Below are 196,326 nucleotides of genomic sequence, written 5' to 3' on the forward strand. Positions count from 1 at the left end.
CGTCAGGACCAGCCATCACCGTGGAAGACCGCTTTGCGCGGCGATGGGCAACCTCAGCCAGGTCAACGATGCCCGCACGCCCGAATGGCCGTTTCTGGCCGCCTCGGGCAATCTCCATCATGCGGCGCCATTCCTGCGCTTGCGCGGCCAGCAGCGACAGCCACGCAAGATCCTGCGGCTCCAGCTCACGGCCCTCGGGAGTGACCAGTCGGCCACCCTTAAACGAAAAACCGGCCCAAGGGCCGGTTAGGTTGCGATCACGCACAATCAGGCTCCATGCCACAGCAGGGCTGGGGATCGAGGCAAGATGCGTGCCAGCCACCCCCGGATTGCTCTGAACATAATATACATTATGCGAAATCGCGTATCCGTCGAATCTGGGCCTTTGTTGGATCCGCGTGGCAATGGCTGGGCCTCTGGCTCGGCTCTTGCCTGCGCCCTCAGACCCCGGCCAAGGATGAGATCGCGGCATGATCGTGTTCGACCCGCACCACCGTATCGACTTGACCGGCCCTTGGGCCGGTTTTTCTTTCCTAGGCGACCGCCTGATCACGCCCGAAGGTCGTGAGCTACTGCCCGAGGATCTGGCCTGGCTGTCGCTCACCGCCTGCCAAGCGCAGGAATGGCGTCGGATGATGGAAGCTGCACGCTCGGCACCGTCGATCGACAGTTCCAGAAATGGGCATAATCGGCACGCCAGCATTCGTCATCATCCTGCCACTGTTGTCAATCTGCGGGACGTTGTGAGCCAACGCAAACAGCGTTCGGCGGTGGCGATGGCCGGCCCTGACGCCGCACCACCTGCAGCAGACCTACCGGCACTGGGGCCAAGGCGCCACGAGCGCGTGTGAAGCGTTTCTCGTAGGGGCGCTGCCCCTACACCCCGATTCATTGCTCGCGGCAACGCAGCCATTCGCCCTTGGCATTTCGCAACTGTTCCCAGCCGTTGTTTAGGCGGCGCATCGCAGTGCCCCCCATGCAGGCAGCGCCCAGCTGCTTTGCCTCAGCGCTCCCGTAGGCTGGCATGCGCACAATCTCGCTCGATGGCGTTGGTATGCCTTGACGATGCGCCTCGCTCTGGATCAAGGATCGTTCAATGTCAGCGCAATAGAGCCGAATGCGCGGATCGAGGTGCTGCTGGCATTTCAGCGGCTCAGCGCCAAGATTGCTCGCCTTCGGTGTTGGCGGCACGTACCTGGGCACTGGTTGCGATCCGGTTGCCGAGCGTAGTTGTTGTGCATGCGCAGGTGCCCACAGCAGCAGTAAAGCCAGAACTAGGCCTGATCGAATGTCCATTTCGCCCCCAAGGTTCGGGGGCATGGTATCCCATTGCGAAAATCAGAAGCTCGCCGGATAAGGCGGCGTCTCTGGGAACGTACCCAACGGGCGCTTCCCAACTGCAATTAGAGTGCTCCCGTTCGCCGCGGCGGTGGTCGGCTGTGTCTCGCTCGCGCTCGTCACAGGCGACCCCGCCGCAGCCTTTATGCGCGCGGTCGTAGCATCGGACTGCTCGCCAAACGGGTCTACGGGCCAAGTCGTGGCAATGATCTCGTGCCCCTTAGCGCTCAGCAGCACGCCAAATTCGGTGCGTTTAACCGACCACCCCAGCGCCCACAACTGCTCAGTGGTGAATCGATCAAGCACCTGACCGCCGCCCGTAGCCCGAAACTCCACAATGTCGCGCTGCCCATACCAGCCGGCATGCCGCGCCCTGGCATTGGCCGTCATGTCCAGCACGTACTGCACGCCTGCTGGAAGGCGCTCCTTCTCCTTCGCAGGCTCAGCCACCTTTGTCACCACTGTTGCAGGCTGAGAGCCGGGGGCGTGGGCAATGGCCGGAATCGCGGCCTTCTGCGAAGCAACAACGCCTTTAATCTTGTCTGTACCGCCCGTGGTGCCATCTGCGATAAAGAACCGCCCCAGCATTACGACGCCGACAATCAGCGCGAGCGCCATAAGGATTGCCGGACCGCGCAGGGTCTTCCACAGGGTGCGCGTGTTCCCCTTGTAGACCTCATTGGATTCAATGCCCGGCTGCACGCCGTGGTAGAGCTCCCAGATGGCCGGGTCGTACTTGCGGACCTCTGTGCCCACCGTTTCATATTTGCCGGTGCCAGTGGCCGCATAGAACCGCACCGAATATCGCTGATCGGACCCCAGCGCGTCGAGCTTGGTATACGTGTTCTTCTTCGCCATGCGGCGGATGATCAGGCGATGCAGGTCTTTGCAGTCCTGCGAGATGATCACCATGTCCAAGCTGATATGGCCGTGCTTGGCGAAGAAGTTTGCAGCGCGCTCAGGCAGATTGGCGCGATTGGTCGGCCAGTACTCGTGCGCCTCATCGATCACGATCAGTGCGTGCTTCTCGATGTGTGGGAACGAAATGGCGCCATCGTTGTCGGTGTCGCATACGCACCAATCAACCACTTCCTTGTCGCCCATCACATGCACCAGCTCGCGCACCTCTTCTTCAGGCATGCCCAGGTGGGCAGCGATCTTATCGAGGCTCTCCCCTACCCCGTTTAGACGCACGTAGACATGTCGCTTCGCCCGCAATGCAGGAAGGATGTGATGCAGAACCGCCTCGTAGCTCTTGCCGCTGCGCGGCAAGCCTTCATGGCCGAAGATCATTTCGTTACGTCCACTGGAAGAGAGTGAGGAACACCCGCACAAGGCGGAATACAAGTGCAGCCGTCAGTACCGCGATAGCCTCACCGACGCGCAACTGGGCAACGATGAACGCGGTCCACGGCCCCGCAGCGTTGAGCATTGCGCAGAAGCTGATCTGCGACAGGAAATCAGGCGCTGGAATCAGATACACGATGGCCTTGACGAACGACAACACCAGCTCGATGAAGTCGGTCTGTAGATCCGTCATGAAATCGGAGAAATCCGCCCACAACGACGTGATCTGCTCCTTTGCCCACGTGGTGAGGGCGGTGACCGGCCCTACCCCATCGGCATATGCCCACGACGCTGACAGCACGAGCACAAGCAGCGCCGCAGCCAGCACGATCAGATGATTACGCTTCATAGCAGTGCCCACCTCAGCGCAACGATGCCCATGCCCGCAAGGAAGACGAATCCGGCGTACTGAAATAGCTGTAGCAGTGGGCCGGAGCACAGCGAGGCCAGGTCAAACTTGCCCGCGTACTGTCCACCGTCCCACGTTGCGGTCGGACAACTGCCACCGCCGGTACAGCTGCCAAAGAAGCCTTTGACCTTCGACAAGATCGGGGCCCCTTCAATGGCCGTCTTGAACTCCGCTATCACCTTTTGAACCGTCTTGCCCGACTTCTTGTAAAGACGCCCGGTCGTTGGGCCTGTTCCGCCGCCGTCACCTCCCTCACCTGGCCCCGGGCCAGTACCGCCACCGTCACCCGGGCCGGTACCACCACCGTCACCGTCACCGTCCCCCGGCCCCGTGCCGCCGCCATCGCCGCCGCCCGGGCCAGTACCTCCACCATCGCCGCCGCCCGGGCCTGTGCCGCCATCGCCACCGCCACCATCGCCGCCACCATCGCCGCCACCGTCGCCCGGACCGGTGCCGCCGCCATCGCCGCCTCCTTCGCCGGGATCGGGATTGGTTGGCTCCGGGTGGTCGTTCGTGCTGCACGCCTCACCGGTAGGCGTAAATAGACGCCCCGTTGGGGACTGCGCATAAAGCGAACCCCCATACGTGCAGCCGTTACTGCAAACACTGCCTAGGCCGTTGTCGCCACCACCCTTCCAGCCAAGTTCCTCCGGTCGGGCGCTGCATGCTTTGATCCAGTTGAAGTCCGGACCGCTCTGAATTTGTCCACTGACACCGCCACTGTCAGTCCTAAGCCGGTACATGGCTCGATAGGCGCCACCAAACACACCAGTGGTATAGATCTGGTTCACACACTGGCGATCAACAATTTTTTCCCCCGTCGTCTTGGAAAGCTGATTAAGGCACTTGGCGTATGCCTCGCCCTGATCATCCGCGAACGCCACGAAAGGCATCAGCCCGAAGGCAAGAAGTACAGCGAGCACTGCACATCGGGCGGGCGTCACTGACTTGCCTCATTGAATGCCAGGGCGACCGCATGACCAGCAAGGCCGCCGATGAACGCAAAGACCATGCACACAAGCATCGTCAATCCTCCCTTTCTGATTGGCCGCAGAAGACGCATTCGCCGCCATCGAACTCGTGCCCCACTTCATCGCAAACGGCTTCATCTACCTCGCCCGCCTGATCGTCCGCGTGTTCGTCGGCGTCAAGCTCTTCCCGATCTTCGAAGAAGCCTGCGATCTTTTCGACGCACCAGCGCCCGAAAAGAGGAAGGGCCAATAGCGTGCCGGCACCCACAATCGCGGCCAGTGCTTGTGCAACTGAAAGCCCGAGAAATACCCCACTGAAGTCCATCGTTCCCCCTAGTAGTCGATGACCACCCGGCATTCCGTGCACCACAGATTGCCGTCATCCAGAACGATCACGTCATCGCCGCCGCACTCGGGGCACCAGTCGTCCTGGCACTCATCGACATTGACGTCATCAAGCTGGGGCTGCATAGGAATCGGGGCCGGTTTCCCAGCCCCTACCCGGCGCGACTCTTCCGCTATCAGCGGAAGAAGTTCGCGACCTTGTTGGTGGCCCAGCGGGCGAAGCCCGGCGAGGCCTTCAGTGCGCCCGCACCGATGATGGCGCTCACGGCGCTGGTGACTGCGAGGCCGGTCAGGATGCTGTCGAAATCCATTGCAATACTCCTTCTGTGATGCGCGTTTTGCGCGTTGGATGGGGTGGTCAATCCCGCTCTGTACTGACCGACTTCACGACGGCGCCCACGATGTAGCCCAGCACGTTGAGTGCGAGCACCAGCGAGAACACCCCCGAGAACCAACCAGCGGCCACTTCCGGTTCGGGCCACTGAAATAGATCGATGAGAATTGAGGCCTGTGCGTGTTCTGCCGCCGACACAAGCACATACCCACCACACTGCGATGCAGGCTCCCCGGTGGGTACGAGCGTCCCCTCAGCTGTCAGAGACACGCACACGGCCATGACTTAGGCCTGAGCAGCCGCGCGAGGTGCGGACTTCGGCACCATGCGCAGGACGGTGAACTTGCTCAGCGATGCCACGCCCTTGTTGACCTGCAACATGGACTCAACGTCGAGCTCGTACTCGCCTTCGGGGTAGCCCGGCTGGCCCTTGTCCAGGCGCACGTCGAACGGATAGGCAAAACCACCGGTTTCAAGCTTGGCCTTCTGCTTGCGGGTGGTGTACTCGACGTTCTCACCAGCGTCGTTCTTGAAGCTGCCGCCGCGTTCGTCAATTTCGTTCTTGAGGACGGTGACCTTGATGCTCATGTGCTGTTACCCCTTTGAGGTTGGCTGTACGGCCGCGATTTCGGGCCAGTGCGCTGCTGTGTCACCTGTGACCCACTTCGGCAGCGATGGCGAAGTGCAGGATTCGATTACCGCCCGCAACGCCTGATCGTCAGGGCAGTTCTTGGCGATGAAATTGAGGGCCGCACCGTACTGGCGACGAATGTGGCGACGAACGCTCTTCCATGTCGCTTCAACGGCGGCTTTCGTGATTTCGATGCGCGTGGCAACACAGCGCAGAAAGGACAGGACCGGATAGGCGCCGAGCAGGTAGGAGGCCGGGTCACGCAGAATGTCGAGCGGCAGTTCCTTACGATTGGAGTTGCGGAACTGGGCCTCGTAGCGCACCCACGGCGAACTCTTGTCGCCCTGCTCCCTGCCCTTCTCGTAGACGCGCAGCTGCTTTTCAGATTTCTTGCCGCCGACATAGAACGTCTTGCCGTCACCGCTGTCGTAGTCATCCACCAGCTGCGCTTTAGGGCGCTGACCGCGATTGTTGAACTCACCTTCCTCGTACCACTTCTGCGCGAGCCGCAATGGGTATTCGCCCACCAGGTCATCGGCGCACACGTCAACACGAGTGATCCTTCCGGCGCAGCTTTCGAGCTTCGCTCGAAGCTCCAGCCACCGCTTCGCATGGCCGCAGCGCGCTGCGCCTATCGCCTTGCATCCATCACCGGTTAGCTCGATGCGGGCGGTATACGTGCCATCTGCGCGGCGGCACTCTTCGCCACCGAGTTCGATCATGCCAACGAACTTCTTGGCCGCGTCGATGATCTTGATACGCCACGTGTAGAAGCGACCGCCACCGGCTGTTTCATCCAGTTCAAGGCCAAGCCCGGCGAAGAACCAGCAGAACACCTGCAAGGCCGCGATGCGTGCGTTCTCCGGGGAGAACTCGATCCACTGGCGGACCTCTTCGAAGCTGTTGCCATCACGGAACGCAAGTTCGTCCAGCGCTGCGCGCAGATCGATGGAAGCGGAGAACCAGTCAATGCCGACCGTCAGGGTTCCATCGGCGTTCCTGAATTCACTGACTCCCCTGTTAGACGAGGGGAGTCCCGACCCGGCCAGCACCGCGCGATCACCGGCCATTGCAACGCCCCTTGCTGAGCTTCCACAGCCGACGAAGCGCCAGCCATGCCTGCTCGATCACGATGGAGAGCAACGCCGCTCCCAGCCAAACGGTGATCAGCGCGGCGCATGCCGCAAGACCCATGTCGAATTCCGCCAGTTCGGCGAATGAGGGAAACCTGCTCATGCGGCGCGCTCCTGCTCTTCGGCGTAGCGAGCAGCGGTCAGCAGATCACCGCGCTTGGTGGCGGCGATTTCAGCCTGATAGAAGGTTTCGTGATCGGGGGTCCAGCCGGTTGCGGCCAGTTCGGCGCGTGCCTGGGCGACGAAGGCGGCTTCGTGTGCACTGCGACGGGCAGACTCCCCATGCCGGTCGAGGCACCACGAAACCAGTTTGGCGCTACCAATCGAAACGGCCACGATGGCCGCCAGCAGCACGAAGGCAATGAACGGATCGATCATCCCTGCTCCCCTACCCCAAGCCCCAAGAGAACCCGCCAACAGCCTTGGGGTGCCGGTGGCGGGAGTGTCAAGGATTCCTCGACACCGGGGCGAACTGTAAAGTACCCCTGTACACCCATGTCAAGTAGGTATCGACAATGAGCGCCAGCTACGACCTGTTCTGCCGGTGGAAGCACGTGCAGAAGATCCAGAGCGACAACGCTGGTGCGCTGGCATTAGGCGTGTCCCGGGCGACCGTTTCCCTCTGGAAACAAGGGAAAAACGCGGAAATCCACTACATCGAGCGGATGGCGGTGGACATTGGTGACAGCCCGGAAATGTGGTCGGCTGTCGTGATGGCTGAGCGGAGCAATTCCGAGGACGAAAAGGCCGCGTGGCGCCGAATTGCGCAGAAACTCGCCACTGTGGCCATGGCGCTATGCCTCTTCGTGGGTACCGCCCTGCCCCGCGATGTGCAGGCTATGCCGCAGGCTGGTAATGCCTTGCACGATATACATTATGCGAAATGCCATATCTGCCGTTGTTGGGTTCGTCGGCTCTGCTTGGCAATGGCTGTGACTGGCTCTGGCTTGGCTAGAGACTCGGTCATGTCAGAATTCCCGCGCCCAAGTTAAAGATCCGAAGATGCGCTATGAATGTGATGGTTGTAAGGTCTACGCGAGTTGAGGTCGCGGCTCTGGCCCTTGGCCTGTTCTTGCTGTCGTGCGGAATCGTCACCGCAGCTCTGACCGGAGACGATAAAATTTGTGAAGGAATGAGTAATGGAAGCGCGGCCGACTGGGTGGCGGCCGTGGGTACTTGGGCCATGGGCATCGGTGCAGCTGGGCTCACTTTCTATCTGTGGTCGGCTGAGCAGCGGAAGAAAGATGGCGCTGAGGATCGCGTCCTCGCAGGAATTCAAGCGAAGTTGATGCGAATTACGCAAATGGGGCCTCACATCCCCCGCTATCGACCGGTCGGAACTGGTGTGCATCAGAACAAGGGACGGTTGCGAGCCGCAAGGAGATTGCTGGAGATGACGCGCATCACTCCGGAGGAATCGCAAGTCATGTGCGAGGCTCGGCAAGGTCAGAGCATGGAGCTCCAGATGGAACTCGAAATCACCCTCTTTGCGATCGACGAGGCCCTTGCAAGGCCCAGCTGGAAAGGTGGCGAGATGATCCTCGCTAGAGAGGCTCTCGGGACGGCTATGAAAACCGCGAAGACTGTATGGGATGAGATCAGTCGGGATCGGGAAAAATAGGTGATGCGCTCCGTATCCAGGGGCATCCAGAGCCTGAAAAACAGGCCATTACCTTGCCCGAGCGAACCTTCTAGAAGCGCTTGGCTGCAACGGCCATGGCGCTGTGCATGGCTGTAGGCTTCGCCCTGCCCTACAGGGCTCAGAACGCTTTTCTGAGGGGCTTGGGCTGGGTCTTTGGCGAGGCCTGTCCACGCAGCCTCGGCATGATCAGCTTTCCGAAGCTCCAGCACTACGCTTCTCGGGCACTTTCGTGATTAATGATCTCCCGTAAGGCGATGCTGTTAGTGATGCACAGCAAAAACAATTAGCTGCCACCTAATTGGATCTTGACCAGCGCTGTGCTGATGATGATTCTGCGGTGGCAACGGATTGTCTTTGTTTGCTGCTATTTCACTTCCGCAGCCTGAACAACGATAAATTCCGGAGTTGTGAGCGATCGTTCCTGGCGGCAGGAGTGCGTCGAACGCAACGCCGTCATTGTGAACAAGAAAATTCGCGTTCTTGTAACTTGCCATTTATCAATCCCTGGTTGTCGTCGATTCAAGCTAGGCCGCTTTTGAGTTTGATGCCTTCGAATAGAGGTTGGCGATGTTCAGCATTTCTTCGATCACTAAACGGATGCCATCTCGAAGCGGTGCGATATCACTCTCGCGCGCGTTATAACGCCTGTTGTGTGCAGAAAGGTCCCCTAGTCGTTTGAATTCCTTGAGGGCTTTGAGCCCCATTCTGCTCAACGATATCTTGTGATCGCTCTCAACGTAAGCCACAAGGTCACTGAGCGGCTGATAGTGAGCATCTTTCTTAATCTCTACCTCTCGCCCTTGGTGTTCGTACATTTCAATAATGAGGGTCTCAAGCAACCTACGGCACATGACGGCACAGCAATCGTAAAGCCTGCAGTCAAAGCTCTTGTTGATCTGATCTGCGATTCTCTCGATGTAGTTTCGAGTGCCATTGACGAGCCCCAGCGGAACTACGCTATCGCTAGCTGGCAACTCGGGCGCTCCGGCATAGATTACATAATCCGCATCCAGTTTTTTTCGGGCCGGTGGCCGAAGCGACCAGCCGCCTCCAGGGGCCACTGCTGTTCGTTTGTCAGCGCGAAGCATTCGGTCTAAGCGCGAAACGTTCTGCTGCGGGTGTCCAGCCGAGCGAAGAATCTCCGCAATATTCTTCGCGCTCAGCCCGATCGACGGATTCTCACGGCCTGCGAGCCACAGAAGTGCGATTGCTCGATCCATTTGGGTCTTGCAACGCTCGTCTACTTGAAGAAGAAAAGCTCGATATGGCACGTCTATTCCCTACTTATTAAAGGGATTTCCAAGCACTCCAGTCCTGCTTACAGAAGCAGCTGGTAATCAATATTGCCTTAGAGACCTGCGCAGGATTCAAGACAATCTGGCCGCCAGGGCGAGACTGAAGCCACTCTGCACTTTTTATGCCACGTGAGGCGTTGGGGTCCCGAAGACCAATTGTTCCCAAGACCCCCTGGGCTTGTCCTTGGGTAACGGGGCCGATACCACCATTTCGGGCCCACAAGCAAAGAGCTGTTGCAGCCAATACAATCGGCGCGACTGCTTTGGGCCCTCGCATAGGAAGTTCCTTCTTCATTTGCTCCCAACAATGGGAGTCCAGTCGCAGGTGCGGCTCCGAAGAAGTGGGATCGCAGGAGCCAACGAGCACATCGAGATCTACCCCTAGCTCTTTTGCAAATTTGTTGAGGGGCTCGGCCGCTGGTGTGTTCTGAGTCTGCTGCTGGGTCTGGACTTTGTTGGATGTGTTTTCAGCATCTATGCCTTGCATCTGTGCGCTAGGAAGCGTCATAGGGCTCAATGCCGAGGAGCCGCTGTTCATTGCCGCAAAAACTGCGTTCCATAGTATCGCGTCATCCACTTCTGCGACGACCACTTCATTGGCTTTCAAGACAACGGACATGCTGGCCTTGACCGGGCCCACCTTCTCATTGGCTTTCAAGGGAAATTCCTTTGTGTGTTTCTACAAATGATGCTCAATGATCCGTTTGAAGTCAATGTGCGACTTCGGCCGCGTCATTATGCAGAAGTAAGGTTCGAAATGTTCTGCAATCAATTGATAAATATAAGTCCAGATGCCCCGAAGTCCCGATGCTCCGACGTCCCGACGTCCCGACGTCCCGACGTCACTAACAGGATCATCCCTTGCCGAAATTTTGCTCGTTGTAGCGCCGGGGAGCTGAGGAAGATCGTGCCTTCTCTCGCGCAGTCGATGGATGGCAACGCAGACTATGTGCGACGAAACAGCCCTATAGGAGAGCTATTGATGGTTGGCAATCCTAGGCCACCTTGTCGCATCCGCCTCGCTCTTGGTTCGACTGGGTGGATACCGACAGAATACAGGTGTGCGCCTTCAACACCGGGGATAGCATTGCAGCGCAAGGCCTCAGCTACGTCGCAGCATATGCAACGATTCTGAAAATGTTGAAATTGGTGACGGCATCAGCCTTACTGCATTGGCATCGCGCACGACCGCGCGTATTCCTTTTCGTGCCACCAATACATCGGTGGCCGGGGCTCGAAATCCCGGTAACGCGACTGTAGTTTGCGCTTGCCAGCCGGCACCACGCCTTGTGGTGCCGGCTGGCAATCCGTCGGCCGGCTATGGCGGGCGGTGCGTGGGGGCCTTGTGCCCACCGGGCCTAGTCGCGTACCGGATTTCGAGCCACGCACCGTCCGCCACCTTTATCGGTGGCGGCTTCTGCATGCACGCAAGGAGCCCAGCCATGACCCAGCCTCACTCCCCTGCTCCGCACCCGATCCACGACGCGCCGGCCAACGGCACCGCTCTGGATCCGAACACGCTCATCGCCCTGCTGCACAGCATCGGCTCCGGCGCCGCCTCCGACGGCCAGCCTTGGCCTGAGCGCCATCAGATGCCCGGCCGACGCATCGCCCTGGCGGACACCGATTGCTCGCTGGCCGGCCTTCGCGTGGTGCTGGAGATCCTGCTGGCCGCACAGCGTGCCCGCGAGAACGGTGAGTTGGAGCAATACGTTGGCCCGCGCGTCATGGAGGGCCTGATCATGGCCGGGTTGGGACTCACGGCGCATGCCATCGATCGGGTGCGTCCGGAGGGCTGAGTGGCCTGGTGGCGCTGGGCGGCCACAGCGCTGCTCCTCACGGCAGTGGTCGCGGCACAACCTTGGTGGTCGGCGCCGCCTGTGCCCGAGGCGCTCGCGTTCCAGAGCATCACCGACAATCGCTTTTCACAGCTGCGCCGCCAAGCGGTGCAGTTCGTTGAGGCTCGGCCTCGGCAGGGCTTCCAGTTCGTTGAACGGCAACGGGATGTCTCTTTCCAGATTCGCTGCAACGGCATTCCGGTGCTCTTGCTGGAGAGGCGCTCGCGACATCTGCTGTTGCGTGTCTCACTGGACGCGGAGCGGCGGGCGCCCGCCGTTGTGCAGTTGCGGGCGCTCCTCCAATGGCAGCTGCAACCGTTGGGCCACTTGGAGCAGGTGCTGGCTGGCGTGCCGGAACCTGTTCTGTTGGATCGGGTGCTGCAGATTCTTGCTGGTGATGTGCCTGATGGGGCGCGATGTGGCGTGCCGTAGTCGAGCATGGCTCGACTCTACAGAGCCGCGGGCTGCGAGGGTTCGCGGCTAGTCACCTGCACGACGGGCATTGGTCCAGTGATCACGCGACTCACCGCACGGCATCGATCCAGCCCGCGAGGCGCGCACGCGCGAGATCTTCTGGCGTGTCGATATCCAGGCCCAGCTCCGGCGCTTGAAGGGCATGCACGGCATCGATGGGAAGCTGCCTCAAGCGCGCTCCGAAGCCGCGGTCACCGCTTGCACCCACCTGATTGAACCATGCGCGTGGCACCACTGCAGGAACGCCAAGGACGTTTCCGTGACGGGTGCCAGCGCACCCTGACGCCGAGGCGTGGGCACCCGAAAGCAACGCCTGCAGATGGGAGTGCTCGATCGCGGGCTGGTCGCATGCCACGACCATCACGGCGGCCACCGCGGGCAGCAGGTGTGTGCCTGCAACCTGCAGGCTGCTGGCCAGGCCGCTTTCCCAGCGGTGGTTGGTTACTGTAGTCGCATCCAGTCCGGAAATACTGGATGTCACGGCCTGTGCGTTCGCGCCCACCACCACCAGCACCTGCGAAGGCGCGAGCTCCAGCGCCAACCGCACTACGCGATGTACCAGGGTCTCGCCCTGCCGGGTCAGAAGCTGCTTGGGCTGGCCAAGCCGGGTGCTCCCGCCCGCCGCAAGCACGACGACCGCATGCGCGGCGGTCACGTGCCGGCGGTGCTTCGCCATTGCTGCAGCTGGGCGGCGATGCTGAGCGAAATCGCCTCCGGCCCTCGGCCGCCGATGTTGAGGCCGACCGGTGATCGAAGTCTGGAGGACAGGCGGTGGCGCTGATCGGGTGTCAGCAGCTTGAACAGATCCTCACGCCTTCGCCGCGGCCCCAGAAGTCCAATGAAGGCAACCTCGGTATCGGCCAGGGCCACCAGCGCCTCGCGGTCCAGCTCGAAGTCGTGGTGCATCACCAGCACCGCGTCGCACGGGTCGGCATGGAGGGCCTCGGCCGGGCTCACCTGGAGCTGTGCATCCGCGCCCTGCCCCGCTGAGGACCAGCGCGCTCGTCGTTCGGCCACGCTGACCCGCCACCCCAGTCCCCGCAGCAACGGAACCAGGAAGGGCGTTTCTGGACCGCCACCCAGCACCAGAGCCCGTGGAAGCCGGGGCAATGGCAAACGCCACGCTGCTTCTCCAAAGGGCTGCGCCCCGTCCATCGGGTTCAGCTGCCATGCCTGCTCGCGATGGCCGGCGCGGAAAACGATCTGCCCCGACGTGCGAAGGTCGCGCTGGAGTGACACCCCCTCGCGCAGCCAAGCCTCGATCACGGTGTCGATGCCGGTCATGACCCGCAACGGCAGAAGCGCAATCCGAAGCCGGCCGCGGCAGCCGAGCGCGGACCCACCCAACAGGTCGTCGTCACTGCGGGTGTCGATCTCGATCCAGTCGACCTGCCCTGCCGCGCTCACCTGCTCCGCGCGGCGCGCGAGCTCAGGCTCCAGGCATCCGCCGCTGAGCCAGCCGACCTGGCTGCCGTTGCAGAACAGCACCATGTCGCCGGCACCGGCGTAGGTGGAGCCATCGGTTTCCAGCACTAGCGCGAGCACGGCGTGCTCCCCCGCGCGCACGCGCGTCAAGGCCGTCTCGAGCACGCCGCGCGGGCTTCCTTCGGTGAGGAAGCCCGGTACTGGGGGCATATGCTCGGCAAGGTTCCTGGGCGCCACTTCGCCTGCTACAGCGGCATCCATGGCAGGCAAGGCAGCGGGTCGGTCCATGCGCAAGGGTCAGCCCACGTCGGGCAAGCCGGGCAACAGCTTGTCCAGGGTGATGGGATAGTTGCGCACGCGCACACCGGTTGCGTTGTAGACCGCATTGGCGATCGCGGCCCCGACCCCGCAGATGCCCAACTCGCCCACGCCCTTGGCCTTCATGGGCGAGATCACCGGATCCAGCGTGTCGAGGAAGACCACCTGCTGGTGTGGAATGTCGGCGTGCACGGGAACCTCGTAGCCCGCAAGGTCGTGGTTGATGAACAAACCAAGCCGTTTGTCGACCACCAGCTCCTCCATCAGGGTGGCGCCTGCGCCCATCACCATCCCGCCGATGACCTGGCTGCGTGCGGACAGCGGGTTGAGGATCCGGCCGCCATCGCATACGGCAAGCATCCTGCGGATGCGCGTCTCGCCGGTGTAGGCATGCACGGCGACCTCGCAGAAATGCGCTGCATAGGTGCCAACGTCGTACCCCTGCTTGAAGTTGCCGAAGGCAATGCCGTCCTCTGCCGACAGTGTCCCCGCTTCGGCAAGGTCGATGGTCCGCCCACCCGCCTCGATACGGCCATCGGCGAAGTTTGCCGTATCGCCGTCGAAGCCCAGTTTCTCGCCCACCTTGCGGCGCAGGCTGACGCACGCCGCGTACACGCCTGCGGTGGAGCTTGCCGCGCCCCACTGGCCGCCGGAACCGGCGGAGGCGGGATGGCGGGAGTCGCCGAGGGTCACCTGCACCCGGTCCAGCGGCACGCCCATGGTCTCGGCCGCCGTCTGCGCGATGATCGTGTAGGAGCCGGTGCCGATGTCGGTCATGTCGGTTTCCACGATCACCCCGCCCTGGCCGTCAAGCCGGACCCGCGCCGCCGACTTCATCGTCGGTGCACCGCGATAGCCTGCGGACACGCCCATGCCGACCAGCCAGTGCCCTTCCCTTACCTGCGCCGGCTTAGCGCTACGCTTGTTCCAGTTGAAGCGTTCCGCGCCCTCGCGCAGGCAGCGCACCAGGTTGCGGTCGGAGAACTTCTTGGACGGATCGCCGGGTACGACCTCCGGCTCGTTGAGAATGCGGAACGCGATCGGGTCGAGGCCCAGCTTCTCGGCCATTTCGTCCATCGCCACTTCCAGCGCCATGTGGCCCGGTGCTTCGCCTGGCGCGCGCATCGCATTGCCCTCGGGCATGTCGAGCGTGGCGATGTAGTTGGCCACCAGGCGGTTGGCGCCTGCATAGAGCTTGGGCGTCTGCAGGGTGCCGTTCTCGCCGTCCTCGCCGTTGATGTTGCCCGACCAGTTCTCATGGGCGATGGCGGAGATCCTGCCGTCTTTCGCGCAACCGATCCGGACGCGTTGGATGGTCGCGTGCCGGTGCGTGGTGTTGTTGGGCATCAACGGGCGTTGCAGCGCGATCTTCACCGGCCGCCCGACCTGCTTGGCCGCCAGTGCGGCCAGCACCGCATCGGCGCGGATGAACAGCTTGCCGCCGAAGCCGCCGCCGATATAGGGCGAGTCCACGCGCACATTGCCAGAATCGATACCGAGGATCGCGGCAATGCCCTGCTTGGCCCAGTCGATCATCTGGTTCGAGGTCCACAGGGTGAGCGTGTCCCCTTCCCATGCGGCGATGGTGGCGTGCGGCTCCATCATCGAATGACTTTCGTCGGCTGTGTGGTAGGTCTCGTCCAGCTTGGCCGCCGCGCTCGCGTAGGCGGTGTCGAAATCGCCGAGCGTCTGCCGGTCGGGCTTGCCACCGCGCCCCTTGGCCAGCGGCGCGGACGGCGCCAGCGCTGGGAAATCGAAGCGCCCCTTGCCGCGCTCGTAACGGGTGCGGATCAACGCCGCAGCGGCGCGGGCCTGCTCGAAGGTCTCGGCCACCACGCAGGCAATGGCCTGGTGGTAATGGGCGACCTCGGGCCCGCCGAACAGTGGCGCATTGTTCCAGTTGGATGTGCCGACCGGTTTGGTCTCCGGTGCGGTGATCACCGCCAGTACGCCGGGGGCGGCACGTGCACGGGAGGCATCCATCGAAATGATGCGCCCCTTGCCGATGCCCGCGCCGACGATGTAGCCGTAGACCTGATTCGGCACCACGTCATGGCGCTCGTAGGCATAGGGGGCGGTGCCGGTGGTCTTGCGTGGGCCGTCGATGCGCGGCGTCGACTTGCCGACGACCTTGGCCTTGTCGAACAGGTTGTCACCGGCGGGGGCGTTGAATTCGAGGGGCATCAGCGCTCTCCTTCGGCCAGAGCGGCTGCGAGCGTGCGCTCGGCGAGCGTGATCTTGAACGCGTTCTCCTGCGTTGGACGGGCACCGGCGAACACCTGCCGGGTCGCGGCCTTGACGCTGTCGCGCAGCAGGGGTTCGGCTGCTTCAATGCGCCACGGCTTCGGTGCGACCCCGCCGAACGCGAACCGCGCCGAGCCGTCACGCTGCAGGACCGCGGCGACCGACACCAGTGCGAACGCATAGGACGCGCGGTCACGCACCTTGTGGTACACGTGCCGGCCGCCCAGCGGTTCCGGCAGCGTGACGTGGGTGATCAGCTCACCGCGCTGCAGCACGTTGTCCTGCTGTGGCGTGTCGCCTGGGGAACGATGGAACTCGGCAATCGGAATGCTGCGCGTGCTGCCATCGCCCTTGACGGTCTGGATCGAGGCGTCCAGCACGCGCAGCGCCACCGCCATATCGCCCGGATAGGTCGCGATGCAGCTGTCCGAGGTACCGATCACGCCCATCTGCCGGGAGAACCCTTCGAGCGCGCCGCAGCCTGATCCGGGCAGGCGCTTGTTGCAGGGCAGATGGGGGTCGTAGAAGTACGGGCAGCGGGTGCGCTGCAGCAGGTTGCCGCCGGTGGTGGCCTTGTTGCGCAGCTGCCCGGACGCGCCAGCCACGATCGCGCGGGTCAACACCGCATAGTCGCGGCGCACGCGCTCATGCGAGGCCAGTGCGGTATTGGTGACCAGCGTGCCGATGCGCAGGCCGCCGTCGTCTGTAGGTTCGATCCTGTCCAGGCCGATGTCCTGCACGTCGACCAGATGCGCTGGCGTCTCGACCTCCAGCTTCATCAGGTCGAGCAGGTTGGTTCCTCCCGCCAGGAACTTCGCGCCCTCGGTGCCGGCGACGGCCTTGGCTGCCTCGGCAGGAGACTTCGCGCGCTCGTAACTGAAGACCTTCATGAGCGCCCCCTTCCAGCGGCCGCGCCAGCGACCTCTTGCATCGCCTCGGCAATGTTGGAATACGCGCCGCAGCGGCAGAGGTTGCCGCTCATGCGTTCGCGCATTTCCATGTTGGTGGCCTGCGGCCGTGCGCTGACATCGGCCTGCGCATGGCTGGGGACACCGCGCTTGATCTCGTCCAGTACCGCCACGGCCGAACAGATCTGCCCCGGCGTGCAATACCCGCACTGGTAGCCGTCATGCTTGATGAAGGCGGACTGCATCGGATGCAGGTCACCAGGGGTTCCGAGGCCTTCGATGGTAGTGATGGCATCGCCCTGGTGCTGCACCGCCAGGCTGAGGCAGGCATTGATGCGTTCACCGTTGACCAGAACGGTACAGGCGCCGCACTGACCGTGGTCGCAGCCCTTCTTGGTCCCGGTCAGCTTCAGATGTTCGCGCAGGGCGTCGAGCAGCGTGGTCCGCGTGTCCAGCTCGAGCTCACGATGCGTGCCGTTGACCGTCAACGCCACCGTGCTGATGACCGGCGGCCTGGGCGGCGGGAATGCCGCCAGTTCGGCGGCGAGCGATGACGCCCCCGGTGCGGCGGACATCGCCATGGTCGTGGCGCCGCCGGCGATCACCTGGCGACGCGTCAACTTCATTCCTTCGTCCCAACTTGGCACAGTGACCTCCTGGCGTTCGGGGAAACCCCGTGGCTGGATGGACGCGCTCAGACTACCCAAGGGGCACTATGCCCGGCTGGTTAGTACAGATCTGTGAAGCCTGTCCAGGGTGTGCCGGCATCGTCGGCCGAGCCTACTGGCCGGTCATCTTCAACGCCGCCTCTGGCGAACGCGGGCCTCGCGGACAGCGTATTGATGCGCAAGGCGTGCCTCGCTGGTCTGCGGAACTGCGCCATGCGGCGCTCGGATACGGTGCTGCGTCGGTGGTCAGCAACCGCTGTGGTCCGGGCGAGCTGCCACGGCCGTGCATGATGCTGGACTCATTGCCGTGTGGTCGGCTGCGGGAAGACGCCAGAAGGATGAGCAGTACATAGCAGGCCACGCCCCCAGGGTCAGGCCCATGGCAGGCAATAGTCGAGCATGGCTCGACTCTATATAGGCGCACCGTGCGGTCAGACCTGCACATGCACCACATGGCTGATGCCACGATGGAACATCTTGGCGTACGGACAGACGCGTTCGGTGTTGCGCACCAGTTCGCAGGCCAGGTTCGCATCCATGCCGGGAAGATGGACCACGATCTCGGCAGACAGCAGGTACAGCCCATCTGCCGGATCACGGGCGAAGGTGACCGCCACTTCGACGCTGGGGTTGTGCAGCAGCAGGCCGGCACGCGCGGCCACCAGCACCATGGCGCCGTGAAAACAGCCGGCGTAGCTTGCCGCCAATAGCTGCTCGGGATTGGAGCCGCCGCCAGGCCCGCCGAGTTCCGGCGGCAGGCGCAGGTCCACCGCCAGTGCACCGTCGTCCGATCGCACAACGCCAGACGCGCGCCCGTGCTGGGCCTGGCCGCCGCTCACCCGTACGCGGCCGGTGTACAACGGCTGCACGTCGTCGCCCTGGTAGCGGTCCAGCATGGCGGGCGAAGGTGGCTTCAGCTCGATCATTGGCAGGCGATCGATTCGCTACTCAGGCGGGCTGCCGCTGCAGCAGGCCGGACTGCTGCAGCCAGGCGTCGAAGCCGACCTGCCCCAGCCACGCCTGCCCCACCGGCACCAGCGTATCGATCTGCAGCGGCGCACCGAAGTACAGGGCCTCGGCATCTGCCACGACCTGCCGCGGATCCCCAGTCTGCTGCAGATACTGCCTGGCCAGATCCGCCATCGCGGCGCGCTGGGGGCCCGCAATTTCCACGACGCCATTGCGGGGTGGCTGCTGCGCGATGCGTGCCACCGCTTCGGCAACATCCTCGGCGGCAATCGGCTGTACGTCGGCGGCGGGCAAGTGCAGGGTCGCTCCATTGCCGGCGGACTGGATGATGCCCGGCAGGAACTCGAAGAACTGCGTGGAATGGATGATGGTGTACGGCAGGCCTGAGTCGCGGATCAGGCGCTCCTGGGCGATCTTGCCGCGGAAGTAGCCGCTGGCCGCAAGCTTGTCGGTGCCTACGACGGAAAGCGCAACGTGGTGGCGTACCCCGGCACGGGCTTCGGCGGTCAGGATGTTGTGGCCGGCGGTCACGAAGAACGAAAGCACTGCCGCATCTTCGAACGAGGGCGAGTTGGCCAGGTCCACCACCACGTCGACGCCATCCATGGCGGCGTCCAGGCCTTCACCGGTCAGCACATCCACGCCGGTGGAGGGCGCGGCCGCCACGATGTCATGCCCGGCGGTGCGCAGGCGCTCCACCACCTTGCTGCCGATGCGGCCGGTACCACCGATGACGAGGAATTTCATGACGTGTCTCCTGGAATGTAGAAGGGGCGACCGGCTGTGGCCGGGCATGCTGGAATCGTAGGCAGCGTGGGTGCGGGGCAGTAGGTCCGCGCTGGGGCGCGCACTGTTGCCCGGCGCGCACCAATGTGTTCAGGCCCAGGCGGGCTGTGCCCCTGGCTTCATGGGGATGGCCTGTTGGCGTGCTTCCCAGTGCGAGATCACATCCAGTTCGAGCGCGCGCACCCGCTGCGTGCTGAAGTCGATGAAGGCACGCACGCGCTTGGGAAGCTGGCGGCGGCTGAGGTAGCACAGGTAGTGGCCGCGATCGAGCGGCGCATGCCGATCCAGGCAGGTCACCACCCTGCCCGCCCACAACGCTTCACGTACCTGATAGCTGGGCAGCTGGGCGATGCCCAGCCCGTCGATGACCGCCTGCAGCGCGAGGTCGGCATCATTGAACACCAGTGCGGCCGGGGGCTGCAGGTGCACATCGGTGCCGTCGACCCGGAATTCCCAGGGCTGCATGCGCCCACCCGGCAGGCGCCGCCCGATGCAGGCATGCGTGGACAGCGCATCCACCGACGACGGTAGACCATGCGCCTCCACGTACGCCGGTGACGCGCACACCACCAGCTGCATCGGCACGAGCTGCTTTGCGATCACCTGGCTGTCTTCCAGCAGGCCATCGCGGAACGCCACATCGATGCGGTCACCGGCCAGGTCGGGGGCCTGCTCGTCCAGCAGCAGTTCTACAGAGACCTGCGGGTACTCGGCGCGGAAGGCGGCCAGCAAGGGGGCGATCACCCGTCGGCCGAAGCCGTGGCTGGCACTGATGCGCAGGTGCCCGCGCGGCGGGCCCTCGCGCAGGTCGCGCATTTCCTCCAGCGCCTGCAGGATGCAGTTCACGCCCGGGTTGCAGCCTTCCAGGAACAGCTCGCCTTCGCGGGTCAGCGTGGTCGAGCGCGTGGTGCGCAGGAACAACCGTACGCCCAGCTGGCTTTCCAGCTTCTGCACGCTGCGGCTGACGGCCGAACGGCCGATGCCGAGGCGGTCGGCCGCGCGGGCGAAACTGCCCTCGGCCGCCACTGCAATGAAGGCCAGCACGCCGGCGTAGCTGGTGGAGAAGGATGCATTGAGCGCATCGTGGCCGTCGCTGGCCGGGCTGGGCTGTGCGGTGTTCATGGGCGGCCTGGCTCCAGGCGGGCACGGTGTGCGTGCAGGTGGTTCCGCGCCAGCGCGAGGCGTTGCCTGCACGCGGACAGGTCGAGCCCCAGCAGGGGCACGATGTCCTCAAACCCGGCGCCCAGCACGTCGTGCAGCAACAGCACCGCACGTGCATCGGGCGGCAATTCGCGCAGCGCGGCCAGGAAGGTCTGCCAGACCTGTTCGCTGGCAGGGCGGAATGCGGTGCGCAGGTGCGATGAGGTGTCCATGCCCGGCAGACGGCCGAGCATCGGCCGCTGTGACAGGCCATTGGTGTTTTTCATGCAACAGCATGCGGCCCGGCCCCGGCCTACCGGCAGTGCGGGCGCAGGCCTAGCCTCGCTGTGTCCTTCACTCGCTACAGGAACACACCATGACCGCACGTCTGGATTACGCCGCGCAATCCCCCGAACTGTTCAAGAAGCTCGGCCTGTACTCGCATGCCGCCCATACCGCCTCGATCGAAGCGGCCATCATCGATCTGGTCAACATCCGTGCATCGCAGCTCAACGGCTGCGGCTTCTGCCTGGACATGCACGTGAAGGAGGCCACCCTGCGCGGCGAGCGCCCACTGCGCCTGCATCACCTGGCGGCATGGCGTGAATCGACGCTGTTCAGCCCGCGCGAGCGCGCCTGCCTGGCCTGGACCGAGGTGCTGACCCAGCTGCCGGCGCAGGGTGTGCCCGATGAGCTGTACGCGCGCGTGCGCGGCCAGCTGTCCGAGCAGGAGATCGTCGACCTGACCCACGCGGTGATGGCGATCAACGCCTGGAACCGCGCCAACGTCGCCTTCCGCACCACGCCCGGCACCCTGGACGCGGCCTTTGGCCTGGACAAGGCCGGCCTGGCCTGATCGATCCGCCGCTGCCCCATGCAGCGGCCCTCCCCTACCGCACTGGAGACCTGCCATGCGTCGTTCTGTTCTGGCCCTGCTTGCGTTGCTGCCACTGTGCAGCGCTGCCGCCTCCCCGCCCCCTGCTGCGCCCGAGCCCCTGGTGCACGAGGTGATGACCCGCGCCCTGCCGGAGCAGCCCGGCAAGGAAGCACTGATCCTTACCGTGGAATACCCGCCGGGTGGCGCCGATCCGGTGCACCGCCACGATGCCCATGGCTTCGTCTATGTCCTGAAAGGACGGATCGTGATGGGCGTGGCCGGCGGCAAGGAAGTCACCCTCGGCCCGGGCGAGGCCTTCCATGAAGGTCCGGCCGATCTGCACACCGTGGGCCGTAACGCCAGCGCTACCGAGCCGGCGAAGTTCGTGGTGTTCCTGATCAAGGACATCGGCAAGCCGGCGGTTCTGCCACCGCACTGATCGCACGTCCGGCGCTGGTGCCAACGACAGGTCCCCGGGTGTCACAATCCGGGGACCTGTCCCGTCTACGCTGGCATGGACGATTCCACTGCGCTGTTCTCCCGCCTCCGCCCACGCCTGTTCGGCGTGGCCTACCGCATGCTCGGGTCTTCGCACGAAGCCGAAGACGTGGTGCAGGATGTCTGGCTGCGCTGGCATGGCGCCGACCAGTCACAGATCGAGAATCCCGAAGCCTGGCTGGTGGCCACCACCACCCGTCGCGCCATTGATGGCCTGCGCTTGGCACGGCATACACGCGAACATTATGTCGGCATGTGGTTGCCCGAGCCGCTGCTGACCGATGACACCAGCACCCCTGAATATGTGCTGGAAACCGCCAGTGATCTGTCGGTCGCCTTCCTCAGCGTGCTGGAGCGGTTGGCCCCGGATGCACGTGCGGCCTTCCTGCTGCACGACGTATTCGACCAGGACTACGCGGTGGTCGCGCGCACCCTGGACAAGACAGAAGCCGCCTGCCGGCAGATCGTGCATCGCGCACGGCTGCAGCTCAGGCAGGAGCGCCCGCGCTACAACGTCCCGCAGGAGGTGCACCAGAAACTGCTGCGCCGCTTCGCTGAGGCCGCATCCAGCGGCGATTTCCGTACGATGAAGGCGCTGATGGCCGAGTCGGCCGAGCTGGTGGGTGATGGCGGTGGCATCGTCACCAGCTTCCCCAAACCGATGGTCGGGGGCGCTCGCATTGCCCAGCTGCTGTATGCCCCGCACCTGCGGCGCAGCGCGCAATTGCGGATGGTGCCGGCCATGCTCAACGGGCGGTTGGGACTGCTGCGCTATTTCGATGGTGAGCTGGAAGCGGCGATGGCCTTCGAGACCGATGGCGAACGGATCACGCAGATCCTGGTTCAGCGCAACCCGCACAAGCTGCAGCGGCTGGCACTGCCCACCTCCATCCAGTAGATCCGCGCCCCGCGTGGATGGCATCCATTGCGACCTCGTTCTTGCGGGATTCGACCGGGGCGCCGATGCGCCCCGATCGTTAACGTCTGCCTGCGCAACGGCCGCAGGACCCGATCAGAAGTCCCAGAACACCGGCACCCAGCGGAAGGTCTCGCCCTCCAGCGACACCCGGCCCACTGACGGGAACGGAAGATGCGTGGCCACCAGCATTTCGCCGGTGCCTGCCAGTTCCTTCAGCAGGGCGATGCGTACGCGCGCGGATTCCTCCGGGTCGTGCTCGAAGCCGTTGTGCCAGTTCGGCTGGTCGAAGCCGACCGCGAACACCGCGTCACCGGCGAAGGTCAGGGCCTGCCCGGCAGACGCCACGCGCACCACGCAGTGGCCCGGGGTATGCCCTCCGGTTCGGCGGGCCGTCACGCCCGGCGCGATCTGCTGTTCGTCCTGGAAGGTGTGCACGTAGCTGCTGTACTCGGCCCAGAAGTGCTTGGCCGTGGCGCGCAGCGCATCGGGGAACCCCTGCGGCATGTTGGTGCGGCTGAAGTCCGGCGACTTCCAGAACTCCACCTCCGCCTCGGCCACGTGGATCTTCAGGTCCGGGCGCAGCTGTTCCTTCACGCCTTCAACCAGCAGCCCGCCGACGTGGTCCATGTGCATGTGGGTGATCACCACATCGGTGATTTCGCCCAGGTTGATACCGGCGGCACCGAGGCGGCGGATCAACTGGCCGGCGCGCGGCAGCTGCAGGTCCGGGTCCATGCCCAGGCCGGCATCGATGAGGATGGTGCGATCACCGCTGTGCACCACCATCACGTTCAATGCCCAGTCGAAGGCATCCTGCGGCAGGTACATCTCTTCGAACCATTCGGCACGGTCGGCGGCCGGTACGTTGTGGCCGAGCATCTGGGTGGGCAACGGCAGGACGCCATCGCTGATCACCAGCACTTCGACGTCGCCCACCTTGAGGGCGTAGCGCGAGGGCACCAGTTCATCGAGGGCGGGGGCAATGGGCGCGGCGGTGTTTTCCAGACTGAACATGAGGGATCTCCACGAAGGGGCATTGGGCGGGCAGCGATGCAAGGCTGGCGCGAACGATTCCGGGCGCTTTCCCACGACGCAGGGCGTGGCGTTGCCAGGGCACGGATGCCTGGCAGGCCAGCGCTGCAGGGTTCATGGGAAGGCGGGCCACTGCGCAAGCGGTGGGCCCGGAACACGGCTTGTGCCGTGTGCGATCAGCCTACGCAGCACACCGTTGCTGCGGTAGGCCCGTGGAGGGGGACGTGATGTTGCATTCCGGGAAGCAATGCGAATCACATACCCAGATCAGACAGTCCCGGGTGATCATCCGGGCGACGCCCCAGCGGCCAATGGAACCTGCGCTCGCTCTCCTTGATGGGCATGTCGTTGATGCTCGAGAACCGGCGCTGCATCAAACCATCTGCGCCGAATTCCCAGTTCTCGTTTCCATAGGAACGGAACCAGTTGCCGGAGTCGTCATGCCACTCATAGGCGTAGCGCACGGCAATACGGTTGTCGGTGAAGGCCCATAGCTCCTTGATCAGCCGGTACTCAAGCTCCTTGTTCCACTTGCGGGCCAGGAACTGCCGCGCTTCCTCGCGGCCATGGGTGAACTCGGCACGGTTGCGCCACTCGGTGTCCAGCGAATAGGCCAGCGAAACTTTGTCGGCATCGCGGGTGTTCCAGCCATCTTCGGCAAGGCGTACTTTCTCGATGGCCGATTCACGAGTGAACGGGGGAAGTGGCGGACGGGGTGCTTCAATGGACACGGCGGGGCCTCCAATCAAGTGGATGAACGGGTTTCGACGGGTTTTGATCACTCAGGCGTCAGCGCCTGGCCTGCTCCAACAACGCCGCTGCAACGTCCCTTGCAGTGTCTGCGGCGTTGTAGTCGCCCATCACGCGCGAGACGGTGATGGCGCCTTCCATGAGAACCAGTAGCTGCCGCGCCAGCGCGGCCGGCTGCTCGATATCCAGTTGCCCGGTCAGTTCCAGCGTGTAATCGAGCAGCTTCTGCTTGTGATGTTTTGCGATGTGGCGAATCGGATCGCCGGGATCGCCGACCTCGCCCGCGGTGTTGATGAAGGCACAGCCGCGATAGCCCTCGGACTGGAACCAGCCCTTGAGCACGGTGAACATGCCGAGGATGCGTGCTTCCGGGGTGTCGGCCTTATCGCACTCCTGCTGGAACCACTGAAGCCAACGAACATCGCGTGCGTTCAAAGCAGCTGCAGCAACCTGGTCCTTGTTTTCAAAGTGCCGATAGATGCTCTTCCGGGCAACGCCGGAGGTCTTCACCAGTAGGTCCATGCCCGTGGCGTGGATCCCGTTCTGGTAGATCAGGGCCTCGGCCGTGGCCAGGATCTTCTGCGCAGTGTCGGTGCCGGTCTTGTGCATGGCTGCAAGGTAGAACGACCATTCTATCTTGTCAACGGGCAATGGGTGGCGGTTCGTGTGTGCACAACCGTGCAAGACGATCTATCAAGAAATCCGGACAGTTCATCACCCAGGCGCCTGATTGCTGGCGCAAAGTACGCCTCACCACCCACCCATGAGAGTTCCCGCATGAGCACCTTCGCCCGCACCCTGGCCATTGCCGCCCTCGCCCTCTCGGTCCAGGCCGGCCTGTCCGCGCAGGCCGCCGAACCGGCCAAGCCGGCGGCAGTCACCAGCATCGCGCGCACCGCCAGCTACATCACCACTGCCGATGGCGTGCAGCTCTACTACAAGGACTGGGGCCCGAAGGACGGCCCGGTCGTTACCTTCAGCCACGGCTGGCCGTTGAACTCGGACAGCTGGGAATCGCAGATGATCTTCCTGGCCAACCACGGCTACCGCGTCATCGCCCATGACCGTCGTGGCCACGGCCGTTCCAGCCAGCCGTGGGACGGCAACGACATGGATCACTATGCCGATGACCTGGCCACGGTGATCAACACGCTCGACCTGCATGACGTGACCTTGGTGGGCTTCTCTACCGGCGGCGGCGAAGTGGCGCGCTACATCGGCCGCCATGGCACCGGCCGGGTGAAGAAGGCGGTGCTGATCAGCTCGGTGCCGCCGTTCATGCTGAAGACCGCCGACAACCCGAACGGCCTGCCGATCGAAGTGTTCGATGGCATCCGAAAGGCGCAGATGGACAACCGCGCGCAGCTGTACAAGGACATCCCGTCGGGCCCGTTCTACGGCTTCAATCGCCCGGGCGCGAAGGTGTCTCAGGGCTTGATCGATGCGTGGTGGGCACAGGGCATGCAGGGTGGCCACAAGAACACCTACGATTCGATCGCCGCGTTCTCGGCCACCGATTTCCGCGCCGACCTGAAGAAGTTCGATGTGCCGACGCTGGTCATCCACGGCGATGACGACCAGATCGTGCCGATCGACATCTCCGGCCGCCAGTCGGCAAAGCTGATCAAGAACGCCAGGCTGATTGTGTACCCGGGTGCGCCGCATGGCCTGACCGACACGCACAAGGATCGCGTCAACCAGGACCTGCTGACGTTCCTGCAGGAAAAGTAAGCCCCGCGGGCTCCGGCATATCGCCGGAGCCCCTTGCATCAGGTCACGCTTTCGCAGCCGCGCGCCATGCGGGCCACGCTTCGCTGATGACGCCAACCGCGGACTTCAGGAACAGCAGCGCGATCACTGCGCCTGCTGCGATGTCCACATCAGAACGAAACCTGCGCTCGCACGCCGGCGGTGTTGCCGGAATCCGGCCCCTGGGCGTTGCCGACCTTGTTGTCGGTCTTCCAGTGAACGCAGTTCAGCACCAGGCGTGACCAGTTGTTGACGACCAGTTCACCCCGAGCGTCCATGCGGTGCCCTCGCCACCCCGGGCCGCATCGAGAAAGTCGTAGCGGTCGTAACGCGCAGCCAGCTCGAAGGCGCCAACGCCACCTTCCTGCACCGGGCGCAATACCCGTGTGGTGCCCCATACCCCGGAGCGGCTGCTAGTTGCTTTCGATTCCAGTTATATGAGTGACGTGGGCCGGATCCAGGATGATCACCTGCTCTGCAGTGCGCTTTGGGGACGGATCGTTCGCGCTACTCCAGGTTCGGCCTGTTCAAGTAGTCAATCAACGCCTCAAGCTCTTCCCCGTACATAGCGGGCTCCGACTCGGCATCGAAGCCCTTTTCGCACAATTCGGCCGCAATCACTTCGATGATCGCTTTGCGGTCGTCCGACGTAACGTGATTACCTGCCAATCGCTCTGCAAGCAGAGGTGCAGCATGTCGAGCGGCAAGAACCTTTCCGGCCAAGGACAACATCTGTTGTTCGTTTTCCGTAAAACGCCTGGCCATCGAGCCCCCTCTGTGTTTGTTGCCCAAGTGGCGATCACCCTCCCTTGATGGTTGACGACCACCACGGCATCTTTCCCCGTCATCATGACCTGCTCTCCTTCGGTGAGAGCCACGTTGCGCGGATGCTGCAGCGGGTGCGGCCTACTTTGCCGCCCGCTGGCGCCCGGTCGTGCCACTGAGCCAGGTTTGCTTGAGAAAATCCCGCAGGGCCTGGAAGCGCGGGGTGTCATACAGCGACCGGTGCGTCCACAGCCACACTTCCTTGCTGAGTGCCGGCGCATCGCGCACGCGGATCAACCCGCCCACATGCTGGGCAACCGCGCATTCTATGACGCCCAGCCCGGCCCCCGAGGTGACCCCATCGAGCACCCCAACTGAATAGTTGCAGCGAAGCCAAGGACGGTTTGCACCGGGCAGCGAACGCATCCAGCGTTCCACCTCAAATTCCACGCGCGGCTCATCCAGACCCACGAATTCCAGCTCATGCCATGCCTGGCTGGCAATCGCCGCCTGCCGCCGCGCAGCGTAGGCCTGGTTGGCGTACAGCGCGTAATCCATCTGCCCCACGCGGTCACCACGCAGATCACCTGTGTCGGGCGGGCCGTAGCGCAGCAGGGCGTCGGCCTCGCGGCGCGCCAGGTTGTAAGGCTCGCGCGACGTGAGCACCTCCACATCCAACGAAGGGTGCTGGTGGTTCAAGCCGGGAAGCAGCGTAATCAGCATGAAGCTGGCCCACTCATCGGCGTTGATGCGCACTGTGCCCACCAGCTCCCTGGGCGTATCAACCTGGCGAGCGATCTCGTCGGCGGCCTCTTCCATCTGCTCGGCCAGTGCAAACACTCGCTGCCCCAGTTCCGTGGGAACGCAGCCGGTTGAAGTGCGCTCTACGACCTTGCCCCCTAGTCGCTCCTCCAGCGCATCCAGTCGGCGCGATAGCGTGGCCGTGCTCATACGGGCCGCCTTCGCCGCCTCGCGCAGGGTGCCGCCTCGGATCACGGCCAACAGCACGATCAGGTTGTCCCAGGGAAAGTGTTTCATGGATGAAACGGCTGCCTGCGTTATTGGCTATTTTGATTCATTTTTGAAGCTTATATCATGCCGCCCGGGCACATTACGAGCGTGGATAGCCGCTCTGCCCCACCCCTCTCGATTCGCTCTTACATCCGCTCGGCACTGCCGGCGGTGAACATCAGGTGCTGCAGCATGAATTCCAAAAAGACCCTCTGGGACCGCCTCCTCCACGCCGTCCTCTTTGAAGCCATTGCCCTGTGCCTGTGCGCTCCGGTGATGTCTTACCTGCTGGGTAAATCGCTGTTTGAAACCGGTGTGCTGACCGTCGCTCTGGCGACGTGCGCGATGCTCTGGAACATGATCTATAACGCGCTGTTTGACCGGGTGGAGAAGAAGATCGGGTTCAAGCGAACCGTGCCGGTGCGGATTGCGCATGCGGTGGGGTTTGAAGGCGGCCTGGTGGTGGTTGTGGTACTGCTTGCCGCGTGGTGGCTGTCCATCTCCTACTGGGACGCGTTCCTGCTGGAGCTGGGCCTGATTGCGTTCTTCCTGCCTTACACCTATGTCTACAACCTGGTGTATGACAAGGTGAGAGAGCGGCTGCTGCAGCGGAATTTTGCAGATCGGGCAAGGCAGGCGTGAGTTGACGCCGTGCAGAGGTTGGCGGCACACGGCGAACGGATTCACTGATTGATCGCCGACCTGCGAAATCCAAGGGGTACTCGCCGTTGTCGCTTCGGCGTCCCCGTTTCCGTCTTCAGAAGAGGGGCCGCTTCCTCGGCGATAGGTTATGGGCCGGGTGCGCCAAACGGACTTTTCCCAGCAAAGGAGTGTAGCTATGAAGCGCAGTGTCGTAAGAGGGGCTATCGCGTTTTCCATGCTCGCGGCAGCTGGATCATCGGGCGCGTACAACGTTGAAAGCAGCGACCCCATGCGGAAGCTTGTCTGTGAGGCGATGGGAGGCGTGGACGTTACCGGAGAGGGTGTACTGACGATGGGGAAAGATGTAACCGCTGCTGCGGTTTGTCAGATGCCCGCGTCGCAAACCGCTTCGAGAAGCGCCGCCGCCGCTCCCAGGGCGTTTCCCCTGTCGCCGGTAACGGCGGCCGTGCATCCGCCGTCCGGGAACCTCGTTCTGCCCGCCGGTGAAACGCAGGTCACAACGTCTTGCGGCGCCGATCTGCACATCCCCGCAATCTCCGGGATGCCCTCGGTGAGTGCAGGGCTATCGACTGTCAAATGCCGCGGGTACAACACGCCGACCAACTCAAGCGCAGGGTGCAGCATTGATTGGACCGGACCCACGAACGTTACGTTGGGCGCTCAGCCATATGGTGGACGTGTTGTCGTCAACTTTTCCTGTGTGGCTTTCCGCTCGGGAATTCCAACTGTCATGGATTATGAGTATCACGACCCAACCTATCCCCGGCTGATCTATCAAGCCAGGGATGTGACGGGATACTTGAACATCGCCCGGTAAGGTGCGTAACGGCTGAAGCAGGGAGGAGCAATGGACAGTCGCTGGCCTACGATTCTGGTTCTTTCAGTTGCAGTGGCCGCGTGCGCTTCCCAGCCTCGCTCAGCTCCCCCGCCGAGCGAGGCTGTGCCACTGAAAGATGGCAATGCGGAACAGCTCACCAAGCGCCTTCTTCCGCAACTGCCGCCACCGGGGACTGAAGTGCCTCCGGCCGAGAAGATCATTCGTGAGGCTCCCAACAGAAAGGACCTCATCGTCATCCCGAGACAGGACCCTGCCTGAGACATCATCGAGCAATTGATGGTCCAACCGGTGGGTGATCCTTTCACCGCAGCACAGCGTCACAGGCGATACATGCTGCCCGCGCTGTTCGCCGCCTCCCGTTCAATGCACTCGGCCATCGGCAATCCCTCTGACCACCCGGCAGCCATGGCCAGCGCATCACGCATCGGATCGGACGCCTTGGCGCGCTCATTGCGGATACGGCAGGTTTCCGGGTCTTTGGCGAACAGCCCGCGCGCGAACATACGACCCTGTTCTGCCAGCTTCGTAGTCTTGGGTGTACGGAGGGCGGCGAAGCGCGGCAGCGCCTCATCCAGCTGGCTCCCTGTACTCTCCAGGCATCGCGCCAGGTGCCAGGCATCCTCCAGCGCCTGGCAGGCTCCCTGTCCTGACGTCGGCAACGGTGCATGCGCTGCGTCACCGATGAGCAGCACGTTTGCGCGGCTCCGCGTGTGCAGCGGCTCAAGGTCGTGCACGGCAATCCGCTGGACGGAGTGCGCCGCAGTGGCCTCGATCAAACGCGCGACAGGCTCGGGCCACCCTGCGAACAGATCCCTCACCTCGTCGCGCATGTCTGCTGCGGGCGTTGTCGTGGGGAGTGGCCGCGCCTGGGCGGCCGCCCAGTACACCAGGTCTGCTCGGATCGCGACGCAGCCGAAGCGGTCGCCGGCCCCCCAGTAATCCTGGATCCCGACCTCGCTCACCAGTGCTTTGCCCTGCGCGACCCCGATCCAGTTCACGAATCCTTGGTAAATGGGCGTACTGTCTCCCGCAACGAACCTGCGTGCCACCGAGTTCATTCGCCCATCTGCCCCCAGAATCAGGTCCGGACGGATGCACTGTCCGTTGTCGAACCGCGCCATGGCCTTGCCATTTGCATCCAGCTCAATCGCTACCGCGTGATGTCCGAACACCACCTGGATTCCCGCCCGCGTCACGTGGTCCAGCAGCACCGCCTGCAGGTCACGGCGAAGGATCGTATGGGTCGGGTATCCCATGATCCGATCCAGCAGCGTGATGTCCAGACCGCCCAGCCCGTCACCCGCTGCATCCCTGCGATGTACTGATGTCGGCCGGCCGCCGACAGCACCGATGTCCTCCAGCAGCCCAAGTTCCTGCAGTACGAAGCTGGCGTTGGGCCAGAGCGTGACGCCGGCGCCCATGGTCGACGGCCCGACCCGGCGTTCGTAGACACAGCAGTTGTGCCCTTGCCTGTGCAGGGCAAGGGCCGCGCTCAGGCCTGCGATTCCACCGCCCAGTATTCCAATTTCCATTCCGATGCAGCCTTCTCGATTCGCCCAGGCACGCCGTTGCACGGCATCCATGGGACGGGCGTGCAGTCTGGACTCTGCCAATACTGACAACTAGCATGCAGAACTGAGATTTATTCGTACCCATGGCGGGATAATCGTGCGCAGCAGCTTCGACCTGAACACCGTCCGTGTCTTCGTGGCCGTGGTAGACGAGCAGAGCTTTTCCGGTGCGGCGCGCCTGCTGGCCCTGCCCGCTTCCAATGTCAGCCGCCACGTTGCTTCGCTGGAGCGCAGGCTGGGGGTTCGGCTGTTGGAACGCAGCACCCGCCATCTGCGCATGACCGAAGCTGGCAGGTTGCTGTACGCACGCTCCAAGCCCCTGCTCGATACCCTGCTCTCAACCGAGGAAGAGCTGGGCGCGGTGCAGCGCGAGCTGAAGGGAGTGCTGCGGATGAGCATGCCGAACGAGGCGCCCAGGCTGCTCGCACCCATCCTTGCCGAGTTCTGCAGTCTCCATCCCGGCATTGAACTGGAGTGCGACACGCGGCTGAGCGGCCCGGAAGCGCTGCGGGACGATATGGATCTCACCCTCTTCTTCCATCGGGGGCAGCAGGATGACAGCGCGTTCATCACCCGCGAACTGGCGACATTGCCGAGCATCGTGGTGGCCGCCCCGGCATTGCTGGCCAGGACCGGAACGCCGCGCCAGGTGCGCGAACTCAAGTCCATGCCCTGCATCACCACTGCCAGTGCACTGAAGGGACAACCCTGGCAGTTTGTGGACCCGTCGGGAAGCATCGTGAAGGTGCCGGTGCGCAGCCGCTATCGGGTCGACAGCGGGGAACTTGCAGTAGCAGGTGCACGCCAGGGTCTGGGCTTCGCCATCGTTGCGGCTTACCCGTGTCAGCAGGATCTGACCGAGGGCCGGCTGCAGAAAGTGCAGTTGGATCTGAACCCGGCGCCGCTACAACTGCTCGGCGCATACAGTCACCGGCACTCGGTCACCGCGCGGGTGCGGGCGTTGTTGGAATTCATCCAGGCCCGGCTGCTAGGGATCGGAGAGATGTCCGGGTAGTGGCCTCAGCCGCCCTGTCCCAGCTCGCGCGCCAGGAACGGCGCCGTCCTGCTGCCCTTGGCACGGGCCACCTGCTGCGGCGTGCCCTTCGCCACGATGGTGCCACCCGCACCCCCTGCACCCGGCCCGACATCAATCACCCAGTCCGCCTGTGCGACCGCGCGCATGTCATGCTCGATCATCACCACCGTATTGCCCGCGTCCACCAGCCGCTGCAGCTGCACCAGCAGCCGGTCCGCGTCCGACGCATGCAGGCCGGTGGTGGGTTCGTCCAGCACGTACAGCGTGCGCCCGCGCTGGCTGCGCTGCAGCTCGGTGGCCAGCTTGATGCGTTGCGCTTCACCGCCTGAAAGTTCCGTGGCCGGCTGGCCCAACCGCAGGTAGCCCAGGCCGATCTCCTGCAGCAACTGCAGCGGCCGGGCAATGGCCTCTTCCTCGCTGAAGAACGCATGCGCCTGGTCGACCGTCATCTGCAGGACCTCGGCGATGTTGCGGTCATTCCACTGCACCTTCAGCGTGGCGTCGTTGTAGCGGGCGCCATGACAGGTGGGGCACGGCGCATAGACGCTGGGCATGAACAGCAGTTCGATGCTGACGAAACCCTCGCCCTCGCAGGTCTCGCACCGGCCCTTGGCCACGTTGAACGAGAAGCGGCCGGCATCGAAACGGCGGCGGCGCGCGGCCGGTGTTGCGGCGAACAGCTTGCGCACGTGATCGAACAGCCCGGTATAGGTGGCCAGGTTGGAGCGTGGCGTGCGGCCGATGGGCTTCTGGTCGACCTGCACCACCCGCTGGATGGCGTCTACATCGCCGGCCAATGTGCCCCGGGTCGTTTCGATCACGGCTGGCCCGTCGGTGGGCGCGCTATCGGCGTTGTCGTCCGCAGGCTCATGCCCGAGGTGCAGCAGCAACAGCTCGGGCAGCGCCTGCGCCATCAGGCTGGACTTGCCGGAGCCGGAAATGCCGGTCACGGCTGTCAGCAGTCCCAGCGGCACCTGTGCGTCCACGCCCTGCAGGTTGTGGCGGTGGATGCTCTTCAATTCCAGCCAGCGGTTGGCGCTACGCTGTTGGCTGGCAGGTGCCGGCACCTTGTCGAACAGATACAGGGCCGTGCGTGAATCCTGGATCTGGCGCAGGCCGTCGGGCTCGCCACTGTAGAGAACGCGCCCGCCGTGTTCCCCCGCCTGCGGACCCACATCCACCAGCCACTGCGCGCGGCGCATCAGCTCCAGATCGTGTTCAACAACGAACACCGAGTTGCCGCCGTCGCGCAGCCGTTCCAGTGCGTCGTACAGCGCCTGGCTGTCGGCCGGATGCAGGCCGGCCGAGGGTTCATCAAGCACGTACAGCACGCCAAACAGCAGCGAGCTGAGCTGCGTCGCCAGCCGCAGGCGCTGCAGTTCGCCCGCCGACAGGGTTGGCGTCGCACGGTCCAGCGAGAGATAGCCCAGGCCCAGGTCACGCAGCTGGCGTACACGGGCCATGACCCCGCCTGCCAATCGTTGTGCCGCCAGGCGCTTCTCTTCCGACAGGGCGGAAGTCAGGCGCACATCGGGGGCACCCTCATGGGTCGCCTGGCCACTCGCGGCCCGCCGGGCGCGATCGCGGGGTGTCGGACTCCTGCGGGTGCGAGCGCCCTTGCTGTGTGCGCCGAAATCACCTTGTGCGATGGGCTCCAGCAGCGCTGCCAGCTGATCCAGCGGCAGCCGCATGAACTCACCGATATCCACGCCGGCAAAGGTAACCGAGAGCGCCTCCGGCTTCAGGCGTTTTCCATGGCAGGCCGGGCACAACCGGCCTTCCATGTAGCGCGAAACGCGCTTGCGCATCAGCGCGCTCTGGGTGTTGGCAAAGGTGTGCAGCACGTAGCGGCGTGCGCCGGTATAGGTGCCCATGTAGCTGGGCTCCTGCTTGCGCTTGAGTGCGGCACGGGTCTCTGCGGGCGTGAAACCGGCATAGACCGGCACGCTGGGGGCTTCCTCGGTGAACAGGATCCAGTCCCGGTCCTTCTTCGGCAACTTCTTCCATGGCACGTCGATGTCGTAGCCCAGCGTGACCAGGATGTCGCGCAGGTTCTGGCCATGCCAGGCCGGCGGCCAGGAGGCGATGGCGCGCTCGCGGATGCTCAGCGAGGGGTCCGGAACCATCAGCGCTTCGGTCACTTCGTAGACATGCCCCAGGCCATGGCAGGTGCTGCAGGCGCCCTGTGGCGTGTTGGGCGAGAAGTCCTCGGCGTACAGCATGGGCTGGTTGGCTGGGTACGCACCGGCGCGCGAGTACATCATGCGCACCAGGCTGGACAGCGTGGTCACGCTGCCCACTGAGGAACGTGCATTGCTGGCCCCGCGCTGCTGCTGCAGGGCTACTGCCGGCGGCAAGCCGTCGATGGCATCCACGTCCGGCACGCCCGCCTGGTCGATCAGGCGCCTGGCATACGGCGCGACGGACTCGAAGTAGCGCCGCTGCGCTTCGGCGAACACGGTACCGAAGGCCAACGATGACTTGCCGGAACCCGACACCCCGGAAAACACCACCAGTGCATTGCGCGGAATGGAGACGTCGACATTCTTGAGGTTGTGCTCGCGCGCACCACGCACCTCGACGCAACCGCTGGCGGCGGCAGCGCATGACGATTCACCAAAGGGGGTGTTGGACATTTCAGTGTTCCTGCATTCGGTGGGCGGGTCACGCATGGCGCGGCCGGTAGGCCATTCTCGCTGCTGCGGAGTGAATGGTGTGAGCGCGCCACGGGCGGCATGCTGCCTTCACGTCCCCTTCGTACGCCATTGCACAGCCAAGGGCTAGCGTGGAGCATCTGCACGATGGGAGGCGATCATGCACCCCGATGTACTTGGCTGGGTCGCCACGGCGGTTCTGATGGCGACGTTGATCCGGCAGATGGTGAAGCAGCGGCAGTCGCCATACCCGGAGGCGGTATCGAAGTGGTTGTTCGTGGGCCAGATGACAGCGTCCGCGCTGTTTACGGTGTATAGCGCGATGCTGGGTAGCACCGTTTTCGTGGTGACCAATGCGATGTTGCTGTTGACGGCCGTGGTGGGACAGGTGATGGCCTGGCGCCGTCGCGGCCGCCCCCGAACACCCCCGCCCTGCTGATTGTTAACGCGCTTTGCCTGAAGGCTTGACGCCACGTTGCTCCGCCCTTGATGGGGCCGCTCACGATGCAGTTCCTATGCTGGGCGCGCCACCTGAGCCGTGGCACCAACCTGGAGACCGCATCATGCAACGTGATCAGAAAGACCTTCCCCACCCGGACCCGGAAGCACAGAACCCCGATCCTGTCAGTCCACTGCAGGCGAAGCTGCACAACCGCCGCAACCATGACGAGGCGCTGCAGGAGACCTTCCCTGCCAGTGACCCGATCTCTCCCTTTGTCGCTGCACCAACACCGGAAGAGCAGGCCAAGCGTCTTGGGGAGCGGGGCAAGCTGCCAGACCGCCGCACGGATAAGGAGGCCGCAGGAGGTGACCAGTGATCCGGCGCGGTTTTGCGCGTATTCCGGCCGCAACGGCACGATTGTCGGGCAGCCTGGGCGCATTCGTCGCCGCGCTGGGTGTGATCATCACCTGGGCTGCCAGCGGGCCGGCCTTCCAATTCGATGATACGTGGCAGCTGGTGGTGAATACGGGAACGACCATCGTGACCTTCCTGATGGTGTTCCTGATCCAGCATACGCAGAACGCCGATACGGCCGCGCTGCACATCAAGCTGGATGAACTGATCCGGGTCAGCAAGGATGCCAACCAGGAGCTGTTGAACCTGGAATCGATGGAGCCCGCTCACCTTGAAGAGATTCGCCAGCGTTACGAGGCACTCGCGAAGACCGCTGCAGACATCAAGTCCAAGAAGGAGCGCTGCATGCCCTGCGATGCGGATGCCGCCGCCGAAGCCTGAAGGGCGCCGCGACGGCGGCAGACCCGCGTGGGGATGTCCTGGCTGCCTGGCGGGGCGTTGCAGCGCTGTTCCGACGGAGGCCATCGACCGGGGACGCAAGCAGTCCCAAGCTACGATGCCATCGTGAAGCCATTCCGAAGGCCTGCCGGCATTGAAATGCAGCCACACACAGTGACAGGCACCGCTTCGTGAAGACGGCGCGCAGGGTTTCTGCTGGCGTTCCCATGCCGCCTTCACTTGGCCCCTGCTTGGGCGCAACTGGGCGACGCCTACTCTGAGCGCTCCACTCACTGCGGAGCCCACTATGGCTATCAAGACGGCGGAAGACCTGTTCATCCACGAACTCTCGGACATCTACAGCGCCGAGAAGCAACTGACCAAGGCCCTTCCACGCCTGGCCCGTGCGTCCGAGAACCCGGATCTGGCGGCGGCCTTCGAAACGCACCTGGAAGAAACCCAGGGCCAGATCGAGCGCATCGACCAAGTGGTGGAGCTGCTTGGCATCCGCCTGAAGCGCATCAAGTGCGCGGCGATGGAGGGTCTTGTGGAGGAAGGCAAGGAAGTGATCGACAGCATCGACAAGGGCCCTGTGCGTGATGCCGCCCTGATTGGTGGCGCGCAGAAGGTCGAGCATTACGAAATTGCGTCCTACGGCACCATCGCCGCGCTGGCCAAACAGCTGGGCTACAAGGATGCCCTTCCCTTGCTGCTGGAGACGCTGGAGGAAGAGAAGGCGACCGATGAAAAGCTGACCCTGCTGGCCAAGGGCGGCGGCAACGCGAAGGCCGCGCAGGCTGCCTGAGCCGCGTCGAACAGAGCCCGGCCGCCATGGAAGGCGGCCTCAAGGTTCGTACAGCACTTGGTCGTTCGGGCAGAAGAAGGTGCGTCGCCGGGTGGTACCCATGTACAGCTTGCTGATTGGGCCACCGCAGATCGGGCAGATCCTGCGCGTGTGTACCTGCCAGTGCTTCTTCAGCTCGAAGCAGCGCTTCCACTCCAGGAAATCGAAGCTGTAGGTGCGTGCCTGCGTGACCAAGGCAGTGAGCTTGCGCGGCGGCAGGTCGCCCAGCCGCGTGGCAGGGTGCACGCCTATACGGAACAGCACCTCGTTCTTGATGATGTTGCCCACGCCGGCAAAGACCGTCTGGTCCAGAAGCGCATCACAGACCATGACGTCCGGCATTGCCTTCAGCTTGCGCCGGGCCAGCTTCGGATCCCAGGCATCGTTCATCACGTCCGCGCGCCAGTCGTAGACGTCGTCCAGCGGCTCGTCGATCAGCCGCACGGAGCACGCATAGAAGTTCAGCTCGCCATTGTCGAACCCCAGGGACACCCGCGCCGGGGTTGGCTTCCGTTCGTCGATGCGCCAGCTGCCGAACATCATCAGATGGATGCGCAGGGTCTGGTGGCGGAACTCCAACAGGAAGTGCTTGCCCCAGCTGCGAACCGCTTTCACCCTGCGCCCTTGAAGTGGCGACAGATCGATCCGGCTGTTCCCTGAAACGGTGCGGACGACGTGCCCTTTGAAATGCCTCGCAGCTTCGCGCAGCAGGACAATGGATGGGCCCTCAGGCATGCTCGCCCTCCTGCAGCAGGGCCTGCAGGCGCAGGGCGTTGCTGGTGGCGTGGCCCTGTGCGGTATTGTCCAGTACGAACCAGACTGATCGTTGCGTATCCGATTCGAGCTCTAGCTCCCGCGCCAGGCCCGCCAGGGCCTGTTCGCTGTAGGCGCTTCGATAGATCTGCGGCTGGCCGTGCCAGCGCCAATAGCTCCACGTGCGGTCCCCACCGGGAGTCGCAGCTGAGGACGCCCGTGCCGGGTCCGCTGCAACCCGTGCAACACCATGGTCGCTCAGCAGGGCGTCCGCTTCCATGGTGAACCAACTGGGATGGCGCGGCTCACAGGCTACATCGACCTGGGTACGTGCGCGCAGACCCTGCAGAAAGCTCTCCGCCGTCGCCGGTTCGTATGCCAGGCTGGGTGGCAACTGGAGCAGCAGCGGCCCCAACCTGTCACCCAGTGCCAGCACGCCATCGAGGAACCTCTGCAGCGGTGGCATTGCATCGCGAAGCCGATGTTCATGGCTGATCGAGCGCGGCATCTTCACCGCGAAGCGGAAATGGTCCGGCACGCTCGCAGCCCACCGTGCATAGGTGCTGGGCAAGTGCGGACGGTAGAACGAGGAGTTGACCTCGACCATGGGCAGGCGGGTGGCGTAGCGTTGAAGAACGCTATTACCCTGCCCAAAGGCTTCCTGCGCCGACCGGGACAGTGACCAGCCGGCGCAACCGATGCGTACCGGACCAGACGGCGACGGAGCTGTGTTCATCGCGCCACCCAGCCGTCAGGTTCCAGAGCACGACTGGCAACGCCTTCCACATTTGACTGCGTCACCGACAGCAGGCGATCGAGCGCGCTGGTGCCTGAAGCCAGCGCCGATGCGCTGCACACGAAGCCTGTCCAGTCGGAGATGGCGATCTTTCCCAGCGCCAGTACATCCACCCGCACGCAGCACATCCGCCAATGGGAGAACTGCCGTCGGCCCACCCTCCCCCGGTTGAGTTCGACCACGCCACCGTGGCTGCCGGATGCCAGGATCCGCTTGTACGCGGCGTTGACCCCGGCGTCGGGACCTTCGAGGTACTGCAGAAAGCGGGTGCCATCAAACAACAGCGTACCGGTGACATCGGCGGATTCATTGAACAGCACCGCGTCCATAACAAGCTGCTGCAGTCGCTCCGCAGTCAGGCTGTCGGACGCTTCACTTACATAGGCAATTGCGCGAAGAGGCATGACACCACCGGTTGTTGCAGACGGCTCCACCATAGCGACGCGGATCGTACGCGCGGTGACACCGGTGTGGAGGTTGCGTCGAGCTGTGGGGTGGCCGCTGCGCATCGCGTCTATACGCAACGTGCGCTTCGGATGTGCGCGCGCGTGCCAGCGCATGGCGGACTTCAGCTGCGACGGCGGCCGGCATGGGCTGACGGTGGCAATCAAGGCGGAATGCCTTATCGGCCCAGGTCGCACTCAGGCGGTCATCGAGCTGGAGAGTGCCGCGCCCGGGAAACCCTTGAACTTGGCCGGGTCCCGGCCCGGTTCCGCCGACATCAGCGCTTGCATCACGTGATGCTGGACGCGATGCCCACTCTCCTCCATGCTCACGAAGTACACAAAACGGCCATCAAACTTGGCCTGTGCCCCCTCCAGGGCGGTGTTGGCCTGAACGGCTCGCTTCAGCGACTTCATCCACGCCCGCTCAGGTGTGCGATCAAGCTCTATAACAATGGCGGTGCCACCGCAGTCCAGGGACATGCTCTCGACACGCAGCAGGCGGGGCGAAGCAGGATCGGTTCCAGGTCGATGCATGGCGGAAACTCCGGTGTCGAAGATGGCGGCAGTAATCCATGGCCGCTGCCAAAATGCCGTCAACAAACACCGGGCTCTTTCCACGCCACCTCGACAGCATTGGCAACACCTGCCCCAGCTTCGCACCAGGCTGACATTCCACACTCGCAGCGTTGATGCAGCACAGCACACACTGCAGTTCCCGAGGCAATACAGGCATGCGCGCATGCAACCCGATATGAGCCAGCGCAGGTGCAACCTGCTGCTGGTGGAAGATCAGTTCGATCTGGCCGCACTGATGGAGCAGGCGCTCGAAGACGGAGGGGGCCAGGTAACCCATGCTTACAGCGTGTTTGATGCAATGGGTCTGTTGGAGAAGCAGACGTTCGATGGCGCCGTGCTGGATGTCGAGCTTCGTGACGGCATGGTCTTTCCGGTCGCCGATCGCCTGGCCGAGCTTGGCATCCCGTTCCTGTTTGTGTCTGCGGTCTATGACCAACTGGTACCACAGCGCCACCGAAGCGCGGCCTTCGTGGCCAAACCTTTCCATATCGCCCAGTTGCAGCAGGCCGTCCAACGCGTGATGGGCGATGCCTGCACGCCCTTGACCACGCACTGATCCTGCGTCGCAGTCAACTCAGTGGGGTGTCAGCAAGGGAAAACCCATTTCACTTGTCCTGCGCCGCCCTGCGAAATTCGGGAAGGTCGGCCTACAGCAAGCGCATCGACCAATCAGGCCGCTTTAGCATAGGGCTCGACGATCGAGAGGAGCTTCTCCATCGCTGTAGCTCCCGCCTGGTTCGTCGCCGCCCGCTGGATGAAACTGGTCCAGTCAGCAAGGGCGACCATCCGCAGCTCATCCGCACTGACTGGCAGGCAGCGCATTGGCCAGAACGGCAACCGTCGTTGCCCGACACGCCCGCGAGCAAGCTCCATCAGGTCGGTGTGACTGCCCGCGCCGCTGACGCGGGAGAAGGCCACATCCAGCCCATCGGCGGGGCCCTCCATGTATTGCAGGAAGTGCCGGCCGTCAAACAACAGAACCCCGGTCACACCCGCTGATCGGTTGAAGCGGGCCGCATCTTCCATCAGTGTTTTCAAGCGCTCGGACGTGAATCCAGGTACGGCTTCGCTGACGTAGACAATCGCTCTGTTCGGCATGATGACACTCCTACTCTCCCGGCCGCTCAATCTAAGGCCGGTGTCGTTGAGAGACCGTAAACGCCAAACGTGAATTGGTCACATATTGCCCGGCGAACCCGGGTTTTTCACAGTATTTTCGGTATTTCCCGCCACGGCGTGCCGAAACGGCTGATTTTCAAGCCAACAGGATCGGCTGGTCCGCTGTCGAAGCGGCGCCCGCCCTTCCCATCTCCGCCAGGTAGGCTGAAAACCCTCCTGTCGCGCGCCCTGCCAGGCGCGCACTGGTCATGACGAGCGGTGCACCCGCCCACCGCACATCAGCGCCGAGACGCTGCAATGTCCTCACCAGCTGGACGTCCTCCCCGCAGTGCAGTGGCGCAAAACCGCCTGCCGCAAGATAGGCCTGGGCGGAAACACCCAGGTTCGCACCGTGGATACGCCCATGATCGTCCCCCCATTGTTGCCGCCTCCGGAACGCCTTGCGCAGGCGCTCCTCGGCACTGCAGGTCGTTGCGATGTCCACCAGCCCGCAGAAGACGTCCTGGCGTCCCTCAAGCTGTGCGACCAGCCACTCAGGAGGCACCTCGCTGTCCGCGTCCGTGCTCGCCAGCCATCGTGCACCCCGGCCCAGCAGCTCGGCGGCGGCCCTGGCCCGGGCGATGCCGACGCAGCGTGCACGCAGCCGCAGCGTATCAACCCGTTGCTGGGCGCAGATGGATTCCGTGGCGTCCGAACAATCGTCCAGCGCAACAATCACCTCCACCGCTTCGCCGCCCAGCCCGGGATTCAGGGCCGCCCTCCTGATCGACTGCAGGCACCGCTCCATGCTCGCTGCCTCGTTGTGGGCCGGAACGAGTACGCCTATCACCGCAGGCCCTCCAGACGGGCCAACGACATCGCGCCGCGCGTCCACCCCTGCAGTACGAAGTCCGCGTCGCGATAGTGGAAGGCTTCCTGCAGGCCTTCAGCCAGGCAGCGATGCACGACCTCGGTGCGGCTCGCGCGTCCCGGGAACGAGGGCAACCAGTGGCAGGCCACCAGCAGCCCGTCATCGCGAAGCGCTTCCCCGATACCGGCGCGCAGCTCACGCAGTGCGCCGGCTCCCAGGTAGTAGCCCATTTCGCCGCAGACGATCAGATCGAAGCGGCCCGGCGGCCATTGCTCGGGATGGCTGGCGCAGTGGACCTGCACGTGAGGCAGGTGGGCCAGGTTGCGGCGCGCCTGGAACGCCGCACGCGGGCTGATGTCTGTTGCCAGAAGGCGCTCGCAGCGGGCGGCCAGGGCCTCGGTCAGCACGCCATTGGAACAACCCAGCTCCCACCCGCGAGTGAAATGACGCTGGCTCAGGCTTGCCAGCAACAGCGCACGCTTGCGTTCTTCATACCATCGGCTTCGGTAGCCGAACGGATCCTCCTGCTCATGCAGGTCATCGAAGTACGGTTGCGCGCTCATGCCAGGAATACCTCGTAGTTTCGGAAGAATCGGGTCAGTACATGCGCGGGCAGCACCGGAGGGCTGTTCAAGCCCGGCACGTCGCCCGTCTGCGTCCGGAAGTGCGCGATCGCGTTTCGTTTCGCGGCCGCCACTGTTGAAATGTCGACCAGTCTGGGCACCTCCCACGCCATATGTGCACAGGCCGGATCCAGCCAGTGCCATCCCCATACCGGGTACTCCAGGCGGCGGCACCCCACCGCCCGGGCGGCGCGGCAGGCAGCACGCCCTGCCGCTTCATGGTCGGGGTGGCCATCAAACCGCCATGGTGCCAGGACCAGGTCGCGGGGCTGCAGGTGCTGTTGCAGCCAGCCTTCCAGGCCCTGTTCGTGCGTGCTGACCGCGCCGTCGGCGATACCCAGGTGAAATATGGAACCGGCCGGGATGCCGAGTTCGCCAAGTGCCGCGGCAAGCTCCGCCCGTCGTGCCGACCGCAAGCGCCCAGGCGTCCACCACGGCTCGCCCGGATAGCATGCTTCGCCGTCCGTCACTGCAACGACGCTCACCTCCATGCCCTGCCCCACTGCGTGGTGAAGCAGTCCGCCACAGCCGAGGATCTCGTCGTCCGGATGCGGCGCGACCACCACCAGGCGGTCATGCCCGGTGCACAGCGCGCTTGCCGGTGTGATCGGCTGTTGCCAGAGCCAGCCGCAGCGCAGCCATGCCTGCTCCTGGGTTCCTTCGCCTTGCAGCGGTGCTTTAACTACAGCGCCCATGTCGCCTCCTGGGCCGCCCGCTGCCCACCCAACCACTCCCAATCGCGGTCGGCGTGGTTCTGGCGAAGGAACACGGTCAGGTCCGCGCAGCGGTGGGCATGGGCGTCTTCCAGGCACATGGGGGCCGGGCCCAGGGCCCGACCCGCCAGATCCAGCACGCGCGTAGCTGCACGCTCGACCACGCAACGCACCCGCACCACGTCCTCGCGGTGCGCCAATTCGGGCTCGGCATCGATGCATACCGCCAGTTCGCGGAGCAGCGCCGCGGCCGGCGCCAACGCGAGGTCCACTTCACCCAGTAGACGTGCGCGATGTCCCTCGGTGCAGGCTGATCGCATGCGCTCGGCCAGCGCGACCGCTGCACCAAACCAGACCGCCGCAATACCCGCGCCTCCATGCCAGAAGCCCGGTCGCTGCAGATAGTCATCGCGCGCGCCCAGTATCACCATCGGCGCGGCATCAAAGCGCACGGTGGTTGACGGAATCCCGGCCATGCCTACGGCGGGCCAAGGCTCACCCGACAGCGTCCTCCAGTGCTCCGCTGCCACCTGGCATAGCCACACCCCCTGAGCACTGTGAACCGTGACCAATGCGGCATCCACCCAGGCGCTGCCCGAACACCAGGGCTTGTCCCCGCGCAGCCTGCCCTCGGCGTCGATGCGGAGTGTGCTCGCCGGGCCCTCTGCGGCCCACACCGCCCACAGTTGGCCTTCAGCAACCGACGGTGCCTTCAACTCGGCGATGATCGCCTGCGCGTCGTAGTGCGCCTCCAGCACCTTGGCCAGGCAGAGATCTTCGGCCCCCAACGCCGCAAGCGCCCTCCAACGATCCAGTGTCTGCCCGCATCCCGGTAATGGCAGTTCAGGCTGCTGGACGAGTACCTGGCGGGCGCGGTTGATCAATGATGATGGCGGCGTCACATCCTGCATGAGGGCTTCTGCAATGAAGATATGTCATGAACGTAGGCGGCAGGCGGTCACATCACTGTCTTGGAGGTGTGGCGGGCACATGAATGCCCTGCGCAGTGATCCTCACGCACCTGTCCCACGCCGTTGCTGCCTCACGCGCAGGCACTGCTGCAATTCCCACAGCCATGGCAGCACCACCAGTACCACCGCCGGCAACAGAACGAGCCACCAGGCCTCAAGCGCCGCAGGATCCACGCTCAGCGACCACCGCGGCTGCGCGTGCCAGCCGACCCAGCCCAGCAGAACCCAGGGCGCGGCATCGAGCACGCTGTGCACGTGCTGCTCCGCTGGACTGATACGCCGGCGACCGTCCGCGCTGACGGTGTCGAAATAGCCGGTGATCGCGTGTGCGATGACCAGAAGCGCCAGGAGCGCGACGAGTGACCGGGTATTCTCCAGCAGGAGCCATGCCAGCACGCCACTGCCAATCAGCAGTAGCTGCAGCCCGTGCAATACGCTTTCCCGCAACGCAGAGGTGTGCGGCAGGTCGGTACGCCGGTGGAAATGGAAGTCGAGCCAACCGGCGGCCAACCAGAGCGCATAGACGCACGTCATGATGATCGCGCTCATGGCGGCATGCTCAAGGTGTCAATACGATCTTGCGGCAGTCGTCGTCCTTGGCATCAAACATTGCATAGCCTTGCGCTGCATCGGCCAGGCGCATCCGGTGCGAGATGATGTCACCCGGGTCCAGCTTTCCTTCCATGATGGCGTCGAGCAGTTCCGGCATCAGTCCCTGCACATGGGTCTGCCCCATCTTGAACGTCAGCCCCTTGTCGAACGCGTCACCCAGCAGGAAACCATGGATGAAGCCGGCGTAGACGCCTGGGATGCTGACCACCCCACCGCGGCGTGCAGCTGCAATACATTGTCGGATCGCCACGCCGCTGCTGCCTTCCAGCTTTACAGCGGTCAACGCTGACTCCAGCGCACTGCCCTCGGCCTCGAAACCTACCGCCTCGATGCAGGCATCTACGCCCCGCCCACTGGTCTGGGCGAGGATGAAATCGGCTGGGTCTTCGATCTCGTTGAAATCAATGGGGGTCACCCCATAGGCGCGGCGCGCATAATCAAGGCGGTAGCGAAGATGATCGATCATGAAGATGGTCTCGGCCCCCAGCAGGCGGCAGCAGGCCGCGCTCATCAGCCCGACCGGGCCCGCACCGAAGATGGCCACCGTTGAGCCCGGCTTCACCCCTGCGTTCAGCGCGGCCTGGTAGCCGGTGGGAAGGATGTCAGACAGGAACAGGACCTGCTCGTCGGCCACGCCTTCCGGAATACGTAGCGGGCCCACATTCGCCTTGGGCACGCGCACGAACTCCGCCTGGCCACCGGCAACCCCGCCATACAGATGGCTGTAGCCGAACAGCGCGGCCGGCGGCAGAAGGCCCTTCTGATTCAGCGCGGCGCCCTTGCCGGTATTGGTGGTTTCGCAGGCGGCATACTCGGCGAGCCGACAGTGGAAGCACTCACCACAGGCGATCACGAAGGGAATCACCACCCGATCCCCCGGCTTCACTTGGGTAACGCCGCTGCCGACCTCTTCCACGACGCCCATGAATTCGTGGCCCAGCACATCGCCGTCGTGCAGATCGGGAATCTTGCCCCGGTACAGATGCAGGTCCGAGCCGCAGATGGCGGTGGCGGTGACACGCAGGATCAGGTCGTCATCAGCCGCCAGTACCGGGTCCGGCACGGTCTCGACGCGTACATCCTTGCGGCCGTGGTAGGTCAATGCCTGCATCGTGCTTCTCCAGCAAGAGGGGGTTCCAGCATCGCAACACCCCCCGCCCCCTGCGGTGACATCCCGGTGTGCATGGTGTTCATTTCGCGACGTCACCGCGTTAACCGGACGGGTCGCACGCTTCAGCCCCCTGCTGCAGGAGCAACCCATGACCGACAAACTGCCCTTCAATCCGACCACGGACGTGGATGATCAGTCGAAGGCACATACGCCTGACAAGCGGCGCAATGATCGAGCCAGATGGAAGGAGCACGACATGCCCGACGATGGCGATGGCCCCAAGGCTGTACCCGAGGACTACGAGCGTCCTGATCCCGATCCAACAGGAAAGCGTTGAGTCCGCCTCACATACTGGATGCGCCGGATTCACAGCTCATGGCCCGCTGGCGGCGCAAGCTTCATCACGGCCATTGGAACAACCTGAACGAGGTGTTGCATGTGGAAACGCAACGGTCTCTCGCTGGTGCTGCTCGTGCTCACCGTCGTATTCATTGGTGGGCAGGCAGTTGCGGGACATCACGTGCACAACCAGGAGCTGGTGCAGCACGGACGCACGCCGATCGATCTCTGGCACTACCTGGCGACCGGGCATTTTGTCAGCGCCACATTCGAGAACTGGGAGAGCGAATTCCTGCAGATGGGGATGTATGTTCTTCTGACAGTGAGCCTGCGCCAGCGCGGTTCGGCCGAATCGCGGCCCTTGGACCCTACGCAGGAACAGAATCGCGTCGAGCCGGGGCCCACGCCCTGGCCCGTCAGGCGTGGTGGCGCATGGCAGATCATCTATGGCCATTCGCTTGCCATCGCCTTCGGCCTGTTGTTCCTGACCAGCTTTACGTTGCATGCATTGGGAAGCTGGCGCGCCGAACAGGCCGAGCAGCAGCTGCAGGGCCTGCCAGTGCCGGGCTTTCTCGAGCACCTGGCCAGCAGCACTTTCTGGTTCGAATCGATGCAGAACTGGCAAAGTGAGTTTCTGGCCGTGCTGTCTCTGGTTGTGCTGACCATCTTCCTGCGCCAGAAGGATTCGCCACAGTCCAAGCCGGTCGAAGCGCCGCATGCCCAGACTGGAGATTGAGACATGGCACGCCCCCCTTCTACCGCCCTGCTGATCATCGACATGTTCAGTCGTTTCGACTTCCCAGGTGCAGACGCGCTGGCGCCAGCGGCAGAAAAGGCGGCGCGGCAGATCCGGCGCCTCAGAGATCACTTCGATGACCGGAAGTGGCCAGTCATCTATGCCAATGACAACTTTTCTGACTGGAAGCGGGATTTCCGCCAGCAAGTGGAGCAGTGCCAGCGGGACGGGGGTTCGGCTGCGCGAATTGCCACAGTCCTTTCACCCCTGCCCGGCCACTATTTCGTGCTCAAGCCAAAACACTCCGCGTTCCTGGCCAGTCCCTTGCCGATTCTGCTGGCCAAGCTTGGGGTTAGCCGTCTTTGGCTCAGTGGCATGACGGCCGATTCGTGTGTCCTTGCTACGGCGCTGGACGCCAACGCGAGGGAGTTCGAGGTCGTGGTGGCATTGGAAGCCGTGGCGGCGATGCCTTCCCAGAAACGCCGTGCACTGGCAGTGCTGGCGGACTCGGGCGCAGCCCGGGTCGCTCGACTTTCATCGCTGGTCTCTGCGTAGTCGGCAGGATCAACCCGAGGCAGCTCAGGCCCGGTCCGCTACACCCTGTACACCGGCATGACCGGCGCAATGTGCACAGCAGAAGATCTGGCCCTTTCCTTCAACGCCATGCCCGATAACCGCGCAGTCGCAATGTGCGCAGCGTGGCGCGAATGCATGGATCGCGCATTCGAACGAATCGAAGGTTCCGCTGCGTCCGCCCTGCTGCAGGGTGAAACTCTTGTCGTAGTTGTTGCCGCAGACATCACAGGTGGCCATGTGGCACCCCTTCGTGTGTAAGGAAGGGGCAGTGTGGTGAGCGCAGGTGTCGGTGGCCGTGAACGCAGCGTGTCCAGGAGGTCCAGAATACGCATTGCAAGGTACTCGTAGAACGTGCCTCGCCCAGTTGACGGGTGGGCTGTCCAGGCATGCGTCTTGCCTGGTCAAACTCCTGCCTCGTTCTGCATCGGTTGGGATGCGGCACGTTTCCGGATCGGTAGCGAAGAACCCGCACGCGAGGGCCGGCTGCAGAAAGTGCAACTGGATCTGGGCCCGGCGCCGCTGCAACTGCTGGGTGCCTATAGCCACCGGCATTCGGTCACCGCGCGGGTTCCGGCGCTTCTGGAGTTCATCCAGGCTCGGCTGCAGGGCGGTGATCCTGTTCTAGTGAGCCCATCGCGGCTGTGATGCCGGACGGTCATCGAGGCAACATCGATCTAGACCCGCAATGCCTCCAGCACCAGGCTGAACGCCGGGGAAGGCTGCCGCCTGCTCGGGTAATACAGGTGATAGCCGGGGAACAGCGGGCACCAGTCCTCCAGCACCCGCACCAGACGGCCGCTTTCCAGATGGGGTGCCAGCTCATCAACGGGCAGATGTACCAGGCCCAGGCCGTCAAGCGCGGCATCGACCATGTGCGGTGATGTGCTGAACACCAGCGGGCCATCCACGCGCACATTGATCTCGCGACCCTTTTTCTCGTACTCCCACACGTACAGTCCACCGCTTGTGGGCAGGCGGATGTTGATGCATCGGTGGCCGGTCAGATCACCTGGCACCTTCGGCATTCCGTGTGCAGCGAAGTAGCCCGGCGTCCCTGCGGTGGCCATGCGCAGGCGTGGGCCGATGGGCAGGGCGACCATGTCCTTGTCGATGGATTCGCCAAGGCGAACACCGGCGTCGAAGCGGTCGGCAACGATGTCACGCAGTGCATAGCTGACGTCGAACTCGATGCGGATGTCCGGATAGCGGTGCAGCAGCGGCATCAGCTTGGGAAGCAGCACCGTGCGCAGCACGTGGTCGCCGCTGGTGATCCTGACCTGCCCGGCCGGTGTGTCCCTCAACGCAGTAAGGGCTTCGAGCTCCATTTCGATGTCGTCGAAGTGGTTGCCGATCGATTGCAGCAGGCGCTCGCCGGCGGTGGTCGGCGAAACGCTGCGCGTCGTGCGGGTCAGCAGGCGGATTCCCAGGCTCTCTTCCAGGGTCTTGATGGCTTGGCTCAGTGCGGACTGGGTGACCCCCAGCACGCCCGCCGCGCGGGTGAAGCTGCCCTCCCGCGCCACGGTCACGAAAGCCAGCAGGTCATTGAAGTTGCGTCGTGCCATGGGCGCAGTGTGTCACAGGAATTAATTAGCGCAACTAATTGACCTATTCGTAATTGATTATCTAATCAAGTGCCCCTGCGTGGCCCACACTGGCCACCTCCCCCACCACGGGAGCTCCGGCAGCCGGAGCCTTCCGCCGTCATCGCCCTTCTGGGCCTGGAAACCTTCATGAGTTCACTCAATCTCCCCCCGACCGGGGCGAGCGCGGCCGCGCCTGTTCGCTCGGCATCCCCCAGGGAATGGGGTGCCGTGCTGGCCCTGTCACTCGGCGCCTTCGCGCTGGTTGCTTCCGAGTTCATGCCGGTCAGCCTGCTGACGCCCATCGCCACCGACCTGCAGGTCAGTGAAGGCCAGGCAGGCCAGGCGATCGCGGTGTCCGGTGCATTTGCACTGGTCACCAGCCTGCTGGTCTCGCCACTGGCCGGGCAGCTGGACCGCAAATGGCTGCTGCTGGGCCTCACCACCGCGATGATCCTCTCGGGAACGCTGGCGGCACTGGCGCCCAGCTTCCCCGTGTTCATGCTGGGCCGTGCGCTGATCGGCGTGGCCATCGGTGGCTTCTGGGCCATGTCGGCCGCCACCGCCATGCGCCTGGTTCCTTCCCACCAGGTGCCCCGCGCACTGGCCATCGTCAACGGCGGCAACGCGCTTGCCACCGTCATTGCGGCGCCGATGGGCAGTTACTTCGGCGCCATCATCGGTTGGCGCGGTGCGTTCTTCTCGCTGGTGCCGGTGGCTGTGGTGGCCTTGCTGTGGAAGATCGCCGCGTTGCCATCGATGAAGGCGACCGCCGGGCGCGCGTCGTGGAATGTGTTCGCGCTGTTGAAGCGCCCACCGGTGGCGTGGGGCATGGTGGGCGTGAGCCTGTTCTTCATGGGCCAGTTCTCGCTGTTCACCTACCTGCGGCCGTTCGTGGAAGCCACGCTGCACGTATCGCCTTCGACGTTGTCGCTGTTGCTGCTGTTGATGGGTGCTGCGGGCCTGGCCGGCACGGTGTTGATCGAGCCCTTCGTGCACAAGGCACTGTTCCGCACACTGGGGCTGCTGCCCGCACTGATGGCCGTGGTGGCGGTGTGCATGATCCTGCTCGGCAACACGCTGCCGAGGGTGGCGGTGTTGTTCGCCCTGTGGGGCCTGCTTGGCACGTCGGCGCCCGTGGCGTGGTGGTCGTGGGTGGCCCGCACCCTGCCCGATGACGGCGAGGCCGGCGGCGGCCTGATGGTGGCCGTGGTGCAGATGGCCATCGCCATCGGTGCGACCGTGGGCGGCCTGCTGCTGGACCACCAGGGCTACCGCGCCACGTTCTGGTTCAGCGCTGTCCTGCTGCTGGGCTCGGTGGTCACCTCGTACATCGCTGCGCGCTCGGCGCAGCGGCAACGCGTGCCTGTTCATTCCTGAAGGAGTTCGCCATGCACTACACCTCCCTGGGCCGATCGGGCCTGAAGATCAGCCGGCTGGGTCTTGGCACCATGAACTTCGGCGAGCTTGCCGACGAGCCAACCAGCTTCGCCATCATGGATGCCGCCGTGGACGCCGGCATCAACTTCTTCGACAGCGCAGACGTCTACGGGGGGCCGCAGTCGCCGGACATGGCGCAGGGCTTCGGCCTCTCCGAAGAGATCATCGGGCGCTGGCTCAAGCGCAGTGGCAAGCGTGACGGCCTGGTACTGGCGACCAAGGTGTACCAGCCGATGGGGCTGGGCCCGAATGATCGCCGGCTGTCGGCGTACCACATCCGTCGCGCCTGCGAGGCCAGCCTGCGCCGACTGCAGACCGACCACATCGATCTGTACCAGATGCACCACGTGGACCGGGCCACGCCATGGGAAGAAATCTGGCAGGCCATGGAACAGCTGATCCGCGAAGGCAAGATCACCTACGTGGGCAGCAGCAACTTTGCCGGCTGGGACATCGCCACCGCACAGGGCGTGGCTACTGCGCGGCACACCTTCGGCCTGGTGGCCGAGCAGAGCCTGTACAACCTGACCCAGCGCACGGTGGAGCTGGAAGTGATCCCGGCACTGCGCTACCACGGGCTGGGCCTGATCCCCTGGAGCCCGATCGGCATGGGCCTGCTGGGAGGCGTGCTGAAGAAGGTCGCCAATGGCCGACGCGCTACCCCGCACCTCCTGCAGCGTATCGAACAGCTGCGCCCGCAGCTGGAAACGTATGAAGCGTTCTGCGATGAGCTGGGCGAGGCGCCCGCCGACGTGGCGCTGGCCTGGCTGCTGCACAACCCGGTGGTGACCACCGCGCTGAGCGGACCGCGCACGGTGGACCAGCTTTTGCAGAACCTGAAGGCCCCTGCCCAGAAGCTCTCAGATGCCTCACTGGCTCGACTGGATGCGATCTGGCCTGGCCCCGGTGGCGAGGCGCCCAATGCCTACGCCTGGTAATCCCCCAACTCCTGGAGTACTCCCCATGTCCATGCTTCTCGGCACGTTGATATCCATGGCCGCGCCTGCGACCGGCAGCGGCCCGGCCGGCGGCAATCTGAGCATAACGCCTGCTGGCAGCGCATCGTCCGTGGCGGGCCCCGCGGACTACTTCACCGGCAACGTGCGCATCGATGGCGGCTTCCAACGCCCTGCGCCGGCCCGGGTTGGAGGTGCGACGGTCACCTTTGAGCCCGGCGCACGCACGGCCTGGCACACCCACCCGCTGGGCCAGACCCTCATCGTGACCGCGGGCGTGGGCTGGGTGCAGCAGTGGGGTCAGCCACGCCAGCAGATCCGTCCGGGGGACACCGTGTGGATCGCCCCGGGCGTGAAGCACTGGCATGGCGCAAGTGCCGCAGTGGCGATGACCCACATCGCGATTGCCGAGGCGGTGGAGGGCAGCCCGGTGACGTGGCTGGAGAAGGTAAGCGACGAGCAGTATTCGGAGATGGGCGAATGAAGAGGCTGCTGCTGTCTCTGGCTCTCGCCACCATCCCCTTCATTGCAGTTGGACAGGACATGACCCACGGCGCGGACAATTTCTATCGAAGCACCCAGCTCATCACTGAAAAGGTGCACTTCAGCAACCAGTACCACATGCAGATCGTCGGCAATCTGTACGTACCGAAGAATGGAAGGCCCGGCCACGCCCTGCCTGCCATCATCGTGGGCCACCCGATGGGCGCGGTGAAGGAGCAGAGCGCGGATCTCTACGCGCAGAAGCTTGCCGAACAGGGCTTCGTGACGTTGGCCATCGATCAGTCGTTCTGGGGCGAAAGTGCGGGTGAGCCGCGGAATGCGGTTGCGCCGGACATCTATGCCGAAGCCTTCAGCGCCGCCGTCGACTACCTGGGCACGCAGCCACAGGTGGATCGCGAGCGGATCGGCGTGCTTGGCATCTGTGGCAGTGGCAGTTTCGTGATCAGTGCGGCCAAGATCGATCCGCGCATGAAAGCCATTGCTACCGTCAGCATGTACGACATGGGCGCTGCGAACCGCAGTGCCCTCAACCGCTCGCAGAGCGTTGAGCAGCGCAAGGCCGCGATTGCCGCTGCCGCCCGCCAGCGTTGGGTCGAAGCCGAGGGCGGCGCCGCACAGTACACCTCCGGCACGGTGCATAGGCTTGAGGCAGACACTCATCCGATCCAGCGCGAGTTCTACGACTTCTACCGAACGCCGCGTGGCGAATTCACGCCGGCCGGTTCATCACCGCAGCTCACCACCCACCCGACGCTCACCAGCAACGTGAAGTTCATGAACTTCTATCCATTCAACGACATCGAGACAATCTCGCCGCGTCCGATGTTGTTCATTTCGGGTGATCAGGCGCATTCAAAGGAATTCAGCGAGGAGGCCTACCGGCTGGCGGGACAGCCGAAGGAACTGCTGTGGGTCAAGGGTGCGGGCCACGTGGATCTGTATGACCGCACCGATCTGATTCCGTTTGCAGAGCTGGCGGCGTTCTTCCGGAAGCGCCTGGACGGAAGCATGTGACAGGCCGACGTCCCCCTGCCCTCACCCTGTCCGAAGCATCGTCATCAGCAACCCCATCAGGGCACTCCCTGCCGCCAGGCTCAGCCACACCTTCCCAACACTGCGGGCACTGAAGACGCCCGCAGCAACGGCAATCAACAGCACGAACCCCAGCAGTGAACTGGCCAGGACCGAAACAGACGTTCTCACCCCCGCCAGCGCGGGCAACAACAACGCCAGTGCGGTGGCGGTAACGGCGGTGAACACGTAGCCGCCCAGCGAGGCGGCCAGTACACGGCTCGCCACCTGCCAGCGATAGGCCGGTTCCCGCCCAGCCGGAGGCTTGGCCGTGCGCGCCGCGTCCTGCGCCCGTGGCCAGCGGCGCTGCAGCATCAGGGCCATCCTTGCCAGCATCAACCCGAATGCCAGTGCGACCAGCTCCACGCCGGCCTGCTGCCACGCACCGCGCTGCAGATACATCAGCACGCCCTGACCGGTGGTTGCCATGTTCACCAGCGGCAGTGCCAGGCACAGCGCTGCGGCCAGCCACAGCTGCTCGATCCATGCGAAGCGAGGTGGGCGCCAAAGCGCGTGCACCACCGAAGCCGCGCAGGCAGCAAGAAAGATGCGTATTTCCCACGCGCTGCGATCGCTCATTTCCAGTGGCAGCAACCGATTGCCGTACAGGTAGACGATGCTTGCCAGCGCCACCCCAGCCAGCGATGCGACGTTGAAGGCTTCCACGCAGCGATAGATGCCCGCCGTGGCCGCGCCGAACTCATGCTCGCTGCGCTTGCGCCGCTTGATGGAGAACAGCAGCGTGCCGATGGCGATCATGGCCGTGCCGAGCAGACCGCTGATGAAGTACAGCCACTTCATCGGCCAGCCGCCGAAATCGGCCTTGTGCAGTGCTTCGATGGTTTCGTGCACCTGTACGGCGCCAATCGCATGCGGATGTGCGCCATGCTGTTGCAGCAGCGTGCCGCTGGCAGCATCGAACGCCGCCCGGCTGGCCTCGGTCAGCAGATGCCTGTCCGCGCCCCCCTCTGGCTTGCGGCCGATCACCTCCACCACGCTGTGCACGGTGCCGGGCGCCTGGATCACGATCAGTGCTGGCGGCTGTCCGCTGAGGGCCTGCGCGCGTGCCAGTAGCTGCTGCAGGTCCGGCAGTCGCGCGGTGGATATCAGGATGCCTGGCGGAGCCGGCTGTGCAGGCGCCAGCTCGGCTTCATAGCGCGCATAGGCGCCCTCCGCATCGCCATAGGCTGCCTGCACCGGCCACGGTAGATAGCTGCTGTAGAAGAAGGTCAGCCCCGTGTAGCCGATCATGAACAGGAACGGCAGGGTCAGCACGGCACTCAGGTTGTGCGCATCCAGCCAGCTGCGCTGTCCCTTGCCCGGGCGAAAGGTGAAGAAGTCCTTGAAGATGCGTTTATGCACCACCACGCCGGACACCAGCGCCAGCAGCATGCAGGCGGTGATCCAGCCGACCAGCCAGTAGCCGGCCATGCCGCCGTGCAGGGTGTAATGGAACGACATGAAGTGGCGCCCGCCTTCGGTTTCCCGAAGACGAGGTGGAGGGTGTGGCATGCCGGTGCCGGCATCCACCCAGCGTTCGTGCGCGGCGCCGTCGCCATCCTCCCATGACAGCTCCAGCGGCCAGCCCTGCTGGACAGGCCAACGGATCTGCCATTCCCGGGCATCGGCGGCGTTTGCAGCCAGCCAGTGCTGCGCACGTACCGCCTGCGTTCCCGTGTCCACCGCCGGCGAGGAGACCGGCACGGGGCCGGCCTCCATCCATCGCGTGATCGGCTCACGGAACACGCTGAGCGTGCCGGTCAGGAAGATCGCGCACAGCAGCCAGCCACAGGTAAGGCCGCACCAGGTGTGCAGCCACGACATGCTCTGCCGGAAGCCCGCTTTCATGCCTGCCCCGTAGCGGGCAGGTCGTTGCCCCGCCGGTTGCGGAAGATCACAGCGAGCCGCGCAGCGTCAGCATCACATTGCGGGGTTCGCCAAAGAAGTTGCCGCGGCGGATCTGGCTGATCATCGCGTAGTAGCGGGTGTCGAACAGGTTGGCCACGTTGACGCCTACGCTCCAGCGCGGATTGATCCGGTAGCCGGCCCGCAGGTCCCACACGCCACGTCCCGCTGCGCCCATGCGCCAGTCCGGGTCGTCGTAGGCCGGATAGGAATAGCTGCTCTGTGCCGATACACCCCCGCCCACGGAGAATGCGTTCCACTTGCCCGGCAGCTGGTAGGACGTCGATAGGCGCAGCAGGTGGCGGGGCGTCTCGGCGCTGATGGTCGCGCCCTCATCGTCGCGGCTGGTGACGTGGGTATAGCCGGCCATCATCTGCCAGCCCGGCGCCAGTTCGCCGCTGGCTTCCAGCTCAAAGCCCTTGCTGCGCAGCTTGCCGCCATTGCGGTAGCAATCGGACGACGCCAGCGAGCCACGGCAGCTGCCCGGGTCGGATTCGTCCACCACGGCGTTGCCGGTCTTGCGGATGGAGAACACCGCAGCGGAGAGGTTCAGGCGGCCATCGTTCAATTCACCCTTCACGCCCAGCTCGTAGTTGGCGCCGATGGCCGGATCCAGCACCGCGCCGGACGCGGTGACGTACGAGCTCTGCGGCTGGAAGGTATCGGCGTAGCTGGCATAGACCGACCATTGCGGGCCCAGGTCGTAGACGAGGCCGGCGTACGGGGTGAATTCGTGTTTCTGTTCGTAGTCGCGGCTCCTGGCGCCGGTGAAGCCATCGCTGGACTGGTACTTCACCCAGCTCAGCCGGCCACCGAGCGTAAGGTGCAGCGGTTCTGCCAGCTGCAGGCGTAGGTTGCTGTACACGCCGCTCTGCTGGGCGCGGGCGTTTTCTGACCAGTCCCATGCGGGTTGCAGCGGCTGCGCAATGGCGCTGTGGTCCGGTGCATAGACATCGATCGGCACGTCGATGGCCAGGTCCGCCGAGCTCTGACGGGTACGCTGGCGCGACCACATGGCGCCCAGCAGCAGCTGATGGCTGCGGCCGAAGGCGTCGAAACTTCCGGTGGTGTGCAGGTCGATGCCATCACTGCGCACGCGCGAGCGGTTGAAATAGATGTCATAGAAGCGCGAACCGATGCCGGTGGCGCGATCCACTCCGCCCAGCGGAACCGCGACACGCTGGTCCAGGTCCGACTCGGTGCGGTTCACCGACAGGCGTGCCTTCCAGCGTTCGTTGAAGCGGTGCTCCGCCTCTGCGAAGGCTTCGTCAACGGAGCCCTCCTGCCGATTCCAGTCCTGGATGAGTGAGGTGGAACGCTTGATGTCCAGCGCACCGCCATCGGTGTAACGCGGCAGGCCGAACAGCCAGTAGCCGTCGGTGTCACTGGCCTGATGGCGCAGGCCAAAGGTCAGCGTGGTGTCCGCACCCAGGTCGGCGTCGATCACTCCATAGGCCACCGGCGTCTTCGATGAGGTGCCCCGCTGGAAGTAATCGCGGTCCTGGTAGGCGGCGACCAGTCGGCCGCGTACGCTGCCGGCGGCATTGAGCGGGCCACCACCATCCACCTCGACGCGGTAGTTGTCCCACGAGCCCACGGTGGCCGCCAGATCGAGATGGGCCTGGTCGCGCGGGCGCTTGCGCACCATGTTGATCGCCCCGCTGGGGTCGGCCGCGCCCAGCATCATGCCACCGGCACCGCGCAGCACCTCAACCCGCTCCAGCACCGCGGTGTCGATCGGCAGCCAACCCACGGGGGCATAGACGATGCCGGCCACGCCATCGACCAGATAGTTGCTGTCGTCCACGGTGAAGCTGCGGATCGAGAACTTGTGGTTGCCGAAGTTGCGGGCGGTCTTGGTCACGCCCGTGGTCTGTGCCAGCGCCTCATCCAGCGTGGTGAGGTTGCGGTCGTCCAGCTGCTGGCGGGTGATCACGCTGACCGACTGCGGGGTCTGGCGGATGCTCTGCCCCAGCTTGCCCAGGCTGAGCTCACGTGCTGTGTAAGCGCCGTCGCTTGGGGCATTGGCGGTCACGTTCACCGTCTGCAGGGTGGTCTGGGCATCCTTGCTGCGCCCAGGCGCTGCTGCTTCCTGCGCCAGGGTGAACACGCCCGGACGGGTGGCATTGACACGCACGCCACTGCCCTCCAGCAGGCGCGCCAGTGCTTCCTGCGGCGTGTAACTGCCGGTCAAGGCCGGGGCGCGACGGCCCGCCACCGCTGATTCGCTGAACAGCACCTGCTGCCGGGACTGCTCGGAAAAGCGGCGCAGTGCGGCATCCAGCGGTTGCGCCGGAATATTGAACTGCACGCGCGCAGCCGCCTGCGCCTGTGCGATGGCCGGCGCTGCCAGTGCGCTGGAAATGCACAGTGCCAGCAAAGGCAGCCGCTTGGCGTGTACCCCCGTAGAGAACGCGCCAGCAACAAGTGCGCGCTTGATCTTCATGTACCCCATTACCGCTCCATCATGCTTGGCCGCTACTGGCCTCACTGGGGTAAACGGAAAACGGCGGTGGGGTGGGAACCCGTGCCGGAAGAAATTTTCGTTCCGGCGTCAGCGGGTCATAGGCCGTTCGTCGATGCGATAGCCGCCCTGGGCATTGCGGGTCACCTGCACGGGCAACAGATCCGGCAGTGCTTCCAGGAAGGTGGCCGGGGCATCGGTGGCCGCGTAGCCGGAGACGGGCAGGAACTTCAGCCCTGGCTGGCCCAGCGTGACGGGATGGCCCAGATACTGCCCGACCTCCTGCGCTACTTCGTCCAGCGGGGTGCGCCGGAACACCAGGCGCCCGTTGCGCCAGCCGCCAATGCTGTCTGCACTTGCGGCGATGGGGCGATAAGCAGCGGTGAGCGTGGTAACGGCCAGGCCCTGTTCGGCGTGCAGGTTGACCGGCGAGGCACCTTCGGCGCGATCCGGCTGCACCCGCACGTGCCCATGCAGCACCTTGACCACCACTTCACGCGGCCCATTGCGCACATTGAAGGCCGTGCCGACCACCGTCACCCGGCTACGCTGGGCATCCACGGTGAAGGGACGGTCGGCCGCGGGGGCGACCTCGAAGAACGCCTCGCCCTGGCTGAGCACTACTTCGCGGCGGGATCGATAGAAATGCACGGCCAGCGTGCTGCGTGCATTGAGCGAAATCCGTGAGCCGTCCGGCAGTTGCAGATCACGTATCTCGCCCGCACCGGTAGCCACGTCCTGTACGTAGCTGGGCGCGGTATACCAGCCGTAGCCGACATACCCCAAGGCCAGCATTGCCACGGCCGCAGCCGCCGCAACGCGTGGCAGGCGCCACGACCGTGTGTGCCGCGCCGCCCTGCCCCGCCGTTGAATGGCAGGTACTGCTGGGGTGATCACCGCATGCGCGTCCGAGGCCAGCACGGGGCGTGGCAGCTGGCCCAGGTCGTGCCAGGTTCTGGTCACATCGGCGAACGCCTGTCGATGTGCTTCGCTCCCGGCCAGCCAGTGCTGCAGGGCCGCCTCGTCCTTCGGTTGCCAGTCCGCATCCTGCCGCCGTACCAGCCACGCGGCCGCCGCCTCATGCAGGGCAAACGGGTCGGAACCTGCGGGAGAAGGGAGATCGGTCATCGGCAGGGAAAATCAGCATCGATGGCAGGCGCCAACGCCTCGCCCGCCTTGGTCGGGCGATGCAGTTCCTGCATCTGTGTCAGAGACGCATAGCGTACCCGCACTTCGCAGTAGGCAACCGCTCGCGACAGGTGCTTGACCACCATGCGGCGGGAGATCTGCATGCGAGCGGCCACGTCCTCCTGGGTCAGGCCATCGAAGCGGCAGAGCACGAAGGCCTCGCGTTGACGCTCCGGCAGCTCGGCCAGTGCTTCTCGCAGGCGCTCCAGGCGCTGCCGCTGGGCGCTGAGCTGCAACGGGCACTGTGATTCATCGCTGGCGATGGCCTGGCCCGCATCCTCAGCATCTGCCAGCGGCAGGGTCTGGAGACGGCGACCTGCGGTGTGCTCACGATATTCATCGGCCACGGTGTTCATCACCGTTCGCCGGAAATAGGCACCTTGCTGGTCGCAGGACGCCAGTGCAGGGTTTGCCGCAAGCCATTTGACTGCACCGTCGTGCAGGGCATCCTCACCGTCCGCACCTCTGACGCGTGCAAGGCCACGGAGGATGGGCCCGCGCCAACGGGCATAGGCTTTCGCAAGGAGGTTCCCGCCCATTGGCGAGGCCTCTTCCGGAATGCCCTCCTCCGTGGACGAGGCCCGATCCGCGTTGCTGCCCGTGCCCCGGCCTAGCGTGGACACATCACCCTCAGGGCAAATGCCTGCGGTCTGCACAGGTGGGGCGGGGAATTCACGTTGGGAGCCGGAGTTCTGGCCGCCATGGGCGACGGAAGGGGTGGGATGCCGCAAGTGTAGTGAGAGTCATTTGCAATTGGAACTCCCCTGACCCTCTCTTGTCGTGCGAAAGGGGATCCAGGTCGTGCGGGGAGATCAACCCGTCCAGCGCACGCCGATATCCGTTACCGCCCGTTACGAAGGGTACTGTCCAGTCGCTGGGATTCAGCCCACCGCGCTGAGTGCACGGACCGAACACGCGCCATCGCCTGCGCGAAGCAACTGTTCCTCCAACGCTTCGATCGCAGGCGTCCGCACGGCTGCACTGCGCATCAGCCGGAAGCTCGCGGCGGGGAGCACAGGAAGCCCCAATCCGTTGCCCGCAATCATCAGGCCATCCTGGATGTCATCCTGAAGAGCGACAGTGATGGCGAGCCCGGACTTCGCAGCCGATCGCAGGCCCTGCTGGTTCGCCGAGGTAAAGGTGACGCGCCATTCCAGGCCGGCTTCAACAAGTGCTCCGATGCACACGTCGCGGTGCATGCACGGGCTGGGCGCGAGTGCGAGTGGCAGCGCCTTGTCCGGTGCGTACTCAAATCCCGAGCCGATGGCCCAGACGAAACGTGTCCGCCTCAGAACCGGCCACTCAACGTCCTCCCGCAGGAACAGGTTCACCGCCAGATCAAGTGTTCCCGCCTGTATCTGTTCGCTCAGTGCCCCATAGGACTCCACGGCTACATCCAGCCGCACCGCGGGGAACCTGCGGGAGAAGCGCGACAGCATTGCGGTCAGCCGGTCGCCGGCATAGGTCTCTGGCACACCCAGTCGCACTGCTCCGGTAACGGGAGCCCTCTGGAACCGGCGAACCAGCAGGCTCTGGGCAGCAAGAATCTGCTCGGCATGTCGCAGGAAGTCTTCGCCGTCTTCGGTGAGTGTCACGCTTCTCGTGGTCCGTTTCAGCAAGGCGCTGCCCGCCTGCTCTTCCAGCTTCCGGATCTGATGGCTGATGGCGGATTGGCTGAGGTTCATGCGCTCACCCGCCTTGGTGAAGCCGCCGGTCTCTACGACGGCGACAAAGGCGCGCAGCAGGTCGGGGTCAAAGAACACCGGGGCTATCCATGATGAAGATTGATCAATTCTATTAAATCAAATCATTTTTATCATCATGAAAGCCCCTCCAAGATGGCCGCTCACTTGAAACGCGCAGCTGCAGTCGCCCCGGCAGTGCGCCAGATCCCGGACCTGCCTGAGGAGACCCATGACTTCCCTTTCACCTGCCGCTCGAGACCGCCTGACGCTTTCTGCGGCGTGCTTGGCTTCCCTGATGTTCGGGCTGGAAATCTCCAGCGTGCCGGTCATTCTGCCGATACTGGAGACCGAGCTTGGCAGCAGCTTCAGCGGCCTGCAGTGGATCATGAATGCCTACACCCTCGCCTGCACGACGGTGCTGATGGCGGCTGGCGCACTGGCGGATCGGTACGGGCGCAAGCGCATCTTCGTGATCAGCCTGTTGTTGTTCGGCATCACGTCCCTGGCCTGCGGCCTTGCACGAAGCGGAACGGCGTTGATCGTGGCTCGATCGCTGCAGGGTGCGGCGGGAGGCGCGATGCTGGTCTGCGTGTTTACAGTGCTTTCCCATCAGTTCAGTGACTCCGCACGGCGAGCCAAGGCCTTTGGCATCTGGGGCGTGGTCTTTGGCATAGGGCTGGGTTTCGGGCCGGTCATTGGTGCTGGCGTTGTTGTCATCAGCAGCTGGAGCTGGGTGTTCCTGGTGCATGCGCCCCTGGCAGTGGGCGCGACGGTTCTTGCCGTTCTGGGCATCCGGGAATCGCGGGCGCCAAGCCAGCGGAAACTGGACCTTGCGGGAATCGTCTCGCTGTCAGTGGCCGTCTTTTCCTTCACCTGGTACATCACCCAAGGCATTCCTGCAGGACTTGAAAGCGCCTCTTCCATGGCGGCCGCCCTGGTTGCCGTCATCAGCCTGGCGGTATTCATCGCGGTCGAGCGCAGGGTGCCGGACCCGATGTTCGATTTTTCCATCTTCGGCAACCGGCGCTTCTCGGGCGCATTGCTGGGCTCGATGGGCATGAACTTCAGTTTCTGGCCGCTGATGGTGTACCTGCCACTTTTCTTCCAGCACGGACTTGGCTACTCAAGCCTCGCGACCGGTCTGTCTGTCCTCGCATACACATTGCCGTCGCTGCTGCTGCCGCCTTACGGCGAGCGTCTCGCTGTGCGCTTCGGGCCTGAGCGCGTGATCCCCGTCGGGATGTTTGCCATGGGCGGCGGGATGTTCATGATGGCGATTGGTGCAAGCGCGGAAAACGCGAGCTGGCTGACCCTGCTGCCAGGCTGCATGCTTGCGGGCTCGGGCCTGGGGGTGATCAATACGCCCATCACCAACACGACGACCAGTTCCGTGCCCAGCGACCGCGCTGGCATGGCATCCGGAATGGATACCAGCGCCAGATTCATCAGCCTGGCCATCAACATCGCCGTGGTGGGGTTGATCCTGGTGAAAGGCACCGGCTACGCACTTGAAACGAACCTGCCCGGCGGCGACCCTTCGCATCTGCGATCGCTTGCGGAGGGGTTGTCCGCAGGTACTGCGCGCCTGGATGCGCTGGCGGCCAGTGGCCAGGCGGTGTCCCGTGACGTTGCGCACCAGTCGCTGATCTTCGGCTACCGACTGGCCATGGTTTACGCGGGCGCTTGTGCCTGTGCCCTGGCCGTTGTCAGTGCGCTTACGTTCCGAGGCGGTCGAAGCTTCCTGGCATCGTGCGCCAACGAATCGAACGGGCAGTGAGGGGGGTATTAATGTGACGCGTCACGCCGCGGCGAACTCAGCCCGCGGTCTCCAGGCCCTTAGCCGCCGCATCCAGTCGCAACGAAGCCAGGTAGCGGCAGTACTTGCCAATGAAGAGACCGGTGAATCCGCCTGCCGGCAGCAGGTAGGCGGCGCTGAATCCGGCGTTGGCGGTCAGCGACGGCGACACTGCAAATGCGACTTCGAAACCGTACTTCACCAGGAAGGTGATCAGCAGCAGCGGCAGCAGGCTGAAGTCCGCGTTGCGCCAGAGCTTTCCGGTGGCGCCATCCAGGGTCAGCTTCACGTGGCCCAGCAGCAGCCATCCCAGTGCCGCCCCGGTGCCGATGCCGGCCAACCACTCGCCCCAGGCGGCTAGCGACGCGCCGAAGCGATGACTGATCGACCACGCGCCCCACACAGCGAACAGGACGGGCACAATCGCCAGCTTCTGCAACGAAGTCTCACCCGGTTTCATGGCGGCGATGCCACGCGTGACCAGGAACGCCAGGAGCAGCCAGACCCAGATCGGCGTCTGCGAGATGAGTTGCTGGAGCATGTTCATGAGCGGTCGCCTTGGTGGTTGGTGGCGAGGTGCCCTCGCCTTGGCGCCCACTATTCGCTTCCGCCCGGGTTGCAGCCAGTGACAGCTGTCAGTCTTCGGGTGTTACTGGGCGGTAATCGGGCGCATTCAGGACGCTCTCGATCCAACCCACATAGCGCGATACCCGAACGTTGTGCACCACCTGCCCGTAGAAGCCGGCCTCAAGGGCATGCTCGGGAACGGCGGTGATCCAGGAGCCCAGCCCCACCAGCTGCCAAACGCCGTGATCCTTGATCAGTAGCGGGCCGCCGCTGTCGCCGTTACCGAGCACGCCTTCAAGCGGCAGGCCCTGTGGCGGGGCATCGAACCGATACCAGAGATAGCGATCATTGCCTCCGGTAATGGCGTTGTATGCTCGCCGCAGCGTGGTGCGATGCGGTCCGCCCGGCACCAGTCCCATCGCACCATTGCCAGTGGCGCCCTTCCCGATCAAGGCGGCGACCTGCGTGATCTCGGCGCTGCCGCGATACAGCGCCACGGGCTGCACGTCGTTCACGGGCGCTGCGAGCCGGATCAGTGCAATGTCATCCGACCCGGCCAGGAACGCATGGATCTTCGCAGGGCTCCCCGTCGCCAGCGCCTCCTTACCCAGTGCGTCGGGCATTCTCCTGTAGCCGGGATGCACGACCACACGCTCCACGCCGTAATCCTTGCCGTTGATGGCGATGGCCTGCCCCATCCCTTCCATCGGTGCGGCATGCGCTGCTGTCAGCACCCACTGCGGCGCGATCAGAACGCCCTGCCCTTCGCCCGGCATGTCAGCCAGGGCCGGAAACACGGATCCATCGATCCGGTAGCGGACATCGTCCACATCGTGGCGGATGACCACGGCTCCAGCAGCGAGCGGCAGCGCGGCAAGCGCCAGAAACAGCCAGCGGATCATGGGTGCCTTCATCCTTGCGGTCAGTCGCTGCAGCCTAGCCGAACGCATCCAGCCAAGGGGAAACGTCCGATCAACCTCCCCTGTCCGACGACGAATGCCGCAGATCCGGCCCCGAAACCGGGGCGGCCACGGGCCGTTAACAGCCCGCCTCTATGCTGGGACCTCATTGGAGACCCATGAGGTATGACCATGACCAAGCTGCACACCCTGATGTTGACCGGCTGCCTGCTTGCACTGAGCCCGCTGGCCTCGGCCGAAACCGTGAACCTGACCAACAGCGCCGACGGTGCCAATCGCGATGCGGGCATCGCGGCGGTCAAGAAGAAGCTGCAGGACGCGTGCACCGACCGCAAGGGCTCGCCCGATGCGGCTTCGTTCGAGGTGGTCTTCGAGAAGACCAGCGAGAACCCGAACGTCCCCAAGCCGTACTACGTGGACGGCAAGATGAAGTGCGAACTGCCGGGCTGAACGGCCCGGCCACGCGATCATCGATAGAGCATCAAACGCTGGCGGCCGACGTGCGCCGCCGGTACCGCTCGATCCAGTCCAGTGATGGGGCAATGCCGCCGAACGGGAAGAAATGCGGGCTGATCTGGCCGTGCCCGGCCGTCAGTCCACTCGCCAACTGATCCACAAACACCTCCGGCCCCGCCGTGCCGAGCAGCCGACCGATCGAGATGCCATACCGCGCCAGCATCGATGCACTGGCACCCACGCCGCACATCGCGGCGTAGCGCAGCAACCTGGTGATGCTGGCCGGCCCCGGTACACCGACCAGCACCGGAACGTTGATGCCACGGGCGCGCAGTACATTCAGCCAGGCCAGCACGATATCGGCATCGAAGGCGAACTGGGTAATGATCAAGGGTGCCATGCCGCGCGATTCGATGGCCCGGCACTTGCGTTCAAGCGCCTGCCAGCGATCGTCACTGCTCATCACCGGATGGCCTTCCGGGTGCCCGCCGATACCCACGACCTTGATGCCGAAACGCTCAAGAAGTCCGGTTTCGATGATCGAAGCACTGTCAGCAAACGGTCCGGCAGGCGTGGCGAGGTCACCGGCGATCACCAGGCACTGCTCGACACCGGCCTCGCTGGCAGCACGCTCCATAAAACCCTCAAATGCCGCATGCGACCCAATGCGACGCGCAGACAGGTGCGGCATCGGCTCGAAGCCGAGCGCACGCACCGTGCGCGCCGCCGCCAGGCGTGCGTCGTCGTCCTCGCTCGCGAGGTAGGGAATCGAGATCGTCGTTCCGGGAGCGATGCGGCCCGCTTCCGCGCGCAGTGCCGGCATGGCCTTGGCGCTCACTTCCAGAGAAAACGCGTCGATGAAGGCTTCCGCCCGCTGCGATCCAGGTGCGGGCATCAACGGGCTCCGCCTGCATTGCCGGCAACCGGCGTGCTGTTACGCGCCAGTTCGACGAAGGCCTGCAGGTAGTCGATACCCGTATCGGCCTCGCGCGCGCCCAGGTATATCTGTTTGGGAATGCCTTTCGCACCCAGGCGCACCGGCACCACGTCCATGCGCGCGGCATATTCCTCCACCAGCCAGCGCGGCATGGCGGCCACGCCGCGACCGCTGGCCACCATCTGCATCATGATGTCGGTGGTTTCGATGGTCTTGTGGCGCCGCGGCGTAATGCCGGCCGGCAGCAGGAACTGGTTGTAGATGTCCAGGCGCTCGAACGGCACCGGGTAGCTGATCAGCACTTCCTGACCGAGCTGGCGCGGCTTTACGTGATCCACCTTGGCCAGGGCGTGGCTCTTGGCCACCACCAGCACCTGCTCGTAATCGAACACGGGCACGAACTTCAGGCCCGGCTTCAGCAGTGGATCGGGCGTGACCAGCAGGTCGATCTCGTAGCCGAACAGCGCGCCGATACCGCCGAACTGGAACTTCTGCTTGACGTCCACATCCACATCCGGCCACGCGGCCAGGTACGGCGAGACAATCTTCAGCAACCACTGGTAACAGGGATGGCATTCCATGCCGATGCGCAGGGCGCCACGCTCGCCCTGTGCGAACTGGCCCAGCCGCTCCTCGGCCAGGTCCAGCTGCGGCAGTACGCGGTTGGCCACCGCCAGCAGATACTGCCCGGCCTGGGTCAGGCGCAGGCTGCGGCCCTCACGCAGCCAGACATCGGTGCCCAGCTGCTGCTCAAGCTTCTTCATGCTGTGGCTGAGGGCTGACTGGGTCAGGTTGAGTACGCCGGCCGCAGCGGTCAGCGAGCCCTGCTGCTCGACCTGCTGCACGATGCTGAGGTGGATCCGCTCCAGCATGACGATGAATCTCACTCATGGATTGGTGAAGTAATACCATTTTACGTCATGGAAGGGCATGGCTAGGATCGGGTCATGCCTTCGGTTGCCTGCCAGCCCGGTCACCTCGCCGGCCTGCAGGACTGCGCCCCCGCAGATCGCCCGAAGGAGCTCCCTCCCCTGCTGAAAGCGAACAGATGACCCGCCCCCTCCGTATCGTCGCCGTTTCCGGCGGACTGCAGCGCCCCTCCAGGGCTGCAACCCTGGCCGAGCACCTGCTGGACCTCATCGGCGAGGACGTTGCCTGCGAGCCACACCTGGTCGAGCTGGGCGAACTGGCGCCGCAGCTGGCCGGCGCACTGTGGCGCTCGCAGCTGCCCGAGGCTGTGGAGCGGCAGCTGGTGGCCGTTGAACAGGCAGACGTACTGGTGGTGGCCACGCCGGTCTACCGCGGCTCGTACACCGGCCTGTTCAAGCACTTCTTCGATTTCATCCACCAGGACGCACTGGTCGACACCCCCATCCTGCTGGCCGCCACCGGCGGCAGCGAGCGCCACGCGCTGGTGATCGACCATCAGCTGCGGCCGCTCTTCAGCTTCTTTCAGGCGCGCACCCTGCCCTTGGGTGTCTACGCCACCGACCGCGATTTCGCCGAGGGCCGCGTCCACAACGAGGCACTGATCCAGCGCGCACGGCTGGCGGTGCAACGGGCACTGCCCCTGCTCGCGCTGTCCCATCGCGCAGCGCCCGCCATCGCCGAGACCGCCGCAATTCTCTGAATGCCGGATGCCAGCACCCTGCATTCGGATGTCACCCCGCAAACCGGAACGCCGCCCATGACGACCGAGAACTTCACCTTCAGCATCACACGCATCCCCTTCAACGAGGACTACCAGCCCGCTGACGGGACGCGCATCACCACCAACTTCGCCAACCTGGCCCGCGGCGAATCCCGCCGCGAAAACCTGCGCAACACGATCAGCATGATCAACAACCGCTTCAACGACCTGGCGCATTGGGACAACCCCAGCGCGGACCGCTACGCCGTTGAGCTGGACATCATCTCGGTGGAGATGCACATCGATGGCGATGAGGGCAGCGATCCGTTCCCGCTGATCGAGGTGCTGCGTCCGACCATTGTCGACACGCGTACCGGCGCTCGCACCGAGGGCATCGTCGGCAACAACTTCTCGTCCTATGTGCGTGACTACGATTTCAGCGTGGTGCTGCCGGCCAGCAACGAGGGCAAGGCGACCTTCGGCATTCCGGAAGGCTTTGGCGACCTGCACGGCAAGCTGTTCCAGCACTTCCTGGAATCGGAAGCCTACCGTGCCAATTTCAGCAAGGCGCCGGTAATCTGCATCAGCGTTTCCAGCAGCAAGACCTACCACCGCACCGAGAACCACCATCCGATCCTGGGCGTGGAATACCGCCAGGGCGAGTTCTCCCCCACTGACCAGTATTTCGACAAAATGGGCCTGCAGGTGCGCTATTTCATGCCGCCGGGCAGCGTGGCGCCGCTTGCGTTCTATTTCCAGGGCGACCTGCTGGGCGACTACTCGAACCTGGAGCTGATCGGCACCATCAGCACGATGGAAGCGTTCCAGAAGATCTACCGCCCGGAGATCTACAACGCCAACTCCGTGGCCGGCAAGGTCTACCAGCCCAGCCTGAAGCACCAGGACTACTCCTCCACCCGCATCGTCTACGACCGCGAAGAGCGCAGCCAGCTGGCGGTCAAGCAGGGCAAGTTCACCGAAGAGCACTTCATCAAGCCTTATCGCGCCGTGCTTGAGCAGTGGGCTGCCCGCTGATCCATCGATTTCCATTCGCCCCAGGAAACAGAACGCAATGTCGACGAAGAAACTGCTCCCCACCTCCACCGCCGGCAGCCTGCCCAAGCCCTCCTGGCTGGCAGAGCCCGAAAAGCTCTGGTCGCCCTGGAAACTGCACGATGAAGGCCTGACCGAAGGCAAGCAGGACGCGCTGCGCCTGTCCCTGCAGGAACAGCAGCACGCCGGCATCGATATCGTCAGCGACGGTGAGCAGACCCGGCAGCACTTCGTCACCACCTTCATCGAACACCTCAACGGCGTTGATTTCGAGAAGCGCGAAACCGTGCGCATCCGCAATCGCTACGATGCCAGCGTACCGACCGTGGTCGGCGCCGTGAGCCGTCCGAAACCGGTGTTCGTGGAGGATGCGAAGTTCCTGCGGCGGCAGACCACGCAGCCGATCAAGTGGGCCCTGCCCGGCCCGATGACCATGATCGACACCCTGTACGACGCGCACTACAAGAGCCGTGAGAAGCTGGCCTGGGAATTCGCGAAGATCCTCAACGAGGAAGCCAAGGAGCTGGAAGCCGCCGGCGTGGACATCATCCAGTTCGACGAGCCCGCCTTCAACGTGTTCTTCGACGAAGTGAACGACTGGGGCGTGGCCGCACTGGAGCGTGCGATCGAAGGACTGAAGTGCGAGACCGCCGTGCACATCTGCTACGGCTACGGCATCAAGGCCAACACCGACTGGAAGCAGACGCTGGGCTCGGAATGGCGCCAGTACGAAGAGTCGTTCCCGAAGCTGCAGACCTCCAACCTCGACATCATCTCGCTGGAATGCCACAACTCGCACGTGCCGATCGATCTGATCGAGCTGGTGCGCGGCAAGAAGGTGATGGTGGGCGCCATCGACGTGGCCTCCAGCACGGTGGAAACGGCTGAGGAAGTGGCCAGCACCCTGCGCAAGGCGCTGCAGTTCGTGGATGCCGACAAGCTCTACCCGAGCACCAACTGCGGCATGGCGCCACTGGCCCGTGACGTGGCACGGGGCAAGCTGCGTGCACTCAGCGAAGGGGCCAGGATCGTGCGGGAAGAACTTTCGGCGTAGCCTTGGCCGGGAACGCACTCTCTTCCGGCCGTCGGGTTGACGGAGCCTGGCCTGGTCTCGACCAGGCTCCACCCCGCCCCGGCACCTCATGCTTGGCCAGCATCTCTGAGCGCCGCGGCGCCAACGCCTCCTTGATCCGCCCCATCTCGCGCGACCCGGCCTCGGCCAGGCGGCGGGCCTGCTGCCGCTGTTCCCGCGTGGGCGCCGGAGGTGATGGAGTACCGGTATCTACCAGCCGCGCCACCGCATCGCGCAGCCGCAACTGCGGGCAGAGCCGGGCGGCACACCAGCGCTCGGCGTAGCGCTTGGCCTGCCCCGCATTCACGGCAGCCACCACCTTTGTCTCGGACGTTTTCCGCGCATCCAGGAACAAGCGGACGCCGAACACGGCATGCGGCACGATGCTGGCCACGCAGCGGCCGTTCCACCACAGGTTCCAGCGCTCACCGTTCTGCACCCAGCCGGAGGCGCGGGTGTCCGTCATGAAATCGGGAGGGCTGGCGGTGGAGTGCATGGCCAGAAGAATACGATCAGCCGTCGCACGGGCTGAGATTGCGGGTTGGCGGTGACAACGTCACAAGGCTTCCCTCGCAGCGAAGCCCCGTTCACCACTCTGGGCCGAGCAGCTTCTCCACCTCGGTTTCGAGCCTCTTGGCGGCTTCTGCCTGCGAGGCCACCTTGATGCACAGTCCGGACTGTGCGGGCCCGGGGGTCAACCGGTAGCGGTTGATGGTACCGCCGCCGTCGCCATCCAGTTCCACCCGGGCCACCAACGTTCGACCGTTGGCGTTGAAGGTCCAGTCCTGATATTCGAACATCGTTGATGCCGCCGCAACGCCTTGAGTGGCTCCCACTCTATGCGGGGCGGTGGTGAAGAACGCCCGAAGAAAACGTTCGCGGAGCGTGCGCGCCAGAGGCGCGGGGCAAGCAGCCGAGCAAGGGCTCGGCGCGACGTTTCGGGTGCGGCTCACGGAGTATGATGCCGCCTCCTCCCGAACTGCCGTGATTGCCGCGGGCGCGTGCCGTTGAGGTATGCGTCGGCGCCGCTGAGACACCCCGCCCGATGCTCGCTTCCTACTCCTCTTTCCTCATCTGGATGGCCGTGGCCGTGGCGACCGTCGGCCTGCTGTTCCGCCCGTTCCGCATTCCGGAGTATGTGTGGGCGCTGGGGGCCGCCATTCTGCTTCTCCTGCTGGGAGCGGTGTCATTCGGCACGACCTGGCACGCGGTGGCCGAGGGGCGCGATGTCTATCTGTTCCTGGTCGGCATGATGGTACTGGCCGAGCTGGCCCGGCGCGAAGGCCTGTTCGACTGGCTGGCGTTGTACGCGGTCCGTCATGCGGGTGGCTCGGGACGACGCCTGTTCGACCTGGTGTTCCTGGTTGGCACGCTGGTGACCGTGTTCCTTTCCAACGATGCCACGGCGGTGGTGCTGACCCCAGCGGTCTACGCCGCCTGCAAGGCCGCCCGCGCCAACCCCCTGCCCTATCTGTTCGTCTGTGCGTTCATCGCCAATGCGGCCAGCTTCGTGCTGCCCATTTCCAACCCGGCCAACCTGGTGGTGTACGGCCAGCATATGCCCCCCTTGATGCAGTGGCTGGCACAATTCGCGCTGCCATCACTGGCCGCGATCGGCGCCACGTACCTGGTGCTGCGCTGGGTGCATCGACGCGAGATCGCCCAGCCATTGGTGACGGCGCCGGAACATCGCCCGCTGACCGAAGGTGGCCGGCTGAGCGCGCTGGGCGTGTTGTTCACCGGCACCGTGCTGCTGGTGACGTCCGCACTGAACGGCCCGCTCGGATTGGCCACGTTCTGCGCAGGCACGCTGAGTGTGGCAGTGGTGGCAATCCGTCAGCGCTGCAGCCCGCTGCCGCTGCTGCGCCACGTGTCCTGGGGCGTACTGCCGCTGGTGGCCGGCCTGTTCGTACTGGTGGAAGCGGTTGCCCAGACCGGCGCCATCCAGACTGCAGCCAGCGCGCTGCAGGCCGTAGCGCAAGCCTCCCCACACCAGGCCAGCTGGCTGGCCGGTGGTGTGGCCGCACTGCTGAGCAACGTGGCCAATAATCTGCCGGTCGGCTTGGCCGCAGGCTCGCTGGGCCAGATGGCCGACCTGCCGGCGCAGACCCGCGCCGCGCTGCTGGTGGGCGTGGACCTGGGGCCGAACCTGTCTGTAACCGGCTCGCTGGCCACGATGCTGTGGCTGGTGGCGCTGCGCCGCGAGGGCGAGCATGTCAGCGCGCTCGACTTCCTGCGCGTCGGTGTGCTGGTGATGCCGCCTGCGCTGATCGGAGCACTGTTGCTGCTCTGATCTGGCGCGGTTCGGCCGCCATGACCAAGCCGCTCAGCGATCACTCTCCAGCTCAATCACCCGGTCAGTCGGGCTCACGATGCTGCGCCGATGGGTGATGGCCACCACGGTTACATCGTTCGCAAGTGCGCGGATATGGCCCATGATCTCGCGTTCGGTGGCCTCATCCAGCGCAGAGCTGGCCTCGTCCAGGAACAGGATGGCCGGTTCGCCATACAGTGCACGGGCTATCGCGATGCGCTGGCGTTCACCCCCGGACAGCTTCAGGCCGCGCTCGCCCACCGTGGTTTCAAGCCCCTCGGGCAGTGCCTCGATCAACGGCAGGATCGCAGCCTTGCCTGCGGCATGCCGCAGCCGGTGGTCATCGCGCGCACGCCCGAGCAGGATGTTGTCGGCCAGGCTTTCGTTGAGCAGGATGACATCCTGCGGAACCACCGCGACAGCAGCATGCCACGCAGCACGGTCGATCCGGGACAGGTCAACACCATCGACCAGGATCCGGCCATGCTGGGGATCGATCGACTTCAGGGCCAGCTTGAGCAGCGTCGACTTCCCTGCCCCGGTCGGTCCCATCAGGAAGTTGATGCTGCCCCGCTCCGCTTTGAAGGATACGTTGCTCACCCCACGCCCGTTGCCATAGCGATGGCTGACCTGCTGGAACTCCAGATGGCCACTTGCCCCGGCGAAGCGCTGGGCATCGGCCACCTGCTGCTCCTCCGGCGCGGCCCAGAGGGTTGAAAGCGGGCCCATCATGCTCCAGGAGCGCGCGACGTCGTCGATCGAACGGGCGATCATCTCGAATGGCATGTTGAGCTGCAGCAGCAGCAGATTGAACAGGACGATGTCGCCGATGCTGAGTGCACCGCTCTGGTAGCGCGGCAGCAACAGGTGGAAAGTGACAACGAACTCGACCGCCAGGCCGATGCCCAGCAGCGCGATGAAACCGATGCGCTGCAGTACATAGGCACGCCAACTGTCGCGCACGCTCTGGGCCTTCTGCTCGAAGCGCTGCACCATCCAGGTGCTGCCGCCGAACTGCCGCAGCGTCTCCATGGCGTTCATGGCATTGCCAACGAAGCGGGCGTTCTGCTGCCCGGCCTCGACCGCGGCTTCGCGATGGATCCGGGCACGCCGGGTGGCAATCGCGGAAACGGTGACAGCCACCGTGCCGTAGACCAGCACGATCAGCACCACCTGCAGGTTGATCAGCGCGCCCAGCGTGACCAGGGTCAGCACAATCTGCAGTGCGCTGGGTATGAAGGCCACCAGCCCCAGCTGCACCACGATCTTCAGCGCGCCACGGCCTTTCTCCCCTGCCACCTGCAGCTCGGCTGCATTGTGATCCAGGAAGAAACTGTTGGTCTTCTTCAGCAGGCGGGCGAAGTAGCGGGTGCTGGTGATGAAGCCGAGGTTCTCGCCGCTGAGGAACGACAGGTACTGCACGGTGTTCTGCAGGACGCTGCCTGCGCCGAGCATGACGGCGTACAGAAGGAAGCCGCCTGCCAGAGCGTCGACCCCATCGCTGGGCAGGCGGTCGATCAAGCGCGAGAAGAGATAGGGCGCCGCAACACTCGCCAGGCTGGACAGCACGACACTGCCGGCGATCAGCAGCAACAGCCGACGATCCGTCTTCCAGTACGCGCCCAGGATTTCCGCCACAGGGGGCGGAACGGCGTTCTTCATCATCGGCCTCGTTCCAGCATGGGCTCGGCCCCTCTCCGTCGCTCACTTGAATGATATGATATAACATCGCCATTCAGAGGCGGCGTGACCCTGCCGCAGGCCACACTCCAATGAGATCGATGGACCGGGGAATGACGAACGCATCCACTGCCATGGCGCGCGCGCGCCTGGCGATCAGCATCGCCGCAGCCTTGCTGGCCAGCCTGCCCGCACTGGCCCAGAACCACGACAATGACCGTGGCTCGCAAGCGCCAGGCACATCGCCCGAGGCGCGGACCGCCACCCTGGACAAGGTGCTGGTGGTCGGCAGCAACATCCGCGATGCCGTTGGCGGCGGTGCATCGCCGGTCATCGTGATCGACAAGGAGGCCATCGACCGTACTGGCGTGGCCACCGTGCAGCAGCTGTTCGAAAAGCTGCCACAGAACTTCGGCGGTGGCGCCAATGGTGCCAACGTCGCCAACCTTGGTGTCGACCGCGATACCGGCAACAACTTCGGCCAGGGCACCGCCATCAACCTGCGCGGTCTGGGAACCGGCACCACGTTGACCCTGATCAACGGCCACCGCGTGACCTCGTCGAACCGCTACCAGTACGTGGATGTCTCGTTGATACCGCTGAGTGCGGTGGAGCGCGTGGAGATCCTCACCGATGGTGCCTCGGCCATCTACGGTACCGATGCGGTCGGCGGCGTGGTCAACATCATCCTGCGCCGCGACTTCACCGGGTACGAGACTGCTGTGCGCTACGGCGCCGTCACCGCCGGCAGCATGGAGGAGTACCAGGCATCGCAGTCGGCAGGCTGGTCATGGAATGGAGGTCACGTGCTGGCCAGCTATGAGTTCCTCAAGCAGAGCAACCTGCCGGCAGTGGACAAGGATTTTTCGAAGAACGTGCGGGTCAAACCGTACGACCTCTACCCGGGATCCAAGCGCCACAGCCTGTATGTGGACGGCGTGCAGCAGCTCAGCGATGTGCTGACCCTGAACGTGACCGGCTCGTTCGCCAAGCGCGAGATGGACACCACCATTTCCGGCACGGCCGACGAAACCCGGCTGTTCCCGCACACGCGCCAGTTCGACCTGTTCGCCGGACTCACCCTGGATCTTCCGCGCGGGTGGCAGGCGCGCCTGGATTCCGGGTTCGGCAAGAGCGATGTTTCCTACCAGCGCACCACCATCACAGGCAGTTCGGCCAGTACGGCACCACCGACTGATACGAACTCCGAATCCCGCTACCTGGACCTGGTCGCCGATGGCGAGCTGTTCAGCCTGCCCGCCGGTGGGGTCCGCGCGGCATTCGGCGCGGGCTACCGCCGCGACGGCTACGAACTGATCGATCACCGCGGCCTGGAAAAGCCCCTCGACCTGCAGCGCACCGTGAGGTCCGCCTTTGCCGAGCTCAACGTTCCGTTGCTGAAGGACCTGCCGGGCGTGCGCAGCCTGTCACTGACCGCCGCAGCGCGCTATGACGACTATAGCGATTTCGGTTCCACGCTGAATCCCAAGTTCGGCCTGCTGTGGGAGGCGACCCAGGGGCTTTCGTTCCGCACCAGCTATGGCCGTTCCTACCGGGCGCCGGTGTACCAGGACATGCAGTTGAACAACACCGTGGTGGTGGCGAACGTTCCCAATCCGGGCGCCCCTGGTGGCAACACCATCCTGATGATGCTGTCCAACGGCAACCCGGATCTGGGCCCTGAGCGTGCCAAGACCTGGACCGGTGGTTTCTCGTTCGCGCCACCGTCGGTGCCCGGCCTCAAGATCGACGCGAACTACTACCACATCGAATACGCCGACCGCATCGGCAGTGGTTTCGGCGGCAGCTTCCCGTCGCTGTTCCAGCAGTCCACCGCACCTTACGCAGACATCCTGACCACCAATCCCACGCAACAGCAGATCCAGCAGGCGCGCCAGCTGGGCATCTCGGGCCTGGGGCTGTTTGTCTCGCGCGTGGGGCCGTACGCGCTGCCGGCTGGAATGGATGAAACCAGCAGCCAGGTGATCCTGGACAACCGCTTCCGCAACAATGCCTTTACCCGGCAGCGTGGTGTCGATTTCAGTGGATCCTATGGCTTAGACGCCGGCCAGGCCCACATCGCGATGAACCTGGCCGGGCAGTACATCATCGAATCGAAGCGGCGCGTGACCAGTACCTCGCCCGAGGTGGATGCGGTGAACGCGGTGTACTACCCCGTGGATCTCAAGATGCGCGGCGGCATCACAGTCAGCCGGCAGCAGGCAGCGGGCGGGCTCTTCGTGAACTACGTGGACAGTTATCGCGACCCTGCCAATGTCGCCCGGCCGCACGTCAGCTCCTGGACGACTGTCGATCTGAATCTCGCCTATCACTTCGGCCCATCGGCAGATCCGCAGCGTGGCACATTGCTTGCGTTCAACGTGCAGAACCTGTTCGACCGGGATCCGCCGTTCATCGTCAACAGCATCAACACCGGCTATGACCCCACCAATGCAACAGCGCTGGGTCGTTTCCTGTCCATGACGCTGACGCACCGCTGGTAGGCCTGCGCATGCGTGCCGACACCCCTGCCCTGTCGCGGTCCGTCATGGCCATCCAGCAGGCTCTCGCTGTCGCGGCAACCCAGCTCACGCTGATGTGGCGCGAGCGGCGCGTGCTGTGGCTCGCCCTGGCCCTGTTGCTGATTGCAGGGGCGTCTGTACTCAGTGGTGCCGCACGCCTGACCCTGCAGGCGCAGGAGCGCCAGGCGTTGAGCGCGGAAGAGGCGCGGTTGTGGGACAGCCAGGGTACGATCGACCCGCACAGCGCCGCGCATGTTGGGCGCGCCATTCCTGCCCCAGTGAGGCCACTGGCTGCGCTGGACCCGGGTCTGACGGATTTCCTGGGAACCTCGGTGTTCATCGAGGGCCACGCACAGAATCCGGCCCGGCACCGCGCCGTGGATGCCGGTACCGCGCTCAGCCGCTTCCAGGGTTTCTCTGCGGCGTGGGCGCTGCAGGTCGTGGCGCCGCTGCTGATCATCCTGGCAGGGTTCGCCACACTGTCTGGCGATACTGCCCGCGAGACGCTGCGCCAGGAGCTCGGCACCGGTGCCTCGGCCGGCGTGCTGATCAGCGGGCGCTTGATTGCCCTGGCGACCGCCTCGCTGCTGCTGGTGCTGACCATGCTGCTGATCAGTCTTCCGGGCCTGTCCGTCCAGTACGGCGGCGCCGCGGATCTCGCCGCCCTGCTCGCACTGGCTGCCGCCTACGTGCTCTATCTGCTGGTGTTCTGCGCACTGACCGTGGGGGTCTCGGCGCTTGCAGGCTCCGCACGGACGTCACTGGTCGTGCTGCTGGGCTTCTGGGTGGTGTCCACGCTGCTGGTGCCGAGAGTGGCGCCTGCCATCGCCGAGTCGCTGTACCCGACTCCCTCGGCACCGTCGTTCAGGGCCGGCGTGACCGAGGAAGCGGAGAACGGCGTGGATGGCCACGATCCGGCCGACAAGCGCCTCGATGCTCTGCGTGCCACGTTGATGGCGCGCTACCGGGTCGACAACGTGGACGACCTCCCGCTGAACTTCCGCGGCGTGGCCCTGGAGTTTGCCGAGGCCAACTCGACGCGCGTCTACAACCGTCACTTCGATCGCCTGCATGCCACCTACCAGCAGCAGGACGCGACCCAGCGCCTGTTCGGCCTTGTCTCGCCGACACTGGCGCTGCAGTCCTGGTCGCGCGCCTTCGCTGGCACGGATTTCCCGGCGCATCTGGCGTTCCTGCGTGGCGTGGAGGACTACCGCTATCGGTTGATCCAGGCACTCAACCAGGAAGTGAAGCTGCACAAGGCACCGCAGGGCGGAAAGCATGTCGCCGACATCGCCGGCATCACCCGTTCAGTGCAGTACCGGGCGCCGCAACAGACCCTGGCCGACACTGCTGTCGCGCAGCGCGGGAATTTCGTCATTCTGCTGGCCTGGCTGATGCTGGGCAGCGTGGTGGTACTCATCTCTGTGCGGAAGCTGGGGAGATCGCCATGAGCGGCGTTTCGATTGCCCGCTACGAGATCCGCCGACTGCTGCGTGATCGAGCGCTGCCGGTGCTGCTTGTCCTGCTGCTCGCGTTGGGCGCCTACGCCGCGTGGAACGGTCGCGCATGGGTGGACCAGCGCGAGGCGGCCATTGCCTTGATAAAGCAGGAAGAACAGCAGACGAAGGAACGCAGCCGGGCATTCGTCGGCAAGGCGCCCTCGGTGCTGCCCCGCGCCCAACCGGTGCTTGCGCCCAGCACCATGGCACCGTTGTCGATCGGCCAGGCAGATGCCTATCCCTACACCGCCGATGTGGTTGCGCTGGGTGATCCGACCCAGCTGCTCAAGCACGTCTGGGCCGACATCGGCAATCCTGCGGCACGGGCTGCGGGACGGTTCGACCTGGCCTTCGTGATCGTCTTCCTGTTGCCACTGGTCATTCTCGTGGCCACCCATGATCTGTGGTCACGTGAGCGCGAGCGCGGTATCGCAGCGCTGGTGCTGTCACAGCCGGTGTCGGCAACACGGCTGTTGATGGTCAAGGCACTGGCGCGTGGGCTGGTGGTGCTGCTGCCCGCACTGGTCATCATCTTGGCGGTGGCGATCGGGGCCGGCGCGCGCAGTCCTGCAGGCCTGGCCATGCTGGCACTGACCGTCCTCCTCTATGGCGCCTTCTGGCTGGCCCTGGCACTGCTGATCGGCTGCGTTGCCCGGCGCACCACCGAGGCGGCCATCGCCGGCGGTGCATTGTGGCTGCTGATCGTGGTCATGGCCCCGTCACTGACCCTGGCCACGGTGAACCTGATCGCGCCGCCGCCGTCACAGATGCAGTTCGCCACCGAAGTGAAGGCGATGCAGTCCGATATCGCCAAGCGCCAGCAGCGTGAGCATGCGACGTCGGCGCCAGTGGACTCGCCGTCACCCGTCATCCCCGACACCCTGCGCCAGGCCTATGTCGATCGGGTTGCGGCTGACCAGGAACTGGCCCAGATGATCGCCTCGCATGCGCAGGCCGAGGCCGCACACCGCCAGGCTCTGGACCGGGTGCGGCTGCTACTGCCGGCCGTGGCGACGCAGGACGCGCTCGACCGTATCGCGGGCTCGGATGCCGAGCGCGCGCTCGACTTCCAGCACCAGGTCCACGACTTCTGGCAGGCACGACGGCTGTTGCACAAGAGCTATCTGGACCGTGACGCGCCGCAGACCCTTGAAGAGTACGACGCACTGCCCCGCTTCCAGTACCGCGAGCCCGCGGGCACCGCCCGGCCCGGTGTCCTGGCCGATCTTGCTGCCTTGATCATCGCCACCCTGCTTGTCCTGCTTGCGGCCGGAGCGCTGCGCAGTCGACTGGAAATGCCCTGAGGAGACGTCCACATGCTGTCTGCAAAAAGCCTGGTCATGGAACACAGTGCACATCGGGCGCTGGATGACGTCAGTTTCGAGGTGAAGCCCGGCGAGATCTTCTGCCTGCTGGGCGCGAACGGCGCCGGGAAGTCGACGACCATCAAGCTGTTCCTTGGCTTTCTGAAACCCACCTCCGGTGCAGCCGAAGTGGACGGACTCAGTGCGCACCGGCAGCCGCAGGAGGTGCGCCGGCGGCTGCTGTACATCCCCGAGACCGTGGCGCTGTACGACGAGTTGACCGGCTACGAGAACCTGGACTACTTCGCCCGCCTGGCCGGTGTCGAGGAGCGCTCGCCGGCGCGGCTGAAGGACGCGCTCAGATCGGCCGGGCTGGCGACCGACGCATTCGGGCGACGCGTGGGCCTTTATTCCAAGGGCATGCGGCAGAAGGTCGGCATCGCACTGGCCATCGTCAAGGAAGCCAGGGCCCTGTTGCTGGATGAACCCACCTCGGGCCTGGACCCTACGGCGTCAGCCGAGTTCCACGAGCTGATCGTGCGGCAGCGCGATCGCGGCACAGCGATCCTGATGGCCACTCACGATCTGTTCCGCGCCCGTGAAGTGGCGACCACGATCGGCCTGATGCGGGCAGGCCGCCTGCGCAGGACGCTGGCGGCCAGCACGATCACCGCGAACGATCTTGAGAGCCTGTATCTGGAAGAGATGAGTCGCAGCGCCTAGGCCACGGCGGCCGCCTGCGCGCCACGCTGGCCTGACCAGCGCCGTAACCACGCTTCTATGTTGATCTGCGGGCCGAAGATGCCGAGCACCTGTGACGAGTGGTCCGGGCTGACCTGCTGGATGCCCGCATCGGCCAGCGCGCTGTCGAGATAGCCACGCCTGGCCAGCATTCCATCGACCAGCAGATTCCTGATGAACTGCTGGTGCCCCTGGGTGACCGCCACGGAATGATCATCCAGATAGGATTTCACCTTCCTCGACAGCAGCGCATCCGGCAACAGGCCTTTCATTGCACGCCGCGCGATGGTGCGGTCTTCCGCATCCGCGATGAGCAGGTGCAGCGGAATGCGCGCGAACAGTTCGACAAGCGGCTGCGCACTGATCGGCGATACGCCATGCCAGTGGCCGGCGCCTTCGAAGGGATCAAGGACGCTGGTCGGGAATACCATCCGACCGATATGGGCCAGCTTGTAGGGTGATACGCGATGGCCCTGCGCCTGCGCATGCCGCAACCAGGCTGGCTGCAGACCGTCCTGTTCGGACAGGTCCACCCGCACCCACGGGCAGGGCTTGCCCCAGCGACCATTGATGATGCCCGGCCGCTTCAGCAGGCCGTGCACGACTGCATCCCTCAGTACACCGTACAGAGAATCGCCAGACTGCGCGGTTTCGAACGCCACGCGAAAGAACGTCCGGTCGATGCCACGTCGCCAGGCGTAGTCAATCGCAGCGGCGTTGCCCTTGAAGCGCAGGAACACCGCGTCGCCGCCGACGCCGGTGAACTGCACGGTGTTGCCGTCGAAGTCCACGTCATGGCGATGGAGCAGGTAGCCGGAGCAATGCGCCGGCCGGGCCGTGCGCGGGAAGGCCATGATCTCTTCCAGCGCGCAGTGTGGCTGCCGCCGGTACTCGATGAATTCGCAGCGCCTGCCCGAGGATTCAGCAGCCCCCTGCACCGCCATCCGCGCGAACACCCGTTCGTCGGCGCCAATGCCGTCATCGTAGTGATGGATGCATGTCACCTCCGGTGCTGACGGTGCATGCAGCAAGCCGGCCAGGATGATCGACGAATCCAGTCCACCCGACAGCTGCAGCTGGACGCGTCGGTGCTGGCTGGCCAGTGCGCCGATGCATCCCAGCAGCGTGGTACGGGCCAGCGACACGGCTTCTTCCAGATCCTCGATCGGTTGGTCGCGGGCAAGCCGCACCACGTCCCACGGGCAGTACCGGCCCACCGGCTCACCATCACGGATTGAAACCGCCTCACCCGCTTCGACCGCCGTGACCTCCTGAAAGCCGGTCTGCAGGCCATCACGAAACGGGTACAGCAGCGAGTACGACAGGAAGGACCAGTCGACGCTGAAATCGCGCAGGCCCAGCATCAGGCAGTCTTCCATGTTCGAGAAGACCAGCGTCAGCTGACCCACTGTGGTCATGTAGCACGGGATCTCCGCAGTGGGATCGCGCAGGACGAACCAGCTCGATGTTTCCTGCTGGAAGCCCAGCGCCACGTAGCGGCCCCAGCAACGTTCGACGATGCTGCGCCCCTGGCTGCTGCAGGCGCCGTCCGCTGTTTCCGCATCCAGGTTCACGCAGCCAGGCACCGTGCCTTCGCCGAACGTCTTGTGAAACAGCTTGCCCAGTACCACCAGCGCATTCGAGCGACGGCATTCGAAATAGCCGTGGTTGTCGCTCTGCACGTGGATCGCCGCGCCGTTGTCGTTCAACACGCAGGCGATGCCGGGCAGCCTGGCACCGATCCTTTCCACGATCCGTTCCGCCTGCTCCGTCGCAGATTCCGAGTGGGTGTTCCAGAGCACGGCGATGTATCGGTACATGGCAGGTTTCGTTACAGCACCAGGATGGGAGCCATCCGGCGCAGGTTGAAGGGAATGTCGGTCAGCACGTGATCGCCGTGCTGCAGCCAGCAGTGCGCGGCGAACGGCTGGGTTCTGACCGCGAACACCCAGGCAGGAACGATGCCGTACTTCGACAGGAACCCGCGCATCGCCAGGCAGTAGAGAAAGCATTCATCGGTCTTCCGGAATGCCAGGGGTCGAAGCCAGTCGAACACCCGCACGCGCAAGGCCAGTTCTTCAGCGCTCACCGGCCTGCTGTGGCCGCGATCCGCCCGACGGCGCACGGCCGACACCGTGGTACTGAAAGGAAGGAATGTTCTGCTGCAGGCGGCATAGGCGCACGAGGCAATGAATCGACGCAGGTCGCCCGCCTTGATCGGAGGACGGCCACGCGGCTCGCCCTCGCGCACCCAGTGCCGTGGCAGCGCAATGGCGGGGCTGGCGGCGGATTTCCCCTGCTGCGGATCCGCAGTGATCAGGCGGCGGTCGATCAAGGCCTGCAGAAGCCTGGGGGCGCTTGCATCTTCGGACCGCAGGGGCCAATCGAGAACGAGATTGCCAAGGCCTGCGGCGCCGCGTTTTTCAAGGGAAAGATACTTTCCCGTGGCCTGGTCCAGTATCACCATTGCATCGCCGGTGACACAGACGTGCGCGTGCTTTGAGAGGAAGTACGGGGCAACAGTCTGCTCCATCATGTGCTCCTGCGCCGGAACCGGAGAAGCGGTGCATGCAGGGCATGCACCGCAGATGCGACATTGCGCAGTGGATCAGGGCGACGTGGTCGGGAACACGCCATCCCACAACGTGCCGTGGTTGTGCGCCTTCGTTTCCGAAACGACCGAGCCCAGCTCGATCAGTTCGCCACCCACACCCTGATCCTCAGGGTTCTGCTGTCCTGCCACTACACCCAGCTCAATCAGCTCGTTCATGAACATCTCCTATCGTCAGTGGATGTACCCACGCATTGCGTTGAACCGCGCTGCATCGGATACGGAGCAGCCAAGCCACCATCGCCACTACATTGCAGGGCGATTGCCGCCAAGGCACTGAAATGTTACGATATAACATATTATTTTGGCGTGACGAATGACGCCACCCGCCCGCTGTCGATGCGACCCATGAGAGGCAAGAGGGATGAACACCGAGATCAGTGATGACGGGCTGGATCCCACACTTCTGCTGAAGGGGATGTTTCCCCTGCCGAAGTTCATCCGCTTCGTACGGGAGCGTTGCCCACCGGGACGCTTCGACGAGGCTGCGCTGGTGGAGGACTGGCGGACGGCTCGTGCCGAGGTGCTGAGGCTGCAGCAGGAAGACGCCGGTGAGGCAGATGCCATCAATGTCCATGCGTTGCCGGATGAGATGCTGCCGCTGGCTGCGCAGGCGCTGCGGCAACCTTCGATGCACCGCATGACGAGTGTTCTGCCGCGCAGTTGGCAGATGGTCGATATCGATCGACTGGTGATCTTCCAGGAGTGCATCAACCTGCGTCACATCGACCAGTTGGCGGCATCCCTGACCGCCTCGCCCACCGCGCAGGAGGTCATGCAGCTTGTCGCCCGCAGCGGCAGCCATGCACATCCGGAAGTGCGCTTCACCCAGTCCGATGGCAGCTACACCTTCGCGTCCACCTCGAACGACCTGCGTTTCCTCGACGTGGCGACCCTCGATCCGGCTGCCATCACCGACTACGAACCGTTCGGCGCGGCCAGCCACGCCGTCGTCATCTATCTTGGTTTCAGTGACAACCTGATCAGCGCCACCCGGTTTGGCAAGCGCCTGGTGCTGACCAATGGCTCCCATCGCCTGTACCTGCTGCGCCGGCTCGGGTTCCGCCATGCGCCCTGCCTCGTCACCGATGCCTCCGACAGCGACCTCAGCGAGGTTCTGCTGCCGGCAGCGGTCAAGCAGGATCGCGGGTTCTACCTGTCTTCTGCGCGGCCGCCGCTGTTCAGGGACTATGTCGATCCCCGCCTGACCTGCGTCGTTCCGGTCACCCGCAAGCACTACGCTCTGAGGGCCAAGCTCGACCTGCAGAGGATCACGGTCCCGGCGCTGTAATCCTGGGCCGAACCCTCCCTTCCCTGGGGCCACGTCGACAGGGATGGCCGGATTGGTGAATCACCTGGCGGAACTGTCGAATGACGCCTGTCGGGTTGACCCATACGCTTCTCATCCTCAACCAGAGAGGATGCCAACGTGATTGAACAGCCATGGGCTGCCGAACCCGCAGGAGAGGACGCTCCGATCGTCCATGTCCTGATGGGACTGATCTATGTCTGGCACAGGTGCGAACCGGGATCGGTACACGATGACGAGTAAGCGCCACCGTGCTGCCCGGCGTGGCTTTGGGGCGTAGGTACCAGCGTGGAGATTTCGATTGCGGGGCTGAGCGGGGTTGGGCCCGACTATCCGGACCGTGTCGATCTTCCGGTCATGGTGCTTGGGCTCGATCCCATTCCCGATGCCTGGGAAATGCCCTTCCATGCGCATCGGAAGGCACAGCTGCTGGTCGCCACGCGTGGCTTGATCATGCTGGAGACCGCGGCTGGCCTGTGGGTGGTTCCGCCACAGGGCGCGATCTGGATTCCCGGTGGTCTGTCCCATCGGGCCAGCAGCAGTGGACGGCCGCATGGCTTCGTGGTGTTCGTCGAACCCGGTGCCGTCCCGGGACTGCCGGCGCACTGCGCTGCGATGGCAATCACCCCGTTCATGCAGGCCCTGCTGGTGCGCGCATCCGCCCTTCCCCAGCACTATGAACCTGATAGCGCGCAGGACCGCCTGATGGGCGTGTTCCTGGATGAGCTGATTGCTGCGCCACCGGAGTGGCTCCATCTACCCATGCCATCCGATGCAAGGTTGCGCCGGCTGGCCAATGCGATGCTGGACACGCCAGCCGAACGAGCAACGCTTGAGGTCTGGGCGAGCCGGATCGGCATGAGCGAGCGCAACATGTCGCGCCTGTTCTCCGGCGAAACCGGCTTGAGCGTGAGACGCTGGCGCCGGCAACTGCATGTGGTGGTCGCGCTGCCGCTGCTGGCCAAGGGCCGGACGGTGCAGGCCATCGCCGATGACCTGGGCTACGACAGTGCCGGGGCGTTCGTGACCATGTTCCGCAAAACCGTGGGCGCGCCCCCCAAACGCTTCCTGGCAGAACGAGGCACTCGGCAGCAGGTATCGGACGCCGACGATCAGCGGCCGCAGGAGCCACGTTGACGGATGCGGGAGCGCGTGTCTCCCGCACCGGCAAGGACTGCCCTTTCCTTCAGCGCTGGTAGTCCTTCAGGAACAACCAGGTGATCAGCGTGGCATCCGGCCCCTTCGGGTCGGTGAACGGCAGACCGGACTGGCTGCCGCTCCACGCATGGCCCATGCCCTGCACCACATAGTGCTGCACCAGCGTCCTGCCACCGTAGGCGTAGGTATCCACTGTATACGCACGCCCACCCGGCACCTGGCCGTGATAGGTGCTGGTCGGCACGTACTTCACCGAGTCGTTGTCCAGGCCGTCGTCGGCCAGATCATTGGTCTGCAGGAACTGGCGCACGGCCTGCTGGCCGTTCACCGGATTGACGGTGAGATCGGCGCTGCCGTGGAACACCAGCACCGGCAGCGGTCGCGGCGACGGCGAGCCCGAGCACTGCCAGGCCAGACGGCCATTGCTGTCCGGCGAATAGATGCTGCCGGCCAGCAACGCATAGGCGCTGCCGGAAATCGTGGTCGCCCCCTTGAACATGCCACCGGAGTGGATGGCGCCGGCAGCGAACACATCCGAATAGCAGGCCAGCATGATCGAGGTCATCGCGCCGCCCGCGGAAATGCCGGTGACATAGACCCGGTGCGGATCCACGCTGTAGTCCGCCTTCACCCTGTCCACGATGCCGGCCAGGATCGAAGCCTCGCCGCTGTCGCGCGCCTGGTTGATCGGCAACTGCCAGTTCCAGCAGCGTGCCGGATTGGAGGTGACGTTCTGCCGGGGGTAAACCACGATGAACCCTTCTGTGTCGGCCACATCATTGAAACCCGACGCCTCGCCCATCAGGTTCGGCCCGGTCACGCAGCCATGCAGCACCAGCAGCAACGGCAGCGGCTGGCTGTCGTCGTAGCCGGCCGGCACCCACACCTGGTACTCGCGGGCGCCGAACAGATTGCCGTACAGGCCGATATCCCAATGCCCGGCCGGGCCAGCGGCAACAGCGCTACCCGCCATCGCCAGCCAGCTGCACAACACCAGCAGTACCACCTTGATCGAATCGATTCCGGATTTCATGGCCAGATCCTCGTGCGTGAGTCGTGGATGAAGTAGTACCGGGGACCGCTTCCGGCTGGGGGCGCGCCCAGTATCCGCATCCACGGGCCGCTGCCGACTGGACCTAGGTCCACTCGCTGCTGGCCGATGACACCGCTAGCCTTGATTCCAGGGGTGGCAATGGGCCATCCGCACGCTCATGCCTGGGGGAGGACCGAATGAAACGGAATTGTTTGAGTCTCATGATCGGCGCGCTGCTGGCCACGGGGCCGGTACTGGCACAGGACGCGCCTACAGCAGGCAGATCCGCTTCGCCGACCAACCTGGACAGCATCAAGGTCACCGCGCGCAAGCGCGAGGAGACCCTGCAGGAAGTGCCGGTGGCAGTCACCGCCTTTACCTCGGAGGCGCTGGACAGGATGAATGTCCAGGACATCAGCGACCTGGACGCGCAGGTGCCGAACCTGACCATCTACGCGGCGCGCGGCGCCAGCAGCACGGTCACCGCCTACATCCGCGGCATCGGCCAGTCTGACCCCACCTGGGGCGCGGACCCGGGCGTGGGCATCTATCTGGATGATGTCTACATCGCACGCCCGCAGGGCGCGCTGCTGGACGTGTTCGACGTCTCGCGCATCGAGGTGCTGCGCGGCCCGCAGGGCACTCTCTATGGCAAGAACACCATCGGCGGTGCGATCAAGTACATCTCGCGCGGCCTGCCGACCCAGACCGAAGGCTTCGCGCAGATCACCGTGGGCAACTACAGCCAGCTGGATGCGAAAGCGGCCATCGGCGGCCCGATTGGTGGTGCCGACAGTGGCCTGCGCGCCCGCGTGGCGGTGGCCAGCATGAACCACGACGGGTTTGGCGAGAACACCTTCAACGGCCAACCGGTCAGCGACAAGCAGATCAATGCCGCACGACTGAACGTCGGCGCGTATGCGGGCGACGACTTCGACGTGCAGTTCGCGCTGGACTGGATCGACGACCAGTCCGGCATGCGCGGCTCGAAGATGCTGGCGCCCAATCCATTCCTGCGCGCCTACCCTCCGATGGACAGCCGCTACGACATCCGCTCGGGCATGCGCAACCTCAACAACGTGGAAACCAAGGGCGCTTCGGCCACGGTGAACTGGCGGCCGAATGAGGATATCGCAGTGAAGTACGTGGTGGCCAAGCGTGAGTCGGACAGCGAAGCCAACATCGACTTCGATACCACGCCGGTCAAGCTGGCCGACGTGGGTGGCACCTATCACGACGACCAGGTCAGCAACGAAGTGCAGTTGAACTACGACGCCGGCGGCCGCGTGCGCGGCGTGGTCGGCCTGTACCAGTTCAGTGGCGAGGCCGGTGGTCAGATCCAGAACAACTACTTCAGCGCCCAGTTCGCCGACAACCAGGGCAAGGTGCTGACCGACAGCATCGCGCTGTATGCGGACTGGACCTTCGACCTGACCAGCAAGCTGAAGCTCGATGTCGGTGCCCGCTACACCGACGAGGACAAGCGCGCGATCGTGCTCAACCGCCTGTACGCCGACCCGGGCTTCAGCAGGCCGGTGGCGGTGACCGCGGACTTCGACAAGAAGACCAACTTCAAGAACGTCTCGCCCAAGGTCTCGCTGGACTACCAGATCACCCCGGGCATCATGGTCTACGGTCTGGCCACGCGTGGCTTCAAGTCAGGCGGTTACAACATCCGCGCCAACGCCGTGGCGGTGCCGCGCTCGGCCGAGCCGTTCGACGACGAGACCGTGGACAGCTACGAAGTCGGCAGCAAGATGGCCTTCCTCGACCAGCGCCTGTTCCTCAATCTGTCGGCCTTCTACAACAAGTACAAGGACATCCAGCTGTCGGTGTTCACCGGCCTGGATACCAATGGCGATGGCATCGACGATTCCTTCTTCGGCGACTTCACCAATGCCGGCGCGGGCACGGTCAAGGGCCTGGAAGTCGAATACCAGTATCTGCCCAGCCAGCACTGGCTGATCTCCGGCAACCTGGCCTGGCTGGACACCAAGTACGACGAGTACATGGACCGTGGCGTCAATGTGGCCAAGCAGATGAAATTCACCAATGCGCCGGAATTCTCCGGAGCGTTCAACGTGGAGTACCGTACCGAGCTGGCCAATGGCAGCAACCTGTCGGCACGGGTGAGCTACAGCTACCAGAGCGAAGTGTGGCCGACCACCGACCTGAGCCCGGTGATCAAGCAGGATGGCTACGGCCTGGTCAATGCCGGTGTGATCTGGCGGCTGGATGATGCCTGGACCTTCTCGCTGCAGGGCACCAACCTGACTGACAAGGAATACCGCACCACTGGCTACAACATTCCCGCAGTCGGCACGCTGATTGGCTTCTATGGCCCGCCGCGCCAATATAGCCTCAGCGTCCGTTACGATTTCTAGCGCATCCGATTCGATTTCCAGGAAGCCCCTGCATGATGCAGTCTTACGTAGATCTGTACTGGAACAGTGACGATGGCCTGCGCCTGCACGCGCGTGACCATGCAGCGGACGCCGGGCAGGTGCCCCGCGGCACCGTGGTCTGCATTCCCGGCCTGACACGCAATGGTGCCGATTTCGATGCACTGGCCGAGACACTCACCGCCGAGGGCTGGCGCGTGATCGCGGTCGATCTGCGCGGTCGCGCCGGTTCGGAGCGCGCACATGACCCGTCCAGCTACAACCCGCGCACCTATGCGGACGACATGGTCGCACTGCTGCGTTCGCAGAACATCGACAAGGCCGTGTTCGTCGGCACCTCGCTGGGCGTGCTGGTGACCATTACCCTCGCCTCCCGCGCACCTGAGCGGATTGCTGGGGCAGTGCTCAACGATGCTGGCCCCAGGGTGCCACGCGAGGCACTGGCACGGATCGGCAAGTACGCCGGCAAGCCGGTGCCGCCGATGGATCTGGAGCAGGCCACCGCCTATGTGGCGTCGATCGGCAAGGCCGCGTTCCCGCGTTTCGGCACCGATGACTGGCGGGCGATGGCCGTGCGCACCTTCCGCCCGCGCAGCGATGGACTGTTGGAGCTGGATTACGACCCGGCGGTGATCCGAACCACGCGCCCGTGGCTGCTGTGGTTGTTGCGTCCGGTGCTGTGGCGTGCGGTACGCGGGCTGACCGCGCGGGTGCCGGTGCTGGTGGTGCGCGGTGCGTTGTCCGATATCCTGCCGGCCGACGTTGCCCGGCAGATGGCGGCCACTTCGGAAAGTGCCCGCCTGGTGGAGGTGCCGGATGTGGGGCACGCTCCGATGCTGTCCGAGCCCGAGGCACGTGACGCGATCCTTACCTTGCTGGAGCGTGTGGCGTGAGTGCGGACAGCAACCTGCCTCCCGCCCTGCAGGCGTTGCAGCAGTGGGCGGCCAGCGAGCGGCTGAGTGGCGTGACCTACGTGGACCAGGCACGCATCGATGCCTTTGCCGACGCCACCGGCGACCACAACTGGATCCACGTCGATCCCGGCCGCGCGCAGGTGCAGCTGCCGGGCGGGCAGACCATCGCGCACGGTTTCCTGCTGCTCTCGCTCACCGTGCAGGACGATGTGGCCGCGCTTGCTGGCTTCCCCGGCATCGCCCATGTGCTCAACTACGGCTTGAACAAAGTCCGCTTCCTGGCGCCGGTGCCGAGTGGGTCCGAGGTGCGGGTACGCTCGCAGCTGGTGTCGCTGGACGCGCGCCAGCCGGACCAATGGCTGCTGACCCAGCGCAAAACCGTCGAGCGGGTTGCCGATGGCGAGCTGGCACTGGTCGCTGAGCAGCTGTCACTGATCGTGGTCGCCCGCTAGCACCACCCTGCCCGGTTCTCTCCCTACACTGGAGCGATGTTGACGCCCTCCATCGTCCTCTTCGCCTGCATTGCATGGACCGCACTGCTGTTTGGCGTGGCGCTGTGGGGCGAGCGCAGGGGGCACCGGCTTTCGAACGTGTGGCCGCTCATCTATGCGCTGTCGCTGGCCGTGCACTGCACCGCGTGGACCTACTACGGCGCGGCGTCGCAGGGTCTGCAATGGGGTTTCCCCATTCCACCCACCCTGGCCGGCATGGCGTTGATCTTTGCCTTCGGCCTGCCGTTCCTGCTCCGCCTGGGGCGGCTGGCCAAACAGCACAACAGTGCCACCATCGCCGATCTGGTTGTCGCGCGACTGCGCGCGGACCGGGGCCTCGGCTTCACCATCACCCTGGTGGCGCTGTTCGGCATCATTCCCTACATCGCCCTGCAGCTGAAGGCTGTCAGCCAGGGCCTGGGCGCCCTGCTGGGCGATCGTTTCGCGCCTGCTGCCGCGCAGCTGGACATGTCGTTCTGGTTCGCGCTGACGATGGCCGCGTTCACGCTGTTGTTCGGCGCCCGCAAGGCCTCGGCCACCGAGCCCAATCGTGGCATCGTGGTCGCGCTGGGCCTGGAGTCGGTATTGAAGCTGGTGGCGCTGCTCGCCATTGGCCTCTATGCGGCGCTGTCGGTGCACCAGGCGGGTACGCCGCTGCTGGAAAAGATGGCGCAGCTGCCGCCACCGGCCATCATGCCGGACTATCTCACCATGGTCGCGCTGGGCGCGATCTCCGCGTTTACGCTGCCGCACCAGTTCCATGTCGGTGTGGTCGAGCTGCGTCAGACCTCGGACCTGAGGACGGCACGCTGGATGTTCCCGGTCTACCTGCTGCTGATCGGGTTGCCGTCGGTGCCGATGGCGCTGGCTGGTGCCGCGCAGCTGCCCGCATCGGTGGCGCCCGACCTGTACGTGCTGGCGCTGCCGCAGGCCGGTGGCCACCACCTGCTGGCGCTGCTGGCCTATCTGGGCAGCCTGAGCGCGGCCACCGGCATGATGATCCTGTCCGGGCTGACCCTGTCGATCATGCTCGGCAACCATGGCTTCGGCTCACGGTTGCTGGACGGTATTGCCGGCGGTGCCGCGGCAGCCGACCTGCGTCCACGCGTACTGGCGTTCCGCCGTGCCGGCATCCTCGCCGTGTTCCTGATGGCGTGGCTGTACAGCCGGGCGATGAGTGACACCGAGGCACTCAGCGATTTCGGACTGATGTCCTTCACTGCCCTCTCGCAGCTTGCGCCGGCGGTCCTGCTGGCGGTGTATCGCCCGCGCACGCCCTCCCCGGCCATCATCGCCGGCATCGTGCTGGGGTCATTGGCCTGGCTGTGGCTGGTGCTGCTGCCTATGGTGATCCCTGCCACGACACAAACCGCAAGCCCCGAGCGTCTGCACTGGCTGGCCGTCGTTTCGCTGCGCGTGCAGCCGGGACACATCGCCCTCAGCATGGGCGCAAGCCTGGCGATCAACCTGTTGGCGGTTGTCCTGGTATCGCGGGCGGTGCGCCCATCGCAGCCCCGGCGGCGCGACGCGGTGGCTGCAGCCTCGTTGCGCAGGACCGCCGGACGCTTCCTCGGCCAGGAGCGTGCGCGCCAGCTGATGGAGGGGCCCGCCGGACAGATGCTGGATGACGACCGGGTCACTGCGGTCGAACGTGAGCTGACCGCCGTGGTTGGTGCGGGCATGGCGCGCCTGCTGGTGGAAGCGGCACGCGATGGCGGCACTGCGCCACTGGATGCAGTGACCCGCGCGGTCGGCGAGGCCACCCAGGTGCTGCGCTTCAACCAGCGCCTGCTGGAGGCGGCGCTGGAGAACATGAGCCAGGGCATCAGCGTGGTCGACGCACACCTGCAGCTGGTGGCGTGGAACAGTCAGTACGCGGCATTGTTCAAGTTCCCGCCCGAGCTGCTGCAGGTTGGGCAGCCGGTGGTCAATCTGACAGCGTGGGCGCTGGCCGAACTGAAAATCGGTGACGGCCCCGGTGACTCCCGCGACAAGGCCTTGCAGCGCCGCGTGGCACACATGCGGCGCGGCACGCCGCATCTGTCCGAACGGATCTTCCCCGACAACACCATCGTCGAGATCCGCGGCAATCCAATGCCGGGCGGCGGTTACGTGGCCACCTTCACCGACGTCACTGCGTTCCGCCGCGCCGAGGAGGCACTCAAGCGCAGCAACGAAACCCTGGAGCGCCGCGTGCAGGACCGTACCGCACGGCTGGAGCACGCGGTGCACGCCGCCGAGCGCGCGAACGTTGCGAAAACCCGCTTCCTGACCGCGGTCGGTCACGACCTGATCCAGCCACTGCACGCTGCTCAGCTGCTGACCGACGCAATGTCGCAGCACATCGAATCGGAGTTCCTCGACAGCTTCCTGCGCCAGATCCGTGGTGCGCTGGACTCCACCGACGACCTGCTGTCCGGGCTGCTGGATATCTCCAGGCTGGAGGCCGGCGGCCTGGTCGCCGATCCGCGTCCGTTCGCGCTTTCGACCGTGCTCGATCCGCTCGCGCAGGAGTTTGCGGTGCTGGCGGCGGTGCGCGGGCTGCAGTTCCGCTACCTGCGGACCCGTGCCTGGGTCCACAGCGATCCACTGCTGCTGCGCCGGGTGCTGCAGAACTTCCTCGCCAACGCCCTTCGCTACACCCGCCATGGCGGCGTCCTGCTGGGCGTGCGCCGCCAGGGGCACGCCCTGTCCATCGCTGTGTACGATACCGGCCCCGGCATCAGCGCCGAACAGCAGGCGGCGGTGTTCGAGGAGTTCCACCGCGTTGATCGCAGCAACGGCCAGGGTCTGGGGCTTGGCCTGACCATCGCACACCGCATCGCCGACCTGCTGCATGCCCCTTTGCGGCTGCACAGCACGGTGGACCGCGGCTCGGTGTTCTCCGTCGCCGTGGCGCGGATCGCAGCGCCAGCGACACCGCGGATCGAACCGCCTGCCAGCGGCAGCAACACACTCAAGGGTATTCGCGTGCTGGTGGTCGACAACGATGCGGATGCGCTGGCGGCAATGCAGCAGTTGCTGCTGTCGTGGGGCTGCGACGTCATCGCGGTGCGTGATGCGGATGGCATCGGTTCGTCGGCGCGCGATGCGGCGCTGTGGCTGTTCGACTACCACCTCGATGACGGCGACACCGGTGTATCACTGTTCACACGGCTGGTCGCGGTGCACGGGCCGCGGCCTACGGTGATCCTCAGTGCGGATACCGGTGGCGAGACCCGCGATGCCGTACGTGGCGCCGGTCTCTCGCTGTTGAACAAACCCTTCAAGCCACTGGCGCTGCGCTGGGCGATCAACCATCTGCTGACGGCCCGTTCCACAAACATGGCCTGACGATTCAGTGGCTGCGCGACTCTTCGATCTGGCGGGAGGGGTCGGCCAGGCCCATTTCATGCAGCACCCGGATTGCCTGCGCACGATTGCGGACCCCAAGCCGTTCCATGATGCGGGTCATGTGCGCCTTCACCGTTCGCAGTTGTACACCAAGCCGATCGGCAATCTGCTTGTTGAGCAGCCCCTCGGCCACCAGGCTCAGCACCCGGTACTGATGTGCGGACAGGCTGGCCAGCCGCGCAGCGAGGTCGGCATCCTTGCTGAAGGGCACCACGCGCGCCACCGGCTCACGCAGCAGTGCCGGTATCCAGCGCTCGCCCTCCAGTACCGACTGCAGTGCCGCCTGCAGCTCGTTCAGGCCCGAGCTCTTGGGTAGATAGCCAGCAGCACCAAGGTCGATGGCGCGGCGGATCACCTGCGGCTCTTCATTGGCCGAGACGATGATGATCGCCAGCCCTGGCTGCAGTGCGCGGATGGTGGCCAGCCCAGCCAGGCCATGATTGCCCGGCATATGCAGGTCGAGCAGCATCAGGTCGATCTGTTGGCGTTCAAGCACCTCAAGCACGCTGTCCAGCGCGTCGGCCTCGCTGATCTGCAGATCGGCAACCGCCTCTTCGGCCGCGCGATGCAGTGCGGCGCGGAACAAAGGGTGATCGTCGGCAATGAGCAGGGTTGGCATGTCCAGGCGAGAGTAGCAAATCGTCCGCTTTTGGGAAGGCGTACCTAGGTACGCTGGCGCCAGGCGGGCGTGCAGATAGTGTGGTGGCACGAAGGGCGTCAACCGATGCACCGCCCACGAGGACACATCATGTCATTCCCCCCTGCCCCCGGCGCCTCCGCCTATCCACTGCTGATCAAGCAACTGTTGCACACGCCATTGGCAGCGAGCCCGGACCAGGAGATTGTCTACGGCGACTCGGTCCGCTTCGATTACCGCACGTTACAGGCGCGCATCGGGCAGCTGGCAGGCCTGTTGACTTCGCTGGGGGTCAAGCAGGGCGACACCGTGGCGGTGATGGACTGGGACAGCCATCGCTACCTGGAGGCCTACTTCGCCGTTCCGATGATCGGTGCGGTGCTGATGATGGTGAACATCCGCCTGGCACCCGAACAGATTGCCTACACGCTCAACCACAGCGGGGCGCGGGTGATCCTCGCCAATCGCGAGTTCCTGCCGATACTGCAAGCCATCGACGAACAGCTGCCAGACCTGCGCACGCGCATCCTGCTGGACGATGCCGGCGGCCCGTTGCCAGACGGTTTCGTGACCGAGTACGAAGCCGGTCTGCGGACTGCCACTGCGACCACCCATTTCCCGGACTTCGACGAGAACACCCGCGCAACGGTGTTCTACACGACCGGCACCACCGGCCTGCCAAAAGGTGTCTACTTCAGCCATCGGCAGCTGGTCCTGCACTCGCTGACGGGGATGGCGGCGCTGGGCAGCGCGGCCAGCCAGGGACGCCTGCACCGCGGCGACGTCTACATGCCGATCACCCCCATGTTCCATGTGCACGCCTGGGGCCTGCCCTACGTCGCTACGCTGCTTGGCATCAAGCAGGTCTACCCCGGGCGCTACGTGCCCGCCCAGCTGCTGGCGCTGATCGCCCGTGAGAAGGTGACCTTCTCGCACTGCGTGCCGACCATCCTGCACATGCTGCTGGAGCACCCGCTTGCGGCCGACACTGACCTGGGCAACTGGAAGGTGATCATCGGCGGTGCCGCCCTGCCCCGTGCCCTGGCCCAGCGTGCACTGGCGCGGGGTATCGACATCTTCGGTGGCTACGGCATGTCCGAGACCTGCCCGCTGCTTACCTTGGCGCAGATCGATTCGGATGCCGTGACCAATGTGGATGAGGTTCTTTCGCTGCGCACCAAAGCCGGCATTCCGGTACCGCTGGTTGACCTGCGCATCGTCGACCCGGAAATGAAGGATGTCGCCCACGATGGCATCGCCACCGGCGAGGTCGTGGTACGAGCACCTTGGCTCACCCAGGGTTACCTGCACAATCCGGATGCATCGGCGGCGTTGTGGGCAGGCGGTTATCTGCATACCGGTGACATCGGCAACATCGATGAAAGCGGCTATCTGAGGGTGACGGACCGCATCAAGGATGTGATCAAGACCGGCGGCGAGTGGATCTCATCGCTCGCCCTGGAGGACATCATCGCTCTGCATCCGGCGGTCAGTGAAGTCGCGGTAATCGGCATCACCGACACGAAATGGGGCGAGCGGCCATTGCCGCTGGTGGTCAGGAAGCCGGGGAGCCATGTGGCCGAAGCGGAGATCATCGAACTGATCGCAGCACGCAGCCGCGCCGGAGATATCTCACGCTATGCGATTCCGGAGCGGGTTCGCTTCGTGGATTCGATCGAGCGCACCAGCGTGGGCAAGATCAACAAGAAGAAGCTGCGGGAATTGCACGACGTAGAGTCAGGCCTGGGCCGCGACTGAGGGGCCTGGGCCCACCTGGCAGCTTGCCTCGGCTCGCAAACGGCGAGAACATTGGTTGTATTGAATGAAGCAAGGAAGCGTCATGGCAAGTCTACTGAAGCTCTACCTGCAGCCACTCAATCTCCCGAAGTGGCCCTTGAGTTACGCCCATGAAGACGTGGCATTCGCGTTCGCCCCGCCGGTCGTTTCGCCGCTGCCACATCCGCACTCTGTCGACACTCTGCTCGCAGCACTCGACTGTGGCTATGGGAAAATACTCACATTCCTTGGGCTGCCGCCCGGTGCCGTTCCCGCGCCCGGATTTACCAATTTGAGCCTGACGACCAAAGCTGAGTGGGAACAGCTGGGAACGTACATCTACGGCAAGGTCGAATTGTTGGGCGATATCTTTGGCACCCCCGTCCCGCCTGGACCAGCTTGCGTCAACACGCTTTCATTCGTTCGGCAGCTCGAGAAGAACGAGAAGGGCAGCTTCAGCTACTTCCTCGGCATGGTCTATGCCCGCTATGCCCTGGAACAGGCGATCCTTGTCGCGCCGGCTGTCCCGGGATTCGTGAGTCGTATCCTTCACTTTCACACAGGTCAGGGCGGCCCAATCCATATCCAGGGCTTACCATTCCCCACGGTCGGGACAGCTACAGATGCCCCCGATTTTCTGGTGCAGCTGAATAATGGTACATGGGGCTTGATCGAGGCCAAGGGGTCGCTGGGTAATAGGAAAAACAGCACACTTGCGGAGGCACAGCAGCAGGTTGTGCAGTACCCGATGGTGAATTTCTCCTTGGGAGGCGGCGCGCCTGCGCTTCTTGCCATCAGTTTCTGCGCCATCAGCTACGCCTACGTTGAGAACGGGAATCTGCAGGTCGAGTACATCGATCCTGAGCTGGATAATGATCCCTTGGAGAGGGTGAGACGGGGTGAGGCATTGGCAAATCCAATTTTCATGCCCGCTGCAGACTGTCTCCGATTCCTGCAAGCCTGCGGACACTTCGCCAGCCAGGCAGACGATGGCGGAGAAGCCGAGCGCTACATGCACTGGACACGCTTCAAAAATGGTCTCTGGCTAGGCGTTCCCAAGCAGATGTGGAGCAATTTCGAGAAACTTACCGCCCTCATGACGCTGTTCGAGGCGGTCTTCGGAAAGGGCTGCGTGAACAGCTCTGCCACCTTGATAGAGGGAAGTTCCGTTGACTTCGAAGTGACGTTCACCAGGATGGCAAGGACCCGCCTGCAGCGCCTGGCCGATGACGAAGTCTTTATCTTCCATCAGCACGCGTCCCGTCTGCTTGCCCAAGTTGACGCCTCACGGGATTCAAATGAGGCGATCAGGCTGGGGGCATTCGCACAGGATGTTGCTGATCCGAAGAGCGCCAGCGGGATGATTGCGAATCTCAACGAGCTGCTGCACTCGCTCCGCAAGTACTCCTACCTGAAGTTTAGGGATGAGTCTGATCGTCATACCAGATTCCTGTCGAACGGACTGTGCATCGCTGACGACGCAGGGCGACAGTTCCTGGATTCGAATCCACTTCCCAATATCGAAAGGTTCTAGGGCCAGCGCGCCCGTAGATCTGGTGCCATTGCCGGCCAGCGGCCGGCACTACCGGCCAGCAAGCGCAGTGAAACGCGCTGCGCTCAGGACGGTCGCTCAGATCCGCGTCGTCGCCATGAACCGCTCGCGGTCCTGCTGCGTGCGGCGGCGAATTTCTTCCAGAGCCTGGCTCTCGGTCGCTTCCAGCATCGCTTCGAACAGGCGCTGGAAGTGATGGCGCATGGCATTGCGTGCGGCCACCGGATCACGCGCACGCAAGGCCTCGAAGATCGCCATGTGCTCGTCGGCACGGCTGGCGCCATCGTCATGGCAGACCCGCGAATAGACCTCGGTCACGCGCGGCAGCTCGCTGCGCATGCGCCAGATCTGCTGCACGAAGTACTCCACCACCGGATTGCCTGACAGACGGGCAATGGTCAGATGGAAACGGCGATCGTACTCGCCGGCTTCCGCGTCGCTCAGGTCGCGGCGGCACAGCGCCTCCGCCAGCACCTGCAGCTCGGCGATGCCGGCATCATCCAGGTTGCTGGCGGCCAGGGCGGCAGCCTCGGCCTCGAACACCGCGCGGGCGGCAGTGAGGTCGAAGGCACTGACATCCGGCAACCCACCCGGAGCCTGCGTCGGGCGCGGCTTCACATGCACGCCCGAGCCGATGCGGATGGCGATCCAACCCTGTGCTTCCAGTGCGATCTCGGCCTCGCGGATGGTCACCCGGCTGACACCGAACCGTTCGGCCAGTTCACGCTCGCCCGGCAGCCGCGAGCCCGGCGGAAATTCGCCGTCCTCGATCAGCTTGCGGAGCTTGGCAGCGATGGTCTGGTAAAGGCGGTTGGCGGACATGCGGCTGACCCTTGGCGATTCCCTCCGGGTCCCTGCCCTGCCACCGCGGCCGGCAAGGGTCCGGTTGGAGCGACGGCGCGACCACTGGCCGCGCCGCCCTGTTCAGAACTTGTATCGTACACCGAAATACGCACGCCGCCCGTAGGTCACCACTTCGCGGAAGTTCCCATAAAGCGGCTGGTAGGCCACGCGCGGCTCGTTGGTCAGGTTCATCAGTTCCAGCGACAGCGACAACTGCTTGTTCACCCGGTAGCGCAGGCGCAGGTCGACGCTGGTGTTGTCATCGTAGTAGCGGTTCTGCTGCGCGGTGTTGCCGGTGAAGTCCTGGTAGTAGTGCGAGCGAAACTTGCCGATGGCCTGGATGTTGAAGCGCCCAACGTCCCAGTAGATCGAGCCGGACAGCACGTGCCGCGAGAAACCACTGAGACCCGCCGGCGGCACGATCGCCGGAATGATCGTGCCATCACTGGCCAGCTGTTCGCCCAGTCGTGAGTCCTGGGTCTGATAGTCCGCATCGGCGTAGTTGTAGCTGACCTTGAAACCCAGCCCGTCGAACGGCTTGGGCAGGTACGACAGTCGATGCGTGGCCGTCACCTCGAAGCCGGTCAGCGTGCTGTTCTCGTCGGTGGTTACCTGCTGCCGCACCGGTACGGTCACGCTCTGGCCGTCGATGGTGTAGGTCTCCGGCACCAGCGCAGTGGCGGTGCCGCCGTTGAACTGCTTCCAGTACACCGCGCCGGCCAGCATCGTGTCCGGGTTCGGGTACCACTCCAGTGACAGGTCGCCGTTCCAGGACATCAGCGGCTGTGCCGCTGGGTTGCCACTGGCACTGATGTCATCCAGCGCATCGGCCAGGTTGCCGTAGGTAGCGTCGCTGCTGACGTTGATGGTGCGCCCCGCTCCCAGGGCCGAAATGTCCGGACGGGACATCGCGCGGTAGGCGCCGACCCGCAGCAGGACATCCGGCCGCAGCTCGAACGCGGCGTTCAGGCTGGGCAGCAGCTTGTCGTTGCCCGCCTTGAACACCTGGGTGGTGTAGTCGCCGGTAGGCTGCAGGCGGATCGTGCCGTCGCCGTTGTCTTCAATACGCAGTCCGGTACGCACCCCCTCGGAACGCACATCGGTCTTCACCCAGCGCAGGCCCAGATTGCCGGTCACCGGCAGCCCGAACAACGTGCTGCTGAACTCGCCCATCAGGTAGAGCGCGCGGGTCTTCTCGGTGATATCGACATTGTTCGGATCCTGGAAGCCCGGGTCCAATCCGCTGTCGAGGCTGCCACGGAACGACTGGTACAGACAGTTCGGATCGAAGTACGCCCAGGACGAAATCGTGTTGCCGCTTGCGGCATCCATGAAGTCATCCTGTGGGAACGGCGCGCGGCAGGCCTGGTTGGCAGCGATGATCTTCGCCTTGTCGGCTGCCACACGCTGGTCGTAGTCAGTCACCAGAGTGTTGTCGCGCAGGCGGTAGTCGGCCTGGCTGGCGCGCACGCCGCCCTTGATGCGGGTGAAGAAGCCGGACTCCGGCATGAAGCTGGCATCGAAGCGGCCGGCCTTGATCTTGTGGTCGTTCTCCGTTGCGCTGGAGGTCACGCGCGCCGCGCCGGTGTAGGCGTCCCAGTTGTTGGGGTCGAAGTTCGGCGCCAGGGCAACACTGGGTACTTCGCCATGCCAGTCCCAGTCGTAGTCCACGTACCCGGTGGCGCCACTACTGATGCCGGGGACGATGGCGTTGTTGACGTCGCGCTGGTTGGCGCGCAACCGGGTCATGCGCTCGCTGTCGAGGCGATTGGTGTGCGAGTAGGAAAGATCGGTGGACAGCTCCCACGCCGGGGTCGGGCGCAGGATCAGGTTCAGGCCGCCGCCGGTGTACTCCTCCCCACGCCAGTAGCGGTTGGAGGTGGAATCAATCGAGGTGCTGCCGTGCAGGTGGCGCACGATGCCGTCCTCGTCAACCTCGCGCTGGGTGATGCCGCGGCGAGCGTTGGACAGGCTCAGGTCACTGCGGTTCTCGTACCAGTTGCGCTGGGTATGCTCGAAATCGACATTCAGCTCGACCACGTCATTGGGCCGCCACTGCAGCGCGGCAAACTCGCTCTGGCGATCATTGCGCTCCTGCTTGAGGCGGTAGATGCGACTGCTCGGCACCAGGTAGTAAGGCGCGCCGTTGGCGATGGCCTGTGCGCTGACCTCGTTGCAGTTGGCATTGGACACGTTCTGCGTGCCGTCGCAGGCATACCAGGTGGAACCGCTGGTGATGCTCTCTTCCGGATCGGTACCATCCAGGCGCTGGAAACCCAGCGAAATGCCCAGCTTCTGCCCATTGCCGAACTCGAACTGGTCGATGTAGCTGGCGGTGCCGCGATAGCCGATGCCATCGTCGTCGTGGTACTTCTTGTCATACTCGGCCCAGCTGCCACGCAGATCGATCTGCGCCGAGCGCTTGCCGTATTCCAATGGCCGTACCGTTTCCAGGCCAATGGTACCGGCCACGCCGCCTTCGATGATGTCGGCTCGCTGGGTCTTGTAGATGGCCACCGTGTTGATCAGCTCGGCCGGGAACATGTTGAAGTTCACCGAGCGGTCGCCGCTGCCATTGGTGATTTCGCGGCCGTTGAAGTTGGTGCTGCTGAGAAAGGCGCCCAGGCCACGGATCGAGATCTCAGAGGCACCGGTCTTGTCGCGGGTCGAGGCGGCACCGGTCAGAGTCTCGATGGCATCGGCCAGCGACGGCGCCGGCAGGTCGCCGATGTCGTCTGCGGAGAGCACATCGGCAATGACCGTATCGTCGCGCTTCTTGTTGATCGAACTCTGCATGGACTCGCGGATGCCGGTGACCTGCACCTGGTCCAGCGTAGTGGGATCCTGCCCTGACGCGTCCTTGCTGGATTGCGCCTGGGCCGTGGGCAGGCCCGCCAGCACGGCGAGCAGCGCCACGATCAGGGGTGTGGGGGACAACGAGATGCTGTGCACTGCTCCGGCGGGTCGCCGCATGGTTTCCTCCTCCCAAAGGATCGCCTGCATGCCAGGCGTGGGACGCAGCTTCGGCACGGCGACATGAAAATGTCAACCAATTGGTATGCGATTGTTCAAATGCCTTTTATCCATACCAGTTGATCGAAATTTAATGTGCTGCTGCAGCATGACTTTGCGCGAAAGCTGGCTTACAACACACCCGGAAGTGGTATGCAGACCCACCCTGAAACGACGGCCCGACCGTCTCTGGAAGGATTTCATGCGCATTCACTCGCTGGCGCGTCACCTGCCCAACAATCCATCACTTGTTTGCCTGGCCACTGGCCTGGTCATGTGCCTGACCACTTCAGCGGCAAGTGCAGCCAGCTGGCTCGTCCACGATGTCGCTGAGTTCACTACCGCCGCATCAGCGCTGCAGCCCGGCGATGAGATCGTGCTGGCTGACGGCATCTGGAACGATGCCCGGTTGCTGCTGAAGGGCCAGGGCACGGCGGCCGCGCCGATCGTGCTGCGCGCGCAGACCGCCGGCAAGGTCGTCCTCAGCGGGCGCTCGGACCTGCGCCTGGCGGGGAGCTACCTGCAGGTATCCAACCTGGTGTTCCGCAACGGCTATACGCCGGGTGATGCGGTGGTGGCGTTCCGCGAATCCAGCAAGGCGGTGGCCCGCCACAGCCGGGTGACCGGCCTGGTGATCGATGACTACACCAACCCCGATGCCAGCGACCAGGACTACTGGGTATCGCTGTATGGCAGCAACAACCGGTTGGATCACAGCCAGCTGCGCGGCAAGACCAATGCCGGGCCGACCGTGGTGGTGGTGCGCGATGCCACCCAGGGCCTGGACAACCAGCACCGTATCGACCACAACTGGTTCGGGCCGCGCCCGGCGCTGGGCGTCAACGGTGGCGAAACCCTCCGCGTCGGCACCAGCGACACCTCGTTGAGCGATTCCAACAGTACGGTGGAGAACAACTGGTTCGAAGGCTGCGACGGCGAGACCGAGATCATCAGCAACAAGTCCGGCGGCAATACCTACCGCGGCAACGTGTTCTACCGCTCGGCCGGCGCGCTCACGCTGCGCCATGGCAACGGCAACCGCGTGATCGACAACGTCTTCCTGGGTGATGACAAGGCCGGCACCGGTGGCGTGCGCATCATCAATGCCGACCAGACCGTCAGCAACAATTACTTCGAGCGACTGGCCGGCTCCAGCAACCGTTCCGCGCTGGCGGTGATGGACGCGCAGGCCGATCCGCCGCTGTCCGGCTATGCGCCGGTGGTGAATGCCACGATCAGCCGCAATACCTTCGTGGATGTGGCGAAGATCAGTTTCGGCGTCGGCCATGACGAGGCCAAGGGCATCGTGGTCGCCGCCAGCAACAGCCGCTTCAGCGCCAACCTGATCGTCAACCGCACCAGCAGGAACCCGCCCAATGCCGCCAGTTCGCTGGCCGGCATCGACTTCAGCGGCAACGTGCAGTCACCGGCAGCCAGCAACGTATTCCCGGGAGGCGTAGAGGGCCGTGGCGTCAGCCTGCAGCAGGCTGCCAGCGGATTGTGGGTTGCCACGCCTGTCCTGCCCGCCGTGGGCGCCGAGCCTGCCCTGGCGATGACCGCGCGCGAGGCGACCGGCGTCGACTGGTATCCCAAGGTGGGCGAGGTTGCCCTGTCACGCACCAGCACCGGAGTGGATCGATGAGGTTGCAACCGCTGTCCGTTTCACTGGCCCTTGCTCTGGCCATTCCGCTCTCCCTGCTTCCGGCTGTGCCGGTGCTGGCCGCTCCGGCCACTGCCGCGCGCCAAGCCGACACCGCGCCGGTGCTGGTCACCGCAGCGCAATGGCAGCAGATGGCCAGCGAAGGCGGCCGCTACCCGTGGTTCGCCAAGGAACAGGCGCGCACGGAGAAGTCGCTGAAGAAGATGATGAAAGCCGGTATCGACGTGCCGGTGCCCAAGGACAAGGGCGGTGGCCGCACCCATGAACAGCACAAGCGCAACTACCAGGCCCTGCTGGCGGCCGGCACGCTGTACCGGCTGACCGGCGACAAGGCCTATGTCGATTACGCACGCGACATGCTGCTGCAGTACGCGAAGCTGTACCCGACGCTCGGCCCGCACCCGGAAGGCCGCGGTCAGATTCCCGGCCGCGTGTTCTGGCAGGTGCTCAACGATTCGGTGTGGCTGGTCAACGCCATCCAGGGCTACGACGCGATCCGTGATGCGCTGTCTGCCGAGGACCGCGACACCATCGAATCGAAGGTGTTCCGGCCGATGGCGGAGTTTCTGGCGAGCGAGCCGAAGAACTACGACCAGATCCACAACCATGCCACCTGGGCGGTGGCCGCCACCGGCATGACCGGCTACGTGCTGCGTGACCCGGAACTGGTGGAGAAATCCCTGCGCGGCAGCCAGAAGGACGACAAGTTCGGCTTCCTGCGCCAGATCGACCTGCTGTTCTCGCCCGATGGTTATTACGAGGAAGGCCCGTACTACCAGCGCTATGCGCTGGCGCCGTTCCTGCTGTTCGCCAACGCCATCGAACGCAACGAGCCGCAGCGGAAGATCTTCGCGCGCCGCGATGGCGTGCTGCTGAAGGCCGTGGATGTGCTGGTGCAGACCAGCTACGACGGCCTGTTCTTCCCGATCAACGATGCGATCCTGGACAAGGGCATCGATACCGAGGAACTGGTGGCCGGCATCGGCATCGCCTATGCGCGCACCGGCGATGACCACCTGCTGTCGGTGGCCCAGCAGCAGAAACGCCTGCTGCTCTCGCCCGAAGGCCTGCAGGTGGCGCAGGCGCTGGCCGCCAACAAGGCCAAACCCTTCGATTACAAGCCGATGCTGCTGCGCGACGGCCCCGACGGTGACCGCGGCGGCCTGGCGATCCTGCGCATGAACGGCGAACGCGGCCAGGCGCTGGTGCAGAAGGACACGATGCAGGGCATGGGACACGGCCACTTCGACAAGCTCAACTGGCTGTTCTACGACAACGGCAACCCGGTGGTGACCGACTACGGCGCGGCGCGTTTCCTCAACGTGGAAGCCAAACGCGGCGGCATCTACCTGGCCGAGAACCGCAGCTGGGCCAAGCAGACCGTGGCCCACAACACCCTGGTGGTGGACGAGCAGAGCCACTTCAAGGGCGACTGGAAGCGCGGCGAGGAACATGCGCCGCAGGTGCGTTTCTTCCAGGCCAATACCGAGACCCAGATCGCCTCGGCAACGATGCGCGACGCCTACCCCGGCGTGGTGTTCACCCGCACCCAGGCGCTGCTGCGCCACCCCGAACTGGGCCTGCCGGTGGTGCTGGACCTGCTGCAGGTGCACGGTGACAAGGCGGCGCGCTACGACCTGCCGCTGCATTTCAACGGCCATATTGTCACCACCGGTTTCGAGGCCGAGCACTTCACCAGCCAGCGCCCGGTGCTGGGCAAGGACAACGGCTACCAGCACCTGTGGCTGGACGCGCGCAGCAAGCCCGGCAGCGAGCCGCGCACGCTGGCCTGGCTGCTGGATGGCCGCTTCTACACCTATCGCTTCGGCAGCAGTGTGCCGGCACAGGCGCTGCTGGTGGAAAGCGGCGCCAACGATCCCGAATTCAACCTGCGCCGTGAACCTGCACTGCTGCAGCGCGTGGACGGCCAGAAGGACGTCACGTTCTTCAGCGTGCTGGAGCCGCATGGCGAGTACAACGGCACCGCCGAGTACGTGCACGGTGCGGACAGCCGCATCAAGGACATCGTGCGCAGCCGGGGCGGCGATGCAGAGGTGATCGAACTGCGCCTGCCCAGCGGTGCACGCATCGCCCTCGGCGTGGCCGACGACAGCAGCGCCAAGGGCGAACACAGCGTGACCCTGGACGGCCACGCCTACCGCTGGAGCGGCAGCCACGCCCGCATGGACCGCAGCAAGGATGACGCGAAATGAATGGCCCTGCGGTGGTGAGCCAGCTGCGCAAGGTGCCGGTGCGGTCGGCCGTACGCTGGCTGATCGTGGGCCTGATCGCCGTGGCCACGGTCATCAACTACATCGACCGCAACGCCCTGGCGGTGATGTGGCCGGAAATCGCCAAGGAAGTGGGCGCAACCAAGGACGACTATGCCCTGCTGGTGACGGTGTTCATGCTGTTCTACGCCGCCGGCCAGTTCCTGTTCGGGCGCCTGTTCGACATGATCGGCACGCGCCTGGGCTTCGCCCTGTCGATCAGCGTGTGGTCGATCTCCATTGCCCTGCACTCGATCACCCATTCGATGCTGTCCTTCAGCCTGGTCAGGGCCATGCTCGGCATCAGCGAAGCGGGTGCGTGGCCCGGCGCGGTCAAGGCCAATGCCGAGTGGTTCCCGGCGCGCGAGCGCGCGTTGGCGCAGGGCGTGTTCAACGCGGGTGCGTCGATCGGCGCGATCGTTTCCGCACCGGCCATCGCTGGCCTCTACCTGTGGCTGGGCTGGCGCGGCACCTTCGTGCTGGTCGGTGCAATCGGTTTCCTGTGGTTGCTGCCATGGCTGTTTGTCTACCGCGCCGGCCCGGACAAGCACCCGTGGGTGAGCGATGCCGAGCGCCGGCTGATCCAGGAGGACCAGGCCGGGCAACAGACAGAGGCGACGCCGAAAGTCAGCTTACGTGAGCTGCTGGCCCATCGCCAGAGCTGGGGCATGCTCGCCTGCCGCTTCCTGCTGGACCCGATCTGGTGGCTGTTCGTGTCCTGGCTGCCGATCTATCTCGCTGAAACCTTCGGCTTCGACATCAAGCAGATCGGCCTGTTCGCCTGGGTGCCGTTTGTCGGTGCGATGCTGGGCAGCCTCAGCGGCGGCTGGCTGTCCGGGCGCCTGATCCGTGCCGGGCAGAGTGTGGACCGCGCGCGCAAGCTGTCCATCACCCTGGGCTGCGTGATCATGGCCCCTGCCCTGCTGGGCGCGGTGCTGGCCAACCAGCCGTTGCTGGCGGTGCTGGCGATCGCTGCGGTGCTGTTCGGCTTCCAGGTGGCCATCGGCAACATCCAGACCCTCCCCGGCGACCTGTTCGATGGCCGCTCGGTGGGCACGCTGGCGGGCCTGGGTGGCCTGGCGGCGGTCGCCGGCACCTTGATCACCACCTGGCTGGTGCCAGTGCTGACCCGCCACTCCTATGCCCCGATCTTCATTCTCGTCGCCGCGCTGGTGCCACTGTCACTGGCCGCGCTGTGGTGGTGGACCGGACCCATCCACAAGCTCGACCGCCGTGGCGGCTGAGCCTGTTCTTTCCCTTCATTCCCCCGCAAACCAAGGAGTTTCCCGCATGTCGTTCCAGGACAAGGTGGCCATTGTCACCGGCGGTGGCCGCGATATCGGCCGCGCCGTCTCGATCAAGCTGGCTGCCGCCGGTGCACGCGTCTGCATCAACTACGCCAATGACGAGGCCAGTGCATTGGAAACGTTGGCGATGATCCAGCGGGCAGGTGGCCAGGCGATCGCCCATCGCGCCGATGTCACCGACGTGGCGGCAGTGGACGGCCTGGTAGCCGCTACCCAGGCGGCGTTCGGCCCACGCATCGACCTGCTGGTGAATGTGGCCGGTGGCATGGTAGAACGGCGGCCATTGGCCGAGATCGATCCGGCGTTCTTCCACGCGGTGATGGACCTCAACATCACCTCCACCTACCTCACCACCCGCGCGGTGGCACCGCATATGGGCGAAGGCGCGGCCATCGTCAATTTCGCCTCGCAGGCAGGTCGTGATGGCGGCGGCCCGGGCGCATCGATCTACGCCACCGCCAAGGCGGCAGTAATGACCTTCACCCGTGCCATGGCCAAGGAGCTGGGTCCGAAGGGCATCCGCGTGAATGCACTGTGCTGCGGCATGATCGCCACCCGCTTCCATGACCAGTTCACCAAGCCGGAAGTGCGTACGGCTGTTGCCGGCGCCACCCCGCTGCGCCGCCAGGGTGCGCCGGACGAAGCCGCCGACGCTGCTGTATTCCTCGCCTCGGACGCGGCAGCGTTCATCACCGGTGCGAATCTGGACGTCAACGGCGGCACCTACTTCTCCTGACACCTGACCGGACTCCTGCCCATGCAGCGCTGGACACTTCTGTTTTCATTGACGCTCTGCTCCGCCATGGCCGCGCCCGCTGTGTGGGCCGCCCCCGTGTGGGTCACTGCCTGGACGGCCGCGCCCGCGCCCGACCGCAAGGACGGAGCGCCCGATGCACCGGTACAGTTCGCCGCACAGACCGTGCGCCAGGACATCCGCGTCGGCAGCCGCGGGGACGCATTGCGCCTGCGTATCAGCAACGAGCTCGGCACGGCGCCCTTGCGGGTCGAGGACCTGCGCGTGGGAGTAAAGAACGGCAAGGCCGCACCGCTGCCGGTAACGGTGGATGGCCGCGCGGTCATCGAGGTGCCGGTGGGTGCAGCGCTGCTGAGCGATCCGGTGCAGATGCCGGTGGCAGCGTTGCAGGACATCAGCGTGACCGCCTATTTTCCGCAACCGACCCGCCCTGCGGTACGTCGTACCGAGGTGCGGGTGGTGGACGGAAAGCAGGACGCTGTCGCCGACAGTGTGCATCTGAGCTACCAGCAGAACGTGTTCTCCGGGGTGCTGGTACAGCGTGCCGAGCGCCCACAGGTGATCGTGGCGCTGGGCGATTCCATCACGGAAGGCGCCACCGCGCGCCGTGGCACCTTCAACCAGTGGCCCGAGCGCCTGGCGCAGCGCCTGCAGCAGGCCTGCCCGGACCGGTTCGTGGTGCTCAACCAGGGCATCAGCGGCAACAAGCTGCTCGACCATGGCCGCAGCCACAGCGCCCTGTCACGATTGGATCGCGACGTGATCGCGGTGGCCGATGCCGATCAGGTGATCCTGTTCGAAGGCATCAACGATATCCGTCATGGTGGAGGTGCACAGCCGGTCCCCGGCCGCGCGGCGGCGGATATGTTGCTGGGTTACCAGCAGGTCGCAACACGGCTGCATGCGCACGGCATCCGCGCCTGGCTGGGCACGCTGACCCCGTTCGGCGGCTCGGAGCGCTACGAGCCGGTATCGGCCGCCACCCGCACCACGATCAACCAGTGGGCACGCAGCGGCCGCACCGGTTTCGACGGCACCATCGACTTCGATGCGGCGCTGCGCGATCCGAAGGTGCCGGAGTCACTGCCAGCCGATATCACCCGCGACCATCTGCATCCCAATGACGAAGGCTACCGGCGCATGGCCGATGCCATCGATCTGGGCATGCTTGGCTGCAGCGCCACACGCTGAAGGAACCCCCATGAGCCGAATCGTGTGCTTCGGAGAGCTGTTGCTGCGCCTGGGCGCGCCCGGCCGCGAGCTGCTGCTGCAGACGCCGCAGCTGCAGGTCCATGTCGGTGGCGCCGAAGCCAATGTGGCCGTCTCGTTGTCGTGTCTGGGCCACGACGTGCAGATGGTCAGCACCGTACCTGGCAATGCGCTGGGGCGGCATGCGGTGGCCGAGCTGCGGCGGCATGGCGTGGGCGTGGACGCTGTGCGCGAAGTGGATCGCGACCGCATGGGGCTGTACTTCCTGGCCACCGGCGCGCTGCAGCGGTCCAGCGAAGTGGTCTATGACCGTGCGGGTTCGGCATTCGCCAACGGTACCGCAGCCGAGCATGACTGGCCGACGCTGCTGCGTGATGCGCAGTGGCTGCACGTCTCCGGCGTCAGTCCTGCCCTTGGCGTCAATGTCGCCGAATGCGTATTGGTCGCCGTACGTGCCGCGCGCAGGGCGGGCGTGCGCGTGTCCTTCGACGGCAACTATCGCCCGTCACTCTGGCAGCGGTGGGGCGGCAACGCCGCCGCCATCCTGCGGGAGCTGTTCGCCGAGGCGGATATCGTCTTTGCCGACCATCGCGACATCGAACTGGTGCTGGGGCTGTGCTTCGCCCAGGACACATCCATCGCGCGGACCGAGGCCGCTGCAGCGGCCGCGTTCGCGGCGTTTCCGCAGCTGCAGTACCTGGCCTGCACCCACCGCGAGCTGGTCAGTGCCGACCATCATGTACTGGGCGCGTTGCTGCTGGGGCGCGACGGAACCCGTGCGCAGGCGCCCTCACGGCCACTGCCCGGCATCGTTGACCGGATCGGCGGCGGTGATGCATTCGCCGCGGGCATCCTGCACGGCCTGGCGTCCGGGTTCGATGCGGAGAGCACCGTGCGTTTCGGTCTGGCGGCAGGTGCGCTGAAACACTCCATTCCTGGAGACTTCAGTCCCGTGCGCGAGGCCGAGGTCTGGGCGCTGCTGGAGAGCGAGCAGTTCGACGTCCGGCGCTGATTTCGCTGTAGTTCACTGTACTCAGCGCCCAACGCTCGACGCCGGTGAAGGGTCGAACCATGGCGAATCAAAACCCGCGAAGAAACTGACCGCGCTGACACCTGCGGCAAGCAACAGAACCAGCCCAAGCCCGATCCGCCGTACGCCCACCCACCAGGCAACCGCCGCAACCACCGTGGCACCCAGCACTGCCGCCAGTGCCATGCAGAGCAACAGGATCGGCAGCAACATCATCACCCCCATCCCGGCGTACATGCCGCTCGGCCTGGCCAGCGGCACAAGCAAGCCAACCAGATACATCATCAGCGCCACGACGAGCAACGCACCGAGTGTCAGCATCCAGCGACGGAAGGCTCCGGCCTGCGATGGCGACCTGGCGGGAGTGGGTGACGGGTTATTCATGCGATCTTCCTTCTCCTTCGGGATTCAGCCCCGCACAAGGCCCTGCGCGCGCTCACAGCGTCGACAGCCACGCTTCCAGGGCCGGGGTGTCGCGCATGTCGCCCGTATAGCGATGATCGGGCACGTGCGGTTCATTCGAACCACGCACCCGCCCCCGGAACACCTTCATCGGCACCGAGATCCTGGCCAGCCCGCTCGGCAGCCGTTCCGGCCGCACGTCCATGTAGAGACTGTCGGCCGAGGTCTCGACGCCCACCTGTACCGCGCCCAGCCGCTTCCACAGGTCCAGCGCATCCAGGCAGGCCGACCCACAGGCGGCATCAGCCACGACCACCACCCTGCCCTTGCGCAGAGGTGCGGCCGTGCCCGCGGTTGATGCTGTATCTGCCCCGGCTTCGGATGGCTCGCGCCACAATGCCTCACCCCGGCTGCGTGCCTGCGTCATGCCCGCCGTCACCGATTCCAGCATGCGACGCAGCTCTGGCGACGCGTCGGGCGCCTGTTCCAGCTTCTGCAGGAAGCTGCGCAACTGGGCGATGTTGGCCTCGGAGGTCCGCCACTCCACCCAGCTGTGTTCGGGCAGCGCGTCCACGGCGGCACGGCCCCAGATCAATCGCGCCAGTTCGATGCTCCAGTGCGACCCACCGCCACTGTTGCCACGCACGTCCAGCACCACCGATGGTGCCTGCTGCAGTGCTTCGGCTTTCGGAGCGAGCTGCTCAAGCAGCGCGGTCAGTTCCTTGAAGTTCTGCTCCGTGGGGTCGGCATTGAAGCTGCTGGTGGTGATCCAGTAGCCGCCATCGGGCATGGTGTGCCAGCCATTGGCCGGGCGGAAGCTGCGTCGGGTGTCGGCCAACCGCTCCTTGCGCTGTGCCGCCTGCAGCGGCTGCCACTGCAGTGCATAGGATTTTTCGCGTCCATCCACCTGGAATACGCAGGTTCGCAATGCCGGCACGTAAGGATTGCCCTGCTCCAGCAATACTTCACCGCCGCCGTGGATGCGGCTGGCCTGCAGGTTCCAGCGCCCGTTGAAGTCCCCGATCCGGCGCGCAGCCAGCGTCTGTGCATCGGTGCCATCACACGACAGTAATCGCGCCCCCAGTGGCGGATGGCCTCGGCCACCGTCCACGGTCATGACCACCTGCGTGTCGCCGTCGAAGCCGGTCAGGAAGCCGGGCCACTGCGTTGGAAGATCGGGAGCATCGGCAAGCGCGTTGAGGCTGACATGCCCATCGTTGAAGGAGGCCGCATAGCCCTTCATGGCCCACCAGTACCCAGCGAAGCTGTCAGCCTTTCCAGCGCGTGAGCGTGCCAGAGCCAGTGCATCGGCCAGCTGCGCACCAAATCCGGGATTCTGCCGGTCAACGGCCCCTGGATGGCTGCTGCGCATCGCCGCATCGGCAGCCTCCAGATCCTTCAACAGCGTACTCGACCCGTTGGTAGACGCGTCTTGCGTGGCAGGTGCAGCAAGCAGTGCACCCAGCAGCAGCCATGCAATGGCCATGGATTCATCCCTCCACTGGATCGACCTCCAGTCTCGCAGCTTTCCGCGCCGGCGTACCGTGCCCGCCGCAACGGGCACGACACCACATCAATGCAGCGGCACCTTCAACACCGAAGGCGCATTGGCCGGCGAGCTGAAGGTCACCGCCCCACCCAGCTGGCTGATGCCCGCATAGCGCAGGTCCACGGTATCAACCACCAGGGTCAGGCGGCTGCCGGCTGGAAGGTTCCAGCTGCTCGCCTCCAGCCGCAGGTCAAGCGTTTTCGCCTGGCCCGGCGTGGCACCGCGCAACGTGTACGGCTTGTGGCTGATCAACTGGCCATTGCCCAGCACATCCTCGGCGTACAGGTAGGCGTACAGCGTGGTGTTGGTGCGGCTGGGCGTGACCGTCAGGCGCACTTCCGGCGCACCGTCCAGGCGTTTGGCGCTCCACTGGATCGGCCCCTGCCAGACACCGGCGGCACTGCGGCCAACAAACGGCACGTAGGCACCCGGCGGCAGGTTGATCATCTGCAGCGCACCGGAGGCCATCGCCACGCCGGAATTGGCCGCAGTCAGCAACCCGCTGCCGATGCGGTAGTTCCAGCCGGTAGCGCCACCGTTCTCGGCCAGGCCGCCGGTCGGCAGCAGCAAACCAGAGGGTGCGGTCAGGCCGTAGCTGACGGCGCCCTTGCTGGTCGCCTGCCAGTCCGGGTAACGGCTCCAGCTGCCCTTCTGTGACTTCAGCTGCACCGCCGGCTGGCGGTCGACGCCGTTGGCCACTGCCTTCAGATAGTGATCGAACCAATCACCCACCTGGTCATAGACTTCGTTGGGAATGCCCAGTGCACCGAGCGCTTCGTTGAGCGCGTGGTCGCCGTGGCGCAGCTGCAGCTGCTTCGGGCCTTTCAGCCGGTTGAAGAAGTCAACCAGCTGGCCCGGCGGAAACAGGCTGTCGTTGAAGGCGTTGGCCAGGAACACCGCCGGCTGGTTGGCGTTGATCTCGTCGATGCTGGCCGCAGGACTGCGTTGCGCCGCCACCGGCAGCAGCGAATCCACCGCGCCCTGGTAGTTGCCGACCAGCACATTGCGGTTGATCGTGGCCAGCTCCGAGCCGGCACGTCCGGTCACCAGTCCGGCCGCCACCAGCAGGGCGATGCCCTGTGCGCTGGGGGTGTCGTTGCTGTAGAGCGACGCCTGCAGATCGGCCCAGCCACTGAGCGCTGCCACGGCCTTGATGCGCGGATCGCGTGCCGCCGCCAGCAGGCTGGTGCCCGCGCCGTAGGAGATGCCCGAAACGCCGATCCGGGCCGGGTCGGCGCGGGTGTTGTCCAGCGCCCAATCGATCAGGGCGCTGACATCTTCGACCGTGGCTGGGCCGGCGATGTCGATGCTGCCGCCGGATTCCCAGAAGCCACGCGAGCTGTAGCTGATCACCACATAGCCGCGCCGCGCCAGCGACTGCGCCACCCCCACGTACTCCACGCTGGGCACCGCCCAGCTGCTGGGCATCACCAGCAGCGGATAGCGTCCGCTGCCCGCGTCCTGCGGTTCGATGACGAAGGCCCCGAGAGGCGTTCCATCCCAGCTGGGAATGGTGCGATGGGTGGTCGTGACCGTGGCGGCCCAGGCGGTCGGCGCCAGGCCGGTCAGCAGGATCAACAGCAGCAATACCTTGCGCATCGTCGTCTCTCCCCGTCGGTGGTGGTGCAACGGGTTGGACCGTACCAGTGCGAATGGTGGGTGGCACCTTGCGACGCAGCATGACGTTTGCTGCACGTTCGCAGCGGTTGTTGGCTGAACAGGGGGCGAAGGCCGCCCCCTGCCCCATCATCACGTCACAGATCCACGCCGAAACCCATGCCTGCCGACTTCTCGCCATTGCTGAAGGCGCCCCCCAGTGAGAAGGAGGCGCGTTCGCCAATGCGCTTGCCGTAGCCGATCGACAGCGCCTGCTCGCCCCCCTGGAAGCCGGCACCCACGGCAATGCGACCGCGCGGGCTCTGCGAGCCGGCAGCGTTGATGGCCATGTTCAACATCGCCGAACTCATTGCGCCCATGCGATCGATCCGCTGGTCCTGGTGGCGCAGGCGGCGCTCCATCTCCTGTTTCAACCCGTTGTTGTCCAGCGCGAACTGCGCCAGGCGCTGGTCGGTGTAGGCATTGGCCGTCGTCACCGCCTGTGCGGACTTCGTATCGGTATAGGAGTTGGCCGAAGAGAGCGTGGTTGCGCTGCTGGCATCGGTGTAGGCCTTGGAGGTCGTCACTGCCGCGGCGCTGCTCGCATCGGTGTAGGCGTTGACGGAGTTGATGGTCGCCGTGGCCCGCGCATCGGCATAACTGTTGGCCGAGGACAGCGTATTGGCGTTGGCGGTGTTCATCTGGTTGAGGTTCACCGCATCGGTGCCCTGTGTGGCGGCGGCCACGTTGGTCAACTGGCGTTCGTTGCCGGCGCTGCCCACCGACACCGAGTTGGCACGGTCGGCGACGGAGCCGTTGCCCAGTGCAACACTGTCGTTCGCAGAAGCGATGGCACCATTGCCCACGGCGCTGCTGTTGTTGCCACTGGCTTCGGACAAGCTGCCGAGCGCGGTGCTGTTTTCGCCCGTGGCGTTGCTGCCAGCGCCTGAGGCGGTGGAGAACGAACCCGTTGCGGAGCTGCCCGAGCCACTGGCACTGCTGAAGTCACCACTGGCGGTGGCACTGTCGCCGATCGCCGCACTGTTGGCGCCGGAGGCCGAGGCGCCCACTCCCACGGCAGCGCTCTGATCGCCGGAGGCGCTGCTGGCTGCACCGATGGCCGTACTGCCGGTGCCGCTGGCACTGGCCCCGGTGCCGACGGCCGCCGATAGATCACCGCTGGCATCGGCGCCACTGCCACAGGCCAGCGAGGCGGCACCACCGGCGCTGGCGCCACCATTGGACACGCCGCCGAAGCCATCGTCCAGCTGGCAGGTATCACCGGCCCACGCCGGTGCGGTTGCCATGGCCAGTGCCACGGCAAGGATGTGCTTGTGCATCGTCTTCACGGTACCCCCGAGGTCCATCAGGAAGGGTTCCCGGCAGGCGCCGGGAACGGTGGGAAACCGGCCGCCCCTGCACAGGGGCGGCCGGGATGCTGCAGGCGCCTTACGGCGTTACGGTCAGGGCGACACGGACAGCGGTCTTCGGCGTGCTCGGGTCATTGCTGCCGACACAGACGAAGCCCGAATAGCTGCCCGGCGCGAGGCCGCTGGCATTGATCTGCACCTGCGTGCTCTGGCTGCCGCCTGCGGAGATGCGGCCCAGGGCGCGGGTCGGTGTGCCGATCCAGCCGGCGCCGCAGGCGTTGCTTCCGCCCAACCCATACGCCAGCCCTGGTGCGCCGGTGGTGGCGGACCAGGCACCGCTGCCATCCGGGTTGATGATCGCGCCGCGGTACACGTTGTCGCCGCTGGTCGCGTTGAACCAGAACCAGCTGGTGGCCAGAGGCGCACGCACCGAGACCACCAGCCAGTAGCGGCCTGCGGGCAGGTTCACGTTCTGGCCCGCCGCGGCCATGTCCAGGTTGATCGTGGCCAGCGTGGCCGACGTTCTTACACCCGGCCCACTGACGGTGGAGGTATAGGTCCACACCGCCAACTGCGGGCTCGATTCAGGATTGCCCTCCGGATTGCCGCCGACATCACGGTAGATCGACCAGTTGATGTTGGTCGATGTCGCCAGCGTGCCACCGTTGACGAAGCCGTCAGCGACGATGCGGGTGATGCCGGTGGCCTCGCCAAGGGTGAAGTCATCGGCGGCGAGCTGTGCACGCGCTCCCACCGTCGCGGCATCGGTGAAGCGCGTCGAGCGCCGTCCATTGGCGTTGTTCGCCGCCTGCGCCACCAGCGTACGGGTGCCCACTCCGGAATTGTCGATCTGCCATTCCAGCGGTGAACCGCCGGTATTGGCGATCTGCAGGTTTACCGCGCCGCTGCCACCGGTTGGCAGGGTCAGCGTGTTCAACGGCGGCGTGGCGGCAATCTGCGGCGGCGGCACCGACACGGCGATCGGCAGGCGCAGCAGTGGCTGGCTGGTATCACCCCCCTGCGGCGCCAGGGTCAGCCTGGCAAAGCGCCAGCTGCCATCGTTCGGTACCGAACCAGTGGTGACGATGATCCGCACCGACTTGCTTTCACCTGGCGCCAGGGTGAACACCGATGGCGAGACGACCGCAGTCAGACCCTGCACCTTCGCGGTCCACGTCTGCCGGGTCGGCAGCACATTGCGGAACACGCGGGTGAAGCTGCAGCTGTCGGGGCAACTGCGCTTGCCCAGGCTGGCGATGTTGAGCGACGACACTTCACCACCATTGGCCGGATTGGCCCCCAGGAAGTTGGCCTTGGTCTCGTTCAGCACCAGCCCTGCCCGCAGTGCCTGGTCCACCTGGATGCGGCCCGCGCCCATCGCGAACGCGTCGGCCGGAGTGACACCATCTTCCTTCAGCACCTCCTGGCGTGCGGTCATCATCAATGCCGAGCGTGTCTCCTGCACGGTCCAGTCAGGACGCGCCTGGCGCAGCAGCGCGGCGGCACCAGCGTGATGCGGTGATGCCATCGAGGTGCCGTCCATCAGGCCGACGGCGTTCTCCGAGCCGGTCACCTCATTGCCGGCGATCACGGCCAGCACGCGCACGCCCGGAGCGGTCACGTCCGGCTTGACCAGATCAAAGATTCCGGCAGGGCCGCGTGAACTGAAATCACCCAGCACATCCGGCGTATTGCTGATCTTGCTGGCCGGATAGGCAATGCCGGCGGTGGCGTTGTTGCCAACGCTCGACGCAAAGGTCCGCAGTGCATCGGCGTCCGACTGGTCGATGGCGAAGGCGGGAATGGTCGCCCCGGCCACGTTGGGCAGGATGGGAGCCGGCTGGTTGTTGCCGATCAGCACGGCGATCGCTCCCGCCGCAGCGGCGTTGTTGACCTTGTCGCTGAAGTTGCACGAACCACGGCGGATCACCGCAACGGCGCCCTGGAAGGTGTTGGCCGGGAACGCCGCGCAGCCATCGTTGGCACTGTCGATGCCTGCACTGACACGCAGCGGCGTGGTTGCAGGAATCGGCGTTGCGAACGGCACGCCGCCCGAGCCTTCGGTCAGCAGGATGGCAGTGAGCGCCGGCGGCACGCTGCCGGGGCCGCTGACCGCAGCGAACAGCACGATGTCGCCGCGGCCATGCGTGGCCGCCGCAGTGCTGCCGGTCCAGGGTTCCAGATGGCCCATCGTGTTCGGACCCGGGCCGGAGTTGCCGGCCGAGGTGGCCACGTAGATGCCGGCATCGGATGCATTGAGGAAGGCCAGCGAGACCGCCTCTCCCCACGGCGCGGTACCACCGGCAATGGAGTAATTGATGACGTCGACCACGCCGTCGGCGAGAGCCTGGTTGACCGCTGCCAGCGTCGAGGTGTTGGGGCAGAAGCCGCGCCCGGTGGAGACCTCGGTGTAGCAGGCGTCGTAGGCGATGATGTTGGCGCGCGGCGCAACACCGGAAATGTGGATCTGGTTGCCACGGTAGGACGCAGTGTGCGGGTTGCCAGCGGCGGTGGAAGCGGTATGGCTGCCATGACCGTTGGTGTCACCAAAACCAGGCTCCTCGCGCACATCCGCAACGCCGCACTGGTTGCCCGGCGCACCGCAGACAAAGTCGTAGCCGCCAATCAGCTTGCTGTTGCAGCGACCTTCGTCGATGCCGCCCGGCGCGCAGGTACCGAGGTAGTTTCCTGCGCCCAGCGGATTGACGTGCTCGTAGCCATCCTCGGCACGGGCGGTGAAGGCCGGGCTGCCGAAGTTGATGCCCGAGTCGATGACGCCGACCACCACACCTTCGCCACGGAACGGCGTAGGTGTGCCGTTCCACAGCGCAGGTGCGCCGATCAACCCTGGACCGACGTCGGTGTCCTGCTCATACTCCCTGTACTCCTCGACCAGCTGCACATCGGGAAGTGCGCGCACGCGCTCTGCTTCCTGCGGATTCATCTGCAGCACCGATGCGTTGATCGCATGCTGCATGCGCCGTTCGACCTTCACGCTGCGGCCCAGCGCGGCATTGATGCGGGCCTCGTGCTGTACCTGGCGGTCAGCGAGGAAGCGCACATAGTCCTGCGAGCGTGCACCCCTTACAGCGATGCGCGGTGTCGGCGCATTGCCGGTGGCCGCCGCTGCACGCGCGGCGCTGGCGGAGGGGCGCATGCGTTCCGGTGCCGCGAGGCCCTGGATGTCGCCCTTGTAGGTGGCCAGTGGCTCCTCGCGATAGACCACGATGTAGCGGTTGGAGAGCTCGGCGAAGCCGCTGCCCGGACCGCTTGCCGCAGGCCCGGACGGATTGCCGGCGCGTGCGTCCACCGAGGGATTGCCTGTCTTCGACTGGGCGCCGGTACTGCGTATGCCCACGGCAGCGGCGGCCAATGCGGCACCCGCCACCAGGGTCAGTGCAACCCATTTGCTTCGTTTGATCCATGCATTGCGCATCGAATACCCCTTTTCATTGAAAGCCCGAGATGCACGCCGGCGTCAGCGCCGGCGCTGTGATGTCTGGTGCTTCAATTGCGGGTGCGGCGCGTAGTCCCCGACGCCTTGCACCCCGCTGCGCCCCGGCAGCGGAATCGACACTACCTTAAAATTTGACGTGGCGCACAGTTTTTCGTGACAACTGCAAGGCAGAGATCAGTACGCGAAAGTATGGATGCGCTTCTGCAAGGCGTAGTGATAGCCAGGGCTGCCGACGCGACAACGCGTTCGTTGCCCCTCGTTGAAGGACAACGGTGTCCAGTGCTATGACTGCCTGCGCCCATCAACGCACGGATGCCATGAATATTCTCCGCACCGCACTGATTGCCTGTGTTGCCTGTGCAGCAGGACCGGCATGGTCCGTTGAATCACCGATTGCCGAAGCCGACGCGAGCGGAATCTTCAGCGAAGCAAGGCGGCTGTGCCATGCCGATGGCGGCCAGCTGTGGGGACAATCCCTATGTGGGCCGATGATGCTGGTTGATCCAGGGAGCCGGCAGGTCATCGCCTCGCACGCAGACGCACAGGGTGCGCTGAAGGAGCGCGGCAACGTGTTCGTAGGCCAACTTCCGTCTGATGCGATCGTCGCCAACACCGCCGTGGACTGGTCCGGCACACGCTGGACGCAACTGCTCTGGCCATTGCCGCAGAACCTGTCCAGGCGCAGTACGCTGCTGGCTCACGAAATGTTCCATCGCCTGCAACCGGCATTGCCCATCATCGCGCCAACCGAAGGCGGAAACGAACACCTCGACACGCTTGAAGGGCGCTACTGGCTGCAGTTGGAATGGCGCGCACTGGCGGATGCGCTCGCGGCCACCGATGCAGTGGCGCAGCACACTGCGATGATGGATGCGCTTGCATTCCGCGCCGAGCGCCACCGCCAGTTCCCTGCGGCCGCGCAGGAGGAAGCAGCGCTGGAATTGAACGAAGGCCTGGCCGAGTACACCGGCGTGGTCGTCGGCAACCCATCGCCCGCGACACGCGTCCAGGCGGCGCTGCATGACCTCCGGGCGCACGTTGCTGATCCCAGCTTCGTCCGCTCTTTCGCCTACGCCACCGGCCCGGCCTATGGCCTGCTGCTGGACCAGGCGGCCCCCGGTTGGCGCAGCACTCTCGCCCACCGCGCCCGGGACCTCGGCACGCATCTGGCCGAAGCGACCGGTGCCCCTCCGCAGACGGACGTGACCGCATTGCGGGCCGCTGCCGCGCGCTACGACGGGCCGGCATTGCGCGACGCCGAAACGCTGCGCCAACAGCAGCGCCTGGCACAGCTGGAACACAATCGTGCGCGCTTCGTGACAGGCCCGGTGGTGCGCCTGGACCTGCGCAGCATGCGCATCGAGTTCAACCCCAACGCGATGCAGCCGTTGCCAGGCCGTGGAACGGTGTATCCAACGATGCGGCTGACCGACACCTGGGGCAGCCTGGACGTCACCGACGGAGCGTTGATGCAGAGCGACTGGAAGGCCGTGTTCGTGCAGGCGCCCACAAGTACTGACCCATCGCTACAGGGGCCGGGGTGGTCGCTGACCCTGAAACCGGGATGGTCGCTGGTGCCGGGAACGCGCAATGGCGACTACGTGTTGAAGGCGACCCCCTGACGACAGCTGCAGGCATCGCGATGCCCTAGCACGCCTGCGTTTCAGCCACGCCCTGCTCCATCTGACACATCGCCAGTGCTTGCGCGCTGTCACAGCTTCGTCTTTTCGTCGTTGACCGAAAGACGACAGCTTGTGACGCTTACGACACCGCACGGCCTCCACGGCCCTGTCATCGCGGTCACGTCCCACCGCAATCCGCAGCACCCGTCTCCGCAACGTCCTTCCATGACTTCGCCCCGGCCCGGTCGTGGCGGACGGCTGCGCCCTGAACTTCTGCTGGAGAACCGCAATGCGCCTTGCAAGCTTCTTCTTCGCGTTCGTCCTCAGCGCCGTCGCCGGTGCTGCCCAGGCCCAGGTCGTCACCCTCAACAAGGGCGGCTTCGTGCTCACCTACGACTGCAGCATCCACAGCGCCACCCGCTACGAATACACGCTCACCGCAGACACCGGCTCGGAAGCGCGCCCCTCCAGCTTCTACAAGGACCCGGACCTGCCCGCCGGCTGCCTGGGCCAGACCAGCACGGCCTCGTATGCCAGCATCAAATCCGGCTATGACCGCGGACATCTGGTCACCTCCAACCACATGGACTACAACGCGACCTACATCCGTCGCGCCAACTACATGACCAACATCGTTCCGCAGGTGTCCAGCTTCAACCAGGGCATCTGGGTGAAGGCCGAGAATGTGGCCGAGTGCTACCGCGACATCGCGCCGGTGGACGTCTATGGTGGCGTGGTTTACGGCGATGCCTCCAACGACTACTTCCTTTCCAGTCACGGCATCCCGACGCCGGAGTTCTTCTGGAAGACCATCATCACCCGCGACCCGAACACCGGCACGGCCAAGGCGATCAGCTGGATCATTCCCAACGAAGCCAATCTGGGAAGCCTGGACAGCTATCTGGTGACCATCGCCGATCTGGAGGAGCTGCTGGGTGCGAGCTACGTGGCGATCAACGCTCCGGCCTCGCTGAAGAACATGCTGCCGGCCAGCACCTGGCCGCAGCCGGCCGGGTGTGATCTGGGTTGATCGGACCGGCGGGAATGGGCGGCACCTGGTCGGGGTGCCACGCCAGGACAGCTGTGGGAAAATGAAGGGCAATTGCACCACCGCATGCTCCAGGAGTTGTAGATGTCCCGTTTCCCCTTCGATGCCGTGCTGTTCGACTGCGACGGCGTGCTCGTCGATTCCGAGCCACTGGTGGCCCGCGTGCTTTCGGAAATGCTGACCGAGCGCGGCTGGCCGCTGACTCCGGCGCAGGCTGGCGAGGTGTTCCTGGGCCAGTCCGTGGCCCATCTGGCCGGCCTGATCGAAGAGCGCACCGGCAAGCCGTTCACCGAGGAATGGCTGGAAGAATTCCGCCAGCAGCGCAACCGGGCGCTGGAGCGTGACCTGGTTGCGATCCAGGGCGCACCTGAGGCTGTGCGCGCGATCAGCGCCGCCACCGGCGGGCGCATCGCCTGTGCCTCCGGCGCCGATCTGCACAAGGTGAAGCTGCAGCTGGGCAAGGTCGGCATCCTTGATGCCTTCGGTGCCCATGTGTTCAGTGGCCAGGACATGCCCAATACCAAACCGCACCCGGATGTCTATCTGGCCGCGGCCGCAGCGCTGGGCGTGGATCCGAAGCGCTGCGCGGTGATCGAGGACACCGTGACCGGCGCCACTGCGGGCGTTGCCGCAGGCGCCACCGTGTTCGGCTTCAGTGAAGGCGGTCCGCACCACAGTACGCCGGAGGCGCTGCGTGCCGCAGGTGCGCAGGCGATCTTCCAGCGCATGGACCAGCTGCCCGCCCTGCTTGCCGCCTACGCAGTGGATACCGTCGCCTGACCCTGCTCAGCCCGCAGCGCCCAGTGCGGCGCTGCGGCGCTTTCCGGTGTAGTGCAACGCGAAAAGGTACAGGCCGGTGAACAGTTGCAGGAACAGTGGCGGCAGCGGCCAATAGGTGATCCACGCCGCAGGCTCGCCCTGCCCCAACCCACGCGCCACGAAGTTGGCGACCACGGCCAGGGTGAACATGATCGAGGTCCAACGATGCACGGGCCGTGCCCAGGCACCGCGGCTCATTGCCGGCGCCTCGCCTCGGAACGGGCCTCGATCATCTTCCAGCCATTGCCCGATGGGTCGCGGAATCCGGCGTCCACGGCGCCATAGCGCTCGATCGGCTCCTGGGTGAATTCCACGCCCTGTGCCAGCCATTGCGTATAGCGCGCCTGGCAGTCATCCACGGCCAGCACCAGCGGCGGCATTGCGCCTTTGGCCACCAGCTGCCGCAACGCCTGCGCCGTGGCTGCGTCGTGGGTGGGCGGGCCTGGCGCGAACAGGCCCAGCTGGAAACCGTCCTGGCCCGGGCTGCGTACCGTCAGCCAGCGGTAACTGCCGTTGCGTACATCGGTATGCACTTCGAAGCCGAGCTTGCCAACGTAGAATGCGAGTGCTTCATCCTGGTCGCGCACATACAGGCCGACCGTGTTCACAGTGTTCGTCATGGGACCTCCCTCAGGAGGGGTCCACGTTAGCAACTGCCTCGCGGCGACGCTTCTCCAAAACTGCGATGTTCAGGTCCGGTCGTTGCGCGGCACGTGCGTGGCATTCCGGCACGCTGGAAGAAGCCGCCGGGCCTGCGCGCTCACGCTCACGCACATTGCCGGGGCTGTCGCCGGTGATGTCACGGAAGATGCGGCCGAAGGTGCCCAGGCTGCTCCAGCCGGTCTGCGCAGCGATCTCCGTAACCGGCAGGTCGGTGTCACGCAGCAGCGCTACGGCACGCTCGATGCGGCGGCTGAGCAGGTAGCGATGCGGCGGCAGACCGAATGCCTGCTTGAACGAGCGCGCGAAATGCGCGGGTGACACGGCGCTGACCTCGGCCAGGCGCGTGACCGGCCATTCCTCATGGCTGGCCAGATCCATCCGGTCCTTGGCACGCAGCAGGCGTCGCAGCAGTTCGGGGCTCTGGTTCATCTCGCACGCATGGCAATGCAAAGGGCGTTGGCCGAAGCGTGGGCGGAGCGTCCTGCGGCGTCAACCCGGCTCAACGCTGCGCAGGCAGCTCCAGCCGGTGCTTGCGGCACAGCCGGTACACCGTCACCCGCGAGATCTGCATCTGCCGCGCGCACTCGGAGACGTTGTAGCCGGTCTGGCGCAGGGTCTGCAGCAGCACATCGCGCTCGGCCTGGCCCCGGGCATCGTGCAGCATGGCGCTGGGCAGCGCCTGTACCGGCTCCCCCAGCTCCAGGTCACGCTCGCTTATCAGTTCACCTTCGGCCATGATCGCCGCCCGTTGTACCCGATTGAGCAGCTCGCGAACATTGCCTGGCCAACCGAAACGCCGCATCGCCTGCAGCGCCATTGGCGAGAAACCACGTGCACGTACGCTGTGCCGCAGCCGGAAGCAGCGCAGGAAGTGTTCGGCCAGCAACTGCACGTCGGCACCGCGCTCGCGCAGCGGTGGCATCAGCAGGCGCAGCACGTTCAGACGGTAGTAGAGATCGCTGCGGAACCGCCCCTGCGCCACCGCGTGCTCCAGTTCGACGTGGGTAGCAGCAAGCACCCGCACGTCTGCGCGCAGGGGCTGGCTGCTCCCCACGCGCTCGAAGGTTCCCTCCTGCAGCACGCGCAGCAGACTGGTCTGAGCTTCGGCCGGCAGGTCACCCACTTCATCCAGAAACACCGTGCCTCCGTGCGCGGACTCGAACACGCCGATCTGCCGCTTGTCGGCGCCGGTGAACGAGCCACGTTCGTGACCGAACAGCTCCGACTGCACCAGGTTGGCCGGAATGGCCCCGCAGTTGACCGCAATGAACGGCTTGCCCGCGCGTCCCGACAGCGCGTGCAGCGCATGTGCCGCCAACTCCTTGCCTGTACCGGTCTCGCCGGTGACCAGCACCGGCAGTTCCACCGGTGCGAACTTGTGCAGCACCGTGCGCACCGCATGCAGCGCAGGACTTTCTCCAATCAGGGCACGTGGCCCGTGCCCGCCACAGGCCTCATCGATCGACGGATCATCCGCATCGAACTGCTGGCGTATCGCGCAGACCAGCTCCTGCAGCCCGAACGGCAGAGTGAACCGCCCTTGGCAGCGCGCCAGCAGCGGCAACCACATCGGAGGTACAACGGCGGCGCCGGGTGGAAGCACCGCCAACCAGGGCAGATGCAGATGCTGCTCCATCCAGGAGGTGAGCAGCTGCAAAGCCGTTGAATCCAGATGGCGAAGATCCAGCACGGCAAGCAGGCGATCGCGCCCGCGCAGGCCAATCGCCATGGTGGGATCGGGATGGATGCTGCGCACATACCAGCCCGCAGCTGCCAGCGCGCTGCGCTCGTTCGCCAGCGGCTGGCCGAACCAGAGTACGCAACGTGATGCAGAAGCTTCCGGGACCGCTGCCATGCTTCCCCCAGCATCCGGACACCGTCGGCGGGCTGTCAGGCAATCGCCGGCGTGCCGCCCCTCCGCCGGGACCTCTACGGCCACCGGGGCGGCCTTTGTTGGGCGGATCCTAGCGCTTCCCTAAACGGCGGCGCAATGAGCAGTGCGTCAAGAAATTCGTGGCTGAAGCGGCACCGTTGCAGACCGCGACGCCACCTGTAACACCGATGCGACAGTTGCCCGCCGCCCTTGCCCTGCGGTGCCTGGGGCTTCGAAATCCCAACAATTCCGCGACGTGCCTGTAACAGCGTGGCAGCAGCCCGGTCAGGTACTGCACGGTCCCAACGTTGGCGGGTGGGCACTTCGAAGTTGGCACGGTTGATGCGTGGTTCCGCCGCACCCATCGCGGGAGATCGGCATGGACGGCATCACCCTGATTCGCGGCCTGGCCGCAGCACTGGCAGTGGCCCTGCTGTCGGTTGGCGCGGGCGCATCCGCATCCGGCGCCCGCCAGGGCGTGAAGGCACAACCGGGCGAGATTGTCCTGTTGCGGGACGTATCCGCGCGGGCTGCCTATCGCATGGCACCACCGGGCGTGGCGCTGATTGCCGACCCGAAGCCACAGCGCGAGATCGCTACCGCATTGGGCGCTGGCGGCACGACGACCGGCATGGACGAGCTGAGCGATGAGGACTATGCCGGCATGGGCGCCGGCCAGGCAGCGTCCATCGCGGCGCCGGGCGGTACCACCGTTGAACGGGTCACCCAGCAGGCCCTGGGCGGCACACTTGGCCGCAATGGTGATGGCATGGTCGGCGGCAGCCTGGGCGGTGCGATGAGTGGGCCGCTCGGTGCGGTCGGCAGCAGTACCCGCGGCATTGCCGACACGGTGCGCGGCGCACTGGCCCAGTTCCCGCTGCAGGGCACGGCCCCGGCAGGTGGAAAATGAAGTCCCTGCATGGGTTGCTTCTGCTGCTCGCTGCGGCGCCCGTGGCAACCCGGGCCGATGACTACAGCGGCATGCTCGCCTATCTCGACGTGGCCCGCATCGACGGCCACGCACTGGCCGGGGCGAATGGCGCCATCGCAGTCAACCAGGCCGCCGGTGACCTGAACCTGCAGGCCAACCTGCGGGGCATCGCCAACGGCGATCGCGCCGACGTGGCGATCAATGCTCGGCAACTGCAGCAGGGCAACCGCGTGCTGTCCGGGCCCCTGCAGGCTACTGCGTTCATCGGCGGTGACGCACTGGCCGGCGCCAGTGGCATCGCATCCATCAACCAGGCCAGTGGCATCGCCAACACGACGCTCAACGTCGTCAGCGCGACGCTGGCCCGACAAGGCATACGCGAAACCGACGATACGGCCTTGGCCGCCGAGGGTTCCGCGTTGGCAGGGGGGCGGGACGACACCGGTCGCGGCGTCGCGACGGGCACCCGCAGCGCCGGTGTAGCCAGCACCGCACTGCGGGGATTCGACGGGGTCCTGCAACTCAATCAGATCGCGGGCAACGGCAACGACACGGCCAACGTACTGGGCCTGGTCGTGCAGGACCGCCCGTGACAACCACCCAACCGATGCACCACCTGATGAGAGAGAGGGCACCATGAAAGCGACCGTCAAACAGACCATGCTCGCCATGGCGATTGCCACTGCCTCGACCGCCGCTGCGGCCAATGGCTGGGACAACCAGAACGCCAACGCGAACATCAACCACAACCACACCGTCAGCGAAACCCGCAACGACACGCACAACCACACTGACAATGACGTGCGCAACCGCACCGTCAACGTCAATGTGCAGAAGCACAGCAACATCCAGGCCGACGAGCGCAAGGAAAAGAACAACCACGGCGTCGACGTGAACCTGGAAAAGGACCTGCGGCTGAGCACCGACATCAATTTCTCCGGCGACCCGAACATCACCGGCGACATCGACCTCGACTCGGCGGCCATTGCCGTGATCGACAACCGCCAGTCGATCAGCAACAACGCCACCAGCAACAGCCTGGTCACCAACAGTGCTTCCATTGGTGACAGCGTGGGTGCCGGCGCGTCGGGCAATCTCGGCTTCAACGTGGTATCCGGCGACAACAACGCCCAGGACAATGCTGCGTCGTTGTCCGCTGCCGATGCGTCCTTCAGCTTCGGCATGGCCGACGCCGAGGTGTTCGTCAACCAGGCCGGCTTCGGCAACGCCACCATGAACTCCGGCGTCACCAACGCCGCAGGTCTCGGCGGCAACGCCTTCGGCGGCGCGTCCGGCAACATCGGCGTGAACATCGCCTCGGGCAACAACAACGAGCAGAAGAACGCGCTCGCTGCCTCGGTAGCGACCACGGCGGTGGCGCAGTCGAGCATCAGCTCCAACCAGGTCTCCACCGGCAACACGGTCAGCAACGCCGGCTTCGTGCAGTCGTACACCGATACCGTGCAGGTCGGCATGCATGGTGGCGTCAGCGGCCTGACCCTGGCCTATGGCGCGGGCACCTACCGCGGCACCGGCAACGCCTACCAGATGGCCAATTACTACCTGGATACGTGGAATGGCGAGCTGCCGCACCCGGGCGGCAACAGCACCGGCCACATCGACCTGGACAACCAGATCCAGAACGCCACGATGAACCCCAACCGGCCGGGGGTGGGCGGCCTGGGCTTCGATACGCGTGAGAGCGGCACCAGCCAGTTCGTCGAACTGGGCGTGGCTGACCTGTATGCCAGCCTCAGCGGCACGGTCAGCACCACGCGCTGGGTGAACGTCAACGCGACCAACACCTCGGCGTTGTCCGGCAGTGCCTTCTCGGGCGCCTCCGGCAACATCGGCGTGAACGTGGCGGCGGGCACCGGCAACCTGCAGGCCAACAGCCTGGCCCTGGCAGTCGCCCAGCCCAGCACCGGCGGCGGTGGCGGCAGCGGCGAGTAAGCGCAACACCCCGGTCGTCCGCCAATGGCCGGGTTCCCGGGAGCCCCTGTTCCTCCTCCCCCTTGGGACAGGGGCTCCCCCCTGCTGCTGGAGATCACGATGAGCCGCTACGGCCTCTCGATATGCCTGCTGGCCTGCCTGCTGTTGCTGGCCACTGTTTCTGCGTGGGCGGGCGACGTGCGCTTCAGTGGCGTACTGCCCAATGGCGCGCTGCTGCAGCAGAAGGTGGAGAGCATGCAGGAGCGGCGCTACCGCAACGTGGTGCGCCAGCACACCGACTACAGCTGCGGGGCGGCCGCATTGGCGACCATCCTGCGCCATGCCTATCACCTGCAGACCGACGAAGCGACGGTGATCGAAGGAATGATGGGGGTTTCCGATCCAGCACTGGTGGCCGAGCGCGGTTTTTCGCTGCTCGACATCAAGCGCTATGTGGAATCGCTGGGCATGCGTGGGCGTGGCTATCGCATCGATGAGGCACGCCTGCGCACGCTTCGCGTTCCTGGCCTTGTCCTGATGGACGTGCGCGGCTTTCGCCATTTCGTGGTGCTCAAGCAGGTGCGCGACGGTGTGGTCGAGGTGGCTGATCCCATCCTTGGCAACCGCAGCCTGGCACTGCCTGAATTCCTCGCCGCGTGGCCATCGCGTGCGGTCTTCGTGGTGATCGGCAGCGACTTCGATCGCAATACCGTTCTTCTGCAACCCAGCGAACGGCCAAGTGCCCGCGCGCTCTACGCGCGGCAAGGGCCGATCACCGATGCCGAACTGGTCGACTTCGGCTTCAGCCACGCCGACCTGTTCTGAGGAGGTACGACCATGTTCCGTCAACACGTATGGATGGCGCTGCTGTTGATGGCCCCTGCCCCGCCCCTGCAGGCCGCCGACGGCAGGACCGGGCGTGGACTCACGGAAATCCCCGACCCGGAGCTGAGCCTGATGCGAGGCCGCTACACCGTGGGCGGCAACAACGTGGCCTGGTTCGGAATCACCATGGTTTCGCAGTGGCAGGCCGGCAACGGCGCCACCCTGCAGGGCGCATTGACCCTGGCCATGGACTTCCGCGGCGGCGGTGCGCCGAAGCTGAGTTTCCAGCCCAGCGTGCATGTCACCGCTGCTGATGCGCCACTGCCGGACACACATGGGCGCAGCATCGACAGCAGCGGCCTGGCCAACGCCAGCGGCCTGGTGCAGAGCGTACAAGTGGCTGGCGATGGCAACGTCGCCCGCAATGTCACCACGCTGAGCGTGCGTGATGGCGAGACGCCTTCTGCAGCGAGCGAGGGTGCGCGTTCGGTCAGCGCGCAGCAGGCCGGCGCCAGCGCGACAGCCGTGCTGGAAGGCAACCAGGCCCGCCTGCTGCTGCAGGTGGATGGCCAGGGCCTGGTGCAGCAGTGGATCCGCAATGGCAGCGTCGGCCAGGGCATTGCCCTGGCCGGTGACGGCCAGATCGCCAGCAACCAGTTGCGGCTGGAGCTGGTGCGCAACACCGTGGGCGGCAACCTGCCGTTGAGCCAGAACGTGGCCCAGGCGATTGCGTTGAACCGCGGCATGGGGCCGGGCCAGTAGCAGGGCCCGGCATTGGGGGAAACGCTCCACAACGCAGGACACGAACATGCACACCCTGATGAGGATCACCCCGTTGGCGCTGGCGGCGCTGGCGGGCACTGCCCTTGCCGCTCCGCCGACGCCTGGCGATGGCGCCGACGTGCAGGCACTGGCCAACCAGCTGGAGCAGCTGAAATCCAACTACGCACAGGAAGTGCGGCGGCTGCGCGAACTGGACATGCAGGTGCAGGCCATGCAGGCGCGGCTGAGTGGGAAGGTTGGCCCGATGGCCCCGTCTACGGCTACGGCTACGGCTACGGCTACGGCAGTCGAGCGTGGCTCGACTCTACAGAGTGGTGCGGCCGTTCCGCCGAGCAGCGAGGGCTACGCCAGTACCGCCGCCGAGGCGCAGCAGGCCAAGCAGGAGTCGCGGCGCAGCGTGGACGACGTGAAGCAGCAGCAATCGGCCCTGTTCTCACGTCGCTTCACCATCGAGAACAGCCTCACCTACGCCCGCTACGACCGCAAGCAGCTCACCCTCAACGGCTTTCTCGCGTTGGACGCCATCTTCCTCGGCAACATCGCCATCGAGAACGTGGAGTCCGACTCGCTGACCTACAACGTTGCGGCCCGCTGGGGCGTCAGCCCCAACCTGACACTCAACCTGGATGTGCCTTACCTGGCGCGGCGCACCGTGTACCAGAAAGGCGGCGCCGGCGGTGCGGCCGCGGCCATCGCGCAGGAGCAGACCAACGGCAACGGCCTGGGCGACATTGGCCTGAGCGCGAACTACCGCCTGTTCGGCGAACGCGGCTGGCGCCCGGAGACCGTGCTCACGGCCGGTGTCACCGCCCCCACCGGGCGCGCCCCCTACGGCCTGGACTGGAAGGTGATCGAGCGCGATGACGATGACTACATCCGTTTCGCCGTGCCACGCGAGCAGCCCACCGGCAATGGCGTGTGGCAGGCCAATGTCGGCCTGTCGATGGTGAAGACCGCTGACCCGGCCATCCTGTTTGCCAACATCGGTTACGTGCACTCCATCCCGCGCGGGTTCAACGACATCGACAGCAATCCGGACACGGTCAACCCGGGCGACGTGAAGCTCGGCGGCTCGGTGTACTTCGGCGCCGGCGTGGCGTTCGCGTTCAACGAACGCACCAGCCTGAGCCTGTCCTTCAGCGACCGCATCAGCGCCCGCGCCTCCACCCGTTTCCAGGGCGGCAAGTGGATGAAGGTGATCGGCAGTGACGCCAATGCGGCGTCACTGAACCTGGGCGTGACCTATGCGTTGAACCAGCACACCACGCTGGTGACGCTGCTGGGCATCGGGCTGACCCCGGATGCGCCGGACTTCACACTGGCGTTCAAGATTCCGTACATGCTCTAGAAATGAGCTGAACGGTATCAATGGCCATGCTTCACACGCCCCTCGTGCACTGAATCCGGCGCGGTTCTGGGTCATGATGGTCTTCCTTCCTGTCGCGCGGGTCGCACCATGTACATCGGATTCATCGGTCTGGGCGTGATGGGTACGCCCATGGCCGTCAACCTGGCCCGCGCCGGGAACCGCGTACTGGCATGGTCACGCTCCAGCCGGAACGACGAGGCAGCTCGCTCAGCGGGCATCGAGCGCGCCGGATCCGTGCAGGAGGTATTCAACGCCTGCCACACGGTCATCATGATGCTGGCCAACGATGAAGCCATCGACGCCGTGCTGCTGCGCGGCTCCGGTGACTTCGACACGCGCGTGCAAGGGCGTCTGCTCATCAACATGGGCACAAGCTCCGCCGCCTACTCAAGGGCGCTGGCCGATCAGGTCCGTCGCGCGGGCGGGCGCTATGTCGAAGCGCCGGTCTCCGGGTCACGCCTGCAGGCCGAGGCGGCACAGCTGGTGGTCATGCTGGCAGGCAACGAAGCAGATCTGGCCGAGGCAGAGCCCTTGCTGGCCTCGTTGGGGCGGCAGATTGTCGCCTGTGGCGAGGTTCCGGCAGGCCTGCAGATGAAGCTTGCGGTGAACCTGTTCCTGATCACCCTGGTCACCGGTCTGGCCGAAGCCGTGCACTTCGCCGAGGTTCACGGCATTGCCCTAGAGCGCTTCGCCGAAGTACTCAACGCCGGGCCTATGGCCAGCGAAGTATCGCGGATCAAGCTGGACAAGATGATCCGCGGGGACTTCGCGGTCCAGGCCTCGATCAACGATGTTCTGAAGAACAGCGGCCTGGTGGCCGGTGCCGCGCACGAGGCGGGCATGCAGGCGCCCCTGATCGACGCCAGCGATGCACTGTTCGCGCGGGCGCAGCGGATGGGGCTGGGAGGGCTGGACATGGCGGCGGTACTCCAGGCGATCCGGGGCGGCCGAGAGGCCACCAGCGGAGCCTGATCCGGATTCATCTTCCGGCACCACAGCGGTCCCTGCCCGCTGCTATATTCAGTCCAGCTCGGCAGGCATGGTGCCTGCCCTCGAATCACAGGGAGTTGGTCATGGGTCTGGTACAGGCGGTGAAGGGTGCGGTTGGCGGTGTGCTGGCCGACCAGTGGAAGGACTTCTACACCGTGCCGGCGGGCCTGCCGTCCACGGCGGCGCTGTTCGCGGCGGTGCCGCAGGGCACCAATGCCGGCCGCGGCTCCAACACCAGCGGTTCGTCGAACATCATCACCAACGGCTCGAAGATCGTCGTACCGGAGGGCTACGGCCTGCTGCTGTTCCAGGACGGCGCGATCACTGCGTTCGTCGCCGAGCCGGGTGGCTACGAGTGGCGTTCGGACGATCTGAACTCGCAGTCGATCTTCGCCGGTGACGGCCTGGTCAGCACCTTCATCAAGCAGAGCTGGGAGCGCTTCAAGTTCGGTGGTCAGCCGGGCTCGCAGCAGGCGGCTTACTTCGTCTCGCTGAAGGAGCTGCCGGACAACCGCTTCGGTACCCAGTCGGAAATCTACTGGGACGACGGCTTCCTCAACACCCAGGTCGGTGCGGTCACCCGTGGCTCGTACACGCTGAAGATCGTCGACCCGATCCTGTTCGTGAAGAACTTCGTGCCGGCCAGCTACCTGCAGCCGGGCCAGGTGTTCGACTTCACCGACCTGGACAACGCCGCCGCCAGCCAGCTGTTCAATGAAGTGGTCGGCTCGCTGGCGCCAGCCTTCAGCCTGTATACGAACGATCCGGGCAAGGGCAACCGCATCACCAAGCTGCAGCAGGACTCGCTGGGCTTCGCGCAGAGCCTGTCGGCCGCCGTTGAACAGGGTTACCAGTGGAAGTCTGACCGCGGCCTGGCGATCGTCAAGACCGCCATCGTCTCGATCGAGTACGACGCCAACACCCGCGAGCTGCTGAAGACCGTGCAGCGCGCCGACGCGCTGTCCGGTTCGCGCGGCAATTCCAACCTGCAGGCCAGCGTCGCCCAGGGCATCCAGTCGGCCGGCGAAAACGGCGGCGCGGCAGGTCTGGTCGGTGTCGGCATGGCCTCGGGCATGTTCGGTGTCGGCGGCATGCAGCAGCCGGCCACCCCGGCTGCGGACGATCCGGTGGCCAAGCTGAAGAAGGCCAAGGAAATGCTGGACCTGGGTCTGATCACGCAGGGCGACTATGACGCCCTGAAAGCCAAGGCACTGGGCCTGTAACGGCAGGACGCACAACCAACATGTCCGATCCCCGAAACGGCCCACCGCCGCTGCCTGGATCCGCGCCCGCGACGCCGCCGCCCTTGCCGGGGGCGTCGTTGGATGGGCCCGGTTCACCGCAGGACGTCCCTCCCCTGCCCGGCAGCTTTCCGCTGGACACCTCGAAGCTGCCGCAGGCCATCCGCGATGAAGTGGAAGCGCCCGATCCTGTAGCCATCGATACCTCGGCCAGCGAGCTGAAGGACGGCCTCAACCGCTGCCCGAAGTGCGGCGCCACCGACATCCGGCCCAAGGCCGGGACTGATATCCTGATCTGCCTGTACTGCCGTCACGAATGGCATGGCGCGCGGGTCGAGGAGGAATTCGGGCTGGGCGAGGCCATCGACCAGCTGCGCGGCACCGTCATCGCCTCTGGCGCACGTGACATCGATGCCGATACATCGGCACTGATGACGTTCAAATGTACCGGGTGCGGTGCCGAAGTCACGGTCAATACCGAGAGTACGATGACGGCGCGCTGCCACTGGTGCCGCCACGTGTTCGGCGTCAACGAGCAGATTGCCAATGGCGCGGTACCCGATGCGGTGCTGCCCTTCCATATCAAGAAGGACGATGCGGTGGCACGCATCCGCCAGTTCGTCGACAAACGCCGCATGTTCGCGCTGAAGGCGTTCAAGGACCAGTTCACCCCGGAAAACGTGGTGGGCGTGTTCCTGCCCTACATGATCGTCGACAGCAATGTCAGCGCTGCGGTGGCCGGCAAGGGCGAGATCAAGACCCGTGAGTACACGGTCGGCAGCGAGAAGAACAAGCGCACCCTCTACGACGCCGATGTCTACCAGGTCGAACGCCAGGTCGATTTCACCGTCGACGACCTTCCGCTGGAATCCTCGGCCGAGCGCGGCAATCTGGATGTCCGCGCCAACACCAACAACATCATCAACACGATCCTGCCATTCGACACCAAGAACGCGGTGAAGTGGAACGCTTCGTACCTCGCCGGCTTCACCTCTGAAAAGCGCAACCTCGACGTGGAGAAGCTGCGGCCGCGGCTGGAAGACCAGCTGCTGTCGATCGCCCGCTCGCAGGTGGAAGGCTCGGTGAAGCGTTACAACCGTGGCGTGCGCTGGGAGCAGGAACAACTGGAGGTGCATGGCACCCGCTGGGTGTCGATGTACCTGCCGGTGTGGTTGTACTCGTACCACCAGCCCGGCAGGAACGGCGGCATGCTGCACTACATCGCGGTGAACGGCCGAACCGGCGAAACCATGGGCAGCGTGCCCGTGCAGCAATGGAAGATGCTGCTGGCGGCTCTGGCTACCGGCACCGTCATTGAAGCCCTCGCAATTGCCTTCCTGGTGGCATCGACATGAGCGACGACAGTGGCCTCTGGCTGTTGGCGGCAGGTCCAGCCGGCGCAACCGCGCTGTACTGGGCGTTGTACCGCTATTACCGCAACACCGACAAATCGCATTCCTTCGAGCACGAGACCGAGATCGAGGCCAAGCCGGTCACCGGCTCGGACCAGCAGGTGGGCCGGGTCACCGGCACCGAGGAAAAGCGCATCCGCGGTGACAATGTGTACGAGTACCGGAAACGGGTGGTAAGGGTGAAGCCCGACCAGTAACGCCAGGCCACGCCTGGATGCGGGGAGCGCCGGCCGCCGGCCGGCATTCCCTTAGTCTCTGGACATCAAAGGGGAGCCGGCCAGCGGCCGGCACTACCTGTCAACCGGCCTGCCCCAGCCGCACCTTCAACTGCTGGATCTCCTGCTCGCTCACCCCGATCGACTTCAGGTAACCCTCGGCACCACCGTACTGGCTGTGCAGTGCGGCCAGGAACTGTTCCATGTTGTCCGGTGCGGTACCGGACATGCCAGCCATCTTGCGTGCGATCTCGGGATTCTGCTTGATCAGCGCCATGATCTGCGCGTTCATCGCGCTGTCCTTCGGCTGCCCTTCCAGGTAGTGCGCGGAGATCGCGTAGTTGTGCACGATCTCGGCCTTCGGCACGCCCGCCAGGTCCAGCAGCAGGCCGGCGATGATGCCGGTGCGGTCCTTGCCGGCCGTGCAATGGAACAGCACGGCGCCATCCTGCTGCGCGGCGATGCGCTGGAACACCTGCTTGAACTGCGGCTGGCTGTGGCCCAGCCACTGCACATAGGCTTCGCCGAGCGAATCGGGGAAGCTGCTCATCATCTTCTGCAGGTCCATCTTCTCGGTGCCCATCAGCGAGATGCGCTGGTAGTCGAAGCGATCATCCCTGGCCAGCAGGTCCGGCGACTGCGCTTCCTCATCGGCGGTGCGCAGGTCGATGTCCAGCTTCACGCCTGCAGCGGCCAGGGCATCACGGTCGGCATCGGTGAGGCGGCCGAGGTCGGCGGTGCGCACGAACGCATCGGCCGGAATCGGGCCATGGCGGCCCTGCAAGCCGGCGAAGGTTCGCACGTTCCAGGCCCCCTGCAGCGAGATCACGCGCTGCGCGTCGGCAGCGACCGGCTTCACGTTGGCTACGGCCGTCGGCTTCGCGGCGGCGGCCTGCGGTGCGTCGGCCGCAACGGCGGTCACGGCCAGCGGCAGGCTGAGCATCAGGGCCAGGGCAAGTTCGGTAGAGCGGTGCTTCATGGGGTTCTCCGTTCGAATCAGAAGTTGACAGCCACATCCAGGCCGAAGGTGCGCGGATCGTTGAAGATGCCGGTCTGGCCCAACGCCGGGCTGTTGAGCTTGTAGAACAGGTGCTGCTCATCCAGCAGGTTGCGTGCCCACAGCGAGAACGACATCGTGGTGCCGGTGCTGTTGACCGGAACGTCCACCAGCGCCACCCGTGCATTCACCACGAACGAGCTGTCAGTCAGCATCTGGTCGTACTCGCTGGTGTAGTAGCCATCGGACCAGTTGCCGTCCACATGGAATTTCAGCGCCGAGAAGTTGGCGAATGGCACCAGATAGTCGACCGACAGGCTGCCCGCGCTCTTCGGGGCCAGCAGCGGCTGCACGGTCACCTGCACCCCAGCGCCGAACGGGTCGGACGCGGTCTGCGCATCGATCTTCGTGTAAGCGTAGTTGAGGCCGAGGGTGAGGTTGTCGATCGGCATCACATTGAACTCCAGCTCCGCGCCGCGCGACTTGCCATCGCTCAGCGCATTGGTGGTGACCATCGTGGTGCGGGTTTCGCCGCTGTTCGGGTCGAACGGCAGCGAGAAGTCCATCTGCTTGTGCGCGATGGTCGAATCGAACACGGCCAGGTTCAGGCGCGCGCGGTTGTCCCAGAACTGCGATTTGAAGCCCAGCTCATAGGCGGTCACTTCTTCCGGACCGAACGCGGTGTAGTTGGTCGAACGCGAATTGGCACCGCCGGCCTTGAAGCCGGTGCTGTATTTGGCATAGACCATTGCGTGCTCGCCGAGGTCGTAGGCAATGTTGAGCATCGGATCGAAGCGGCTCCAGCGGTCTTTGAAGGCCAGGTTGGTAGCCGCGCCATTGACGATGTACAGGCTGCCCTTCTTGTCATCTCGGGTGTAGCGACCGCCGGCGGTCAGGTGCAGGCGCTGCAACGCTTCCGGCGTCCAGGTAGCTTGGCCGAATACACCCAGGCTGTCGGTCCACGCCTTGCTGGCGCGGTCGATGCGCACGCGGGAAAGATCCAGCGGATTGGTCGCTGGGTTCACCGTATAGCTGTTGCCACCTGGCCCCCACACCAGCATGTTCGGGGTCTGCGCATTGTCGCCGGCGGTCTCGTGGTAGTAGAACGCACCGCCCAGGAACTGCACCTGCGAGGTGTTGCCGATCAGCTGGAACTCCTGGCTGTACTGGTGCTGGTAGACCTGCGCCAGGCTGTAACGACCGAACGGCGTCCCTGCGCCACCATAGGCGGAAATCGCATCGACCAGGCCCATGTCGAACTGGCCCTGGGTGAGTTCGCGGTAGGAACTGATCGACTTCAGCTCCAGGTTGTCATTCAACACCCACGACATGTTCAACAGATGGCCACTGGTGCGGCCGATGTTGTCTTCCTGCGGTCCACCGAGGATGGCGCTGTCGCGGCGGTCCAGGCTGGCGCCCGCCTTCTGCAGCGGGCTGAGGTAGGCACCTGGCACCAGCACCTGGGTGTGGTAAGGCGTGGTGGCGTCGTAGGAGCGATCGAACGCGTACAGCAGCGAGAAGTCATCGCTCGGCTGCCACAGCGCACTCAGGCGTGCGCCGCGCTTGTCGTAGCTGTTGAAGTCGCGCTCGCCGCGCATCGGGTTGTCGGTGGTGCCGCCACGCTTGGCCTGCACGGCGTCGATCTTGAAGCTGACATCGCCCACCTTGGGCAGGTCCAGGTGCAGCGCGCTGTTGTAGCCGCTGAAGTTGGACACGCCGGCGCTGACGCTGCCGCCGAATTCACCAGTGGGCGCCTTGGTCACGATGCTCACCGCGCCGCCTTCGGTATTGCGGCCGAACAGCGTGCCCTGCGGCCCCTTCAGCACTTCAATGCGCTCCACGTCGTAGAGCATGTTGCCCAGGCCCTGTGCGCGGCCCATGAACACCCCGTCGACGTAGATACCGACGCCGGCGTCGCGGGCCGGCTGGTTGGCGTCGCCGGAGGCGCCGATGCCACGGATGCCGATGTTCAGCGCAGAACTGCGGGTAGCGAACGGCGTGACCCGCAGCGATGGGATGGAGCCATCGGACAGGCTGCCCAGCGATATCGCGCTGCGGTCCTTCAGCGCTTCGGCATCGACCACCGATACCGAGATCGGGGTCTCCTGCAGGTTGGTGGCGCGTTTCTGCGCGGTCACCATCACCTGGTCGAGGGCGACCACGCTGCACGCGGCATCGGCGGAAGTGGCAACGTCGGCGCTGGGCGTGTCTTCGGCATGGGCCAGCGCCGGCAGAGCGGCGGCAATGGCGAGGGTGAGCAGCGGGCGGTGCAGCAGGGCGTGGCGCATCGGACTCATTCGCGGAAGGAGAAGGCCGGCGCAGTCTGGGAGGCGGGAATTACAAATGAATGACCGTTCATTCACATCTTTTGTGACGTACTATCCCGCCTCTGGACGCCCCGACCTCACGCAATGACGCCGAAAACCGCCGTAGCCGCACCCGCAGACGCCCCCGCCGCCGCCGCCGCCCATGCCGAAGCCCAGCGCCGGCGCATCCTCGACGCCGCCCAGAAGTGCTTCATCACCCGTGGTTTCCATGCCGGTTCGATCGGCGATATCGCTGCCGAGGCCGAGATCAGCCAGGGGCTGATGTACCGCTATTTCGCCAACAAGCGCGCCCTGATCCTGGCCCTGATCGAGCGCCAGCTGCGCCATGACCAGGCCTCGATCAGCGAAATGCCGGCGGCGTCCGATCTGGTTGATGGGCTGCTGGAGTGCTACCAGCAATGGGCACGCGGCGAAGTGCTGCCGATCCACGGCAACGCCATCGCCAGCGTGGCGCTGTATGCGGAGATCAATGCCGAGGCGCATCGCGACCCGGTGCTGGCGGGGGTGCTGCGCACCCATGACAAGCAGACCAGTGCCGCGATCCATGCCTGGCTGCGCCAGCGCGATGTCGATCAGGGCCGGATCGTGGACGAAGAGCAGATTGCCGGCCGGACCCTGCTGCTGCGGCTGCTGGTGGAAGGCCTGGCGATGCGTGCGGTACGCGACCCAGACCTGCCGCCGGAACGGGTACGCGCCCTGCTGGCCGACGCCATTGGGCGGGTCATGGCCGATTGAGGGGCGTTGAGGCGCGCCATCACACCGCCTCGCGCCCTACCGGTTCGATACTCGCGCCATCCAACCTGCCGAGGATGCTGCAATGGCCGCCGTGCTCGCCCGTACCTGCCTGCTCGCGCTGTGCTGCCTGGTCCTGCCCGCCCTCGCCCAGGACGCCTCGTCCGGCTTCGGCCAGCAGACCACCCGCACCGACCAAGCCACCCATTCGAGCAGCACCGAGATCCAGAACAATGGCTCGATGACCACGCAGACCACCACCAGTGGCAGCTCGCAGTCCGAGTCGCGCAGCGAAAGCAAAGGTATCGACGTGGGCTTCGGCTTCCGTGACAACAGCCACGACTGGCGCGATGACCGCGATATACGCGACAGCGATCTGTTCGGCAGCTGGACACTGGGCCAGGAGAACGGCAGCACCTGCACCATCGAACTGAAGAACATGGCATGGTTCGGCGGCTACAGTGCCTACGTGCCTGCCGGCTGCCCGGACGGCTTCTTCTCGGCCAACCGCTGGGTGCTGTCGGGCAACCAGCTGCTGCTTACCGATACCAGCAACACCGTATTCGGGCGCTTCCGTGCCTCGGGAGGTGGGCGCTGGACGGGGTACCGTGAATCGGATGGCGCGCGCTTGTATCTCAATCCCAAGGGGCGCTGATCGCACCGTGCACGCAGTGGGCACGCGCTGATCGGGAAGATCAGGCGTCCGCCTCACCCCGCCGCCGAAATGTCCGCCCCCACCGGCCCGGCGAGTCGGTGGCCGACACCCTGCAGCGTGCCGACAGCCGCCTGTATCGCGAGCGCGCACGCGTGCGTCAGCATCCCCGTCCGGAGCCGTGATACGCCCGTCGATGTACCAGTGACGCCGGCGTAGCGCTATGCTCGGCAGCGGCCACCATCGGCCTTGGGGGAACACGCATGACCCGCAGCGTCTGCCTGGCTCTGCTGCTGTTGCTGCTTCCTTTCCTCACCCTGTCAGCGCCTGCACCGGTTGAAGCACGGGTGCCCTTCGCACCGACTCCCTTTGTTGGCAGCGACGGCCTGCGCCATCTGGCCTACGAACTGCACATCACCAACTACTACGGCGACACCGGCGCGCTGCGGCCGCAATCGCTGCGGGTGTTCGGCGACGATGCCGAAACCCCGCTGCTGAGCCTGGATGCCCCTGCCCTGCGCTACTGGGTACGGCCGTCGCCTGCAGAGGATGGCGCTGTCTCCATTGCAGCGGGAAAACGCCTGGTGGTGTTCCTGTGGCTGTCCCTGCCAGCCACCGGTAACGTGCCGCACATCCTTCGCCACCGCATGCTGCTGGGCACCGAGCACAACGGCAGTGTGGAACTGGATGGCGCCGACGTTGCGGTCAACGCGGCGCCGGTGATGGTGCTCGGTCCGCCCCTGCAAGGCGGTCGATGGCTCGCCCACGAGGGGCCTGGAGCGGCGCAGTCACACCACTGGGGCAGCCTGGTGGCAGTAAATGGTGATCTGACAATTCCACAGCGCTTCGCGCTCGACCTGGTCGGCGTCGACGAACGTGGGCGCGCCGTGCGTCCAACGGCCAGGGATCTGCAGCACACCCGCCATTCGGACTGGGTGGGTCATACCGCGCCCGTACTGGCCGTGGCCGACGGCATCGTGCGTGCGGTCCGTGACGGGCAACCCGAGCACCCGCCGCTGACCGCGCAACCGGAACCCCGCTCACTGACGGCCGATGGCCTGTTGGGCAACTACGTTGTTCTGGAACTCTCGCCGGGTGTGTTTGCCAGTTACGCTCATCTGCGCACCGGCAGTATCAAGGTGAAACCCGGGCAACGGGTCCAGCGCGGACAGGCGCTGGCCCAGCTCGGCCAGTCCGACAATTCCGCCGCGCCTCATCTGCACTTCCAGCTTTCCAACAAGGCCACGTTCGAAGGGTCCGAGGGCATTCCGTACGTCTTCCAGGCCTTCGACGATTTCGGGCCTGAAAGCGAGGCGCAGCTGTTCGGCCAAGGGGAGGCCTGGAAGCCCGGAATGGCCGTGCCGCGTGAGAATCAGCTGCCGCTGAACGACATCGTCATTGCCTTCCCGCCACGCTGACACGTTCACTCTGCCGCCACAATGCTCCTGTAGAGCCGAAGGCAACGGCAGGAGCCGTTGCCAACGTCGCGTGCGACGGCCCGAAGGGTGCCGGTCAGGACGACCGGCATAGCCCATGCTCGGCCTGCTGCGCGCAGCGCAGGATTCATCGTGGTCTGGCCGGAGAGCAGCCGAGCGCAGGCTCGGCTCTACAAGTCCTGCAGCGGGCCTGCGCCTACTCCGCCGCCAGCGCCTGGATCGGGTCGAGCTGTGCGGCACTGCGCGCCGGGAAGTAGCCGAATCCAAGCCCGATCGCAGACGAACATGCCAGCGCGGCGAGCACCGGCCCCGGCGTGAACAGGAACGGCACACCCAGCGACAGCAGGCTGGACAGCGCACTGACCCCGAACGCGAACAGCACGCCCAGCACGCCACCGAACAGGCAGATCAGCACGGCCTCGATCAGGAACTGGCGCAGGATGTCGCCCTGCCGCGCGCCCACCGCCAGGCGCACACCGATCTCGCGCACGCGCTCCTTCACCGAGACCAGCATGATGTTCATCACCCCCACCCCGCCAACCACCAGCGCCACGGCGGCAATGGCGGAGACCAGCGCGGCCATGGTCTGGCTGGACTTCATCACCGCCTTGCGGATCTGGTCGGCGTTGTAGATGAAGAAGTCACGACGGCCATGCAACCGCTCCAGCTCGGCACCCAGCGAGGCTTCGGCGGCGTTGGTGGGCACGTTGTCGCGCACACGCACCGTGATGCTCTCCAGGCGCTCGCTGCCCAGCAGCCGCGAGGCCGCCGAGGTATACGGCACGTAGACCGTCGGGGTTGCACCGCCCGCGAACGCATTGGCCCCGACCACACCGATCACCTCCACCGGCATGCCGCCCAGCAGCACCGTACTGCCGATCGGGTTGCCAGTGAACAATGCCTTGGCCGCCTTCTGGTCGACCACGCCTACCGCACGATGCGCATCCACTTCAGCATCGGTGAAGAAGCGCCCAGCCTTCAGCCGCAGCCCGCGCACACGCGGCAGGTCCGCGCCCACGCCCAGCACCTGGGTGTTGGCACGGCGGCTGCCCTGCAGTGCTGCCACCGAACCGGTCAGATTGGGGCTGACGCTGTCCACGTAGTTCAGCGCGGCCAGATGGTCCGCATCGCCCACCACCAGCGTTTCGATCTCCGCCGAGCGCGGGTCACCGAAATCGGCGCCCGGGAAGATCTCCAGCGTGCTGGCGCCCAGTTCGTTGATCTGTGATTCGACCTGCGCCTGTGCACCCTTGCCCAGCGCAACCACAGTCACCACGGCCGCTACGCCGATGATGATGCCGAGCATGGTCAGCAACGTGCGCAGGCGATGGGCCAGCATCGAGCGCACGGCCATGCGTGCGGCTTCGCGAACCGCGTCCATGCGTGCGCGGCGCTCGGTGACCGGCGACGCGCCGCGTTCGGTCCCGGGAGTTTCAGCCGCAGCACGCGATCCCCGCTCGCCGCGGTCGGCCACCACCCGGCCGTCGGCGATCTCGATCACCCGCGCCGCGTTGGCGGCGATCGCTGCATCGTGCGTCACCAGGATCACCGTGTGGCCCTGTGCATGCAGGCGCTTCAGCTCGGCCATCACCTGCTGGCCACTGGCGTGATCCAGCGCGCCGGTCGGTTCATCGGCCAGCACGATCGCGCCGCCGTTCATCAGCGAACGGGCAATGGACACGCGCTGCTGCTGGCCGCCGGACAGCTGGCTCGGCCGATTCGCCATGCGTTCGCCCAGCCCCAGTGTTTCCAGCAGCGTGCGTGCGCGCGCATTACGCGTCTCTGCGTCCACGCCCGCATAGACCGCCGGCAGCGCCACGTTCTCGGTGGCACTCAGGTTCTCCATCAGGTTGTAGCGCTGGAAGATGAAACCGAAATGCTCACGGCGAAGGCGTGCCAGCGCGTCCGGCGCCATCTGCTCGGTGGCCTCGCCATTCACGCGATAGCTGCCCTCGGTCGGCCGGTCCAGGCAACCAAGGATGTTCATCAGCGTGGACTTGCCCGAGCCCGAGGGGCCAATGATGGCGATGAACTCGCCGGCATCGATGCGCAGCGAAACGTCCTTCAGCACCACCACCTCGCCGGCGGCCGAGCGATAGGCGCGCGATACGCCATGCAGTTCAAGCAGTGCGTCGGCCATGCTCACATCCCCAGCAGGCTGGTCGGTTCGGATTCGCCGCCGCTGGGCGCCTGCCCGACCACCACGTTCTCGCCCTCGCGCAGGCCGGACAGGATCTGCACGGCGGTGGCGGTGCGCAGGCCGGTCGTCACCGCACGCTCCTGGGGGCGGCCCTTGGTGTCCACCACGCGCACGGTTCCGCGGCTGCCGTCCTTGCCATCCGAATCGGCCAGCGCCGTCAGTGGCACCTGCAGCGCGTTGGCGACCCGCGCCAGCTGCAGGGTCACTTTCACCGTCATCGACGGTTTCAGCTTCAGCCCCGGATTGGCCACATCGAACAGGCCGGCGTAGTACACCGCCTTCGGCGTCTGCGTCGAACCGCCCGCGTTGCCGGTGGCGATATCGGCAATCGAGGACGGCGCCGGCTCCAGCTGCTGCAGGTTGGAGTCGTAGCGGCGGCCACTCGGCCCCAGTGTCGAAAACCACAGCGGCTGGCCGGGCGCGACCAGTTCCACATCGGCCTCGGCGATCTCGGCGCGCACGGTCATCGTATCCATCTGCGCCAGCATCACGATGGTCGGCGTGGTCTGCATCGAATTCAACGTCTGCCCGGCCTTGGTGACGATGGCCACGATGTGGCCGTCGCTGGGCGACACGATGCGGGTATAGCCCAGGTTGATCCGTGCGGTTTCGACCTGGGTCACCGCCTGGTCGATCTGCGCCTGCAGCGCGGCCACCTCCGAACGGGCCGCATCGCGTGCCACGCGCGCGGCTTCGAAGCCTTCCTGAGACACCAGGCGCGATACCACCAACTGCGACTGGCGCTGGTATGCACGGCTGGCCTGCGCATAGCGGGCCTCGCTGGCGGCATGCTGGGCACGCAACGTATTGGTGGCCGCCTCGGCGCTGCGCAGCGCGATACGCTGCGGCTGCGAATCGACCTCGGCGATCAGATCGCCGGCCTGCACGCGCTGGCCCAGCACCACATGCAGGCGCTTGACCTGCCCGGACACCTGCGCACCCACCGCCACCAGCTCCTTCGGATGGACCCGGCCGACTGCCTGTACGGTCTTCTCCAGATCCGCCACCCTTGCCGGCGCGGTGATCAGCGCGGCATCATCACCGCCGGCAAACGCCCACCATCCAGCGCCGGCGGCCAGCGAGGCCACGGCGGCGGCAATGATCCAGGTCCTGCGGTTGCTCATCGAAACGCCCGGTTGCGTGCAGTCGCCCCATGCGACCGCCGAAACCACAGTCTGGAAGCCACCGATGGACGTTTCTTGGAGCCACTGTGGAGATTGCATGGAGGCGCCGCGGCCGTTCAGGCATCAGCCCCGCGCCTGAACGTGGCAGCCCGCATCCACGCAATCTCGACACAATCTCGACCGAGTCTCCATCAACGGTCGCTAGCCTCGTCGGCCTCGCCGACTGCCAGCCTGCCGTGTCCCCTTCCTACCCAGACCTGCCACCCATCGATGTGCGCCATGCCTACCTTGCGTGGTGTGCGCCTTCGCCGTGGTTGATCGCACTGGTGCTGGCATCGACCAGCACATGGATGTGGGTCGCGCCGTATCCGGTACTGCCATTGCTGGCGGGCTTCGGGGCCGCCGCGCTGGTGGGGTTCCGCAGTGATGGGCCCGGCCGCACCCGCCGCACCGGATCCCTCGCATCGCTGGCACTGATCGGCCTGGCGGTCTGGGCGACTACGCACCCGGCGGCCAACGTCACCCTGAATCTGCTGCTTGCCCTTGCCACCGCCGTGGTCGCCGCCCTGCTGGCAGTGCGCCTGCGCACCATCGTGGGCATGGCCTCGCGGCTGCAGGCCCGGGTGAACGCCACTCCCATGGCTTCGCGCTGGAGCAAGCTGCCGGCGGCGGTGTCCACCCTGATGCTGCAGCAACTGCGCGGCGCGGGTGCGCTGGAACCCAGCCTGCAGCGCACGCTGGTGCTGGCCACCCTGGCCTGGGCTGCCAACGAAGAGGCGCAGGCCATGGAACGCCGACGATGACCCTGCCCCTGATCCCGCCCCTGCCCGCCCTGGCCTCGAACCCGCAGCACGCAATGAAACACGATCTCCGTACCCGACAGCCCCCCTTGGTGCTGATTGCCGAAGATGAAGGCGAAATCGCCGACATCCTCGGCGCCTACCTGGCCCGTTCCGGCCTGCGCAGCGCACGCGCCGCCGACGGCGAGGCGGCGCTCGCCAGCCACCGCCAGCTGCGCCCTGACCTTGTGCTGCTGGACGTGCAGATGCCGAAGATTGACGGCTGGCAGGTGCTGAGCGAGCTGCGCCGGCGCGGCAACACCCCGGTAATCATGCTCACCGCACTCGACCAGGACGTGGACAAGCTCACTGGCCTGCGCGTCGGCGCTGACGACTATGTGGTTAAGCCATTCAATCCGGCCGAGATCGTCGCCCGCATCCAGGCCGTGCTGCGCCGTAGCGCGAAGCCCATTGCAGAAGAACCCAACGGGCTGATCAGGCAGGGGCCGTTCGAGATCGACCTGCGCAGCCATGAGGTCACCGTGCGCACCAATGACCACATGCATGCTTTGAGTTTCACACTCACCGAGTTCCGTCTGCTGGTGCACATGGCGCGCGCCCCGCGCATGGTGCACAGCCGGCTGGATCTGCTCCAGACCTGCCTGCCGGAAGGCGACGCGCAGGAACGCACCGTCGACAGCCATGTCAGCAAGCTGCGCCGCAAGCTGGAGGAAGTCGGCGTGATCGGCATTCCCGCCACCATCCGCGGCGTCGGCTACCGTTTCCTGGACTGAATGATGAATCCCAAAGGCAAGAGCATCGGACGCCAGATCACGCTGTCCATCACGGTGGCCTCGCTGTGTTCGACGGTGCTTTCGATCAGCGGCTTCTACCTGTTCTATTACCTGATGGAGGTGTTCTACCCGCGCTGGTACGACGAGCCGGAAACGATCATGCCGTCCGGACTGGAATGGCTGTGGATCGGCTTGACCGCCACCGTGGTCGTCATCTTCGCCACGCTGGTCGCATCGCGCCTGACCCGGCGCATCATCACGCCGTTGAACTCGGTAGCCGAAAGCCTGCGCCGGGTCGCCAGTGGCGATCTGGAGGCGCGTGCACGCGGTGGTGACACCACGATGGCCGAAGCGGCCACGCTGGTCAGCGACTTCAACTCCATGGCAGAACGGCTGAGCCGAATGTCCGAGAACCGGGTGTTCTGGAACGCCGCAATCGCGCACGAACTGCGCACGCCGATGACCATCCTGCGCGGCCGCCTGCAGGGCATCGCCGAAGGCGTGTTCGAGCCGGGGCCGGAGCAGTTCAACAGCATGCTCACCCAGCTGGAAGGCCTCACCCGCATCATCGAGGACCTGCGCGTAGTCAGCCTTGCCGAGAGCGGACATCTGGATCTGCGCCTGCAGCGCAGCGATGTCAGCGTGCAGGTGGCCGCGGTGGTGGAAGCCATGTCCGAGGCACTGACCGAAAGCGGGTTCTCGGTAACGCTGGATGCGCGTCCGTCGCTGGCCGACTGCGATCCGGCGCGCATCCGCCAGGCAGTGCTGGCGTTGCTGGAGAACGCGCGGCGGCATGCCATTCCATGCCCGCTGCGGGTGCGCGTCACGCTGGGCCAGGGCCATTGCACGGTGGCCGTGGAGGATGGTGGCCCCGGCGTGCCGGACGAGCTGCGTGACAGCATTTTCGAAGCGTTCCAGCGCACCGATGTCTCGCGTTCGCGGCAGAGCGGTGGCTCCGGGCTGGGCCTGGCGGTGGTGCGCGCGATTGCCGTGGCCCATCACGGAACGGCGCTATGCCGGGCCACCGAACGGGGCGGCAGTTCGTTCGAGATCCGTTGGCCGGTGCATGCGCGCCGTTGAGGCGGTAGACACTGCCCTGGTAGCGGCCCACCTTGGTGGGCATTCGCATCGCTGAACGGCGCCGGTTTCTCCACGCAATCTCCATCGTCCCTCCATACCCGCTCCAAAGGGCAGCCGATACTGGGCGTGACCAGGGAGGCGGCAGGTATCCGGCCCCCTGCCCTGTCTCCACTTCGCCCAGGCACCCCAATGAAACACCCGCACGATCCGGCGGCCGCCGCCGGCAGCATCGGCCAGCAGAACGCGGCCGCCACCCTCAAGGCCATCCTGCGCACCTACCCGTGGCAGCTCACCGGCACCTTTTCGCTGGTGGCGCTGGAAAATGCGCTGCTGCTGGCGTATCCGCTGTTTGCCGGCTTCGCGGTGGACGCGATCATCCGCGGCGACATCGGCCACGCCATTTCCTACGCCGGCGTGGTGCTGCTGTTCTGGCTGGTCGGCGCCGCCCGCCGTGCGGTCGATACCCGCACCTTCACCCGAATCTATGCCGACCTGGCGGTGAACGTGGTGCAGGCGCAGCGCAGGCTGGGCCAGGCCACCTCCACCTCGGCCGCGCGCGTTGTTCTGGCCCGTGAGTTCGTCGACTTCTTCGAAAAGCACGTGCCGATCATCGCCACCGCGCTGGTATCGATGTTCGGTGCGGCAGCGATGCTGCTGGCGATCGAACCGCTGGTGGGCGCCGCAAGCCTGGTCACACTGCTGGGCGCGCTGTTGCTTCTGCCGTCGTTCGCACGCCGCAACGAACAGCTGCATGGACGCCTGAACAACCGGCTGGAACATGAGATCCGCCTGGTCGACCGGGTCAGTCCCTCGGTGCTGCGTCGCCACTACACCACGCTGTCGCGGCTGCGCATCCTGCTCTCGGACCGGGAAGCTGGGGCCTTCGTGGTGGTGGGCGCGGCGGCGGCGGTGTTGTTCGCGCTGACCATCGGCCGCCTCGCCACCAGTGAAGGAGTTACACCGGGTCACGTCTACGCGGTGATGACCTATCTGTGGACCTTCGTCGGCAGCCTGGACGATGCACCGTCGATGGTGGATCAGCTGGCGCGCTTGAAGGACATCGGCCGCCGCGTCAGCCCTGGCATGGAAGATGCGGAGCGCAAGGATGCCGCGTGACCGGTAGACGCCCACCTTGGTGGGCAACGATACATCGCGGCGCCAACCAAGGTTGGCGACTGCCTGGGCAACGGTGCCAACCAGGATTGGCGGTTACCTCGCGGAAGGATATCGGCCGCCGCGTCAGCCCGGGCATGGATGATACGGAGCACAAGGATGCCGCGCGACCGGTAGATGCCCACCTTGGTGGGCAACGATGTATCGCGGCGCCAACCAAGGTTGGCGACTACCGGGGCAACGGTGCCAACCAGGATTGGCGGTTACTTCGCGCCTGCCGTGCGCCCGCACATCGCCAATGCACCGATGATCAACGCCTCCATGCTGCGGTCGAACTCGGCTTCCTGTGCCTTCCGATCCAACGGGCGTCGCGTGGTATCTACCACCGCATGCCGCGAGTACACGGTGTCGGCCAACGCAACGGCGTGATAGGCCACGGCGGACAACAGCCACGCCGCCTGCTCCAGCGGCAGGCCATGCACGCGGCTGAATTCGGCATGGTGGCGCTGGATGCGCGCCAGCATCTCCGGTGTCTTCGCGCCGTGGCTGACCAGGAACGGCGCCAGGCCCGGATTCCCGTCCACCAGCCTCCGCAGTGAACGTTGGAACGCACGCAGATCCTCCTCGATGCTGCGCCGGCCAGCGGCATCCAGCTCCGGTGCCTGCCAACGCTCGAAGATCACCTCGGCCACCAGTTCGCGCAGCGCCGCCAGATTCGCCACATGCTTGTACAGCGCGATGTGGCTGACCCCCAGCGCTGCTGCCACGCCCACGAAGCTCAGCCCCGGCAGCGTCATCGCGATGCCAGCGTCGGCGATACGCTCTCGGGTGATGGTGGGCGGTCGCCCACGGGCAGCGTTCTTCTTCGGTGCAGCCATGCTGTTGCGGTTCCTGCGCGGCGCGCTGGCAAGGCCTTCCATGGTGGTCTGCAGCAACGCAATGGTCAACGCGCTGCATTCGCTTCCAGCCAGCCTGGGTTGCGAGGCGATCAATTTAGTTTACTATGATGTAACTAATTCGCATTCGCAGCCTTCTGGATCGTTGTCGATGTCCGCGTCCACCCTTTCCACCACCCCCGCCGGGCCACTGCGCGGCGTAGACCACGACCATGGCCTGCAGGCGCTGTGCGTCCACGTGATTGACGTCACCCAGCCCTGTGCCAGCCTGCTTCGGCTGGTCATACAGTTGCCGCCACAGGCTGAGCTGGCACCCTGGCAGCGCGCCAACACCGCCGTGCGCATCCAGCTCGGCGCCGTGTTCGGCGATGTGTCACGGATCTACACCGTGCGCAGCGTCGACGCGCAGACGCGCCGTTTCACGCTGGACGTGGTGCTGCACGAGGCACCGGGGCCGATGCTGGCCTGGGTGCGTGCGCTGCAGCCCGGCGACGCCTTCGATCTCACTGGTCCGCGACCGCATCTGCAGGTGCCGCATCGTCAGGACAGCGTTGCCCTGCTGTTCGCCGACCAGAGCGCCATCCCGGCACTGTTCGCCTTGCTCCAGCAGTGGCCCAGCGGCCGCCGCGCGCAAGCCTGGATCGCTTCGGATGACCCCTTCCCGGTAGACGAACTGCCCGCCGTCGACGGCGTCTGCATACAGCGCCTGGCCACGGGCGCTACGCCGTTGCTGCAGCAGGCACGCCGTTTGCGCACGGGACCGAACAACACTGTCTGGGCCGCAGGCGAACGCGAAGAGATGCGCACCCTGCGCCGCTACTTCCTCGAAGCATGCGGTCTGTCGCGCGCAGACGTCGCCGTGGCCGGTTACTGGAAACACGGCCAGACCACTACCGAAACCGACCAGCGTCGCCGCCGCAACTACGAGCGCGTGCTGGCACGCGGCGGTGGCCTGCAGGACCTCGACGACCTCGCCGACGATATCTGATCCACCCCGCAGCATCCGCGCCCCGCGCTTCGTTCCACCCAGCCACAGATCGCCCACGCACCTCGCGTGCAGCACTGCCCCAGCGGCAGCGCCGTGCCCTCTGCCAGCCATTCCACAGCCCGCGTCGTCCTGCCCGTGCAGGTCACCGACGGCGCCCTGCTGGCCGATCGCACGACCCATCACACGAGAACTGCCATGTCCCTCCCCCTTCGAGCCCTGTCCCTCCCACGCCGCTCGGCGCTGTCCCTGGCCGCCCGTGCAGCGTTGCTGCCCACCCTGCTGATCGCCACCGCCGCCCATGCCGACGACGCGCCCGACGGTGCGCGCCAGCTGCCCACGGTGAATGTGCGCGCCGACAAGACCGCGCCTACCGATGCTTATGCCGGTGGCCAGGTCGCCCGCGGCAGTGGCGTCGGCCTGCTCGGCGAGCTCGACTTCATGGACACGCCGTTCAATACCACCCGCTACACCGCCGACTTCATCGACAACATCCAGGCGCCGGACCTGGTGCGGGTCATCGCGCTGACCGATCCCAGCGTCTACAACAGCGGCTCCAGCGGCGGCATCACCGATTACTTCAACATCCGTGGCTTCGGTGTCGCCTCGTCGGATATCGGATTCGGCGGACTGTACGGGCTGATCCCCTACTACCGCGTCACCCCCGAACTGGCCGAGAGCATCGAAGTGCTCAAGGGGCCATCGGCACTGCTCAACGGCATGCCGCCGGGCGGTTCAGTGGGTGGCGCGGTGAACCTGGTGCCCAAGCGCGCAGGTGATACACCGTTGACCCGCTTCACGGCCAGCTACAGCAGCGACGCACAGTTCGGCGGCCATCTGGATATCGGCCGCCGCTTCGGCGCGGACAAGCAGTTCGGCGTGCGTCTCAACGCGGTGCATCGCGATGGCGACACCGCCACAGACCACCAGCAGCACAAGACGCAGCTCGCATCGCTGGGTCTGGACTGGCGTGGTGAGCGCTCGCAGGTTTCACTGGACCTGTTCAGCAGCCGTGACCATGTGGATGGCCTCAATCGTGGCGTTTCGCTTGCAGCCGGGCTGGCTGTGCCCCGCCCGCCGAAGGCCAGCACCCTGTTCGCACCGGATTGGACCTTCAGCAACGTCAAGGACTCGGCCGCCGCGCTGCGCTGGTCGTTCGACATCAATGACCACCTGCAGGCGCATGCCAGCTACGGCCACGGCCATACCGATTTCGATTCCATCGCCAGTGCCACCACGCTGATCACCAATACCGCCGGCGATTTCCGCAACAACTTCGCCCACCAGCGTTTCATCTACAGCAAGGACACCGCCGAAGCCGGCCTCTCGGCACGCTTCCGCACCGGCACGGTCGATCACGCGCTGGCGATCAGTGCGGCCTGGTACCAGCACGACCAGAAGTTCGGCTTCAAGCGCAATCTGCTTGCCCGCGACTGGGTGACCAACCTGTACGACCCACAGTGGGGGCCGGCCATCGATCGCAGCTTCAGTGATGCGTCGCTGCCGAAGACCGCGGAAGTGCGTACCACCAGCTTCGGCATCGCTGACACGTTGTCCTTCGTCGATGATCGCGTGCAGCTGACCCTGGGCATCCGTCACCAGACCGTGCTCAGCGACACCTTCGACGGCAGCACCGGCAAGCGCACCGCACGCTACGACGCCAGCGCCAATACCCCGGCCGGTGCACTGCTGTTCAAGGCCAGCGATCGACTGTCGCTGTATGCCAACTACATTGAAGGCCTCAGCCAGGGCAGTACCGCCCCGGCAACCGCCGCCAACGCTGGCGACGTGTTCCCGCCGTTCAAGACCCGCCAGCGTGAGGTCGGTGCCAAGTTCGACTTCGGTCGCCTGGCCAGCGCATTGAGCGTGTACGAGATCGAAAAGCCCAGTTCCTATACCGACCCGGCCACCAATGTGTTCTCGTTCGGCGGCCAGCAGCGCAACCGTGGCGTGGAATGGACCGTGTTCGGCCAGGCCACCGAGCAGCTGCGCGTGCTCGGCGGCATCGGCTGGCTGCAACCGAAGCTGACCCGCACCCAGGGCGGCATCAACGAAGGGCGGCTGGCGACGGCCACACCGCAATGGCAGGGCAAGCTGGGCGTCGAGTGGGACGTACCAACCGTTGCCGGCCTCACCCTCACCGGCAACGCGGTCAGTATGTCCAAGGGCTATATCAACGCCGACAACAGTCAGTGGGTGGCCGGCCGCACCGTGTTCGATCTCGGTGCCCGCTATGCGACGCAGGCGGCTGGCCATCCGCTGGTACTGCGCGCCACCGTGCAGAACCTGACCAACAAGGCGTACTGGGCGGGCAGCCTCGGCTCGGGGTTGGGTACCCCACGCACCGCCCTGCTGTCGGCCACCGTCGATTTCTGATCCTGGTTTCAAGGGCGCCACGCCATTGCGCGTGGTGCCCTGGAGAAGTGCTTTGACCGTTTCCCGTACCGCTTCCGTGCTGACCTGGCTGCCCCTGGTCTCACGCATCGTCGCCGCGTTGTTCGGCGGCTATGTGCTCGCCGCGCTGTGCAGCATCGCCGCGCTGGCGCTGCCCATTGATGGCCGCCAGGCCGTGTTCACCGGCATGCTGGCCAGCTTCCTGCTGTATGCCGGCGCTGTGGTCTGGGTGTTCGCGGTGCGCTCGGCGTGGCGCGCATGGATCGGGCTGATCGTGATCGCCCTGCCGCTGTGGCTGGTCGCGCAAACGGTCAGCCGGGGAGCGGGCGCATGAGCAAGGTCGATCGCACCCCCAAGCTACGCGGCATCCGCCAGACCATGTCCGACCTGCATATCTGGGTCGGCCTGCTCGCAGGCTGGATCCTGTACGCGATGTTCCTCACCGGCACCGCCAGCTATTTCCGCGACGAGCTCTCGCGCTACACACGTCCTGAAATCGCCACGCCCTCCACGTTGCCGGAGGCGGCGATGGTCGCGCAGCGCACGGTCTCCAGCATCATTGCCGAGACACCGGCAGCCAGCCAGATCAACCTGAGCCTGCCAAGTACGCGCATGCCCTGGGTGTCGGCGATGTGGGCCAGCCCGGGTGGACGTGGCCGGCATGGCTTCGACTCGGGCCTGTTCGATGCCAACACCGGCGCGCCGCTGCAGGCACGCGACACCGGCGGCGGCGACTTCTTCTATGCCTTCCATTTCAACCTGCATTACATGCCTGCGATGTGGGGTCGCTGGATCGTCGGCCTGTGCGCGATGTTCATGCTGGTGGCGATCGTCAGCGGCGTGATCACCCACAAGAAAATTTTCGCCGACTTCTTCACCTTCCGCTGGGGCAAGGGCCAGCGCTCGTGGCTGGACGGTCACGCGGCGCTGTCGGTGCTCGGCCTGCCGTTCCACTTCATGATCACCTGGAGCGGCCTGGTGATGCTGGCGGTGTTGTACATGCCGTGGGGCCTGGCCAAGCTGCCGGACAAGCGCCAACAGGCCGAGGTGGTCAGCGAGATGCGCCTGTTCCTGCCACCGCAGAAGGCCGCGGGCCAGCCTGCCCCGCTCACCGACGTCGGCGCACTGGTGCAACAGGCCGAGCAGCGCTGGGGAACCGGATCGGTGGGCAGCGTGCAGGTGCAGAACCCCGGCGACGAGAACGCCCGCGTGGCCGTGGTGCGTGCGCAGTCCAGCCGTGTTTCGACCACCCCGAACTATCTGCTGTTCGATGGCAGCGGCGGGCAACTGCTGCAGGTCAAGGAGCACTCGGGCGTCGCCGCCGATACCCAGGGCGTGCTGTATGGCCTGCACCTGGGGCGCTTTGCCGACGCCGCGCTGCGCTGGCTGTACTTCATCGTCAGCCTGGCCGGCACCGCCATGGTCGGCACCGGGCTGGTGCTGTGGACGGTCAAGCGCCGCGCGCAGCTGCCCGATCCGCAGCGACCCTACTTCGGCTTCAGCCTGGTCGAGCGGCTCAACATCGCCACCGTCGCGGGCCTGTCGGTGGCGATGGCGGCCTATCTGTGGGCGAACCGCCTGCTGCCCGTCACCATGGACGGGCGCGCGGCGTGGGAGGTGCATGTGTTCTTCCTGGCCTGGGCAGCCATGTTCGTGCACGCCACGCTGCGCACACCCAAGCGCGCATGGATCGAACAGTTCCTGCTGGCGGCACTGCTGCTGGCGCTGCTGCCGGTGCTGACCGCAATGACCACGCTGCATCCGCTGTGGCGCACGCTGGCCGCGGGTGATTGGGCGTTCGCAGGGACCGACCTGACCCTGCTGGCATTGGCCGCCCTGCACGCACTGCTGGCCTGGCGCACCTGGCGGCATGCGCCGAAGGTGAAGCGCGCACGGCCGTCTGCCGCATCACGCACTGCGGCACCGGAGGCCAGCGCATGATCCACGTCATTCTGTTCGTGTTGTCGCTGGCCGCGTTCGCCTGCCTGGCACTGGGGATGGAGCGACATCAGCGGGACGTGTTGCGTCGTGTGTTGAACGCGCCGGCAACCCAGCAGCTGCGCGCGGTGGGTTGGGCGCTGCTGGTGTTCAGTACCGTGTTTGCCATGCGCGGGTTGGGCGTGGGTTCTGGTCTGGCCGCGCTGTCCGGTCACACCAGCGTTGCCGCTGGCGTGGTGGTGCTGGCGATGGTGGCGCATGGGCGATGGAATCGGTAGATGCCCACCTTGGTGGGCCCCCATACACCACGGCGCCAACCAAGGTTGGCGGCTACCCGGGCCTTGGGAGCGTTGCTTCGGTAGATGCCCACCTTGGTGGGCGCCGACACTTTGCGATGCCAACCAAGGTTGGCGGCTACCCGGGCAACGTATCGCGCTATGCCGGGAACGGCCGGGCGTCCAGCGTGATCTCGATGCGCTCCACGCCCTTGCCCTGGTTCTTCCGCTTCAGCGAGAGCGTGCCGATCTCCCCGGTACGGCGTGGATGGGTACCGCCACAACCCATCTGCGCGAAGCCTTCCACCTTCCAGAAACGGCGCTGGTTAGCCTCATCGGAAAAGGCGGTGATGATCGGCAGGTCGGCCGCAACCAGGGCTGCGGACTGGGCCTGCAGCGCGTCAAACAACACCGAAATGCTGCCATTCCGTGCGAAATCGATGCGGGCCTTGGCCGGGCCGATATGCGCGCCAACCTTGTCGATGCCCGGCTCCAACGCATACACCAGCTGCAGGATCATCTCCGCCGCGAAATGGTGGCGCATCAGGCCATAGCGGCGCAGACCATCAATCTCGACCGCGACTGCATCGCCTGCGACCAGGTCGTGCCCTTCGGGCAATCGATAGGCAATGTCCAGGCCGTCCTTGCGGGCTTCCAGCACCGGATGCCCCCCGATGAACCCATCGTCGCTCTCCTGGCCCCCGGAGAACGCGAAGAAAATGGTTTCATCCAGCCGGATCTCATCACCCGAGACAGCACTGACCCGCGCCTCATGGCGCAGCCGATAGGGATCGTCCCAGAAAGCCTTGATCGTCATCGTGACCTCCAATCCATGGACGCTAGCACGGTGCAGGCGTACGAACGCGCCGGCTGGAGCGTGAATGCCCATGCGTGATGATCAACATGGCGGCAAACCATCGGCGACTTCAGCTCTGGCAGGTGCCCACCTTGGTGGGCAACGATGGAAGCCAGCGCCAACCAAGGTTGGCGGCTACCGGGAGCGATAGGTACCAATGCGCCGCTCGGCTCTACAGAAAAGCGGCCATGCGCTGCAGTTCGTCTTCCAACGCGCCACGAAACACCTTGTCGCGGGCCAGTGACTTGCCGGCGTAGCCCACGCTGGACACCAATTCACTGTCGCGTACGCTGAGATTGGCCCAGCCCACCACCTGGTCGTGCCACAACATCGGCAACGCGTAGTAGCCGTATTGGCGCTTCGGTGCAGGCGTGTAGGCCTCGAACTTGTAGACCCAGCCCCACAGCAGCTCGAAGCGGCGGCGGTCCCACACCACCGGATCGAACGGGGCCAGTAGGCGTACCTGGTCGTCCGGTACGTGCCGGCGCGAGCGCGGGTTCTCGTCGGCGGGCCAGTACCAGGTGGTGCCCTCCAGCGTGCAGCTGGCCAGTTGTTGCTTGGCTAACGTCAACGCCTGTCGGGTCTGCTCGGCCAGATGTGGTGCGCCATAACCCAGCAGGCGCACCAGATAGGTCAGGCTGGCCGACGGCAGCGGCGCGTATTTGCGCACCACCAGGTCGATCAAGGCGGCGGCGCGTTCGATCTGCGCCTGCTCGCTGGCATCTGCTTCAGCGTGGTCGGCCACCGCGTAGATGCGCGTACCGCTATCGCGCCGTTGTACGCGCAGCAGGCCGCGGTAGTGCATGCCATCCAGCAGGTGCGTGCTGGCATTGCTGGTGCCGCCCCAGTAGTTGGTCACCCGCCCATGCGCGAACGCCTGGTCCACCTCGCGCGGATGCACGCTACCGCGCTCGCGCACGAAGGCCAGCACGTCGGCCGCACGGCGATGGGTCTCGGCGTCCCATTCGCGCCTGGACACGCGCGGGTGCATCAGCGCCAGGTGCTCGCGTGGCAGGAAGCCGTAGTTCACCAGGCAATCTTCTTCCACCGGTAGGCGGGTATAGCGCCGCTCCAGATCACCGGCGCGATAGTCCTTCACCCGGTGGCGCAGGGTCAGGTCCTGCGCACGTGCCGGCGCGCGGATCGGGTCGGCCTGCACGAAGCCCAGACGCCGTATTGCGGTCAGCAGCGTGGTCGGCTTGAACAGGGTGCGCGCCACCGCGTAGCGGCGAAGATCATCGAGAGTAGGCGTGGCAGGCATGGCCGCATTGTATTCTCGACACTACGCGATCCGTCCAGTAGAGCCATGCCTGGCTGGCGTCATGGTGAACGGCCAAGGCCATCCACGCATGGCATGCATCTACCGAAGCCGTGATACCTCCAGCGAACCGATTACCAGCGCCCGCATGCCCTGCTTGAACTCAGTGATCACCTGCCCCTCTTCGTCGTCTGCAATCGCGTAGATCGTGTCGGCGCCGGCGATGCAGTAGAAGGCGATCGTGGCCAGCAGCCAGCGCGCCTTGTCCACCGGGAGGCCAAACACATCGGCCACGTGCGCCTGGTGCGAGGCGATCTTCTCCAGCATCGGCGCGGTCGCCACCGTGCGCCGCAGCAGGTACGGAGGCAGCCCGGGATGTGCCTTCACCACCTCGCACAGTGACTCCACGAACCCCATCAGGTAGGCCTCCAGCCCACCCGGTGCGTCGACCGACGCGCGCGGAATCTGCCAGCGCTGGAACACCGCCTCGGCCACCAGGCGCTTCAACGCCTCCAGGTTGGCCACGCGCTTGTACAGCGCCGCCTGGGTCACCGCCAGTTCGGCGGCCACGTTGGCCATGGTCAGGTTGGGCAGGCCCAGGCGGATGCCGATGTCGGCCAGGCGCTCCGGGGTGATGGTGGGCGGGCGGCCACGGGTCGGCGCCGTTGGATCGGGGTGCGGGCTCATACGGTGTGTGCTCATACCGTGCTGAGGGTGCCAGCAAAGGGACCCTCTTGTCCGCTTCGATTGATTTAGTTTAATTTACTCAACTAATTCGGAATGCGTCCAGCACGCTGCCCGTAGTCGAGCCCATGGCTCACCTCCCGCCAGGTCCCCACCCAGCCAACAACCCTGCGCTGCGCCCTCTCCCCGTGCTTGCCGTCGGCAGCGCGCCAGGCGCGCTCGCGCCTGCGAATCACAGGAACCTGGCATGACCGTGTACGACCTTTCCACCCCGCGGCAGCGTGCAGCTGCTGACGCAACCCGTGTTCTGATGCATCCGCCGGGCATGGCCCGGCGCTACCAGAGCACCCCTAGCCTGTCGCAGGCGCTGTGCATGACCCGGCGCTACCGGGTATCGGCCCTGGCACTGGGGCTGCTGGCCTCGTTTGCCGCGCTGGCCGACTCCGCACCGTCCACCCTGCCTTCGGTGCAGGTGCAGGAACAGCGCCGGGTGACCGGCGACTATGCCGGCGGCCAGGTGGCTTCCGGTAGCCGGGTCGGCCTGCTCGGCGACAAGGACTTCATGGACACGCCCTTCAGTACGGTCAGCTACACCGAAGCCTTCATCCGCGACCGTCAGGCCAAGGACCTCACCGATGTCATCGCCGCCACCGACCCCACGGTGTTCAGCAACGGCGTGACTGGTTCCTGGAGCGAGAACTACGCCATCCGCGGCTTCACCTCCAGCACCAGCGATACCACCTTCAACGGCCTCAGCGGCATGGCGCCCTACTACCGCACCTCGCCGGAGATGTTCGAGCGCATCGAGGTGCTGAAGGGCCCGTCCGCCCTGCTCAACGGCATGCCACCGGGCGGCTCGGTCGGTGGCAGCGTCAACCTGGTGCCCAAGCGTGCGAGCGAGCAACCGTTGCTGCGGGTCAGCGCCAACTTCGCCTCCGATGCACAATTCGGTACCCACGTGGATGTGGGCCACCGGCTGGGCGCCGACAAGCAGTTCGGCATCCGCTTCAACGGCGCGTACCGTGATGGCGACGGCGCAGTCGGCAAGCAAAGCAAGAAAGTACAGCTGGGTTCGCTGGCACTGGACTGGCGCGGCGAGCGCGCCCGCCTGTCCGCCGATCTGTACAGCGCTGACGACCGCGTGGACGGACCTGCCCGTGGCGTTGGCCTGGCACCGGGCGTGGCGATTCCGCGGCCGCCGCGCGGCGATACGTTGATCAACCCGGACTGGGCCTATGTAGACAGCCAGGACAAGGGCGCGATGCTGCGCGGCGAGCTGGACATCAACGAACACCTGATGGCCTACCTGGCCTACGGCACCAGCAAGACCGACTACCGCTACAACGGTTCGATCAGTGCGCAGATCCTCAACCCGGCCGGTGACTTCACTACCGTGATCGGCCAGCTGGCGTTCGACATCAAGAAGCAGTCCGGTGACGCTGGCCTGCGCGGCAGCTTCCGTACCGGCAGCGTCGGCCACCAATGGGCCGCCAACGTGACCCACTACCAGCACACCCAGAACGACTACGGCCGCCGCAGCGTGCCCGGCTGGGACTGGACCACCAACCTGTACAAGCCGGTGTGGGGTCCTGCGGCACCGTTCGTGGCACCGCACATTTCGCATACCGAGCTGAAGCTGGACAGCCTCGGTTTCGCCGACACCCTCGCCTTCGCCGATGACCGCGTGCAGTTGACGCTGGGCGTGCGCCGCCAGCAGGTGGTCAGTGAGACCTTCAATGTTGCCAGCGGTGCACGCACCTCGCGCTACGACGAGAGCGCCACCACGCCGGCCGCCGCCCTGCTGGTGAAGGCCACCGATAAGCTTTCGATCTACACCAACTACATCGAAGGCCTCAGCCAAGGCGCCACCGCGCCGATGACCGCTGCCAATGCCGGTGATGTGTTCGCACCGTTCCGCACCAAACAGAAGGAGCTGGGCCTGAAACTGGACCTCGGCAGCTTCGCGCACACCTTCAGCGTGTACGAGATCAAGCGCCCGAGCAGCTACACCGATCCGGTCACGAATATCTTCTCGTTTGGTGGCGAACAACGAAACCGCGGTGTGGAATGGGGCTTCTTCGGTGCCCCGCTGGATGGCGTGCGTTTGCTGGGTGGCGTGGCCTACGTGCAACCAAAGCTGACCCGCACGGCAGGCGGCGTGAATGAGGGACGCATCGCCACCGCCGTAGCGCAACGGCAGGCCAAGCTGGGTGTGGAATGGGATGTGCCGACCTTGCAGGGCCTCACCCTGACCGGCAATGCCACGGCAATGTCGAAGCAGTACATCAGTGCCGACAACAGCCTGTCTGTGCCGGGGCGCACGTTGTTCGATGTGGGGGCGCGCTACAGCACCACCGTGGCGGGTCGACCGCTTGCGCTGCGGGCCAGCGTGAACAACGTGACCAACAAGGCGTACTGGGGCATGCCGTTGCTTTCCAGCCTCGCATTGGGTGCACCGAGGACGGTGTTGTTGTCGGCCACGATGGATTTCTGAGCACGCGTGGAACCTCTGTAGAGCCGAGCCATGCTCGGCTCCGTTCGCCCACTGAGCCGAGCATAGGCTCGGCTCTACAGGTCGTCAGGCATTCCGCGGAGGGCATACACGCATGGCGTGGATCTACTCGTGTCATTCCGGATGCAGGCGATAGATGGCATGACTGGTCAATGCCAGCGCGGCCAGCTTCAACCCTTCCATCACGCGGTCGCCGACGTAGTGTTCCGGGCCGCCATTCTGGCGGGCGCGTTCTGCCGCCAGCAGGATTTCCTGCACGATGCGCAGTCCGGCCAGCGCACCATCGGCATCGGCCAATGCCATGCATCGGCCCGGCACTTGATGGCGCTCGGGCCAGGGCTGGCCGTCAGAAGCCGCGCCCAGCCCGATGCGATGCAGCAGGGCCGTCAGGTTGTTGGGATCGGGCGGGATGTCGTGCCCTTCATCGGCATTGGCCGGGGCGCGCTGATGGGGGAACTCCGATGCGTTCATGGCAGGTCTCCGTGCAAGGCATGCGGGACCACCGCCCTTAACAAAGGCGGCGGACGGTGCGTGGCTGGAATCCGGTGGTTGCGTGAAGACAGTCCGGTAGGCGCGCTTGCGCGCACCTCCACGCACCGCCCGCCATAAGGCGCGGACGGGTTGTCAGCCGGCGCCGCACAAGGCGACGCCGGCTGACAAGCGCGAACAACACAACCAACGGGGATTCCAGCCCCCGGCCATCCTTTGTCGATGGCAACTCATCATGTGCACAACAGGGTGGCAGGCGCCAACAACCCAAGTGCAAAGACAGCAACATTCACGCAGTGGCAGCATTGTCGCATATCGACAATCGCGCCGAAGATTCAATAACTTGCAACATGCCGATGGCGGCATGCTTCACCCATACCCGCGACGCGCATTCCTTGACCGCATCCGGCATTCAAGACATGCCACATGCCAGTTCCGACATTACACAAACAGATGGGCAATCAACGCCAGCACCGCCAGATGCCCCACGTAGTACCCATAGAACGCCCAGCGCCAGCGCGGCAGTTGCCACGGCACCCGAGCCGCCAACAGCACCACCGGAACGGCCAGCAATGCCCAGCCGTTGTGGTTGGCCCAGCACACCGCTGCAAGCCCTACCAGCAACAGCCACCACGCCCGGTGCTGGAACGCGATCCAGGCCAGCAACACGCTGCCGACACCGGCCCACTGGTAATCCACGAACATCGGCAGCACGCCGGCGGCCAGCAACAGCTGCACCGGCCGATTGTTCGCCAGCGCATGCACAGCCACTGCGGCAAAAGCAAAGGTGAGCAGGATGTTGAGCGGCAGCCAGTAGCCGAAGGCCAGTGCATGCAGCGGCTGCGCGATCACGCCCCGTCCGACCAGGCGACGGATCGACTTGCGCAGGTCCGCGCCCGGCTGGGCGAGGTTGCAGGCCATCACCAGCGCGAATAGCGGGAACGCGATGCGCCCCAGTTCGCTTACGACCGGCAGGTAGCCACCGTAGACCACCTTTGCCACGTGGTCGCCGGTCATGGTCAACAGTGCGATCCATTTCAGCAGCTCGCGTGCGCCGCTGCTGAGGACGGGATTGAAAGTGAACATCCGTGTCGGGGTCGCTTGCATCATCGAAGCTTATGCGCATCGGCAAGCGCATTTCCATCACCGGGCAGGCAACCCACGCTGCCGGGCACCACCGGCGGGGGTATGCTGGCCGCCCCTGATTGTGAGGCCCCCGCCATGCGCACCCTGTACCCCGCCATCGAGCCCTACCGCGAGTTCACCCTGCCGGTGAGCGATCTGCACACCCTGCACATCGAGGAATGCGGCACGCCCGACGGGATTCCGGTGGTGTATCTGCATGGCGGGCCGGGTGCGGGCATTTCCCCCACCCATCGCCGCTTCTTCGACCCGGCGCGCTACCGCATCGTGCTGATCGACCAGCGTGGCAGTGGACGCTCCACACCGTTCGGCGAGCTGCGCGACAACACCACGCAGGATCTGGTGGCCGACATCGAGAAGGTGCGCGAGCACCTCGGCATTGAGCGTTGGCTGGTCTATGGCGGCTCCTGGGGCTCGACCCTGTCGCTGGCCTACGCGCTGGCACATCCCGAGCGTGCCACCGGCCTGATCGTGCGTGGCGTATTTCTTGGCCGCGAGATGGAGAACCGCTGGTTCGCGGAAACCAACGGTGGTGCGCGCTGGATTTTCCCGGAGCGCTGGGACCGCTACGAGGCCTATATTCCTGAAGCCGAGCGCGGCGACATGATTGCGGCCTACTGGACGCGCATGGACAGCGCCGATGAGGCCACCCGCATCGCAGCCGCGCAGGCCTGGCTGGGCTGGGAAGACAACGCCGCCACCCTGCAGCACGACGTGGATGCTGTTTCCACGGATGACCCGCTGGACACTCTGGCCAAGGCCCGCATCGAAGCGCACTACTTCCGCAACGGCATCTTCCTGGAACCGAACCAGCTGTTGCGCGATATAGATCGCATCCGCCATCTGCCCGGCGTGATCGTGCAGGGCCGCTACGACATCATCTGTCCGCCGCGCAGCGCCTGGGACCTGGCCAAGGCCTGGCCGGAGGCAAAGCTGGAGATGGTGACTTCCGGCCACAGCGCCAACGAGCCGGCAACGGTCGATGCGCTGGTGCGCGCCACGGACGCGTTTGCCGACCGCTTCTGAGGAGATGGTAATGCCGGCTGCTGGCCGGCATTCCACTGTTCGAGGGCAGCGTCGACTGTCAGTCGACCGCTCTGGGCGGGAAACCGAAAACCTCACGCTACGCGCGATAGGCGACTCTACCGAGCCACCTCCGCGCAATCGGCTCTGCGCCCTCGATCACGGCAGCCCGGTGAATGGCGGCCCACCGGCAACGGTCCACGGGCCGGTTCTTCGCAGCTCGCTTACAGACCCCGGCCGAAGATCCAGCCGTGGCCATCCACAAGCGTGGCCCGCATCCCCACTCCTGGAGCCTGTCATGACCGGAATTCGCTACGTTCCTGCTGTCCTCGCCATCTCCGTCGGCCTGCTGCTGGGCGCCTGTTCCAAGACCCAAGAGGCGAACAAAGCCACCGCCGCCGAGGACGTGACCGAAGTGAAGCTGATTCCAGCCTATGAGTCGCTGGACAAGGACAAGGACGGCATCGTCACCCTGGCCGAAGTGGATGCCGTCGCACCCGACTGGGCCGAGCGTCTGCACGCCTGCGATACCGACCGCGACCAGAAGCTGACCCGCGGCGAGTACGACGTGTGCAGGCAGACCAGCACCGCGCATTGATCCCGTGATGCGCCCTTGATCGGCGCGATGCGTGCCCGGCTATACCAAGGTATAGCCGGGCTAACCCACGAGCCTCTAGGACTGCCCCATTCAGGGGCGGACAATAGCGCCACTGGCCAGGGCAACCCTGGCCGGCCCCTCCCCTCATGGAGACGCAGATGGACCCCGACCCTGCCGGGCGCACCGCGCCCCGGATGCCCGCTTGTTGCCTGTTCCTGGCGCCTGCCCGCCGGTCCCTGCCTGCCTGAGTGACGGGGGATCGCCAGGTGCCGCCTGCCTGGAGATCGCCCCCATGTCCTACAAGATCCTTTACATCACCCTGCGCCGCCTGATCGGTGAGCGCGATGTTGCCGCCCTGCGCAGCCAGCTGCTGCAGCACGGCCCGGTCACGTTTGCCCGTTCGCTGTCGCTCGGTTCGCCACGCGTGGTCGCCGACGCGCTGTCACTGCTGCCCATCAGCGAGCGCATCAATGTGCTGCGCCATCTGCCCTATCCCCTGCGTGATGCGATGAAGCCGCTGTGCATCGGCGGCAGCCAGCGCCTGCACATGCAGCCGTGGTCGCCGGCCGTGCTGGCGATGCGCCACGCCTGATCTGTTTGATCCGTTCCGTTCGTGTTCCGGCCCCGGCCGGCTCTGACATTCGAGGAGAGTCCCATGAGCCTGCTCAACGCCTGGTTCAACGCCTTCCTGCGCAGCCGTCGCGCAGGCAACCTGTTCCGCCGCCGCGCGATGCCCGAAGCCGGCTTCGGCCCAGGCAGCGCCGAGGCCGCCCCGTTCGCGCTCACCACCGGCCTGGTCACCCTTGCCCAGCAGGATGAAGCCCAGCTGCTGGCCACGCTGGAGTCGCATGCCGATGGCCTCAGCCCGCATGAGGCCGAGGAGCGGCTGGCCACGCTCGGCCCCAACGAGGTGGATCACGAAAAGCCGCTGCCGTGGTGGCGCCACCTGTGGCAGTGCTACCGCAACCCGTTCAACCTGCTGCTGACCGTACTGGCGGCGGTGTCCTGGCTGACCGAGGACATCAAGGCTACGATCGTGATCGGCGCGATGGTGCTGCTGTCCACGCTGATCCGCTTCGTGCAGGAAGGCCGCTCCAACCGTGCCGCCGAGCGGCTGAAGGCACTGGTCGGCAACACCGCACGCGTACTGCGCCGCAATCCGGGTACCGAGGCCGCCGATGTCGCCGACCAGTACTTCGGTGCACACCTGCACAGCCGTCGCCCGGCCCGCCTGCTGGACCTGCCGATCCGCGAGCTGGTGCCCGGCGACCACATCGTGCTGTCGGCCGGCGACATGATTCCAGCCGATTGCCGCGTGCTGACGGCCAAGGATCTGTTCGTGGCGCAGGCGGCGATGACCGGCGAGTCGCTGCCGGTGGAGAAGTTCGCGCACCCGGGCGATGGCCTGGCCGGTCTGCTGGAGCAGCACAACCTGTTGTTCATGGGCACCAATGTGGTGTCCGGCACCGCCACCGCCGTGGTGCTGGCCACCGGCAACCGTACCTACTTCGGCACCCTGGCCCAGCGCAGCACCGCCACCGACCGCGCGCCGACCGCGTTCCAGGCCGGCGTCAACAGCGTCAGCTGGCTGCTGATCCGCTTCGCGCTGGTGATGGTGCCGTTCGTGCTGCTGATCAACGGCTGGACCAAGGGCGACTGGACCGAGGCGTTCCTGTTCGCGCTGTCGGTGGCGGTGGGCCTGACCCCGGAAATGCTGCCAATGATTGTCACCTCCACCCTGGCCAAGGGTGCGGTGCTGCTGTCGCGGCGCAAGGTGATCGTCAAGCGTCTGGATGCGATCCAGAACTTCGGCGCGATGGAAGTGCTGTGCACCGACAAGACCGGTACCCTCACCCAGGACAAGATCGCGCTGGAACGGCACACCGACGTGTTCGGTCACGATTCGGAGGATGTGCTGAAGTTCGCCTACCTCAACAGCCATTTCCAGACCGGGCTGATCAACCTGCTCGACCGTGCGGTGTTGGAGCACGTGGAGCTGCAGAGCTCGCTGCGGCTGTCGCAGGACTACCACAAGGTGGATGAGATTCCGTTCGACTTCGAGCGCCGCCGCATGTCGGTGGTCGTATCCGAGCGCGAGGACCACCACGAATTGATCTGCAAGGGCGCAGTGGAGGAGATGCTGGCGGTGTGCAGCACCGTGCGCGAGAACGGCCAGGACATGCCGCTGGACGAGCGCCGCCTGGCGCGGGTGCGGCAGACCACCGAGGAACTGAACGAACAGGGCCTGCGCGTGGTGGCAGTGGCGATGAAGGAAACTGCTGCCAGCCAGACCGTGTACTCGCAGGCCGATGAGTGCGGCCTGACCCTGGTCGGCTACGTGGCCTTCCTCGATCCGCCCAAGGAATCAGCCGCACAGGCGCTGCAGGCGCTGGCCGCGCATGGCGTGGAAGTGAAGGTATTCACCGGCGACAACGAGCTGGTCACTGCCCGCGTTTGCGCCCAGGTCGGGCTGGAAGCCGACACCATCCTGACCGGCCCGCAGATCGAGCGCATGGACGACGGCGCGCTGTCGCGGGCGCTGCACCACCACCGCGTGTTCGCCCGCCTGACACCGCTGCACAAGGAGCGTCTGGTACGCGAGCTGCGCGCACAGGGCAAGGTAGTCGGCTTCCTCGGCGACGGCATCAACGATGCTCCTGCGCTCCGCGCGGCAGATATCGGCATCAGCGTGGACAGTGCGGTGGACATCGCCAAGGAGGCAGCCGACATCATCCTTCTGGAAAAGAACCTGATGGTGCTGGAGGAAGGCGTCATCCAGGGCCGGCGTACGTTCAACAACATGCTGAAGTACATCCGCATGACCGCCAGCTCCAACTTCGGCAACGTGTTCTCGGTGCTGGTGGCCTCAGCCTTCCTGCCGTTCCTGCCGATGCTGCCCCTGCAGCTGCTGGTGCAGAACCTGCTGTATGACATCTCGCAGATCGCCATCCCGTTCGACAACGTGGACGAGGAGCTGGTGCGCAGGCCGCTGAAGTGGAACCCGGCAGACATTGGCCGCTTCATGGTGTTCTTCGGGCCGATCAGCTCGATCTTCGACCTGAGCTGCTTCGCGCTGATGTGGTACGTGTTCGATGCGCGCACACCGGCCGACCAGGGTCTGTTCCAGTCCGGCTGGTTCGTGGTGGGCCTGCTGACCCAGACGCTCATCGTGCACATGATCCGTACGCCGAAGGTGCCGTTCCTGCAGAGCATCGCTGCGCCGCCGCTGCTGGTGATGACCGGCCTGATCATGGCCATTGGCGTGGCCCTGCCGATGAGCCCGCTGGCCGGCTACTTCAAGCTGCAGGCCCTGCCGACCGGCTACTGGCCGTTCCTGGTGGCGATCCTGTTCGGCTACGCGGTGCTGACCACCGTGCTGAAGAAGATCTATATCCGTCGCTACGGCTGGCAGTAAGCGCCCGCCGCCTTGTCCAGGGAGAACCACAATGGACATCAATCCGAACCTGCCGGTGTTCAACGCCGGCGCAACCCTGAGCTCGTTGATCAGCCTCTCGGTGGCCTTCGTGCTTGGCACCGTCATCGGCCTGGAGCGACAGCTGCGCCAACGCACCGCCGGCCTGCGCACCAATACACTGGTGGCGGTAGGTGCGGCAGTTTTCGTCGATCTGGCGGTGCGCTTCCACGACCTGTACGGCGGTCCGCCGTCGCCACTGCATGTGGTGGCCTATGTGATCTCCGGTGTCGGCTTCCTCGGCGCTGGCGCGATCATGAAGGACGGTGCCCAGGTGTCCGGCCTCAACACCGCCGCCACGCTGTGGGGATCGGCGGCGGTCGGTGCCTGCGCGGGTATCAAGCTGCTGCCGGAGGCGGTGATGGCGGCGGTGTTCGTGCTGGCCGCCAATACTTTGCTGCGGCCGGTGGTTAACCGCATCCAGCGGCAGCCGCTGCCGGAGGCGTTCAGCGAGGCAACCTATGCGATCAACGTGGTCTGCCAGCGCGAGCAGCAGGCCGAGGTGCTGGACCAACTGTTGCTGCTGCTTGAGCAGGCGCACTACCCGGTACGCGCGGTGGACCAGCGCCCGTTCGGCGAACGCGACGTGGAGATCGAGGCGGTGCTGTATGCCACCACGGTGGATGCCGGTGAACTGGATGCGGTACTGGCCACGCTGGCGACCACCCCCGGCGTGCTGCAGGGGTTCTGGAACGCCAGCCTGGAGGAGTAGCCGCTCGGTAGTGCCGGCCGCTGGCCGCCAGCCTCATGGACGCCGGAAAAACCGTGCACTGCTCTGGTGGGTGCCGACCTTGGTCGGCACAGTCCCGGGTAGTGCCGGCCGCTGGCCGGCAACCTCATGATCTCCAGAGGCACCATGCAGCTGCCGGCCAGCGGCCGGCACTACCGGTCGGCATCTACCAAAGACGGCTTTGCTATCCTTTCCGCCCACGCCAGGGAGCCCTCCCGATGCCATCGCTGTCGCCCCGCCGCCCGCTGGTGCTGCTGGCCCTGATCATCGTGATGGCGGCGATCTTCCTGGTCGATACCGTCACCGACTACGCCGTGGCTGCGGCCTGCTTCTACGCAGCGGTCATCCTCGCTGCATCGCGCGTACTGGCCGCGCGCGGGCTGATCAGCCTGGCCATCGCCTGCATCGCACTCACGGCCCTGAGCTTCTTCCTCACCCGCTTCGGCACCTACCGCATCGGCCTGGTCAATTCGGTGATCGGCATGCTGGTGATCGGCATCACCACCTACCTCGCGTTGAAGATGGAAGCAGCCAAGGCCGCAGTGCAGGAAGCACAGGGCCGCCTGCTGCGGGTGGCGCGCGCGTCGACCGTGGGCGAGCTGACCACCTCCATCGCACATGAAGTGAACCAGCCGCTGGCGGCCATCGCCAGCAGCGCCGAGGCCTGCCAGCGCTGGCTGGCACAGGACCCACCGAACGTGGACAAGGCCCGGCAGACCGTGGCCCGCATCCTGGCCGATGCGCATCGCGCCGGTGACGTGATCGCCCGCATCCGCGGCCTGACCCAGGGTGCTGCACCGGAACGACGCGCGTTTGACCTGAACCAGGCGGTGGAGGAAATGCTGGCACTGTCGCGCAGCGAACTGGACCAGCACGGCGTGGCCGTGGCCCTGCTGCTCGATGCCGACCTGCCACTGGTGCAGGCCGACCGCGTACAGGTGCAGCAGGTGATCGGCAACCTGATCCTCAATGCTGTGGACGCGATGGAGGCCGTGCCCGCCGCTGATCGTCGCCTGTCGCTGCTGACCCGGCGTGACGGCCAGCGGATCAGTCTCAGTGTGCGCGACCGCGGCGTCGGCCTGCCCGTCGACCATCCCGAGCGTGTGTTCGATGCGTTCTGGACCACCAAATCACATGGGCTCGGCCTGGGCCTCAGCCTGAGCCGTTCGATGATCGAGGCCAACGACGGCCAGATACGCGCCGAACGACCGGCAGGCGGCGGTGCCTGCTTCGTGTTCGACCTGCCCATCGCCACGGATTCTCCCCATGCGTAAGCCCGCTGCACCCATCGCCGACCCGGCACCCATCGTCTATGTGATCGACGACGATCCGTCGGTGCGCGCGGCGCTGGAAGACCTGTTGGCCTCCATGGGCCTGCAGGTACGGGCCTTCGCCTCCACCCAGGCGTTCCTCGAGCACGAACTGGAAGATGCACCGGCCTGCCTGGTGCTGGACGTGCGCATGCCCGGCCAGAGTGGCCTCGAATTCCATCGCACGATGGGCAGCCACGGCCTGCAGCTGCCGGTGGTGTTCATCACCGGCCACGGCGACATCGCAATGGGTGTCAACGCGATCAAGGACGGCGCCATCGAGTTCCTGACCAAACCCTTCCGCGACCAGGAGCTGCTGGATGCCATCCACAAGGGCATCGACATCGATCGCCAGCGCCGCCGGGACGGCGAGGCACTCGGCGCGCTGCAGCTGCGCTGGGACACGCTCAACGCGGGCGAGCGCGAGGTGATCGACGGCGTGGTGCGCGGCCGCCTCAACAAGCAGATCGCCGGCGACCTGGGGGTCAGCGAGATCACCGTGAAGGTGCGCCGCGCACAGGTGATGCGCAAAATGGGCGCGCGTACCCTGGTCGACCTGGTGCGGATGTATGACCGCCTGCAGGCGGGCAGCGCTTGAACCCGCGAGCAGCCTATTCCGGCTCCGGCAGCGCGTAGACCAACCGGTAATCGTGGCGGCCTTCACTGATGGAGATCTCCAGCGTGCCGCTTAAACCGAGCAGTCCTTCACTGCCCGAATCGGGCACCACCACCACGCTGAGCTCCGGCGTCCCCCGGGTCATCAGGCCGTTGTGCTGCAAGGTGAAAGCGCCCTGACGCCCAGCCAGCGTGGCCGTTACCCGTTCCATCGCCACGTAGCCCGCCGAGCCCTGCACCGGCGTGCGGAAGGCCAGCATCTGGCCGACGCTGCTGCCCCGCAGGTCACCATGGAAGACCTTGTCGATCGACATCACCCCGATTGGGCCGTCGTTGCCACCGATCGGCAGCAGGTTCACTTCAAAGCTTCCGCGCGCTTCGCCCTGCATCCTGCTCTCCTTCGTCGATGGATTTGAACGCTGCTACTTCTTCGTCGCCAGTACGATCACCCCGGCCACCACCAGGCCAATGCCGCTCCACTCCCGCAGGGTAGGACGTTCGCCCAGCAACAGATAGGCGAGCACGATCACCAGCACCACGCTGAACTTGTCCACCACCGCCACCTTGGCCAGTTCACCACTCTGCAGCGCGCGGAAGTAGAACAGCCACGAGGCGCCGGTGGCCAGCGCCGACAGCACCAGGAACAGCTGCGTGCGCCCCGGCAGCAGCAATGGATTGGACCACTTGCCGCTGATCACCACCAGCGGCAGGATCACCGCGGCCACCACCAGGGTGCGGATGGCCATGGCCAGATCCGAGTCGACGCCCTTGACCCCAACCTTGGCGAACAGCGCGGTCAGAGCGGCGAAACAGGCTGACAACCCGGCCCAGACCAGCCATTGCGGAACATTCTGCATGTTGCGCGACTCCCGGTTCCAAGAGCACTCACTGCCAACGCTACTCCCATTGCACGCCTGCGCAAGCAGTGCCGGCCAACGTGCCGATCAGGCGCGTTGCAGGCGGTGCTTCAACCGCGTATCCATCAAGCCCACCGCCAGCAGAACCGCACTGGTCAGCCAACCGGCGGCCAACAGATGGGTCTGCGGCAACACCACGCCCAGCACGCCCAGCGTCACCGCACCGATTAGATGCGAGTACGGTGCGCGCCCGTATACCACGCGCTTGTACAGCGCGCTGCCCAGCAGGTAGATCAATGGCCCTGCAACCAGCACGGCCGCATACACCTGCGTCACCGCAGCGTGCGGGTGGTCCATGACCAGGTCATTGCCCACCGCCGTGGCAATGATCCCGGCGATCAACAACGCATGCACATAGTGGAAGTTGGCCCCCATCCGCCCGGGGTCTTCAGCATGGCTGATGGCCTCGGTGGCGTCGCGGCTGGAGATGCCGAAGTACAGCCACCACATCGCGATCGTGCCGGCGAAGGTGGCAAGCACCGCCGACACCACCGCCCCACTCCACTGTTCGACCTCGCTGAGCACGCCACCGGTGGCCAGCAACGTCTCGCCCAGTGCGACGATGACGAACAGCTGGCAACGCTCGGCCAGGTGCCCACCTTCGATGGTCCACTCGCGGGTGTGCGAACGGCCCAGCCCCGGGAACGCGAAGCCGAACATCGGTGAGACGTATTCGCACGCCACGGCCACCGCCCACAGCGCCAACCGCGTATTGCCCTCGGCTGCCGCACCTGCCAGCCAGAAGCAGGCCGACACGCTCACCCAGGCCAGCATGCGACGGAAGTTCGGTGCCAGTGGGTGCGTGCGACCGACCTCCAGCAACACGAAGGCGGTGCGCCCGACCTGCATGGTGGCGTAGGCCCCGGCGAACACCCAGGCACGGTCGGCGAAGGCCTCGGGAATGGACGAGGACATCAACAAGGCCAGCAGCATGGTGGCGAACAGCAGGCCACGGATGCGCGGCGCCTCCGGATCGAACCAGTTGCTGACCCAGCAGGCGTACTGCCAGCCCAGCCACACCGCAAACCACAGCACCAGGGTCTGCAGCACGCCGGCCAGATCCAGGTGATGCAGCATGTGGTGGCTGAGCTGGGTGACCGCGAACACGTAGACCAAGTCGAAGAACAGCTCTTCGTAGGTCACGCGGGCGTGGTGGCCATCGCGCTGGCGCAGGGCCGGCAATCGCAGTCGTGTACTCATGGCTGTCCTTCAGCGCGCCAGGCGCCAGTAGAGCTGACCGGCCAGCAGGGCCGGCACCGCGAACACCAGCAGCAGGATCGGCAGTTCTTCGCGCATCCCGTAGCCGGCCTTGCTGACGCCCACCCACAGGTTGGCCACCGTCACCAACAGCCAGGTGGCAATGAACGCGATCAGGGCCGTGGGCAGCTGTGAGGTGCCTACGCCCACAGCCGTCCGAACAACAGGAACACTCCCAACAGCACAATGCCGCCCACCATCACCAGAAGCACATGCATGGTCCACCTCCTTGAGCCTGCAGGCAGGCTAGCCGTGGGCGATTCTGCGCTCCAGCCGATGATCGTGGATTCACTTTCCAGACGCGGCGAACAATCGCACTGGCGATCGCGGCATGGCAAACGCGAACAGTTCCCATTAGTATTGCGTCATTGCGCAGGGATGACCTCCCGGCACCCGCCTTTCACCCTTGCTGCCCGTCCGGATGTCCCAGCCGACACTTCCCCGCCCTCCTGCGCTGCCGCTGGTGACCTCGCTGGTGCGCCACTACGAGGAACTGGTGGACTACCTGCATCGCCGGTTCCGCTCGCCCGGGCTGGCCCGCGAAGTGGTGCACGATGTCTGTGTGCGCCTGCTGGAACGCCCGTCCGTGCATGACGCCCGCCAACCGATCGCGCTGCTGCGCAGGATCGCCCACGACGCAGCGGTCGACCGCTGCCGCGCCGAGGATCTGCGCCGGCACTGGGTGGAGCCCCGCGCCCAGCTTCCCGAAGGCGCCTGCGAGCGCCCCGGACCCGAGCGCCAGGCCCAGGGCCAGCAGGCACTGCAGCGGCTGACCACCAGCATCGAGCGCATGCCCTGCCGGCGGCAGCAGGTGTTCATCCTGCACAAGATCCACGAGCTGCCCCAGGCCGAGGTGGCGCAGCGGATGGGCATCGGCCTGAAGGCAGTAGAACGTCATCTGCGCCTGGCCATGGCCGACTGCCGGCTGCACGGTGCGCTGCGGTGAGCCCTGCATCACCCGATCCGGTATCGCCGTCGCAGCCCGCCGAACCGTCCGCCGAGGACATGCTCGACCAACACCGGGAGGCGCTGAAGGAACGCTTCCCGTTGCCAGGCCCGGAGCAGCTGCAGCGGCGCCGCGGCGGATCTGGCGCGAAACGGGTACTGCCGGTGCTGTTGCTGGCGGCCACCGCGCTGCTGCTGGCCGACCCGGCCTGGCAAGTGCGTGACTACCAGACCGCCGTCGGCGAGCGCCGCGACATCGAGCTGCCGGACGGCAGCCGCGTGCTGCTCGACGCGGGAACCCACCTGCAGGTCCGTCGCCATCTGCGTTCGCGGCAGGTGCTGCTGGCGCAGGGCCATGCGCGCTTCGAGGTGCAGCATTCGGCGTGGCGCCGCTTCCAGGTCGATGCCGGGCCGGTACAGGTACGCAACTACGGCACGGTGTTCGATGTTGACCGCCAGGGCGATCTCAGCGAAGTCACGCTGTGGCGCGGCGAGGTCGGTGTCAGCGTGGATGGCGGCGGCACCGAGCAGCGGCTGAAGCCGGGGCAGCGCCTGCTGGCCCAGCCGGGGTCGCTGTCTCCGCCAGAAGCTGTGGATCCGGACCGGGCCGACTGGACCACCGGCCGGCTGCAGTTCGACCGCATGCCGCTGGCCGAGGTGCTGCGCATCCTGCAGCGCTATCACGACCGTCCGATCGTGCTGGACGACCCGGCACTGGGTCCGCTGCAGGTGTCGGGCGTGTTCGATGCCGATCGTGCCGAGACGGCGGTCGCCTTGTTGCCGGAGATCCTGCCGGTCCAGGTGCATACCTCCGCCGACGGCAGTCTGCATCTGCGCGCCCGCGATTGAATGCCACACCGAGGGTGGGTTGCGCACCGTCCCATCCGGCAAGTGCTTGAACCCTTCCGAAGGACCCCCGCATGACCCGCCCTGTTCCGCCCGCCGCGCTGCGCCGGCTGGCCCCCACCCTGCTCGCCGCCTGCCTGTGTGCGGCCCTACCCGCTACCGCGCAGACCGCTGCATCCGCATCCGTCGAACTGCATCTGCCGGCCGGCCCGCTGCAGGCTTCGCTCAACTCGTTGGCGCGGCAGAGTGGCATCCAGCTCCTGTTCGCGGCCGACAGCGTGAGCGGCCGCAACGCGCCCGCCCTCGACGGCCGCTATACCCCGCGTGAGGCCCTGCAGCGGCTGCTGGCCGGGCAAGGCCTGGCGATGCAGGAACGTTCGCCGGGGGTGTTCGTAGTGAGTGCCGCGCCAGCGCCGTCGAAGGCGCGCACTCCGGCCCGGGCCGCGTCATCGGCAGCGTCCCCTGCCACGACCACGTCGCTGGCCCGCGTCACGGTATCGGCCTCGACCGCGCGCATGCCGCAGGGTGAGACTGCGATGCCCAACACCATCACCGTGCTGACCCGCGAGGACATCGCGCAGCAGCTGGCGCTGGGCTCGGATGTCTCGCGCGTGCTGTCGGCGCAGATCCCGGCGTTTGCCCCGGCGCGCGAGAAGATGTCCAACTACGGCGAAACCATGCGCGGCCGCGGCATCCTGTACATGGTCGACGGCGTGCCGCAGTCGACGCCGCTGCGCGATGGCTCACGTGATTCGCACACCATCGATCCGGCCATGATCGAACGCATCGAGGTCATCCACGGCGCCAACGCGCTGCAAGGCATCGGCGGTACCGGTGGCATCGTCAACATCATCACCCGCAGCGCGCCCAGCGAGCCCGGCGCCTTCCTGCTCGACACCAACGTCAGCTACAGCGCTGCCCTGCCCAGCCGCCACGATGACAACGGGCAGCGCGGCTCGGCCCTGGTGGGCGTGCGTGGCGAGCAGTTCGATCTGGTGGCCGGCCTGGCCTATGAGAAGCAGGGCCTGTACCACGACGGCGAGGGCCGATCGATCGGCACCAACGCGCAGGGCGAGCTGATGGACTCGACCTCATCGAACGTGTTTGCCAAGCTGGGCTGGAACATTGCCGAGGGCCATCGCCTGCAGCTGATGGCCAACCGCTACGAACTGCGCGGGCTGGACAATTACCTGGCCATCAACGGTGACTACCGGACCGGTCGCCCGACCATTTCGGTCCCCGGTGATACGCCGCTCGATCCGCCGATGAACCGCTCGCGTTCGTTGACCGTGGACTACAGCGCCGCCGACCTGCTCGGCGGCCGTTTCCAGGCGCAGGCCTTCGCGGTGGATTTCGAAGGCCGCTATGGCGCCAGCCAGTGGGATCCGTGGGGCAACACCGGCACCAATGCCGCCTGGGACCAGACCCAGAACGAATCGGACAAGCGCGGCTTCAAGCTGACCCAGAGCTGGACCCGCATCGCCGATACCACGCTGGACGTGACCCTGGGCCTGGATGGCCTGCGCGACCGCACCCACCAGGTACTGCTGGCCAGCGGCATGAACTGGGTGCCGCAGACCACCTATCAAAGCCTGTCGCCGCTGCTGCAGCTGCACTGGTGGCCAACCGACCACCTGATGCTCTCCGGCGGCCTGCGCTACGAAAAGGGCGAGCTGGAAGTAGGCGACTACACCACCCTGCCCCGCTACGGCGCACGCAAGGTGGCCGGCGGCAAGCCGACCATGAGCGAGACCCTGCCCAACTTCGGCGCGGTCTGGTACATCAATGACCGCCTCAACGCCTACGCCTCGTATTCGGAAGGCTACACCGTGGCCGACGTCGGCCGCGTACTGCGTGCGATCAACCGCGACGGCCAGCGCGTGGACAATCTGATTGATCTGTCACCGGTGGTGTCGGACAACCGCGAGATCGGCCTGGAGTACGACGATGGGCGCTTCAGTGGCGATATTGCGTACTACACCTCCGAATCCAAGCTGGGCTCGGTGCTGATCTACGACCCGGGCATCGACGCCTATGCGGTGCAGCGCCAGGCCACCCGCGTGGAAGGCTTTGAAAGCAACCTGCGCCTGCGCTTGGGCGACAGCCGGCTGGGCCTGGGTTATGCACGCGCCAACGGCCGCTACGATGCCGACGTCGATGGCCGCCTCGACAGCGACCTGGCCGGTGTCAACATCGCGCCGAACCGGCTGACCGCGTTCTGGGAACAAAGCTGGACGCCGCAGCTCAGCACCCGCCTGCAGGCAAGCCATGCCTTCGACCGCAATTTCGATCTGCGTGGCGCACGGGTGGCGGAGTTCAAGGGTTACACCACCGTGGATCTGGTCGCACGCTACACGCGGGACAAGCATGCCTTCACGCTGGGTGTGCAGAACCTGGCAGACAAGCAGTACATCAGCTACTACTCGCAGACCACGCCGTCGAACCCGAGCTATTTCTCGGGCCGTGGCCGGGTGCTGACGTTGGGGTGGCAGTACCGGTACTGAGCCCATGGCCCCCTTATGGGAGCCATGAAATCTATGCGAGACGAGGTGAAGGAGGCCCATGCTAGTTTCTGGGCCTCCTTCAAACGGACGTGAACCATGCGTTTTTCCCTGCTCGCCTTCGCCCTGTCCACTGTTCTTCCGGTCGCGCACGCCAGCGCCGCCGAGGCACCACTGCCGCAGTTGCGGGCCTATACCGTGGATGCTTCCTGGCTGCAGCCGATGGCACCGCTGCAGATTGCTGACCACACCTGGCAGATCGGCACCGAGAACCTGACTGCATTACTGGTGCAGACCGCCGAGGGCGCAGTGCTGCTGGACGGCGGCATGCCACAGATGGCCGGCCACCTGCTGGACAACATGAAGGCGCGCAGCGTGGCCCCGCAGGACCTGCGGCTGATCCTGCTCAGCCATGCGCATGCCGACCATGCAGGCCCAGTGGCGGAACTGAAGCGCCGAAGCGGCGCGCACGTGGTCGCCAACGCGGAATCGGCAGTGCTGCTGGCGCGTGGTGGCAGCGATGACCTGCACTTCGGCGATGGCATCACCTACCCGCCTACCAATGCAGACCGCATCGTGATGGATGGCGAGGTGGTCGAGGTGGGCGGCATCGAATTCACCGCGCACTTCATGCCGGGCCACACCCCGGGCAGCACCGCCTGGACCTGGACCGATACCCGCGAGGGCAAGCCGGTGCGCATCGCCTATGCCGACAGCCTGAGTGCACCGGGCTACCAGCTGCAGGGCAACCCCCGTTATCCGCACCTGATCGAAGATTACAGACGCAGCTTCGCGACGGTGCGGGCGCTGCCCTGCGATGTGTTGCTGACACCACATCCGGGCGCCAGCAACTGGGACTACGCCGCGGGTGCCAGGGCCGGTGCCAAGGCACTGACCTGCAAGGCCTACGCGGATGCGGCAGAACAGAAGTTCGACGCACAGCTGGCCAAGGAAAAAGCCGGCGCCCGCTGATTTTGTAGCTCCTGTAGAGCCGAGCCTATGCTCGGCTTGTCGGCGGAGAGCAGCCGAGCATAGGCTCGGCTCTACACAGGCCGCGGGGAACGGTGCCGGTCAGGACGACCGGCACCCGCGACCATCAGCCGCCCTGGCCGTGCTGGGCGAACGGCTCGGTGGTGCCATCGGTGCGCACCAGCTCGACGGTGTATGGTTGCACGTAGCCATCCGGCATTTCCATGCCCGGCGAACCGGCCGGCATGCCGGGCAGCACCAGCCCGCGTGCGGCCGGACGTTCAGCCAGCAGTCGCTTGATGTCCTCGGCCGGGATGTGGCCCTCGACCACGTAACCACCGATCTCGGCGGTGTGGCAGGACGCCCTGCCGACCGGCACACCCAGCCGGACCTTGATCGGGTTCATGTCATCGGTATCGCGCACATCCACCTGGAAGCCTTCGGCCTTCAGATGGTCGACCCAGATGCCGCAGCAGCCACAGCTGGCGGTCTTGTGCACGATGGCAATGGGCAGTGCCGGGTCCACCTGCGACGGGCTGGACTTGATCGGTGCCGCCGGGGCTTCGCTGGCAACCGGCGCGGCAGGCGATTCTTCGGCAGCGCGCGCGCAGGCGGTCGTGGCCAACACGGTGCCCAGCAGCAGGCCGAGGGAGAGAGAACGGTTCATGGTGTTGATTCCTTTGCAGATGCGGGCAACGCGGCCCGCTGCCTGCGCATCGAAGGCACAGGCAGGGTCGAGAATGAGTCGAGCAGCTACGGCAGGCGCTTGAGGCCTGCAGGGAATCACACGATGGGAGGCCGTAGCGGATCCGGCAACGGCGGCGGTGCGCGTTGCTGGGCGCTGGCTGGTAAAGGTGCCTCACGCCAGGGTGACGCCGGCGTTCCGCTCAGGGCGGCCAGCATGCCGACGCTGGCCGGCGGGCATTCGCACTCATTGCTCTGGCAGACCGTAGATGCTGCCTCGTCACAGCACCCGGTCATGGCAGCGGAGTGTGGCGCGGCGCAGTGATCCGCATCGGCGGCCATGGCGTTCGACGATGAGGCAAGTGCCAGCGCCGGTGCATTCAGCACCAGGGCAACAAGCAACATCCATCGCAGCAGCAGGCCAGGCAGGTTCACCCGCCAATGATAGCCGATGCGCGCGTTACGCAATCGCCGCCACCATTGCCCGCATCCGCACCGGGATCGACTTGGCCGCGGGCGTACCGCTGACCCGATCGTAGTAGTCCAGCGGCAACAACGGGTTCAGTTCCGGGTAGTAACCGGCCAGGGCGCCGCGCGGCATCGGGTAGTCCAGCACGGTCAGGCCCTCGATGCGCCGGTTCACGCCGTCGCCGCTGATCGTCTCCAGGCTGACCAGCGCTTCCTTCTCCAGCCCACGCGCCAGCCGGTCCTCGATGTTCATGAACAACACCATGCGATCGTTGTACACGCCTCGGTAGCGGTCGTTGTAGCTGTAGATGGTGGTGTTGTACTGGTCGTGCGAGCGCACGGTGGCCAACCGCAGCATCTCGGGGTCGTCCACCGGCGCGTCCACGGCCAGGCCCGGCATGACCAGGATGTTCGCCTTGCCGTTGGACGTGGGCCACACGCGGCGGCGCGGTGGAATGTCCAGGTGGAAACCGTGCGGCTGCTGGATACGCTCGTTGAAGCCGGTGTAGATCTCCGGGTACACCGCCGCGATCAGCTCGCGGATGGGTGCGTAGTCATGCATGCACCCGGCCCAGTCGACCTTGCTGTGCGGCAGTGTTGCCATCGCCATGCGGCAGACGATCTCGACCTCCGGCAGCACGTCCGTGCTGACCGGCTCGAGCACACCGCGCGAAGCGGTCACGTTCGACATCGCGTCTTCGATGGTGACGAACTGCTCGCCTGCCGGCGTGACGATGCGCTCCGAGCGCGCGACCACCGGCAGGATCAGCGCATCGCGGCCATGCACCAGGTGACCCCGATTGAGCTTGGTGGCGATGCCGACCGTCAGCTCCAGGCCACGCATGGCCTCGTACGCGCGCGGTGTATCGGGCACGGCGTGGATGAAGTTGCCACCCATACCGATGAACACCTTGGCGCTGCCGTCCAGCATCGCCTCGATCGATTCGACCACGTGATGACCGTGCTCGCGCGGCGGATCGAAGCCGAACACCTGCTGCACGCGGTCCAGATAGGCTGGCTTGGGTTTCTCGTCGATGCCGACGGTACGGTCGCCCTGCACGTTGGAATGGCCACGGATCGGCCCGATGCCTGCGCCTGGCTTGCCGAAGTTGCCACGCAGCAACAGCAGATTGGCCACCTGCTGCAGCAGGGTCGAACCATACTGATGCTGGGTCAGGCCCATGCCATAGCAGATCACCGTGGCCTTGGAGCGGATGTAGATCTCGGCGCAGCGGCGGATCTGCGCCTGCGTGATGCCGGAGACCTGCACGATCTCGTTCCAGTCCTGCGCCAGCACGTCATCGCGCAGTGCGTCCAAGCCCACCGTGTGCTCGGCCAGGAAATCGTGGTCAAGCACGCGCTCGCCCTGCGCTTCGCGCTCGAACATCACCTTCATCATGCCCTTGATCAGGGCCAGGTCGCCGCCGATGCGGATGTGCACGAACTCGCTGGTGATCTCGGTCGAACCGAACGTGGCCATCTGCACCATGTCCTGCGGCTCGGCGAAGCGGATCAGCGCGCGCTCGGGCATCGGATTGACCGCCACGATCGGGATGCCGCGTTTGCGCGCCTCGACCAGGTTGCTCATCATCCGCGGCGAATTGGTGCCGGTGTTCTGACCGATCACGAAAATCGCCTCGGCGTGCTCGAAATCCTGAAGCACGATGGTGCCCTTGCCCACCCCGATGGCCGGCGGCAGGCCGCGGCTGGTCGGCTCGTGGCACATGTTCGAGCAGTCCGGGAAATTGTTGGTGCCAAACTCGCGCACGAAGATCGAATACAGGAACGCGGCTTCGTTGGGTGTACGGCCGGAGGTGTAGAACTCGGCCTGGTGCGGGCTGTCCAGCGCCTGCAGATGACGGCCGATCAGGGCAAACGCCTCATCCCAACTGCAGGGAACGTAATGATCGGTGGACGCGTCGTAGCGCATCGGCTCGGTCAGCCGGCCCTGCATCTCCAGCCAGTAGTCGGTCTGTGCCATCAGCTCAGTAACGGTGTACTGGGCAAACAGCTCACGACCGGCACGGAACTGCGTGGCTTCCCAGGCCAGTGCCTTCGCGCCGTTCTCGCAGAATTCCAGCTTCTTGCGTTCGTCGGCATCGGGGAACGCGCAGCTGGGGCACTTGAAGCCACCGGGCTGGTTCATCGCCAGCAGCGCCTTCGATCCCTTGCCGATCACGCTCTGCTGCAGCAGCACCTTGGCCGTGGCGCCGGCGGCACCCCAGCCACCGGCCGGTTGGTTGTAGGGCTTGTAACGCGGCGGCTTCTGCTCGGACATGTTCGGGAACCTGACGGGAGGAACGCGGCAACAATGGGCACAACGCGGTCCGGCGGCGCTTTCGAACGCACAGCCATCCCCACAGTCAAACACGGCCTGCACGGCTTCGCTAGTAGGTGTGCGCTGTTTTCAGCGCAGCCTGCCATGACAACGGTTACACCCGCGTCAGCGCCCGGCCACTGCGCTATTCTCGAAGCCGTGGGTGGTTCACCACCTGCGTATTTCCCTTGCCCGGACGCGCTGCATGCCTGACTCGACCCCGCCGCACACCCCGCCTGCCGGCACGGCCCAGCGTCCGCTGCAGCGCTGGCGCAGCGAGGGGCACCAGCAGCAGGTCGACGTGGTGGCCGAGGAAGTGCCGGTTGCGCTGCGCTACAACGGCGCCGCCTTCGCAGTGATGATGGCCACACCCTGCGACCTGGAGGACTTTGCGCTGGGGTTCTCGCTCAGCGAGGGATTGATCGCCACGCCTGCCCAACTGCTGGCCATCGAGGTACGACCGCAACTGGAAGGCATCGAGCTGCAGATGACCGTGACCGAGGATGCACCCGGTGCTGACCTGGATCCGGCCAACGGGCGCCTGCTGCCCGGCCGCGGTGGCTGCGGCCTGTGTGGCACGCGCCAGCTGGAAGAAGTGCTGCGGCCGCTGCCCGAGGTGCGCGAACGGCGGACCTACCCGCCGGCGGCGCTGCAACGGGCGCTGGCCACGCTGGCGCAGCATCAGCCAATGAATGCGGTGAGTGGCTCGACCCACGCCGCGGCCTGGGCCGATGCCAGCGGTCGCATCGGCTGGGTGCGCGAAGACGTCGGCCGCCACAACGCGCTGGACAAGCTGATCGGCGCCCTGCATCACAACGAACACACGATCGAGGGTGGGCTGCTGGTGATTTCCAGCCGCGCGAGCTACGAAATGGTCAGCAAAGCCGTACGGGCCGGCGTCAGCGTACTGGCTGCTGTCTCGGCGCCGACCGCGCTGGCGATCGACCTGGCCCGCAGCGCAGGCCTGTGCCTGGTCGGATTCGCGCGGGAGAGCGGGTTCAATGTGTATACCCATCCCGAACGGCTGCAGGCGGACGACAGGTAGCGCCGACCACGCCGTCTGCTCCCTTTCGACCGGCCCGGGCGGCCCACTGCCACCCGGGCCGAACCGCATCTCAGCGCAGCGCCACCTTCGGGAAGTCCACCGGCACGTCGAACGCGACGTTGACGTAGTTGGTGAACAGATTGAGCGCCACATGGGCGAGAATCTCGACGATCTGCTCATCGTCGAAGCCGGCGGCACGCAGTGCCTGCACATCACCATCGGTGATCTGCGCACGCTGCTCGACTACCTTCAGCGCGAAGTTCAGGGCTGCGGCGGTAGCCGGATCGCTGGACTGGCCGATCTGCGCGGCGACCATCTGCTCGCTGCTGGCGCCTGCCTTGCGGCCCAGCGCGGTATGTGCGGCGAGGCAGTACTCGCAGGCATTGCGGTTGGCGATGGCGACGGCGATCTGCTCGCCCAGCAACGGCGACAGGCGACCGCCGCCCAGTGCGCCGAACGAGCCCCACATGCTCTGCAGGGCGGCCGGCGAATTGGCCACGGCGCGGAACATGGCCGGGGTGGCGCCGAAGGCGGCGTGGACCTGGCCCAGCAGGGCCTGGCGGTCGGCGGTGGTGTTGGCGGCATCGATCAGGGGGACACGGGACATGGTGGATCTCCTTGGGAAAGCGCCCGGGATTGGACGACCCGGCCATCCTAGGTAGACTCGACGGACGCAGCAGGCCAGATCAGCCGCCATTGTTGTCCATTCGTCCATGCGCACACTTCCCACTCCCGCAGACCGCTCCGCGCCCGACCGCCTCTCCTCCCTGCTGGAACGCTTCCGGGTGCAGGCCGCGCTGTTCCACAGCGGTCCGCTGTGCGGGCGCCATGTCTTCGAGCCCCAGCCCGGTCGCGCCTTCCTGCACATCCTGCGCCAGGGTGAAATGGAGGTCCGTCATCCCGACGGCGATATCGCGCTGCCCCGGTTGAAGATCGACACACCCAGCCTGCTGCTGTATCCGCAACCGCTGCACCATGTGTTCTTCAATGCGCCGCTGGATGGCCCGGATTTCACCTGCGCCACGCTGGATTTCGATGGAGGCGCTCGCAATCCGATCGTGCAGTCGCTGCCACCGGTGATGGTGGTGCCGCTGGCCGCGATCGGCGAACTGGATGACACCCTGCACCTGCTGTTCGCCGAGGCCGATCGCCAGCGCTGCGGTTCACGGCTGCTGACCAACCGCCTGTTCGAGGTGGCGCTGATCCAGATCCTGCGCTGGGTGGTGGATCACCCGGATGCGGCCGGGGTCAGCCATGGGCTGATGCGGGGGCTGTCGGATGCGCGGCTGGCCCGTACGCTGGTGGCGATGCACCAGGCGCCGCAGGACGATTGGACGCTGCCGCGCATGGCCGCGACAGCCGGCATGTCGCGCAGTGCGTTCGCAGCGGTGTTCAAGGAGGTGATGCAGGCCACGCCGGCCAGCTATCTGCTGGACTGGCGGCTGAGCCTGGCCTGCGCGCAGCTGCGGGCCGGCGTGGCGGTCAAGCAGGTGGCGATCGAGGTGGGGTTTGCCGATACCGCCTCACTGTCGAAGGCGTTCCGCAAGCGGTTGGGGGCGTCGCCGAGGGCGTGGCTGGCCGCGAGCGCAGCGCAGGTTGGGTAAATGGGTAAGGGGTAGAGTCGACCGCTGGTCGACCATCGCGCTAAGCGCGGGATTTTCGTGAGCAGCCGACCAGCGGTCGGCTCTACCAAGAGCGATATCCGCGCGTCGGTCGACGGCTCAGCTGGACGCCCCATCAGACTTCGCCAACAGCCCGGCGATGCGCTCGGCCACCCGGGCGCGCACGCCTTCGTCCAGCTGCCCTTCGTACATCGCCTCGTAGATCCACAGGCCATCGGCGGCCAGTCGCGCCACAAAATTGTCGAGCGCGGCGCTATCTTCCGCTGCACCTGCCTCCGGCGGCAGCGGTGCCCAGCGACGTACCGCCGGCCCCCACGGACGCTCATCGGCGTCCGGGTCGGCCGATTCGAGCATGAACATCAGCTCGGCGCGGGTGGCGCTCTGCGCCGAGACACGCACGAAGGTCTGGTAGCGCTCCAGTGCCGTCGCTTCATCCGCGCGCTTGCCCAGCAGCGTTTCCATCGACGTCTCCCAGGCCTGCACCAGATGCTCGTCGATGCCGCGCAGCAGCGCCTCGCGCGATGGAAAGTGGTACAGCAGGCCGCCGCGGGTCAGCTTGGCCTCGGCCGCCACCGACTCGAACGTCACCGCGCGCACGCCGTCACGATTGATCACGTTGACGGCGGCGTCGAGGATGCGGTCGCGCTTGCTGGTTCTCATCGCGTCATTTTACGCGATCGGCCGCACCCTCGCGGCCACCGACGCGCCCCCGCAACAGGCGCGCGATGATCGCCGCGCCCACTGCCAGCACCGCCGTGATCACCAGCAGCACGATCTGGTAGCCGCGGTCGTACGCGGCCGTGGCCAGCGCGAACCACTCGCCCTGCCCGCTTTCGCGTGCCGCGTGCAGCGCCTGGGTGAAGCCTTCGCGGGCAAGCTCGGGCATGTCCGCCGAGACCGGCAGGAAGGCGCCGTACATCGCCGCGCTCAGGCTGCCCAGCATCGCCACCGCCAGCAGGCCACCAAACTCGTAGGACACCTCTTCCACCGACGAGGCCATGCCCGCGCGGTGCGCCGGCACATTGTTGAGGATGGCAGTGGATGCCACCGAGATGGCCGATCCCATGCCGAAACCGGTGATGGCCATGCCAGCCACCACCCAGCCGAGGCCGTGCGGGAAGCCGAACGCCACCACACCAACGCCCAGCGCACCGGCGGCCAGACCGCCGCAGATCAGCGGGCGCAGGCCAACCCTGTGCAGGATGCTGCCGCCGAGCAGCGCGCTCGGCAGGCTGCCCAATGCCGCCACCGACACCAGCAGGCCCGCCTGCAGCGGCGTGAAACCTGCCACCAGCTGGAAGCGCTGCGTGGTGACCAACTGCAGGCCGGCCATCGCGAACAGGGTGAACACCGCCGACAGCGTGCCGGCCAGGAACGCCGGATTGCGGAAGATCGCGAAGTCCAGCAGGGGGTACGGCAGCTGCTGCTGGCGGCGCGCGAACGCCGCACCGCTGACGACGGCCAGCAGCAGCGCGCCTGCGCCCAGCGCATACGACGGCGGCGTAGCGATCAGCGACTTGATTGCCAGCACCAGGCCGGAAAGTGCTGCCAATGCCAGAACAGAGGACACCAGGTCCCATGGCCGCGAGGTGTCGCGCTGTCCTTCCGGCGCCAGCAGCAGCGTGGCCACGAACGCAACCACGACCACCGGCACGTTGATCAGGAACACCGAGCCCCACCAGAAGTGCTGCAGCAGCCAGCCGCCAATGATCGGGCCGAGCGCCGCACCGACAATGGCCACCGAACCCCAGATCGCGATGGCGATGTTGCGTTCGCGTTCTTCGTGGAAGCTCAGTCCGATCAACGCCAACGTGGCCGGCATCATCGCTGCGGCACCGATCGCCAGGAATGCGCGCGCGGCAATCAGCTGCGTTGCGGTGTCGGCGAACGCCGCTGCGAGCGAGGCGACGCCGAACACCACCAGGCCGATCAGGAACATGCGCCGGTGACCGATGCGGTCGCCCAGCGTGCCGGCGCCCAGCAGCAGGCCGGCCATCACCAGCGGATAGGCGTTGATGATCCACAGCGCCTGGCCGGCACTGGCCGAGAGTTCCTCGGTCAGGGTGGGCAGCGCGGTATAGAGCACGGAGTTGTCGAGCGTAACCAGCAGCAGGCCAGCGGCGACGGTGAACAACAGTGCCCAGCGACGGGCACGCGACAGGGCCGGAGCACCGGCCAAGGGCTGGGACAAAGCCATGGGAGAACCTGATGGGGGCGGAGTACGGCCATAAATATACAGGATGTCCTGTATAGTTATGAGGACAGCGCCGCCGGTTCAGATTGGGGCCCGGGCAATGTTCATGTTGCAGCGCCCCTCACGCCGGGTTGTGGCCGGTGTCAGGGATCATCACCGGCAGTCTTCCGGCAGCGCCGCAATCGCCGATACCACCGCCGCCTGCATGCCCCGCCCGACGGCGGCGTCCAGCTCGCCACCGATGCCCCCATGCTGGCGCCGCAGCTCGTCCTCGCACAGGCCGCGCACCCGCGCACGGGCATTCGCGCGCAGGCTGCTGCACCTCCAGTCAGTACCCCCCAACGGCAGCACCGAATACACCACGCTGTTGCAGGCGTTGCCGGCGCGCTGCTGTAGCGGCAGTCCACCGAAATCCCGCGGTTCGCTGCTGCGTTGCGGGTCGAAGTAGCTGTCCGGGAAGGTGCGCGCGTACTGCTCGATGTCCACCTCCATGCTGCGCCCACCAGCCAACGGCATCTGCAGCGGCTGGCCACAGCGCGTGGCATCGGCGCGAAGCTGGATGTACTGGTAGATCGGCCGGTCCAGCATTGGATCCTGCTGGGTCACCGCACTGACCGCGGCCAGCACCGGCAGCGATGCACGATTGGCCATGCGCGCCAGCAGTCCCGCCTGCGCCGCCTGGCAGCGGTCGCGCAATGTTGCCGCGAGCAGGAACAGCACGTCGTTGCGGAACGCGTGGTCGTCACCCAGGCGCTGTTCGATGCGCTGGCTGGCATCGGCTGCCGGTGCCGGAAACGCGACCGCTGGAGGCTCTGGGACTGCGGCGCGCCGCTGCCAGCACACCGCCAGCGCCACGCCTGCTGCCGCCAACACCACCGCAGCGATGATCCAGCGCGCGCGCATCAGTTGCGGATCGCCGTCAGCGTCGCCGCCGCGGCATCGTAGGACGCGCTGGCAATGTCCGCGTCGAAACGCTTCACCTGCAGGCGGCCGGCCAACCGGTACGGATCCCACAGGTCGCCCAGTGCGATCGGCGTGGCCAGGGTCACGTGGATGATCTGGTTCGGTGGCGGCGGCGGCACATGGATGCACGCACCGTAGAACGGCACGAACAGCAGTTCATCGACCAGGCCGGCATCGTTGGTACCCAGCGGCACCACGTAGCCATCCAGGTCCACGGCACGACCATCGGCAGCATCAACCACCTGCGAAGAGCCGAACTGCTTGGCGCGGTCCGGGCTGGAATGGTCGATCTCCAGCCCCGGTGGCGTGCCCGAGCCGGTGTCGTCAATCAGGCCACCCACGCCCTCCATGCCATTGCGTGACAGGCCGATCTGCGGGGGCGGGCGCTGGTAGGTCACTTCGTCGGGTCGCAACGCGTCCCAGCGGTCGATGGGGGCTTCGGCCGTGGCGGAGGGCGCCGGTTTGTCCTGCGGCGTGACCGCCACGGCATCGCCGCCAGGCGCCGTACAGCCCACCAACCACAGGCAACCCAACGCCAGCAACAGGTGATTACGGTTCATAGGGCCTCAGCTGTGCGTCATGCATGGTGTAGGCCGAACCGGCCAGATCGTCATCCAACCGTTCGGCGCGCAGGGTGCCCGCCAGGAAGAACGGCGAGTACATGTCCGGCATCTCGATCGGGCGTGGCAGCACCACGTGCACGATCTGGTTCGGTGGTGGTGGTGGCACGTGGATGCAGGCGCCGTAGTACGGCACGAACAGGAATTCGGTCAGCCGCCCGTCCTGCGCGTTGGCCAGTGGTACCACGTAGCCCGGCAGGCGCACCGGCCGCTGCAGCACCGTGTCCACCGTGCGGAAGGTGCCGAACTGCGGCATGCGCCGGTTGCCGTTGTGCTCGACCTCCGGGCCCTCGCCCCGCTCCAGTGCGGCCAGCTCATCCTTCGGCATCATCTGCAGCCAGTCCAGTTCCTGCTCCGCCGCGTCTGCAGGGTCATCGCGGTCAACAACCGGCGAGGGCGGCAAGGCCTGCACGCCGGTATCCACCGGCCGTTCACAGGCAGCCAGCGCCAGCACCATCGGTACTACCCGCATCCATCGCATGCTCAGCCTCCCGGTGAAAGGCCATCGGCCAAGGTGCGCCGGTAAGCAAGCAACGCCGGCACCAGCCCCGCTACCGCGCTGACCAGCAGCACACCCGCAACCCATGCCAGTTCACGGCCATCCGGCCAGACATGGGTGATCGACAGACCGAAGGTGGCCAGTACCCAGCCGCGCCCGGCAATGCTGGCGACCACCAACAGCGACAGGGCCAGCACGCAGGCCACCGCACTGGTCGCCACCGCTTCCACCACGAGCAGGCCAGCGATGTAGCCCGGCCGCGCACCGGTGGCACGCAGAATGGCCATCTCACGCCGCCGCTCCTGCAGGGTCGAGACCAGCAGCGCCACCAACGAGACCATGCCCAGCAGCACCACCATTGCACTGATCAGCTGCAACGCCCGCTCGGCGGTGCCCAGTGACTGCCACAGCTGTTGCAGCGTGACGCCGGGCAGGATCGCCAGCATCGCCTCGTCCGGATACTCGTTGATCCTGCGCTGTACCGAGAACGTGGCGATGCGCGAATTCAGGCCGAGCATGAAGGCAGTGATGCTGGTCGGGGTCAGGTCCAGGTGGCGCGCCTGCTCGGCGCTGACGCTCTGGCTGCGCAGCTGCACGCCCGATCGCCAGTCGACATGGATCGCCTCGATGGCCGGCAGCGAGACCAGCAGCGACGAATCCACAGGCGTGCCGGTGCGCTGCAGGATGCCGGCGATACGGAACGGCTTGTCGGCATGCGTGGCCAGCGTGACCGCACCGGTGCCGTGCGCCAGCACGATCTCATCGCCGAGGCCGACCTTCTGCGCGCGTGCCACTTCTGCACCGATTACCGCGTCATACAGATCATCGAAGGGCCGCCCCTGTGCAAAGGCCAGCTCGTGACCGGAACCATAGCGATAGTGTTCAAAGTAGCCGCCAGTGGTACCCACTACCCGGTAGCCGCGCCAGGAATCACCCAGCGACAACGGCACCGACCACTTCACCTGCGGCAATGCGGAGAGCTCCTGGTAGGACTGCCAGGACACGTTGTTGGTCGGGTCGCCGATATGGAACACCGAGTACAGCAGCAGGTTCACCGGTCCCGAGCGCGCACCGACGATCAGGTCGGTGCCCGATACGGTGCTGGCGAACCCCTCGTGCGCCTGCGTGCGTACACGCTCGACGCCCAGCAGCAGCACCACGCTGAGGGTGATGACCAGCACGGTCAGGCCCACACTCAACGCGCGGCTGCGCAGGCTGGCCCAGGCAAGCTCAAACATGGCCGGCACCTGCCTGGTTGATCTCGGACAGTGAAATCGTGCGGTCGAACAACGGCTGCAGGCTGTCGTCATGGCTGACCACCAGCACCGTGGTGCCGGCCGCCTGGCACTGCGCGGACATCAGCTGCAGGAAGGCGGTCGCTGCTTCGCGGTCGAGCGCCGAGGTGGGCTCATCGGCCAGCAGCAACGCCGGCCGACCGATCAGGGCGCGTGCTGCCGCCACGCGTTGTTGCTGGCCAACACTGAGCGTACCCGCGCGCCGCTGCATCAGCTCAGGATTGAGCTGCAGGGCCTGCAGCAGACGGGCGATCTCGGCATCCAGTGGCCCACTGATGCGCGCGCTACGCAGACGCGAAAAACGCAGGCCCAGCGCGATGTTGTCGCGCACGGTGAGGAACGGCAGCAGATTGAACTGCTGGAAAATCACGCCCAGCTGATCGGCACGGAAACGATCCCGCGCCGCACCTCCCATGTTCTGCAGTGCCTGGCCGGCCACTTCGACACGGCCCTTGCCGGGCAGCAGCACACCGGCCAACAGGCCCAGCAGCGTACTTTTGCCACCGCCGCTGATTCCGCGCAGCAACACGCTGCTGCCCTGCTCGACCCACAACCGCGGAATATCCAGCACCAGCTGCATGCCGTATCCGAACTGCACGTCTTCCAGCGAGATCACCGGTGCCGCGCTCACGGTGCCAGCACCACGCGCAGGTTGTCGGGCGTGAGCACACTGCGATCCTGGCCATTGGCGGTTGCACTGTTGACGATGACTTCGTGCAGGCCCGGGAACAGTACGGGCAGGCGCATGACGATGGCACGCAGCTCGGCAGGTTTGGCACAGTGGTACTGCAACGTTGCGCTGAAACCTGCGTGCAGGTGCTGTCCCGGCGGCGGCGCGGCGGCCGTCGCGTCGAAGCCCTCTGCATCGGCTTTGCTGGTGGTCAAACGGCACCCTGCAGCGGTGGGCAAGGTGACCCAGCTGCCGCCCTTCAGCAATGACGTCGCCCGTGCCAGCGCGGCCTGCTCGGCTGCATTGGCCGGCGGCCGCTCGTAATCGAGGATGCCTATGCCGGGGGCCTGAAGGGCGAATTCCAGGGTTTGCTGGTCAAGCGCAACATCGACGGTCGCCTGGCCATGCACGTGCGGTGCGTGCTGGCGGATGTCGTGGGCCTGCGCGACGCTGGCAGCCAGCAGCAGGAAAAGAGCAGCAGGAAGCTTCATGGGGGAGTCTCCAATTGTTACTATGTAACATTATGGACCATATCCCCACGACGCCCGCAAGGGCCCTGGCCCAGCCGCCAACTTCGGCACGCTGGCATCCCCGCTTCGATCTTGCCGGTGCCTGGCTGTCCCTGGCCTGCGCCGCCCATTGCATCGCCCTGCCCCTGCTGCTGGCCTTCGTGCCGGCAGCGATGATGGCGCTGCGCTCGTTTCAGCATCCCGGCCATGGCGCGATGACATTGCTGCTGATGATGTCGCGCTGGGAATGGCTGTTCGCGCTGCTGGCCTCGTCGCTGGCATTGGCGAGTACCTCGGCCGGGGTGCACCGGCATGGGCGCTGGCGGCCTGTGCAGCTGGCCTGCACCGGCGCCATCCTGCTGCTGTCGGCCTCGCTGTACCTGCCGCTGAAGGAATCGCTGCTGTGGCATGGCGTGGCCACCGCCTGCGGTGGCGTGCTGCTGGCATGCGCGCACATCGGCAACCGGCGGGCATTGCACGTCTACCGGTAGCGCCGGCCACTGGCCGGCGCCCCGCAGATGCCGGCCAGCGGCCGGCACTACCTTTGCTCAGAAGCGGTAGCCCACTTCCGCGCCGAAGAACCGCGGGCTGTCCACCGGGCCGTAGTAGTTGCCATCGCGCCCGAAGGCCAGGTTGTCGAAGATCAGGCCGTTGATTCGGCGCTTGTTGGTCAGGTTCTGCACGAACACCCGCGCGCTCCACGGCCCGGTCTCGTAGCCCAGCTGCGCACCGAGCACGGCCACGGCCGGCTGGAACGCGCGGTTACGTTCATCCAGTGCACTGGAGCCGGTGAACTGCGATTCCAGTCGTGCATAAATGCCCGAGTCGAACTGATAGCGCGCCGCCAGATAGCCAGTGTAGTGCGGGGTCAGCTTGACCCGCTTGCCATCCAGATTCTCGTCCACGCTGACCCACAGTTTGGTGTACGTCGCATCGACGTAGCCCACATTCGCCATCAGCGTGAAGCCAGGCACTACTTCGAACACACCCTCCAGTTCTGCACCCCGTGACCGGATCGAGGCGTCAGATCCCACGTAGTCCGACGAAATCGGGCGGCCGTTGGCATCGGTGGCCACCTGGATCTCCTGCCAGTTGTCCGATGTGATGTGGAAAAGTGCCCCGCCGATGTGGCCACGACCACCGGCCAGGTTCATCTTGAAGCCGAGCTCATGGCTCCACATGCGTTCGGACTCGTAGCGCAGCACCTTGTCGTTGACCACATCGCTCTGCGCGGCTGCCAGATTGAAGCCGCCCGGAATGTAGCCCTTGGCCGAAGCCGCGTAGAAGGACAGGTCGTCGGTGGCGTCGTAGCGCAGCGACACCCGCGGCAGCGTGGCCGAGAAGGTATGCGCCAGCGCGGCATCGCGATACAGCACGCGGCCACCAGCGCCCAGGTCCAGCGCACCGGCGCGCTGCTCGGTGGAACGCCGCGCCTGTTCATGGCGCAGGCCGGCACTGGCGGTCAGCCTGGGCAGCGCGGGGAAGGTGTAGCTGGCGGTGGCGAACACGCTGTAGTCCTCGCCCTTGGAGGTCTGCCGCGGTGCCAGGTTGTAGCTGTCCAGCCCATGCAGCGCAGGGCCGACGAACGTACCCAGGATCGAATCCTTGCTGTTGCGGTAGGTGGACACACCGGCCATCCAGGTCAGGGGCTGGTCACTGGGCGAACTGAAGCGCGCCTCGGCCGTCCATTCCTTCTTCCTGTCGTAGATGCGGCCGGCCAGTGCCGGGCTGTTGGTCATGTCGAAGTCGTAGCCGGCCGAGGTCACCTCCTCGTCCCGCCAGGAAGCGGCCACGTCCAGTGTGCCGGCCTGCAGCTGCCACTGCGCACTGAGGCCGGCCACCGTTTCGTCCTTTTCGGTGCGCTTGGGCGCGTCGTTGATGTAGGTGAAGTCACCGGCACGGCGCCCGCCATTGAGCGAGGTGCCGTAGGTGCGGTTATAGAGGCCGGTATCCAGCGGCAGGTATTCATACTCGAACATGCCCGGCGCGCGGGTGCGCAGGTGGTAGGCCAGCGCGTTCACCGAGACATAGTCGCTGGGCCGCCAGCGCAGCTTGCCCTGCAGGTAGCCTTCGCCGACCTTGCCGTGCGCCCCGGAAGGCGTGAGGTTCTTCAGATAGGCGTCCTCATCGGAGCCCATGAACGCCACCGAGCCGGACAGGCTGCCGTCCCGGCTCAGTGGCCCGGCGAGGAAGCCATCGATGGCGGTGCCGTTGCCGTTGCCGAACCAGGTGCTGCGCAGGTTGACCTCGCCTTCTCGCTTATCCGCAGGACCACGCGTACGCACCAGCACCAGGCCGGATTCGCTGTTGGCGCCATACAACGTGCCCTGCGGGCCGCGCAGCACCTCCACCGACTCGACCTGGTTGAGCACGGCATTGCTCAGTTCGCGGAACGGAATGCCATCGATGTAGACCGAGGCGCGGTTGACCAGGAATGGATTGGACTCGATGCCGCGGATCGAGATGAACATGTTGCTGAGCTGGCCCATCGCATTGAACTTGACGTTCGGCGCGAGCTTGTCGAGGTCACGGAACTCGGTGACGCCCGCTTCTTTCAGCGCCTGCCGATCGAGCACCGTCACCGACAGATCGCTCTTCAGGTAAGGGGTATCGCGCTTGGAACCGGTGACGCGGACACCGTCGAGCGTGGTCGGGTCGGCCTGCTGGGCAAGGGCGGGCAAGGCAGGAACGAGCAGGGATGCTGCGATGAGCGCGGCGGCAGGCGTGGACGACTTCAAAGCGGGAACCTCGACGGATGGAGTGGCGGACGCGCGGGCGGCGGCAGCGCGGGACAAGAGTGTTATCCTGTAACATTAGCGCCCCGCCGCCACTCCATTTCCGGCAGCGCCGCTCCATTCCCGGATCCGTGATGCCTGCCCTCGCCGACCAGTTGCTGCAGGAAACCCGGTCGCAGGCCCCTGCTGCCCACGTCAGCGATGACGGGGCGGTGGTGCTGCTGCGCCATCGCTTCGAGGCCAGCGAAGGCCAGATGGGCCATCCGCACCAGCTTCGCCTGGGCCTGGCCGTGGGCGGCGGCGGACGGCTGCAGCAGCGCACCCTCAACGGCCTGCTGCAGGCACCATGGCGGCCAGGCCAGTTCAACCTGGTGCTGCCGGGAGACACCGGCACCTATGCCAGCCCCGCGGTCGATCTGCTCGGCATCGCCATCGATACCCGCCTGCATCCGCAGGATCCGCAGCGGTTGCAACACCTGCAGCCGCTGGCGGCGTGGCTGCACCACGACCCGGTGATCACTTCGGTACTGCAGGCGTTGTGGTGCAGCGCGCAGGCCGATGTTTGCCTGCCCGGCTTCCTGGAGCATGGCGCCCAGGTCCTGCTGCATCGCCTGGGCCAGCTTGCCGGGCTTGCCTGCACGGAACGCGGCAGGGACACGGCACTGTCCACGCGGCGGCTGCAGCAACTAGAGGCCTACATCGATGCACAGCACGGCCAGCCTCTTGAAGTCGCACAGTTGGCCGCTGCGGTGCAGATGGGCCCGTCCACGTTCGGTCGTGCGCTGCGCGCCGCCACCGGCCTGCCGCCCTATGCGTTCCTGACCCGACGCCGCATGCAATGGGCACGCGGGGCACTGGCCCAGGGATGCAGCGTCACCGAGGTTGCGTTGGCCAGTGGCTACGCCAATCCCAGCAAGTTCAGCGCGGCATTCCGGCGTGTGGTCGGTTGTTCGCCGTCAGCCTGGATCGCGCAGTCACGAGCCCGGTAGCGCCGGCCGCGGGCCGGCAGCCAACATTACAGACCGGTAATGTTCGCGTCAGGGCAGCGAAAGGCGCGCTGCACCACCCTGAGGGCAACTTCCCGACAGGCGTTCCCGCACATGACCCGCTCCCTGCTCCGCCCCGCGTCGCTCGCCCTGCTGCTGTCCGGCCTCGCGGTTGCGCCGCTGGCGCTGGCCCATCCCAGCCTGGTGCGTTCGACGCCAGCGGCCGATGCCAGCGTGGCCCCGGCCAGCCAGATCGAACTGCAGTTCAGTGAGAAGGTGATGCCGCGTGCCACCCGCATCGAACTGAGCATGGACCATGGCCGCATGAAGATGGCCATGCCCACCACCGCACAGGACATTTCCGAAGATGGCCACACGTTGCGCGCGCGTTTCGCCAAGCCGCTGCCCGCAGGCAGTTACGCACTGCAATGGCGCGCGGTCGGTCAGGACAGTCATCCGATCACCGGCAGCTACCGCTTCACCGTGAAGTAGGACGACGGTCGTGGCCGAGCTCTCACCGTACGCGCTGCGGCTGGCGTTGTACCTGGTGCTGATGCTGCTGTTCGGGCGGATGCTGTTCGTCCGCCCCGGACTGCCGCGTGGCGTATCGCTGGCGCTCGCCGTGGTTGCGCTGGTGCTGGTCGGCACCGATACGGTGACCCGATTGTCCAGCGTGCTTGGCATATCACCGCTCGACATCGATGGCGAGACGGCGCGTTGGTTTCTTACCGGTACGCCGGTGGGTGAGGCGGGGTTGCTGCGCATCCTGGCCCTGCTGGCAATACTGCCGCTGCTGGCAGTCAATCGCCCGGTGAAGGGCCTGCGCCGTCTGGCGCTGCTGGCACTCGCGGCGGCAACTCTGGCCAGCCTCGCCTGGAATGGTCACGCTGCCGCCGGTGATGGATTCGGCGGGACGTTGCGGCTGGCGGCCGGCATCGTACACCTGCTGGCCGCCGGCGCCTGGGTCGGTGCGATCGCCGCCATCCTGCAGCTGGCGCTGCGTCCACAGGGCCTGCGCCTGCGCGAACGCACCCATGAACTGTGGCAGGCCGCGCACCGCTTCGCCCTGCCCGGCACGATCATCGTCGCCCTGCTGGCAATGACCGGCACCTATACCTATGTCGATCTCGGCGGCTCCCTGCAGACCTTGACCAACACCGCACATGGGCGTTGGCTGCTGCTCAAGCTGGCGCTGGTGGGTGGCATGCTGGGGCTGGCCGCGCTGCATCGCTGGCGGCTGGTGCCGGCGCTGGCGGTCTCCATCCGCGGCGGCTGGCAACCCAGGCCGCTGCGCTCACTTCGCCACAGCCTGGCCTGCGAATCGGTGCTGGCGCTGCTGGTGCTGGCCTGCGTGGCGGTGCTCGGCACGCTGGACCCATTGGCATGACTCATCCGTTCCAGCACGGGCCCAAGCTGCGATGATGGGCACACCATGAAACTGCTGATCGTCGAAGACGAACCCAAGACCGGCAACTACCTGCGCCAGGGCCTGATCGAAGCCGGCTACGTGGTCGATCTCGCCTGCAACGGCGTCGACGGGCTGCACCTGGCCGGCAGCGGCGAGTACCAGCTGGTCATCCTCGACGTGATGCTGCCCGGCCTGGATGGCTGGAACGTGCTATCACAGCTGCGCGAGGCCGGATGGCAGGTGCCGGTGCTATTCCTGACCGCGCGCAGCAGCATCGCCGACCGCGTTCAGGGCCTGGAGCTGGGCGCGGATGACTACCTGGCCAAGCCGTTCGCCTTTGCCGAACTGCTGGCGCGCGTGCGCACCCTGCTGCGTCGCGGCCAGGCCGTGCCGCAGGCCGAACGCATCGTCATTGCCGACCTGGTGGTGGATACCCTGCGCCGCCGGGTGGAACGCGGCGGCCAGCGCATCTCCCTCAGCCAGAAGGAGTACACCCTGCTGGAGCTGCTGGCGCGCCGCCGTGGCGAAGTGTTGCCGCGCTCGCTGATCGCCTCGCAGGTATGGGACATGAACTTCGACAGCGACACCAACGTGATCGACGTGGCGATCCGCCGCCTGCGCGCGAAGATCGACGACGACTTCGACGCCAAGCTGATCGTCACCGTACGCGGCATGGGCTATGTGCTGGAGGCGCCGGACGACGGTGCAGTGCACAGCGGATGAGCCTGCGTCGCTCCATCGCGGTACGGCTGACGCTGCTGTTCGCCACCGTGGCCACGCTGGTATTGGCCGCATTGGGGGTGGCGATCTATGTCAGCGCCCGCCACGACCTGGTGGCCCAGGACTTCAGCGAACTGGAGAACAAGGTTGCGTTGATCCGTGACCTGGCCGGCAATGGACCTGCATCCGCACGCGGGCAGCGGTTGGCAGAGGCGCTGGGCCACCATCCGGATATCGCCTTCCACATTGTTGATGGGAGCGGCGCGGTGCTGTTCTCCACCGCACCGGCACTGCTGCGCGAGCATGCACGCAGCCAGCCCATCGACACCGCGCCACGGCGGCACGACTGGATCCTCGCTGATGGCCGCTGCATGCATGCCCTGCACCTGCGCCAGACGCTGGCCGACGGCAGCCAGCTGGTCATCCTGCTGGCCATCGACGACAACCGCCATGCCGATTTCCTGCAGCGGTTCCGCCATCTGCTGGCGATCGCGATCATCGGCGCCGCCGTGGCCAGCAGCCTGCTCGGCGGCTATGTGGTGCGGCGCACGCTGCGGCCGCTGCGCACGCTGGCCGATGAGGCCCGGCAGATCACCGCTGGCCGATTGCAGCGCCGCCTGAGCGCGCGCAGTGCACCAGCCGAACTGGAGCAACTGGCACAGACACTCAACGGCATGCTGGCGCGCCTGCAGCAGGACTTCGCGCGGCTGACCGAGTTCTCCGGTGATCTCGCCCACGAGCTGCGCACGCCGGTAACGAACATGCTGACCCAGGTGCAGGTGGTGCTGGCGCACCCACGCAGCAACGAGGCCTACCGCGAGACGCTGGCGTCATGCGCCGAGGAACTGCAACAGCTGGCGCAGACCGTGGGCGACCTGCTGTACCTGGCGCAGGCCGAAGCGCCGGGTGCACTGCCCTCGCGCGAGCCGGTGGCGCTGGATGCGGTGGTGGATTCGCTGCTGGAGTTCTACGACCTGCTGGCCGAGGACCGGCAGTTGACCCTGCGCCGCGAAGGGGTGGCGAGCGTGGAAGGCAACCGCTTGATGCTGCACCGGGCGATTGCCAACCTGCTGTCCAACGCGTTGAAGTACGCAGCCGTGGGCAGCGAAGTGCGGGTGCGGCTGGTCGAGGCCGATGGCGTGTGCAGGGTCAGCGTGCACAACCTTGGCACGCCGATCGCCGCCGAAGCGCTGCCGCGCCTGTTCGATCGCTTCTACCGCGGCGAACGTGGCCGCCACGAAGGTGCCGGACTGGGCCTGGCGATCACCCGCGCGATTGCACAGGCGCACGGCGGCAGCGTGAGTGTTGTGTCGGATGACACCGGCACCCTGTTCGAGCTGGTGCTGCCGAGCGTGGCCGCACGGTAGTGCCGGCCGCTGGCCGGCAACCTTGGCATATCACGCATGTTGCAGTTGCCGGCCAGCGGCCGGCACTACCTCATCTGGTCGAACACGCCGGCCACCCAATCGATGAACACCCGCAGCCGCGGCGATGGCGTGCGGTTGCGCGGGTAGACCAGGCTCAGTGGACTCGGCGTCGGCGGCGTCTCGGGCAACAGCTCCACCAACTGCCCGCGCGCGATGTATGGGTCCATCCGGTAACGCGGCGCCTGGATGATACCGAGGCCCGCCAGCGCGGCACCAAGGAACGCGTCCGCGCCGGACACACGCACCCGCGCCGGCAGCGGCACGTAGCGCACCTGCCCGCCCTGCTGGAACTCCAGAGGAATCAGCTGGCCGGTGGCGCTGGAGCGGTAGCCGACCATCTGGTGGCCGTCCTGCAGGGCATCGATGCTGTCCGGTACGCCTCTGGCCTGCAGGTAGCCCGGCGAGGCCACCGTGACCTCGCGCAGCATCGTCAACCGGCGCGCCGCCAGATCGCTATCAGCCAGCGTCCCCACCCGCAACGCCACATCCACGCCTTCGCGCAGCAGATCGACATAGCGGTCGCCTTCGCTGACGTCCAGCTCGATCTCCGGGTAGCGCTGCAGGAATTCCGCCAGGTGCGGAAACAGCAGGTGCCGGCCCAGCGTGCCGTGGACTTCGATACGCAACGGGCCGCGTGGCGGCGCGTCACGGAACGCCGCCTCGGCATCGTCCATGTCGGCGATCAAGCGCAGGCAGCGGCCATAGAAGGCCTCGCCTTCCAGGGTCGGCACCACCAACCGCGTGGTCCGGTGCAGCAGGCGCACGCCCAGCCGATTCTCCAGCGCCTTGATCGCGTCGGTCACTGTGGCCCGCGGCAGGCCGAGGTCCTCGGAGGCCCGGGTGAAGCTGCGGCGCTCGACGATACGGACGAAAGCGCGCATGGCCGTGAAGCGATCCATTATTCGGCTATCCGGATGATGTTGGCGGATTATGCATGATTATCCGGAACATGGATGTGGCGAAGATGGCCCTGCGCCACTCCGGCGTGCCCTGCTGGAAGCCACCATGACCCTCTCCCCCGCCCGCTCTGTCGCCCTGGTCACCGGCGGTTCCCGTGGCATCGGCGCGGTCATCTCCCGCCGCCTTGCCGCCGATGGCCACGCGGTCGCCATCAACTATGCGGGGCGCCGCGACGACGCCGAAGCCTTGGCGGCCGAACTCAACGCAGCCGGTGCGCAGGCCATCGCGTTGCAGGCCGATGTGGCCGATTCGCAGGCGGTCCCCGAGCTGTTCGACGCCATCGAGGCCCGTTTCGGCGGCATCGACGTGGTGGTCAACAGCGCCGGCGTATTGCAGCTGGCGCCGCTGGCCGACACCGACGACGCATTGTTCGAGCGGGTGATCGGCATCAACCTCAAGGGAGCCTTCAACGTGCTGCGCGAAAGCGCGCGACGGGTGCGCGACGGTGGCCGGCTGATCACCCTGTCCACCAGCGTGGTCGGTATCAAGCTGGAGAACTACAGCGTGTACGCGGCCAGCAAGGCAGCGGTGGAGACGATGGGCGCGATCCTCAGCAAGGAGCTGCGAGGGCGCAACATCACCGTGAACGCAGTGGCCCCCGGCCCGACAGCCACCGACCTGTTCCTGGACGGCAAGTCACCGGAACTGATCGAGCGGCTGGCGAAGATGAACCCCCTGGAGCGGCTGGGTACGCCAGATGACATCGCCGGTGCGGTTGCGTTCCTGGCAGGCACCGATGGCGGGTGGATCAATGGCCAGGTGCTGCGCGCCAATGGCGGGATGGTGTAAGGACCACCGGACTGGCTATGCTCGGCCAAACGGAGGGGGCACCCGCATGGAAAAGCCGGGCATCTGGTATCGGCTCTGGATGATCACGTTTCTGCTGGGAGGCCTATTGGCGCTGGCGACGCTGGTGCTGTGGTCCTCTCTGCGTGGCGACGTACGCAATCTGGCGATGGCGCTGATCTGGGTGCTATGGGCACTGGCCACCCTTTGCTTCTTCCTGGGTGGCATCGCCGATGGCTTTACGATCTGGGGCGTCAACCACGGCAGGAAAGTCTGGCGTGCCGACAGGCCGCGCGTTTTCTGGCTCTGCCACATCTCCACCACCGTGCTGTGCCTGAGCTGTCTAGGCATGTTGATCGTACCGATGATGATCGCCTGGCAGGGCGTGGCGCAGTAGGGCTGGCGGATCCGCTCGAGTTGTGGCGCTACTGTAGAGCCGAGCCCATGCTCGGCTGCTCTTCGCGCAGAAGCCAGAAGCAGCCGAGCATGGGCTCGGCTCTTATCTCTTCCGACTCTGGCACCTTAGGTGCCGAGAGCCCGGCGCGGACGACCGTTCGGCTCTAGGTCTTTTCGATCGCTCTGTAGCAAGGATCTCCGCGCCGGTTTCTCCCTGATCCGCCCGAACAGTTGATCGAGTTGGCGCTCGCACTGATAAGACTGGGCAAGCGGGGGGAGCTCTCGGCCCTGTCAGCCTAGCGGAGTTACCTCATGTTTGGGATCGGGATCGATGTCAGTGGTGAGAACCTGGATGTTGCCGTCCATGAACAGGCCTTTCGCCAGTTCAAGAACAGCAAACGTGGCTGGAATAGCCTGATCCGGTGGTTGCAGCAGTGGCCAGCCAAGCAGGTCGTGCTTGAGGCCAGTGGCGGCTACGAGCAAAAGGCACTGGATGCGCTGCATGAAGCAGGCCTGCCGATGGTACGAATCAATCCTGGCCGTGGCCGCAGCTT

General features: G+C 65.5%; 200 protein-coding genes (1 of these 200 cut by a window edge). 99 read left to right on the forward strand and 101 right to left on the reverse strand.

What is annotated here, in order from left to right; translation table 11 throughout:
- Positions 1-265, reverse strand: partial view of a DUF3653 domain-containing protein gene (locus tag ACJ7C5_RS06575; protein WP_412703388.1) — the 5' portion only. It extends 59 nt beyond the left edge of the window; only the first 265 of its 324 coding nucleotides appear in the window; its start codon is at positions 263-265; its stop codon lies off the left edge, out of view.
- A gap of 205 nt (positions 266-470) precedes the next feature.
- On the opposite strand from ACJ7C5_RS06575, the gene ACJ7C5_RS06580 reads away from it, so the two are divergent.
- The gene (locus ACJ7C5_RS06580) at positions 471-851 is read left to right on the forward strand and encodes a DUF3653 domain-containing protein (protein ID WP_412703389.1); all 381 of its coding nucleotides are present in this window, start codon (positions 471-473) and stop codon (positions 849-851) included.
- Between the two features lie 487 nt (positions 852-1,338).
- Here ACJ7C5_RS06580 and ACJ7C5_RS06585 read toward each other — a convergent pair whose 3' ends face one another.
- The 10 genes from ACJ7C5_RS06585 to ACJ7C5_RS06630 form a co-directional block, all read right to left on the reverse strand.
- Positions 1,339-2,631 carry a zonular occludens toxin domain-containing protein gene (locus ACJ7C5_RS06585; RefSeq protein ID WP_049406720.1) on the reverse strand — a complete coding sequence of 431 codons (1,293 nt, stop codon included), beginning with the start codon at positions 2,629-2,631 and terminating at the stop codon, positions 1,339-1,341.
- A 4-nt stretch (positions 2,632-2,635) separates the two neighbouring features.
- Positions 2,636-3,034 (reverse strand): hypothetical protein, encoded by a 399-nt coding sequence (locus tag ACJ7C5_RS06590; RefSeq protein ID WP_412703390.1) that lies wholly within the window; start codon positions 3,032-3,034, stop codon positions 2,636-2,638.
- Positions 3,031-4,017 (reverse strand): hypothetical protein, encoded by a 987-nt coding sequence (locus ACJ7C5_RS06595; protein WP_412703391.1) that lies wholly within the window; start codon positions 4,015-4,017, stop codon positions 3,031-3,033. The genes ACJ7C5_RS06590 and ACJ7C5_RS06595 overlap by 4 nt, the downstream gene beginning before the upstream one ends.
- Positions 4,018-4,120: 103 nt before the next feature.
- Entirely contained in the window at positions 4,121-4,390 is a 270-nt protein-coding gene (locus tag ACJ7C5_RS06600; RefSeq protein WP_412703392.1) for a hypothetical protein, read from the reverse strand.
- Positions 4,391-4,398: 8 nt separating this feature from the next.
- The gene (locus ACJ7C5_RS06605) at positions 4,399-4,536 is read right to left on the reverse strand and encodes a hypothetical protein (protein ID WP_197649967.1); all 138 of its coding nucleotides are present in this window, start codon (positions 4,534-4,536) and stop codon (positions 4,399-4,401) included.
- 50 nt (positions 4,537-4,586) lie between these two features.
- Positions 4,587-4,721, reverse strand: coding sequence for a capsid protein (locus ACJ7C5_RS06610; RefSeq protein ID WP_087786531.1), 135 nt, complete (start codon positions 4,719-4,721; stop codon positions 4,587-4,589).
- A gap of 308 nt (positions 4,722-5,029) precedes the next feature.
- A complete protein-coding gene (locus ACJ7C5_RS06615; protein WP_049405693.1) occupies positions 5,030-5,332 on the reverse strand; it encodes a single-stranded DNA-binding protein in 303 nt (100 codons plus the stop codon).
- A gap of 6 nt (positions 5,333-5,338) precedes the next feature.
- A complete protein-coding gene (locus tag ACJ7C5_RS06620; protein ID WP_412703393.1) occupies positions 5,339-6,445 on the reverse strand; it encodes a replication initiation factor domain-containing protein in 1,107 nt (368 codons plus the stop codon).
- Positions 6,435-6,611: a hypothetical protein gene (locus ACJ7C5_RS06625; RefSeq protein ID WP_412703394.1), complete on the reverse strand. Its 177-nt coding sequence runs from the start codon at positions 6,609-6,611 to the stop codon at positions 6,435-6,437. Before ACJ7C5_RS06625 ends, ACJ7C5_RS06620 begins: the two co-directional genes overlap by 11 nt.
- A complete protein-coding gene (locus ACJ7C5_RS06630) occupies positions 6,608-6,886 on the reverse strand; it encodes a hypothetical protein (RefSeq protein ID WP_412703395.1) in 279 nt (92 codons plus the stop codon). Before ACJ7C5_RS06630 ends, ACJ7C5_RS06625 begins: the two co-directional genes overlap by 4 nt.
- Positions 6,887-7,023: 137 nt before the next feature.
- Here ACJ7C5_RS06630 and ACJ7C5_RS06635 point away from each other — a divergent pair, with 137 nt between their 5' ends.
- The 3 genes from ACJ7C5_RS06635 to ACJ7C5_RS06645 all read left to right on the forward strand — a co-directional run bounded on the left by ACJ7C5_RS06635 (position 7,024) and on the right by ACJ7C5_RS06645 (position 8,383).
- The gene (locus ACJ7C5_RS06635; RefSeq protein WP_412703396.1) at positions 7,024-7,500 is read left to right on the forward strand and encodes a DUF3693 domain-containing protein; all 477 of its coding nucleotides are present in this window, start codon (positions 7,024-7,026) and stop codon (positions 7,498-7,500) included.
- 17 nt (positions 7,501-7,517) lie between these two features.
- A complete protein-coding gene (locus ACJ7C5_RS06640) occupies positions 7,518-8,129 on the forward strand; it encodes a hypothetical protein (RefSeq protein WP_412703397.1) in 612 nt (203 codons plus the stop codon).
- A gap of 80 nt (positions 8,130-8,209) precedes the next feature.
- The gene (locus ACJ7C5_RS06645; protein ID WP_412703398.1) at positions 8,210-8,383 is read left to right on the forward strand and encodes a hypothetical protein; all 174 of its coding nucleotides are present in this window, start codon (positions 8,210-8,212) and stop codon (positions 8,381-8,383) included.
- Between the two features lie 27 nt (positions 8,384-8,410).
- Here the strand turns inward: ACJ7C5_RS06645 and ACJ7C5_RS06650 are convergent, their stop codons facing one another.
- From ACJ7C5_RS06650 to ACJ7C5_RS06660, 3 genes are all read right to left on the reverse strand, one after another.
- Positions 8,411-8,644, reverse strand: coding sequence for a hypothetical protein (locus tag ACJ7C5_RS06650; RefSeq protein WP_412703399.1), 234 nt, complete (start codon positions 8,642-8,644; stop codon positions 8,411-8,413).
- A gap of 30 nt (positions 8,645-8,674) precedes the next feature.
- The gene (locus ACJ7C5_RS06655; RefSeq protein WP_412703400.1) at positions 8,675-9,370 is read right to left on the reverse strand and encodes a hypothetical protein; all 696 of its coding nucleotides are present in this window, start codon (positions 9,368-9,370) and stop codon (positions 8,675-8,677) included.
- Between the two features lie 67 nt (positions 9,371-9,437).
- On the reverse strand, positions 9,438-10,103 hold the full coding sequence (locus ACJ7C5_RS06660; RefSeq protein WP_412703401.1) for a hypothetical protein: 666 nt from the start codon (positions 10,101-10,103) through the stop codon (positions 9,438-9,440).
- Positions 10,104-10,887: 784 nt separating this feature from the next.
- On the opposite strand from ACJ7C5_RS06660, the gene ACJ7C5_RS06665 reads away from it, so the two are divergent.
- Positions 10,888-11,244, forward strand: coding sequence for a hypothetical protein (locus tag ACJ7C5_RS06665; protein ID WP_412703402.1), 357 nt, complete (start codon positions 10,888-10,890; stop codon positions 11,242-11,244).
- On the forward strand, positions 11,245-11,715 hold the full coding sequence (locus ACJ7C5_RS06670) for a hypothetical protein (protein WP_412703403.1): 471 nt from the start codon (positions 11,245-11,247) through the stop codon (positions 11,713-11,715).
- A gap of 91 nt (positions 11,716-11,806) precedes the next feature.
- Here ACJ7C5_RS06670 and ACJ7C5_RS06675 read toward each other — a convergent pair whose 3' ends face one another.
- The 9 genes from ACJ7C5_RS06675 to ACJ7C5_RS06715 all read right to left on the reverse strand — a co-directional run bounded on the left by ACJ7C5_RS06675 (position 11,807) and on the right by ACJ7C5_RS06715 (position 20,502).
- The gene (locus ACJ7C5_RS06675; RefSeq protein WP_412703404.1) at positions 11,807-12,433 is read right to left on the reverse strand and encodes a nucleotidyltransferase family protein; all 627 of its coding nucleotides are present in this window, start codon (positions 12,431-12,433) and stop codon (positions 11,807-11,809) included.
- Positions 12,409-13,347 (reverse strand): XdhC family protein, encoded by a 939-nt coding sequence (locus ACJ7C5_RS06680; RefSeq protein ID WP_412703405.1) that lies wholly within the window; start codon positions 13,345-13,347, stop codon positions 12,409-12,411. The genes ACJ7C5_RS06675 and ACJ7C5_RS06680 overlap by 25 nt, the downstream gene beginning before the upstream one ends.
- 132 nt (positions 13,348-13,479) lie before the next feature.
- Positions 13,480-15,684 carry an aldehyde oxidoreductase molybdenum-binding subunit PaoC gene (paoC, locus tag ACJ7C5_RS06685; protein ID WP_412703406.1) on the reverse strand — a complete coding sequence of 735 codons (2,205 nt, stop codon included), beginning with the start codon at positions 15,682-15,684 and terminating at the stop codon, positions 13,480-13,482.
- Positions 15,684-16,634 (reverse strand): FAD binding domain-containing protein, encoded by a 951-nt coding sequence (locus tag ACJ7C5_RS06690; RefSeq protein ID WP_412703407.1) that lies wholly within the window; start codon positions 16,632-16,634, stop codon positions 15,684-15,686. The genes paoC and ACJ7C5_RS06690 overlap by 1 nt, the downstream gene beginning before the upstream one ends.
- The gene (gene paoA, locus ACJ7C5_RS06695; protein WP_412703408.1) at positions 16,631-17,272 is read right to left on the reverse strand and encodes an aldehyde dehydrogenase iron-sulfur subunit PaoA; all 642 of its coding nucleotides are present in this window, start codon (positions 17,270-17,272) and stop codon (positions 16,631-16,633) included. The genes ACJ7C5_RS06690 and paoA overlap by 4 nt, the downstream gene beginning before the upstream one ends.
- Positions 17,273-17,751: 479 nt before the next feature.
- Positions 17,752-18,246, reverse strand: coding sequence for an Ohr family peroxiredoxin (locus ACJ7C5_RS06700; protein ID WP_412703409.1), 495 nt, complete (start codon positions 18,244-18,246; stop codon positions 17,752-17,754).
- A gap of 22 nt (positions 18,247-18,268) precedes the next feature.
- The gene (locus ACJ7C5_RS06705; RefSeq protein ID WP_412703410.1) at positions 18,269-19,036 is read right to left on the reverse strand and encodes an SDR family oxidoreductase; all 768 of its coding nucleotides are present in this window, start codon (positions 19,034-19,036) and stop codon (positions 18,269-18,271) included.
- 129 nt (positions 19,037-19,165) lie between these two features.
- Positions 19,166-20,197, reverse strand: coding sequence for a LysR family transcriptional regulator (locus ACJ7C5_RS06710; RefSeq protein WP_412703411.1), 1,032 nt, complete (start codon positions 20,195-20,197; stop codon positions 19,166-19,168).
- The gene (locus tag ACJ7C5_RS06715) at positions 20,194-20,502 is read right to left on the reverse strand and encodes a sigma factor-like helix-turn-helix DNA-binding protein (protein ID WP_097047566.1); all 309 of its coding nucleotides are present in this window, start codon (positions 20,500-20,502) and stop codon (positions 20,194-20,196) included. Before ACJ7C5_RS06715 ends, ACJ7C5_RS06710 begins: the two co-directional genes overlap by 4 nt.
- 89 nt (positions 20,503-20,591) lie before the next feature.
- Here ACJ7C5_RS06715 and ACJ7C5_RS06720 point away from each other — a divergent pair, with 89 nt between their 5' ends.
- From ACJ7C5_RS06720 to ACJ7C5_RS06730, 3 genes are all read left to right on the forward strand, one after another.
- Complete coding sequence (locus ACJ7C5_RS06720) at positions 20,592-21,071, forward strand: carboxymuconolactone decarboxylase family protein (protein WP_154349089.1); 480 nt, start codon at positions 20,592-20,594, stop codon at positions 21,069-21,071.
- A gap of 55 nt (positions 21,072-21,126) precedes the next feature.
- Positions 21,127-21,531 carry a cupin domain-containing protein gene (locus ACJ7C5_RS06725; RefSeq protein ID WP_412703412.1) on the forward strand — a complete coding sequence of 135 codons (405 nt, stop codon included), beginning with the start codon at positions 21,127-21,129 and terminating at the stop codon, positions 21,529-21,531.
- 75 nt (positions 21,532-21,606) lie between these two features.
- The gene (locus ACJ7C5_RS06730) at positions 21,607-22,488 is read left to right on the forward strand and encodes an RNA polymerase sigma-70 factor (protein ID WP_097047569.1); all 882 of its coding nucleotides are present in this window, start codon (positions 21,607-21,609) and stop codon (positions 22,486-22,488) included.
- Between the two features lie 114 nt (positions 22,489-22,602).
- Here ACJ7C5_RS06730 and ACJ7C5_RS06735 read toward each other — a convergent pair whose 3' ends face one another.
- The 3 genes from ACJ7C5_RS06735 to ACJ7C5_RS06745 all read right to left on the reverse strand — a co-directional run bounded on the left by ACJ7C5_RS06735 (position 22,603) and on the right by ACJ7C5_RS06745 (position 24,900).
- Positions 22,603-23,523, reverse strand: coding sequence for an MBL fold metallo-hydrolase (locus ACJ7C5_RS06735; RefSeq protein ID WP_097047570.1), 921 nt, complete (start codon positions 23,521-23,523; stop codon positions 22,603-22,605).
- Positions 23,524-23,795: 272 nt separating this feature from the next.
- Positions 23,796-24,272, reverse strand: coding sequence for a nuclear transport factor 2 family protein (locus tag ACJ7C5_RS06740; protein ID WP_412703413.1), 477 nt, complete (start codon positions 24,270-24,272; stop codon positions 23,796-23,798).
- A 58-nt stretch (positions 24,273-24,330) separates the two neighbouring features.
- Positions 24,331-24,900 (reverse strand): TetR/AcrR family transcriptional regulator, encoded by a 570-nt coding sequence (locus ACJ7C5_RS06745; protein WP_412703414.1) that lies wholly within the window; start codon positions 24,898-24,900, stop codon positions 24,331-24,333.
- 168 nt (positions 24,901-25,068) lie between these two features.
- Here ACJ7C5_RS06745 and ACJ7C5_RS06750 point away from each other — a divergent pair, with 168 nt between their 5' ends.
- Entirely contained in the window at positions 25,069-26,022 is a 954-nt protein-coding gene (locus ACJ7C5_RS06750; RefSeq protein WP_412703415.1) for an alpha/beta fold hydrolase, read from the forward strand.
- Positions 26,023-26,171: 149 nt separating this feature from the next.
- Here the strand turns inward: ACJ7C5_RS06750 and ACJ7C5_RS06755 are convergent, their stop codons facing one another.
- Both ACJ7C5_RS06755 and ACJ7C5_RS06760 read right to left on the reverse strand, forming a co-directional pair.
- Complete coding sequence (locus tag ACJ7C5_RS06755) at positions 26,172-26,318, reverse strand: hypothetical protein (RefSeq protein WP_412703541.1); 147 nt, start codon at positions 26,316-26,318, stop codon at positions 26,172-26,174.
- Entirely contained in the window at positions 26,267-26,410 is a 144-nt protein-coding gene (locus ACJ7C5_RS06760) for a porin (protein ID WP_412703416.1), read from the reverse strand. The genes ACJ7C5_RS06755 and ACJ7C5_RS06760 overlap by 52 nt, the downstream gene beginning before the upstream one ends.
- 19 nt (positions 26,411-26,429) lie before the next feature.
- Between ACJ7C5_RS06760 and ACJ7C5_RS06765 the strand changes: the two genes are divergently transcribed.
- Positions 26,430-26,609, forward strand: a complete 180-nt coding sequence (locus tag ACJ7C5_RS06765; RefSeq protein ID WP_412703537.1) for a CSS-motif domain-containing protein — start codon at positions 26,430-26,432, stop codon at positions 26,607-26,609.
- Here ACJ7C5_RS06765 and ACJ7C5_RS06770 read toward each other — a convergent pair.
- Both ACJ7C5_RS06770 and ACJ7C5_RS06775 read right to left on the reverse strand, forming a co-directional pair.
- A complete protein-coding gene (locus ACJ7C5_RS06770; protein WP_412703542.1) occupies positions 26,548-26,805 on the reverse strand; it encodes a hypothetical protein in 258 nt (85 codons plus the stop codon). The genes ACJ7C5_RS06765 and ACJ7C5_RS06770 overlap by 62 nt on opposite strands.
- 141 nt (positions 26,806-26,946) lie before the next feature.
- On the reverse strand, positions 26,947-27,843 hold the full coding sequence (locus ACJ7C5_RS06775; protein ID WP_285316484.1) for a LysR family transcriptional regulator: 897 nt from the start codon (positions 27,841-27,843) through the stop codon (positions 26,947-26,949).
- Between the two features lie 165 nt (positions 27,844-28,008).
- Here ACJ7C5_RS06775 and ACJ7C5_RS06780 point away from each other — a divergent pair, with 165 nt between their 5' ends.
- A complete protein-coding gene (locus tag ACJ7C5_RS06780) occupies positions 28,009-28,458 on the forward strand; it encodes a multidrug/biocide efflux PACE transporter (RefSeq protein ID WP_248860563.1) in 450 nt (149 codons plus the stop codon).
- Positions 28,459-28,654: 196 nt separating this feature from the next.
- The gene (locus tag ACJ7C5_RS06785; RefSeq protein ID WP_412703417.1) at positions 28,655-29,296 is read left to right on the forward strand and encodes a hypothetical protein; all 642 of its coding nucleotides are present in this window, start codon (positions 28,655-28,657) and stop codon (positions 29,294-29,296) included.
- A gap of 338 nt (positions 29,297-29,634) precedes the next feature.
- Here ACJ7C5_RS06785 and ACJ7C5_RS06790 read toward each other — a convergent pair whose 3' ends face one another.
- Positions 29,635-30,900, reverse strand: a complete 1,266-nt coding sequence (locus ACJ7C5_RS06790; protein ID WP_412703418.1) for an FAD-dependent monooxygenase — start codon at positions 30,898-30,900, stop codon at positions 29,635-29,637.
- A gap of 85 nt (positions 30,901-30,985) precedes the next feature.
- Between ACJ7C5_RS06790 and ACJ7C5_RS06795 the strand changes: the two genes are divergently transcribed.
- Positions 30,986-31,903, forward strand: coding sequence for a LysR family transcriptional regulator (locus tag ACJ7C5_RS06795; RefSeq protein ID WP_412703419.1), 918 nt, complete (start codon positions 30,986-30,988; stop codon positions 31,901-31,903).
- 5 nt (positions 31,904-31,908) lie between these two features.
- Here ACJ7C5_RS06795 and ACJ7C5_RS06800 read toward each other — a convergent pair whose 3' ends face one another.
- Positions 31,909-34,560, reverse strand: a complete 2,652-nt coding sequence (locus ACJ7C5_RS06800; protein ID WP_412703420.1) for an excinuclease ABC subunit UvrA — start codon at positions 34,558-34,560, stop codon at positions 31,909-31,911.
- A 178-nt stretch (positions 34,561-34,738) separates the two neighbouring features.
- Here ACJ7C5_RS06800 and ACJ7C5_RS06805 point away from each other — a divergent pair, with 178 nt between their 5' ends.
- The 4 genes from ACJ7C5_RS06805 (at position 34,739) to ACJ7C5_RS06820 (ending at position 36,617) form a co-directional block, all read left to right on the forward strand.
- Complete coding sequence (locus ACJ7C5_RS06805; RefSeq protein WP_412703421.1) at positions 34,739-35,017, forward strand: hypothetical protein; 279 nt, start codon at positions 34,739-34,741, stop codon at positions 35,015-35,017.
- 124 nt (positions 35,018-35,141) lie between these two features.
- Positions 35,142-35,396 (forward strand): hypothetical protein, encoded by a 255-nt coding sequence (locus ACJ7C5_RS06810; protein WP_412703422.1) that lies wholly within the window; start codon positions 35,142-35,144, stop codon positions 35,394-35,396.
- Positions 35,393-35,815 (forward strand): low affinity iron permease family protein, encoded by a 423-nt coding sequence (locus tag ACJ7C5_RS06815; RefSeq protein WP_412703423.1) that lies wholly within the window; start codon positions 35,393-35,395, stop codon positions 35,813-35,815. The genes ACJ7C5_RS06810 and ACJ7C5_RS06815 overlap by 4 nt, the downstream gene beginning before the upstream one ends.
- 304 nt (positions 35,816-36,119) lie before the next feature.
- Entirely contained in the window at positions 36,120-36,617 is a 498-nt protein-coding gene (locus ACJ7C5_RS06820; RefSeq protein ID WP_412703424.1) for a YciE/YciF ferroxidase family protein, read from the forward strand.
- A gap of 39 nt (positions 36,618-36,656) precedes the next feature.
- Here ACJ7C5_RS06820 and ACJ7C5_RS06825 read toward each other — a convergent pair whose 3' ends face one another.
- Genes ACJ7C5_RS06825 through ACJ7C5_RS06840 form a run of 4 tightly spaced genes read right to left on the reverse strand, consistent with a single transcriptional unit; the run spans position 36,657 to position 39,251 of the window.
- On the reverse strand, positions 36,657-37,391 hold the full coding sequence (locus tag ACJ7C5_RS06825; protein ID WP_412703425.1) for a DNA-formamidopyrimidine glycosylase family protein: 735 nt from the start codon (positions 37,389-37,391) through the stop codon (positions 36,657-36,659).
- Positions 37,384-38,145: a DUF72 domain-containing protein gene (locus ACJ7C5_RS06830; protein ID WP_412703426.1), complete on the reverse strand. Its 762-nt coding sequence runs from the start codon at positions 38,143-38,145 to the stop codon at positions 37,384-37,386. The genes ACJ7C5_RS06825 and ACJ7C5_RS06830 overlap by 8 nt, the downstream gene beginning before the upstream one ends.
- A complete protein-coding gene (locus ACJ7C5_RS06835) occupies positions 38,142-38,816 on the reverse strand; it encodes a BLUF domain-containing protein (protein WP_412703427.1) in 675 nt (224 codons plus the stop codon). The genes ACJ7C5_RS06830 and ACJ7C5_RS06835 overlap by 4 nt, the downstream gene beginning before the upstream one ends.
- Positions 38,817-38,846: 30 nt before the next feature.
- On the reverse strand, positions 38,847-39,251 hold the full coding sequence (locus ACJ7C5_RS06840) for a hypothetical protein (RefSeq protein WP_412703428.1): 405 nt from the start codon (positions 39,249-39,251) through the stop codon (positions 38,847-38,849).
- A 139-nt stretch (positions 39,252-39,390) separates the two neighbouring features.
- Between ACJ7C5_RS06840 and ACJ7C5_RS06845 the strand changes: the two genes are divergently transcribed.
- Entirely contained in the window at positions 39,391-39,783 is a 393-nt protein-coding gene (locus tag ACJ7C5_RS06845) for a response regulator (RefSeq protein ID WP_412703429.1), read from the forward strand.
- Between the two features lie 113 nt (positions 39,784-39,896).
- On the opposite strand, the gene ACJ7C5_RS06850 is transcribed toward ACJ7C5_RS06845, so the two are convergent.
- The 7 genes from ACJ7C5_RS06850 to ACJ7C5_RS06880 all read right to left on the reverse strand — a co-directional run bounded on the left by ACJ7C5_RS06850 (position 39,897) and on the right by ACJ7C5_RS06880 (position 45,226).
- Positions 39,897-40,325, reverse strand: coding sequence for a BLUF domain-containing protein (locus ACJ7C5_RS06850; RefSeq protein WP_412703430.1), 429 nt, complete (start codon positions 40,323-40,325; stop codon positions 39,897-39,899).
- A gap of 157 nt (positions 40,326-40,482) precedes the next feature.
- Complete coding sequence (locus tag ACJ7C5_RS06855; RefSeq protein WP_412703431.1) at positions 40,483-41,220, reverse strand: glycosyltransferase family 2 protein; 738 nt, start codon at positions 41,218-41,220, stop codon at positions 40,483-40,485.
- Positions 41,172-41,759: a class I SAM-dependent DNA methyltransferase gene (locus ACJ7C5_RS06860; RefSeq protein WP_412703432.1), complete on the reverse strand. Its 588-nt coding sequence runs from the start codon at positions 41,757-41,759 to the stop codon at positions 41,172-41,174. Before ACJ7C5_RS06860 ends, ACJ7C5_RS06855 begins: the two co-directional genes overlap by 49 nt.
- A complete protein-coding gene (locus tag ACJ7C5_RS06865; protein ID WP_412703433.1) occupies positions 41,756-42,514 on the reverse strand; it encodes a PIG-L deacetylase family protein in 759 nt (252 codons plus the stop codon). The genes ACJ7C5_RS06860 and ACJ7C5_RS06865 overlap by 4 nt, the downstream gene beginning before the upstream one ends.
- Entirely contained in the window at positions 42,502-43,443 is a 942-nt protein-coding gene (locus ACJ7C5_RS06870; protein ID WP_412703434.1) for an acyl-CoA dehydrogenase, read from the reverse strand. The genes ACJ7C5_RS06865 and ACJ7C5_RS06870 overlap by 13 nt, the downstream gene beginning before the upstream one ends.
- Before the next feature lie 102 nt (positions 43,444-43,545).
- Positions 43,546-44,052 carry a hypothetical protein gene (locus ACJ7C5_RS06875; protein ID WP_412703435.1) on the reverse strand — a complete coding sequence of 169 codons (507 nt, stop codon included), beginning with the start codon at positions 44,050-44,052 and terminating at the stop codon, positions 43,546-43,548.
- Positions 44,053-44,062: 10 nt separating this feature from the next.
- Positions 44,063-45,226 carry a zinc-dependent alcohol dehydrogenase gene (locus ACJ7C5_RS06880; RefSeq protein WP_412703436.1) on the reverse strand — a complete coding sequence of 388 codons (1,164 nt, stop codon included), beginning with the start codon at positions 45,224-45,226 and terminating at the stop codon, positions 44,063-44,065.
- A gap of 148 nt (positions 45,227-45,374) precedes the next feature.
- On the opposite strand from ACJ7C5_RS06880, the gene ACJ7C5_RS06885 reads away from it, so the two are divergent.
- The 3 genes from ACJ7C5_RS06885 (at position 45,375) to ACJ7C5_RS06895 (ending at position 46,856) form a co-directional block, all read left to right on the forward strand.
- Positions 45,375-45,563: a hypothetical protein gene (locus ACJ7C5_RS06885; protein ID WP_080355380.1), complete on the forward strand. Its 189-nt coding sequence runs from the start codon at positions 45,375-45,377 to the stop codon at positions 45,561-45,563.
- Positions 45,564-45,662: 99 nt separating this feature from the next.
- Positions 45,663-46,301, forward strand: coding sequence for a DUF6766 family protein (locus ACJ7C5_RS06890; RefSeq protein ID WP_412703437.1), 639 nt, complete (start codon positions 45,663-45,665; stop codon positions 46,299-46,301).
- A gap of 3 nt (positions 46,302-46,304) precedes the next feature.
- Positions 46,305-46,856 carry a cysteine hydrolase family protein gene (locus ACJ7C5_RS06895; protein WP_412703438.1) on the forward strand — a complete coding sequence of 184 codons (552 nt, stop codon included), beginning with the start codon at positions 46,305-46,307 and terminating at the stop codon, positions 46,854-46,856.
- 24 nt (positions 46,857-46,880) lie between these two features.
- Here ACJ7C5_RS06895 and ACJ7C5_RS06900 read toward each other — a convergent pair whose 3' ends face one another.
- The gene (locus tag ACJ7C5_RS06900) at positions 46,881-47,114 is read right to left on the reverse strand and encodes a hypothetical protein (protein ID WP_049422290.1); all 234 of its coding nucleotides are present in this window, start codon (positions 47,112-47,114) and stop codon (positions 46,881-46,883) included.
- Positions 47,115-47,270: 156 nt separating this feature from the next.
- Here ACJ7C5_RS06900 and ACJ7C5_RS06905 point away from each other — a divergent pair, with 156 nt between their 5' ends.
- Positions 47,271-47,522 carry a hypothetical protein gene (locus ACJ7C5_RS06905; RefSeq protein WP_412703439.1) on the forward strand — a complete coding sequence of 84 codons (252 nt, stop codon included), beginning with the start codon at positions 47,271-47,273 and terminating at the stop codon, positions 47,520-47,522.
- 29 nt (positions 47,523-47,551) lie between these two features.
- Here ACJ7C5_RS06905 and ACJ7C5_RS06910 read toward each other — a convergent pair whose 3' ends face one another.
- Positions 47,552-48,439, reverse strand: a complete 888-nt coding sequence (locus ACJ7C5_RS06910; RefSeq protein WP_006367409.1) for a LysR family transcriptional regulator — start codon at positions 48,437-48,439, stop codon at positions 47,552-47,554.
- Positions 48,440-48,688: 249 nt separating this feature from the next.
- Between ACJ7C5_RS06910 and ACJ7C5_RS06915 the strand changes: the two genes are divergently transcribed.
- The 4 genes from ACJ7C5_RS06915 to ACJ7C5_RS06930 are packed head-to-tail and all read left to right on the forward strand — an operon-like array spanning position 48,689 to position 52,371.
- Entirely contained in the window at positions 48,689-49,837 is a 1,149-nt protein-coding gene (locus ACJ7C5_RS06915; protein WP_412703440.1) for an MFS transporter, read from the forward strand.
- A gap of 11 nt (positions 49,838-49,848) precedes the next feature.
- Entirely contained in the window at positions 49,849-50,835 is a 987-nt protein-coding gene (locus ACJ7C5_RS06920; protein WP_412703441.1) for an aldo/keto reductase, read from the forward strand.
- A 25-nt stretch (positions 50,836-50,860) separates the two neighbouring features.
- Positions 50,861-51,337 carry a (R)-mandelonitrile lyase gene (locus ACJ7C5_RS06925; protein WP_412703442.1) on the forward strand — a complete coding sequence of 159 codons (477 nt, stop codon included), beginning with the start codon at positions 50,861-50,863 and terminating at the stop codon, positions 51,335-51,337.
- Complete coding sequence (locus tag ACJ7C5_RS06930; RefSeq protein ID WP_412703443.1) at positions 51,334-52,371, forward strand: alpha/beta hydrolase; 1,038 nt, start codon at positions 51,334-51,336, stop codon at positions 52,369-52,371. The genes ACJ7C5_RS06925 and ACJ7C5_RS06930 overlap by 4 nt, the downstream gene beginning before the upstream one ends.
- A 21-nt stretch (positions 52,372-52,392) precedes the next feature.
- Here the strand turns inward: ACJ7C5_RS06930 and ACJ7C5_RS06935 are convergent, their stop codons facing one another.
- From ACJ7C5_RS06935 to ACJ7C5_RS06955, 5 genes are all read right to left on the reverse strand, one after another.
- On the reverse strand, positions 52,393-54,276 hold the full coding sequence (locus ACJ7C5_RS06935) for a PepSY-associated TM helix domain-containing protein (RefSeq protein ID WP_412703444.1): 1,884 nt from the start codon (positions 54,274-54,276) through the stop codon (positions 52,393-52,395).
- Between the two features lie 46 nt (positions 54,277-54,322).
- Entirely contained in the window at positions 54,323-56,779 is a 2,457-nt protein-coding gene (locus ACJ7C5_RS06940) for a TonB-dependent siderophore receptor (protein WP_412703445.1), read from the reverse strand.
- 108 nt (positions 56,780-56,887) lie between these two features.
- Positions 56,888-57,925: a FecR family protein gene (locus ACJ7C5_RS06945; protein ID WP_412703446.1), complete on the reverse strand. Its 1,038-nt coding sequence runs from the start codon at positions 57,923-57,925 to the stop codon at positions 56,888-56,890.
- Positions 57,922-58,524, reverse strand: a complete 603-nt coding sequence (locus ACJ7C5_RS06950; RefSeq protein WP_412703538.1) for an RNA polymerase sigma factor — start codon at positions 58,522-58,524, stop codon at positions 57,922-57,924. Before ACJ7C5_RS06950 ends, ACJ7C5_RS06945 begins: the two co-directional genes overlap by 4 nt.
- Positions 58,525-58,866: 342 nt before the next feature.
- Positions 58,867-59,748: a LysR family transcriptional regulator gene (locus tag ACJ7C5_RS06955; RefSeq protein WP_412703447.1), complete on the reverse strand. Its 882-nt coding sequence runs from the start codon at positions 59,746-59,748 to the stop codon at positions 58,867-58,869.
- A 151-nt stretch (positions 59,749-59,899) separates the two neighbouring features.
- On the opposite strand from ACJ7C5_RS06955, the gene ACJ7C5_RS06960 reads away from it, so the two are divergent.
- Positions 59,900-61,447, forward strand: coding sequence for an MFS transporter (locus tag ACJ7C5_RS06960; RefSeq protein WP_412703448.1), 1,548 nt, complete (start codon positions 59,900-59,902; stop codon positions 61,445-61,447).
- Between the two features lie 37 nt (positions 61,448-61,484).
- On the opposite strand, the gene ACJ7C5_RS06965 is transcribed toward ACJ7C5_RS06960, so the two are convergent.
- Entirely contained in the window at positions 61,485-62,012 is a 528-nt protein-coding gene (locus ACJ7C5_RS06965; protein WP_412703449.1) for a DUF6622 family protein, read from the reverse strand.
- An 88-nt stretch (positions 62,013-62,100) separates the two neighbouring features.
- Positions 62,101-62,934, reverse strand: coding sequence for a S1 family peptidase (locus ACJ7C5_RS06970; protein ID WP_412703450.1), 834 nt, complete (start codon positions 62,932-62,934; stop codon positions 62,101-62,103).
- A gap of 189 nt (positions 62,935-63,123) precedes the next feature.
- On the opposite strand from ACJ7C5_RS06970, the gene ACJ7C5_RS06975 reads away from it, so the two are divergent.
- Positions 63,124-63,402 carry a hypothetical protein gene (locus ACJ7C5_RS06975; protein ID WP_012511098.1) on the forward strand — a complete coding sequence of 93 codons (279 nt, stop codon included), beginning with the start codon at positions 63,124-63,126 and terminating at the stop codon, positions 63,400-63,402.
- A gap of 31 nt (positions 63,403-63,433) precedes the next feature.
- Here the strand turns inward: ACJ7C5_RS06975 and ACJ7C5_RS06980 are convergent, their stop codons facing one another.
- Positions 63,434-64,303 (reverse strand): methylenetetrahydrofolate reductase, encoded by an 870-nt coding sequence (locus ACJ7C5_RS06980; protein ID WP_412703539.1) that lies wholly within the window; start codon positions 64,301-64,303, stop codon positions 63,434-63,436.
- Positions 64,303-65,232: a LysR family transcriptional regulator gene (locus ACJ7C5_RS06985; RefSeq protein ID WP_412703451.1), complete on the reverse strand. Its 930-nt coding sequence runs from the start codon at positions 65,230-65,232 to the stop codon at positions 64,303-64,305. Before ACJ7C5_RS06985 ends, ACJ7C5_RS06980 begins: the two co-directional genes overlap by 1 nt.
- 161 nt (positions 65,233-65,393) lie before the next feature.
- Between ACJ7C5_RS06985 and msuE the strand changes: the two genes are divergently transcribed.
- Genes msuE through ACJ7C5_RS07000 form a run of 3 tightly spaced genes read left to right on the forward strand, consistent with a single transcriptional unit; the run spans position 65,394 to position 68,082 of the window.
- Complete coding sequence (msuE, locus tag ACJ7C5_RS06990) at positions 65,394-65,975, forward strand: FMN reductase (protein ID WP_412703452.1); 582 nt, start codon at positions 65,394-65,396, stop codon at positions 65,973-65,975.
- A 57-nt stretch (positions 65,976-66,032) separates the two neighbouring features.
- Positions 66,033-67,010: a DUF1852 domain-containing protein gene (locus tag ACJ7C5_RS06995; RefSeq protein ID WP_412703453.1), complete on the forward strand. Its 978-nt coding sequence runs from the start codon at positions 66,033-66,035 to the stop codon at positions 67,008-67,010.
- A gap of 37 nt (positions 67,011-67,047) precedes the next feature.
- Positions 67,048-68,082 carry a methionine synthase gene (locus tag ACJ7C5_RS07000; RefSeq protein ID WP_094001511.1) on the forward strand — a complete coding sequence of 345 codons (1,035 nt, stop codon included), beginning with the start codon at positions 67,048-67,050 and terminating at the stop codon, positions 68,080-68,082.
- On the opposite strand, the gene ACJ7C5_RS07005 is transcribed toward ACJ7C5_RS07000, so the two are convergent.
- Together ACJ7C5_RS07005 and ACJ7C5_RS07010 are read right to left on the reverse strand one after the other, a co-directional pair.
- Positions 68,039-68,596, reverse strand: a complete 558-nt coding sequence (locus tag ACJ7C5_RS07005; RefSeq protein ID WP_412703454.1) for a hypothetical protein — start codon at positions 68,594-68,596, stop codon at positions 68,039-68,041. The genes ACJ7C5_RS07000 and ACJ7C5_RS07005 overlap by 44 nt on opposite strands.
- Positions 68,597-68,687: 91 nt before the next feature.
- The gene (locus ACJ7C5_RS07010; protein ID WP_088026017.1) at positions 68,688-68,900 is read right to left on the reverse strand and encodes a hypothetical protein; all 213 of its coding nucleotides are present in this window, start codon (positions 68,898-68,900) and stop codon (positions 68,688-68,690) included.
- 245 nt (positions 68,901-69,145) lie between these two features.
- Between ACJ7C5_RS07010 and ACJ7C5_RS07015 the strand changes: the two genes are divergently transcribed.
- On the forward strand, positions 69,146-70,393 hold the full coding sequence (locus tag ACJ7C5_RS07015; protein WP_412703455.1) for an arsenic transporter: 1,248 nt from the start codon (positions 69,146-69,148) through the stop codon (positions 70,391-70,393).
- Between the two features lie 33 nt (positions 70,394-70,426).
- Here ACJ7C5_RS07015 and ACJ7C5_RS07020 read toward each other — a convergent pair whose 3' ends face one another.
- Positions 70,427-72,076, reverse strand: coding sequence for an ABC transporter ATP-binding protein (locus ACJ7C5_RS07020; RefSeq protein WP_255253383.1), 1,650 nt, complete (start codon positions 72,074-72,076; stop codon positions 70,427-70,429).
- A 131-nt stretch (positions 72,077-72,207) separates the two neighbouring features.
- Here ACJ7C5_RS07020 and ACJ7C5_RS07025 point away from each other — a divergent pair, with 131 nt between their 5' ends.
- Genes ACJ7C5_RS07025 through ACJ7C5_RS07040 form a run of 4 tightly spaced genes read left to right on the forward strand, consistent with a single transcriptional unit; the run spans position 72,208 to position 78,145 of the window.
- The gene (locus ACJ7C5_RS07025) at positions 72,208-74,598 is read left to right on the forward strand and encodes a TonB-dependent receptor plug domain-containing protein (protein WP_412703456.1); all 2,391 of its coding nucleotides are present in this window, start codon (positions 72,208-72,210) and stop codon (positions 74,596-74,598) included.
- A gap of 8 nt (positions 74,599-74,606) precedes the next feature.
- Positions 74,607-76,070, forward strand: a complete 1,464-nt coding sequence (locus ACJ7C5_RS07030) for a DUF3526 domain-containing protein (protein WP_412703457.1) — start codon at positions 74,607-74,609, stop codon at positions 76,068-76,070.
- Positions 76,067-77,422 carry an ABC transporter permease subunit gene (locus tag ACJ7C5_RS07035; protein WP_412703458.1) on the forward strand — a complete coding sequence of 452 codons (1,356 nt, stop codon included), beginning with the start codon at positions 76,067-76,069 and terminating at the stop codon, positions 77,420-77,422. Before ACJ7C5_RS07030 ends, ACJ7C5_RS07035 begins: the two co-directional genes overlap by 4 nt.
- A gap of 12 nt (positions 77,423-77,434) precedes the next feature.
- Positions 77,435-78,145 carry an ABC transporter ATP-binding protein gene (locus tag ACJ7C5_RS07040; protein WP_412703459.1) on the forward strand — a complete coding sequence of 237 codons (711 nt, stop codon included), beginning with the start codon at positions 77,435-77,437 and terminating at the stop codon, positions 78,143-78,145.
- Here ACJ7C5_RS07040 and ACJ7C5_RS07045 read toward each other — a convergent pair.
- The 3 genes from ACJ7C5_RS07045 to ACJ7C5_RS07055 form a co-directional block, all read right to left on the reverse strand.
- Entirely contained in the window at positions 78,142-79,983 is a 1,842-nt protein-coding gene (locus tag ACJ7C5_RS07045) for an asparagine synthase-related protein (protein WP_412703460.1), read from the reverse strand. The two genes, ACJ7C5_RS07040 and ACJ7C5_RS07045, sit on opposite strands and share 4 nt — an antisense overlap.
- Before the next feature lie 11 nt (positions 79,984-79,994).
- The gene (locus ACJ7C5_RS07050) at positions 79,995-80,696 is read right to left on the reverse strand and encodes a lasso peptide biosynthesis B2 protein (RefSeq protein WP_412703461.1); all 702 of its coding nucleotides are present in this window, start codon (positions 80,694-80,696) and stop codon (positions 79,995-79,997) included.
- Between the two features lie 75 nt (positions 80,697-80,771).
- Positions 80,772-80,933, reverse strand: a complete 162-nt coding sequence (locus ACJ7C5_RS07055) for a hypothetical protein (RefSeq protein WP_012511114.1) — start codon at positions 80,931-80,933, stop codon at positions 80,772-80,774.
- Between the two features lie 205 nt (positions 80,934-81,138).
- Between ACJ7C5_RS07055 and ACJ7C5_RS07060 the strand changes: the two genes are divergently transcribed.
- Both ACJ7C5_RS07060 and ACJ7C5_RS07065 read left to right on the forward strand, forming a co-directional pair.
- Positions 81,139-82,065, forward strand: coding sequence for a hypothetical protein (locus tag ACJ7C5_RS07060; RefSeq protein ID WP_412703462.1), 927 nt, complete (start codon positions 81,139-81,141; stop codon positions 82,063-82,065).
- A gap of 306 nt (positions 82,066-82,371) precedes the next feature.
- Positions 82,372-83,220 carry an AraC family transcriptional regulator gene (locus tag ACJ7C5_RS07065; protein WP_412703463.1) on the forward strand — a complete coding sequence of 283 codons (849 nt, stop codon included), beginning with the start codon at positions 82,372-82,374 and terminating at the stop codon, positions 83,218-83,220.
- A 49-nt stretch (positions 83,221-83,269) separates the two neighbouring features.
- Here ACJ7C5_RS07065 and ACJ7C5_RS07070 read toward each other — a convergent pair whose 3' ends face one another.
- Positions 83,270-84,274, reverse strand: coding sequence for an extracellular catalytic domain type 1 short-chain-length polyhydroxyalkanoate depolymerase (locus ACJ7C5_RS07070; RefSeq protein WP_125426164.1), 1,005 nt, complete (start codon positions 84,272-84,274; stop codon positions 83,270-83,272).
- 221 nt (positions 84,275-84,495) lie between these two features.
- Here ACJ7C5_RS07070 and ACJ7C5_RS07075 point away from each other — a divergent pair, with 221 nt between their 5' ends.
- The 4 genes from ACJ7C5_RS07075 to ACJ7C5_RS07090 are packed head-to-tail and all read left to right on the forward strand — an operon-like array spanning position 84,496 to position 91,414.
- A complete protein-coding gene (locus ACJ7C5_RS07075; protein ID WP_412703540.1) occupies positions 84,496-86,658 on the forward strand; it encodes a TonB-dependent receptor in 2,163 nt (720 codons plus the stop codon).
- 35 nt (positions 86,659-86,693) lie between these two features.
- The gene (locus tag ACJ7C5_RS07080; protein WP_412703464.1) at positions 86,694-87,569 is read left to right on the forward strand and encodes an alpha/beta fold hydrolase; all 876 of its coding nucleotides are present in this window, start codon (positions 86,694-86,696) and stop codon (positions 87,567-87,569) included.
- On the forward strand, positions 87,566-88,042 hold the full coding sequence (locus ACJ7C5_RS07085) for a MaoC family dehydratase (protein ID WP_412703465.1): 477 nt from the start codon (positions 87,566-87,568) through the stop codon (positions 88,040-88,042). Before ACJ7C5_RS07080 ends, ACJ7C5_RS07085 begins: the two co-directional genes overlap by 4 nt.
- A gap of 36 nt (positions 88,043-88,078) precedes the next feature.
- A complete protein-coding gene (locus tag ACJ7C5_RS07090) occupies positions 88,079-91,414 on the forward strand; it encodes a hybrid sensor histidine kinase/response regulator (protein WP_412703466.1) in 3,336 nt (1,111 codons plus the stop codon).
- 4 nt (positions 91,415-91,418) lie between these two features.
- Here the strand turns inward: ACJ7C5_RS07090 and ACJ7C5_RS07095 are convergent, their stop codons facing one another.
- Positions 91,419-92,093, reverse strand: a complete 675-nt coding sequence (locus ACJ7C5_RS07095; protein WP_412703467.1) for a response regulator transcription factor — start codon at positions 92,091-92,093, stop codon at positions 91,419-91,421.
- Positions 92,094-92,222: 129 nt separating this feature from the next.
- Here ACJ7C5_RS07095 and ACJ7C5_RS07100 point away from each other — a divergent pair, with 129 nt between their 5' ends.
- Together ACJ7C5_RS07100 and ACJ7C5_RS07105 are read left to right on the forward strand one after the other, a co-directional pair.
- The gene (locus ACJ7C5_RS07100) at positions 92,223-93,869 is read left to right on the forward strand and encodes a fatty acid--CoA ligase (protein ID WP_412703468.1); all 1,647 of its coding nucleotides are present in this window, start codon (positions 92,223-92,225) and stop codon (positions 93,867-93,869) included.
- An 82-nt stretch (positions 93,870-93,951) separates the two neighbouring features.
- Positions 93,952-95,421, forward strand: a complete 1,470-nt coding sequence (locus ACJ7C5_RS07105) for a hypothetical protein (RefSeq protein WP_412703469.1) — start codon at positions 93,952-93,954, stop codon at positions 95,419-95,421.
- Between the two features lie 96 nt (positions 95,422-95,517).
- Here the strand turns inward: ACJ7C5_RS07105 and ACJ7C5_RS07110 are convergent, their stop codons facing one another.
- Both ACJ7C5_RS07110 and ACJ7C5_RS07115 read right to left on the reverse strand, forming a co-directional pair.
- Positions 95,518-96,261, reverse strand: a complete 744-nt coding sequence (locus ACJ7C5_RS07110) for a FadR/GntR family transcriptional regulator (RefSeq protein ID WP_088026036.1) — start codon at positions 96,259-96,261, stop codon at positions 95,518-95,520.
- Between the two features lie 102 nt (positions 96,262-96,363).
- Positions 96,364-99,219: a TonB-dependent receptor gene (locus tag ACJ7C5_RS07115; protein ID WP_412703470.1), complete on the reverse strand. Its 2,856-nt coding sequence runs from the start codon at positions 99,217-99,219 to the stop codon at positions 96,364-96,366.
- A 277-nt stretch (positions 99,220-99,496) separates the two neighbouring features.
- Here ACJ7C5_RS07115 and ACJ7C5_RS07120 point away from each other — a divergent pair, with 277 nt between their 5' ends.
- The 6 genes from ACJ7C5_RS07120 (at position 99,497) to ACJ7C5_RS07145 (ending at position 107,506) form a co-directional block, all read left to right on the forward strand.
- Positions 99,497-100,936: a polysaccharide lyase 6 family protein gene (locus ACJ7C5_RS07120; RefSeq protein WP_412703471.1), complete on the forward strand. Its 1,440-nt coding sequence runs from the start codon at positions 99,497-99,499 to the stop codon at positions 100,934-100,936.
- Positions 100,933-103,167, forward strand: a complete 2,235-nt coding sequence (locus tag ACJ7C5_RS07125; protein ID WP_412703472.1) for an oligoalginate lyase — start codon at positions 100,933-100,935, stop codon at positions 103,165-103,167. The genes ACJ7C5_RS07120 and ACJ7C5_RS07125 overlap by 4 nt, the downstream gene beginning before the upstream one ends.
- Positions 103,164-104,468, forward strand: coding sequence for an MFS transporter (locus ACJ7C5_RS07130; protein ID WP_412703473.1), 1,305 nt, complete (start codon positions 103,164-103,166; stop codon positions 104,466-104,468). Before ACJ7C5_RS07125 ends, ACJ7C5_RS07130 begins: the two co-directional genes overlap by 4 nt.
- 46 nt (positions 104,469-104,514) lie before the next feature.
- Complete coding sequence (locus ACJ7C5_RS07135; RefSeq protein WP_412703474.1) at positions 104,515-105,267, forward strand: SDR family NAD(P)-dependent oxidoreductase; 753 nt, start codon at positions 104,515-104,517, stop codon at positions 105,265-105,267.
- A 66-nt stretch (positions 105,268-105,333) separates the two neighbouring features.
- The gene (locus ACJ7C5_RS07140; RefSeq protein ID WP_412703475.1) at positions 105,334-106,476 is read left to right on the forward strand and encodes a GDSL-type esterase/lipase family protein; all 1,143 of its coding nucleotides are present in this window, start codon (positions 105,334-105,336) and stop codon (positions 106,474-106,476) included.
- A gap of 10 nt (positions 106,477-106,486) precedes the next feature.
- Entirely contained in the window at positions 106,487-107,506 is a 1,020-nt protein-coding gene (locus ACJ7C5_RS07145) for a sugar kinase (RefSeq protein ID WP_412703476.1), read from the forward strand.
- A gap of 21 nt (positions 107,507-107,527) precedes the next feature.
- Here the strand turns inward: ACJ7C5_RS07145 and ACJ7C5_RS07150 are convergent, their stop codons facing one another.
- From ACJ7C5_RS07150 to ACJ7C5_RS07170, 5 genes are all read right to left on the reverse strand, one after another.
- On the reverse strand, positions 107,528-107,908 hold the full coding sequence (locus ACJ7C5_RS07150; protein ID WP_412703477.1) for a hypothetical protein: 381 nt from the start codon (positions 107,906-107,908) through the stop codon (positions 107,528-107,530).
- Between the two features lie 52 nt (positions 107,909-107,960).
- Positions 107,961-109,412, reverse strand: coding sequence for a S41 family peptidase (locus ACJ7C5_RS07155; RefSeq protein ID WP_412703478.1), 1,452 nt, complete (start codon positions 109,410-109,412; stop codon positions 107,961-107,963).
- 87 nt (positions 109,413-109,499) lie between these two features.
- A complete protein-coding gene (locus tag ACJ7C5_RS07160; protein ID WP_412703479.1) occupies positions 109,500-111,074 on the reverse strand; it encodes a S15 peptidase family protein in 1,575 nt (524 codons plus the stop codon).
- Positions 111,075-111,229: 155 nt separating this feature from the next.
- Entirely contained in the window at positions 111,230-112,411 is a 1,182-nt protein-coding gene (locus ACJ7C5_RS07165; protein WP_232460663.1) for a YadA-like family protein, read from the reverse strand.
- A 109-nt stretch (positions 112,412-112,520) separates the two neighbouring features.
- Positions 112,521-115,877, reverse strand: coding sequence for a S8 family serine peptidase (locus ACJ7C5_RS07170; RefSeq protein ID WP_088026047.1), 3,357 nt, complete (start codon positions 115,875-115,877; stop codon positions 112,521-112,523).
- A 338-nt stretch (positions 115,878-116,215) separates the two neighbouring features.
- Here ACJ7C5_RS07170 and ACJ7C5_RS07175 point away from each other — a divergent pair, with 338 nt between their 5' ends.
- The 3 genes from ACJ7C5_RS07175 to ACJ7C5_RS07185 all read left to right on the forward strand — a co-directional run bounded on the left by ACJ7C5_RS07175 (position 116,216) and on the right by ACJ7C5_RS07185 (position 119,348).
- Complete coding sequence (locus ACJ7C5_RS07175) at positions 116,216-117,520, forward strand: hypothetical protein (protein WP_412703480.1); 1,305 nt, start codon at positions 116,216-116,218, stop codon at positions 117,518-117,520.
- Between the two features lie 289 nt (positions 117,521-117,809).
- Positions 117,810-118,550, forward strand: coding sequence for a DNA/RNA non-specific endonuclease (locus tag ACJ7C5_RS07180; RefSeq protein ID WP_094001554.1), 741 nt, complete (start codon positions 117,810-117,812; stop codon positions 118,548-118,550).
- A gap of 102 nt (positions 118,551-118,652) precedes the next feature.
- Positions 118,653-119,348 (forward strand): HAD family hydrolase, encoded by a 696-nt coding sequence (locus ACJ7C5_RS07185; protein ID WP_094001555.1) that lies wholly within the window; start codon positions 118,653-118,655, stop codon positions 119,346-119,348.
- A gap of 6 nt (positions 119,349-119,354) precedes the next feature.
- Here the strand turns inward: ACJ7C5_RS07185 and ACJ7C5_RS07190 are convergent, their stop codons facing one another.
- The 4 genes from ACJ7C5_RS07190 to ACJ7C5_RS07205 all read right to left on the reverse strand — a co-directional run bounded on the left by ACJ7C5_RS07190 (position 119,355) and on the right by ACJ7C5_RS07205 (position 121,905).
- A complete protein-coding gene (locus ACJ7C5_RS07190) occupies positions 119,355-119,537 on the reverse strand; it encodes a hypothetical protein (RefSeq protein ID WP_412703481.1) in 183 nt (60 codons plus the stop codon).
- Between the two features lie 44 nt (positions 119,538-119,581).
- Positions 119,582-120,007 (reverse strand): VOC family protein, encoded by a 426-nt coding sequence (locus tag ACJ7C5_RS07195; RefSeq protein ID WP_094001556.1) that lies wholly within the window; start codon positions 120,005-120,007, stop codon positions 119,582-119,584.
- A gap of 10 nt (positions 120,008-120,017) precedes the next feature.
- Complete coding sequence (locus tag ACJ7C5_RS07200) at positions 120,018-120,479, reverse strand: helix-turn-helix domain-containing protein (protein WP_412703482.1); 462 nt, start codon at positions 120,477-120,479, stop codon at positions 120,018-120,020.
- Positions 120,480-120,549: 70 nt separating this feature from the next.
- Positions 120,550-121,905 carry a sigma-54 interaction domain-containing protein gene (locus tag ACJ7C5_RS07205; RefSeq protein ID WP_412703483.1) on the reverse strand — a complete coding sequence of 452 codons (1,356 nt, stop codon included), beginning with the start codon at positions 121,903-121,905 and terminating at the stop codon, positions 120,550-120,552.
- 397 nt (positions 121,906-122,302) lie between these two features.
- Between ACJ7C5_RS07205 and ACJ7C5_RS07210 the strand changes: the two genes are divergently transcribed.
- The 10 genes from ACJ7C5_RS07210 to ACJ7C5_RS07255 all read left to right on the forward strand — a co-directional run bounded on the left by ACJ7C5_RS07210 (position 122,303) and on the right by ACJ7C5_RS07255 (position 131,603).
- Complete coding sequence (locus tag ACJ7C5_RS07210) at positions 122,303-122,833, forward strand: hypothetical protein (RefSeq protein ID WP_412703484.1); 531 nt, start codon at positions 122,303-122,305, stop codon at positions 122,831-122,833.
- A complete protein-coding gene (locus ACJ7C5_RS07215; RefSeq protein WP_088026062.1) occupies positions 122,830-123,447 on the forward strand; it encodes a hypothetical protein in 618 nt (205 codons plus the stop codon). The genes ACJ7C5_RS07210 and ACJ7C5_RS07215 overlap by 4 nt, the downstream gene beginning before the upstream one ends.
- A 43-nt stretch (positions 123,448-123,490) precedes the next feature.
- Complete coding sequence (locus ACJ7C5_RS07220; protein ID WP_094001560.1) at positions 123,491-124,807, forward strand: adhesin; 1,317 nt, start codon at positions 123,491-123,493, stop codon at positions 124,805-124,807.
- A 99-nt stretch (positions 124,808-124,906) separates the two neighbouring features.
- Entirely contained in the window at positions 124,907-125,611 is a 705-nt protein-coding gene (locus ACJ7C5_RS07225; RefSeq protein ID WP_088026064.1) for a C39 family peptidase, read from the forward strand.
- Positions 125,612-125,623: 12 nt separating this feature from the next.
- Positions 125,624-126,373, forward strand: coding sequence for a hypothetical protein (locus ACJ7C5_RS07230; RefSeq protein WP_412703485.1), 750 nt, complete (start codon positions 125,624-125,626; stop codon positions 126,371-126,373).
- Positions 126,374-126,419: 46 nt separating this feature from the next.
- On the forward strand, positions 126,420-127,742 hold the full coding sequence (locus tag ACJ7C5_RS07235) for a transporter (RefSeq protein WP_412703486.1): 1,323 nt from the start codon (positions 126,420-126,422) through the stop codon (positions 127,740-127,742).
- A gap of 108 nt (positions 127,743-127,850) precedes the next feature.
- Positions 127,851-128,735: an NAD(P)-dependent oxidoreductase gene (locus ACJ7C5_RS07240; RefSeq protein ID WP_412703487.1), complete on the forward strand. Its 885-nt coding sequence runs from the start codon at positions 127,851-127,853 to the stop codon at positions 128,733-128,735.
- 101 nt (positions 128,736-128,836) lie between these two features.
- Positions 128,837-129,976: an SPFH domain-containing protein gene (locus ACJ7C5_RS07245; protein WP_088026068.1), complete on the forward strand. Its 1,140-nt coding sequence runs from the start codon at positions 128,837-128,839 to the stop codon at positions 129,974-129,976.
- A 20-nt stretch (positions 129,977-129,996) separates the two neighbouring features.
- Complete coding sequence (locus ACJ7C5_RS07250; protein ID WP_412703488.1) at positions 129,997-131,349, forward strand: hypothetical protein; 1,353 nt, start codon at positions 129,997-129,999, stop codon at positions 131,347-131,349.
- The gene (locus ACJ7C5_RS07255) at positions 131,346-131,603 is read left to right on the forward strand and encodes a hypothetical protein (protein WP_049445043.1); all 258 of its coding nucleotides are present in this window, start codon (positions 131,346-131,348) and stop codon (positions 131,601-131,603) included. Before ACJ7C5_RS07250 ends, ACJ7C5_RS07255 begins: the two co-directional genes overlap by 4 nt.
- 100 nt (positions 131,604-131,703) lie before the next feature.
- Here the strand turns inward: ACJ7C5_RS07255 and ACJ7C5_RS07260 are convergent, their stop codons facing one another.
- On the reverse strand, positions 131,704-132,600 hold the full coding sequence (locus ACJ7C5_RS07260; protein ID WP_412703489.1) for a tyrosine-protein phosphatase: 897 nt from the start codon (positions 132,598-132,600) through the stop codon (positions 131,704-131,706).
- A 17-nt stretch (positions 132,601-132,617) separates the two neighbouring features.
- The gene (locus ACJ7C5_RS07265) at positions 132,618-134,906 is read right to left on the reverse strand and encodes a TonB-dependent receptor (protein ID WP_412703490.1); all 2,289 of its coding nucleotides are present in this window, start codon (positions 134,904-134,906) and stop codon (positions 132,618-132,620) included.
- A 123-nt stretch (positions 134,907-135,029) separates the two neighbouring features.
- Between ACJ7C5_RS07265 and ACJ7C5_RS07270 the strand changes: the two genes are divergently transcribed.
- From ACJ7C5_RS07270 to ACJ7C5_RS07280, 3 genes are all read left to right on the forward strand, one after another.
- Entirely contained in the window at positions 135,030-135,680 is a 651-nt protein-coding gene (locus ACJ7C5_RS07270) for a TetR/AcrR family transcriptional regulator (RefSeq protein WP_094001569.1), read from the forward strand.
- 82 nt (positions 135,681-135,762) lie between these two features.
- Positions 135,763-136,332, forward strand: a complete 570-nt coding sequence (locus tag ACJ7C5_RS07275) for an AprI/Inh family metalloprotease inhibitor (RefSeq protein ID WP_412703491.1) — start codon at positions 135,763-135,765, stop codon at positions 136,330-136,332.
- A gap of 260 nt (positions 136,333-136,592) precedes the next feature.
- Positions 136,593-137,747 carry a M23 family metallopeptidase gene (locus ACJ7C5_RS07280; RefSeq protein WP_412703492.1) on the forward strand — a complete coding sequence of 385 codons (1,155 nt, stop codon included), beginning with the start codon at positions 136,593-136,595 and terminating at the stop codon, positions 137,745-137,747.
- Positions 137,748-137,961: 214 nt separating this feature from the next.
- On the opposite strand, the gene ACJ7C5_RS07285 is transcribed toward ACJ7C5_RS07280, so the two are convergent.
- Positions 137,962-139,905 carry a MacB family efflux pump subunit gene (locus ACJ7C5_RS07285; RefSeq protein WP_412703493.1) on the reverse strand — a complete coding sequence of 648 codons (1,944 nt, stop codon included), beginning with the start codon at positions 139,903-139,905 and terminating at the stop codon, positions 137,962-137,964.
- 2 nt (positions 139,906-139,907) lie between these two features.
- Positions 139,908-141,089, reverse strand: coding sequence for an efflux RND transporter periplasmic adaptor subunit (locus ACJ7C5_RS07290; protein WP_412703494.1), 1,182 nt, complete (start codon positions 141,087-141,089; stop codon positions 139,908-139,910).
- A 236-nt stretch (positions 141,090-141,325) separates the two neighbouring features.
- On the opposite strand from ACJ7C5_RS07290, the gene ACJ7C5_RS07295 reads away from it, so the two are divergent.
- The 4 genes from ACJ7C5_RS07295 to ACJ7C5_RS07310 all read left to right on the forward strand — a co-directional run bounded on the left by ACJ7C5_RS07295 (position 141,326) and on the right by ACJ7C5_RS07310 (position 144,858).
- A complete protein-coding gene (locus tag ACJ7C5_RS07295) occupies positions 141,326-141,892 on the forward strand; it encodes a hypothetical protein (RefSeq protein ID WP_412703495.1) in 567 nt (188 codons plus the stop codon).
- A complete protein-coding gene (locus tag ACJ7C5_RS07300) occupies positions 141,889-142,662 on the forward strand; it encodes a response regulator (RefSeq protein ID WP_412703496.1) in 774 nt (257 codons plus the stop codon). The genes ACJ7C5_RS07295 and ACJ7C5_RS07300 overlap by 4 nt, the downstream gene beginning before the upstream one ends.
- A gap of 3 nt (positions 142,663-142,665) precedes the next feature.
- Entirely contained in the window at positions 142,666-143,742 is a 1,077-nt protein-coding gene (locus ACJ7C5_RS07305) for an ATP-binding protein (RefSeq protein WP_094001605.1), read from the forward strand.
- Positions 143,743-143,931: 189 nt separating this feature from the next.
- Positions 143,932-144,858, forward strand: coding sequence for an ABC transporter six-transmembrane domain-containing protein (locus ACJ7C5_RS07310; protein WP_412703497.1), 927 nt, complete (start codon positions 143,932-143,934; stop codon positions 144,856-144,858).
- A 260-nt stretch (positions 144,859-145,118) separates the two neighbouring features.
- Here ACJ7C5_RS07310 and ACJ7C5_RS07315 read toward each other — a convergent pair whose 3' ends face one another.
- On the reverse strand, positions 145,119-145,802 hold the full coding sequence (locus tag ACJ7C5_RS07315; protein ID WP_412703498.1) for a TetR/AcrR family transcriptional regulator: 684 nt from the start codon (positions 145,800-145,802) through the stop codon (positions 145,119-145,121).
- A gap of 100 nt (positions 145,803-145,902) precedes the next feature.
- On the opposite strand from ACJ7C5_RS07315, the gene ACJ7C5_RS07320 reads away from it, so the two are divergent.
- The 5 genes from ACJ7C5_RS07320 (at position 145,903) to ACJ7C5_RS07340 (ending at position 151,346) form a co-directional block, all read left to right on the forward strand.
- Positions 145,903-146,739 (forward strand): siderophore-interacting protein, encoded by an 837-nt coding sequence (locus tag ACJ7C5_RS07320; RefSeq protein WP_412703499.1) that lies wholly within the window; start codon positions 145,903-145,905, stop codon positions 146,737-146,739.
- A gap of 195 nt (positions 146,740-146,934) precedes the next feature.
- Complete coding sequence (locus ACJ7C5_RS07325; protein ID WP_412703500.1) at positions 146,935-149,112, forward strand: TonB-dependent receptor; 2,178 nt, start codon at positions 146,935-146,937, stop codon at positions 149,110-149,112.
- A gap of 52 nt (positions 149,113-149,164) precedes the next feature.
- Positions 149,165-149,464 carry a DUF3649 domain-containing protein gene (locus ACJ7C5_RS07330; protein ID WP_132810201.1) on the forward strand — a complete coding sequence of 100 codons (300 nt, stop codon included), beginning with the start codon at positions 149,165-149,167 and terminating at the stop codon, positions 149,462-149,464.
- Complete coding sequence (locus ACJ7C5_RS07335) at positions 149,461-151,071, forward strand: PepSY-associated TM helix domain-containing protein (protein ID WP_412703501.1); 1,611 nt, start codon at positions 149,461-149,463, stop codon at positions 151,069-151,071. Before ACJ7C5_RS07330 ends, ACJ7C5_RS07335 begins: the two co-directional genes overlap by 4 nt.
- Positions 151,068-151,346: a DUF3325 domain-containing protein gene (locus ACJ7C5_RS07340; RefSeq protein ID WP_412703502.1), complete on the forward strand. Its 279-nt coding sequence runs from the start codon at positions 151,068-151,070 to the stop codon at positions 151,344-151,346. Before ACJ7C5_RS07335 ends, ACJ7C5_RS07340 begins: the two co-directional genes overlap by 4 nt.
- 157 nt (positions 151,347-151,503) lie before the next feature.
- Here the strand turns inward: ACJ7C5_RS07340 and ACJ7C5_RS07345 are convergent, their stop codons facing one another.
- The 3 genes from ACJ7C5_RS07345 to ACJ7C5_RS07355 all read right to left on the reverse strand — a co-directional run bounded on the left by ACJ7C5_RS07345 (position 151,504) and on the right by ACJ7C5_RS07355 (position 154,144).
- Positions 151,504-152,160, reverse strand: coding sequence for an alanyl-tRNA editing protein (locus ACJ7C5_RS07345; protein ID WP_412703503.1), 657 nt, complete (start codon positions 152,158-152,160; stop codon positions 151,504-151,506).
- Between the two features lie 211 nt (positions 152,161-152,371).
- The gene (locus ACJ7C5_RS07350) at positions 152,372-153,460 is read right to left on the reverse strand and encodes a DNA glycosylase AlkZ-like family protein (RefSeq protein WP_094001586.1); all 1,089 of its coding nucleotides are present in this window, start codon (positions 153,458-153,460) and stop codon (positions 152,372-152,374) included.
- 99 nt (positions 153,461-153,559) lie between these two features.
- Complete coding sequence (locus ACJ7C5_RS07355; protein ID WP_094001587.1) at positions 153,560-154,144, reverse strand: TetR/AcrR family transcriptional regulator; 585 nt, start codon at positions 154,142-154,144, stop codon at positions 153,560-153,562.
- 244 nt (positions 154,145-154,388) lie between these two features.
- Between ACJ7C5_RS07355 and ACJ7C5_RS07360 the strand changes: the two genes are divergently transcribed.
- A complete protein-coding gene (locus ACJ7C5_RS07360) occupies positions 154,389-156,635 on the forward strand; it encodes a TonB-dependent receptor (protein WP_412703504.1) in 2,247 nt (748 codons plus the stop codon).
- Between the two features lie 132 nt (positions 156,636-156,767).
- Here ACJ7C5_RS07360 and ACJ7C5_RS07365 read toward each other — a convergent pair whose 3' ends face one another.
- A complete protein-coding gene (locus ACJ7C5_RS07365) occupies positions 156,768-157,124 on the reverse strand; it encodes a hypothetical protein (RefSeq protein ID WP_412703505.1) in 357 nt (118 codons plus the stop codon).
- A gap of 459 nt (positions 157,125-157,583) precedes the next feature.
- Complete coding sequence (locus tag ACJ7C5_RS07370; RefSeq protein ID WP_412703506.1) at positions 157,584-158,249, reverse strand: TraX family protein; 666 nt, start codon at positions 158,247-158,249, stop codon at positions 157,584-157,586.
- Positions 158,250-158,363: 114 nt separating this feature from the next.
- Here ACJ7C5_RS07370 and pip point away from each other — a divergent pair, with 114 nt between their 5' ends.
- The 7 genes from pip (at position 158,364) to ACJ7C5_RS07405 (ending at position 166,016) form a co-directional block, all read left to right on the forward strand.
- Positions 158,364-159,311 carry a prolyl aminopeptidase gene (gene pip, locus ACJ7C5_RS07375; protein WP_412703507.1) on the forward strand — a complete coding sequence of 316 codons (948 nt, stop codon included), beginning with the start codon at positions 158,364-158,366 and terminating at the stop codon, positions 159,309-159,311.
- Between the two features lie 295 nt (positions 159,312-159,606).
- Complete coding sequence (locus tag ACJ7C5_RS07380; protein ID WP_412703508.1) at positions 159,607-159,906, forward strand: EF-hand domain-containing protein; 300 nt, start codon at positions 159,607-159,609, stop codon at positions 159,904-159,906.
- A 292-nt stretch (positions 159,907-160,198) separates the two neighbouring features.
- Entirely contained in the window at positions 160,199-160,498 is a 300-nt protein-coding gene (locus ACJ7C5_RS07385) for a hypothetical protein (protein WP_099481573.1), read from the forward strand.
- A 63-nt stretch (positions 160,499-160,561) separates the two neighbouring features.
- A complete protein-coding gene (mgtA, locus tag ACJ7C5_RS07390; RefSeq protein ID WP_412703509.1) occupies positions 160,562-163,321 on the forward strand; it encodes a magnesium-translocating P-type ATPase in 2,760 nt (919 codons plus the stop codon).
- 31 nt (positions 163,322-163,352) lie between these two features.
- Complete coding sequence (locus ACJ7C5_RS07395; protein ID WP_412703510.1) at positions 163,353-164,090, forward strand: MgtC/SapB family protein; 738 nt, start codon at positions 163,353-163,355, stop codon at positions 164,088-164,090.
- A 236-nt stretch (positions 164,091-164,326) separates the two neighbouring features.
- On the forward strand, positions 164,327-165,382 hold the full coding sequence (locus ACJ7C5_RS07400; RefSeq protein ID WP_412703511.1) for a sensor histidine kinase: 1,056 nt from the start codon (positions 164,327-164,329) through the stop codon (positions 165,380-165,382).
- On the forward strand, positions 165,375-166,016 hold the full coding sequence (locus tag ACJ7C5_RS07405) for a response regulator transcription factor (protein ID WP_097047668.1): 642 nt from the start codon (positions 165,375-165,377) through the stop codon (positions 166,014-166,016). The genes ACJ7C5_RS07400 and ACJ7C5_RS07405 overlap by 8 nt, the downstream gene beginning before the upstream one ends.
- Before the next feature lie 13 nt (positions 166,017-166,029).
- On the opposite strand, the gene ACJ7C5_RS07410 is transcribed toward ACJ7C5_RS07405, so the two are convergent.
- From ACJ7C5_RS07410 to ACJ7C5_RS07425, 4 genes are all read right to left on the reverse strand, one after another.
- Complete coding sequence (locus tag ACJ7C5_RS07410; RefSeq protein WP_094000658.1) at positions 166,030-166,422, reverse strand: DUF3224 domain-containing protein; 393 nt, start codon at positions 166,420-166,422, stop codon at positions 166,030-166,032.
- 33 nt (positions 166,423-166,455) lie between these two features.
- A complete protein-coding gene (locus tag ACJ7C5_RS07415; protein ID WP_097047669.1) occupies positions 166,456-166,890 on the reverse strand; it encodes an EamA family transporter in 435 nt (144 codons plus the stop codon).
- Between the two features lie 87 nt (positions 166,891-166,977).
- Entirely contained in the window at positions 166,978-168,150 is a 1,173-nt protein-coding gene (locus ACJ7C5_RS07420) for a low temperature requirement protein A (RefSeq protein ID WP_094000660.1), read from the reverse strand.
- Between the two features lie 9 nt (positions 168,151-168,159).
- Complete coding sequence (locus tag ACJ7C5_RS07425; RefSeq protein ID WP_412703512.1) at positions 168,160-168,357, reverse strand: hypothetical protein; 198 nt, start codon at positions 168,355-168,357, stop codon at positions 168,160-168,162.
- A 271-nt stretch (positions 168,358-168,628) separates the two neighbouring features.
- Between ACJ7C5_RS07425 and ACJ7C5_RS07430 the strand changes: the two genes are divergently transcribed.
- The 4 genes from ACJ7C5_RS07430 to blaL1 all read left to right on the forward strand — a co-directional run bounded on the left by ACJ7C5_RS07430 (position 168,629) and on the right by blaL1 (position 173,471).
- The gene (locus ACJ7C5_RS07430; protein WP_094000662.1) at positions 168,629-169,153 is read left to right on the forward strand and encodes an RNA polymerase sigma factor; all 525 of its coding nucleotides are present in this window, start codon (positions 168,629-168,631) and stop codon (positions 169,151-169,153) included.
- Positions 169,150-170,001, forward strand: a complete 852-nt coding sequence (locus ACJ7C5_RS07435) for a FecR family protein (protein WP_412703513.1) — start codon at positions 169,150-169,152, stop codon at positions 169,999-170,001. The genes ACJ7C5_RS07430 and ACJ7C5_RS07435 overlap by 4 nt, the downstream gene beginning before the upstream one ends.
- Positions 170,002-170,072: 71 nt before the next feature.
- The gene (locus tag ACJ7C5_RS07440; protein WP_412703514.1) at positions 170,073-172,502 is read left to right on the forward strand and encodes a TonB-dependent receptor; all 2,430 of its coding nucleotides are present in this window, start codon (positions 170,073-170,075) and stop codon (positions 172,500-172,502) included.
- Between the two features lie 96 nt (positions 172,503-172,598).
- Positions 172,599-173,471 (forward strand): L1 family subclass B3 metallo-beta-lactamase, encoded by an 873-nt coding sequence (gene blaL1, locus ACJ7C5_RS07445; RefSeq protein ID WP_412703515.1) that lies wholly within the window; start codon positions 172,599-172,601, stop codon positions 173,469-173,471.
- A 124-nt stretch (positions 173,472-173,595) separates the two neighbouring features.
- On the opposite strand, the gene ACJ7C5_RS07450 is transcribed toward blaL1, so the two are convergent.
- The 3 genes from ACJ7C5_RS07450 to ACJ7C5_RS07460 all read right to left on the reverse strand — a co-directional run bounded on the left by ACJ7C5_RS07450 (position 173,596) and on the right by ACJ7C5_RS07460 (position 176,898).
- Positions 173,596-174,135 carry a DUF411 domain-containing protein gene (locus ACJ7C5_RS07450; RefSeq protein ID WP_412703516.1) on the reverse strand — a complete coding sequence of 180 codons (540 nt, stop codon included), beginning with the start codon at positions 174,133-174,135 and terminating at the stop codon, positions 173,596-173,598.
- 116 nt (positions 174,136-174,251) lie between these two features.
- A complete protein-coding gene (locus ACJ7C5_RS07455) occupies positions 174,252-174,620 on the reverse strand; it encodes a hypothetical protein (RefSeq protein ID WP_412703517.1) in 369 nt (122 codons plus the stop codon).
- Positions 174,613-176,898 (reverse strand): FdhF/YdeP family oxidoreductase, encoded by a 2,286-nt coding sequence (locus ACJ7C5_RS07460; RefSeq protein ID WP_412703518.1) that lies wholly within the window; start codon positions 176,896-176,898, stop codon positions 174,613-174,615. The genes ACJ7C5_RS07455 and ACJ7C5_RS07460 overlap by 8 nt, the downstream gene beginning before the upstream one ends.
- A gap of 244 nt (positions 176,899-177,142) precedes the next feature.
- Between ACJ7C5_RS07460 and fdhD the strand changes: the two genes are divergently transcribed.
- Positions 177,143-177,982 carry a formate dehydrogenase accessory sulfurtransferase FdhD gene (fdhD, locus tag ACJ7C5_RS07465; RefSeq protein WP_094000668.1) on the forward strand — a complete coding sequence of 280 codons (840 nt, stop codon included), beginning with the start codon at positions 177,143-177,145 and terminating at the stop codon, positions 177,980-177,982.
- Positions 177,983-178,052: 70 nt separating this feature from the next.
- On the opposite strand, the gene ACJ7C5_RS07470 is transcribed toward fdhD, so the two are convergent.
- Positions 178,053-178,589 carry a carboxymuconolactone decarboxylase family protein gene (locus tag ACJ7C5_RS07470; protein WP_412703519.1) on the reverse strand — a complete coding sequence of 179 codons (537 nt, stop codon included), beginning with the start codon at positions 178,587-178,589 and terminating at the stop codon, positions 178,053-178,055.
- Positions 178,590-178,695: 106 nt separating this feature from the next.
- Here ACJ7C5_RS07470 and ACJ7C5_RS07475 point away from each other — a divergent pair, with 106 nt between their 5' ends.
- Positions 178,696-179,586, forward strand: a complete 891-nt coding sequence (locus ACJ7C5_RS07475) for an AraC family transcriptional regulator (protein ID WP_412703520.1) — start codon at positions 178,696-178,698, stop codon at positions 179,584-179,586.
- Positions 179,587-179,703: 117 nt separating this feature from the next.
- Here the strand turns inward: ACJ7C5_RS07475 and ACJ7C5_RS07480 are convergent, their stop codons facing one another.
- From ACJ7C5_RS07480 to ACJ7C5_RS07515, 8 genes are all read right to left on the reverse strand, one after another.
- The gene (locus tag ACJ7C5_RS07480) at positions 179,704-180,264 is read right to left on the reverse strand and encodes a TetR/AcrR family transcriptional regulator (protein ID WP_088026133.1); all 561 of its coding nucleotides are present in this window, start codon (positions 180,262-180,264) and stop codon (positions 179,704-179,706) included.
- Between the two features lie 4 nt (positions 180,265-180,268).
- On the reverse strand, positions 180,269-181,801 hold the full coding sequence (locus ACJ7C5_RS07485) for an MFS transporter (protein WP_412703521.1): 1,533 nt from the start codon (positions 181,799-181,801) through the stop codon (positions 180,269-180,271).
- A 150-nt stretch (positions 181,802-181,951) separates the two neighbouring features.
- Positions 181,952-182,701: a hypothetical protein gene (locus tag ACJ7C5_RS07490; RefSeq protein WP_412703522.1), complete on the reverse strand. Its 750-nt coding sequence runs from the start codon at positions 182,699-182,701 to the stop codon at positions 181,952-181,954.
- On the reverse strand, positions 182,701-183,321 hold the full coding sequence (locus tag ACJ7C5_RS07495) for a DUF3299 domain-containing protein (RefSeq protein ID WP_412703523.1): 621 nt from the start codon (positions 183,319-183,321) through the stop codon (positions 182,701-182,703). Before ACJ7C5_RS07495 ends, ACJ7C5_RS07490 begins: the two co-directional genes overlap by 1 nt.
- Positions 183,311-183,853, reverse strand: coding sequence for a DUF3299 domain-containing protein (locus tag ACJ7C5_RS07500; RefSeq protein ID WP_412703524.1), 543 nt, complete (start codon positions 183,851-183,853; stop codon positions 183,311-183,313). The genes ACJ7C5_RS07495 and ACJ7C5_RS07500 overlap by 11 nt, the downstream gene beginning before the upstream one ends.
- Positions 183,854-183,864: 11 nt before the next feature.
- A complete protein-coding gene (locus tag ACJ7C5_RS07505; RefSeq protein ID WP_088028363.1) occupies positions 183,865-185,118 on the reverse strand; it encodes an ABC transporter permease in 1,254 nt (417 codons plus the stop codon).
- Positions 185,111-185,806, reverse strand: coding sequence for an ATP-binding cassette domain-containing protein (locus ACJ7C5_RS07510; protein WP_097047685.1), 696 nt, complete (start codon positions 185,804-185,806; stop codon positions 185,111-185,113). The genes ACJ7C5_RS07505 and ACJ7C5_RS07510 overlap by 8 nt, the downstream gene beginning before the upstream one ends.
- The gene (locus ACJ7C5_RS07515) at positions 185,803-186,336 is read right to left on the reverse strand and encodes a ZrgA family zinc uptake protein (RefSeq protein ID WP_412703525.1); all 534 of its coding nucleotides are present in this window, start codon (positions 186,334-186,336) and stop codon (positions 185,803-185,805) included. Before ACJ7C5_RS07515 ends, ACJ7C5_RS07510 begins: the two co-directional genes overlap by 4 nt.
- A 32-nt stretch (positions 186,337-186,368) precedes the next feature.
- Here ACJ7C5_RS07515 and ACJ7C5_RS07520 point away from each other — a divergent pair, with 32 nt between their 5' ends.
- Complete coding sequence (locus tag ACJ7C5_RS07520) at positions 186,369-186,845, forward strand: MerC domain-containing protein (protein ID WP_412703526.1); 477 nt, start codon at positions 186,369-186,371, stop codon at positions 186,843-186,845.
- A gap of 57 nt (positions 186,846-186,902) precedes the next feature.
- Here ACJ7C5_RS07520 and ACJ7C5_RS07525 read toward each other — a convergent pair whose 3' ends face one another.
- Positions 186,903-189,035 carry a TonB-dependent receptor gene (locus ACJ7C5_RS07525; protein ID WP_412703527.1) on the reverse strand — a complete coding sequence of 711 codons (2,133 nt, stop codon included), beginning with the start codon at positions 189,033-189,035 and terminating at the stop codon, positions 186,903-186,905.
- Positions 189,036-189,223: 188 nt separating this feature from the next.
- Between ACJ7C5_RS07525 and ACJ7C5_RS07530 the strand changes: the two genes are divergently transcribed.
- The 5 genes from ACJ7C5_RS07530 to ACJ7C5_RS07550 all read left to right on the forward strand — a co-directional run bounded on the left by ACJ7C5_RS07530 (position 189,224) and on the right by ACJ7C5_RS07550 (position 193,570).
- On the forward strand, positions 189,224-190,078 hold the full coding sequence (locus ACJ7C5_RS07530; RefSeq protein ID WP_412703528.1) for a helix-turn-helix domain-containing protein: 855 nt from the start codon (positions 189,224-189,226) through the stop codon (positions 190,076-190,078).
- 111 nt (positions 190,079-190,189) lie between these two features.
- On the forward strand, positions 190,190-190,567 hold the full coding sequence (gene copC, locus ACJ7C5_RS07535) for a copper homeostasis periplasmic binding protein CopC (RefSeq protein ID WP_412703529.1): 378 nt from the start codon (positions 190,190-190,192) through the stop codon (positions 190,565-190,567).
- Positions 190,568-190,577: 10 nt separating this feature from the next.
- On the forward strand, positions 190,578-191,462 hold the full coding sequence (copD, locus tag ACJ7C5_RS07540; protein WP_412703530.1) for a copper homeostasis membrane protein CopD: 885 nt from the start codon (positions 190,578-190,580) through the stop codon (positions 191,460-191,462).
- A 45-nt stretch (positions 191,463-191,507) separates the two neighbouring features.
- On the forward strand, positions 191,508-192,206 hold the full coding sequence (locus tag ACJ7C5_RS07545) for a heavy metal response regulator transcription factor (RefSeq protein WP_088026143.1): 699 nt from the start codon (positions 191,508-191,510) through the stop codon (positions 192,204-192,206).
- The gene (locus ACJ7C5_RS07550; protein WP_412703531.1) at positions 192,203-193,570 is read left to right on the forward strand and encodes a heavy metal sensor histidine kinase; all 1,368 of its coding nucleotides are present in this window, start codon (positions 192,203-192,205) and stop codon (positions 193,568-193,570) included. The genes ACJ7C5_RS07545 and ACJ7C5_RS07550 overlap by 4 nt, the downstream gene beginning before the upstream one ends.
- A 65-nt stretch (positions 193,571-193,635) precedes the next feature.
- Here the strand turns inward: ACJ7C5_RS07550 and ACJ7C5_RS07555 are convergent, their stop codons facing one another.
- On the reverse strand, positions 193,636-194,511 hold the full coding sequence (locus tag ACJ7C5_RS07555; protein WP_412703532.1) for a LysR family transcriptional regulator: 876 nt from the start codon (positions 194,509-194,511) through the stop codon (positions 193,636-193,638).
- A 124-nt stretch (positions 194,512-194,635) separates the two neighbouring features.
- Between ACJ7C5_RS07555 and ACJ7C5_RS07560 the strand changes: the two genes are divergently transcribed.
- From ACJ7C5_RS07560 to ACJ7C5_RS07570, 3 genes are all read left to right on the forward strand, one after another.
- A complete protein-coding gene (locus ACJ7C5_RS07560) occupies positions 194,636-195,379 on the forward strand; it encodes an SDR family oxidoreductase (protein WP_412703533.1) in 744 nt (247 codons plus the stop codon).
- A gap of 46 nt (positions 195,380-195,425) precedes the next feature.
- Positions 195,426-195,773 (forward strand): hypothetical protein, encoded by a 348-nt coding sequence (locus tag ACJ7C5_RS07565; RefSeq protein ID WP_088026146.1) that lies wholly within the window; start codon positions 195,426-195,428, stop codon positions 195,771-195,773.
- A gap of 311 nt (positions 195,774-196,084) precedes the next feature.
- A partial coding sequence (locus tag ACJ7C5_RS07570) for an IS110 family transposase (protein ID WP_412703534.1) occupies positions 196,085-196,326 on the forward strand: 242 nt, incomplete at its 3' end.

Origin of the sequence: Nocardiopsis yanglingensis, from assembly GCF_045809185.1 — a bacterium.
Classification (GTDB): Bacteria; Pseudomonadota; Gammaproteobacteria; order Xanthomonadales; family Xanthomonadaceae; genus Stenotrophomonas; species Stenotrophomonas yanglingensis.

Bases quoted from the DNA above. Each gene is read 5' to 3' on its own strand.
- ACJ7C5_RS06580 (WP_412703389.1), top strand. From the start codon at position 471: ATGATCGTGTTCGACCCGCACCACCGTATCGACTTGACCGGCCCTTGG.
- ACJ7C5_RS06585 (WP_049406720.1), bottom strand. From the start codon at position 2,631: ATGATCTTCGGCCATGAAGGCTTGCCGCGCAGCGGCAAGAGCTACGAG.
- ACJ7C5_RS06590 (WP_412703390.1), bottom strand. From the start codon at position 3,034: ATGAAGCGTAATCATCTGATCGTGCTGGCTGCGGCGCTGCTTGTGCTC.
- ACJ7C5_RS06600 (WP_412703392.1), bottom strand. From the start codon at position 4,390: ATGGACTTCAGTGGGGTATTTCTCGGGCTTTCAGTTGCACAAGCACTG.
- ACJ7C5_RS06605 (WP_197649967.1), bottom strand. From the start codon at position 4,536: ATGCAGCCCCAGCTTGATGACGTCAATGTCGATGAGTGCCAGGACGAC.
- ACJ7C5_RS06610 (WP_087786531.1), bottom strand. From the start codon at position 4,721: ATGGATTTCGACAGCATCCTGACCGGCCTCGCAGTCACCAGCGCCGTG.
- ACJ7C5_RS06615 (WP_049405693.1), bottom strand. From the start codon at position 5,332: ATGAGCATCAAGGTCACCGTCCTCAAGAACGAAATTGACGAACGCGGC.
- ACJ7C5_RS06620 (WP_412703393.1), bottom strand. From the start codon at position 6,445: ATGGCCGGTGATCGCGCGGTGCTGGCCGGGTCGGGACTCCCCTCGTCT.
- ACJ7C5_RS06625 (WP_412703394.1), bottom strand. From the start codon at position 6,611: ATGAGCAGGTTTCCCTCATTCGCCGAACTGGCGGAATTCGACATGGGT.
- ACJ7C5_RS06630 (WP_412703395.1), bottom strand. From the start codon at position 6,886: ATGATCGATCCGTTCATTGCCTTCGTGCTGCTGGCGGCCATCGTGGCC.
- ACJ7C5_RS06635 (WP_412703396.1), top strand. From the start codon at position 7,024: ATGAGCGCCAGCTACGACCTGTTCTGCCGGTGGAAGCACGTGCAGAAG.
- ACJ7C5_RS06640 (WP_412703397.1), top strand. From the start codon at position 7,518: ATGAATGTGATGGTTGTAAGGTCTACGCGAGTTGAGGTCGCGGCTCTG.
- ACJ7C5_RS06650 (WP_412703399.1), bottom strand. From the start codon at position 8,644: ATGGCAAGTTACAAGAACGCGAATTTTCTTGTTCACAATGACGGCGTT.
- ACJ7C5_RS06655 (WP_412703400.1), bottom strand. From the start codon at position 9,370: ATGGATCGAGCAATCGCACTTCTGTGGCTCGCAGGCCGTGAGAATCCG.
- ACJ7C5_RS06665 (WP_412703402.1), top strand. From the start codon at position 10,888: ATGACCCAGCCTCACTCCCCTGCTCCGCACCCGATCCACGACGCGCCG.
- ACJ7C5_RS06675 (WP_412703404.1), bottom strand. From the start codon at position 12,433: ATGGCGAAGCACCGCCGGCACGTGACCGCCGCGCATGCGGTCGTCGTG.
- paoC (WP_412703406.1), bottom strand. From the start codon at position 15,684: ATGCCCCTCGAATTCAACGCCCCCGCCGGTGACAACCTGTTCGACAAG.
- ACJ7C5_RS06690 (WP_412703407.1), bottom strand. From the start codon at position 16,634: ATGAAGGTCTTCAGTTACGAGCGCGCGAAGTCTCCTGCCGAGGCAGCC.
- ACJ7C5_RS06700 (WP_412703409.1), bottom strand. From the start codon at position 18,246: ATGATCGAGCTGAAGCCACCTTCGCCCGCCATGCTGGACCGCTACCAG.
- ACJ7C5_RS06705 (WP_412703410.1), bottom strand. From the start codon at position 19,036: ATGAAATTCCTCGTCATCGGTGGTACCGGCCGCATCGGCAGCAAGGTG.
- ACJ7C5_RS06710 (WP_412703411.1), bottom strand. From the start codon at position 20,197: ATGAACACCGCACAGCCCAGCCCGGCCAGCGACGGCCACGATGCGCTC.
- ACJ7C5_RS06715 (WP_097047566.1), bottom strand. From the start codon at position 20,502: ATGAAAAACACCAATGGCCTGTCACAGCGGCCGATGCTCGGCCGTCTG.
- ACJ7C5_RS06720 (WP_154349089.1), top strand. From the start codon at position 20,592: ATGACCGCACGTCTGGATTACGCCGCGCAATCCCCCGAACTGTTCAAG.
- ACJ7C5_RS06725 (WP_412703412.1), top strand. From the start codon at position 21,127: ATGCGTCGTTCTGTTCTGGCCCTGCTTGCGTTGCTGCCACTGTGCAGC.
- ACJ7C5_RS06730 (WP_097047569.1), top strand. From the start codon at position 21,607: ATGGACGATTCCACTGCGCTGTTCTCCCGCCTCCGCCCACGCCTGTTC.
- ACJ7C5_RS06735 (WP_097047570.1), bottom strand. From the start codon at position 23,523: ATGTTCAGTCTGGAAAACACCGCCGCGCCCATTGCCCCCGCCCTCGAT.
- ACJ7C5_RS06745 (WP_412703414.1), bottom strand. From the start codon at position 24,900: ATGCACAAGACCGGCACCGACACTGCGCAGAAGATCCTGGCCACGGCC.
- ACJ7C5_RS06750 (WP_412703415.1), top strand. From the start codon at position 25,069: ATGAGCACCTTCGCCCGCACCCTGGCCATTGCCGCCCTCGCCCTCTCG.
- ACJ7C5_RS06755 (WP_412703541.1), bottom strand. From the start codon at position 26,318: ATGGACGCTCGGGGTGAACTGGTCGTCAACAACTGGTCACGCCTGGTG.
- ACJ7C5_RS06770 (WP_412703542.1), bottom strand. From the start codon at position 26,805: ATGGCCAGGCGTTTTACGGAAAACGAACAACAGATGTTGTCCTTGGCC.
- ACJ7C5_RS06775 (WP_285316484.1), bottom strand. From the start codon at position 27,843: ATGAAACACTTTCCCTGGGACAACCTGATCGTGCTGTTGGCCGTGATC.
- ACJ7C5_RS06780 (WP_248860563.1), top strand. From the start codon at position 28,009: ATGAATTCCAAAAAGACCCTCTGGGACCGCCTCCTCCACGCCGTCCTC.
- ACJ7C5_RS06785 (WP_412703417.1), top strand. From the start codon at position 28,655: ATGAAGCGCAGTGTCGTAAGAGGGGCTATCGCGTTTTCCATGCTCGCG.
- ACJ7C5_RS06790 (WP_412703418.1), bottom strand. From the start codon at position 30,900: ATGGATGCCGTGCAACGGCGTGCCTGGGCGAATCGAGAAGGCTGCATC.
- ACJ7C5_RS06800 (WP_412703420.1), bottom strand. From the start codon at position 34,560: ATGTCCAACACCCCCTTTGGTGAATCGTCATGCGCTGCCGCCGCCAGC.
- ACJ7C5_RS06805 (WP_412703421.1), top strand. From the start codon at position 34,739: ATGCACCCCGATGTACTTGGCTGGGTCGCCACGGCGGTTCTGATGGCG.
- ACJ7C5_RS06810 (WP_412703422.1), top strand. From the start codon at position 35,142: ATGCAACGTGATCAGAAAGACCTTCCCCACCCGGACCCGGAAGCACAG.
- ACJ7C5_RS06820 (WP_412703424.1), top strand. From the start codon at position 36,120: ATGGCTATCAAGACGGCGGAAGACCTGTTCATCCACGAACTCTCGGAC.
- ACJ7C5_RS06825 (WP_412703425.1), bottom strand. From the start codon at position 37,391: ATGCCTGAGGGCCCATCCATTGTCCTGCTGCGCGAAGCTGCGAGGCAT.
- ACJ7C5_RS06830 (WP_412703426.1), bottom strand. From the start codon at position 38,145: ATGAACACAGCTCCGTCGCCGTCTGGTCCGGTACGCATCGGTTGCGCC.
- ACJ7C5_RS06845 (WP_412703429.1), top strand. From the start codon at position 39,391: ATGCAACCCGATATGAGCCAGCGCAGGTGCAACCTGCTGCTGGTGGAA.
- ACJ7C5_RS06850 (WP_412703430.1), bottom strand. From the start codon at position 40,325: ATGCCGAACAGAGCGATTGTCTACGTCAGCGAAGCCGTACCTGGATTC.
- ACJ7C5_RS06860 (WP_412703432.1), bottom strand. From the start codon at position 41,759: ATGAGCGCGCAACCGTACTTCGATGACCTGCATGAGCAGGAGGATCCG.
- ACJ7C5_RS06865 (WP_412703433.1), bottom strand. From the start codon at position 42,514: ATGGGCGCTGTAGTTAAAGCACCGCTGCAAGGCGAAGGAACCCAGGAG.
- ACJ7C5_RS06870 (WP_412703434.1), bottom strand. From the start codon at position 43,443: ATGCAGGATGTGACGCCGCCATCATCATTGATCAACCGCGCCCGCCAG.
- ACJ7C5_RS06875 (WP_412703435.1), bottom strand. From the start codon at position 44,052: ATGAGCGCGATCATCATGACGTGCGTCTATGCGCTCTGGTTGGCCGCC.
- ACJ7C5_RS06880 (WP_412703436.1), bottom strand. From the start codon at position 45,226: ATGCAGGCATTGACCTACCACGGCCGCAAGGATGTACGCGTCGAGACC.
- ACJ7C5_RS06885 (WP_080355380.1), top strand. From the start codon at position 45,375: ATGACCGACAAACTGCCCTTCAATCCGACCACGGACGTGGATGATCAG.
- ACJ7C5_RS06890 (WP_412703437.1), top strand. From the start codon at position 45,663: ATGTGGAAACGCAACGGTCTCTCGCTGGTGCTGCTCGTGCTCACCGTC.
- ACJ7C5_RS06895 (WP_412703438.1), top strand. From the start codon at position 46,305: ATGGCACGCCCCCCTTCTACCGCCCTGCTGATCATCGACATGTTCAGT.
- ACJ7C5_RS06900 (WP_049422290.1), bottom strand. From the start codon at position 47,114: ATGGCCACCTGTGATGTCTGCGGCAACAACTACGACAAGAGTTTCACC.
- ACJ7C5_RS06910 (WP_006367409.1), bottom strand. From the start codon at position 48,439: ATGGCACGACGCAACTTCAATGACCTGCTGGCTTTCGTGACCGTGGCG.
- ACJ7C5_RS06920 (WP_412703441.1), top strand. From the start codon at position 49,849: ATGCACTACACCTCCCTGGGCCGATCGGGCCTGAAGATCAGCCGGCTG.
- ACJ7C5_RS06925 (WP_412703442.1), top strand. From the start codon at position 50,861: ATGTCCATGCTTCTCGGCACGTTGATATCCATGGCCGCGCCTGCGACC.
- ACJ7C5_RS06930 (WP_412703443.1), top strand. From the start codon at position 51,334: ATGAAGAGGCTGCTGCTGTCTCTGGCTCTCGCCACCATCCCCTTCATT.
- ACJ7C5_RS06935 (WP_412703444.1), bottom strand. From the start codon at position 54,276: ATGAAAGCGGGCTTCCGGCAGAGCATGTCGTGGCTGCACACCTGGTGC.
- ACJ7C5_RS06940 (WP_412703445.1), bottom strand. From the start codon at position 56,779: ATGAAGATCAAGCGCGCACTTGTTGCTGGCGCGTTCTCTACGGGGGTA.
- ACJ7C5_RS06945 (WP_412703446.1), bottom strand. From the start codon at position 57,925: ATGACCGATCTCCCTTCTCCCGCAGGTTCCGACCCGTTTGCCCTGCAT.
- ACJ7C5_RS06950 (WP_412703538.1), bottom strand. From the start codon at position 58,524: ATGGGCGGGAACCTCCTTGCGAAAGCCTATGCCCGTTGGCGCGGGCCC.
- ACJ7C5_RS06960 (WP_412703448.1), top strand. From the start codon at position 59,900: ATGACTTCCCTTTCACCTGCCGCTCGAGACCGCCTGACGCTTTCTGCG.
- ACJ7C5_RS06965 (WP_412703449.1), bottom strand. From the start codon at position 62,012: ATGAACATGCTCCAGCAACTCATCTCGCAGACGCCGATCTGGGTCTGG.
- ACJ7C5_RS06970 (WP_412703450.1), bottom strand. From the start codon at position 62,934: ATGATCCGCTGGCTGTTTCTGGCGCTTGCCGCGCTGCCGCTCGCTGCT.
- ACJ7C5_RS06975 (WP_012511098.1), top strand. From the start codon at position 63,124: ATGACCAAGCTGCACACCCTGATGTTGACCGGCTGCCTGCTTGCACTG.
- ACJ7C5_RS06980 (WP_412703539.1), bottom strand. From the start codon at position 64,303: ATGCCCGCACCTGGATCGCAGCGGGCGGAAGCCTTCATCGACGCGTTT.
- msuE (WP_412703452.1), top strand. From the start codon at position 65,394: ATGACCCGCCCCCTCCGTATCGTCGCCGTTTCCGGCGGACTGCAGCGC.
- ACJ7C5_RS06995 (WP_412703453.1), top strand. From the start codon at position 66,033: ATGACGACCGAGAACTTCACCTTCAGCATCACACGCATCCCCTTCAAC.
- ACJ7C5_RS07000 (WP_094001511.1), top strand. From the start codon at position 67,048: ATGTCGACGAAGAAACTGCTCCCCACCTCCACCGCCGGCAGCCTGCCC.
- ACJ7C5_RS07005 (WP_412703454.1), bottom strand. From the start codon at position 68,596: ATGCACTCCACCGCCAGCCCTCCCGATTTCATGACGGACACCCGCGCC.
- ACJ7C5_RS07010 (WP_088026017.1), bottom strand. From the start codon at position 68,900: ATGTTCGAATATCAGGACTGGACCTTCAACGCCAACGGTCGAACGTTG.
- ACJ7C5_RS07015 (WP_412703455.1), top strand. From the start codon at position 69,146: ATGCTCGCTTCCTACTCCTCTTTCCTCATCTGGATGGCCGTGGCCGTG.
- ACJ7C5_RS07020 (WP_255253383.1), bottom strand. From the start codon at position 72,076: ATGAAGAACGCCGTTCCGCCCCCTGTGGCGGAAATCCTGGGCGCGTAC.
- ACJ7C5_RS07025 (WP_412703456.1), top strand. From the start codon at position 72,208: ATGACGAACGCATCCACTGCCATGGCGCGCGCGCGCCTGGCGATCAGC.
- ACJ7C5_RS07030 (WP_412703457.1), top strand. From the start codon at position 74,607: ATGCGTGCCGACACCCCTGCCCTGTCGCGGTCCGTCATGGCCATCCAG.
- ACJ7C5_RS07035 (WP_412703458.1), top strand. From the start codon at position 76,067: ATGAGCGGCGTTTCGATTGCCCGCTACGAGATCCGCCGACTGCTGCGT.
- ACJ7C5_RS07040 (WP_412703459.1), top strand. From the start codon at position 77,435: ATGCTGTCTGCAAAAAGCCTGGTCATGGAACACAGTGCACATCGGGCG.
- ACJ7C5_RS07045 (WP_412703460.1), bottom strand. From the start codon at position 79,983: ATGTACCGATACATCGCCGTGCTCTGGAACACCCACTCGGAATCTGCG.
- ACJ7C5_RS07050 (WP_412703461.1), bottom strand. From the start codon at position 80,696: ATGGAGCAGACTGTTGCCCCGTACTTCCTCTCAAAGCACGCGCACGTC.
- ACJ7C5_RS07055 (WP_012511114.1), bottom strand. From the start codon at position 80,933: ATGAACGAGCTGATTGAGCTGGGTGTAGTGGCAGGACAGCAGAACCCT.
- ACJ7C5_RS07060 (WP_412703462.1), top strand. From the start codon at position 81,139: ATGAACACCGAGATCAGTGATGACGGGCTGGATCCCACACTTCTGCTG.
- ACJ7C5_RS07070 (WP_125426164.1), bottom strand. From the start codon at position 84,274: ATGAAATCCGGAATCGATTCGATCAAGGTGGTACTGCTGGTGTTGTGC.
- ACJ7C5_RS07075 (WP_412703540.1), top strand. From the start codon at position 84,496: ATGATCGGCGCGCTGCTGGCCACGGGGCCGGTACTGGCACAGGACGCG.
- ACJ7C5_RS07080 (WP_412703464.1), top strand. From the start codon at position 86,694: ATGCAGTCTTACGTAGATCTGTACTGGAACAGTGACGATGGCCTGCGC.
- ACJ7C5_RS07090 (WP_412703466.1), top strand. From the start codon at position 88,079: ATGTTGACGCCCTCCATCGTCCTCTTCGCCTGCATTGCATGGACCGCA.
- ACJ7C5_RS07095 (WP_412703467.1), bottom strand. From the start codon at position 92,093: ATGCCAACCCTGCTCATTGCCGACGATCACCCTTTGTTCCGCGCCGCA.
- ACJ7C5_RS07100 (WP_412703468.1), top strand. From the start codon at position 92,223: ATGTCATTCCCCCCTGCCCCCGGCGCCTCCGCCTATCCACTGCTGATC.
- ACJ7C5_RS07105 (WP_412703469.1), top strand. From the start codon at position 93,952: ATGGCAAGTCTACTGAAGCTCTACCTGCAGCCACTCAATCTCCCGAAG.
- ACJ7C5_RS07110 (WP_088026036.1), bottom strand. From the start codon at position 96,261: ATGTCCGCCAACCGCCTTTACCAGACCATCGCTGCCAAGCTCCGCAAG.
- ACJ7C5_RS07120 (WP_412703471.1), top strand. From the start codon at position 99,497: ATGCGCATTCACTCGCTGGCGCGTCACCTGCCCAACAATCCATCACTT.
- ACJ7C5_RS07125 (WP_412703472.1), top strand. From the start codon at position 100,933: ATGAGGTTGCAACCGCTGTCCGTTTCACTGGCCCTTGCTCTGGCCATT.
- ACJ7C5_RS07130 (WP_412703473.1), top strand. From the start codon at position 103,164: ATGAATGGCCCTGCGGTGGTGAGCCAGCTGCGCAAGGTGCCGGTGCGG.
- ACJ7C5_RS07135 (WP_412703474.1), top strand. From the start codon at position 104,515: ATGTCGTTCCAGGACAAGGTGGCCATTGTCACCGGCGGTGGCCGCGAT.
- ACJ7C5_RS07140 (WP_412703475.1), top strand. From the start codon at position 105,334: ATGGCCGCGCCCGCTGTGTGGGCCGCCCCCGTGTGGGTCACTGCCTGG.
- ACJ7C5_RS07145 (WP_412703476.1), top strand. From the start codon at position 106,487: ATGAGCCGAATCGTGTGCTTCGGAGAGCTGTTGCTGCGCCTGGGCGCG.
- ACJ7C5_RS07150 (WP_412703477.1), bottom strand. From the start codon at position 107,908: ATGAATAACCCGTCACCCACTCCCGCCAGGTCGCCATCGCAGGCCGGA.
- ACJ7C5_RS07155 (WP_412703478.1), bottom strand. From the start codon at position 109,412: ATGGCCATTGCATGGCTGCTGCTGGGTGCACTGCTTGCTGCACCTGCC.
- ACJ7C5_RS07160 (WP_412703479.1), bottom strand. From the start codon at position 111,074: ATGCGCAAGGTATTGCTGCTGTTGATCCTGCTGACCGGCCTGGCGCCG.
- ACJ7C5_RS07165 (WP_232460663.1), bottom strand. From the start codon at position 112,411: ATGCACAAGCACATCCTTGCCGTGGCACTGGCCATGGCAACCGCACCG.
- ACJ7C5_RS07170 (WP_088026047.1), bottom strand. From the start codon at position 115,877: ATGCGCAATGCATGGATCAAACGAAGCAAATGGGTTGCACTGACCCTG.
- ACJ7C5_RS07175 (WP_412703480.1), top strand. From the start codon at position 116,216: ATGAATATTCTCCGCACCGCACTGATTGCCTGTGTTGCCTGTGCAGCA.
- ACJ7C5_RS07180 (WP_094001554.1), top strand. From the start codon at position 117,810: ATGCGCCTTGCAAGCTTCTTCTTCGCGTTCGTCCTCAGCGCCGTCGCC.
- ACJ7C5_RS07185 (WP_094001555.1), top strand. From the start codon at position 118,653: ATGTCCCGTTTCCCCTTCGATGCCGTGCTGTTCGACTGCGACGGCGTG.
- ACJ7C5_RS07190 (WP_412703481.1), bottom strand. From the start codon at position 119,537: ATGTTCACCCTGGCCGTGGTCGCCAACTTCGTGGCGCGTGGGTTGGGG.
- ACJ7C5_RS07195 (WP_094001556.1), bottom strand. From the start codon at position 120,007: ATGACGAACACTGTGAACACGGTCGGCCTGTATGTGCGCGACCAGGAT.
- ACJ7C5_RS07200 (WP_412703482.1), bottom strand. From the start codon at position 120,479: ATGAACCAGAGCCCCGAACTGCTGCGACGCCTGCTGCGTGCCAAGGAC.
- ACJ7C5_RS07205 (WP_412703483.1), bottom strand. From the start codon at position 121,905: ATGGCAGCGGTCCCGGAAGCTTCTGCATCACGTTGCGTACTCTGGTTC.
- ACJ7C5_RS07210 (WP_412703484.1), top strand. From the start codon at position 122,303: ATGGACGGCATCACCCTGATTCGCGGCCTGGCCGCAGCACTGGCAGTG.
- ACJ7C5_RS07215 (WP_088026062.1), top strand. From the start codon at position 122,830: ATGAAGTCCCTGCATGGGTTGCTTCTGCTGCTCGCTGCGGCGCCCGTG.
- ACJ7C5_RS07220 (WP_094001560.1), top strand. From the start codon at position 123,491: ATGAAAGCGACCGTCAAACAGACCATGCTCGCCATGGCGATTGCCACT.
- ACJ7C5_RS07225 (WP_088026064.1), top strand. From the start codon at position 124,907: ATGAGCCGCTACGGCCTCTCGATATGCCTGCTGGCCTGCCTGCTGTTG.
- ACJ7C5_RS07230 (WP_412703485.1), top strand. From the start codon at position 125,624: ATGTTCCGTCAACACGTATGGATGGCGCTGCTGTTGATGGCCCCTGCC.
- ACJ7C5_RS07235 (WP_412703486.1), top strand. From the start codon at position 126,420: ATGCACACCCTGATGAGGATCACCCCGTTGGCGCTGGCGGCGCTGGCG.
- ACJ7C5_RS07240 (WP_412703487.1), top strand. From the start codon at position 127,851: ATGTACATCGGATTCATCGGTCTGGGCGTGATGGGTACGCCCATGGCC.
- ACJ7C5_RS07245 (WP_088026068.1), top strand. From the start codon at position 128,837: ATGGGTCTGGTACAGGCGGTGAAGGGTGCGGTTGGCGGTGTGCTGGCC.
- ACJ7C5_RS07250 (WP_412703488.1), top strand. From the start codon at position 129,997: ATGTCCGATCCCCGAAACGGCCCACCGCCGCTGCCTGGATCCGCGCCC.
- ACJ7C5_RS07255 (WP_049445043.1), top strand. From the start codon at position 131,346: ATGAGCGACGACAGTGGCCTCTGGCTGTTGGCGGCAGGTCCAGCCGGC.
- ACJ7C5_RS07260 (WP_412703489.1), bottom strand. From the start codon at position 132,600: ATGAAGCACCGCTCTACCGAACTTGCCCTGGCCCTGATGCTCAGCCTG.
- ACJ7C5_RS07265 (WP_412703490.1), bottom strand. From the start codon at position 134,906: ATGCGCCACGCCCTGCTGCACCGCCCGCTGCTCACCCTCGCCATTGCC.
- ACJ7C5_RS07270 (WP_094001569.1), top strand. From the start codon at position 135,030: ATGACGCCGAAAACCGCCGTAGCCGCACCCGCAGACGCCCCCGCCGCC.
- ACJ7C5_RS07275 (WP_412703491.1), top strand. From the start codon at position 135,763: ATGGCCGCCGTGCTCGCCCGTACCTGCCTGCTCGCGCTGTGCTGCCTG.
- ACJ7C5_RS07280 (WP_412703492.1), top strand. From the start codon at position 136,593: ATGACCCGCAGCGTCTGCCTGGCTCTGCTGCTGTTGCTGCTTCCTTTC.
- ACJ7C5_RS07285 (WP_412703493.1), bottom strand. From the start codon at position 139,905: ATGGCCGACGCACTGCTTGAACTGCATGGCGTATCGCGCGCCTATCGC.
- ACJ7C5_RS07290 (WP_412703494.1), bottom strand. From the start codon at position 141,089: ATGAGCAACCGCAGGACCTGGATCATTGCCGCCGCCGTGGCCTCGCTG.
- ACJ7C5_RS07300 (WP_412703496.1), top strand. From the start codon at position 141,889: ATGACCCTGCCCCTGATCCCGCCCCTGCCCGCCCTGGCCTCGAACCCG.
- ACJ7C5_RS07305 (WP_094001605.1), top strand. From the start codon at position 142,666: ATGAATCCCAAAGGCAAGAGCATCGGACGCCAGATCACGCTGTCCATC.
- ACJ7C5_RS07310 (WP_412703497.1), top strand. From the start codon at position 143,932: ATGAAACACCCGCACGATCCGGCGGCCGCCGCCGGCAGCATCGGCCAG.
- ACJ7C5_RS07320 (WP_412703499.1), top strand. From the start codon at position 145,903: ATGTCCGCGTCCACCCTTTCCACCACCCCCGCCGGGCCACTGCGCGGC.
- ACJ7C5_RS07325 (WP_412703500.1), top strand. From the start codon at position 146,935: ATGTCCCTCCCCCTTCGAGCCCTGTCCCTCCCACGCCGCTCGGCGCTG.
- ACJ7C5_RS07335 (WP_412703501.1), top strand. From the start codon at position 149,461: ATGAGCAAGGTCGATCGCACCCCCAAGCTACGCGGCATCCGCCAGACC.
- ACJ7C5_RS07340 (WP_412703502.1), top strand. From the start codon at position 151,068: ATGATCCACGTCATTCTGTTCGTGTTGTCGCTGGCCGCGTTCGCCTGC.
- ACJ7C5_RS07345 (WP_412703503.1), bottom strand. From the start codon at position 152,160: ATGACGATCAAGGCTTTCTGGGACGATCCCTATCGGCTGCGCCATGAG.
- ACJ7C5_RS07350 (WP_094001586.1), bottom strand. From the start codon at position 153,460: ATGCCTGCCACGCCTACTCTCGATGATCTTCGCCGCTACGCGGTGGCG.
- ACJ7C5_RS07355 (WP_094001587.1), bottom strand. From the start codon at position 154,144: ATGAGCCCGCACCCCGATCCAACGGCGCCGACCCGTGGCCGCCCGCCC.
- ACJ7C5_RS07360 (WP_412703504.1), top strand. From the start codon at position 154,389: ATGACCGTGTACGACCTTTCCACCCCGCGGCAGCGTGCAGCTGCTGAC.
- ACJ7C5_RS07365 (WP_412703505.1), bottom strand. From the start codon at position 157,124: ATGAACGCATCGGAGTTCCCCCATCAGCGCGCCCCGGCCAATGCCGAT.
- ACJ7C5_RS07370 (WP_412703506.1), bottom strand. From the start codon at position 158,249: ATGCAAGCGACCCCGACACGGATGTTCACTTTCAATCCCGTCCTCAGC.
- pip (WP_412703507.1), top strand. From the start codon at position 158,364: ATGCGCACCCTGTACCCCGCCATCGAGCCCTACCGCGAGTTCACCCTG.
- ACJ7C5_RS07380 (WP_412703508.1), top strand. From the start codon at position 159,607: ATGACCGGAATTCGCTACGTTCCTGCTGTCCTCGCCATCTCCGTCGGC.
- ACJ7C5_RS07385 (WP_099481573.1), top strand. From the start codon at position 160,199: ATGTCCTACAAGATCCTTTACATCACCCTGCGCCGCCTGATCGGTGAG.
- mgtA (WP_412703509.1), top strand. From the start codon at position 160,562: ATGAGCCTGCTCAACGCCTGGTTCAACGCCTTCCTGCGCAGCCGTCGC.
- ACJ7C5_RS07395 (WP_412703510.1), top strand. From the start codon at position 163,353: ATGGACATCAATCCGAACCTGCCGGTGTTCAACGCCGGCGCAACCCTG.
- ACJ7C5_RS07400 (WP_412703511.1), top strand. From the start codon at position 164,327: ATGCCATCGCTGTCGCCCCGCCGCCCGCTGGTGCTGCTGGCCCTGATC.
- ACJ7C5_RS07405 (WP_097047668.1), top strand. From the start codon at position 165,375: ATGCGTAAGCCCGCTGCACCCATCGCCGACCCGGCACCCATCGTCTAT.
- ACJ7C5_RS07410 (WP_094000658.1), bottom strand. From the start codon at position 166,422: ATGCAGGGCGAAGCGCGCGGAAGCTTTGAAGTGAACCTGCTGCCGATC.
- ACJ7C5_RS07415 (WP_097047669.1), bottom strand. From the start codon at position 166,890: ATGCAGAATGTTCCGCAATGGCTGGTCTGGGCCGGGTTGTCAGCCTGT.
- ACJ7C5_RS07420 (WP_094000660.1), bottom strand. From the start codon at position 168,150: ATGAGTACACGACTGCGATTGCCGGCCCTGCGCCAGCGCGATGGCCAC.
- ACJ7C5_RS07430 (WP_094000662.1), top strand. From the start codon at position 168,629: ATGTCCCAGCCGACACTTCCCCGCCCTCCTGCGCTGCCGCTGGTGACC.
- ACJ7C5_RS07440 (WP_412703514.1), top strand. From the start codon at position 170,073: ATGACCCGCCCTGTTCCGCCCGCCGCGCTGCGCCGGCTGGCCCCCACC.
- blaL1 (WP_412703515.1), top strand. From the start codon at position 172,599: ATGCGTTTTTCCCTGCTCGCCTTCGCCCTGTCCACTGTTCTTCCGGTC.
- ACJ7C5_RS07450 (WP_412703516.1), bottom strand. From the start codon at position 174,135: ATGAACCGTTCTCTCTCCCTCGGCCTGCTGCTGGGCACCGTGTTGGCC.
- ACJ7C5_RS07460 (WP_412703518.1), bottom strand. From the start codon at position 176,898: ATGTCCGAGCAGAAGCCGCCGCGTTACAAGCCCTACAACCAACCGGCC.
- fdhD (WP_094000668.1), top strand. From the start codon at position 177,143: ATGCCTGACTCGACCCCGCCGCACACCCCGCCTGCCGGCACGGCCCAG.
- ACJ7C5_RS07470 (WP_412703519.1), bottom strand. From the start codon at position 178,589: ATGTCCCGTGTCCCCCTGATCGATGCCGCCAACACCACCGCCGACCGC.
- ACJ7C5_RS07475 (WP_412703520.1), top strand. From the start codon at position 178,696: ATGCGCACACTTCCCACTCCCGCAGACCGCTCCGCGCCCGACCGCCTC.
- ACJ7C5_RS07480 (WP_088026133.1), bottom strand. From the start codon at position 180,264: ATGAGAACCAGCAAGCGCGACCGCATCCTCGACGCCGCCGTCAACGTG.
- ACJ7C5_RS07485 (WP_412703521.1), bottom strand. From the start codon at position 181,801: ATGGCTTTGTCCCAGCCCTTGGCCGGTGCTCCGGCCCTGTCGCGTGCC.
- ACJ7C5_RS07490 (WP_412703522.1), bottom strand. From the start codon at position 182,701: ATGCGCGCGCGCTGGATCATCGCTGCGGTGGTGTTGGCGGCAGCAGGC.
- ACJ7C5_RS07495 (WP_412703523.1), bottom strand. From the start codon at position 183,321: ATGAACCGTAATCACCTGTTGCTGGCGTTGGGTTGCCTGTGGTTGGTG.
- ACJ7C5_RS07500 (WP_412703524.1), bottom strand. From the start codon at position 183,853: ATGCGGGTAGTACCGATGGTGCTGGCGCTGGCTGCCTGTGAACGGCCG.
- ACJ7C5_RS07505 (WP_088028363.1), bottom strand. From the start codon at position 185,118: ATGTTTGAGCTTGCCTGGGCCAGCCTGCGCAGCCGCGCGTTGAGTGTG.
- ACJ7C5_RS07515 (WP_412703525.1), bottom strand. From the start codon at position 186,336: ATGAAGCTTCCTGCTGCTCTTTTCCTGCTGCTGGCTGCCAGCGTCGCG.
- ACJ7C5_RS07520 (WP_412703526.1), top strand. From the start codon at position 186,369: ATGGACCATATCCCCACGACGCCCGCAAGGGCCCTGGCCCAGCCGCCA.
- ACJ7C5_RS07530 (WP_412703528.1), top strand. From the start codon at position 189,224: ATGCCTGCCCTCGCCGACCAGTTGCTGCAGGAAACCCGGTCGCAGGCC.
- copC (WP_412703529.1), top strand. From the start codon at position 190,190: ATGACCCGCTCCCTGCTCCGCCCCGCGTCGCTCGCCCTGCTGCTGTCC.
- ACJ7C5_RS07545 (WP_088026143.1), top strand. From the start codon at position 191,508: ATGAAACTGCTGATCGTCGAAGACGAACCCAAGACCGGCAACTACCTG.
- ACJ7C5_RS07550 (WP_412703531.1), top strand. From the start codon at position 192,203: ATGAGCCTGCGTCGCTCCATCGCGGTACGGCTGACGCTGCTGTTCGCC.
- ACJ7C5_RS07555 (WP_412703532.1), bottom strand. From the start codon at position 194,511: ATGCGCGCTTTCGTCCGTATCGTCGAGCGCCGCAGCTTCACCCGGGCC.
- ACJ7C5_RS07560 (WP_412703533.1), top strand. From the start codon at position 194,636: ATGACCCTCTCCCCCGCCCGCTCTGTCGCCCTGGTCACCGGCGGTTCC.
- ACJ7C5_RS07565 (WP_088026146.1), top strand. From the start codon at position 195,426: ATGGAAAAGCCGGGCATCTGGTATCGGCTCTGGATGATCACGTTTCTG.